Source organism: Mumia flava (genome assembly GCF_002797495.1).
Classification (GTDB): domain Bacteria; phylum Actinomycetota; class Actinomycetes; order Propionibacteriales; family Nocardioidaceae; genus Mumia; species Mumia flava.
The window spans coordinates 901,343-1,129,430 of record NZ_PGEZ01000001.1 but is presented as its reverse complement, the minus strand read 5'-3'; the positions used below and the strand labels follow the sequence as shown (position 1 = coordinate 1,129,430).

207 protein-coding genes, 1 tRNA gene and 1 pseudogene (2 of these 209 cut by a window edge) are annotated in these 228,088 nt (G+C 71.9%); 130 read left to right on the top strand and 79 right to left on the bottom strand.

Features of this window, described 5'->3' with window-relative positions; all coding sequences use genetic code 11:
- The 3 genes in view from CLV56_RS05340 to CLV56_RS05330 are tightly spaced (each overlapping or abutting the next) and all read left to right on the top strand, a layout consistent with a single transcriptional unit that may run on beyond the window.
- Positions 1 to 562, top strand: the end of a protein-coding gene (locus CLV56_RS05340; RefSeq protein WP_100414502.1) for an MATE family efflux transporter. The gene continues 761 nt to the left of window position 1, outside the view; the window shows 562 of its 1,323 coding nt (coding positions 762-1,323); the start codon falls outside the window, past its left edge; its stop codon occupies positions 560 to 562.
- A complete protein-coding gene (locus tag CLV56_RS05335) occupies positions 559 to 1,458 on the top strand; it encodes a glycosyltransferase family 2 protein (RefSeq protein WP_100414501.1) in 900 nt (299 codons plus the stop codon). Before CLV56_RS05340 ends, CLV56_RS05335 begins: the two co-directional genes overlap by 4 nt.
- A complete protein-coding gene (locus tag CLV56_RS05330) occupies positions 1,455 to 2,657 on the top strand; it encodes a polysaccharide pyruvyl transferase family protein (RefSeq protein WP_100414500.1) in 1,203 nt (400 codons plus the stop codon). The genes CLV56_RS05335 and CLV56_RS05330 overlap by 4 nt, the downstream gene beginning before the upstream one ends.
- On the opposite strand, the gene CLV56_RS05325 is transcribed toward CLV56_RS05330, so the two are convergent.
- Positions 2,609 to 3,295: a phosphatase PAP2 family protein gene (locus tag CLV56_RS05325; RefSeq protein ID WP_039364424.1), complete on the bottom strand. Its 687-nt coding sequence runs from the start codon at positions 3,293 to 3,295 to the stop codon at positions 2,609 to 2,611. The two genes, CLV56_RS05330 and CLV56_RS05325, sit on opposite strands and share 49 nt — an antisense overlap.
- The gene (locus tag CLV56_RS05320; RefSeq protein WP_211287982.1) at positions 3,292 to 4,929 is read right to left on the bottom strand and encodes a right-handed parallel beta-helix repeat-containing protein; all 1,638 of its coding nucleotides are present in this window, start codon (positions 4,927 to 4,929) and stop codon (positions 3,292 to 3,294) included. The genes CLV56_RS05325 and CLV56_RS05320 overlap by 4 nt, the downstream gene beginning before the upstream one ends.
- 152 nt (positions 4,930 to 5,081) lie before the next feature.
- On the opposite strand from CLV56_RS05320, the gene CLV56_RS05315 reads away from it, so the two are divergent.
- Positions 5,082 to 5,753 (top strand): PIG-L deacetylase family protein, encoded by a 672-nt coding sequence (locus tag CLV56_RS05315; RefSeq protein WP_245857625.1) that lies wholly within the window; start codon positions 5,082 to 5,084, stop codon positions 5,751 to 5,753.
- An 18-nt stretch (positions 5,754 to 5,771) separates the two neighbouring features.
- Here the strand turns inward: CLV56_RS05315 and CLV56_RS05310 are convergent, their stop codons facing one another.
- The gene (locus CLV56_RS05310; RefSeq protein ID WP_039364427.1) at positions 5,772 to 6,602 is read right to left on the bottom strand and encodes a glycosyltransferase family protein; all 831 of its coding nucleotides are present in this window, start codon (positions 6,600 to 6,602) and stop codon (positions 5,772 to 5,774) included.
- Complete coding sequence (locus CLV56_RS05305) at positions 6,599 to 7,978, bottom strand: glutamate-1-semialdehyde 2,1-aminomutase (protein WP_100414499.1); 1,380 nt, start codon at positions 7,976 to 7,978, stop codon at positions 6,599 to 6,601. Before CLV56_RS05305 ends, CLV56_RS05310 begins: the two co-directional genes overlap by 4 nt.
- 121 nt (positions 7,979 to 8,099) lie before the next feature.
- Here CLV56_RS05305 and rfbG point away from each other — a divergent pair, with 121 nt between their 5' ends.
- A complete protein-coding gene (rfbG, locus tag CLV56_RS05300) occupies positions 8,100 to 9,152 on the top strand; it encodes a CDP-glucose 4,6-dehydratase (protein WP_039364429.1) in 1,053 nt (350 codons plus the stop codon).
- A 47-nt stretch (positions 9,153 to 9,199) separates the two neighbouring features.
- Positions 9,200 to 9,751: a dTDP-4-dehydrorhamnose 3,5-epimerase gene (rfbC, locus tag CLV56_RS05295; RefSeq protein WP_039364431.1), complete on the top strand. Its 552-nt coding sequence runs from the start codon at positions 9,200 to 9,202 to the stop codon at positions 9,749 to 9,751.
- A 96-nt stretch (positions 9,752 to 9,847) separates the two neighbouring features.
- On the opposite strand, the gene CLV56_RS05290 is transcribed toward rfbC, so the two are convergent.
- Positions 9,848 to 11,005 carry an NAD(P)-binding class I SAM-dependent methyltransferase gene (locus CLV56_RS05290; RefSeq protein ID WP_100414498.1) on the bottom strand — a complete coding sequence of 386 codons (1,158 nt, stop codon included), beginning with the start codon at positions 11,003 to 11,005 and terminating at the stop codon, positions 9,848 to 9,850.
- A 198-nt stretch (positions 11,006 to 11,203) separates the two neighbouring features.
- Between CLV56_RS05290 and CLV56_RS05285 the strand changes: the two genes are divergently transcribed.
- The 9 genes from CLV56_RS05285 to CLV56_RS05245 all read left to right on the top strand — a co-directional run bounded on the left by CLV56_RS05285 (position 11,204) and on the right by CLV56_RS05245 (position 23,176).
- A complete protein-coding gene (locus CLV56_RS05285; protein WP_100414497.1) occupies positions 11,204 to 12,451 on the top strand; it encodes a ScyD/ScyE family protein in 1,248 nt (415 codons plus the stop codon).
- A 94-nt stretch (positions 12,452 to 12,545) separates the two neighbouring features.
- Entirely contained in the window at positions 12,546 to 16,175 is a 3,630-nt protein-coding gene (gene mfd, locus CLV56_RS05280) for a transcription-repair coupling factor (protein WP_039349463.1), read from the top strand.
- A gap of 407 nt (positions 16,176 to 16,582) precedes the next feature.
- On the top strand, positions 16,583 to 18,040 hold the full coding sequence (locus CLV56_RS05275) for a catalase (protein WP_039349460.1): 1,458 nt from the start codon (positions 16,583 to 16,585) through the stop codon (positions 18,038 to 18,040).
- 111 nt (positions 18,041 to 18,151) lie between these two features.
- Positions 18,152 to 18,808 carry a hypothetical protein gene (locus CLV56_RS05270; RefSeq protein ID WP_039349457.1) on the top strand — a complete coding sequence of 219 codons (657 nt, stop codon included), beginning with the start codon at positions 18,152 to 18,154 and terminating at the stop codon, positions 18,806 to 18,808.
- Positions 18,805 to 19,719: a nucleoside triphosphate pyrophosphohydrolase gene (locus tag CLV56_RS21185; RefSeq protein WP_039349454.1), complete on the top strand. Its 915-nt coding sequence runs from the start codon at positions 18,805 to 18,807 to the stop codon at positions 19,717 to 19,719. Before CLV56_RS05270 ends, CLV56_RS21185 begins: the two co-directional genes overlap by 4 nt.
- 94 nt (positions 19,720 to 19,813) lie before the next feature.
- Complete coding sequence (eno, locus tag CLV56_RS05260) at positions 19,814 to 21,091, top strand: phosphopyruvate hydratase (RefSeq protein WP_039349452.1); 1,278 nt, start codon at positions 19,814 to 19,816, stop codon at positions 21,089 to 21,091.
- A 162-nt stretch (positions 21,092 to 21,253) separates the two neighbouring features.
- Positions 21,254 to 21,691 carry an FtsB family cell division protein gene (locus tag CLV56_RS05255; protein WP_100414496.1) on the top strand — a complete coding sequence of 146 codons (438 nt, stop codon included), beginning with the start codon at positions 21,254 to 21,256 and terminating at the stop codon, positions 21,689 to 21,691.
- Positions 21,692 to 21,794: 103 nt separating this feature from the next.
- Positions 21,795 to 22,268: a DUF501 domain-containing protein gene (locus CLV56_RS05250; RefSeq protein WP_100415044.1), complete on the top strand. Its 474-nt coding sequence runs from the start codon at positions 21,795 to 21,797 to the stop codon at positions 22,266 to 22,268.
- Positions 22,265 to 23,176 carry a Ppx/GppA phosphatase family protein gene (locus CLV56_RS05245; RefSeq protein ID WP_039349448.1) on the top strand — a complete coding sequence of 304 codons (912 nt, stop codon included), beginning with the start codon at positions 22,265 to 22,267 and terminating at the stop codon, positions 23,174 to 23,176. Before CLV56_RS05250 ends, CLV56_RS05245 begins: the two co-directional genes overlap by 4 nt.
- A 53-nt stretch (positions 23,177 to 23,229) precedes the next feature.
- Here the strand turns inward: CLV56_RS05245 and CLV56_RS05240 are convergent, their stop codons facing one another.
- Together CLV56_RS05240 and CLV56_RS05235 are read right to left on the bottom strand one after the other, a co-directional pair.
- Positions 23,230 to 24,525: a glycosyltransferase gene (locus CLV56_RS05240; RefSeq protein ID WP_039349445.1), complete on the bottom strand. Its 1,296-nt coding sequence runs from the start codon at positions 24,523 to 24,525 to the stop codon at positions 23,230 to 23,232.
- 55 nt (positions 24,526 to 24,580) lie between these two features.
- A complete protein-coding gene (locus tag CLV56_RS05235; RefSeq protein WP_039349442.1) occupies positions 24,581 to 26,821 on the bottom strand; it encodes a glycoside hydrolase domain-containing protein in 2,241 nt (746 codons plus the stop codon).
- A gap of 178 nt (positions 26,822 to 26,999) precedes the next feature.
- On the opposite strand from CLV56_RS05235, the gene CLV56_RS05230 reads away from it, so the two are divergent.
- The 4 genes from CLV56_RS05230 (at position 27,000) to CLV56_RS05215 (ending at position 30,096) form a co-directional block, all read left to right on the top strand.
- Positions 27,000 to 27,821: a uracil-DNA glycosylase gene (locus tag CLV56_RS05230; RefSeq protein ID WP_039349439.1), complete on the top strand. Its 822-nt coding sequence runs from the start codon at positions 27,000 to 27,002 to the stop codon at positions 27,819 to 27,821.
- A complete protein-coding gene (locus CLV56_RS05225; protein WP_039349436.1) occupies positions 27,814 to 28,611 on the top strand; it encodes a hypothetical protein in 798 nt (265 codons plus the stop codon). Before CLV56_RS05230 ends, CLV56_RS05225 begins: the two co-directional genes overlap by 8 nt.
- Before the next feature lie 168 nt (positions 28,612 to 28,779).
- Positions 28,780 to 28,853 (top strand) — tRNA-Leu (locus CLV56_RS05220).
- 46 nt (positions 28,854 to 28,899) lie between these two features.
- Entirely contained in the window at positions 28,900 to 30,096 is a 1,197-nt protein-coding gene (locus tag CLV56_RS05215; RefSeq protein WP_039349433.1) for a MalY/PatB family protein, read from the top strand.
- On the opposite strand, the gene CLV56_RS05210 is transcribed toward CLV56_RS05215, so the two are convergent.
- Positions 30,033 to 31,052, bottom strand: coding sequence for a hypothetical protein (locus CLV56_RS05210; protein ID WP_039349429.1), 1,020 nt, complete (start codon positions 31,050 to 31,052; stop codon positions 30,033 to 30,035). The two genes, CLV56_RS05215 and CLV56_RS05210, sit on opposite strands and share 64 nt — an antisense overlap.
- 96 nt (positions 31,053 to 31,148) lie before the next feature.
- On the opposite strand from CLV56_RS05210, the gene CLV56_RS05205 reads away from it, so the two are divergent.
- Both CLV56_RS05205 and CLV56_RS05200 read left to right on the top strand, forming a co-directional pair.
- On the top strand, positions 31,149 to 31,772 hold the full coding sequence (locus CLV56_RS05205; RefSeq protein ID WP_039349426.1) for a TetR/AcrR family transcriptional regulator: 624 nt from the start codon (positions 31,149 to 31,151) through the stop codon (positions 31,770 to 31,772).
- 49 nt (positions 31,773 to 31,821) lie between these two features.
- Positions 31,822 to 32,679: a Bax inhibitor-1/YccA family protein gene (locus tag CLV56_RS05200; RefSeq protein ID WP_039349423.1), complete on the top strand. Its 858-nt coding sequence runs from the start codon at positions 31,822 to 31,824 to the stop codon at positions 32,677 to 32,679.
- A 207-nt stretch (positions 32,680 to 32,886) separates the two neighbouring features.
- On the opposite strand, the gene CLV56_RS05195 is transcribed toward CLV56_RS05200, so the two are convergent.
- The gene (locus CLV56_RS05195; protein ID WP_039349478.1) at positions 32,887 to 33,846 is read right to left on the bottom strand and encodes an SGNH/GDSL hydrolase family protein; all 960 of its coding nucleotides are present in this window, start codon (positions 33,844 to 33,846) and stop codon (positions 32,887 to 32,889) included.
- 42 nt (positions 33,847 to 33,888) lie between these two features.
- On the opposite strand from CLV56_RS05195, the gene CLV56_RS05190 reads away from it, so the two are divergent.
- Complete coding sequence (locus CLV56_RS05190; RefSeq protein ID WP_039349420.1) at positions 33,889 to 35,262, top strand: cystathionine beta-synthase; 1,374 nt, start codon at positions 33,889 to 33,891, stop codon at positions 35,260 to 35,262.
- Between the two features lie 43 nt (positions 35,263 to 35,305).
- On the opposite strand, the gene CLV56_RS05185 is transcribed toward CLV56_RS05190, so the two are convergent.
- Complete coding sequence (locus CLV56_RS05185; RefSeq protein WP_100414493.1) at positions 35,306 to 35,974, bottom strand: class F sortase; 669 nt, start codon at positions 35,972 to 35,974, stop codon at positions 35,306 to 35,308.
- Positions 35,958 to 36,842: a hypothetical protein gene (locus CLV56_RS05180; protein ID WP_157805072.1), complete on the bottom strand. Its 885-nt coding sequence runs from the start codon at positions 36,840 to 36,842 to the stop codon at positions 35,958 to 35,960. Before CLV56_RS05180 ends, CLV56_RS05185 begins: the two co-directional genes overlap by 17 nt.
- A 290-nt stretch (positions 36,843 to 37,132) precedes the next feature.
- Between CLV56_RS05180 and CLV56_RS05175 the strand changes: the two genes are divergently transcribed.
- The 6 genes from CLV56_RS05175 to CLV56_RS05150 all read left to right on the top strand — a co-directional run bounded on the left by CLV56_RS05175 (position 37,133) and on the right by CLV56_RS05150 (position 48,596).
- Positions 37,133 to 43,630: a DUF7927 domain-containing protein gene (locus tag CLV56_RS05175; protein WP_100414491.1), complete on the top strand. Its 6,498-nt coding sequence runs from the start codon at positions 37,133 to 37,135 to the stop codon at positions 43,628 to 43,630.
- A 20-nt stretch (positions 43,631 to 43,650) separates the two neighbouring features.
- A complete protein-coding gene (locus CLV56_RS05170) occupies positions 43,651 to 44,583 on the top strand; it encodes an LLM class F420-dependent oxidoreductase (RefSeq protein WP_039349419.1) in 933 nt (310 codons plus the stop codon).
- Positions 44,576 to 45,376, top strand: coding sequence for a tyrosine-protein phosphatase (locus CLV56_RS05165; protein ID WP_039349416.1), 801 nt, complete (start codon positions 44,576 to 44,578; stop codon positions 45,374 to 45,376). The genes CLV56_RS05170 and CLV56_RS05165 overlap by 8 nt, the downstream gene beginning before the upstream one ends.
- Positions 45,377 to 45,618: 242 nt before the next feature.
- Complete coding sequence (locus CLV56_RS05160) at positions 45,619 to 47,001, top strand: DUF6801 domain-containing protein (protein ID WP_039349413.1); 1,383 nt, start codon at positions 45,619 to 45,621, stop codon at positions 46,999 to 47,001.
- Between the two features lie 218 nt (positions 47,002 to 47,219).
- Positions 47,220 to 47,519, top strand: coding sequence for a DUF1540 domain-containing protein (locus CLV56_RS05155; RefSeq protein ID WP_039349410.1), 300 nt, complete (start codon positions 47,220 to 47,222; stop codon positions 47,517 to 47,519).
- A gap of 39 nt (positions 47,520 to 47,558) precedes the next feature.
- Positions 47,559 to 48,596: a PHP domain-containing protein gene (locus CLV56_RS05150; RefSeq protein ID WP_039349408.1), complete on the top strand. Its 1,038-nt coding sequence runs from the start codon at positions 47,559 to 47,561 to the stop codon at positions 48,594 to 48,596.
- A 116-nt stretch (positions 48,597 to 48,712) separates the two neighbouring features.
- Here CLV56_RS05150 and CLV56_RS05145 read toward each other — a convergent pair whose 3' ends face one another.
- The 5 genes from CLV56_RS05145 to CLV56_RS21340 all read right to left on the bottom strand — a co-directional run bounded on the left by CLV56_RS05145 (position 48,713) and on the right by CLV56_RS21340 (position 54,946).
- Positions 48,713 to 50,317, bottom strand: a complete 1,605-nt coding sequence (locus tag CLV56_RS05145; RefSeq protein WP_039349405.1) for an FAD-binding oxidoreductase — start codon at positions 50,315 to 50,317, stop codon at positions 48,713 to 48,715.
- A 90-nt stretch (positions 50,318 to 50,407) separates the two neighbouring features.
- The gene (locus tag CLV56_RS05140) at positions 50,408 to 51,685 is read right to left on the bottom strand and encodes an SAM-dependent methyltransferase (protein WP_100414490.1); all 1,278 of its coding nucleotides are present in this window, start codon (positions 51,683 to 51,685) and stop codon (positions 50,408 to 50,410) included.
- Entirely contained in the window at positions 51,685 to 53,094 is a 1,410-nt protein-coding gene (locus tag CLV56_RS05135) for a TIGR01777 family oxidoreductase (protein ID WP_039349402.1), read from the bottom strand. The genes CLV56_RS05140 and CLV56_RS05135 overlap by 1 nt, the downstream gene beginning before the upstream one ends.
- Complete coding sequence (locus CLV56_RS05130) at positions 53,091 to 53,903, bottom strand: DUF1295 domain-containing protein (protein WP_039349398.1); 813 nt, start codon at positions 53,901 to 53,903, stop codon at positions 53,091 to 53,093. The genes CLV56_RS05135 and CLV56_RS05130 overlap by 4 nt, the downstream gene beginning before the upstream one ends.
- A gap of 71 nt (positions 53,904 to 53,974) precedes the next feature.
- A complete protein-coding gene (locus CLV56_RS21340; RefSeq protein ID WP_039349395.1) occupies positions 53,975 to 54,946 on the bottom strand; it encodes a MerR family transcriptional regulator in 972 nt (323 codons plus the stop codon).
- Between the two features lie 202 nt (positions 54,947 to 55,148).
- Between CLV56_RS21340 and CLV56_RS05120 the strand changes: the two genes are divergently transcribed.
- The 5 genes from CLV56_RS05120 to CLV56_RS05100 are packed head-to-tail and all read left to right on the top strand — an operon-like array spanning position 55,149 to position 60,102.
- A complete protein-coding gene (locus tag CLV56_RS05120; RefSeq protein WP_039349392.1) occupies positions 55,149 to 56,423 on the top strand; it encodes an NAD(P)/FAD-dependent oxidoreductase in 1,275 nt (424 codons plus the stop codon).
- On the top strand, positions 56,420 to 57,169 hold the full coding sequence (locus CLV56_RS05115; RefSeq protein WP_039349389.1) for a DUF1365 domain-containing protein: 750 nt from the start codon (positions 56,420 to 56,422) through the stop codon (positions 57,167 to 57,169). Before CLV56_RS05120 ends, CLV56_RS05115 begins: the two co-directional genes overlap by 4 nt.
- Positions 57,166 to 58,422, top strand: coding sequence for an SAM-dependent methyltransferase (locus CLV56_RS05110; RefSeq protein ID WP_100414489.1), 1,257 nt, complete (start codon positions 57,166 to 57,168; stop codon positions 58,420 to 58,422). The genes CLV56_RS05115 and CLV56_RS05110 overlap by 4 nt, the downstream gene beginning before the upstream one ends.
- Positions 58,419 to 59,783, top strand: coding sequence for a cryptochrome/photolyase family protein (locus CLV56_RS05105; RefSeq protein ID WP_039362553.1), 1,365 nt, complete (start codon positions 58,419 to 58,421; stop codon positions 59,781 to 59,783). The genes CLV56_RS05110 and CLV56_RS05105 overlap by 4 nt, the downstream gene beginning before the upstream one ends.
- Before the next feature lie 40 nt (positions 59,784 to 59,823).
- Positions 59,824 to 60,102 carry a DUF2277 domain-containing protein gene (locus tag CLV56_RS05100; protein WP_039362591.1) on the top strand — a complete coding sequence of 93 codons (279 nt, stop codon included), beginning with the start codon at positions 59,824 to 59,826 and terminating at the stop codon, positions 60,100 to 60,102.
- 13 nt (positions 60,103 to 60,115) lie between these two features.
- Here CLV56_RS05100 and CLV56_RS05095 read toward each other — a convergent pair whose 3' ends face one another.
- The 3 genes from CLV56_RS05095 to CLV56_RS05085 all read right to left on the bottom strand — a co-directional run bounded on the left by CLV56_RS05095 (position 60,116) and on the right by CLV56_RS05085 (position 63,022).
- Positions 60,116 to 61,201, bottom strand: a complete 1,086-nt coding sequence (locus CLV56_RS05095; protein ID WP_245857623.1) for an alpha/beta hydrolase family protein — start codon at positions 61,199 to 61,201, stop codon at positions 60,116 to 60,118.
- Positions 61,202 to 61,220: 19 nt separating this feature from the next.
- Positions 61,221 to 61,853 carry a peptide-methionine (S)-S-oxide reductase MsrA gene (gene msrA / locus CLV56_RS05090; protein WP_039362556.1) on the bottom strand — a complete coding sequence of 211 codons (633 nt, stop codon included), beginning with the start codon at positions 61,851 to 61,853 and terminating at the stop codon, positions 61,221 to 61,223.
- 65 nt (positions 61,854 to 61,918) lie between these two features.
- A complete protein-coding gene (locus tag CLV56_RS05085; RefSeq protein WP_245857620.1) occupies positions 61,919 to 63,022 on the bottom strand; it encodes a zinc-binding alcohol dehydrogenase family protein in 1,104 nt (367 codons plus the stop codon).
- Between the two features lie 99 nt (positions 63,023 to 63,121).
- Here CLV56_RS05085 and CLV56_RS05080 point away from each other — a divergent pair, with 99 nt between their 5' ends.
- From CLV56_RS05080 to ilvA, 4 genes are read left to right on the top strand one after another with little or no spacing between them, the layout of a single operon-like run.
- Entirely contained in the window at positions 63,122 to 64,312 is a 1,191-nt protein-coding gene (locus CLV56_RS05080) for a glycerophosphodiester phosphodiesterase (RefSeq protein WP_039362559.1), read from the top strand.
- A gap of 44 nt (positions 64,313 to 64,356) precedes the next feature.
- Positions 64,357 to 65,517 carry a cystathionine gamma-synthase gene (locus tag CLV56_RS05075; protein ID WP_039362562.1) on the top strand — a complete coding sequence of 387 codons (1,161 nt, stop codon included), beginning with the start codon at positions 64,357 to 64,359 and terminating at the stop codon, positions 65,515 to 65,517.
- A gap of 1 nt (position 65,518) precedes the next feature.
- The gene (locus CLV56_RS05070; RefSeq protein ID WP_245857618.1) at positions 65,519 to 66,766 is read left to right on the top strand and encodes an AI-2E family transporter; all 1,248 of its coding nucleotides are present in this window, start codon (positions 65,519 to 65,521) and stop codon (positions 66,764 to 66,766) included.
- Positions 66,763 to 67,974, top strand: coding sequence for a threonine ammonia-lyase (ilvA, locus tag CLV56_RS05065; RefSeq protein WP_039362564.1), 1,212 nt, complete (start codon positions 66,763 to 66,765; stop codon positions 67,972 to 67,974). The genes CLV56_RS05070 and ilvA overlap by 4 nt, the downstream gene beginning before the upstream one ends.
- Before the next feature lie 105 nt (positions 67,975 to 68,079).
- Here the strand turns inward: ilvA and greA are convergent, their stop codons facing one another.
- Both greA and CLV56_RS05055 read right to left on the bottom strand, forming a co-directional pair.
- Positions 68,080 to 68,586, bottom strand: coding sequence for a transcription elongation factor GreA (gene greA / locus CLV56_RS05060; RefSeq protein ID WP_039362566.1), 507 nt, complete (start codon positions 68,584 to 68,586; stop codon positions 68,080 to 68,082).
- Positions 68,587 to 68,695: 109 nt separating this feature from the next.
- On the bottom strand, positions 68,696 to 69,100 hold the full coding sequence (locus CLV56_RS05055) for a DUF4307 domain-containing protein (protein ID WP_039362568.1): 405 nt from the start codon (positions 69,098 to 69,100) through the stop codon (positions 68,696 to 68,698).
- A 46-nt stretch (positions 69,101 to 69,146) separates the two neighbouring features.
- On the opposite strand from CLV56_RS05055, the gene mca reads away from it, so the two are divergent.
- Together mca and CLV56_RS05045 are read left to right on the top strand one after the other, a co-directional pair.
- Positions 69,147 to 70,019: a mycothiol conjugate amidase Mca gene (mca, locus tag CLV56_RS05050; RefSeq protein ID WP_039362572.1), complete on the top strand. Its 873-nt coding sequence runs from the start codon at positions 69,147 to 69,149 to the stop codon at positions 70,017 to 70,019.
- 63 nt (positions 70,020 to 70,082) lie between these two features.
- The gene (locus CLV56_RS05045) at positions 70,083 to 70,289 is read left to right on the top strand and encodes a hypothetical protein (protein ID WP_039362574.1); all 207 of its coding nucleotides are present in this window, start codon (positions 70,083 to 70,085) and stop codon (positions 70,287 to 70,289) included.
- A 317-nt stretch (positions 70,290 to 70,606) separates the two neighbouring features.
- Here the strand turns inward: CLV56_RS05045 and CLV56_RS05040 are convergent, their stop codons facing one another.
- Both CLV56_RS05040 and CLV56_RS05035 read right to left on the bottom strand, forming a co-directional pair.
- Positions 70,607 to 71,197 (bottom strand): class I SAM-dependent methyltransferase, encoded by a 591-nt coding sequence (locus CLV56_RS05040; RefSeq protein WP_039362577.1) that lies wholly within the window; start codon positions 71,195 to 71,197, stop codon positions 70,607 to 70,609.
- 25 nt (positions 71,198 to 71,222) lie between these two features.
- The gene (locus tag CLV56_RS05035; protein WP_039362579.1) at positions 71,223 to 72,044 is read right to left on the bottom strand and encodes a DUF1206 domain-containing protein; all 822 of its coding nucleotides are present in this window, start codon (positions 72,042 to 72,044) and stop codon (positions 71,223 to 71,225) included.
- Positions 72,045 to 72,146: 102 nt separating this feature from the next.
- Between CLV56_RS05035 and CLV56_RS05030 the strand changes: the two genes are divergently transcribed.
- On the top strand, positions 72,147 to 74,147 hold the full coding sequence (locus tag CLV56_RS05030) for a thioredoxin domain-containing protein (protein WP_039362582.1): 2,001 nt from the start codon (positions 72,147 to 72,149) through the stop codon (positions 74,145 to 74,147).
- 256 nt (positions 74,148 to 74,403) lie between these two features.
- Here CLV56_RS05030 and trhA read toward each other — a convergent pair whose 3' ends face one another.
- Positions 74,404 to 75,108 (bottom strand): PAQR family membrane homeostasis protein TrhA, encoded by a 705-nt coding sequence (trhA, locus tag CLV56_RS05025; RefSeq protein WP_245857615.1) that lies wholly within the window; start codon positions 75,106 to 75,108, stop codon positions 74,404 to 74,406.
- A gap of 46 nt (positions 75,109 to 75,154) precedes the next feature.
- Here trhA and CLV56_RS05020 point away from each other — a divergent pair, with 46 nt between their 5' ends.
- The 8 genes from CLV56_RS05020 to CLV56_RS04985 all read left to right on the top strand — a co-directional run bounded on the left by CLV56_RS05020 (position 75,155) and on the right by CLV56_RS04985 (position 84,725).
- The gene (locus tag CLV56_RS05020) at positions 75,155 to 75,934 is read left to right on the top strand and encodes an isoprenyl transferase (RefSeq protein WP_425437711.1); all 780 of its coding nucleotides are present in this window, start codon (positions 75,155 to 75,157) and stop codon (positions 75,932 to 75,934) included.
- 390 nt (positions 75,935 to 76,324) lie between these two features.
- Positions 76,325 to 77,581, top strand: coding sequence for an RNA 5'-3' helicase PhoH2 (gene phoH2, locus CLV56_RS05015; protein WP_245857856.1), 1,257 nt, complete (start codon positions 76,325 to 76,327; stop codon positions 77,579 to 77,581).
- Between the two features lie 112 nt (positions 77,582 to 77,693).
- Positions 77,694 to 79,019 (top strand): extracellular solute-binding protein, encoded by a 1,326-nt coding sequence (locus tag CLV56_RS05010; protein ID WP_039362589.1) that lies wholly within the window; start codon positions 77,694 to 77,696, stop codon positions 79,017 to 79,019.
- A 17-nt stretch (positions 79,020 to 79,036) separates the two neighbouring features.
- Complete coding sequence (locus CLV56_RS05005) at positions 79,037 to 79,963, top strand: carbohydrate ABC transporter permease (protein WP_039362861.1); 927 nt, start codon at positions 79,037 to 79,039, stop codon at positions 79,961 to 79,963.
- On the top strand, positions 79,964 to 80,962 hold the full coding sequence (locus tag CLV56_RS05000; protein WP_245857611.1) for a carbohydrate ABC transporter permease: 999 nt from the start codon (positions 79,964 to 79,966) through the stop codon (positions 80,960 to 80,962). It abuts the gene before it with no gap.
- 6 nt (positions 80,963 to 80,968) lie between these two features.
- Positions 80,969 to 82,153 carry an ABC transporter ATP-binding protein gene (locus CLV56_RS04995; protein WP_039362863.1) on the top strand — a complete coding sequence of 395 codons (1,185 nt, stop codon included), beginning with the start codon at positions 80,969 to 80,971 and terminating at the stop codon, positions 82,151 to 82,153.
- A 171-nt stretch (positions 82,154 to 82,324) separates the two neighbouring features.
- Entirely contained in the window at positions 82,325 to 83,161 is an 837-nt protein-coding gene (locus CLV56_RS20955) for an aggregation-promoting factor C-terminal-like domain-containing protein (protein ID WP_211287981.1), read from the top strand.
- 34 nt (positions 83,162 to 83,195) lie between these two features.
- Positions 83,196 to 84,725: a DUF2079 domain-containing protein gene (locus CLV56_RS04985; RefSeq protein ID WP_100414483.1), complete on the top strand. Its 1,530-nt coding sequence runs from the start codon at positions 83,196 to 83,198 to the stop codon at positions 84,723 to 84,725.
- A gap of 83 nt (positions 84,726 to 84,808) precedes the next feature.
- Here the strand turns inward: CLV56_RS04985 and CLV56_RS04980 are convergent, their stop codons facing one another.
- From CLV56_RS04980 to glpX, 5 genes are all read right to left on the bottom strand, one after another.
- Entirely contained in the window at positions 84,809 to 86,203 is a 1,395-nt protein-coding gene (locus CLV56_RS04980) for a class II fumarate hydratase (RefSeq protein ID WP_039362865.1), read from the bottom strand.
- Positions 86,204 to 86,288: 85 nt separating this feature from the next.
- Complete coding sequence (locus CLV56_RS04975) at positions 86,289 to 86,945, bottom strand: spermidine synthase (protein ID WP_039362867.1); 657 nt, start codon at positions 86,943 to 86,945, stop codon at positions 86,289 to 86,291.
- Positions 86,945 to 87,880 (bottom strand): alpha/beta fold hydrolase, encoded by a 936-nt coding sequence (locus tag CLV56_RS04970; protein ID WP_100414482.1) that lies wholly within the window; start codon positions 87,878 to 87,880, stop codon positions 86,945 to 86,947. Before CLV56_RS04970 ends, CLV56_RS04975 begins: the two co-directional genes overlap by 1 nt.
- A 79-nt stretch (positions 87,881 to 87,959) precedes the next feature.
- Positions 87,960 to 88,877 (bottom strand): carbohydrate kinase family protein, encoded by a 918-nt coding sequence (locus tag CLV56_RS04965; RefSeq protein ID WP_039362869.1) that lies wholly within the window; start codon positions 88,875 to 88,877, stop codon positions 87,960 to 87,962.
- A gap of 2 nt (positions 88,878 to 88,879) precedes the next feature.
- Positions 88,880 to 89,914 (bottom strand): class II fructose-bisphosphatase, encoded by a 1,035-nt coding sequence (gene glpX / locus CLV56_RS04960; RefSeq protein WP_039362873.1) that lies wholly within the window; start codon positions 89,912 to 89,914, stop codon positions 88,880 to 88,882.
- Positions 89,915 to 90,059: 145 nt separating this feature from the next.
- Between glpX and CLV56_RS04955 the strand changes: the two genes are divergently transcribed.
- The 4 genes from CLV56_RS04955 to CLV56_RS04940 all read left to right on the top strand — a co-directional run bounded on the left by CLV56_RS04955 (position 90,060) and on the right by CLV56_RS04940 (position 93,990).
- On the top strand, positions 90,060 to 91,751 hold the full coding sequence (locus CLV56_RS04955) for a sensor histidine kinase (protein WP_100414480.1): 1,692 nt from the start codon (positions 90,060 to 90,062) through the stop codon (positions 91,749 to 91,751).
- Positions 91,748 to 92,458, top strand: coding sequence for a response regulator (locus CLV56_RS04950; protein WP_342744995.1), 711 nt, complete (start codon positions 91,748 to 91,750; stop codon positions 92,456 to 92,458). The genes CLV56_RS04955 and CLV56_RS04950 overlap by 4 nt, the downstream gene beginning before the upstream one ends.
- A 121-nt stretch (positions 92,459 to 92,579) precedes the next feature.
- Positions 92,580 to 93,005: a pyridoxamine 5'-phosphate oxidase family protein gene (locus CLV56_RS04945; protein ID WP_100414479.1), complete on the top strand. Its 426-nt coding sequence runs from the start codon at positions 92,580 to 92,582 to the stop codon at positions 93,003 to 93,005.
- A gap of 100 nt (positions 93,006 to 93,105) precedes the next feature.
- Positions 93,106 to 93,990, top strand: a complete 885-nt coding sequence (locus CLV56_RS04940; protein WP_100414478.1) for a universal stress protein — start codon at positions 93,106 to 93,108, stop codon at positions 93,988 to 93,990.
- 83 nt (positions 93,991 to 94,073) lie between these two features.
- On the opposite strand, the gene CLV56_RS04935 is transcribed toward CLV56_RS04940, so the two are convergent.
- The 4 genes and pseudogenes from CLV56_RS04935 to CLV56_RS04920 all read right to left on the bottom strand — a co-directional run.
- Entirely contained in the window at positions 94,074 to 95,096 is a 1,023-nt protein-coding gene (locus CLV56_RS04935) for an ABC transporter ATP-binding protein (protein ID WP_039363036.1), read from the bottom strand.
- The gene (locus CLV56_RS04930) at positions 95,093 to 95,899 is read right to left on the bottom strand and encodes an ABC transporter permease (protein WP_039362876.1); all 807 of its coding nucleotides are present in this window, start codon (positions 95,897 to 95,899) and stop codon (positions 95,093 to 95,095) included. The genes CLV56_RS04935 and CLV56_RS04930 overlap by 4 nt, the downstream gene beginning before the upstream one ends.
- A complete protein-coding gene (modA, locus tag CLV56_RS04925) occupies positions 95,896 to 96,687 on the bottom strand; it encodes a molybdate ABC transporter substrate-binding protein (RefSeq protein WP_039362879.1) in 792 nt (263 codons plus the stop codon). The genes CLV56_RS04930 and modA overlap by 4 nt, the downstream gene beginning before the upstream one ends.
- Positions 96,679 to 97,109 (bottom strand): annotated as a pseudogene (locus tag CLV56_RS04920) (TOBE domain-containing protein); the annotation flags it as partial. The gene modA and the pseudogene CLV56_RS04920, both read right to left, overlap by 9 nt.
- Positions 97,110 to 97,248: 139 nt before the next feature.
- On the opposite strand from CLV56_RS04920, the gene CLV56_RS04915 reads away from it, so the two are divergent.
- Complete coding sequence (locus CLV56_RS04915; RefSeq protein ID WP_100414477.1) at positions 97,249 to 97,866, top strand: DUF4245 domain-containing protein; 618 nt, start codon at positions 97,249 to 97,251, stop codon at positions 97,864 to 97,866.
- Between the two features lie 119 nt (positions 97,867 to 97,985).
- On the opposite strand, the gene CLV56_RS04910 is transcribed toward CLV56_RS04915, so the two are convergent.
- Together CLV56_RS04910 and xseA are read right to left on the bottom strand one after the other, a co-directional pair.
- On the bottom strand, positions 97,986 to 98,213 hold the full coding sequence (locus CLV56_RS04910) for an exodeoxyribonuclease VII small subunit (protein WP_039362883.1): 228 nt from the start codon (positions 98,211 to 98,213) through the stop codon (positions 97,986 to 97,988).
- The gene (xseA, locus tag CLV56_RS04905) at positions 98,213 to 99,643 is read right to left on the bottom strand and encodes an exodeoxyribonuclease VII large subunit (RefSeq protein WP_100414476.1); all 1,431 of its coding nucleotides are present in this window, start codon (positions 99,641 to 99,643) and stop codon (positions 98,213 to 98,215) included. Before xseA ends, CLV56_RS04910 begins: the two co-directional genes overlap by 1 nt.
- Positions 99,644 to 99,721: 78 nt before the next feature.
- Between xseA and CLV56_RS04900 the strand changes: the two genes are divergently transcribed.
- The 4 genes from CLV56_RS04900 (at position 99,722) to CLV56_RS04885 (ending at position 104,887) form a co-directional block, all read left to right on the top strand.
- Complete coding sequence (locus tag CLV56_RS04900) at positions 99,722 to 100,720, top strand: 4-hydroxy-3-methylbut-2-enyl diphosphate reductase (protein WP_245857608.1); 999 nt, start codon at positions 99,722 to 99,724, stop codon at positions 100,718 to 100,720.
- Positions 100,721 to 100,800: 80 nt separating this feature from the next.
- The gene (locus CLV56_RS04895) at positions 100,801 to 103,323 is read left to right on the top strand and encodes a bifunctional FO biosynthesis protein CofGH (RefSeq protein WP_100414475.1); all 2,523 of its coding nucleotides are present in this window, start codon (positions 100,801 to 100,803) and stop codon (positions 103,321 to 103,323) included.
- Between the two features lie 128 nt (positions 103,324 to 103,451).
- Positions 103,452 to 103,832 carry an SHOCT domain-containing protein gene (locus CLV56_RS04890; RefSeq protein WP_100414474.1) on the top strand — a complete coding sequence of 127 codons (381 nt, stop codon included), beginning with the start codon at positions 103,452 to 103,454 and terminating at the stop codon, positions 103,830 to 103,832.
- Between the two features lie 86 nt (positions 103,833 to 103,918).
- Positions 103,919 to 104,887, top strand: a complete 969-nt coding sequence (locus tag CLV56_RS04885) for a TIGR00341 family protein (protein ID WP_039362886.1) — start codon at positions 103,919 to 103,921, stop codon at positions 104,885 to 104,887.
- A 91-nt stretch (positions 104,888 to 104,978) separates the two neighbouring features.
- On the opposite strand, the gene CLV56_RS04880 is transcribed toward CLV56_RS04885, so the two are convergent.
- Together CLV56_RS04880 and CLV56_RS04875 are read right to left on the bottom strand one after the other, a co-directional pair.
- Entirely contained in the window at positions 104,979 to 105,431 is a 453-nt protein-coding gene (locus CLV56_RS04880) for a DUF6542 domain-containing protein (RefSeq protein ID WP_039362889.1), read from the bottom strand.
- A 9-nt stretch (positions 105,432 to 105,440) separates the two neighbouring features.
- On the bottom strand, positions 105,441 to 106,727 hold the full coding sequence (locus CLV56_RS04875; protein WP_100414473.1) for an MFS transporter: 1,287 nt from the start codon (positions 106,725 to 106,727) through the stop codon (positions 105,441 to 105,443).
- A 56-nt stretch (positions 106,728 to 106,783) separates the two neighbouring features.
- On the opposite strand from CLV56_RS04875, the gene CLV56_RS04870 reads away from it, so the two are divergent.
- Genes CLV56_RS04870 through ychF form a run of 3 tightly spaced genes read left to right on the top strand, consistent with a single transcriptional unit; the run spans position 106,784 to position 109,455 of the window.
- On the top strand, positions 106,784 to 107,791 hold the full coding sequence (locus CLV56_RS04870) for an ArsR/SmtB family transcription factor (RefSeq protein ID WP_039362892.1): 1,008 nt from the start codon (positions 106,784 to 106,786) through the stop codon (positions 107,789 to 107,791).
- Positions 107,788 to 108,372 (top strand): GNAT family N-acetyltransferase, encoded by a 585-nt coding sequence (locus CLV56_RS04865; protein ID WP_100414472.1) that lies wholly within the window; start codon positions 107,788 to 107,790, stop codon positions 108,370 to 108,372. The genes CLV56_RS04870 and CLV56_RS04865 overlap by 4 nt, the downstream gene beginning before the upstream one ends.
- A gap of 6 nt (positions 108,373 to 108,378) precedes the next feature.
- On the top strand, positions 108,379 to 109,455 hold the full coding sequence (gene ychF / locus CLV56_RS04860) for a redox-regulated ATPase YchF (RefSeq protein ID WP_039362895.1): 1,077 nt from the start codon (positions 108,379 to 108,381) through the stop codon (positions 109,453 to 109,455).
- A 975-nt stretch (positions 109,456 to 110,430) separates the two neighbouring features.
- Here ychF and CLV56_RS20520 read toward each other — a convergent pair.
- From CLV56_RS20520 to CLV56_RS04835, 5 genes are all read right to left on the bottom strand, one after another.
- Entirely contained in the window at positions 110,431 to 111,591 is a 1,161-nt protein-coding gene (locus tag CLV56_RS20520; RefSeq protein ID WP_157805071.1) for a hypothetical protein, read from the bottom strand.
- A complete protein-coding gene (locus tag CLV56_RS04845) occupies positions 111,591 to 112,430 on the bottom strand; it encodes a serine/threonine-protein kinase (RefSeq protein WP_039362904.1) in 840 nt (279 codons plus the stop codon). The genes CLV56_RS20520 and CLV56_RS04845 overlap by 1 nt, the downstream gene beginning before the upstream one ends.
- A 104-nt stretch (positions 112,431 to 112,534) precedes the next feature.
- Complete coding sequence (locus tag CLV56_RS20800; protein WP_170224755.1) at positions 112,535 to 113,008, bottom strand: IS3 family transposase; 474 nt, start codon at positions 113,006 to 113,008, stop codon at positions 112,535 to 112,537.
- The gene (locus tag CLV56_RS21335; protein ID WP_281254188.1) at positions 113,005 to 113,136 is read right to left on the bottom strand and encodes a hypothetical protein; all 132 of its coding nucleotides are present in this window, start codon (positions 113,134 to 113,136) and stop codon (positions 113,005 to 113,007) included. The genes CLV56_RS20800 and CLV56_RS21335 overlap by 4 nt, the downstream gene beginning before the upstream one ends.
- On the bottom strand, positions 113,133 to 113,438 hold the full coding sequence (locus CLV56_RS04835; protein ID WP_039362907.1) for a transposase: 306 nt from the start codon (positions 113,436 to 113,438) through the stop codon (positions 113,133 to 113,135). Before CLV56_RS04835 ends, CLV56_RS21335 begins: the two co-directional genes overlap by 4 nt.
- 668 nt (positions 113,439 to 114,106) lie before the next feature.
- On the opposite strand from CLV56_RS04835, the gene CLV56_RS04830 reads away from it, so the two are divergent.
- From CLV56_RS04830 to CLV56_RS04810, 5 genes are all read left to right on the top strand, one after another.
- Positions 114,107 to 116,176, top strand: a complete 2,070-nt coding sequence (locus CLV56_RS04830) for a hypothetical protein (protein WP_100414469.1) — start codon at positions 114,107 to 114,109, stop codon at positions 116,174 to 116,176.
- 107 nt (positions 116,177 to 116,283) lie between these two features.
- Positions 116,284 to 116,775 (top strand): hypothetical protein, encoded by a 492-nt coding sequence (locus CLV56_RS04825; protein WP_157805069.1) that lies wholly within the window; start codon positions 116,284 to 116,286, stop codon positions 116,773 to 116,775.
- A 560-nt stretch (positions 116,776 to 117,335) separates the two neighbouring features.
- Positions 117,336 to 118,025, top strand: a complete 690-nt coding sequence (locus tag CLV56_RS04820) for a class I SAM-dependent methyltransferase (RefSeq protein ID WP_039362917.1) — start codon at positions 117,336 to 117,338, stop codon at positions 118,023 to 118,025.
- A gap of 134 nt (positions 118,026 to 118,159) precedes the next feature.
- Complete coding sequence (locus tag CLV56_RS04815; RefSeq protein WP_039362920.1) at positions 118,160 to 118,741, top strand: dihydrofolate reductase family protein; 582 nt, start codon at positions 118,160 to 118,162, stop codon at positions 118,739 to 118,741.
- 147 nt (positions 118,742 to 118,888) lie between these two features.
- Positions 118,889 to 119,452: a P-loop nucleotide/nucleoside kinase family protein gene (locus CLV56_RS04810; protein ID WP_039362922.1), complete on the top strand. Its 564-nt coding sequence runs from the start codon at positions 118,889 to 118,891 to the stop codon at positions 119,450 to 119,452.
- Between the two features lie 107 nt (positions 119,453 to 119,559).
- Here the strand turns inward: CLV56_RS04810 and CLV56_RS04805 are convergent, their stop codons facing one another.
- Complete coding sequence (locus CLV56_RS04805; RefSeq protein WP_039362925.1) at positions 119,560 to 119,937, bottom strand: DUF4267 domain-containing protein; 378 nt, start codon at positions 119,935 to 119,937, stop codon at positions 119,560 to 119,562.
- 278 nt (positions 119,938 to 120,215) lie between these two features.
- On the opposite strand from CLV56_RS04805, the gene CLV56_RS04795 reads away from it, so the two are divergent.
- The gene (locus CLV56_RS04795) at positions 120,216 to 121,190 is read left to right on the top strand and encodes a DUF5937 family protein (protein ID WP_039362930.1); all 975 of its coding nucleotides are present in this window, start codon (positions 120,216 to 120,218) and stop codon (positions 121,188 to 121,190) included.
- A gap of 186 nt (positions 121,191 to 121,376) precedes the next feature.
- A complete protein-coding gene (locus CLV56_RS04790; protein ID WP_039362933.1) occupies positions 121,377 to 121,964 on the top strand; it encodes a GNAT family N-acetyltransferase in 588 nt (195 codons plus the stop codon).
- A 44-nt stretch (positions 121,965 to 122,008) separates the two neighbouring features.
- On the opposite strand, the gene CLV56_RS04785 is transcribed toward CLV56_RS04790, so the two are convergent.
- The 6 genes from CLV56_RS04785 to CLV56_RS04760 form a co-directional block, all read right to left on the bottom strand.
- On the bottom strand, positions 122,009 to 122,869 hold the full coding sequence (locus CLV56_RS04785; RefSeq protein WP_039362936.1) for a hypothetical protein: 861 nt from the start codon (positions 122,867 to 122,869) through the stop codon (positions 122,009 to 122,011).
- 32 nt (positions 122,870 to 122,901) lie between these two features.
- Positions 122,902 to 123,342 carry a hypothetical protein gene (locus tag CLV56_RS04780; protein ID WP_039362939.1) on the bottom strand — a complete coding sequence of 147 codons (441 nt, stop codon included), beginning with the start codon at positions 123,340 to 123,342 and terminating at the stop codon, positions 122,902 to 122,904.
- Positions 123,343 to 123,575: 233 nt separating this feature from the next.
- Positions 123,576 to 124,523, bottom strand: a complete 948-nt coding sequence (locus CLV56_RS04775) for a DUF1214 domain-containing protein (protein ID WP_100414468.1) — start codon at positions 124,521 to 124,523, stop codon at positions 123,576 to 123,578.
- 117 nt (positions 124,524 to 124,640) lie between these two features.
- Positions 124,641 to 125,606, bottom strand: a complete 966-nt coding sequence (locus CLV56_RS04770) for an NADP-dependent oxidoreductase (RefSeq protein WP_039362944.1) — start codon at positions 125,604 to 125,606, stop codon at positions 124,641 to 124,643.
- A 52-nt stretch (positions 125,607 to 125,658) separates the two neighbouring features.
- Positions 125,659 to 126,105 carry a hypothetical protein gene (locus CLV56_RS04765; RefSeq protein ID WP_039362947.1) on the bottom strand — a complete coding sequence of 149 codons (447 nt, stop codon included), beginning with the start codon at positions 126,103 to 126,105 and terminating at the stop codon, positions 125,659 to 125,661.
- Positions 126,106 to 126,220: 115 nt separating this feature from the next.
- The gene (locus tag CLV56_RS04760) at positions 126,221 to 127,093 is read right to left on the bottom strand and encodes a LysR family transcriptional regulator (RefSeq protein ID WP_039362950.1); all 873 of its coding nucleotides are present in this window, start codon (positions 127,091 to 127,093) and stop codon (positions 126,221 to 126,223) included.
- 82 nt (positions 127,094 to 127,175) lie between these two features.
- Between CLV56_RS04760 and CLV56_RS04755 the strand changes: the two genes are divergently transcribed.
- The 6 genes from CLV56_RS04755 to gad all read left to right on the top strand — a co-directional run bounded on the left by CLV56_RS04755 (position 127,176) and on the right by gad (position 134,094).
- On the top strand, positions 127,176 to 128,069 hold the full coding sequence (locus CLV56_RS04755; RefSeq protein ID WP_100414467.1) for an EamA family transporter: 894 nt from the start codon (positions 127,176 to 127,178) through the stop codon (positions 128,067 to 128,069).
- Positions 128,070 to 128,187: 118 nt separating this feature from the next.
- On the top strand, positions 128,188 to 129,891 hold the full coding sequence (locus tag CLV56_RS04750; RefSeq protein WP_157805068.1) for an LPXTG cell wall anchor domain-containing protein: 1,704 nt from the start codon (positions 128,188 to 128,190) through the stop codon (positions 129,889 to 129,891).
- Between the two features lie 243 nt (positions 129,892 to 130,134).
- Entirely contained in the window at positions 130,135 to 131,685 is a 1,551-nt protein-coding gene (gene mqo, locus CLV56_RS04745; RefSeq protein WP_245857605.1) for a malate dehydrogenase (quinone), read from the top strand.
- A gap of 192 nt (positions 131,686 to 131,877) precedes the next feature.
- Positions 131,878 to 132,321 (top strand): DUF6325 family protein, encoded by a 444-nt coding sequence (locus CLV56_RS04740; protein ID WP_039362951.1) that lies wholly within the window; start codon positions 131,878 to 131,880, stop codon positions 132,319 to 132,321.
- Positions 132,322 to 132,358: 37 nt separating this feature from the next.
- Positions 132,359 to 132,694: an SHOCT domain-containing protein gene (locus tag CLV56_RS04735; protein ID WP_039362954.1), complete on the top strand. Its 336-nt coding sequence runs from the start codon at positions 132,359 to 132,361 to the stop codon at positions 132,692 to 132,694.
- Positions 132,691 to 134,094, top strand: a complete 1,404-nt coding sequence (gene gad / locus CLV56_RS04730; RefSeq protein WP_100414465.1) for a glutamate decarboxylase — start codon at positions 132,691 to 132,693, stop codon at positions 134,092 to 134,094. Before CLV56_RS04735 ends, gad begins: the two co-directional genes overlap by 4 nt.
- Before the next feature lie 14 nt (positions 134,095 to 134,108).
- On the opposite strand, the gene CLV56_RS04725 is transcribed toward gad, so the two are convergent.
- The gene (locus CLV56_RS04725) at positions 134,109 to 134,549 is read right to left on the bottom strand and encodes an Lrp/AsnC family transcriptional regulator (RefSeq protein ID WP_039363072.1); all 441 of its coding nucleotides are present in this window, start codon (positions 134,547 to 134,549) and stop codon (positions 134,109 to 134,111) included.
- Between the two features lie 148 nt (positions 134,550 to 134,697).
- Between CLV56_RS04725 and ddaH the strand changes: the two genes are divergently transcribed.
- The 3 genes from ddaH (at position 134,698) to CLV56_RS04710 (ending at position 138,043) form a co-directional block, all read left to right on the top strand.
- On the top strand, positions 134,698 to 135,594 hold the full coding sequence (ddaH, locus tag CLV56_RS04720; RefSeq protein WP_100414464.1) for a dimethylargininase: 897 nt from the start codon (positions 134,698 to 134,700) through the stop codon (positions 135,592 to 135,594).
- Between the two features lie 95 nt (positions 135,595 to 135,689).
- Complete coding sequence (locus tag CLV56_RS04715; protein ID WP_100414463.1) at positions 135,690 to 136,499, top strand: ABC transporter ATP-binding protein; 810 nt, start codon at positions 135,690 to 135,692, stop codon at positions 136,497 to 136,499.
- Positions 136,481 to 138,043, top strand: a complete 1,563-nt coding sequence (locus tag CLV56_RS04710; RefSeq protein ID WP_039362958.1) for a hypothetical protein — start codon at positions 136,481 to 136,483, stop codon at positions 138,041 to 138,043. Before CLV56_RS04715 ends, CLV56_RS04710 begins: the two co-directional genes overlap by 19 nt.
- A 33-nt stretch (positions 138,044 to 138,076) precedes the next feature.
- On the opposite strand, the gene CLV56_RS04705 is transcribed toward CLV56_RS04710, so the two are convergent.
- Positions 138,077 to 138,430, bottom strand: coding sequence for an antibiotic biosynthesis monooxygenase family protein (locus tag CLV56_RS04705; protein WP_039362960.1), 354 nt, complete (start codon positions 138,428 to 138,430; stop codon positions 138,077 to 138,079).
- A gap of 49 nt (positions 138,431 to 138,479) precedes the next feature.
- Between CLV56_RS04705 and CLV56_RS04700 the strand changes: the two genes are divergently transcribed.
- A complete protein-coding gene (locus tag CLV56_RS04700) occupies positions 138,480 to 139,628 on the top strand; it encodes an N-acetylglucosamine-6-phosphate deacetylase (RefSeq protein WP_211287979.1) in 1,149 nt (382 codons plus the stop codon).
- Positions 139,629 to 139,669: 41 nt separating this feature from the next.
- Here CLV56_RS04700 and CLV56_RS04695 read toward each other — a convergent pair whose 3' ends face one another.
- Positions 139,670 to 140,932: a YibE/F family protein gene (locus tag CLV56_RS04695; RefSeq protein ID WP_100414460.1), complete on the bottom strand. Its 1,263-nt coding sequence runs from the start codon at positions 140,930 to 140,932 to the stop codon at positions 139,670 to 139,672.
- A gap of 42 nt (positions 140,933 to 140,974) precedes the next feature.
- Positions 140,975 to 141,286, bottom strand: coding sequence for a 4a-hydroxytetrahydrobiopterin dehydratase (locus tag CLV56_RS04690; protein WP_039362962.1), 312 nt, complete (start codon positions 141,284 to 141,286; stop codon positions 140,975 to 140,977).
- 31 nt (positions 141,287 to 141,317) lie between these two features.
- On the opposite strand from CLV56_RS04690, the gene CLV56_RS04685 reads away from it, so the two are divergent.
- Entirely contained in the window at positions 141,318 to 142,082 is a 765-nt protein-coding gene (locus tag CLV56_RS04685; protein ID WP_281254186.1) for an NUDIX domain-containing protein, read from the top strand.
- Here the strand turns inward: CLV56_RS04685 and CLV56_RS04680 are convergent, their stop codons facing one another.
- Positions 142,083 to 144,209 carry a S9 family peptidase gene (locus CLV56_RS04680; protein WP_039362964.1) on the bottom strand — a complete coding sequence of 709 codons (2,127 nt, stop codon included), beginning with the start codon at positions 144,207 to 144,209 and terminating at the stop codon, positions 142,083 to 142,085.
- 54 nt (positions 144,210 to 144,263) lie between these two features.
- Between CLV56_RS04680 and mshB the strand changes: the two genes are divergently transcribed.
- The 4 genes from mshB (at position 144,264) to CLV56_RS04660 (ending at position 148,042) form a co-directional block, all read left to right on the top strand.
- The gene (gene mshB, locus CLV56_RS04675; protein ID WP_039362966.1) at positions 144,264 to 145,184 is read left to right on the top strand and encodes an N-acetyl-1-D-myo-inositol-2-amino-2-deoxy-alpha-D-glucopyranoside deacetylase; all 921 of its coding nucleotides are present in this window, start codon (positions 144,264 to 144,266) and stop codon (positions 145,182 to 145,184) included.
- A 6-nt stretch (positions 145,185 to 145,190) separates the two neighbouring features.
- Complete coding sequence (locus tag CLV56_RS04670; RefSeq protein ID WP_100414458.1) at positions 145,191 to 145,604, top strand: DUF6113 family protein; 414 nt, start codon at positions 145,191 to 145,193, stop codon at positions 145,602 to 145,604.
- A gap of 44 nt (positions 145,605 to 145,648) precedes the next feature.
- A complete protein-coding gene (locus tag CLV56_RS04665; RefSeq protein ID WP_245857603.1) occupies positions 145,649 to 146,227 on the top strand; it encodes a flavin reductase family protein in 579 nt (192 codons plus the stop codon).
- A gap of 63 nt (positions 146,228 to 146,290) precedes the next feature.
- Positions 146,291 to 148,042, top strand: a complete 1,752-nt coding sequence (locus CLV56_RS04660; protein ID WP_157805067.1) for a VanW family protein — start codon at positions 146,291 to 146,293, stop codon at positions 148,040 to 148,042.
- Here CLV56_RS04660 and CLV56_RS04655 read toward each other — a convergent pair.
- The gene (locus CLV56_RS04655) at positions 148,039 to 149,085 is read right to left on the bottom strand and encodes a GNAT family N-acetyltransferase (protein WP_100414456.1); all 1,047 of its coding nucleotides are present in this window, start codon (positions 149,083 to 149,085) and stop codon (positions 148,039 to 148,041) included. The genes CLV56_RS04660 and CLV56_RS04655 overlap by 4 nt on opposite strands.
- A gap of 100 nt (positions 149,086 to 149,185) precedes the next feature.
- Here CLV56_RS04655 and fdxA point away from each other — a divergent pair, with 100 nt between their 5' ends.
- From fdxA to CLV56_RS20505, 3 genes are all read left to right on the top strand, one after another.
- Positions 149,186 to 149,509: a ferredoxin gene (gene fdxA / locus CLV56_RS04650; protein ID WP_039362969.1), complete on the top strand. Its 324-nt coding sequence runs from the start codon at positions 149,186 to 149,188 to the stop codon at positions 149,507 to 149,509.
- Entirely contained in the window at positions 149,509 to 150,678 is a 1,170-nt protein-coding gene (gene dapC, locus CLV56_RS04645) for a succinyldiaminopimelate transaminase (RefSeq protein ID WP_100414455.1), read from the top strand. Before fdxA ends, dapC begins: the two co-directional genes overlap by 1 nt.
- 129 nt (positions 150,679 to 150,807) lie before the next feature.
- On the top strand, positions 150,808 to 151,764 hold the full coding sequence (locus CLV56_RS20505; protein ID WP_039362971.1) for a hypothetical protein: 957 nt from the start codon (positions 150,808 to 150,810) through the stop codon (positions 151,762 to 151,764).
- 180 nt (positions 151,765 to 151,944) lie between these two features.
- Here the strand turns inward: CLV56_RS20505 and CLV56_RS04625 are convergent, their stop codons facing one another.
- Together CLV56_RS04625 and dapD are read right to left on the bottom strand one after the other, a co-directional pair.
- Positions 151,945 to 152,925 carry a VldE C-terminal domain-containing protein gene (locus CLV56_RS04625; RefSeq protein WP_245857601.1) on the bottom strand — a complete coding sequence of 327 codons (981 nt, stop codon included), beginning with the start codon at positions 152,923 to 152,925 and terminating at the stop codon, positions 151,945 to 151,947.
- Positions 152,922 to 153,857, bottom strand: a complete 936-nt coding sequence (gene dapD / locus CLV56_RS04620) for a 2,3,4,5-tetrahydropyridine-2,6-dicarboxylate N-succinyltransferase (RefSeq protein WP_100414452.1) — start codon at positions 153,855 to 153,857, stop codon at positions 152,922 to 152,924. The genes CLV56_RS04625 and dapD overlap by 4 nt, the downstream gene beginning before the upstream one ends.
- A gap of 23 nt (positions 153,858 to 153,880) precedes the next feature.
- Between dapD and CLV56_RS04615 the strand changes: the two genes are divergently transcribed.
- The 8 genes from CLV56_RS04615 (at position 153,881) to CLV56_RS04580 (ending at position 160,382) form a co-directional block, all read left to right on the top strand.
- Positions 153,881 to 154,693 (top strand): VOC family protein, encoded by an 813-nt coding sequence (locus tag CLV56_RS04615; RefSeq protein WP_157805066.1) that lies wholly within the window; start codon positions 153,881 to 153,883, stop codon positions 154,691 to 154,693.
- Positions 154,690 to 155,766, top strand: a complete 1,077-nt coding sequence (gene dapE, locus CLV56_RS04610; RefSeq protein ID WP_245857599.1) for a succinyl-diaminopimelate desuccinylase — start codon at positions 154,690 to 154,692, stop codon at positions 155,764 to 155,766. Before CLV56_RS04615 ends, dapE begins: the two co-directional genes overlap by 4 nt.
- A 54-nt stretch (positions 155,767 to 155,820) precedes the next feature.
- Positions 155,821 to 156,618: an LOG family protein gene (locus CLV56_RS04605; protein ID WP_100414451.1), complete on the top strand. Its 798-nt coding sequence runs from the start codon at positions 155,821 to 155,823 to the stop codon at positions 156,616 to 156,618.
- A gap of 81 nt (positions 156,619 to 156,699) precedes the next feature.
- Complete coding sequence (locus CLV56_RS04600) at positions 156,700 to 157,314, top strand: TetR/AcrR family transcriptional regulator (RefSeq protein ID WP_157805064.1); 615 nt, start codon at positions 156,700 to 156,702, stop codon at positions 157,312 to 157,314.
- 37 nt (positions 157,315 to 157,351) lie between these two features.
- Positions 157,352 to 157,717 carry a DivIVA domain-containing protein gene (locus tag CLV56_RS04595; RefSeq protein ID WP_039362976.1) on the top strand — a complete coding sequence of 122 codons (366 nt, stop codon included), beginning with the start codon at positions 157,352 to 157,354 and terminating at the stop codon, positions 157,715 to 157,717.
- A complete protein-coding gene (locus CLV56_RS04590; protein WP_039362979.1) occupies positions 157,714 to 158,289 on the top strand; it encodes a DNA-3-methyladenine glycosylase I in 576 nt (191 codons plus the stop codon). Before CLV56_RS04595 ends, CLV56_RS04590 begins: the two co-directional genes overlap by 4 nt.
- A gap of 15 nt (positions 158,290 to 158,304) precedes the next feature.
- Positions 158,305 to 159,138, top strand: coding sequence for a M14 family zinc carboxypeptidase (locus CLV56_RS04585; protein WP_100414449.1), 834 nt, complete (start codon positions 158,305 to 158,307; stop codon positions 159,136 to 159,138).
- A gap of 254 nt (positions 159,139 to 159,392) precedes the next feature.
- Positions 159,393 to 160,382, top strand: coding sequence for a type IV toxin-antitoxin system AbiEi family antitoxin domain-containing protein (locus CLV56_RS04580; RefSeq protein ID WP_157805063.1), 990 nt, complete (start codon positions 159,393 to 159,395; stop codon positions 160,380 to 160,382).
- Positions 160,383 to 160,618: 236 nt separating this feature from the next.
- Here CLV56_RS04580 and CLV56_RS04575 read toward each other — a convergent pair whose 3' ends face one another.
- Positions 160,619 to 161,416 (bottom strand): enoyl-CoA hydratase-related protein, encoded by a 798-nt coding sequence (locus CLV56_RS04575; RefSeq protein WP_039362982.1) that lies wholly within the window; start codon positions 161,414 to 161,416, stop codon positions 160,619 to 160,621.
- Positions 161,417 to 161,514: 98 nt separating this feature from the next.
- Here CLV56_RS04575 and CLV56_RS04570 point away from each other — a divergent pair, with 98 nt between their 5' ends.
- Together CLV56_RS04570 and CLV56_RS04565 are read left to right on the top strand one after the other, a co-directional pair.
- Positions 161,515 to 161,676, top strand: a complete 162-nt coding sequence (locus CLV56_RS04570) for a DUF3117 domain-containing protein (RefSeq protein ID WP_100414448.1) — start codon at positions 161,515 to 161,517, stop codon at positions 161,674 to 161,676.
- A gap of 1 nt (position 161,677) precedes the next feature.
- Positions 161,678 to 162,028, top strand: coding sequence for a hypothetical protein (locus CLV56_RS04565; protein ID WP_039362984.1), 351 nt, complete (start codon positions 161,678 to 161,680; stop codon positions 162,026 to 162,028).
- A gap of 128 nt (positions 162,029 to 162,156) precedes the next feature.
- Here the strand turns inward: CLV56_RS04565 and CLV56_RS04560 are convergent, their stop codons facing one another.
- Positions 162,157 to 162,858, bottom strand: a complete 702-nt coding sequence (locus CLV56_RS04560) for an O-methyltransferase (RefSeq protein ID WP_425437698.1) — start codon at positions 162,856 to 162,858, stop codon at positions 162,157 to 162,159.
- Between the two features lie 164 nt (positions 162,859 to 163,022).
- Here CLV56_RS04560 and sigE point away from each other — a divergent pair, with 164 nt between their 5' ends.
- Both sigE and CLV56_RS04550 read left to right on the top strand, forming a co-directional pair.
- Positions 163,023 to 163,613 (top strand): RNA polymerase sigma factor SigE, encoded by a 591-nt coding sequence (sigE, locus tag CLV56_RS04555; RefSeq protein WP_100414447.1) that lies wholly within the window; start codon positions 163,023 to 163,025, stop codon positions 163,611 to 163,613.
- Complete coding sequence (locus CLV56_RS04550) at positions 163,613 to 165,040, top strand: anti-sigma factor family protein (RefSeq protein WP_039362988.1); 1,428 nt, start codon at positions 163,613 to 163,615, stop codon at positions 165,038 to 165,040. The genes sigE and CLV56_RS04550 overlap by 1 nt, the downstream gene beginning before the upstream one ends.
- Before the next feature lie 7 nt (positions 165,041 to 165,047).
- On the opposite strand, the gene CLV56_RS04545 is transcribed toward CLV56_RS04550, so the two are convergent.
- The 7 genes from CLV56_RS04545 to CLV56_RS04515 form a co-directional block, all read right to left on the bottom strand.
- The gene (locus CLV56_RS04545; protein WP_039362989.1) at positions 165,048 to 165,368 is read right to left on the bottom strand and encodes a sec-independent translocase; all 321 of its coding nucleotides are present in this window, start codon (positions 165,366 to 165,368) and stop codon (positions 165,048 to 165,050) included.
- Between the two features lie 9 nt (positions 165,369 to 165,377).
- The gene (locus tag CLV56_RS04540) at positions 165,378 to 166,526 is read right to left on the bottom strand and encodes an Mrp/NBP35 family ATP-binding protein (protein WP_039362992.1); all 1,149 of its coding nucleotides are present in this window, start codon (positions 166,524 to 166,526) and stop codon (positions 165,378 to 165,380) included.
- 60 nt (positions 166,527 to 166,586) lie between these two features.
- A complete protein-coding gene (locus tag CLV56_RS04535) occupies positions 166,587 to 167,108 on the bottom strand; it encodes a DUF1003 domain-containing protein (protein WP_039362995.1) in 522 nt (173 codons plus the stop codon).
- Positions 167,105 to 168,394 (bottom strand): magnesium transporter MgtE N-terminal domain-containing protein, encoded by a 1,290-nt coding sequence (locus CLV56_RS04530; RefSeq protein ID WP_039362997.1) that lies wholly within the window; start codon positions 168,392 to 168,394, stop codon positions 167,105 to 167,107. Before CLV56_RS04530 ends, CLV56_RS04535 begins: the two co-directional genes overlap by 4 nt.
- A 155-nt stretch (positions 168,395 to 168,549) precedes the next feature.
- Positions 168,550 to 169,281: a hypothetical protein gene (locus CLV56_RS04525; RefSeq protein WP_039362999.1), complete on the bottom strand. Its 732-nt coding sequence runs from the start codon at positions 169,279 to 169,281 to the stop codon at positions 168,550 to 168,552.
- A gap of 104 nt (positions 169,282 to 169,385) precedes the next feature.
- Positions 169,386 to 171,683, bottom strand: coding sequence for an FdhF/YdeP family oxidoreductase (locus CLV56_RS04520; RefSeq protein WP_100414445.1), 2,298 nt, complete (start codon positions 171,681 to 171,683; stop codon positions 169,386 to 169,388).
- 9 nt (positions 171,684 to 171,692) lie between these two features.
- Positions 171,693 to 172,244 (bottom strand): hypothetical protein, encoded by a 552-nt coding sequence (locus CLV56_RS04515; protein ID WP_157805061.1) that lies wholly within the window; start codon positions 172,242 to 172,244, stop codon positions 171,693 to 171,695.
- 255 nt (positions 172,245 to 172,499) lie between these two features.
- Between CLV56_RS04515 and CLV56_RS04510 the strand changes: the two genes are divergently transcribed.
- From CLV56_RS04510 to CLV56_RS04500, 3 genes are all read left to right on the top strand, one after another.
- Positions 172,500 to 173,378: a DMT family transporter gene (locus CLV56_RS04510; protein WP_039363002.1), complete on the top strand. Its 879-nt coding sequence runs from the start codon at positions 172,500 to 172,502 to the stop codon at positions 173,376 to 173,378.
- A 112-nt stretch (positions 173,379 to 173,490) separates the two neighbouring features.
- Positions 173,491 to 174,474 (top strand): HpcH/HpaI aldolase/citrate lyase family protein, encoded by a 984-nt coding sequence (locus CLV56_RS04505; protein WP_100414443.1) that lies wholly within the window; start codon positions 173,491 to 173,493, stop codon positions 174,472 to 174,474.
- 78 nt (positions 174,475 to 174,552) lie between these two features.
- Positions 174,553 to 175,749, top strand: a complete 1,197-nt coding sequence (locus CLV56_RS04500) for an acyl-CoA dehydrogenase family protein (protein ID WP_039363004.1) — start codon at positions 174,553 to 174,555, stop codon at positions 175,747 to 175,749.
- 357 nt (positions 175,750 to 176,106) lie between these two features.
- Here the strand turns inward: CLV56_RS04500 and CLV56_RS04495 are convergent, their stop codons facing one another.
- On the bottom strand, positions 176,107 to 176,517 hold the full coding sequence (locus CLV56_RS04495; RefSeq protein ID WP_039363006.1) for a DUF3592 domain-containing protein: 411 nt from the start codon (positions 176,515 to 176,517) through the stop codon (positions 176,107 to 176,109).
- A gap of 59 nt (positions 176,518 to 176,576) precedes the next feature.
- On the opposite strand from CLV56_RS04495, the gene CLV56_RS04490 reads away from it, so the two are divergent.
- Positions 176,577 to 178,691: a RecQ family ATP-dependent DNA helicase gene (locus CLV56_RS04490; RefSeq protein WP_039363009.1), complete on the top strand. Its 2,115-nt coding sequence runs from the start codon at positions 176,577 to 176,579 to the stop codon at positions 178,689 to 178,691.
- 114 nt (positions 178,692 to 178,805) lie between these two features.
- The gene (locus CLV56_RS04485; protein WP_100414442.1) at positions 178,806 to 179,837 is read left to right on the top strand and encodes a lysylphosphatidylglycerol synthase transmembrane domain-containing protein; all 1,032 of its coding nucleotides are present in this window, start codon (positions 178,806 to 178,808) and stop codon (positions 179,835 to 179,837) included.
- 69 nt (positions 179,838 to 179,906) lie between these two features.
- On the opposite strand, the gene CLV56_RS04480 is transcribed toward CLV56_RS04485, so the two are convergent.
- The 3 genes from CLV56_RS04480 to CLV56_RS04470 all read right to left on the bottom strand — a co-directional run bounded on the left by CLV56_RS04480 (position 179,907) and on the right by CLV56_RS04470 (position 184,010).
- Positions 179,907 to 180,296, bottom strand: coding sequence for a hypothetical protein (locus CLV56_RS04480; RefSeq protein ID WP_039363012.1), 390 nt, complete (start codon positions 180,294 to 180,296; stop codon positions 179,907 to 179,909).
- 88 nt (positions 180,297 to 180,384) lie between these two features.
- Positions 180,385 to 182,766, bottom strand: coding sequence for a phosphoketolase family protein (locus CLV56_RS04475; RefSeq protein ID WP_039363014.1), 2,382 nt, complete (start codon positions 182,764 to 182,766; stop codon positions 180,385 to 180,387).
- Entirely contained in the window at positions 182,763 to 184,010 is a 1,248-nt protein-coding gene (locus CLV56_RS04470; protein WP_100414441.1) for an acetate/propionate family kinase, read from the bottom strand. Before CLV56_RS04470 ends, CLV56_RS04475 begins: the two co-directional genes overlap by 4 nt.
- Positions 184,011 to 184,162: 152 nt before the next feature.
- On the opposite strand from CLV56_RS04470, the gene CLV56_RS04465 reads away from it, so the two are divergent.
- From CLV56_RS04465 to CLV56_RS04415, 11 genes are all read left to right on the top strand, one after another.
- Positions 184,163 to 184,708: a YflT domain-containing protein gene (locus CLV56_RS04465; RefSeq protein WP_211287978.1), complete on the top strand. Its 546-nt coding sequence runs from the start codon at positions 184,163 to 184,165 to the stop codon at positions 184,706 to 184,708.
- Positions 184,705 to 185,769, top strand: coding sequence for a DUF2332 domain-containing protein (locus CLV56_RS04460; protein ID WP_100414440.1), 1,065 nt, complete (start codon positions 184,705 to 184,707; stop codon positions 185,767 to 185,769). The genes CLV56_RS04465 and CLV56_RS04460 overlap by 4 nt, the downstream gene beginning before the upstream one ends.
- A gap of 20 nt (positions 185,770 to 185,789) precedes the next feature.
- On the top strand, positions 185,790 to 186,341 hold the full coding sequence (locus tag CLV56_RS04455) for a histidine phosphatase family protein (protein WP_245857596.1): 552 nt from the start codon (positions 185,790 to 185,792) through the stop codon (positions 186,339 to 186,341).
- Positions 186,342 to 186,350: 9 nt separating this feature from the next.
- Complete coding sequence (locus CLV56_RS04450; protein WP_039371156.1) at positions 186,351 to 187,571, top strand: cation:proton antiporter; 1,221 nt, start codon at positions 186,351 to 186,353, stop codon at positions 187,569 to 187,571.
- Positions 187,572 to 187,591: 20 nt separating this feature from the next.
- Positions 187,592 to 189,484, top strand: a complete 1,893-nt coding sequence (locus CLV56_RS04445) for an alkyl/aryl-sulfatase (protein ID WP_039371152.1) — start codon at positions 187,592 to 187,594, stop codon at positions 189,482 to 189,484.
- Positions 189,485 to 189,578: 94 nt separating this feature from the next.
- Positions 189,579 to 190,112: a MaoC family dehydratase gene (locus CLV56_RS04440; protein ID WP_039371150.1), complete on the top strand. Its 534-nt coding sequence runs from the start codon at positions 189,579 to 189,581 to the stop codon at positions 190,110 to 190,112.
- Positions 190,113 to 190,249: 137 nt separating this feature from the next.
- Positions 190,250 to 191,920, top strand: coding sequence for a SulP family inorganic anion transporter (locus CLV56_RS04435; RefSeq protein WP_039371148.1), 1,671 nt, complete (start codon positions 190,250 to 190,252; stop codon positions 191,918 to 191,920).
- Positions 191,921 to 191,997: 77 nt separating this feature from the next.
- Entirely contained in the window at positions 191,998 to 192,459 is a 462-nt protein-coding gene (locus tag CLV56_RS04430; RefSeq protein WP_039371145.1) for a MarR family winged helix-turn-helix transcriptional regulator, read from the top strand.
- The gene (locus CLV56_RS04425; protein ID WP_039371141.1) at positions 192,459 to 194,051 is read left to right on the top strand and encodes a DHA2 family efflux MFS transporter permease subunit; all 1,593 of its coding nucleotides are present in this window, start codon (positions 192,459 to 192,461) and stop codon (positions 194,049 to 194,051) included. The genes CLV56_RS04430 and CLV56_RS04425 overlap by 1 nt, the downstream gene beginning before the upstream one ends.
- 148 nt (positions 194,052 to 194,199) lie before the next feature.
- Positions 194,200 to 195,021 (top strand): isocitrate lyase/PEP mutase family protein, encoded by an 822-nt coding sequence (locus CLV56_RS04420; RefSeq protein WP_039371188.1) that lies wholly within the window; start codon positions 194,200 to 194,202, stop codon positions 195,019 to 195,021.
- Positions 195,022 to 195,030: 9 nt separating this feature from the next.
- A complete protein-coding gene (locus CLV56_RS04415) occupies positions 195,031 to 195,873 on the top strand; it encodes a PHP domain-containing protein (RefSeq protein ID WP_039371138.1) in 843 nt (280 codons plus the stop codon).
- Positions 195,874 to 196,242: 369 nt separating this feature from the next.
- On the opposite strand, the gene CLV56_RS04410 is transcribed toward CLV56_RS04415, so the two are convergent.
- Genes CLV56_RS04410 through CLV56_RS04400 form a run of 3 tightly spaced genes read right to left on the bottom strand, consistent with a single transcriptional unit; the run spans position 196,243 to position 200,011 of the window.
- Positions 196,243 to 197,640, bottom strand: a complete 1,398-nt coding sequence (locus tag CLV56_RS04410; RefSeq protein WP_039371136.1) for a YlbE family protein — start codon at positions 197,638 to 197,640, stop codon at positions 196,243 to 196,245.
- Positions 197,637 to 199,139 carry an AllF/FdrA family protein gene (locus tag CLV56_RS04405; RefSeq protein ID WP_039371134.1) on the bottom strand — a complete coding sequence of 501 codons (1,503 nt, stop codon included), beginning with the start codon at positions 199,137 to 199,139 and terminating at the stop codon, positions 197,637 to 197,639. The genes CLV56_RS04410 and CLV56_RS04405 overlap by 4 nt, the downstream gene beginning before the upstream one ends.
- A complete protein-coding gene (locus CLV56_RS04400; protein WP_100414439.1) occupies positions 199,136 to 200,011 on the bottom strand; it encodes an oxamate carbamoyltransferase subunit AllH family protein in 876 nt (291 codons plus the stop codon). Before CLV56_RS04400 ends, CLV56_RS04405 begins: the two co-directional genes overlap by 4 nt.
- 77 nt (positions 200,012 to 200,088) lie before the next feature.
- Here CLV56_RS04400 and CLV56_RS04395 point away from each other — a divergent pair, with 77 nt between their 5' ends.
- The 7 genes from CLV56_RS04395 to CLV56_RS04365 all read left to right on the top strand — a co-directional run bounded on the left by CLV56_RS04395 (position 200,089) and on the right by CLV56_RS04365 (position 209,517).
- The gene (locus tag CLV56_RS04395) at positions 200,089 to 201,735 is read left to right on the top strand and encodes a PucR family transcriptional regulator (RefSeq protein ID WP_100414438.1); all 1,647 of its coding nucleotides are present in this window, start codon (positions 200,089 to 200,091) and stop codon (positions 201,733 to 201,735) included.
- A 203-nt stretch (positions 201,736 to 201,938) separates the two neighbouring features.
- On the top strand, positions 201,939 to 203,324 hold the full coding sequence (locus CLV56_RS04390; RefSeq protein ID WP_039371131.1) for a uracil-xanthine permease family protein: 1,386 nt from the start codon (positions 201,939 to 201,941) through the stop codon (positions 203,322 to 203,324).
- Positions 203,321 to 204,196: an FAD binding domain-containing protein gene (locus CLV56_RS04385; protein WP_039371129.1), complete on the top strand. Its 876-nt coding sequence runs from the start codon at positions 203,321 to 203,323 to the stop codon at positions 204,194 to 204,196. The genes CLV56_RS04390 and CLV56_RS04385 overlap by 4 nt, the downstream gene beginning before the upstream one ends.
- Positions 204,193 to 204,942: a (2Fe-2S)-binding protein gene (locus CLV56_RS21400; protein WP_211287977.1), complete on the top strand. Its 750-nt coding sequence runs from the start codon at positions 204,193 to 204,195 to the stop codon at positions 204,940 to 204,942. The genes CLV56_RS04385 and CLV56_RS21400 overlap by 4 nt, the downstream gene beginning before the upstream one ends.
- Positions 204,939 to 207,413, top strand: a complete 2,475-nt coding sequence (cutA, locus tag CLV56_RS04375) for an aerobic carbon-monoxide dehydrogenase large subunit (RefSeq protein ID WP_100414437.1) — start codon at positions 204,939 to 204,941, stop codon at positions 207,411 to 207,413. Before CLV56_RS21400 ends, cutA begins: the two co-directional genes overlap by 4 nt.
- Complete coding sequence (locus CLV56_RS04370; protein WP_039371127.1) at positions 207,410 to 208,102, top strand: SRPBCC family protein; 693 nt, start codon at positions 207,410 to 207,412, stop codon at positions 208,100 to 208,102. Before cutA ends, CLV56_RS04370 begins: the two co-directional genes overlap by 4 nt.
- Positions 208,102 to 209,517, top strand: a complete 1,416-nt coding sequence (locus CLV56_RS04365) for an amidase (RefSeq protein WP_039371124.1) — start codon at positions 208,102 to 208,104, stop codon at positions 209,515 to 209,517. The genes CLV56_RS04370 and CLV56_RS04365 overlap by 1 nt, the downstream gene beginning before the upstream one ends.
- 350 nt (positions 209,518 to 209,867) lie before the next feature.
- Here CLV56_RS04365 and CLV56_RS04360 read toward each other — a convergent pair whose 3' ends face one another.
- From CLV56_RS04360 to CLV56_RS04350, 3 genes are read right to left on the bottom strand one after another with little or no spacing between them, the layout of a single operon-like run.
- On the bottom strand, positions 209,868 to 210,824 hold the full coding sequence (locus CLV56_RS04360) for a phosphotriesterase family protein (protein WP_039371123.1): 957 nt from the start codon (positions 210,822 to 210,824) through the stop codon (positions 209,868 to 209,870).
- 56 nt (positions 210,825 to 210,880) lie between these two features.
- Positions 210,881 to 211,543, bottom strand: a complete 663-nt coding sequence (locus CLV56_RS04355; RefSeq protein WP_039371120.1) for a TetR/AcrR family transcriptional regulator — start codon at positions 211,541 to 211,543, stop codon at positions 210,881 to 210,883.
- Positions 211,540 to 213,063: an AMP-binding protein gene (locus CLV56_RS04350; protein ID WP_039371117.1), complete on the bottom strand. Its 1,524-nt coding sequence runs from the start codon at positions 213,061 to 213,063 to the stop codon at positions 211,540 to 211,542. The genes CLV56_RS04355 and CLV56_RS04350 overlap by 4 nt, the downstream gene beginning before the upstream one ends.
- Before the next feature lie 305 nt (positions 213,064 to 213,368).
- On the opposite strand from CLV56_RS04350, the gene CLV56_RS04345 reads away from it, so the two are divergent.
- The 6 genes from CLV56_RS04345 to bar all read left to right on the top strand — a co-directional run bounded on the left by CLV56_RS04345 (position 213,369) and on the right by bar (position 220,873).
- Positions 213,369 to 215,492, top strand: coding sequence for a hydantoinase/oxoprolinase family protein (locus CLV56_RS04345; protein ID WP_039371114.1), 2,124 nt, complete (start codon positions 213,369 to 213,371; stop codon positions 215,490 to 215,492).
- Entirely contained in the window at positions 215,489 to 217,468 is a 1,980-nt protein-coding gene (locus CLV56_RS04340; RefSeq protein ID WP_100414436.1) for a hydantoinase B/oxoprolinase family protein, read from the top strand. Before CLV56_RS04345 ends, CLV56_RS04340 begins: the two co-directional genes overlap by 4 nt.
- The gene (locus CLV56_RS04335; protein WP_211287976.1) at positions 217,465 to 218,250 is read left to right on the top strand and encodes an NmrA family NAD(P)-binding protein; all 786 of its coding nucleotides are present in this window, start codon (positions 217,465 to 217,467) and stop codon (positions 218,248 to 218,250) included. Before CLV56_RS04340 ends, CLV56_RS04335 begins: the two co-directional genes overlap by 4 nt.
- Positions 218,251 to 218,325: 75 nt before the next feature.
- The gene (locus CLV56_RS04330) at positions 218,326 to 218,634 is read left to right on the top strand and encodes a DUF4333 domain-containing protein (protein WP_039371109.1); all 309 of its coding nucleotides are present in this window, start codon (positions 218,326 to 218,328) and stop codon (positions 218,632 to 218,634) included.
- Positions 218,635 to 218,744: 110 nt separating this feature from the next.
- Positions 218,745 to 219,683: a carbamate kinase gene (locus tag CLV56_RS04325; RefSeq protein WP_039371105.1), complete on the top strand. Its 939-nt coding sequence runs from the start codon at positions 218,745 to 218,747 to the stop codon at positions 219,681 to 219,683.
- Positions 219,684 to 219,766: 83 nt separating this feature from the next.
- On the top strand, positions 219,767 to 220,873 hold the full coding sequence (bar, locus tag CLV56_RS04320; protein WP_039371103.1) for a barbiturase: 1,107 nt from the start codon (positions 219,767 to 219,769) through the stop codon (positions 220,871 to 220,873).
- A gap of 177 nt (positions 220,874 to 221,050) precedes the next feature.
- Here bar and CLV56_RS04315 read toward each other — a convergent pair whose 3' ends face one another.
- Both CLV56_RS04315 and CLV56_RS04310 read right to left on the bottom strand, forming a co-directional pair.
- Positions 221,051 to 221,905 carry an alpha/beta fold hydrolase gene (locus tag CLV56_RS04315; protein ID WP_039371100.1) on the bottom strand — a complete coding sequence of 285 codons (855 nt, stop codon included), beginning with the start codon at positions 221,903 to 221,905 and terminating at the stop codon, positions 221,051 to 221,053.
- The gene (locus tag CLV56_RS04310) at positions 221,902 to 222,660 is read right to left on the bottom strand and encodes an SDR family NAD(P)-dependent oxidoreductase (RefSeq protein WP_039371097.1); all 759 of its coding nucleotides are present in this window, start codon (positions 222,658 to 222,660) and stop codon (positions 221,902 to 221,904) included. Before CLV56_RS04310 ends, CLV56_RS04315 begins: the two co-directional genes overlap by 4 nt.
- A 35-nt stretch (positions 222,661 to 222,695) precedes the next feature.
- Between CLV56_RS04310 and CLV56_RS04305 the strand changes: the two genes are divergently transcribed.
- Positions 222,696 to 223,472, top strand: a complete 777-nt coding sequence (locus CLV56_RS04305; RefSeq protein WP_245857593.1) for a ParA family protein — start codon at positions 222,696 to 222,698, stop codon at positions 223,470 to 223,472.
- A gap of 85 nt (positions 223,473 to 223,557) precedes the next feature.
- A complete protein-coding gene (locus CLV56_RS04300; RefSeq protein WP_157805059.1) occupies positions 223,558 to 224,367 on the top strand; it encodes a L,D-transpeptidase in 810 nt (269 codons plus the stop codon).
- A 63-nt stretch (positions 224,368 to 224,430) separates the two neighbouring features.
- Here CLV56_RS04300 and CLV56_RS04295 read toward each other — a convergent pair whose 3' ends face one another.
- Entirely contained in the window at positions 224,431 to 225,963 is a 1,533-nt protein-coding gene (locus CLV56_RS04295; protein WP_245857590.1) for a DEAD/DEAH box helicase, read from the bottom strand.
- A gap of 247 nt (positions 225,964 to 226,210) precedes the next feature.
- Here CLV56_RS04295 and CLV56_RS04290 point away from each other — a divergent pair, with 247 nt between their 5' ends.
- Together CLV56_RS04290 and CLV56_RS04285 are read left to right on the top strand one after the other, a co-directional pair.
- Positions 226,211 to 226,921, top strand: coding sequence for a ferritin-like fold-containing protein (locus CLV56_RS04290; RefSeq protein WP_039371093.1), 711 nt, complete (start codon positions 226,211 to 226,213; stop codon positions 226,919 to 226,921).
- A 138-nt stretch (positions 226,922 to 227,059) separates the two neighbouring features.
- Positions 227,060 to 228,088: the 5' portion of a carbon starvation CstA family protein gene (locus CLV56_RS04285; protein ID WP_039371092.1), read on the top strand. The gene runs 675 nt beyond the window's last position; the window shows 1,029 of its 1,704 coding nt (coding positions 1-1,029); it begins with the start codon at positions 227,060 to 227,062; the stop codon falls past the right edge of the window.

The window sequence follows — 228,088 nt, the reverse complement described above, 5'->3', positions numbered from 1 at the left end:
CGGCGAGCTGCGTGCGGCCGAGATGCTGATGGGTCCGTTCCTGGTGATCCTCATGGGCCTGAGCCAGGTGGCGGTCCCCGAGGCGACCCACGTGGTCCGCCGGGCACCTCACCGGCTCGGTCAGTTCTGCCTGGGCCTCGGCGCCGTGCAGGGTGCCGCGGCCGCCGCCTGGGGCGTCGCGATGCTGCTCCTGCTGCCGTACGGGCTCGGCGAGCTCCTGCTCGGCGACCTGTGGGAGCCGGCCGCCGCTCTGCTCCCGATCGTGGTCGTCGGTCTCGTCCTGGGCGGGATCGAGGTGGGCGCCACGGCGGGCGTGCGTGCGCTCGGCGCGGCCCGGCGCAGTCTGTTCGCCCAGCTGACCGGGTCCGGCCTCTACCTGGCCGGTGGCGCGGCCGGCGCCTACCTCGACGGAGCTCGTGGCTCGGCGATCGGCGTCGGGCTCGCCGCCGCCGTCGGCGTGGTCGTCTGGTGGGTCCAGCTGCGCCGCGGGCTGACCGACCACCTCGCCGCCCAGGCCCTGCTCAGCACCGAGAGCCCGACCGAGGAAAGGATCCTGCTATGACCGCGGACAGCGCGGCACCGACCGTGTCCGTCGGCCTGCCCGTCTACAACGGGGAGGACTACCTGCGCGAGTCGCTGGACGCGCTGCTCGCGCAGACCTACACCGACTTCGAGCTGATCATCTCCGACAACGCCTCGACCGACGCGACCGCGGCGATCTGCGCGGAGTACGCCGCGCGCGACCCGCGGATCCGCTACGTGCGCCAGGAGGTCAACATCGGGGCCGCGCCCAACCACAACGTGCCCCCGTCGCTCGCGCGCGGCCGCTACTTCAAGTGGGCCTCCGACGACGACCTCTACCGCCCGGAGCTGCTGGCGAAGTGCGTCGAGGCGATCGAGCAGCGACCCGACCACGTGCTCGCGCACGCCTGGGACGCCGTGATCGACGAGCACGGCGAGATCATCTTCCAGACCCCGTACGTGATCCGCACCGACGACCCCGATCCGGCCCGACGGCTGCGCAGCCTGCTGGTCGAGCCGGGCGGCAACGACTACTACGGAGTGATCCGCACCGACGTGCTGCGCCGGGTGCTGCCGTACGGGAGCTATCCGAACTCGGACCGGACGCTGGTCGCGGCGTTGGCCCTGCACGGTCGGTTCTACCAGGTTCCGGAGGTGCTCTACCTGCGGCGCGACCACCCCGGCCGGGCCACCCGCGCGGGCGACTGGCGCGCGCGGGCCGCGATGCTCGACCCTCGCTACGCCGACCGGGTGCGCTACCCGCTCGTGCGGATCTACGCGGAGTACGTCGCGGGCTTCCTGTCCGGGATCTGGCGTGCTCCGCTCACCGGGACGCAGCGCCTGCGCTGCTACGGCGAGGTCGGACGGTGGTTCCTGAGCCTGTTCACGACGCGGCGCAAGCGCGCCTCGGTCGAGGACCAGGTGGAGCTGTCGTGACCCGGCGGATGCGGATCGGGGTGCTGGGCTACTTCGGGATCGGCAACATCGGCAACGAGGGCACGCTGGAGGCGTTCCTCGACTACCTGCGTGCGCAGCACCCGGATGCGGAGATCCTGTGCCTGGCGGCCGAGCCGGACCAGGTCACGCGCGACCACGGTGTGGAGGCGGTGCGGCTGATGTCCTACCGGCCGGGTCCGGGCAGCGGGGCGGTGCTCACGGTCCGCAAGGCGCTGAGCCGGCTGGTCGACGCACCCCGGATCTTCCGCCTGGTCGGGAGGACCGACGCCGTCGCGGTCCCGGGCACGGGGGTGCTCGAGACCTCGCTGCTGACCCAGCCGTGGAGCCTGCCGTACTGGCTGTTCCTCACCGCGGTGGCGTGCCGGCTGCGACGACGGCCGTTCGCGCTGGTCAGCGTCGGCGCGGAGCCCACCGGCGACCCCACCACCCGGTTCTTCCACCGCTGGACCGTCCGGCTCGCCGACTACGTGAGCTACCGCGACGAGGCCTCGCGGGCGACCGTCGCCGCGATGGGCGCGGCCCGCGAGGACGCCAGGCTCTATCCCGACCTGGCCTTCGGCCTGCCGACGCCGGCGGTCGAGCGCGAGCGTCCGGACCTCGTGGTCCTCGGCGTGATGCGCTACGAGGTGGCCGACCACGGACGGTCCCGCGGCCCCGAGGCGGTGCGCGCCTACGTCGTCGACACCACGCGGCTGATCGCCGACCTCGTCGCCGCAGGCCGTACGGTCCGGATGGTCGTCGGCGACGTCGCCGACCTGACGCTGGCCGAGGAGATCGAGCAGCGCGTCGTCCGCGAGCACCCCGAGGTCCACGGACGCGTCACGACCAGCGTCGCCGCGACCCTCACCGAGCTGATGGGCGAGATGGCGGGCGCCGGGGTGGTGGTCGCGTCCCGCTTCCACAACGTGATCTGCGCGCTCAAGCTGGCCGTCCCGACGGTGTCGCTGGGCTACGCGGGCAAGAACGCCCGGGTGCTCGAGGAGTTCGGCCTGGGCGAGCTGAGCCAGCGCATGGACTCCCTCGACGTCGACCTCGTCGTGGCGCAGGTGGCCCGTGCGGGCGCGATCGCCGACGAGGTGCGCCCGGCGATGCACGCGACGGCGCAGCGCTTCGGCGCGGAGCTCGCCGATCAGGAGAAGCGGCTGTCGAGCGAGGTGTTCGGCGCGGCGGCTCGCTGACCCGCTCGCGCTGCGTCGTGCCGGCGGGCGAGCACCGCCGTGGTCGTCGCCAGCCCGGCCGCGCCCACGAGGGCGCCTCCGAGCACGTCCGAGGCCCAGTGCGCCGCTTGGAGCAGCAGCGCCAGCGCCATCGCCGCGCCGAGCAGCGCGACGACCAGCCACGCCGTCCAGCGGGACCCGAGGCCGAGCAGCAGCACGACGAGCCCGGAGCAGACCAGCAGCGCCGCGACGTGCCCGGACGGGAAGCTGCCGCCGAAGCCGGGGGTCAGACCGTGCGGGTCCGGGTGCTCGATCAGCTCCTTGACGCCGAGCACGACCACGCCGGCCGGACCGACCACGAGCGCGGCGAGGCCGACCGGTCGCCAGGAACGCTGCGCCCAGGCCGCAGCCACGGTCACGACCGCGGCGACCAGGAGCGCGTTGCGCGGCTGGAGCCCCTCGACCAGCACGTCGACGCGCAGCTGGGTCACGCCCCACACGTCGTCGGGTCGGAAGACCTGCCGGACCCGGTCGTCGACCCCCTGGGTGGCGCCGGCCGCGACGGCGGTGGCGAGGACGACGAACGCGAGCGCGCACCCGATCGCGCAGGCCGCGGCGGCACGCCCACGCGCCGCCGCCGGTCGGGCCGGGGTGGTCATCGTCGGACCTTGACGCTCCCGCGGTCCTGCCGGAACGGCGCCGCGCGCCAGCTCTTCCAGGACACGGTCTTCCAGAGCTCGCGTGCCATGAACCGCGTCGGTCCGACGTAGCGGTTCTTCACCCACCGGTTGTTCTGCCGGAAGGTGATCGCCCGCTCCACCGACAGGCCCTTGTACGGGGACCACGACGGGTACGAGCCCCAGTTCGAGAACAGCCCCACGTATCCGCACCCCCGGCCCGGCCGGCACGCGTCCGGCATCCTCGCCGGGTCGAAGCGGATGACGTTGTGGTGGACCAGGAGGTTCTTGACCTTCCACCGGCAGTCGTCGTAGTAGGGCTTGCGGGCGATCTTGTCCGGGTCGGAGCAGGCCTTGACGGTCGCGACCCGCGGGTTGACCAGCGTGGTGTAGTCGCTGCTGGTGTTGGCAGGCGACCCGGCGAAGCGATCGGCGTTCTCCCACGCGATCAGCGCGGACCAGTTGTCGACGAAGCGGTTGCCCGCGATCCGGAACGTCCGGCCGTACCGCTCGCCCGCACGCGGGTCCGACCCCGACTCGGAGAGGTAGATCGCGGCGGTGGGGAAGCCGCGCTCGCGGCGCCCGTCCCGGATCGCGTTGCGGACGAAGGTGTTGCGGACGATGCGCGCGTTGTAGCTGGTCTCGTACATCAGCGCGGGACCGTCGTTCCTCGCGAAGTAGTTCCGTCGGATCGTGAACCCGGTGTTGTTGGTGTCGGCCCAGATCCCGACGCTGCGGTTGTCGTGGATCCAGTTGCCGACGATCGTGGCGCGCCGGGTGTCCCAGAACTTGCCGCCGCCGGTGCAGCCGCAGCCGGGGCGCCGGCGCTCCCAGTCGTGGGTGTTGTTGCCGGTGATCTCGTTGTACGTGAGCTTCACGCGACGCACGCCGGTGCGCTCGTACACGCTGAAGCCGTACTGGCCGTTGTACGCCAGGCAGTTGCGGCTGACGACGTTGTCGGTGCCGACGAACACACCGGCGCCGGCGTTGCGCCGGACGGTGTTGTTGCGGACCCGCCAGCCGTGGGCCGCGTCGTGGTTCACCACGCCCTCGTTCATCGTGGTCCCGGCCCGCCCGAAGTTCTGGATGGTCAGGTGCTCGACGGTCACGTTCTCAGCGCGGCCCCCGAACGCGTACAGGTTGGTGCGCCGGCCGTCGATCACCGCACCGGGTGCCCCGACGAAGCGCTGTCCCCGACGGGGCCGGACCTGGTCGTACTCGCCGTTGCCCAGGGTGTGGGTGCCGCGCGTCAGCCAGAACGTGGTTCCGCGCGGGGCGTTCGCCGCCATCCGTGGGAGGTTCATCGCGGGCGTCACCCGCCGCGCGCCCGTGGGACGCTTCGACGGCCCCTGCTTGCCGGCCCGACCGCACCGACGGGCGATCGGGCGCTTCGGTGCGGTGCCCGACGGCGCGCGTACGGTCCGCGCTGCGTCGCCCGTCCAGGCGCCCGAGCCGGACGCGGACTCCGCGGACAGGGCCGCGTCGCCCGACGGCGTGGGTGCGGAACGGACGAGCACGAGAGCGCTGAGGATCACGACCGACGCCACCGCGACCAGCGCGGCGACGGCGGGACGCCACCGGCTCAGCATCCCGGCGCCCGAGAACGGACGAGACATCGCGTGGCTCCCTCCCCCTGGGGCACGGTCCGCGGTGCACCGACCACCGGGCTCGTCAGAGACGATACCGAGCGCCGCCGGGACGCCTCGAGCGCCGTGCGGTGCAAACGCGTCCCGGCCCCCGCACGCTGGACTAGGGTGTCGGGTCGACGGTGCATCACACAGGTCTGGGGGCAGCACGGATGATCGGTCTGGAGCTCGGTTCGGGTCCGCTGGACGTCGTCTGCCTCGGGGCGCACCCCGACGACGTCGAGATCGGCTGCGGTGGCACGCTGCTGCGCCTGGCGGAGCGCGACGACGTGACCGTACGGGCGGTCCTGCTCACCGGGACGGAGGACCGTCTGGGGGAGGCCCGTGCAGCCCTGGACTCGTTCGTGCCGGGCTCGAAGGTGGACTGCGCGGGGCTGCCCGACGGTCGGCTCCCGGCGGTGTGGGGCGAGGTCAAGGAGTATCTCGAGCAGGTCGCGGAGCACGTCCGTCCCGACGTGGTGCTCGCCCCGAGGGTCGACGACGCCCACCAGGACCACCGGCTGGTCGGCCGCCTGGCGAGCACCGTGTGGCGCGACAGCCTCGTCCTGCACTACGAGATCCCGAAGTGGGACGGCGACCTGTCCGCGCCGACGCACTACGTCGGCTTCGACGAGGCCACGGCGCGCCGGAAGGTCGAGCTGCTGCACGCCGGCTACCCGAGCCAGACCGGGCGCGACTGGTGGGACGACGAGCTGTTCCTCGGGCTCATGCGGGTCCGCGGGGTCGAGTGCCGCAGCCGCTACGCCGAGGGCTTCTACGCCTCGAAGGTGCTGATCGACCCGAGCGTCGGCTGACCCGCTCATCGGCGTGGCTCAGACGCCCGGGAGCGAGGCCCGCACCGGGTCGGCGGCGGTCGGCTCCGCTGCTCCGGGGTGCTTCCAGACCTTCCACGGAGGGCACGGTCCGCGGTTGAGCTCCTCGAGGTAGGTGTGCTCCTTCACCGTGTCCATGCAGGCCCAGAAGCCGTCGTAGCGGATCGCGCTGAACCGTCCCGCGTCGGCGGCGCGGACGCAGCCGTGCATGACCAGGTCCTCGCCCTCGCCGATGTAGTCGAAGATCTCCTGGCGGAGCACGAAGAACCCGCCGTTGATCCGCATGTCCATGTCGGCGACCGGCAGCAGGCCGGTGAGGTTCCCGTCGGCGTCGGTGCCGACCACGTGGAACGAGTCCTGCGGCCGCACCGCCAGCAGGCTTCCGGCGTGGTGCGCGGGCAGGGTGGCGATCAGGTCGTTGATCGGGACGTCCGAGAGCCCGTCGCCGTAGTTGGCGAGGAACATCTCGTCACCGTCCAGGTACGGGCGGACGCGCCGCAGGCGCTCGCCGATCGCCGTCTCGTGGCCGGTGTCGACGAACGTGATCGTCCAGTCGCTGATGTCGGTGTCGATCATGTCGACGCGCCGACCTCCGTCGGACAGCACGAAGTCGTTCGACGCCGTCTCGCGGTAGTTCAGGAAGTAGTCCTTGATCACGTTCGCGCCGTAGCCGAGGCACAGGACGAAGTCCTTGTGCCCGTAGTGGGCGTAGTAGCGCATGATGTGCCACAGGATCGGCCGGGTGCCGATGTGGGTCATCGGTTTCGGGAGCGTGCTCCCGTCGGTACGGATGCGGGTGCCGAGGCCCCCGCAGAACAGCACGACCTTCACGATCCGACCTCCAGACGTCGGGGTGCGGCGAACTCCCGGACCGACGGGGCGACCGGGCGGCCGACGAGCAGGCCGTCGGTGCTCCCGGCGGACACCGCTCGCGCGTAGACCGCCATCGCTCCGTGCGCCGCCTCGACGGTGTGGGCGACCTCCGCGTCGCCGTGCGCCGCCGAGACGACGAGCGACGGTCCGAGCACGCCGCGCTTGAGCATCTCCTGGATGAACAGGGTGCGGAACGGCTGCGAGGGCTTGCCCTCGTGGTCCTTGGTCCCGAACACCATGCACGAGGGACGGCCGAGGATCGGGATGTGGTCGGACAACCCGTGGTCGGCGGCCGCCTTGCGAAGCCCTTCGCGGAGCTTCTCGCCCTGCGTCTCCATGACGCCGACGACGTCACGCTGCGCGTAGGCGTCGTAGACCGCGAGCATCGCGGCGAGCCCGGTGGTCTCGCCGCCGTGCGTCGTCGACAGCAGCCAGACCCGGGACGCGTCGGTGTTCAGGCCGCCGAGCTCCATCAGCTCGCGCCGGCCCGCGAGCGCGGCGATGCTGAAGCCGTTCGCGAGGCCCTTGCCCCAGGTCGACAGGTCCGGGACGACCCCGTACACCTCCTGCGCCCCGCCGGCCGACCAGCGCATGCCGGTGATCATCTCGTCGAAGACGAGGACGAACCCGTCGCGGTCCGCGAGCTCGCGCAGCCCTTCGAGGAAGCCCGGCTCCGGCTCGGCGGTCGCGGTGGCGGCCTCGAGGATGACCGCGGCGACCCGGCCGGGGTGCTGCTCGAGCAGGGTGCGCACGGAGTCGAGGTCGTTGTAGCGGAACTTCAGGGTCTGGTCGTGCACCGGCGCAGGGATGCCGGCACCCATCGACGTGGTCGTGATGAACCAGTCGTCGACGGAGAAGAACGGCTGGGTGCCGCAGACGGCGACCAGGTCGCGGCCGGTGGCCGCGCGCGCGAGCTTGATCGCGGCGGTGGTCGCGTCGGAGCCGTTCTTGGCGAACTTCACCATGTCCGCGCCGGGCACGTGGGCGAGGAAGGCCTCGGCGGCCTCGACCTCGGTGATGCTGGGGCGGGCGAACCCGACGCCCTGCTGCGCTGCCCGGGTGACGGCCGCGACGACGCCGGGGTCGGCGTAGCCGAGCGTGATCGCGCGCAGCGCCTGGCCGTACTCGACGTACCAGTTGCCGTCGACGTCACGCACCCGCGACCCGACGCCCCGCTCGATGATCGGCGTCATGTGCTCGGGGTACTGGTCCGAGCCGCGCGCGTACGTGTGCGCGCCCCCCGGCACGAGCTCGTGCAACCGCGCCTGGGCGGCGTTCGAGCGGTCGAAGGACCGCGGCGCGGTCGTCGACAGGTCTGCCTCAGCGTCGTCCATGGGACCTCCTCGCCCACGATTGTTGCCGAGTCGCGAGCACGTCGGGCCGGATTGGCGAACTTTTGCGCGAACGCTCCCAAACCATGCCGAGCGGCCCCCGCGCGCCGGTACGCTTCCCGCCATGCGCGCAGACTTCTGGCGGGGCCGCGACGTGTTCGTCACCGGCCACACCGGCTTCAAGGGCGCGTGGTTGTGCGTGCTGCTGTCCCGGCTCGGTGCCCGGGTCCACGGCTACGCCCTGGCCACCCCCGACACCTTCCTGTACCAGCGAGCCGGGCTCCGCGAGCTCGTCGCCTCCGACGTCGTCGGCGACATCCGCGACCGGGGCTCGCTCCGCGACGCGATGACCGCGTCCGGCGCCGACGTCGTGCTGCACCTCGCGGCGCAGTCCGTGGTCCGCGCCTCGTACGACGATCCGACCGAGACGTTCTCGTCCAACGTCGACGGCACGCTCTCGGTGCTGGAGGTCGCCCGGTCCGTGGCGCGGGTGCAGCGGTGCGTCGTCGTGACCACCGACAAGGTCTACCGCAACCACGAGTGGTCGTGGGGATACCGCGAGATCGACGGGCTCGGAGGCGACGACCCGTACAGCGCGAGCAAGGCGTGCACGGAGCTGCTGACCCACGCGATGGCGGTGTCGTTCCCGCGCGAGGGCTTCGCCGTCGCGACGGCGCGCGCCGGCAACGTCATCGGCGGCGGCGACGCCACCGCGGACGCGCTCATGCCCGAGCTGATCTCGTCGTACGCCGAGGGTCGCCGGGCGGTCCTGCGCTACCCCGAGGCCGTGCGGCCCTGGCAGCTCGTGCTCGAGCCGCTGAACGGCTACCTCACGCTCGCCGAGCACCTCGACGCCGACCGCCACGACACCGCCTGGAACTTCGGGCCCTCGGCCGCCGACGTCCTCACGGTCGGAGACGTGGCCGACCGGACCGCGGCGCTGTGGGGCGACGGCGCCGGCTGGGAGACGACCCCGGACCACGGTCCGCACGAGGCGGGCCTGCTCTCCCTGGACTCGGCGAAGGCCCACGCGGAGCTCGGCTGGAGCCCGGTCTACGAGGTCGGGGAGGCGCTCTCGGCCACCGTCACCTGGGAGCGTGAGGTGCGCGCGGGAGCCGGCCCGCGCGAGGTCACGCAGCGCCAGGTCGACGCGTTCGCCGAGCGTGCGACGACCTGAGCCAAACGCCCCGCCCCGACGGGTGGACGTGCTCTAGTGTGGCGCGCATGAAGGTCATCGAGACGGACATCGAGGGGCTCCTCGTCTTCGAGCCCACGCCGCACCGCGACGAGCGCGGGTACTTCACCCGGACGATGGACGTGAGCATCCTCGCCGACGCCGGCATCGACCCCGCCGGGTTCAAGCAGGAGAACCAGTCGCGCTCGTACCAGGGCGTCGTCCGCGGGCTGCACGGCCGCTCGAACAAGGGCGAGGCCAAGCTGGTCCGCTGCGCGCACGGTGCCGTGATGGACGTCGTCGTGGACACCCGGGTCGGGTCGCCGACCTTCGGCGAGATGCGGACGTTCGTGCTGGACGACCAGGTGCACCGCCAGGTCTACATCCCGCGTGGGTTCCTGCACGGGTACCAGGCGCTGACCTCGGTGACCGACTTCTGCTACCGGATCGACGACTTCTACGGTCCTGGCGAGGACACCACGGTGACGTTCGACGACCCGGAGATCGGTGTGCCGTGGCCGGCCCCGATCACGATCGTGAGCGAGCGGGACCGCAACGGCGTCTCCTGGGCGGAGTACAAGCGCTACCTCGGCGTGGAGTAGGCCCTACCCCGTACGTTCGTCGAGGCCGAGCCGCTGTCCCTACGTTCGTCGAGGCCGAGCGGAGCGAGGATCGAGACGCCCCGCTCGGACGCGCCCTCAGGCCGGCTCGATCTCGCGCGGCATCGGATCCATCACGACCCACCGGCCGCCGTTCTCCTCGATCTGCGGCATCGCCTTGCGCACCTCGGGCAGCAGGTCCGGGACGAACAGCAGCACCCGGTCCGGGCGCAGGTCGACCAGCGCCTGCGGCGAGACGATCGGGACCCGGGTGGTCGGCATCGTCAGGCCGTGCTTGCCGGTCGCGGCATCGGCGACCGCAGCGAGCAGCGCGGGGTTCACCTCGGCCGAGCGCAGCAGCGACGAGGTCCGCGACGCGGCGCCGTACCCGCCGACGACCAGTCCCTGCTTCGCGGCGTCGTCGAGGTAGCCGCGGATCGCGGCCACCGAGGTCTCGAGGGCCTCGCCGAGGGTCGCCACGTACGCGGGATCGTCGATCCCCTCGGCGGTCTCGCGCTCGATCATCGCGGTCACCGAGGCCGCCTGCTCGCCCCAGCGGCTGCCGGTCCTCGCGAACACGAGCATCGTCGTGCCGTCCTGGTAGAGCGGGTACTGCCAGGCGCCGACGCCGGTCAGGCCCAGCTCGGCCGCCATCGAGACCAGCGCTGGCGTCGAGTAGTACGCGAAGTGCCCGCTCTTGAGGGCGTTCCACATCCCGACCCGCACGATCGAGGCGACGTTGTGGATCATGAACGCGATCACGCCGTCGTCGTCGAGGTGGTCGACCCGCTCACGGAAGGCGGCCAGCTGGTCGCGGTCGTGCATCATGCCGTGGACGTCGACGACCAGGTCGGCCGGCCCGCTCGCCACCTTCTCCGCTCCGCGCAGGGTGAGCTGCGGGGTCCACGAGCCGCCGTGCGGGCTCGGGTAGTCCACGAACCGGGTGCCCTCGACGACGAACCCGGCCTCGGTGAGGTCGGCGACGCACTTCTCCGCCTGCTCGACCAGCGCCCGCGGCTCGACGCCCAGCGGCTCCTCGGGCTCGGTCGGGTCGTCCTCCAGCTGGAGCAGCCCGCTGGTGGTGCTCATCACCATCCGCAGCGGGTACTCGGGGTCCGGCAGCGGGTCGTCGGGGGCGGGGAACAGGTCCGAGGCGGGCTGCGACCCCAGGTCGAGCACGACGACGCCGCCAGGCTCGCCGCTCCAGCGGTCGCGCCAGGATTCGATCGGACTCGGCAGGCTGGTCTCGGCGGACATCGGAGCTCCTCGTACGGCGCGGGCTGGACGTCGCTCAGCGTAGTGGCGCGGATGCGACCCGGGTCCCGGTTTCGCAGCAAGTTGTCTCCGACCGCTTCGTACCCGATGTGAAAGTTTGTCCCCTTCGTCACGATCTGGTGTCAGAGTCGCTCCAGATCGGCTGATCTCGGGCGGCCCCAAGTCATCGGGGGAACATTCATGAGACGAGCACTCGTGCTCGTCGCCGGGGTCGCGACCACCGTGTCGCTGGCCCTGGCGACCGCGCCTGCCACGGCACACGGGTCCCACCACCCGCCGTCGCCGAAGACCGTCACCGACGGCCTGTTCACCGCCCTGAGCTTCGCCGTCGCGCGCGACGGCACCGCCTACGTGTCCCAGAACTTCGCCGGGCAGCTGATGAAGGTCCCGAGGAAGGGGACGCCGAGCGTCGTCTACGGGTCCGAGAACGGAGCGGAGGTCGGTGGGGTGTCGGTCCGCGGCCGTACGGTGACCTTCGCGGAGACCGGCTTCTCCGGCGATCCCGAGGACCCGGGCGGCTTCACGGGGATCAAGTCGGTCGACCGGCGCGGCAACGTGAAGGTTCTCGCCGACACGGGCGCCTACGAGCTCACGAGGAACCCGGACGGCGACGTCGTCTACGGCGCGCGCGACCTCGACGACGCCTGCATCGCGCAGTGGCCGGCGCCGGACCCGGAGAACCCGGAGTCGGGCCCGCCGCCGGCGCAGTACGGCGGGGACCTGAACCCGCACCCGTACGCCACGCTCGCGGGGCCGTTCGGCACCACGTTCGTCGCCGATGCGGGCGCGAACACCATCCAGCGGATCAGCCGCAGCGGACGCATCAGGACGCTGGCCCTCATGCCGGCGCAGCCGCTGGAGATCACGCCGGAGCTCGCCGGAGCGTTCGGTCTGCCCGAGTGCGCGGTCGGCTTCGACTACTACTTCGACCCGGTCCCGACCGACGTCGAGTGGGGTCCGGACGGATGGTTGTACGTCTCCCTGCTCCCCGGCGGTCCGGAGGACCCGAGCCTCGGGGCGCGGGGCGCGGTCTACAAGGTGAACCCGTGGACCGGGCGCACGCGCAAGGTCGCGAGCGGCTTCTTCGGGGCCACCAACCTGGCCGTCTCGCCGAAGGGCGACATCTACGTCGCCGAGCTGTTCGGCGAGGGGATCTCGGTCGTGAAGCGCGGCTACCGCACGGCGCGGCCGTTCGCCCCGTTGCCGTGGGCGACGGCGGTGGAGTACCGGGCCGGCGCGGTCTGGGCGGCGAACGCACCGGAGCTCGAGGCGTTGTTCTCCGGGGGCGAGCCGACGCCGCAGGGGACGTTGGTGAAGTACCGCGCGAAGCGTCATCACCACCATCCCGGCAAGGGTGACCACGGCAAGGACGATCCCGGCAAGGGCGATCCCGGCAAGGGCGACCCGGGCAAGGGCGACCGCCGGTGAGCTGACGTGACGCCGGTGGGCGGGCTCGGGCCCACCCACCGGCGTCACGCGTGCCTGCGTTCCTGTGGGTGGCCCGGACTATCCTTGGGCCTCGATGACTCTGCACGCCCTGGCCGAGGCCGTGGCGGCCGATCCCACCCTCGCGCACGCGGTTCGAGACCGTCGCGACGGTGTGTCGGCGCTCGACCTGTCCGCCCCACCGTCCCTGCGTCCGTTCCTCGCCGGCGTGCTCGCCGGCGAGGACGCGTTCGTGCTCGCCGTGACCGCGACCGTGCGGGAGGCCGAGCAGCTCGAGACCGAGATCGGCGCACTGGTCGGCCCGGACGAGGTTGCGCTCTACCCCGCCTGGGAGACGCTGCCGCACGAGCGCCTCTCACCCCGCTCGGACACCGTCGGCCGCCGGCTCGCGGTGCTGCGCCGGCTCGTGCACCCCGGGGACACCGCGGCGACCGGCCCGGTGAGGGTCCTGGTGGCCCCGATCCGGTCCGTCCTGCAGCCGCAGGTCCGTGGGCTGGCCGACCTCGAACCGGTCGAGCTGCGCCGCGGGGACGAGATCGCGCTCGACGACGTCGTCCGCCGTCTCGTCGACGCCGCGTACGACCGCGTGGACCTCGTCACCAAGCGCGGGGAGCTCGCCGTGCGCGGCGGCATCGTGGACGTGTTCCCGCCCACGGCGGACCACCCCGTACGGGTCGAGTTCTTCGGCGACGAGGTCGACGAGCTCCGGCACTTCTCCGTCGCCGACCAGCGCTCCACCGACCCGGTCGACCGGATGTGGGCGCCGCCCTGCCGCGAGCTGCTGCTCACCGACGACGTCCGCGGCCGTGCCCGCGACCTCGCCGCAGCGCACCCCGAGCTCGGCGAGATGCTCGACAAGATCGCCGAGGGCCAGGCGGTCGAGGGGATGGAGTCCCTGGCGCCGGTCCTGGTCGACGGGATGGAGCTCCTGGTCGACCTCGTGCCGGACACCGCGACCGTGCTGGTCTGCGACCCCGAGCGGGTCCGGGCGCGAGCGCACGACCTGGTCGCCACGAGCGAGGAGTTCCTCGGCGCGTCCTGGGCGGCCGCCGCGGGTGGCGGGCAGGCGCCGATCGACCTGGGCGCCGCCGCGTACCGCTCGCTGGCCGACGTGCGGCTCCACACCCTGTCGTCCGGTCGTGCGTGGTGGTCGACGTCGCCGTTCCTGGTCGACGAGGAGCTCGGGTCTCGATCCTCGCTCCGCTCGGCCTCGACCAGCGAGGATTCCGTTGGTCGAGGCGCGAGCGGAGCGAGCGATCGAGACCTCGACGAGCGCTTCGACGCGATCGACGTCGACGGGGTCAATCTTCCGTTCGACCCGACCCCTGCCTACCGCGGCGAGATCGAGCGCGCGCTGGTCGACGTCAAGGGCTGGCTCGGCGAGGGCCACCGGGTCGTGCTGCTCGCGCCGGGAGAGGGCCAGGCGGCCCGTGGCGTCGAGGTGCTGGGCGAGCACGACGTGCCCGCGCGCTTCCACTCCGCGCTGGCGGCCGAGGACCTGACCGGGCACGTCGTGCACGTCGCCTGCGGGGACCTCGAGCACGGATTCGTGGCTCGGGGGACGGGTCTGGTGGTGCTGACCCAGGCCGACCTGGTCGGTCAGACCGCTGCCGCGCCGCGCGACGAGCGCACGATGCCGCGGCGCCGCAAGAAGCAGATCGACCCGCTCGAGCTCACGCCCGGCGACCACGTGGTGCACGAGCAGCACGGCGTCGGCCGTTACGTCGAGATGATGCAGCGGCAGGTCCAGGGCGCGACCCGCGAGTACCTCGTGATCGAGTACGCCGCGTCGAAGCGGGGCCAGCCGCCGGACCGCTTGTTCGTGCCGACCGACCAGCTCGACCAGGTCACCCGCTACGTCGGCGGCGAGCAGCCGAGCCTCGACCGGCTCGGCGGCTCCGACTGGAACAAGCGCAAGTCCCGCGCTCGCAAGGCCGTGCGGCAGATCGCCGACGGCCTGATCAAGCTGTACGCCGCGCGCCAGGCGACGAAGGGGCACGCGTTCGCGGCCGACACGCCCTGGCAGCGCGAGCTGGAGGACGCGTTCCCGTTCCACGAGACGCCCGACCAGCTCGTCACCATCGACGAGGTCAAGCGCGACATGGAGCGGCCGGTCCCGATGGACCGCCTGGTCTGCGGCGACGTCGGCTACGGCAAGACCGAGATCGCGGTCCGGGCCGCGTTCAAGGCGATCCAGGACGGCCTGCAGGTGATCGTGCTGGTCCCGACGACGCTGCTCGTCCAGCAGCACTTCGCGACGTTCGCGGAGCGGTACGCCCAGTTCCCCGTGACGATGCGGGCGCTGTCGCGGTTCCAGACCGACAAGGAGGCCAAGCAGGTCCTCGCCGGGCTCGAGGACGGCTCGGTCGACCTCGTCATCGGCACGCACCGTCTCCTGCAGCCCGGCGTGAAGATCCCGAAGCTCGGTCTCGTGATCGTCGACGAGGAGCAGCGCTTCGGCGTCGAGCACAAGGAGGCGCTCAAGCAGCTGCGCGCCGCGGTCGACGTGCTGTCGATGTCGGCGACGCCGATCCCGCGGACGCTCGAGATGGCGGTCACCGGGATCCGGGAGATGTCGACGATCCAGACGCCGCCGGAGGAGCGCCACCCGGTTCTCGGGTTCGTCGGCGCGTACGACGAGCGGCAGGTCGCCGCGGCCCTGCGCCGCGAGCTGTTGCGCGACGGGCAGGCGTTCTTCATCCACAACCGCGTCAGCTCGATGGACAAGGCGGTCAAGCGGCTCTCCGAGCTGGTGCCCGAGGCCCGGATCGCCGCGGCGCACGGTCAGATGGGCGAGCACCGGCTCGAGCAGATCATGGTCGACTTCTGGGAGAAGAAGTACGACGTGCTGGTCTGCACCACGATCGTCGAGTCCGGCCTCGACGTCTCGAACGCCAACACGATGATCGTCGAGCGTGCCGACACTCTCGGCCTCTCGCAGCTGCATCAGCTGCGTGGCCGCGTCGGGCGCTCGCGGGAGCGTGCGTACGCGTACTTCCTCTACCCGCCGGACAAGCCGCTGACCGAGACCGCGCACGAGCGGCTGTCGACGATCGCTCAGCACTCCGAGCTCGGCGGCGGCATGGCGATCGCCATGAAGGACCTCGAGATCCGCGGCGCCGGCAACCTGCTCGGCGGCGAGCAGTCCGGGCACATCGCCGACGTCGGGTTCGACCTGTACGTGCGCCTGGTCGGCGAGGCGGTCGCCGAGTACCGCGGCGATCACGGCGAGGAGACGGCCGAGGTCAAGCTGGAGCTCCCGGTCGACGCGCACCTGCCGCACGACTACGTGCAGAGCGAGCGGCTGCGGCTGGAGATGTACAAGCAGCTCGCCGCCGTCCGCACCGACGCGGAGGTCGACGACGTGCGCGAGGAGCTCGTGGACCGGTACGGCGAGCCGCCGGCGCCGGTCGACGCGCTGCTCGACGTGGCGCGGCTGCGGGTCCGGGCGCGCGACGCCGGTGTCACCGAGCTCACGACCGCGGGCAACAACATCCGGATCACCGGGGTCGACCTGCCCGAGTCGCGCCAGATGCGGCTCAAGCGGGTCTACCCGGGCTCGGTCGTGAAGCCGCAGGTGAAGCTCGTGCTGGTCCCACGGCCCAAGACGAAGCCGGTCGGTGGTCAGCCGCTGCGCGACGCCGAGCTGATGGACTGGTGCCGCACTCTGATCGACACGGTGATCGCGGGCCCGCCCGCGGCCTGACCCGCCGTCGCGCAGATCGCGGCAGCGCTGTGCCGGACCCCTGCCTCGGCCCCCTGCCTCGGACCCCTGCCTCGGACCGCAGTCTCCCCAGCCGGCTACGGAGTCTCCCACTGGGCGCGGATGGTTTCCCGCGCCCGGTGCGGGTCTTCCCAGCCGGCTACGGAGTCTCCCACTGGGCGCGGATGGTTTCCCGCGCCCGGTGCGGGTCTCCGCAGCCGGCTACGGAGTCTCCCACTGGGCGCGGATGGTTTCCCGCGCCCGGTGCGGGTCTCCCCAGCCGGCTACGGAGTCTCCCGGCGCGCGATGCGACGCGGGTGGCGGGTGAGGTTCGGCTTGCATGGGTTGCGTGGTGTTCGGGTACGGCGTTTCGTGGAGAACGATCACGGAACCCATCCGAGGAGGCAGCGATGGCTGACCCGACGACCACCAACACCGGGATCCCGGTCGAGAGCGACGAGCACTCCCTGACCCAGGGCGACCTCGGCTCGATCGCGCTGCACGACCACTACCTGATCGAGAAGATGGCCCAGTTCAACCGGGAACGCGTCCCCGAGCGCGTCGTGCACGCGAAGGGCTCCGGTGCGTTCGGCGAGCTGGAGATCACCGAGGACGTCAGCGCGTTCACGAAGGCGTCGCTGTTCCAGCCGGGTAGGAAGACCGACATGGTCGCCCGGTTCTCCACCGTCGCCGGCGAGCAGGGGAGCCCGGACACCTGGCGCGACCCGCGCGGCTTCGCGCTGAAGTTCTACACCGACGAGGGCAACTACGACATGGTCGGCAACAACACGCCGGTCTTCTTCGTCCGCGACCCGATGAAGTTCCAGGACTTCATCCGCAGCCAGAAGCGTCTGCCCGACTCCGGTCTGCGCGACCACAACATGCAGTGGGACTTCTGGACCCTGTCGCCGGAGTCCGCGCACCAGGTGATCTGGCTCATGGGCGACCGTGGGATCCCCAGGACGTACCGCCACATGGACGGCTTCAGCTCCCACACGTACCAGTGGATCAACGCCGACGGCGACCGGTTCTGGGTGCGCTACCACTTCAAGACCAACCAGGGCGTGGACTTCCTCACGCAGGCCGACGCCGACAGCCTGGCGGGCTCCGACCCGGACCTGCACCGCAAGGACCTGTTCGACGCGATCGCCGCCGGCGACTTCCCGTCGTGGTCGTTCGAGGTGCAGATCATGCCGTTCGAGGAGGCGGCGTCGTACCGCTTCAACCCGTTCGACCTCACCAAGACGATCTCGCAGAAGGACTACCCCCGTCGCAAGGTCGGCACGCTCACGCTGAACAAGAACCCGGAGAACTTCTTCGCGCAGATCGAGCAGGCGGCGTTCGAGCCGAGCAATCTCGTGCCGGGGGTCTACGTCAGCCCGGACAAGATGCTGCTCGGCCGGGTCTTCTCCTACGCGGACACGCACCGCTACCGGATCGGCACGAACTACGCCCAGCTCCCGGTGAACGCCCCCCACGCGCCGGTGCACTCGTACTCCAAGGAGGGCGCGATGCGGTACGCCTGGGCCGACCCGTCGGTGCCGGTGTACGCACCGAACTCCTACGGCGGCCCCGAGGCGGATCCGCAGTACGTCGACGGGAAGGGCTGGCCTGCGGCCGGGGAGCAGATCCGCGCTCCGTACGAGCTCCACCCCGAGGACGACGACTTCGGCCAGGCCGGGACGCTGGTGCGCGAGGTGATGGACGACGCTGCACGGGCACGCCTCGTCAGCAACATCGCAGGTCACCTCGCCGACGGCGTGACCGACGAGGTGCTGGCCCGGGTCTGGACGTACCTCGGCAACGTCGACACGGAGCTGGCCAAGGCCGTCGAGTCCGAGCTGGCGTCGCTGAAGAACGGCGGCTGAGCTGCGGTCGCTGCCCGGGCCGGCGCCGACGCGCAGGCGGTGCCGGTACGCTGAGCGCGGACGGCCGGTGATGCCGGTCACGCCGCCCGCGACTCTCGGAGAGGAACACCGATGCCCCGCTCGGTCCGCACCCGCCGCCTGATCGTCGCAGCCGCTGCGACCCTCGCTCTCGCCGGATGCGGCGCGAACCATCCCGGGGACGCGACGGTGGTCGGGTCGGCGCAGTTCGCGATGAGCGACCTCGACCGCCTCGCGGACGCCGGCTGCCTGTTCCTCGGGACCCAGGCGGCGGCTCAGGGCGCTCAGGCACCGGACCCCGGTTCGGTGCGCAGCCTCGTGGCCGCGCAGGAGATGCAGCTGCAGGCCGCGCGGTCGCTCGCGGCCGAGGACGGCATCGAGCTCGAGCCGTCCGCGTACGCGATCGACCCCGCCCAGGTCACGCAGATCGACGACACGTTCGGCTCCGACGCCGACGACATCCTCGAGCTGCTCGAGAAGGACTACGAGAACGTCGCCCTCCGTTCGGCGATCGGCGAGCAGGAGCTCGGCGTCGACACCACCGCCGAGAACCAGCAGCAGGTGCAGCAGGCCGGCGCCGAGGCGGTCGCGGCCGAGCTCGAGCGGCTCGACCCCGCGGTCGATCCCCGTCTGGGAGTGTCCGACTCCGCGGAGATCGTCGGTGGCACCGGGTCGCTGTCGGTCGCCCAGGTCGCGGCGGACCCGGCGGAGACCGGCGAGCCGTGCCAGGGTGTGGAGCCGACTGAGTGAAGATCCTCGTCACCAGCCCACGGGTCGCTCCGGGCCTGCTGACGTACGCCGCCTGGCGGGCACTGGACGCCGCGACCGACGTGGTCGCGATCGACGAGGACGACCCCACGTACCAGGCCCTGGTGGCGGCCGGGCTGCCCGTCCGGGTCGTGACGGATCCGCTCGTCGCGCAGCCGGACACGGGCGGTGACGCAGGCACCGTGTGGCTGGCGCCGGCCGGGGACGTCGACTGGGCCCGCGACCTCGCGTCCCGCCTGGTCGCCTCCGGAACGCAGACCGACGAGATCGAGGTCGTCTTCGGCTCGTACGACGTCCCCGGTGCTCGCCTGCTCGACCTCGTCGAGGTGATGGACCGGCTGCGGCTCGAGTGCCCGTGGACCCGCGAGCAGACCCACGCCTCGCTGCAGCAGTACCTGCTCGAGGAGGCGTACGAGGTGCTGGACGCGCTCGACCGCGGCGCGACGGACGAGCTGCGCGAGGAGCTCGGCGACCTGCTGATGCAGGTCGTGTTCCATGCCGCGGTCGCGGCCGGTCGCGGCCCCACGGACGACGGTTGGGACATCGACGACGTCGCCGCCGGGATCGTCGAGAAGCTCGTGCGCCGCAACCCGCACGTCTTCGGGGACGTCGACGTGGCTGACGCCGCGGAGGTCGACGCGAACTGGCAGCGGCTGAAAGCCACCGAGAAGCCTCGCGCCTCGGTGCTCGACGGGATCGCCCCGACGTTGCCCGCGCTCGCGTACGCCGACAAGGTCGTCTCCCGGCTCGAGCGCGACGGGGCGCCCGTCTCCGCCGACGGCGACGCGCTCGCCGACCGGCTGCTCGCTCTGGTGCTGCAGGCGCGGGCCGAGGGCCGCGACGCCGAGCAGGAGCTGAGACGGCGCGTGAACGAGCTCGTCGCGGGCCGCTGAGCCGACCCTTCCCGGCGTGGCGCTGCGCGTCGGTCGGCCGGAACGGGTCCACTAGGGTGGGGACGACACAGCCCGTCCTTCCCAAGGAGTCCTAGTGGCAAGCATCGAAGCTGTCGGAGCACGAGAGATCCTCGACTCACGCGGCAACCCCACCGTCGAGGTCGAGATCGCCCTCGACGACGGGACGATCGCGCGCGCCGACGTGCCGTCGGGTGCCTCGACCGGCCAGTTCGAAGCGGTGGAGCTGCGTGACGGCGGTGACCGGTACGGCGGCAAGGGCGTGCAGCAGGCCGTCGACGCGGTCAACGATACGATCCACCCCGAGATCCTCGGCCTGGACGCCGACGAGCAGCGCTACCTCGACCAGACGCTGATCCGGCTCGACACGACCCCGAACAAGGCCCAGCTCGGCGCGAACGCCATCCTCGGTGTGTCGCTCGCCGCAGCCCGAGCCGCGGCGGACTCGGCCGGCCTGCCGCTGTTCCAGTACGTCGGTGGTCCCAACGCTCACGTGCTCCCGGTCCCGATGATGAACATCCTCAACGGCGGTGCGCACGCCGACACCGGGGTCGACATCCAGGAGTTCATGATCGCCCCGATCGGAGCCGACTCGTTCCGTGAGGCGCTGCGCCAGGGCGTCGAGGTCTACCACGCGCTCAAGTCGGTGCTGAAGAAGGAAGGCCTGGCGACCGGTCTCGGCGACGAGGGCGGTTTCGCCCCCGACCTGGCGAACAACCGTGCCGCGCTCGATCTGATCGCGAAGGCCGTCGAGTCGACCGGTCTGAGCCTCGGCACCGACATCGCGCTCGCGCTCGACGTGGCGGCCTCGGAGTTCCACGGCGACGACGGCTACACGTTCGAAGGCTCGGTCCGCACCTCCGAGGACATGTCGGCGTACTACGCCGAGCTCCTCGACGCGTACCCGATCGTCTCGATCGAGGACCCCCTCGACGAGGAGGACTGGGCCGGCTGGAGCGCGCTGACCGCGTCGCTCGGTGCCCGGACCCAGCTCGTGGGCGACGACCTGTTCGTGACGAACTCCGAGCGGCTCCAGCGCGGGATCGACGAGGCGTCGGCGAACGCGCTCCTGGTCAAGGTCAACCAGATCGGCACCCTGACCGAGACCCTGGACGCCGTCGAGCTGGCGCACCGCAACGGTTTCCGCTGCATGATGAGCCACCGCTCGGGGGAGACCGAGGACACGACGATCGCCGACCTCGCCGTCGCGACGAACTGCGGCCAGATCAAGACCGGCGCACCGGCGCGCTCGGAGCGGGTGGCGAAGTACAACCAGCTGCTCCGGATCGAGGAGCTGCTCGACGACGCCGCGACGTACGCCGGTCGTTCGGCGTTCCCGCGCCACCAGGGCTGAGCGGTGCCGCCGACGTCGCGACGGACCTCGACCAGCCGCCCGGCCAACCGGCCGGCGGGGACTCGGTCGCGTCCGTCCGCGGCGTCGTCGGCGAGGCGCACGGCGCCGGAGCAGCAGTCGGCGTCCGCGCCGGAGCGGCGCACGCCACGGTTGACCCGCCGGATGGCGGTGCTGCTCCTCGTCCTGCTCGTGCTCGCGATCTCGTACGCCTCGAGCCTGAAGGCCTGGCTCCAGCAGCGTGACGCCCTCGCGGCGGCTCATGCCCGGATCGACGCCTCGACCGAGGCGATCGCGGAGCTCGAGAAGCAGAAGGCGCGCTACGACGACCCCGAGTTCGTCGAGCAGCAGGCCCGCTCCCGCTTCGGCTGGGTGATGCCGGGCGAGGTCGGGTTCACCGTGCTCGGGGCCGACGGCGAACCGGTCGGTGACGCCCCGGAGCTCACTGCCCCGACGAGTACCGAGGACGAGGGCGGTCCGGTCTGGTGGAACCGGCTCTGGTCGTCGGTCGAGACCGCGGGGGACGTCCCCGGGACGGAGGACGCGCCCACGACGACGAGCGGATCCGGCGGCGTCGTCAAACCCCAGGACCACGAGGAGTGACGTGAACCCCGGTGCCGAGCCCGGCGACCTGTCCCCCCGCGGCGGTGAGCAGGCCGGCGACGCGAGCGGAGTCGCGCAGGCCGACCTGGACGCCATCGCCGGCATGCTCGGCCGTGCCCCGAGGGGTGTCGTCGCGGTCATGAGTCGATGCCCGTCCGGACACCCGAACGTCGTCAAGACGTTGCCGCGGCTGCCCGACGGGACCCCGTTCCCGACGCTGTACTACGTGGTCTGCGACCGGCTGAACGGCCGGATCGGGACGCTCGAGGCGTCCGGCCTGATGCGCGAGATGAGTGAGCGTCTCGAGACCGACGCGGCGCTGGCCGCGGACTACCGTGCGGCTCACGACCGCTATCTCGCCGAGCGTCGCGCGCTCGGTGCCGTGCCGGAGATCGACCACGTCACCGCCGGCGGGATGCCCGACCGCGTGAAGTGCCTGCACGTGCTCGTCGGGCAGTCCCTCGCGAGCGGTCCGGGCGTGAACCCTCTGGGCGACGAGGCGGTCGCGTACCTCGGGGACTGGTGGTCGGGCACCCCGTGCGCTCCGGCGGCTGACGGACCTGGGAGCGCCGGATGACCCGGGTGGCCGCGATCGACTGCGGCACGAACTCGATCCGGCTCCTGATCGCCGACCTGGGCGACGACGGTACCGCCCAGGACGTCGTCCGCCGGATGGAGATCGTCCGGCTCGGCTACGGCGTGGACCGCACCGGGCGCCTCGACGACGCTGCCCTCGACCGGACCTTCGCCGCGTGCGACGCCTACGCAGCCCAGATCTCCGAGTACGGCGCCGAGCGGTTGCGGTTCGTCGCGACGTCGGCCACCCGTGACGCCTCCAACGCCGCTGACTTCGCGGCGGGCGTGCAGGAGCGGCTCGGCGTGGCGCCCGACGTCGCCTCGGGCGCGGAGGAGGCGGCGCTGTCGTTCGCGGGCGCCGCGCGTGACCTGCCCGACGTGGATCAGCCGGTGCTCGTGATCGATCTCGGCGGCGGCTCGACGGAGCTGATCGTCGGTCGTGACGGCCGGGCCGAGGGCGCGTTGTCGCTGGACGTCGGTTCGGTCCGGATGACCGAGCGGCACCTGCGCGACGACCCTCCGACGCTGGGGGAGATCGAGTCCTGCGCCGCCGACGTCGACGCTGCGCTCGACGGCGTCGAGCTGGAGCTGGGCGCGGTCCGGACGGTCGTCGGCGTCGCCGGCACCATCACCACGGTCGCGGCCGCCGCCCTGGACCTCGCGGAGTACGACTCCGAGCGGATCCACCACGCGCGCCTGTCGGTGTCGCGGGTCCGGCAGGTCGGGGCGCAGATCCTCGCCGCCACGGTCGAGCAGCGGCGATCCTGGCCGTACATGCACCCCGGCCGGGCCGACGTGATCGGTGGCGGTGCGCTCGTGCTCGACCGCGTCCTCGAGCGGACCGGCGTCGCCGAGATGATCGTGTCCGAGCACGACATCCTCGACGGGATCGCCTGGTCCCTCCTCTGACCGCGAGACGCCCGTGGCGGGGCCGCGATTTGCCCGTGGCGGGGGTCGCGAGGTCAGGCGCCGATGACGGTCGGGCCGCGCGACGCCCAGACCGCGCCGAGGATCCCGTCGAGCACGTGCGCCCGGTCGAACTGCAGCGCGTACGAGCGTGCCGCCTCCCGCCGCTGCGTCCGATCGTCGGGTCCGCTGCGCAGCACGAGGTCGTCGAGCGCCGCAGCGATCGCGTCGGGATCCTCGACACCGACGATCGTCGCGTGGTCGCCCACCGCCTCGCCGATCCCGCCGGTCAGCGTGGTGATCACGCCGCCCGCGCCGGCGAGCATCGCCTCGGTGAGCGCGATCCCGAACGTCTCGACGAACTCGGGGCGCGGCTTGCTGGGCAGCACGAACGCCGCGCTCCCCGCCATCAGGTACGGCTTCTCGTCGTCGTCCACGTCGTCGAGGAACGTGATCCGGTCCGCTGCCGGCGACGCCGCCGCGTACGCCCGCAGCTCGGCCGCCTCGGGCCCGCGACCTGCGATCACCAGGCGTGTCGTCGCCGCCGTCCCGCTGCGCGCGAACCCGTCGATCAGGTCGTCGACACCCTTCGCCGCGGCGAGCCGGGACAGGAAGAACACGTACCCGTCCCGCTCGAGACCCCGAGCCGCGAGCGCGGCGTCGACGTCGGCCGGATCGAGGTCGGTGTACGCGCGGGTGTCGATGGCGGGGTAGGAGATCCGGATCCGCTGGGCGCACCGGCTCGCGTACCGCGTGCCGTGCCGTGCGTCGACCTCACGGGCGCACTCGAGCACGAGGTCGCGGGTGTACTCCGAGACGGCGAGGCACACGTCGTTGGCGAGGTACGTCGACAGCACCTGCGCCGCGGCGCCGAACCGGTCGGCCTCGATGCAGCCGCGCACGACGTTCGTCACGTCGGAGCCGACCGCCTCGGCGACGGTCGTGACGTCGACCGGCAGACCGGTGGACCGTGCGATCCGGACGGCGTCGGTGACCGCGAACGTGTGCGGGCTGAGGTAGAGCGACATCGCCACGGTCGGCACTCCGTCGGTGAACAGCTCGACCAGTCGTCCGGTCAGCCCGGCGAGGTAGCGTCCGTCGGGAACCCGCGCGTCTCCCACGGGGTCGGGGCGCTCCACGGTGATGCCCGGGGAGTACGGCATCACCGTCTCGAGCGGCTTGAGCGGCAGGCCCGCAGCCTCGAGACGCTCGATCGGCCAGGTGACGATCCGGACGTCGGTGAAGCCCCGCACGAGGGCGGCCTCGGCGAGGTTGCGGGCCTCGCCGGAGTGTCCGCAGATCACCGGGTCGGCACGGACGACGATGACGAGACGGTACGGGTGGGTGTTCATCGCGTTCCTCCGTGGGTGTGGGTGGTGTGCGGCGGGTCTCAGGTGGCGCGGCAGGTCAGAGCGGCACGTCGGCCGAGGGGCCGACGACGTCCTCGCGTCGGGTCCCGGCCGGGAACGACGGCGGTCGGTGCTCGGGTGCCTGGCCCCACCGGCTCGGCTCGGGTCCGAGCTCGATCAGGAGCCGGCCACCGCGGTGCAGCCGCGCCCCGTCCAGCCAGGTGCGCTCCAGGGGACGGCCGTCGAGGTAGGCCTCCTGGACGTACTGCGGGGGCGTGTCCGGGCCGGGCTCGGCGAACCCGGTCGTCTCGATCTCGAGGTCGGCGCCGGCGAGGTGGATCGTCGCGGCCTCGAAGGCGGGTGCGCTCACCAGGAACAGACTCTGCCCGGCCACCGGGAACAACCCGAGCGACGCCCACACGTACCACGACGACAGCCCGCCGGAGTCGTCGTTCCCCGCGAGCCCGCCCGCGCCCGTACCGAAGCACTGGTGCACGGCGGCGTGGACGACCTCGGCGGTACGGTCCGGACGCCCGGCGTAGTGGTACGCCCAGGGTGCCTCCATGTCGGGCTCGTTGTTCAGGCCCTCGAACCGCGCCAGCGCGTAGCCCGCCGCCATCTCCTCGACGCCCGGACGCGGCCCCGGCTGGACGACCGGCGCCGCGCCGTACCCGAAGAACCGGTCGAGCATCGCGACGAACGCGTCGTCTCCGCCGACCAGGGCGATCCGGGCGGCCATGTCGTGCAGCAGGCGGAACGAGTAGTTCCACTTGCCGCCTTCGTAGTACGTGGAGTCGAGCAGCAGCCCGGTCGTCGGGTCGAACGCGTTCGTCCAGCCCCCGGCGTACTGCGCGAGCTCGGCCGCGAGCGTCTTGTCGCCGACGTGCTCTGCGACGAGCTGGGTGCACCAGTAGCCGAACGCGAGGTCGAGGGTGTGGCTGACGGGGTGGGCGAGGCCGCGCAGCAGGTAGTCCTCGCCGTACGCCCGCCGCAGGTCGTTGTGCATGTGCACGAGGGCCCAGTCCCAGTCCATCCCCGGCAGCCCGAGGGTGCAGAGGTCGGCGAGGAAGGTCTGGGCGAGGGCGCTCGCCTGGCGCGAGAACACGTCGGCGCCGCGGGCCATCCTGTAGCCGATCGGGAGGTTGCCCTCCTCCTCGCAGACGTGGATCAGCGCGGTCGCCAGCTCGACGGCCCGTTGGGGTGCCAGCGTCGTGAGCAGCGGGAGCTGGGTGCGGTAGATGTCCCACATCGTGCAGACGTCGAACGCGAACGGTCCGTCCGACGGCCGGAACGGGCTCTCGTCCGGCGCGAGGCACGGCTTGATCAGGGCGTGGTACAGCGCGGTCTCGAACACCGTCGTCCGGTCGGGATCGGCGCAGGTCACGTCGATCCGCCCGAGGTGGTCGTCCCACGCGCGGGTGGTCTCCTCGCGGCGCCGGGTGTACGAGGTGCGGCTGGGGCCGCAGTCGGCGACGAGGTTCGCCTGGGCCTGCTCGGAGCCGCGCAGCGAGAACCCGAGCCGCACCTCGACGGTCTGCTCGGCGGTGGTCGGCCCCGCCCACATCACACCGAACGGGCGCAGCGTCGTCGCGCGGATGTCGTCGAAGTCGAGCCGGCTGCCTCCCGCCATCAGCCGGCGGTCGTACCAGAGCATCTGCCGCCACCGCTGCGCGTCGCACTCCACGTGGACCGCGAGGGGTGCGCCCTCGACCACGAGCTCCCCGCGCGCCTCGCCCGGCTCGACGGTCTCCAGGTGGGCGCGCAGCGGCACGGTCGCGCCGTACGGGATGGAGAGCCCGCCGAGGGAGAGGTCGATGACGATCCGGGCGTCGTGGTGCGCGGGGAACGTGTAGCGGTGCACGGCGCTCTTCGGGCCGACGGTGATCTCGCACCGCACCCCGGACTCCAGCGTCGTCTCGTACCAGCCCGCGCCGGCGCGCTCGTCGTGCAGCGTCCAGGTCCGTCCGAGCGCGTCCAGCGGCTCGAGCATCGGGGTGACCCGGAGGTAGTTGTAGTACTTGCGGATCGCGCCGGTCCCGGACTGCTGGAAGTGGGTGAAGCCGGATGCGGCCTGGTCGTCGAGGAACGCGACCGGCACGCCCTCCGTACTGAGGTCGTAGCGGCCGTAGCCGGTCGGGTACGCCCCGGAGTACGCACAGGCGGAGACCATCCCGAGCGGGTAGCAGGCGCCGGGATGGGTGTTGCCGACCTGCGGCTTCGGCCACCACCAGGTGGCGGCGATCCCGGTGCGCCCGGGCAGCGCGGTGGCCTCGGTCCCGATGAAGGGGTCGACGCTCATCGGCACCTCCTCCCGGTGCTCGTTTCCAGGACGGTACGGACGGCAGGTGTCGGCAGGGTTTCGGGCGGGTGACAGCTCCGTCCCGTCCCCGATTCGTCGAGTTCGGGCGTGATCGTGGCCTCCGATTCACGCCGCAACTCGACGAATCGCGCTCGGGGCGCGTGGCTAGGCTGGTGGTGTGGCTGCTCGGACCGGATTCACCTCGCCCGTGACGCCGGGGTCGGGATGGCCGGACGACCCGGCGACCGCCCGTACGCCCGTCGCCGCCGACGCCGATGCGGTCGCGCGGCTGAGCGACGTCGGCCGTGACCTGGCCGAGCTCGACGCCCGCGTCTCGGTGTGCCGTGCCTGCCCGCGGCTGGTCGACTGGCGCGAGGACGTCGCGGTGACGAAGCGGCGCGCGTTCGCGGACGAGTCCTACTGGGGCCGCCCGATCCCGGGCTGGGGCGACGCCGCACCGCGGTTCCTGGTCGTCGGCCTGGCGCCGGCGGCGCACGGCGGCAACCGGACCGGCCGGATCTTCACCGGGGACCGGTCCGGCGACTGGCTCTTCGCCTCGCTGCACCGGGTCGGCCTCGCAGTGCAGGAGACCAGTACGCACGCCGGCGACGGGCAGCGGCTGCTCGGTGGCCGTATGGTCGCGGCGGTACGGTGCGCTCCGCCGGCGAACAAACCGACCGTCGCTGAACGGGACACCTGTGCACCCTGGTTGGAGGAGGAGATCCGTCTGGTCGAGCCGTCGGTGCGGGCGATCGTGGCGCTGGGGGCGTACGGCTGGGAGGCCACCCTGCGGACGTTCGCCTCGCTCGGCGTCGACGTCGGGCGGCCGCGTCCGCGGTTCGGCCACGGGGCGGAGACAACACTCCCGAAACGTTCGGGCGGTACGGTCACCCTCCTCGGGTGTTTCCACCCGAGCCAGCAGAACACGTTCACAGGGCGGCTGACCGAGCCGATGCTCGACGCCGTCATGACACGCGCGAAGGAGGTCAGTGATGACTGAGGACACCACCATCCGCACCGACGCCCCGGGCGTCGCGGGGCGGCTCGTCGAGCTGCTCACGCAGGTCTACGGTGCGGCGCCCCCGGTGACGGTGACCGCCTGGGACGGGTCCCGGGTCGAGGCCGACAGCGTGTCGGGGATCACCATCCACGTCGAGTCGCGTCGTACGGTGCGGCGCCTGGTGTGGTCGCCCGGGCAGGAGGGGATCGCCAAGGCGTACATCGCCGGCGAGCTCACCGTCGAGGGTGACCTGGAGACCGCCGTCCGGCTGATGCGGGACTACGTCGACCATGCGTCGGCGAAGCAGTCGCTGGAGGCGGCAGATCGGCGCGAGGTGCTGCGCCTGACGGTCCAGCTGGGTGCGGTCGGCCCCGCGCTGCGATCGCCGTCGGAGCCGCTGGACGCGGTGACCGGCTACCTCGACGTGCCCGCGCAGATCCGCAGCGAGCTCCCGACCGGCCTCGCGGACGCGATCGTCGGTCCGCAGCCCGCGAGCGGGGACGCCCGGACCGAGGTCGTCTACACCCACCCGGACCCGCTCAGCGCGGCGGTCGCGCGGTGGGAGAGCGAACACCTCGTCGTCGACGCGGTGCGCGAGATCGGTGCGTCCGAGCGGACCCGGCTGCGCGAGATCGGCCGGCGTCTCGACCGGCATCTCGCCGCGGTCGTCGCAGAGGTCGGCGAGCAGCACGCGCGGATGTGGAAGGTCTCGCTCGTGCTCGTCGGCGACAACCTCGAGCGCGGGCTGGTCCGGGCCTACGAGATCACGGGGACGACGGCGCTGGACTGATCCGGTCGGCCTCCGTCGCCGGTCGGTCGTAGAAGCCTCGCTACCTCGCGACCAGTCGACCGGTCGTGGCGTACGCGGTGGAGCACGAGCTGCCCGGCCTTCGGCGCGCCGTCGACCAGCTCCGAGTCCGTCTCGGCGACGACGGTGGTGCGTCACAATGACGTGCACGCTCCCGTAGCCCAACCGGCAGAGGCGGACGGCTTAAAACCGTCACAGTGTGGGTTCGACCCCCACCGGGAGCACGCGGCCCGCGTAGCCTCGGAGGCGCCCCGACCGACAGGAGCGCCCGTGTCCGTGCCGAACCCGTTCGAGCAGCTCGCCGTGTCCGACCTGCGCAGGCGCTCCAGCCTGAAGTGGAGCCTGTTCGAGCCGGACGTCCTCCCGCTCTGGGTCGCCGAGATGGACGCGCCGCTGGCCGAGCCGGTGGTCCGCGTGCTGACGGACGCCGCGGTGCGCGGGGATGTCGGCTACCCGTACGGTCCTGCGTACGCCGAGGCGTTCGCGGACTTCGCGGCGCGACGCTGGGGCTTCGACGGCGTCGAGGTCACGCGGACCGCCCTGGTGCCGGACGTGATGAACGGTGTGCGAGAGGCGATCCGTCTGGTCACCGGCCCAGGGGACGCGGTCGTGGTCAGTCCACCGGTCTACCCGCCGTTCTTCGCCTTCGTCGCCCATGCCGAGCGCCGCGTGGTCGAAGCGCCGCTGGGAGCAGACGGGCGGCTCGATCTCGACGCGCTCGAGATCGCCTTCGACGCGGCGACGCGTGCGCCGGGGACGCGCGGCTCGTCGACCGGCGGTCGGCGGCGCGCGGCGTACGTCCTGTGCAACCCGCACAACCCGACCGGCGTCGCACACACCCGCTCGGAGCTCGAGGCCGTGGCGGCGCTGGCGGAGCGGTACGGGGTGCGGGTGGTCGCCGACGAGATCCACGGCCCGCTCGTGCTGTCCGGTGCGACGTTCGTCCCGTTCCTGTCGGTCGAGGGGGCGGAGAGCGCGTTCGTGGTCACCTCGGCGTCGAAGGCCTGGAACCTCGCGGGCGCGAAGGCCGGTCTGCTGATCGCCGGGCCTGGCGCAGTCGCCGATCTGGCGCGCCTGCCGGAGGTCGTCGCGCACGGAGCGAGCCAGCTCGGCGTCGTCGCGCACACGGCGGCGCTGCGCGACGGCGGGCCGTGGCTCGATGCCGCGATCGGCGGGCTGGAGGGCACCCGCTCGCTGCTCGCCGACCTGCTCGCGACCCGGCTTCCGCAGGTCCGGTGGCGTCGCAGCGAGGCGACCTACCTGGCCTGGTTGGACGTGTCCGCGCTCGATCTCGGCGGCGAGCACCCGGAGGGGCCCGCCGCCGAGATCCTCGAGCGGGGACGCGTCGCGCTCAACTCCGGCGTGCCGTTCGGGACCGGCGGTGCGGGACACGTCCGGTTGAACTACGCGACGTCGGCGGGTGTGCTGACCGAGGCCGTCGAGCGGGTCGCCGCACTGGTCGACTGAGCGCGGACCGACAACCCGGACCGTCCCAGCGTGAGCAGTGCGAGCCCGGCGATCAGCCACGTCGCCAGCACGACGAGTGCACCCGCGGAACCCGCGCCGTCGAAGAAGGCCGCCGACCGCACGGCTGCGACGCCGGCGCCGACCGGCATGAGCTGACCGAGCTCGCCCCACGGCTGCGGCACCATCTGCGGCGCGGTCGCGGCTCCCGAGAGCGGGTTGGCGACGAGGACCAGCATCAGCACGCCGAGGCCGGCGCCGGGCCGGCCGAGCACCGCGCCGAGCCCGGCGACCGTCGCCGTGACGGAGCCGACGAGCAGCGCGACGACGCCCGTGGTCGCGACCAGCCCACCGTCGAGGACGCCGATCGCGGTGAGCACGAGCGGTGCGACGACACCGCACGTCAGTGCGATCCCGCCGACGGCGGCGAGCCGGGCCGCGCGGGTGTGCAGGAACGCGAACACCGCGATGCCGCCGAGCGCGCTGGTGAGGACGAGCGGGAGCGTCCCCGCCGCGAGCCCGGCGCCGGTCGGATCGCCGGACGGCGTCGGCACGACGTCGGTGACGGGCACGGTCGAGCTCTGGTCGGAGAGCTCGGCCGCCGTGGACCGCATCGCCTGGGCCACGGCCGGGCTGGCCGCAGAGGCGACCAGCACCTCGGGCCCGTCGGGGGAGACCACCACGGCGGCGAGGACGTCGCGGTCCTCGATCGCGCTCCGGGCGGCCGCCGCGTCGTCGACCGTACGGACGTCGAACGCCGATGTGCCGTCGTCGCGCCCCGGCACGGCGGCGAGGCGATCCGCGACCGGCGCCGCTGCCTCTGCGGGCCCGGCGACCGCGATCGGGACCTCGCGGGGCCCGGACTCGGCTGCGGGCCAGGCGAACGCGAGCAGGAAGAGCGCCTGGACCGCGGCGATCCCCACGACGATCCCGAGGACCTTGCGTAGCTGGTCGGACATGATCCCTCCAAAAGAACGGGCATTCGTTTTATAGGAACCACCATGCGCTCGTGCGTCGCGCGTGTCAAGAAGGAATGTTCGTTCTATCCTCGACCCATGCCACGCGTGACCGAGGAGCATCGTGAGCGTCGGCGCCGGCAGATCCTGGACGCTGCGCGCCGGTGCTTCGCGCGTCAGGGCTTCCACCAGACCTCCATGAGCGACCTGCTCGCGGAGTCGGGGCTGTCGGCCGGCGCGTTCTACGGCTACTACCGATCGAAGTCCGAGCTCGTCGCCGCGGTCGCGGACGACGCCGTCGGCGGCGTGCTCGGCCTGATCACGCCGCTGGCGCACCGCGATCCGCCCCTGCCGGTCCGCGACTTCGTCCGCGAGGCGCTGCGCGCCACCGACGCGTACGCGTTCGGACCGGACGGCGTCGCGCGTCTGGCGCCGCAGGTGTGGTCGGAGGCCGTACGCGATCCCGTCGTGGCGGCGGCGCTGGAGACGCGGTACAGGCAGGTCATCGACGTCGTCGCCGAGGTGGTCCGCCACGACCAGGTCGCCGGCCGGATCGACGAGCAGGCGGACGCGGCCGAGGTCGCCGCGGTCCTGCTGAGCACGATCATGGGCTACCTGCTCCAGCGCCTGCTGTTCGCGAGCGTCGACGCGGACCCGTACGCCGCCGCACTGGCTGCGATCACAGGCGCGAGAGGGGGTCCGGGCACAGGGGCGGTCCGGTAGGGTTGAGCCTGACGGACGCACACACGCCCGCCCCCCGTACGGAGGATCGATGAGAAGCAGCAACCCCGTCTTCACCCGCAGCGAGGAGTTCAACCGGACCACCGCTGCTCCGGTCGCGAGCGACCCGAGCACCTGGCAGGTCGGCCAGCCCACGCAGACCGACGGGTACGGCACGCCGGGCGGGGGTGGCTACGACACGCCGACCGGCACCGCCGACCGGATGACGATCGACTCGGTCGTCATGCGGACCGCGATCACGTTGTTCCTGGTGTTCGCCTCGGCCGCCGTCACCTGGTTCATGCTCGGTGACGTGCTCGCCGACGAGGCAGCGCTCGGACGGGCCTTCGCGTTCGCCACCGGCGGCGCGATCATCGGCTTCGTCCTGGCGATGGTCAACTCCTTCAAGAAGGTGATCAGCCCCGCCCTCGTGATGGCGTACGCCGTGGTCGAGGGCGTGTTCGTCGGGGCCCTGTCGAAGGTGCTCTCGTCCTACGTCGGAGACGCGACGATCGTGGCGCAGGCCGTTCTCGGCACCGTCGCGGCCTTCGCCGGCACGCTGTTCGTCTACAAGTTCTTCAACATCCAGGTGACCCCGAAGTTCCGCCGGGGCGTGACCGCGGCGCTGTTCGGGTTCGTCGCGGTCCTGCTGCTCAACTGGATCCTGAGCTTCTTCAACGCCGACTTCGGGCTCCGCGACTTCTCGACCCTCGGCCTGCTGGTCAGCGGTGTGGCGGTCCTGCTCGGTGTGCTGTGCCTGATCCTCGACTTCGACTTCGTCGAGAAGGGCGTCGCGGCCGGGCTGCCGGAGCGCGAGTCCTGGCGGGCCGCGTTCGGACTGACCGTCACGCTGATCTGGCTGTACATCGAGATCCTGCGCATCCTCGCGATCCTGCGCGGCGACAACTGACGCCACCGCATCTCGCACGTTCGGCGAGGCCCCCGCGACCACCACGGTCGTGGGGGCCTCGCCGCGTCTGCGGTCAGGGTCGTGCGGGTCGCCGCTACCGGACCACGACGCATGCGCCTGCGTTCGGTCCGCATCCACGGAGGTGCCTGCGTTCGGTACCCGGAGCCGGTTCGAGTGCAGGCATCTCCGCGCGCGGGGCCGTTCGTCTCAGCGGCGGCGGACCCGGATCGCGGCCCAGCGGCCACGCGGCCCGCGGTCCGACCCGGCGACCTCGGTACGCGAGACCTCGGTCCCCGCGCGGTCCACGGCCTCGGCGGCCGCGAACGACACCGGGAGGACGACTCCCTCGGGGTAGGTGGCGGTCTCCTCGTCGTCGTCCCACACGCCGATCGCGGCCGCGACCGACGGCAGCATCGCATGCACCATCGACGCGTAGCCCACCGCTGAGGGGTGGAACCGGTCGTCGCCGAACAGCTCGGTCGGTGCCCGCCAGAAGGTCTGCTGGAGCAGGTCCGACAGCGACACCGCACGTCCTCCGGCCTCGAGCACGGTGATCATCTGCGCGGCGGCGAGCCGGCGGCTGACCTGACGCGCCAGAGCCCGCAGCGGCTGCGGGAGCGGGCGTACGGTCCCGAGGTCCGGGCAGGTCCCGACGACGACCTCGCACCCGGCCTCGCGCAACGTGCGGACCGCCTCCGACAGCTCACCGACAGCGGCCGGGACGCGGTTGGCATGGGTGACGTCGTTCGCACCGATCACCAGGGCCGCGACGTCGGGCCGCGCGACGAGGCCCTTGTCCACCTGCGCGGCGAGGTCGGCGGAGACGGCTCCGACGACGGCCTCGCTGGTGACCCGGACGGGGCGCTGCGCGATCTGCGACAGGCCGGCCCCGAACAGTGCCGGCGGGGTGTCCTCGGCCCGCGTCATCCCGTAGCCGACCCCGGTCGAGTCGCCGAGCATGAGGAAGGAGATCTCCCGGCCCGGCAGCTGCGCGCCGTACACGCCGTCCGGCGAGGGCGGCCGGTCGTCGGTGATCCCGATCTCCCGGCGGGCCCATCCGGCCTGCCACTTCAGGAGACCGAAGGCGCCTCCGCCGAGCAGGCCGAGCCCGCCCCCACCGAAGAGGGCTGCCGTTGCCATCCTGCGTGCCGCGCGTGCTCGGGCCATCGTCCTGCTCCCACCATCCTCGTCCGTCCTAGACTGCGAAGCGTGGACTACGCTAACGCGCTTCTGGATCTGGTCGGAGACACACCGCTGGTGAAGCTGCGTCGGGTGACCGACGACGCACCGGGCCTCGTGCTCGCGAAGGTCGAGTACCTCAATCCCGGCGGCAGCGTGAAGGACCGGATCGCGACCCGGATGGTCGAGGCGGCCGAGGCCTCCGGGGAGCTTCGGCCCGGCGGCACGATCGTCGAGCCGACGAGCGGCAACACCGGTGTCGGGCTCGCGATGGTCGCGCAGGAGAAGGGCTACCACTGCATCTTCGTGTGCCCCGACAAGGTGAGCGAGGACAAGCGCAACGTGCTCCGTGCCTACGGCGCGGAGGTGGTCGTGTGTCCGACCGCCGTCCCGCCGGAGCACCCGGACTCGTACTACTCGGTCTCCGACCGTCTGGTGGAGGAGACCGAAGGGGCCTGGAAGCCGAACCAGTACGCCAACGTGAACAACCCGGAGGCGCACTACGAGACCACCGGCCCGGAGGTGTGGAAGCAGACCGACGGCCGCATCACCCACTTCGTCGCGGGGATCGGCACGGGCGGCACGATCTCCGGCACCGGCCGCTACCTCAAGGAGGTCAGCGACGGCCGCGTCCAGATCGTGGGGGCCGACCCGCACGGGTCCGTCTACTCCGGCGGGACCGGACGCCCGTACCTGGTCGAGGGCGTCGGCGAGGACTTCTGGCCCACGACGTACGACCGCGACATCTGCGACCGGATCATCGAGGTCAGTGACGGCGACTCCTTCGACATGACGCGCCGGATGGCGCGCGAGGAGGCGATGCTCGTCGGCGGCTCGGCCGGGATGGCGGTCGTCGCCGCCGTCCGGCTCGCACAGGAGCTCGCCGACCCCGACGCGGTGATCGTGGTGCTGCTGCCCGACGGCGGACGCGGCTACCTCACGAAGGTCTTCGACGACACGTGGATGGGTCAGCACGGCTTCCTCGCCCCGCCGCCGGGCGAGCGAACCGTCGGCGACCTGCTGCGCGGGAAGGACGGGCGTCTGCCCGATCTCGTCCACACCCATCCGCACGAGTCGGTGGCCGAGGCGGTGGCGATCCTGCGGGAGTACGGGGTGTCGCAGATGCCGGTGCTCACCGCCGAGCCGCCCGTACGGTCCGGCGAGGTGGTGGGCGCGGTGAGCGAGCGCGACCTCCTCGACCGGTTGTTCCACAAGACCGCGTCGCTCGCCGACACCGTCGAGCAGCACATGGCGCCGCCCCTGCCCGGCGTCGGCGCCGGGGAGCCGGTCGAGGACGTGCTCGCGGCGCTCGAGGACGCCGACGCGGTGATCGTGCAGGAGGACGGGTCTCCGGCGGGTGTGCTGACCCGTCAGGACCTGCTCGGGTACGTCGCCGCTCTCTGAGCGGGGCAGGTGTCGGGGCAGCGACCGGGGCTGCGTCGGGCGGCTACTCCGGCCTCGCGACCACGACGGTGTTCGAGGCGAAGCCGGTGCCGTCCCAGTCGGCGCACGTGATCAGCACGAGACGCGGAGCACCGGTGCGCCGCATGATCCGCGAGGCGCGAGCCGCGAACTCGGCCTTGTCGTAGGTGGCGACGCGCTCGGCCTCGTAGACCATCCGGGCACCCTGGGTGTCGACCTGGATCTGGTCGCCGGGAGCGACCGCCCCGAGCACGTCGAACGCCCCGTTGCCCTCGTGCACGGAGTGGCCCGCCACCACCACCCGGCCGTGGGCGGATCCCGGGCGGGCGCTCTCGTCCCACCAACCGAGGCGGGCGGCGTCGGACGGGGGCGTCAGGACGCCGTCGTGGACGGTCATGGGGTCGACGGACGCAGAGACGCCGAGCGACGGCACCCGGAGGGCCCGGGGTCGCGCCTTGCCTCGGGGTGCCTCCTCGGGGGACGCCGCCACGGGCACGTCGGTCGCCGGCGTGGTGGTCCCTCCGGCGGCGCTGGGCGTGCCGCGCTCGGCGGTGTCCGGGTCGGAGGAGTCACCGGCCGCTGTGCTGAGCAGCGACCAGGTCAGGCAGACGGCACCAGCGAGCGCCGCCGCAGCGGCGAGAAGAGCTCTCGCGCTGCGGCGGCGCCGGGTGCGTGCGTCAGGCGCGGTGGGCACCGCGTCGACGCAGGGTGAGCGTCAGACCGCCCGCACCGAACAGGAGGAGCGCACCGGCGACGCCCGCAAGCATCGCGAGCGACGTCCCGCTGGCGGGCTCGGTCGTCGTGCCGACGAGTCCGGCGTCCACGACCGACGGGGCGAGGCCGTTGTCGTCGTCGTTGTCGACCGGCACCGCCGCTGACTCCGAGGCGACGCCCTGCGAGGGGGTGGTGGTCGTCGAGGTCGGCGGGGTGGTCGCGTCCGTCGTGGGGACGGTGGTCACGTCGGTCGTCGGCGCGGTGGTCGGCTCCGTCGTCGGCTCCGTCGTCGGCTCGGTGGTCGGCTCGGTCGTCGGGGCGCTGCTCGGCGGGCTCGTCGGCGCGCTGCTCGGCGGCGTCGTCGTCGGAGCCGTCGTCGGCTCGGTGCAGTCGTCCTTCGGGGTCTCACCCTTGCCGGGCTTCTCGCCCTTCCCCTTGCCCGGGTGGCCCTTGCCCGGCTCGCCCTTGCCGGGCTCGCCCTTGCCGGGGACGCACGGCTCGTCCTTGACCGGGACGTAGCTGAGTGAGAAGTGGCTGATCGACTTGCCGCTGGAGTGGGTGAGGGTGAAGGACGCCGACGGGGGCGTGACCTCGCCCGTCTCGACGCCGGCGCCACTGTGGGTCGACCCGGCCTTCACGCAGTAGGCGGAGATCAGATAACCGTCGGGAGCCGTGACGATCAGGCTTCCGCTGTTCTCTTCGACGTCGACCTTCCCGGAGTCCAGCGGGGGGCAGACTTCCTGTCCGTTGCCCTTGGTCGGCACCGCGGCGTGGCCGGGTGCGGCGAAGGCGAGGGAGGAGACGACGATCAGCAGGCAGGCAGCAAGGAACTTCGTGACGGTGTGCACGGTCGAACGGCTCACTTCTGTGCCGGGCGAGGACGGTCGCCACATCCATCCGGCGGGGCGGGGGCGGGGGGTACGGAGGGAGCACTGCGCGGAGCGCTGCCATCCGTCGGCGACTGCACTGTTCTACCAGGTTCGCGGGGTCACGTGAAGCCGTCGTCGCGCGTCGTCGGTGAGATCGGTCGGTATGTCCGATTTCCCCATTGAGCAGGCCAAATGGGGCGATCTGGGCCAAGATGTGAGCCATTGGCCCGTACTCGGGAGACGCGGGCCACGCCTCCGGGGGGAAACGCATGAAGCAGGCTCCAGCGCCGCGTCGATCGGCGCGCACCATTGTCGCGGTCGCGGCCTCGCTGCTGCTGGTCGGGTTGCTGAGTGCCCCGTCGGTCGCCGAGGAACCGGCCGACCCCGCCGAGGCGGTCTCGACCGAGGCAGCGACCGAGACGGTGCCCCCCGACGGGCCGACCGGTGGAGCGCCCGAGGAGGCGACGGAGGACGCCGAGCAGGAACCCTCCGAGGAAGCAGCCGAGGACCCCGCGGCGCAGGCGACGCAGGAGCCGTCCGACGATGCGGACCGGCCCGACGAGGACGCGAGCGGCGAGCCGGGCGCGGACGCCACGGACGAGCCCAGCGGCGACGCGTCCGACGGTCCACCGCCACCGCCGGAAGACTCCGACGGGCCGGGGATCGGCGTCCAGTCCGTCCCGGTGCCGAGCGGCAACCAGGCGGTCATCACGGTCAAGGTCGGCGGCGACCGTACGGGCTCGGCCGCGGTGGCGCCGCTGGCCGGTGTCACGTTGCAGCTCTACAACGGCGGTGGGGGCGGATCGACGACCGCGGTGACGGACGCGTGGGCGACGTGCGTGTCCGACGCCGACGGCGACTGCTCGTTCGTCGTGCCGAACACGCAGACGAGCATCGTCGGGAACTGCTCGACGGGCCTCGGTGCGGGCGCCAACTGCGACCGGCGCTTCTGGGTCGTGCAGACGGGCGTCCCGTCCGGCTGGTATGCCAACGACGAGCTTCGTACGGGTGGTTCCTCCCAAGCTACGTCGTACGAGTTCCGGACCGGCACGACCTTGCGCGCAGGAAACACCTACAGCTCGCTCAGCGCGTTCATGACAGCGACCGGGGGCGAGAACCGGACCGCCTCGGGCGGCGTGTGGCAGCAGTCGCGTACGAACCCTCCGCCGCTCCAGCAGTGTGGGATCAACGTCGCGCTCGTCCTCGACCTCTCCGGATCGGTCGGCTCGTCGGTCGGTGCGCTCAAGGGCGCGGCCGACACCTTCACGGATGCGCTCGTCGGCACCCCCTCGCAGATGTCGCTGTTCTCGTTCTCCACGCTGTCGCCCGCGGTGAACGCCACTCAGAACTACCCGGGCCTGCTATCGGTCGCGACGCAGGCGGGCGCGAACACGTTCAAGGCCAGGTACGCCTCGTGGACCGCAAGCGGAGGCACGAACTGGGATCGCGGTCTGTTCGTGCCCGCCCAGGCCGCGGCGGGCTACGACGTCGCGGTCGTCATCACCGACGGGAACCCCACGTTCTACGGCACGCCGGCGGAGGGTCCCGGAAACTTCACCCGTCTGCGCGAGATGGAGAACGGCATCTTCTCCGCCAACGCCCTGAAGGCGCAGGGCACCCGGGTGCTCGCCGTGGGTGTCGGCGCCGGCGTCTCCGACTCGGCGACCGGACTGAACCTGGCCGCGATCTCCGGCACCACGGAGTACAACGGAGCGAACATCGGCACCGCCGACTACTTCCAGGTCTCCGACTACGCCGCTGTCGGTCAGGGGCTCCGTCAGCTGGCCCTGGGCGACTGCGCGGGCTCGATCAGTGTCGTCAAGGAGATCGTGCCCTCCGGTGGGACCGTCGCCGACGCCACGCCGGCCGGTGCCGGATGGACCTTCGACGCGGCGTCGAGCACGACCGGTGCCGCGATCGACGCTCCGACCTCGCGGACCACCGACGACTCGAGCGCCGTCAACTTCCCGATCACCTTCGACGGCGGTGTCACGACGGGCACCATCGGCATCACCGAGCAGCAGCAGCCGGGCTACACCCTCGTCCCGGTCGGGGGAGCCAACGCCGAGTGCACCAACCTGGGGACCGGTGCGTCCGTCGCCGTCACGAACGACGGGGCCACGGGGTTCACCGTCGGCGTCCCGAGCACGGCGGCGGTCAGCTGCACCGTCTACAACGAGGCGCCCGCGCTGCAGTCGAGCGTCACGGTAGAGAAGGAGTGGTCGATCAACGGCGCCGATCCGGTCCCTGACGGTAGCCAGCCGGACGGCTTCGACGCGCAGCTGACCCTGACCGGCCCGGGGGCAGCGGGCGCAACACCGCAGGAGTGGGGTGTCACCCGGCCGGGCTACACGCGCGGCGACGGGACGACGATCAACGAAGAGTTGACCTTCGGTCCTGACGCGATCGACCCCGACCTGTGCACGTTGGACGAGGCTGCGATCGTCGAGTCGAACGGGAATCCGATCACCCCGATCGATCTCGGGGACGACGGCGCCGAGGTCATCCTGCTGGGCGCCACCAACAACTATGTCGTGCGCAACACCGTCACCTGCGAGTCGCGCCTGACGCTCTCGAAGGACGTCGTCGGCAACGCCGACCCGACCGAATGGGATCTCAGTGCCCTACCCGCTCCGTCGAACCCACCCGACCAGATCCCCGGTCCCAGCGGTGAGGCTTTCAGCCCCGACGTGACCGACCAGGTCGTGTCCGGCGGGATTCCGTACCAGCTGGCGGAGTCGGACCCGAACCCGCTCTACGCGCAGGACGATCAACGCACGGATCTTCAGGTCTACCCGGAGTCGACCGGCTCGTGGGCGTGCGTGCGCGTCAACGACCTCGGCATTGTGATCCCGGGCTTTAACGACGGCTTGAACGGTGGCGTGACAGTCCCGATCGGCGTGCGGGTCGAGTGCACCGCGACCAACCGCACCGGCTTCCTCACCCTGGTCAAGGAGGTGACGAACGACAACGGCGGTACGGCGTTCCCCAGCGACTTCGAGCTGACGGTGACACCGCGACCGAACCCCGTCGTTCCCGGCCTCGAGCCCCAGACCGTCACGGGGTCTGCGCTTCCCGGGGAGACCATCGAGGTGCGCCCCGACCACATCTACGACCTCACCGAGACCGGACCGGACGGATACGCCCTGGAGAACCTTGTCTGCACCGTGCAGGGCGTCCCCCGTGCTACGACCGAGATCATCGTGGAGGCCGGGCAGACGGTCGCCTGCGCCTTCCTCAACGACGACCAGCCGTCGACGCTCACGCTGGTCAAGGAGGTCACGACCGACAACGGTGGCAGCGCGGAGCCGGAGGACTGGACGCTGGAGGCGGACGGACCGACCGCCGGGATCTCCGGTCCGACCGGCGACCCCGCGGTGACGGGAGTGACGGTCGACGCCGGGGACTACGACCTGTCCGAGTCCGGCGGTCCGGACGGCTACACGGCGAGCGACTGGGACTGCGGTCCCGCGACCGTCACCGGCTCGACCGTCACCGTCCCGAACGGCGCCGACGTCACGTGCACGATCGTGAACGACGACGAGCCGGCGCAGCTCACCCTGCGCAAGGTCGTCGACGCCGGCGGTACGGGCGGGACGGCGGTGCCGGCCGACTGGACGTTGACCGCCACTCCGGACGGCATCACGGGCCAGGGCCCGGTGTCGGGCAACGGTGCGGACGGGGTCACGGCCGAGCCGGTCTTCGCGGGCACGTACGACCTGAGCGAGGCCGGTCCGGACGGCTACGACCCGGGCTCGTGGGTGTGCTCCGGCACCGGCGGGACGCAGGCGGACGCCGCGATCACGCTGGACAGCGGCGCCGACGTCACCTGCACGATCACGAACACCGCGCAGCCCCCCAGCCTGACGCTGGTCAAGGAGGTCACGAACGACGACGGCGGCAGCGCCGAGCCCGAGGACTGGACGCTGGAGGCGGACGGGCCGACGACCGGCGTCTCGGGGCCCACGGGCGACCCCGCGGTCACCGACGTGGCGGTCGCGATCGGGGACTACGACCTGAGCGAGTCCGGCGGGCCCGACGGCTACACGGCGGGTGACTGGTCGTGCGAGGGCGGCCTGCTGTCGGGGTCGACGGTGACGATCGGCCTCGGCCAGGACGTCACCTGCACCATCGTCAACGACGACGAGCCGGCGACGTTGACGCTGTTGAAGAACGTGGTGAACGACAACGGGGGTACGGCGGGGCCGGGGGACTGGACGTTGTCGGCGGACGGTCCGACGCCGGTGAACGGTCCGGGGAACTCCGACCAGGTGACGAACCAGACGGTGGACGCGGGTGACTACGACCTGTCGGAGTCCGGTGGTCCGGACGGGTACACGCCGACCGACTGGCAGTGCACGGGCGGCACGGTGTCGGGGAGCACGGTGAGTGTGCCGAGTGGTGGTGAGGTGTTCTGCGCGATCACCAACGACGATCAGCCGGGCACGCTGACGCTGGTCAAGGAGGTCGTCAACGACAACGGCGGCACGGCCCTCCCCACGGACTGGATCCTGTCGGCCGATGGGCCGACCGCGCCGATCTCGGGCCCGTCCGGTGACCCGTCCGTGACGGCGGTGACGGTCGATGCGGGCGACTACGACCTGGACGAGTCGGGTCCGTCCGGCTACACCGAGAGCCTGTGGGACTGCGACGCGCCGACAGTGAACGGTCTGACGGTGACCGTCCCCAACGGCGCCGACGTGACGTGCACGATCACCAACGACGACGACCCGGCGACGATCACGCTGATCAAGCTCGTGACCAACGACAACGGCGGTACGGCGGGCGGCGAGGACTGGACGTTGACGGCGGACGGCCCGGACTTCGTGAGCGGTCCGGGCAACACACCGTCCGTCACCCAGCAGGTCATCGATGCCGGTGAGTACGAGCTGTCGGAGTCGGGAGGGCCGCCTGGCTACACCGCATCGGCGTGGCAGTGCGTGGGGGGTTCGTTGGCCGGCTCGACGGTGACGGTGCCCACCGGTGCAGACGTGCTCTGCGAGATCACCAACGACGACGAGCCGGCGACGTTGACGCTGTTGAAGAACGTGGTGAACGACAACGGGGGTACGGCGGGGCCGGGGGACTGGACGTTGTCGGCGGACGGTCCGACGCCGGTGAGCGGTCCGGGGAACTCCGACCAGGTGACGAACCAGACGGTGGACGCGGGTGACTACGACCTGTCGGAGTCCGGTGGTCCGGACGGGTACACGCCGACCGACTGGCAGTGCACGGGCGGCACGGTGTCGGGGAGCACGGTGAGTGTGCCGAGTGGTGGTGAGGTGTTCTGCGCGATCACCAACGACGACGAGCCGGGCACGCTGACCCTGGTCAAGGAGGTGGTGAACGACGACGGTGGGACGGCGGCTCCGGGTGACTGGACGCTGACGGCCGACGGACCGACATCCCCGATCAGCGGACCGTCCGGTTCGCCGGCCGTCACCGCGGTCAGCGTCGACGCCGGCAGCTATGCCCTGAGCGAGTCCGCCGGCCCGGACGGTTACACGGCCGGCGACTGGGACTGCGGCCCGGCGACCGTGGTCGCCTCCGCAGTGACGGTGCCCCTCGGCGGCGACGTCACCTGCACGATCGTCAACGACGACGAGCCGGGGACGCTGACCCTGGAGAAGATCGTCGACGGCGGTCCGGCCGATCCGACCGCGTGGACCCTGACCGCCGACGGGCCGACCGCCGGCGTGTCCGGTGCGACCGGTGATCCTGCGGTGACCGGGGCGACTGTCGATGCCGGTGACTACGCCCTGTCGGAGTCCGGCGGACCCGTCGGCTACGTCGCCGGCGACTGGGAGTGCGGGCCTGCTGCGGTCGATGGGAGCACGGTGACCGTGCCGAGCGGAGCCGACGTGACCTGCACGATCACCAACAGCTTCCTGCCCGCGCGGCTCACGCTCGTCAAGGTCGTGATCAACGACGACGGCCGCGGCGCCGAGGCGACCGACTGGACGCTGAGCGCGACCGGGACGACGGACACGATCGAGGGGGCGACGGGAAGCCCCGCCGTCACCGCGGCCGTCGTCGAGCCCGGGGCGTACACCCTGTCGGAGGAGGGGCCGGCCGGCTACGACGCGTCGGACTGGGTCTGCGAGGGCCTCCTCGGAGACGTGCCCGTCGTCGACGGTGCCGTCGAGGTCGCACCGCATGCGGCCGTGACCTGCACCATCACCAACGACGACCAGCCGCTGCCGCCGGTCAGCACGTGGACGGTCGTCAAGTCCTCCGACCCGCCCTCGGGCACGGAGGTCGAGCCCGGTGACGTGGTCACGTACACGCTCGACGCGAGGCTCCTCAGCGGGAGCGGCGCGAGTGACGTCGTGATCTCCGACGACCTGTCGGACGTGCTCGACGACGCCACGCTGGTCGCGGGGAGCATCGACGCCGGTGCCGGGACCGCACGGCTGCGCGGGACCACCCTCACGTGGACGATCCCGACCCTGAGCGCCGACGCGGTGCTGACGTACCAGGTCGTCGTCGACGACGGCAGCGAGGGCGAACGTCTGCGCAACGTGGTCACGGCACCGGGCGCGGGTCCGTGCCCACCCGCGCAGCCGTCGTCGGCTCGCGTCGTGGACGACTGCCGGACGACGACCCACGACGTCCCGGAGCCACCGGGGCCGATCGTGCCGCCGGTGCCGCCGCACCTGCCGAACACCGGCGGTCCGGCGGGCTGGCTGGGCTGGGTCGCGCTCCTCCTGGTCGTGATCGGGAGCGTGCTCACCGCCGGCGGCCGCCGGCGCACAGCCGACGAGTAGGCCCGTGGCACAGTTGCCGTATGCAGCTGCGCATCTTCACCGAGCCCCAGCAGGGCGCCACGTACGACGACCTGCTCGCCGTCGCGCAGGCGACCGAGCGGCACGGGTTCGACGCCTTCTTCCGGTCCGACCACTACCTCGGGATGGGGACCGACGGGCTTCCCGGGCCGACCGACGCGTGGACCACGCTGGCCGGTCTGGCCCGCGAGACCGAGCGGGTCCGACTGGGGACGCTGATGACGTCGGCGACCTTCCGGCTCCCGGGTGTCCTGGCGATCCAGGTGGCGCAGGTCGACCAGATGAGCGGCGGAAGGGTCGAGCTCGGGTTGGGAGCGGGCTGGTTCACCGAGGAGCACGAGGCCTACGGCATCCCGTTCCCGACGGTCGGTGAACGCTTCGACCGCTTCGCCGAGCAGCTCGAGGTCGTCACCGGCCTGTGGCGGACTCCGCCGGGCGAGCGCTACGCGTTCGACGGCAAGCACTACACGCTCGTCGACTCGCCGGCGCTGCCGAAGCCGGTGCAGAGCGCGCCGCCGGTCATCGTCGGCGGTCGCGGCGCGAAGCGGACGCCGGCGCTCGCCGCGCGGTACGCGTCCGAGTTCAACCTGCCGTTCACCCCGCTCGGCGAGCACCGCGGTGCGTACGACCGGGTGCGGGCCGCGTGCGAGGCGATCGACCGGGACCCCGACGAGCTGACCTACTCCAGTGCGCTCGTGGTCTGCTGCGGTGAGGACGAGCAGTCGGTCGCGCGCCGGGCGGCTGCGATCGGCCGCGAGGTCGACGAGCTCCGGGAGAACGGCCTGTGCGGGACACCGGGCGAGGTCGCAGCCCGTCTGTCCGAGTACGCCGCGGCGGGGTCGCAGCGTGTCTACCTGCAGGTGCTCGACCTGGCCGACCTCGAGCACGTCGCCCTCCTCGGCGAGCAGGTCCTCCCGGCGGTCGCTGATGTCTGAGGGGTCGTCGGGCTCCCTGCCGTCGAGCACGGAGTCGGCGGGCTCCGGGTCGTCGGGTCCCCGTCCGGACCTCGCGCGTCCGGTCGTCCCGAACCTGCGTGACGTCGGGGGGCTGCCGATCCCCGACGGTCGCCGTACCCGCTCCGGTGTCCTCCTGCGCAGCGCGATGCCCCAACCGGGCGACGCCGGGCCGGACGGCGTCGCGTGGCCGCCCGGCCTGGTGATCGATCTGCGGTCGGCCTCGGAGGCCGGCCCGTACCACCCGCTCGCGAGCGTCGCCGGGAGCATCCGACGGATCTCCCTGCTCGAGGCGCTGCGTCCCGACGGTCCCCAGTCGGCGAGCCCCGAGACCGTCCAGGCGATGGCTGAGGGCGGTCTGCGCGCGCTCTACCTGGGCATGCTCGAGGTCGCGGCCGACGGTCTCGCCGAGGTCGCCACCCTCGTGGCGACCGCCGACGGAGCGACGCTCCTGCACTGCGCTGCGGGCAAGGACCGGACGGGCGTCGCGGTGGCCCTGCTCCTGCGCACGGTCGACGTGGAGCGGGACGCGGTCGTCGACGACTACCTCGCGACCGGGCAGGCGATGGAGGCCGTCATCCGGCGGCTCCAGCACGCGGCACCGCTCGATCCGAAGCGCCGCGCGCCGCAGTCGTACCTCGCGATCCCGCCCGAGGCGATCCAGGCGGTCCTGGACGTGTGGGACGCCCATCCCGGCGGGGCGGCGGGATGGCTCCGCGACGCCGGTGCGAGCGCCCGCACGCTCGATCTCCTCCGGCGACGCCTCGTCGCCTGAGGGCGCCGCCGGGAGGCTTTCGGTCGGGCTCGCCGCCCTGGCCTGCGACGACTCCCGACCTGGCGATTCTGTGATCCGGTTCACAAATTCGGGGTCACAACCTCGGTGAGGCCAAATGGCCAACAGGTATTGCAACACCGGGTTACAGTGTGCGATGTTACTCACACGTAGCGCACGTCACACACGACGGACGCTGCAGCGTGTACCACGCGGACTGTCCGCTGGAACTGGAGGGAAGAACATTGTCCGATCAACAGAACCCCCGGCTCGGGCGCCGTCAGCTGTCGCTGGCCGCGTCCGGTGCTCTGATCGCGGGAACGGCCCTCAGCGCCGCCGTGCTCGGAAGCGGCCCCGCTCAGGCTGCTGACCTGAACCAGGACTTCACGTACGGCTGCGACACCGTCGCCGCCGGCCTGCCGCTCGGCGTGCAGAGCGTGAACGTCAACGCGAAGGTGACCGTGCCCGACGAGGTCGAGCCCGGCGAGGTCATCCCGACCCGCAAGACGCAGATCACCCTGACGCTCCCGGAGACGCTGCGCAACGCCACGTACGGGCTGCTCGCCGCCCGTCAGGCAGGCGGGGCGTCCGAGGACGCGGCGATCACGGTCACCGCCGACGGCTACAGCGGCGAGGACTCGTACACGATCCAGAACCTCTCGGCGCCGTTCACGCCGGTCCCGGCGACGGCCGGTGATCCCTGGCTCATCCCGACCGAGGGCGACGTGCCGGCGATCACCGTCCCGGCCGACGCGACCCCCGGTGGCGTGACCACCATCCACATGCCGGGCGCGTTCAACATCACGGCGTCGCTCCTCAACGCCAGCGGCGGCTACGTCGGCGGCGAGGGTGCCGTGACGATGGCCTGCACGCTGCAGGGCACCGACGACGTGTTCGGCACGGTCCCGATCGCGTCCGAGCCGACGGACCCGCCGACCACCGAGCCGACGGACCCGCCGACCACCGAGCCGACGGATCCGCCGACCACCGAGCCGACGGACCCGCCGACCACCGAGCCGACGGACCCGCCGACCACCGAGCCGACGGATCCGCCGACCACCGACCCGACGGAGCCTCCGGCCGGTTCGACGGTCAGCCTGCCCATCTCCGGCACCTCGGAGCTCGCGAAGCAGGACGGCACGCTGGACATCAACGGTGACCTGACCGGCACCCTCAACCTCGGCCCGCCGGTCTCGCTGGCCGACGGCGTGCTGGACATCGACCAGATCGAGGGACACATCCGCCTGCTCGGCATCCCGGGCCTCGGCGACACCACGTCCACGATCAACCTGATCCAGACGCAGCCGACCACCGCGGTGACCGATTCCGAGGGCTACGTCACGGTCGACCTCGCCTTCAAGCTCGGCGTGCCGCGGGTCTCCTCGGACCTGCTGCCCTGGATCAACATCGTCCGCTCCAGCTGCGGCACCGGTGAGATCCAGACCACCCTGCGCTCGACCAACACGTTCTCGCTCGACGGGACCCTCAACCTCGTCGGCGAGTACACGATCCCGAAGTTCAAGAACTGCGACTACCTCGGCGCCCGCAACGCGCTGCTGACGTCGCTGCTCTCGGGCTCGGGGAACACGCTCGAGCTGGAGGCCGGGCCGATCCAGTCGGCCGGCTGACAACGAGACTGGGCGTCGGCTCTTCGACTGGAGGGATCGTGGGGCCGACGCCCACCTCACCGCTGGGTCCGGTGTCCAGGAGGGACGGCACCGGGCCCGGCGCCCCACCGGGCTGAGCCGGTGAGCGACCTGTCGCTCACCGGCTCAGTCTTGCCTTACCGCAGGGTGGCCGTCCTAGCCTGCTGGAAGGCGACGTGCCGAGACCAGGGGGTAGGTCCATGTCGGTGCTCGAACTTCCGGAAGTCGACGAGTGTGCCGCAGCCGGCTGCTCGTACAACCACGACCACGTCTGCCACGCGGGCGCGATCACGATCAGCGGGACGCCCGAGGACGCCGCGTGCGGGACGTTCATCGATCTCGGCCCGTCCGGTGGGCTCCCCACGGTGGTGGCCCGGGTCGGAGCATGCCACCGTACGGATTGTGTCCACAACAGCGATCTCGAGTGCACCGCCGAGGCGATCAGGGTCGGCCCGGGCCAGGACAAGGCCGACTGCCTCACCTACCAGATGCGGATCTGACCCGCGCTCCCCTCGATCCGGCGCGTGCGGAGAGGGGCGATGAGCGCCGCTGTGCCCGGCGCGTCCGACGCGCTGCGCGAGATCGCCTTCTGGCTGGAGCGGGCGCGGGAGCAACCGCGCCGCCCGATGGCGTACCGCAAGGCCGCGGACGTCGTCGACGGCCTCGACGACGCCCGCCGCGAGGACCTCGCACAGTCGGGCTCGTGGACCGACCTGCCCGGGATCGGCCCCAGCACGGCGGCCGTGATCGCGCAGGCCGTCGCCGGGCGCGTCCCCGACAAGCTGGCGGCCCTGCGCGACGAGGCGGAGCCCGGGGAGGGCGACGACACGTCTCTGCGTGCGGCGCTGCGCGGTGACCTGCACACGCACACGACGTGGTCCGACGGCGGCGCGGCCCTCGAGGAGATGGTCGCGACCGCGGTCCGTCTCGGGCACGAGTACTACGCCATCACCGACCACTCGCCGCGGCTGACCGTCGCGAACGGCCTCTCGCCCGAGCGGCTGCATCGCCAGCTCGACGTGATCGAGCGGCTCAACGCCGAGGTGGCGCCGTTCCGCATCCTGACCGGCATCGAGGTCGACATCCTCGAGGACGGGAGCCTGGACCAGGATCCCGAGCTGCTCGACCGGCTCGACGTCGTCGTGGCCAGCGTCCACTCCCGGCTGCGAGACCCGTCCGACACGATGACCCGCCGGATGGTCACCGCGATCGCCAACCCGCGCGTCGACGTGCTCGGGCACGCGACAGGCCGGCTCGTCGAGGGGTCGCGGGGCACGCGGCCGCCGTCGGAGTTCGACGCCGAGATCGTCTTCGAGGCCTGCAAGCAGTTCCGGACGGCTGTCGAGATCAACAGCCGGCCCGAGCGTCGCGACCCGCCGGCGGCCCTGATCGACATCGCGGTGGAGCGCGGCTGCGTGTTCTCCATCGACACCGACGCCCATGCGCCCGGCCAGCTGGCGTGGCAGGGGCGCGGCTGCGTACGGGCCGAGCGCGCGGGCATCGGACCCGACCGCGTGGTCAACGCGTGGCCGGTCGAGGACCTGCTCGCCTGGTCGGCCCAGCGCCGCGGCATCTAGCCGCGATCGGGGATCGCACGGGTGAGTCCGGGCGGGCGGTGGCGTGCCCGAGGGTTCGGCACCTGAGTCTCGACCACGACGCGGTCCGGAGGTCTCGTCGTCGGTCAACCCCGGGGTCAGGCCCGGTCGACCAGCACGCCCGGGTTGAGGACTCCCGCCGGGTCGAGGGCTGACTTCGCGCCACGCAGCGCCGCGGCGTACGGGTCGGGGCGCTGCCGGTCGTACCACGGGCGGTGGTCGCGGCCCACGGCGTGGTGGTGGGTGATCGTGCCCCCGTGCGTGAGGATCGCCTCGCTCACGGCGGCCTTGATCTCGTCCCACTGCGCGACCAGCCCGTCCCACCGACCCGGCGCGTACACGCCGTAGTAGGGCGCCGGCCCGTCGGGATAGACGTGGGTGAACCGGCACGTCACGACCCCGGCGCCGCAGATCGAGCGGAGCGCCTCGGTCGCCGCCAGCGTGACTGCCGCGTGCAGGGCAGGGAAGGCCTGCCAGGTGGTCGCGGTCTCGAACGTCTCCGCGATCACCGAGCGCTGGGCCAGCGCGTCGCGCAGGTACGGCATCCGCAGGAAGGCCGTGCGCCACGCGTCGGCCGGCGCGTCGCGCGATCCCGCGCCGGCCGCGACGTCCGGCGGCGCGTGCGTCCCGCCGTGCGCCAGCCCGATCTCGACCGCGCGACGCAACGCGTCGTCGACCGGGTGGTCGGCCGACTCGAAGCCCAGGACGAGCACGCCTCCCGACACGGAGGTCCCCGCGTTGAGGTACGCCTCGGCGGCGTCGAGCAGCCGGCAGTTCGCCGGGTCGAGCCAGGACTGCGCGATCTCCCGTACGGCCGCGACCGCACGGTCGAAGTCGGTGAACCGCACCGAGGCGCCGGCGCGATGGGTGGGACGCCGTTGCAGCCGCATCCACGCCTCCGTGACGACGCCGAGCGCTCCCTCGGAACCCAGGAAGAGCCGGTCGGGGGACGGCCCGGCCCCCGACCCCGGCAGCCGCCTGCTCTGCACGACGCCGGTCGGCGTGACGACCCGCATCGCCTGGGTGAAGTCGTCGATGTGGGTCCGCACCGTCGCGAAGTGGCCGCCCGCGCGCGTCGCGAGCCAGCCGCCGAGGCTGGAGAACTCGAACGACTGCGGGAAGTGCCGCAGGGTCAGGTCGTACGGCCGCAGCTGCGCCTCGAGGCTCGGCCCGAGGACACCCGCCTGGATCCGGGCCGCCCTGCTCGTCCGATCCACCTCGAGCACCTGGTCCATCCCGGTCAGGTCGATCGAGACGGCGCCGGCGAGGTCGTCGTCGAACCGCGGCTCGACCCCGCCGACGACCGAGCTCCCGCCGCCGTAGGGGATCGCCGCGAGACCGGCGGTCGAGCACCAGTCGAGGAGCTCGACCACGTCGCGCTCCGAGCGCGGACGGGCGACCAGGTCCGGTGCGTTGCGCAGGTCGCCGCGCAGGTTGCGCACGACGTCGCGGAACGCCTTGCCGTGGGTGTGCGCGGCACGCTCGCGAGGGTCGCTGGTGCACAGCGCCTCGAGCGAGCCCGGCGGCGTCACCCGGACCGGGGGCAGCAGCTCGTCGGACGGGGTCGGCGGCTCGTGCGCGGTGAGGTCGTGGCCGGCCGCGAGCGTCGCGACCCGGCGTTCGAGCGCCGAGACCTCCTCGGCGTCGAGTGCCTGCTCCTGAACTCCCCAGCCCCACCAGGACCGTGTCGTCGTCGCGACCACCGGTGCTCCTTCGTCGTCCGGCGCCTCGTTGCGCCGCGCGACGACCCTAACGGCGCGGACCCGCCCCCGTCACCCGTCGAGGCAGCCTGCTCAGGACGAGGTGCCGGGCTGGCTCCGGGCACCGCGGCGCCGGGCGACGATCTGGTCGACCCCCATCCGACCCTGCTCGAAGGTCAGCAGGCCGCCGGCGAGGTACAGCTCCCACACCCGGACGACCTCGTCCCCGACCAGCCGGCGGATCGCGTCCCGGTTCGCCTCGAATCGCCGCTGCCAGGCGCGGACCGTCCAGGCGTAGTGCAGCCCCATCTCCTCGGTGTCGACGACGTCCAGCCCGCCCGCCTCGATCAGGGCGACGGTGTCCGCGAGCGGGCGCATCGTCATGTCGGGCGCGATGAACGACTCGATGAACGGGCCCCCGCCCGGGTGCTTGCCGCGCGGGCGGCTCATCTGCTGGACCAGGACACGGCCGTCCTCGGCGACGTTGCGGCGCAGCGTCTCGACGTAGGCGGGATAGCCGGCGTCGCCCGCGTGCTCACCCATCTCCAGCGACGCCACCGCGTCGTACGGGCCGTCGTCGACGTCACGGTAGTCCTGAAGCCGGATCTCGACCCGGTCCTCGAGGCCGAGCCGGCGGGCCCGCTCGGTGACGTAGGCGTGCTGCTCCGCGGAGATCGTCACGCCGGTCACGCGGGCACCGTAGGTCTGCGCGGCGTACAGGCTGAGCGCGCCCCACCCGCAGCCGACGTCGAGCAGCCTGCGTCCTCCTCGGTCGAGGCCGACCTTGCGGCACACGAGGTCGAGCTTGTCGCGCTGGGCGTCGGCGAGCGAGTACGCCGCGCTCTCCTCGCCGCCGAGGTCGCCGTGGGTCACGTACGCGCTCGAGTAGGTCATCCGATCGTCGAGGATCAGGGCGTAGAAGTCCGTGGTCAGGTCGTAGTGCTGCCGGATCACGTCGCGGTCGCGAGTCCTCGAGTGGAGGCGACCGCGGACCCGGACCTGGCTGGGCGGCGCGGGCGGCGGCGGCCCGAAGGCGCCCTCGCGGATCGCCACCGTCGCCGCGCGCGCCAGGTGGCGTACGGGGGGTCGGCGCGCGCTCAGGCCGCGCTCGCCGACGACGGACCACGCGTGACGCAGGGCGTCGTCCAGGCGGCCGTCGACGTCGATCTCGCCGCGGACGTACGCCTGGGCCGCACCGAGCTCGCCCGGCCGCCAGATCAGCCGGCGCAGCGCGGCGCGGTCCAGCAGACGGACGTGCGGGGCGTCCGCCGGGCCGGCGCTGCTGCCGTCCCAGGCCGTCAGGCGCACGGGGAGCGGTCCGCCCAGCACGGGCTCCAGCGCGTCGGCCAGCCGCGGTGCGACTCCGGTCATCAGCTCTCCTCGTGGTCGGCGGCGAGGACGTGCCGCAGCCCGCTCGCCAGGTCAGGATGCTCGAAGGTGACGCCCCACTCCTGGGCACGCTTGGCCGACGTGCGCTGGCCGGCGAGCGCGAGCTCGTGCGCGCCCTCGCGACCGAGCAGCAGCGCCGGCGCGGCCGCAGGCACGCGCAGCGCGTGCGGCCGGTGCAGGACGCGGCCGAGGACCCGGGCGTACTCCTCGGCGCGGACCGGCTCCGGCGCGCACGCGTTGACGGGACCGTCCAGCCCGTCGGTCAGGGCGACGTGGCCGTACAGACGGACCAGGTCGTCGATCGTGATCCAGCCGAGCCACTGGGAGCCGTCGCCGAGCGGGCCGCCCAGGCCGGTCGCGAAGATCGGCGCCTGGAGCGCGAGCGGCCCCCCAGCGGCCGACTGGACGAGCCCGGTCCGGACGTTGACCACGCGGACTCCCGCGTCGCGCGCCGGAGCGCAGGCGTCCTCCCACGACCGGCAGACGTCGGCGAGGAAACCGGTCCCGGGCGCGTCGTCCTCGTCCAGGATCTCGTCGCCGCGGTCGGGGCCGTACCACCCGACCGCCGAGGCGCTGACCAGCGCGCGCGCTCGGCCGTCGTCGGCGAGGTCCGCGAGCGTGGTCGCGAGCAGCCGGGTGGACCGCACGCGGCTGAAGTAGACCGCCCGCTTGTGCGACTCGGTGAACCGGCCGCCGATCGGCTCGCCGGCGAGGTGGATCACGACGTCGACGTCGCGCAGCTTCTCGGCGTCCACGCGTCCGCGTGCTGGGTCCCAGCGGATCTCGTCGGGCGTGCGCGGCGGGCGACGGACGAGGCGGCGGACCCGGTGGCCGCCGCCCCCGAGCAGGGCGACGAGCTGGCGTCCGACGGTTCCCGAGGCACCGGACACCGCGATGGTCCGCGGGGCGGGGCGCCGGGCATGGAAGTCGAGGTCGGCACGCAGCTGGCGCGCGCGGTAGGAGAACATCCGGTCGAGCTGCCGGTGCAGCGTGGCGTCGAACAGCCGGCCGGGGAGACCGCCGATCCCGAGCGGGGGTGCGGCGTCGATCTCGTCGATGATCTCCGTGATGCCGTCGGGGTCGGCGACCGCCAGCGTGTGCCGGTGCTGCCATGACCCGAGAGGGCCCGACTCCATCTCGTCCTCGAACGAGTGCGGGGGCCGGTAGCCGCGGTGCCGTGCCACCCAGCGCAGCCGGAGAAGTCCCGACGTCGCCGGGACGTTGATGCGCAGGACGGCACGGGAGCCGTCCCGCAGCCCGTCGGAGGGCTCCTGCTCGACCCGGCCGAAGGTCGGCGGCGTGAGGCGTGTCACGGCCCCCGGGCGCTCGTGCCAGGCGAAGACCTCGTCGCGCCGGTGGCCGACGCGGGTGACGTGCGTGTACGTGCTCATGAGCCGACCGCCGTGGCAGAGCGTCGGGGCGGGAGCGGGAAGAATCCGCTGGTCCGCTCGCGGTACTCGGCGAACCCGGGCCGGTCGGCCATCACGCGCTCGGTCATCCGGGCGCCGCTGCCCCAGACCAGCAGGTAGGTCATGATCAGCGGCGAGACGACGGTGAACACCCCGGGCCACTGCGCGGCGGCGACCACGAACACGCCCCACCACACGCAGGCGTCACCGAAGTAGTTCGGGTGCCGGGTCCACGCCCACAGGCCGCGGTCCATGATCATCCCTCGGTGGGCCGGGTCGGCCTTGAACGCGGCGAGCTGCGCGTCCCCGATCGCCTCGAAGGCGATGCCGACCAGGATCAGGGCTGCGCCGATGCCGGCGACCCAGTCGATCGATCCGCCGGAGACCGCGGTGACCTGGAGCGGGAACGAGATCAGCCAGACCAGCGCGCCCTGGAGCGCGAACACGGTGCGCAGCGCGTAGAGGTACGGGTCGCCCGGGGCCTTCGCGAGCAGCTTCTCGTAGCGCGGATCCTCCTTGCCGCCGGCCCGTCGCCCGATGTGCACAGCCAGCCGAACGCCCCACGCGGCGACCAGGACGGCGAGCAGCAGACTGCGGTCGGCGGTGCCGTAGACGAGGGCCAGAGGCAGGCAGACGATCGCGACCGCGACGAACGCGAGCCCCCAGGCGACGTCGACGACCGACACACGTCCGACGCGTCGCGCCACGAGCGCGGTCGCGGCCATCACGACCACGACGGCGGCGAGCGAAGCGCCGCTCACCACCAGCAGGGCGGTCCATTCGAACGTCACGTCGCCTCCTCGAGCTCGTCATCGCGCCTCGATCAAGACTAGACAAACCTTGGACAAATGTCGAACGATGCTCAGCGTCGCGGATCGCGCACGGCCGCCGACAGGCGGTCGAGTGCGGGCCCGATCCGGTGGCCGAGCTGGAGGGCGTCCTCGCCGAGCAGGTCCTGGTGCCGCCCTCCGACCGCCACGACCGGCACGTCGGCGGCCCGGAGGGCGCGCGCCGCCTCGCGGGTCGGCTCGACGTCGTCCTGCGACGGCACCGCGAGCACGGCGGCCCGGGCCCCGTGGTGGCGGGCGGCGGCCTGCCACTCGCCGACGGGAAGATCGCTGCCGAGGTGGACGACGTCGAACCCGCGTCGCCGCGCCGCGGTCGCGAAGGCCAGCATCCCCAGCTCGTGCCTGACTCCGGGCGCCAGGCCGGTCAGCACACGGGGACGCTCGGTGGACGGCGGCGGTTCGGCGCCTGCGGCGTCGAACGCGGCGCTGAGGCGCCGGTGCACAACGCCGGCGACGAGGTGCTCGCCGGCGACGGTGACCGCCCCGACCTCCCACGCGAGGCCCACCCGTTCCAGCTCCGGCAGCAGCCAGCCGTCGAGGACGTGCTCGAACGAGCCTCGGGCGAAGTGCCAGTCGAGGACCTGCGACGCGGCGGCAGCATCGAGGAACCGGGCGGCGTCGACGAGCTCGCCCCCCTCCGGCTGCTCACCCGGAGGGCGGGCCGCGCCCCCCTCGACGAGCGCGTCGCTCCCCGGCACGGCGAGGCTCGGGACGACGTCGCCGACGGTGGGCGCCGCGCGGTCGCCGTCCTGCGCGGCCCGGGCCGGGGAGGCGATCGAGGCGACGGCGTCGGCGGCCTGGCGGGCGGACCACCCTGCGCCGACCAGGGCGTGCATGTGCCGAAGCGCGGCGACGTCCTCGGGGCTGTAGAGGCGGTAGCCACCGCTCGACCGCCGCGGCGACACGACGCCGTAGCGCCGCTCCCAGGCGCGCAGCGTCGCCTCGGGAACGCCGACCAGCGCTGCCGCGTGCTTGATCGTGTACATCCGCCCTCCGTCGCTCCGCCAGCATGCCAGGTCGTTCGCGCGGCGATCTGCGCGGTCCTTGCCCGGGTGCCTATGCTTGGACAAACCTTTGACAAAGTCCGGACCAAACCATACGCTCGACGGCGTCGAATGACCAGCACGACGCACCGAGCGACACCCGTTGCCGGACCGACCAGAAGCCGAATCGACCTGAGGGACGTGCATGACGAGCCAGACCTCCGACGCGCCGAGCGTCGCCGTGATCGGCGCCGGCGTCTCCGGCCTGACCGCTGCGTACGTGCTGCGTCGGACGCACCGCGTGACGCTCTTCGAGGCCGACGACCGCCTCGGCGGGCACGCCCACACGCATGCGGTCGACAACGGCTCCGGCGGCCGGGTGCAGGTGGACAGCGGCTTCATCGTGCACAACGAGCGCACGTACCCGCACTTCCTGCGGCTCGTCGACGAGCTCGGCGTGCGGACCCGCCCCACGGAGATGTCCATGAGCATCACGTGCGACGAGTGCGGATGGTCCTACGCCGGCGGACGCGGCGCCGGCGGGATCCTGGCGCAGCCGCGCCGCGTGCTCGAGCCACGGTTCGTGCGGATGCTGGCCGAGGTCCCGAGGTTCCACCGACGGGCCCGCGCCGTGCTCGCGGACGACGGGGACGAGGAGCTGACCTGGGGGCAGTTCCTCGCCCGCGAGCGCTTCAGCGACGCGTTCGTGCAGCACTTCGCGACGCCGCTCGTCGCGTGCGTCTGGTCCTCGGGCGACGCGGACGCGCTCGGCTACCCGGCGCGTCACCTGTTCGCCTTCCTCGAGCACCACGGCATGCTGACCGTCACCGGGTCACCGACCTGGCGGACCGTCGTCGGAGGCTCGCGCACCTACGTCGACGCGCTCGCCGCGCGGCTCGGTGACGTACGGACCGCGACGCCGGTCACCGCGGTCACCCGTCACCACGACGGGGTCGAGGTCCGGACCGCCGACCAGGCGAGCCACCGGTTCGACCAGGTCGTGGTGGCGGTCCACGCCGACCAGGCCCTGAAGATCCTCAGCGACGCCGACGACGCCGAGCACACCGCGCTCGCGTCGATCACGTACTCGGTGAACCCGACCTGGCTGCACCGCGACACCTCGGTCCTGCCGGACGCGCCGAGGGCGAGGGCCAGCTGGAACCATCGGCTCCGTCGCTGCGGCGGGCAGGAGTCGCAGGTGCTGGTCAGCTACTGGATGAACCGCCTCCAGGGACTCGACGGCGACGACCTCGTCGTCACCTTGAACCCGGCCGGGCGCGTCGCTCGTGACTCCGTGGTCGCTGCCATGGAGTACGCCCACCCCGTCTTCACACCGGCGGCGGTGCGTGCAGCGGGGGTGCTGCGCGCCGCCGGCGGTCCGCGCCTGGCGTTCGCCGGCGCGCACCTGGGGTGGGGCTTCCACGAGGACGGCGCCCGGTCCGGTGTGCTGGCGGCCGAGCAGCTCGGGGGGTCCTGGTGACCGTGAGGGGCCTCGAGCTGCCGGCCGTCGTCCGCGGGCGGGTGTGGCACCGACGGACGGTGCCGCAGCCGTACGCGTTCGCGCACCACCACGAGCAGTGGCTCGTCGACGTCGACCGGCTGGGTCGGATGCCGCGCGGCGTACGGCTGCTCGCGCGCTTCCGCAACCGCGACCACTTCGCCGGCGACCCCGCGGTCGGCCTGCGCGCGGGCGTGGAGCACGCGCTCGCCGGGCAGGGGATCGCGACGGCACCCGACGACCGGGTGCTGATGCTCGCGCACGCGCGACGGCTCGGCCACGTGTTCGACCCGCTCAGCGTGTTCTGGTGCCTGCGGGCCGACGGGACGCTGCGGGCGGTCGTGCTCGAGGTCCACAACACCTACGGCGGACGGCACGCGTACGTCGTGGAGCCGGACGACGCGGGGGCGGCCGAGGTCGACAAGGTCCTCTACGTCTCGCCGTTCAACGACACCGCCGGCCGCTACCAGGTCCGGGTCCGGCTCGACGCGACCGCGGTGGCCGTCGAGATCCGGCTGTGGCGCGACGGCGAGGAGGTCCTGGTCGCCGGGGTCGCCGGCCGCCCCGTACCGGCGACCACCCTCACGGCCGTCCGCACGACCGTGCGGCGCCCGTTCTGGACCTGGCAGGTGAGCGCGCTGATCCGCTGGCACGGCGTCCGTCTGTGGGCGCGGGGCCTGCCGCGCTACGCGCGCACCGCCGCACCCTTCCGAGAGGAGCGAGCATGACGACGACGATCGACGACCCGCGGCAGCTCCCGCACACCGTCGTAACGCGCGGCGGGCTGCGGCGCCGCCTGGCCAGGCCCGTCCTCGCGGCAGCCCTGCGCCGGGTGCCGGTCCGCGTGCGGATGCCGGACGGGACCGAGCTCGGACGCTCCCGGCGCGACGACCCGGCGACGGCGCGACCCGAGATCGAGCTGGTGCGCCCCGACGCGCTGTTCGACCGGATCGCCGACAACCCCAAGATCGGGATCGGTGAGGGCTACACGGCCGGCGACTGGCGCGTCGCCGACGGCACCGATCTCGCAGACGCCCTGCTCCCGTTCGCGGAGCGGGTGACCACGGCGGTCCCGCCGGCCCTGCGCCGGCTGCGCCGCCTGGTCGATCGGCGGCTCCCTCGGGCGCAACGGGGGACGCCCGAGGGAGCCCGCCGCAACATCGAGGCGCACTACGACCTGAGCAACGCGTTGTTCGCCGCGTTCCTCGACAGCACGATGACCTACAGCAGCGCGCTGTTCGACCGGGAGATCCCGCTCGCGGACCAGTCGCTCGCCGGTGCGCAGCGTCGCAAGCTGGACGCGGTGCTCGACCGTGCCGGGGTCGGGGCCGGGACGCGCGTGCTCGAGATCGGCACCGGGTGGGGCTCCTTGGCGCTGCGCGCAGCGGAGCGCGGCGCGACGGTGACCACCCACACCCTCTCGGTCGAGCAGGCCGCGGCGGCTCGCGAGCGGTTCGAGGCCGCCGGCGTCGCCGACCGGGTCGACGTACGGGTCGAGGACTACCGCAGCGCGGAGGGCCACTACGACGCGATCGTCTCGATCGAGATGATCGAGGCGGTCGGCGAGGAGTTCTGGCCGGTCTACTTCGAGACCCTCGACCGGTGCCTCGCGCCCGGCGGCCGCGTCGTCGTGCAGGCGATCCTGATGGACGACGACCGGCTCGTGGCGACCCGCGACTCCTTCGGCTGGATCCAGAAGCACATCTTCCCCGGCGGGCTGATCCCGTCGCTGCCGGCGATCGACCGGGCGCTCGGCACGACCAGCCTGCGGGTCAGCGAGGTGCACGCGTTCGGGCCGGACTACGCCGAGACCCTGCGACGGTGGCGGAGCCGCTTCGCCGCGGCCTGGCCGCACATCCGTGACCTGGGGTTCGACGAGGCCTTCCGGAGGACGTGGGAGTTCTACCTCGCGTACTGCGAGGCCGGGTTCGCCGCCGGCTACCTCGACGTCGCCCAGATCCGGCTCGAGCGGGCGGCGTGAAGTCCGCGTCCGTGGTCTGGTTCCGGCGCGACCTCCGTCTCGCCGACCACCCGGCCCTGCTCGCGGCCCGCGACGAGGCCGACGAGGTGGTCGCGCTCGTGGTGCTCGACCCGAGGCTGCTGGCTCGCCCGACCGCACGCCGCGACCGGTGGCTCGCCTCCGTCGCAGCGCTGCGCGACGCCTGCGGCGGCGCGCTGGTCGTCCGGGAGGGCGATCCCGCGACGGTGGTGCCGGCGGTGGCCGCAGAGGTCGGCTCCGAGCACGTGCACGTCACCGGGGAGTCCACACCGTACGGCCGCCGCCGCGACGACGCCGTGCGCGACGCGCTTCGGGCCGAGAGCCGCGACCTCGTGGTCACCGGCTCGCCGTACGCCGTCGGGCCCGGGCGGGTCACGACGCAGGCGGGGACCCCGGCGCGGGTCTTCTCGGCCTACGCCCGCGCGTGGCGCGAGCACGGGTGGCCGGCGCCCGCGACATCGCCGCGCAAGGTCCGGTGGCGGCGCGGGCTCGCGTCCGACCCGCTGCCTCGGCCGTCGACGGACGTCGGCGAGGTGGGGGAGCGCGCGGCGCTGCGCCGGTGGCACGCGTTCCGCGACGAGCGTCTCGCCGACTACGCCGACCAGCGCGACCGCCCGGACCTGGACACGACCAGCCGGCTGTCGATCCCGCTGAAGTACGGCGAGATCCATCCCCGGACGCTCCTCGCCGACCTCGCCGACGTCTCGCGCGGCGGGGCTGCCGAGGCGACGCGACGGTTCACCGACGAGCTCGCCTGGCGGGAGTTCTACGCCGACGTCCTCCACCACCACCCGCGGTCGGCCTGGTCGGACCTGCGCGACGACCTGCCGCTGGACTACGTCGGGGAGGGCGGCGACGCGCTGGAGGCCTGGCGGGCCGGGCGGACGGGCTTCCCGTTCGTGGATGCCGGGATGCGACAGCTGCGGGCCGAGGGCTGGATGCACAACCGGGTCCGGATGGTGACCGCGAGCTTCCTGGTCAAGGACCTGCACGTCTGGTGGCCCCACGGCGCACGCCACTTCCTCGACCTCCTGCTCGACGGCGACGTCGCGTCGAACAACCACGGCTGGCAGTGGGTCGCCGGCACCGGGACGGACGCGGCCCCGTACGTCCGGGTCTTCAACCCCGTGCTCCAGGGCCGACGGTTCGACCCCGACGGGGAGTACGTCCGCCGCTGGGTGCCGGAGCTGCGGGACCTGCCGGGAGCGAGCGTGCACGAGCCGTGGCGCGTTCCCGAGGCGGCGAGCGACTACCCGGAGCCGATCGTCGACCACGACACCGAGCGGCGCGAGGCGCTGGCGCGGTTCGCCGTCGCCCGTGACCGCACGGCCGCGCGCACCTGACGGCTACCGCCGTGGCCGCGACCGGCGTAGCGTGCCGAGCATGTGCCGCAACATCCGTACCCTCCACAACTTCGAGCCGTCCGCGACCGACGACGAGGTCGACGCCGCCGCGCTCCAGTACGTGCGCAAGGTCAGCGGGATGAACAAGCCGTCCCAGGCCAACGCCGAGGTCTTCGACCGGGCCGTCGCCGAGATCGCGCACATCACCCGCCACCTGCTCGACGATCTCGTGACGAGCGCGCCGCCGAAGGACCGTGAGGTCGAGGCCGCGAAGGCGCGTGCCCGGGCCGAGAAGCGCTACGGCCGGCTCGCCGGCTGAGCGCGCACCCGGGTCAGGCCTGCGGCTCGGACGAGGACCGCAGGAATCGCAGGGTCCGCCGCATGGACTGCGGCCACTGCGGCCCGAACGCGTGCTCCTCGCCCTCGTAGGTCCGCAGCCGGGCGTCGACGCCGGCGTTCGTCAGCGCGCGCGTGGTCCGGACGGACCAGCGGTACGGGCAGGAGTCGTCGGACGTGCCGTGGTGCAGGAGCACCGGCTCCGTGATCCGGTCGACGTAGGTCCGGGACGAGATCTGCCGCCAGAACGTCGGGTTCTGCTCGGGCAGACCGAACCGCCGCTCGATCCGGCTGACGCTCTCGGGCCGCTCCGGACGGGTCCAGCGCTCGAAGTTGTCGACGGCGTCCGAGCTGACCGACGCGAAGACCACGGCGGCGTCGACCAGGCCGGGCTGGGTGACGAGTGCGTTGAGGACGACGCCACCGCCCATCGAGCGGCCGAGCAGGCTCACCCGCGCGCCGTCGAGGCGGCGCATCGACGACCGTCGTACCGCGTGCACGGCGTTGATCACGTCGACGGTGTAGCCGAGGCGCAGCTCGCGGTCGAGCGGGCCCGTGTCGTCGGAGGCGGCGTGACCGCGGTAGTCCGTGTGGAGCACGGCGAAGCCGCGCCGCGCCAGCCAGTCCTGCTCGCGCATCAGGCCCTGGCCGCGGACGTAGATCGCCGGGTCGATGTAGCCGTGCGCCATCACCACGACCGGGTACGGGCCTCTCCCGGTCGGGACGTTGAGGATCCCGGAGATCCACAGGTCGTCGCTGCGGTAGCGCACGGCGTAGCGGGTGTAGTCGTCGGTGCGGACCAGGACGCCGGTGCGCTGCAGCCGGCGCCCGTCGTACGACCGGGCCATCAACGTCGGCAGCGAGACCCGGCTCTCGGCCGTCGGCACGGACGGTGCGGGCGACACGCTCGGGGTGGTCGACGGGCTCGCGCTCGGTGCGGGGGTCGTGGGGGACGTCGTACGGGTTGGCTCGCTCGGCGTCGGCGACCCGTCGGACGACCCGGCATCGTCGGTCGCGGCCGAGCACGCCGCCGTGGCCGCGAGGGCCACGGCGGACAGGAGGGCGACGACCGGACGACGCACGGCTTCGCTCAGCCCGGGCTCACCCGGCGACGGTGACGCCGGTGGAGTGGTTCGGGCAGTAGCCGAACGGGTTCTTCACCAGGTACTGCTGGTGGTAGTCCTCGGCGTACCAGTAGTCGCCCAGCGGGGTGATCACGGTGGTGATCTCGCCGTAGCCGTGCGCGCTCATCCGCGTCTGGTACGCAGCGCGCGACGCCTCGGCCCGCTCGGCCTGCTCGTCGGTGGTGGTGAGGATGATCGAGCGGTACTGGGTGCCGCGGTCGTTGCCCTGGCGCATCCCCTGCGTCGGGTCGTGGTTCTCCCAGAACACCCTCAGCAGGTCGTCGTAGGAGACCTGCTTCGGGTCGTAGACCACCCGGACGACCTCGGCGTGCCCGGTGCGGCCGGAGCAGACCTCCTCGTAGGTCGGGTTGCGGGTGTATCCGCCGGCGTAGCCGACCGAGGTCGACCAGACGCCCGGGACCTGCCAGAACGTCTGCTCCTCACCCCAGAAGCAGCCGAGACCGAACACGGCGACCTCGTACCCCTCGGGCGGGTCGGTGACCACCGGGTTGCCGAGGACGAGGTGCTCACCTCCGACCGAGAACGGCCGCTCCGTGCGGCCCGGCAGAGCCTGCTCGGGTGAGATGAGGTGGGACTTGAACGAGAACATGGGGCTCCTTCCTCCCTGTGATCATCTCAACCACGCGGGAGTCCTGGCTGTTCCCGCGGACCCGCTCATCCGGGCGGAGCGCCTGGCTCGTCCATCACCAGCACCGCCGCACCGTCGAACCGCCCGGCCCGCAGGTCCCGCAACGCGTCGACGGCGCGCTCGAACGGGTACGGGTGCGTGGTCGCGCGCACGTGCGACGCGGCGGCGATCCTGAGCAGCGCGTGCCCGTCGGCGCGGGTGTTCGCGGTGACGGTGCGGATCTCGCGCTCGTAGAACAGGTCGCGCTCGTAGCCCAGCGGCGGCACGTCGCTGAGGTGGATCCCGGCGATCGCCAGCACGCCGCCGCGGTCCAGCGCCTGGAGCGCGGTCGGGACCAGCTCACCGACGGGCGCGAACAGGATGGCGGCGTCCAGCGGCTCCGGCGGCGGGTCGTACGCCCCCTGCGCCGACTCCGCGCCGAGGTGGAGCGCGAGCCGCTGCGCGTCCTCGCCACGGGTCATCACGTGCACCCGTGCGCCCTCGGCGATCGCGACCTGCGCCGTCAGGTGCGCGCTGCCCCCGAAGCCGTACAGCCCGAGCCGGCCGCGCAGCGGGAGCCCGCTACGACGCAGCGCCCGGTAGCCGATGATCCCGGCGCACAGCAGCGGAGCGAGCTCGACGTCGCTGGGGCCCTCGGGAAGGTGGTACGCGAAGTCCGCCGGGACGGCGGTGAGCTCGGCGTACCCGCCGTCGGCGTCCCACCCCGTGAACGAGGCCTTCGGGCACAGGTTCTCCATCCCCCGGACGCACCACCGGCACCGTCCGCAGGTGGACCGGAGCCACGCGACACCGACCCGGTCGCCGACCTGCCAGCCGCGGACACCCGGCCCGACGCGCTCGACCCGACCGACCACCTCGTGCCCGGGGACGACGTTCTCGCGGTGCGTGGGCAGGTCGCCCTCGATCACGTGCAGGTCCGTGCGACACACACCGCAGGCCGCCACCCGCACCAGCAGGTGGCCGGCACCGGCGACGGGGTCGGGGATCTCGACGAGCTCGATCGGCGGCGGGTCTCGCTCGATCGGCGGCGGGTCTTGCTCGATCGGCGACCCCTCGCCGGTCGAGGCACCCTCGCCGGTCGAGGCACCCTCGCCGGTCGAGGCTGTCGAGACCACGCGCCATGCCCGCACCCGATCAGTGTGAGCGCGATCGAGCGTTCGCGCACCGTTCATGCCGTGCTCGCACGCCCGCCGCGCTGACGCCACCACCGACCGATGGGCTCGAGGGCCATGAAGACACTTCGTCAGACCGTCCTCGTCGGCGTCGCGGCGCTGCTCACCGGCGCCATGCTCGCCGCCACCGCCCCGACCGCCTCCGCACTCGAGACCGCCCGCGACCACGGTCGCGACTCGGGCCACCCCAAGGGCCACGGGAAGGACCACGACCGCGGCCACCCGAAGGGCAAGGGCCACGCGAGCGAGCCGTACGTGATCGCGCACCGCGGCGCCTCCGGCTACCGCCCCGAGCACACCCTCGCCGCCTACCGGCTCGCGATCCGCCAGGGCGCCGACGTGATCGAGCCCGACCTGGTCATCACCCGCGACGGCGTCCTCGTCGCGCGCCACGAGAACGAGATCGGCGGCACCACCGACGTCGCCGACCACCCCGAGTTCGCCGATCGGCGGACCACGAAGACGATCGACGGCCGAGCGATCAGCGGCTGGTTCACCGAGGACTTCACCCTCGCCGAGCTGAAGACGCTGCGTGCCAAGGAGCGCCTCCCGCAGGTCCGGCCGGCGAACACCGTCTACGACGGTCGGTACGAGGTCCCGACGCTGGCCGAGGTGATCGATCTCGCGGCGCGGGCGAGCCGTCGCACCGGCCGCACGATCGAGGTGGTGCCGGAGACGAAGCACCCGACCTACTTCGCCTCGATCGGCCTCGATCTCTCCGACCCGCTGGTGCGGCTGCTGCGCCAGCGCAACCTCGACGGCCGCCGCTCGCCGGTCACGATCCAGTCGTTCGAGGTGGGCAACCTCGCCGACCTGAGCCGACGGGTCCGCAACCCGTTGGCGCTCAACGTGAGCGCCAGCGGCCAGCCGTACGACTACACGGTGGCCGGCAACCCCACGACGTACGCCGACCTGGTGAAGCCCGCCGGTCTGAAGAAGCTGTCGCGGTTCATCGACATCGTCAGTGCCGAGAAGAACGTGCTGATCCCTCGGGACGCGAACGGCTACCTGACCGAGCCGACCGACGTGATCGACGACGCGCACCGCTTCGGCCTGGAGGTCGTCTCCTGGACCTTCCGGGCGGAGAACCAGTTCCTGGCCGCCGACTTCCGCATCGGCACGGACCCGAACGCGATCGGCGACCTCGAGGGCGAGGTCACCACGTTCCTGCGCGCGGGCATCGACGGGCTGTTCTCCGACCACCCCGACATCGCGGTGGCGGCGCGTGACTCCGTGGTGGCCCGCTGAGCGGCCCCCTGAGCGAACTGTCGCGTTCCGGATACGCTCGCGGAGTGACTGACTACGGCTTCGAGACGCGTGCGATCCATGCGGGGCAGGAGCCCGACCCCCGGACGGGGGCGGTGGTCCCCGCGATCTACGCGACCAGCACCTACAAGCAGGACGGGGTCGGCGGTCTGCGCGAGGGGTACGAGTACTCGCGCAGCGCCAACCCCACCCGGACCGCCCTCGAGGAGTGCCTCGCCTCCCTCGAGGGCGGTCCGGCCGCGCTCGCGTTCGCCAGCGGCCTGGCCGCCGAGGACACGCTCCTGCGCGCACTGACCTCGCCGGGTGACCACGTGGTCATCCCCGACGACGCGTACGGCGGCACGTTCCGGCTGTTCGACAAGGTCGAGACGCGGTGGGGTCTGGCCTACGACGCGGCCGCGGTCGCCGACGTCGACGCGGTCCGCGCCGCGATCCGCCCGGGCAGCACGAAGATCGTCTGGGTCGAGACGCCGACGAACCCGCTGCTCGGGATCGCCGACATCGCCGCGCTGGCCGAGGTCGCGCACGAGGCCGGCGCTCTGCTCGTCGTCGACAACACGTTCGCCTCGCCGTACCTCCAGCAGCCGCTCGCCCTCGGCGCGGACGTCGTCGTGCACTCGACGACGAAGTACGCCGGCGGGCACTCCGACGTCGTCGGCGGCGCGCTGGTCGTCGGTGACGAGGCGCTCGAGGAGCCGCTGCGGTTCCACCAGAACGCGATGGGTGCGGTCGCGGGCCCGTTCGACGCGTGGCTCGTGCTGCGCGGTCTGAAGACCCTCGGGATCCGGATGGAGCGCCACTGCGACAACGCCGAGGCGGTCGTCGCGTTCCTGCAGGGCCGACCCGAGGTGGCCGAGGTGATCTACCCGGGTCTGGTCGAGCATCCCGGCCACGCGGTCGCCGCCCGCCAGATGCGCCGCTTCGGCGGGATGGTGTCGTTCCGGATGACCGCCGGTGAGCAGGCCGCGCTCGGCGTCGTGGAGCACACCGAGCTCTTCACGCTCGCCGAGTCCCTCGGCGGCGTCGAGTCGTTGATCGAGCACCCCGGCCGGATGACGCACGCGTCGGCCGCCGGGTCGCCCCTGGAGGTGCCCTCCGACCTGATCCGGGTCAGCGTGGGGATCGAGACCGGGGACGACCTCGTCGCGGACCTCGAGCGGGCCTTCGAGCGGTACGCCCGGGGCTGACGTGGCCGGACCGACCGAGCCGCGTGACGTGGACCGCGACGTTCCGTACGGGATCCGTCTGGGTGCCGCCTGGTCGTGGCGGCTGATCGTGATCGCCGTCGTCGCCTACGGCGTCTTCCTGGTCCTCGGCTACTTCTCCGAGATCACCGTGCCGATCGCGATCGCCGTGCTGATCACCGCCCTGGCGGTCCCGGCGGTCGACGCGCTGGAGCGGCTCCGCGTGCCCAGGCTCGCCGGGGCCCTCGCGGTCGTGCTGGGTGGGATCGCCCTGGTCGCGGGGATGCTCACGCTGATCGGCCAGCAGGTCGCCACCCAGTTCGACGACCTGCGGGACCAGCTGATCGTCGGCATCGACGAGATCCAGGACTGGGCCCGGACCGGACCGCTGGGCCTGTCCGACGACCAGCTCTCCGGCTGGCTCGACGACGTCACCCAGGCGCTCCAGGACGCCGGCTCGACCGACCTCGTCAGCCGGGTCACCGCTGTCGGCACGACGGTCACCCACTTCGTCGCCGGGCTCTTCATCGCGCTGTTCGCCACCTACTTCTTCCTCTACCAGGGCAAGCGGATCTGGGGGTGGGTCACCCGCCTGGTCCCGCAGGCCGCGCGGGAGCGGGTCGACTCGTCCGGACGCGTCGCGTGGACGACGCTGACCGGATTCGTCCGCGCGACGGTGCTGGTCGCCCTCGTCGACGCGATCGGCATCGCGCTGGTCGCCGTCGTGCTCAACGTCCCGCTCGCCCTCGCGATCGCGACCCTCGTCTTCCTCGGTGCCTTCATCCCGATCATCGGCGCGTTCCTGTCGGGGCTGGTCGCCGTGATGGTCGCGCTCGTGGCCCAGGGGCCCTGGGTGGCCGTGCTGATGCTGATCGGCGTGATCGCGGTCCAGCAGCTCGAGTCCCACGTCCTGCAGCCGTTCCTGATGGGCGCGTTCGTCGCGGTCCACCCGCTGGCGATCATCGCCGCGATCGCGGCCGGCGCGACCCTCGCGGGGATCGTCGGTGCCCTGCTCGCGGTGCCGACCGTCGCCTGCGTGAACTCGGTCGTACGGCACCTCGCGCCGGGCTGGGCGGCGTACCGACAACCCCACGGGCCACCAGGGTCCGGCGCGCCGCCGGCCGCCGACTCGGACAGCCCGCTCGCGGACTCGCCCGGCCCCGCCGACCGCGGCGACCGTCCGGGCGGCGGTCGCACGCCCGAGGCCGACCACGACGGCCGGCGCGATCAGCCCGACGAGGAGAATCCGTGACCGTCACCCTCGCCGAGGTCAGGGCCGCGGAGGCGATGCTCGCCGGCATCGCGTCGCGGACGCCGGTCCAGGGATCGCGGCCGCTGTCGGACCTGCTGGGCCGTCGCGTCGTGCTCAAGTGCGAGAACCTCCAGCGCGCCGGGTCGTTCAAGATCCGCGGCGCGTACGTCCGGATCGCGCGGCTGCGACCCGAGGAACGGGCGCGCGGCGTCGTCGCGGCGAGTGCCGGCAACCACGCGCAGGGCGTCGCGCTCGCGGCCTCGCTCGTCGGGACGCGAGCCAAGGTCTACATGCCCGAGGGCGCTCCGCTGCCGAAGCTCGAGGCGACCCTCGCGTACGGTGCGGAGGTCGAGACCGCCGGCACGAGCGTCGAGAGTGCGCTCGAGGCGGCCCACGCGTACGCGGAGCGGACCGGTGCCGTGCTGATCCACCCGTTCGACCACCCCGACGTGGTCGCCGGCCAGGGGACCCTGGGGCTGGAGATCCTCGAGCAGGTGCCCGAGGCGACGACGATCGTCGTCCCGGTCGGTGGTGGCGGGCTGGTCGCCGGGATCGCGCTCGCGGCCCGCGCGGTGCGCCCGGACGTCCGGGTCGTGGGGGTCCAGGCCGAGCACGTCGCCGCGTACCCGCCGTCGCTCGCTCAGGGCACCCCGACCTCCGTGGAGGGTCGGCGGACGATGGCTGACGGGATCGCGGTCTCGCGCCCCGGTGACGTCCCGTTCGAACAGGTGGCGCGCTGGGTCGACGACGTCGTCACCGTGGGCGAGGAGTCGCTGAGCCGTGCGCTGCTGATGATGCTCGAGCGGGCCAAGCAGGTCGTGGAACCGGCCGGTGCCGCCGCGGTCGCCGCGCTGATGGAGCATCCCGGACAGTTCGCAGGAGAGGGTCCGCTGGTCGCCGTGCTGAGCGGCGGCAACATCGATCCGCTGCTGCTCATGCGGGTCGTCCGCCACGGGCTGGCGGCCGCGGGGCGGTTCCTGTCGTTCTCCGCGCGGATCCCGGACCGACCCGGTGCGCTCGAAGAGCTGCTGCGCGTCCTGGCGCAGATGGAGGTCAACGTCCTCGACGTCGTCCACGAGCGCACCTCGGCGACGCTCGGGGTCGACGAGGTCGAGGTCGCGCTCAGCGTCGAGGCGCGAGGGCCCGAGCACCGCGCGCGGGTCGAGGAGGCCCTGCGGACCCGCGGGTACGTCCTCCACTACCGCTGAGCCCCTCCGGCCGGACCACGTGGGGTCGGCGGGAGGGGCTCGGGCCGTGCGAGCGCGCGGGGCCGGATCGGCGGTGGCCCCGATCGACCGGTGCCGGGGTCGACGTCAGCCGACGTACGGCTTGGCGTCGACGATCTCGACGCTGACGGTGCTGCCGTTCGGCGCTTCGTACGACGCCGTCTCGCCGGCGCGCTTGCCGAGGATGGCGGAGCCGAGCGGGGACTGCGGGGAGAAGACCTCGATGTCGACGGATCCGTCGAGGGCGAGCATCTCCCGGGAGCCGAGCAGGAAGGACTCGGTGTCGTCGTCGCCGGCGAACCTGATGGTGATGATCATGCCGGTCTCGACCAGGCCGTCGTCGGCGCGCTGCTCGCCGACCTGCGCGCGGCGCAGCATGTCCTCGAGCTGGCGGATCCGGGCCTCGGCCTTGCCCTGCTCCTCACGCGCGGCGTGGTAGCCGCCGTTCTCACGCAGGTCGCCTTCGTCGCGGGCCTCGGCGATCTTCGTGGCGATCTCGGTCCGCGCAGGCCCACGAAGATGGTCCAGCTCGGCCTGGAGGGCGTCGTAGGCCTCCTGGGTGAGCCAGATGACGTTCTCGTTCGACGTGGTCATGGGGGACTGCTCCTTGATGTAACAAACCCCAGACAACATGCCTGGGGCCAGGGCTCCACGGTACCAGAATCGGGCGCCCGACCAAGGTCGAACGAGCCGAGCCGGGGGCTCAGTCGGTCAGTCGGCAGGACGTCACGTCGGCCGAGACGGCGCGGCGCTCGGTGTCGATCACCTCACGGACCGAGGTCCGGTCGTCGTCGGCGGCGGGCACCGCGATCGTCCTCTCCCCGACGTAGGTGTGGTCGACGGCCTGCGCGGCCACGTCGCACTCCGCGGCCCGCCCGTCGACGTGGAACGCGTCGATCGTCACCTCGATCTGGTGGTCCGACAGCACGTCGTACGCGACCACCTTGGCCGCGGCGGTGACCTGGTCCTGCTGCCACGACGAGAGCCACCAGGAGCCCAGCACGCCCAGACCGACCCCGACGACCGCCAGGACGATCCAGAACCGCCGACCGGGAGCGGTGCGGCGGCCGTACCGGGAGGTGGACAGGTCCGACGGCGTGCTCGACATGCAACCATTGTGACCGAGTGGGTTGCGGCGAGGAGAAGGAGCCGGAGTGGCCGAGAAGTTGCGCCTCATGCACGTGCATGCACATCCCGACGACGAGTCGAGCAAGGGTGCTGCGTCGACGGCGAAGTACGTGGCCGAGGGCGTCGACGTGCACGTGGTGACGTGCACCGGAGGGGAGCGCGGCTCGATCCTGAACCCGAGCTTCGACCATCCCGGGATCAAGGACAATCCCGAGCTGATCGGCGAGATCCGGCGCGAGGAGATGGACCGGGCCCGCGAGATCCTCGGGATCAAGCAGGACTGGCTGGGCTTCGTGGACTCGGGGTGGCCCGAGGGCGACCCGCCCCCGCCGCTGCCGGAGGGGTGCTTCGGGCTGGTGCCGGTCGAGGAGGCAGCCAAGCCGCTGATCGCGCTGATGCGTTCGTTCCGGCCGCACGTCGTGACGACGTACGACGAGAACGGCGGCTATCCGCACCCGGACCACATCATGTGCCACAAGATCAGCGTGGAGGCGTTCGAGAAGGCCGGCGACGCCACCGCGTACCCCGAGCTGGGCGACCCGTGGCAGCCGCAGAAGCTGTACTACCACCGCGGCTGGTCGCGTGCGCGTGCCGAGGCGGTCGACGCCGCGCTGCAGCGCCACGGGCTCGAGCCGATCTACGCCGAGCGGCTGGAGAAGTGGAAGGTGGACCCCGACGAGGAGAAGCGGCTGACGACGCGGGTGCCGTGCGCGGACTACTTCGGCGTCGCCGACGACGCCCTGCGGGCGCACGCGACGCAGATCGACCCGAACGGCCACTGGTTCGCCGTGCCGCACGAGGTCCGCGCGGAGGCCTGGCCGACCGAGGACTACCAGCTGGTCACCTCGCACGTGCCGACGTCGGTCCCCGAGGACGACCTGTTCGCGGGCCTGCGCTGACCGGCCCGGGCCGATCGCGCCCTGGCAGGCTCGGCGCGGTTCGGCGGGCGTAGGCTGGAGGTCATGTCAACCGTTCTGCTCGCCGCCCAGGAGATCGAATGGAAGCCGGCCGGCTGGGTCGCGCTGTTCATCGTTCTCGGTCTGTGCGCCGGGCTGTTCTTCCTGATGCGCAGCATGAACCGCCAGCTCAAGAAGGTCGACTTCGACGAGGACGCCACCGAGCGGCGCCAGCAGCCCTCGGGTGACGAGCGCTCGAGCGACGACGCCTGACCCTCCCGCGGGCCGAGGCGCGAGAGCGGGCGTCTCGATCCTCGCTCCGCTCGGCCTCGACGAACGGAACCCCCGCTGGTCGAGGCGCGAGAGCAGCGACACACACCCCCCCGCTGGTCGAGGCGCGAGAGCGGGCGTCTCGATCCTCGCTCCGCTCGGCCTCGACGAACGGAACCCCCGCTGGTCGAGGCGCGAGAGCGGGCGTCTCGATCCTCGCTCCGCTCGGCCTCGACGAACGGAACCCCCGCGGGTCGAGGCGCGAGCGTGGCTCACCCCGCTGGTCGAGGCGCGAGCGCAGCGAGCGATCGAGACCCCCCTCACCCCTCGAACTCGCCGGCCACGGCGAGCACGTCGTAGGCGTCGCCGGCCCCGGTCGCCCGGACCACGTGGTGCAGCGTCTCGATCTGCATCCCGTCGAGGGCGGCGGCCAACGAGGTCGGGGTCGGGAGGACCTCGGCGTCGCGCGGACCACCCACGCCGTACGCGAGGTTCTCCCGGGCGTGCCCGAGGTACACGAGCCGGCCTCCGGGAGCGAGCCAGGTGCGGGCGCGTCCGAGCGCGAGGTCCAGCCGCTCGACCTGGAGGTAGGCCACGAGCACCAGGTCGACGCGCGTCGGCGGGTCCCACGAGAGCGCGTCGTCGACGTACCACCTGATCCGCTCGGTCCGGTGGTCCTCCTCCTGTCCCGCCGCACGCGCCGCCTCGATGGCCGCCGCCGAGAAGTCGACGGCGTCCACCTGCCAGCCCCTGTCCGCCAGCCAGGCGGCGTGCCGCCCGTCGCCGCACGCGAGGTCGATCGCGCGGCCCGGACGCAGGCCCGCGAGCGCGGCGACGAGGGTCGCGTTCGGGGTCCGGCCGAAGGGTTGCGGCTGCTCGGTGTAGCGCAGGTCCCACGCAGAGGCGTCCATGACCGCACCCTAAGGCGGACCGGTCCTACTTCTCCCGGTGCTTGACGTGCTTCGCCCAGAAGAAGCAGTAGACGCCGAACGCGGCGATGCCGACGGCGACCGCCGTGAGCAGGTACGGGCCGAACGGCTGCTCCTTGAGCGTCCGCAGCGCGTCGTCGAGGCCGCCGGCCTTCTTCGGGTCGTGGGTCGCGGCGGCGATGCCGAAGAGGACGCCGATGATGCCGAGCGCGATGCCCTTGGAGGTGTAGCCCACCTGGCCGAGCCGCTCGACGAGCGTGCCGCCCGATCCGGCCGTCGCGGCGCCGTCGAGCTCCTTGGTGAACGATCCCGACAGGCCCTTGTAGATCTGATAGATCCCCACCGCGAGGATCCCGACCCCGACGGCGGCGACGAGCCACGGGCCGCCGGGCGCGTTCATGAGCTTCGCGGTCGCGGTCTCCTCGGTCTTGCCGGACCCGCTGGAGCCTCCTGCGGCGCCGGTGGCGTAGCGGAACGCCGTGAACGCCAGCACCGCGTACAGGATCGCGCGGCCGACGGCTGTGGTCTTCTTGAAGCCACGCTTGGGCTGGTCGAGGTCGCCGAAGCCCCAGATGGCGTCGCTCACCTGCCACAGCGTAAGGGCGATCAGGCCGATGCCGGTCAGCCACAGGATCACCGTCCCGACGGTGTCGTCGGCCATCGTGGCGAGCGCGCCCGTCTGGCTGGCGCTCTGGCCGCTGCCGCCCCACGCGACCTGGAGGGCGATCCACGCGAGCAGCAGGTGGACGACCCCGTACGTCACGAGGCCGATCTTGGCGCCGATCTCGAAGGGCTTGCTGTGTCGGGCTTGCTGCACGGAGGAGGTCACCGCGGAATCCTCGCACGGCCCGGCCCCGCCGTCCGGTCGCCGGGCCGCGCATCCGCCCGCGCCCGTACGTACGCCGTCGGGCGAGGCCGTAGCGTGAGCCGTATGGCCAACCGACTCAGCCGCGCGACCTCCCCGTACCTGCTGCAGCACGCCGACAACCCCGTCGACTGGCACGAGTGGGGCGACGACGCGTTCGCGCTGGCGGCCGAGCGGGACGTGCCGGTGCTGCTGAGCGTCGGGTACGCCGCGTGCCACTGGTGCCACGTGATGGCGCGCGAGTCGTTCGAGGACCCCGAGCTCGCTGCGTACCTGAACGAGCACTTCGTCCCGGTCAAGGTCGACCGCGAGGAGCGCCCGGACGTCGACGCCGTCTACATGCGCGCGACGACCGCCATGACGGGGCAGGGCGGCTGGCCGATGACGGTCGTGCTGACGCCGAGCGGTGAGCCGTTCTTCGCCGGCACGTACTTCCCGCCGCGCCCCAGCCACCAGATGCCGGGATTCGGGCAGGTGCTGGAGGCCGTGGTCGACACGTGGCGTACGAAGCGCGACGACATCGCACGGGTCGGTGGACAGATCGTCGAGCACCTGGCCGCTGCCGAGTCGGCGGGCCTGGCGCCCGGCGGCGGCGGCCGTACGCCCGGCCCGGACGACCTGGACGAGGCGGTCCGGACGCTGGCCGAGCAGTTCGACGCGACGAACGGCGGGTTCGGCGGGGCGCCGAAGTTCCCGCCGTCGATGGTGCTGGAGTTCCTGCTGCGCCACGCGGCGCGGACGGGCTCCGAGCAGTCGGCGTCGATGATCGAGAAGACGGCCGAGGCGATGGCGCGGGGCGGGATGTACGACCAGCTGGCCGGCGGGTTCGCTCGCTACAGCGTCGACGCGACCTGGACCGTGCCCCACTTCGAGAAGATGCTGTACGACAACGCGCTGCTGCTGCGCGCGTACCTGCACCTGTGGCGGCGCGACGGCTCCGTGCTGGCCGAGCGGGTGGTCCGCGAGACCGCCGACTTCCTGCTCACCGACCTGATCACCCCTCAGGGCGGGTTCGCCTCCGCGCTCGACGCGGACACCGACGGGGTCGAGGGCGCGACGTACGTGTGGACTCCGGACCAGCTCGTCGAGGTGCTCGGGCGCGAGGACGGGGCGTGGGCGGCCCGGCACCTGCTGGTCACGCCGCAGGGGACGTTCGAGAACGGGACGTCGACGCTCCAGCGCCGGATCGAGCCCAACGACCCCGAGCGCTGGGAGTCGGTGCGGGAGAGGCTGGCGACGGCGCGGCGAGCACGCCCTGCGCCCGCGCGCGACGAGAAGGTCGTGGCCGCGTGGAACGGGCTCGCGGTGAGCGCGCTCGCCGAGGCGGGCGTGCTGCTGGACGAGCCGGCCTACGTCGATGCGGCGGTCGTCGCCGCGTCCCTGCTGGCAGGGGTGCACACCGACGCCGACGGCCGCCTGCTGCGGACCTCTCGCGACGGCCTCGCGTCGACGAACGTCGGCGTGCTGGAGGACTACGGCTGCGTCGCGGAGGCGTACCTCGCGGTGCTCGGCGTCACCGGCGACGCGGTGTGGCTGGAGCGAGCGCGTGCGCTGTGCGACCGGATCCTGGCCCACTTCACCGACGAGGAGTCGGGTGGGTTCTACGACACCGCCGACGACGCGCCGGACCTCGTCGTACGCCCGCGTGACGTCTCCGACAACGCGACGCCGTCCGGTGCGTCCGCGGCGGCCGCGGCGCTGGTCGCGCTGGGAGCGGTGACCGGCGAGTCGCGCTACCGCGAGGGTGCGGAGCGGGCGGTGGCGTCGGCGGCTCCGCTGGCGTTGAAGGCGCCCCGGTTCGCGGGGGCGTCGCTCGCGGTGGCCGAGGCGCTGCTCGCCGGACCGGTCGAGGTCGCGGTGGTCGGGACCGGGGACGACGCAGCCGTTCTGCACCGGGCCGCGCTGCGGCTGGACTCCCCGGGCGCGGTCGTCCTCGCGGGTGCGCCGGGGACCGCGGTGCCGCTCTTCGAGGGGCGCGATCTCGTCGACGGGTCGGCGGCGGCGTACGTCTGCCGTGGTTTCGTCTGCGAGCGCCCCGTCACCGACCCGGCAGCGCTGCGGGCCTGACGGTCTGCGTAGCCGGCTGCGCAGACCTCCACCTGGCTGGGAGAACCTTCGTAGCCCGGTGCGGGTCTGCCCAGCCGGCTACGGAGACCGTCAAACAGCGGTCAGCGCAGCGGGTCCGCCCAGCCGGCTGCGCAGACCTCCACCTGGCTGGGAGAACCTTCGTAGCCAGGTGTGGGTCTGCCCAGCCGGCTACGGAGACCGTCAGGGGGCAACCACCTGGGCGCAACCCGTACGCGGTCCTCCGCGACGCGAAGGGTCAGCGCAAGGCGTACGCGGCGATCGAGATGCCGACGTAGTGCGTGACGAAGGCCGCGATGGTGAGCGTGTGGAACACCTCGTGGAACCCGAACCACCGCGGGAACGGGTCCGGGCGCCTGAGCCCGTAGACGACGGCGCCGAGGGAGTAGAGCACGCCGCCGACGACGATCAGGACGATGACGGCCGTCGAGGTCGCGGCGACGAACTCCTCACGCCACAGGACCGCGGCCCAGCCGAGCATCACGTACATCGGCGTGTAGAGCCAGCGCGGCGCGTCGACCCAGAACACCCGGAACGCCACCCCGCCGAGCGCGCCGCCCCACACCATCGCGAGCAGCATCGCGGCGTCGCGGGGCTCGAGCAGGATCAGGGCGAAGGGCGTGTAGGACCCGGCGATCAGCAGGAAGATGTTCGCGTGGTCCACGCGCTTGAGCGCGAGCTGGGCGCGCGGACCCCAACGCCCGACGTGGTAGACGGCGCTGACCCCGAAGAGCAGCAGCGCGCTCGCCATGTAGACCGCGACCCCGGTCTTCGAGGCGGCGCCGGGGGCGAGCACGAGCAGCACGACGAAGGCCGCGAGCGCCAGCGGCCACGTGGCGGCGTGCAACCAGCCGCGCAGTCTAGGCTTGATCTCGTCGACGGCGTCGCGCAGGCGCGTGCCGACGTCGAGACCGGACGCGTGGATGACCTCGTGGTTGCTCACGCCGACGACCCTAGCGAACGAACCTACGCTTGCGTAGGTTAGACGCATCACGAGAGGACACCGCGTGTCGGTTCGCGACCTGCTCTACTCCGCCTACGAGCGCACGATCCTGGGGCACCTGCGGCCCGACCAGGTCCCGGCGCACGTCGGCGTGATCGTGGACGGCAACCGTCGCTGGGCCCGCGGGGCCGGTGCCGGTGTGACCGGCGGCTACCAGGCCGGGGCCGACAAGATCACCGAGTTCCTCGGCTGGTGCGACGAGCTCGATGTGAAAGTCGTCACGCTGTGGCTGCTCTCGACCGACAACCTGCACCGGCCCGAGGACGAGCTGCGGGCGCTGCTCGACGTCATCACCGACCTGGTCGATGCCCTGACCGAGTCGCGCCGCTGGCACGTCCGGCTGATCGGCAACCTCGATCTCCTGCCCAGCGACGTCGCGGAGGGGCTGCGGCGCGCCGCTCGCGCGACCAGCGACGTCGACGGACTGGAGGTCAACCTCTGCGTCGGGTACGGGGGGCGTCAGGAGCTCGCCGACGCGGTCCGCTCGCTGCTGCGCGAGCAGGCCGAGCACGGCCGTACCCTCGACGAGGTCGCCGAGTCCATCGACGTCGAGCACATCGCCGACCACCTCTACACCAAGGGGCAGCCCGACCCGGACCTCGTGATCCGGACCTCGGGGGAGCAGCGGCTGTCCGGCTTCCTGCTCTGGCAGAGCGTGCACTCGGAGTTCTACTTCTGCGAGGCGCTGTGGCCGGCGTTCCGGCGGGTCGACTTCCTCCGGGCGATCCGGTCGTACGCGGAGCGCGAACGTCGCTTCGGTCAGTGAGCGCGGCGCCGGGTCGGCGCTGGTTAACCAGACGTTCACGTCACCGGCAGCGTGTCGCAATCGAACGGCGTGGCGCGCGTCGTACGGTCGGGGTGTCGACGGGGCCTGATCCCGTCGGCACCGGGAGGTCACTCGTGCATCAACCACAGTCCGGCGGATCGGTTGCCGCGGCCGTGGCGCGCACGACGATCGGTGGTCCCGCCCCCGGGACCCGCCCCCTGCTTCCGGCTCCACCTGAGAGATGAGAGCCGGCGCGGGGATGCGCGCGGGCTCGTGAGGAGAACTGCCGTGGCTGCTCAATCTCGCGCGAATCGCACCGCACGCACGCGCCGCTCCGCTCCCGCCCAGGACGACCTCGACCGACGCACGTACGTCGTCGACACCAGCGTCCTGCTCGCCGACCCCCTCGCCCTGACCCGCTTCGACGAGCACGAGGTCGTCGTGCCCGTCGTCGTGGTCGTCGAGCTCGAGGCCAAGCGCGCCCACCCCGAGCTGGGCTACTTCGCCCGCGCGGCGCTGCGCTTCCTCGACGAGCTCCGGGTCCGCCACGGCACCCTCGACGCGCCCCTGCCGGCCAACGACTCCGGCGGCACGGTCCGCGTCGAGCTGAACCACACCGACCCCGGGGCCCTCCCGTCCGGTTTCAGGCTCGGTGACAACGACACCCGGATCCTCTCGGTCGCGAAGAACCTCGCCGACGAGGGCGCGGCGGTCACGCTGGTCAGCAAGGACCTGCCGATGCGGGTCAAGGCCTCCGCGGTCGGTCTCGCGTCGGAGGAGTACCGCGCCGAGCTCGCCCTGGACTCCGGCTGGACCGGCATGGAGGAGCTCGAGATCGCCGGAGCCGACGTCGACACGTTGTACGACGAGGGGACCGTCGACCTCGCCGACGCCCGCGACCTCCCGACCCACACGGGTCTGGTCCTGCTGTCCGAGCGGGGCAGCGCGCTCGGCCGGGTCACGCCGGACAAGCAGGTCCGGCTGGTCCGTGGCGACCGGGAGGCGTTCGGGATCCACGGTCGCTCGGCGGAGCAGCGGGTCGCGCTCGACCTCCTGCTCGATCCCGAGGTCGGGATCGTGTCGATGGGCGGCCGCGCCGGCACGGGCAAGTCGGCGCTCGCGCTCTGCGCCGGGCTCGAGGCCGTCATGGAGCGGAGGCTGCACAAGAAGGTCGTGGTCTTCCGGCCGCTGTTCGCCGTCGGCGGTCAGGAGCTCGGCTACCTCCCGGGCACGGAGGCCGAGAAGATGGGCCCCTGGGCGCAGGCGGTCTTCGACACGCTCGGGGCGGTGACGTCGGGCGACGTGCTCGACGAGGTGATCGACCGCGGCATGCTCGAGGTGCTCCCGCTGACCCACATCCGCGGGCGGTCGCTGCACGACGCCTTCGTGATCGTCGACGAGGCGCAGTCGCTGGAGCGCAACGTGCTGCTCACCGTGCTGAGCCGGATCGGAGCCAACTCTCGGGTCGTGCTCACCCATGACGTGGCACAGCGCGACAACCTGCGCGTCGGGCGGTACGACGGCGTGGTCGCGGTGGTGGAGAAGCTCAAGGGCCACCCGCTCTTCGCGCACATCACGCTGACCCGGTCCGAGCGCTCGCCGGTCGCCGCCCTGGTGACGGAGATGCTGGAGGACAACGTCCTCTGACGCGCCCCGGCGCCGGTGCCGAGCGCGAACCCCCATCGTGTGATTCAGTGGGATGGATCACACGGTCGAGGGCGATCGTCCTCGGCGCCGGCGCGCAGGGGGTGCACTACCGATGATCGGTCGACGAGGGCGACGCGCGGTGCTCGGGCTGACCGCCCTGATGGTCGCGGGCGGGCTCGCCGCGTGCGGGTCGGACAGCGGATCCGGAGACACCCCGGTCCTGACCTGGTACATCAATCCGGACGTCTCCAACCTCGAGCCGTACGTGACCGACGAGGACGGCAACCAGCAGCCGGGCGGTCAGGCCTACCTCGCGCTCCAGTGCACCGAGGCCGCACAGGGGGACTACGAGATCGAGGTCGAGCTTCTCCCCAACGACGCGTCGCAGCAGCGCGAGCAGCTCGTCCGCCGGCTCGCGGCCGAGGACGACTCGATCGACATGATGAGTCTCGACCCCGCGTTCACCGCGGAGTTCGCGAACGCCGGGTTCCTGGAGCCGATGAGCTCCGAGCAGCAGAGCCAGCTCTCCGAGGGGATGCTCGAGGGTGCGATCGACGCGGCGACGTACGACGACGAGCTCGTCGCGGTGCCGCTGTGGTCCAACACGCAGATCCTCTGGTACCGCAAGTCCGTGGCGGAGCAGGCCGGGCTCGACATGGAGCAGCCGGTGACCTGGGACCAGATCATCGACGCCGCCGTGCAGACCGACACCACGGTGAGCGTGCAGTCGAAGCGGTACGAGGGCTACTCCGTCTGGATCAACGCGCTGATCTCCGGGGCCGGCGGTCAGATCGTGGAGGATCCCGAAGCCGGCAAGGACGCGAAGATCACGATCGACACCCCGGCCGGCAAGGCCGCGGCCGAGGTGATCTCGAAGCTCGCGAACTCGCCGGCCGCGCCCGCCGGCATGTCGAACGCCGACGAGGGCGGCACGGTCGCCACGTTCTCCGCGGACGACGGTGGGTTCATCGTCAACTGGACCTATCTGTACGCGGACCCGAACGTCGCGGGCTTCATCGACGACCTCGCGTGGGCCCGCTATCCCCGGACGACCGACGGCGACGAGAGCCGGCCGCCGTACGGCGGGATCAACCTCGGTGTCTCCAGCTACGGCAAGCACACCGACCTCGCGTACGAGGCGGCCGCGTGCATCACCTCGGAGGAGAGCCAGAAGACCTACGCGCTCTCGTCCGGCAACCAGCCGGCCCGTGAGGCCGCGTACGACGACCCCGAGCTGACCGACGCGTACCCGATGGCCGACCTGTGGCGCGAGAGCATCGATGCAGCCGCGCCCCGGCCGCTGACGCCGTACTGGAGCGACATCTCCACGGCGCTGTACTCCAGCTGGCACCCGCCGTCGTCGGTCGACCCCGACACGACCCCGGCGGAGTCGCAGCAGTACATCACCGACGTCCTTCAAGGGCAGGCCCTGCTGTGAACGGGAGGCGATGAGCGATGGCATCCACGACGGCGGCGCCTGGCCGCCGGGTGAAGACGCGGGAGCGCACTCCCGAGGCGGCCGAGAACCGGCTCGCGTGGAAGCTCGCGGGCCCGGCGGTCGCGGTGATGCTCCTGGTCACCGCGTGGCCGATGCTGCGGGCGCTGTACCTGTCGCTGTTCAGCTACCGGCTGACCGCGCCCGACGACCGTGAGTGGGTCGGCCTGACCAACTACTGGGTGGTCCTGAGCGACCCGCTGTGGTGGCGCGCCGTCTTCGTCGCGGTCTTCATCATGGTCGTGACGGTCTCGGTCGAGCTCGTGATCGGCTTCGGCTTCGCGATGGTGATGAACAGCATCCTGGTCGCGCGCGGTCTCGTACGGTCCTCGATCCTCGTGCCGTACGGCATCATCACCGTCGTCTCGGCGTACGCGTGGCTGTACGCGTTCCAGCCGACCACCGGGTTCGTGAACCAGTGGCTCCACCTGGACCCGAGCACGACGCCGTTCGACAACTTCTGGGGCTCGATCATGGTGATCTGCCTCGCCGAGATCTGGAAGACGACGCCGTTCATCTCGCTGCTGCTGCTCGCCGGGCTGTCCCAGGTCCCGAACGACGCGGTCGAGGCGGCGACCGTGGACGGTGCGACCTGGTGGCAGCGGCTGTACAAGGTGATCCTGCCGTCGATGCGTGCGGCGATCATGGTCGCGGTCCTCTTCCGGGCGCTGGACGCCTACCGCATCTTCGACAGCCCGTTCATCATGACCGGCTTCGCGAACGGCACGGCGCCACCGTCGGGCCTGGTCTACAACGCGATGATCCAGCGTGTCGAGCTCGGGCTCGGGTCGGCGATGTCGGTGCTGCTGTTCCTGTCGGTGCTCGTGGTCGCGTTCGGGTTGATGAAGGCGTTCCGGGTGGATCTGAGCCAGGTGAGGGGGGAGTAGATGTCACCGCGTCGCAAGTCCCGCGTGATCTGGTCGTTCGTCGCGATCGTGATCGGGCTGGCGTTCGCCGCGATCGGGGTCCTGGCGATCGAGTCGCCCGACCTGTGGTTGTGGCTGATCGTCGGCACCGTCTTCGTGATCACCGGCGTCGTCGGTCTCCTGATCGGTGAGGCGGCACCGCAGGTGTCCATGGGGTCGGTGGTCGGTGCCGAGCTGATCGTGCTGTACACCCTCACGCCGGTGGTGTACCTCGTCTCGCTGTCGCTCAAGGGCGGCAACGCCGACGTCAACCAGGGCGGCTTCCTCCCGCACGACCCCGGGTTCGCCAACTACGAGACCGTCTTCCAGTTCGAGCTGTTCCAGCGCGCGCTGATCAACTCCACCGGAATCTCGATCATCTCGACGACGATCTCGGTGGTGCTCGCGACGTTCGCGGCGTACGCGGTGGCGCGGCTGCGGTTCAGGGGCAAGAAGTTCGTGCTCTCGATCGCGCTGGCGATCGCGATGTTCCCTGTGGTGGCGCTGGTCGGGCCGCTGTTCGACATGTGGCGCACGCTCGGGATCTACGACACGTGGATCGGCCTGATCATCCCGTACCTCTCGTTCACGCTGCCGATGTCGATCTGGGTGCTGTCGGCGTTCTTCCGTGAGATCCCGTGGGAGATGGAGCAGGCGGCGCAGGTCGACGGCGCCACCTCGTGGCAGGCCTTCCGCAAGGTGATCGTGCCGCTGGCGGCACCGGGCGTCTTCACCGCTGCGATCATCACGTTCTTCTTCGCCTGGAACGACTTCGTCTTCGGCATCTCGCTGAGCTCGACGACGGCGTCGATCCCGGTCCCGGCGTCGCTGGCGTTCTTCACCGGCGCCTCCCAGTTCGATCAGCCGATCGCGGCGATCGCCGCGGCGTCGGTCGTGGTGACCGTGCCGATCTTCGTCATCGTCATGCTGTTCCAGCGCAAGATCGTCGCCGGCCTCACCTCCGGCGCAGTGAAGGGGTGAATCTCGATGGCCGACATCGCCATGAAGAACATCGTCAAGCAGTACGGCGACAACGACCCGGCGGTGCGTGGGATCAGCCTGGACGTCGCCGACGGCGAGTTCATGATCCTGGTGGGCCCGTCCGGCTGCGGGAAGTCGACGCTCCTGCGGATGATCGTGGGACTCGAGGAGATCACGTCGGGCGACATGGTGATCGGGGGCGACCGCGTCAACGACAAGTCGCCCCGCGAGCGCAACCTCGCGATGGTCTTCCAGAACTATGCGCTCTACCCGCACCTGAACGTCTACGAGAACATCGCGTTCCCGCTGCGGCTGCGCAAGGGCACCAGTGACGAGGAGATCGACAAGGCGGTCAAGGAGGCGGCCGAGACGCTCGAGCTGACCGAGTTCCTCGAGCGCAAGCCGGCGAACCTGTCCGGCGGTCAGCGTCAGCGGGTGGCGATGGGCCGCGCGATCGTGCGGGACGCGAAGGCGTTCCTGTTCGACGAGCCGCTGTCGAACCTCGATGCGAAGCTGCGCGGCCAGATGCGTACGGAGATCGCGCGACTGCAGCGCAAGCTCGGGATCACCACCGTCTACGTGACCCACGACCAGACCGAGGCGATGACGCTCGGTGACCGGGTGGCGCTGCTGAAGAAGGGCGAGCTCCAGCAGGTGGCGACGCCGCGCGAGCTGTACGAGAACCCGGTCAACCTGTTCGTCGCCGGCTTCATCGGGTCGCCGCCGATGAACTTCCTCCCGGCTCGGGTCAAGGGGGACGAGCTCGAGCTGCCGTTCGTGACGGTGCCGATCCCGTCGGACGCGGCCGAGGCGGCGAAGCAGCACGAGCTGCTGATCGCGGGGATCCGCCCCGAGCACTTCGTGGACGCGTCGTCGCCGGCGGCGTCGGACAGCGAGGGGACGCGGTTCAGCGCGGACGTCGACGTGGTGGAGTGGCTCGGCAACGAGCAGTACGCCTACATCCCGTTCGACGCGCCGCAGGAGGTCTCGTCGAAGCTCGACGAGCTGGCCAAGGAGCTGGACGGCGAGAAGATGCGGTCGCAGATCGTCGTCTCGCTCGATCCCGCTTCGCGGGTCCGGGAGGGCGAGTCGGCCGAGCTGGTGATGAAGGCTGACCGGATGCACCTGTTCGTGCCGGAGACGGGCGAGAACCTGCGGCACAGCGACGACGGCGCGTCGGACGGATCCTGATCGGCCGAGGCTGAGAGCCGTTGGTTGAAATTCTCAGGTTCTCGCATCCCCGCAGGTCAGGCCGCGTGTCGCGCCGTGATCGTCCCGTTATGTCCGTAATGACCGGTTGAACCAGGTTTCTGGGTCCTGCACGGTAGAGGCTTCGTGTTCCTGACCCCCGGAGGAGCCTGAGTGACCCCCGAACGGCCCACGCCGTCGCGCCCCGGCGCACGGCGCGCGACCCGTGCTGACCGGCGCGCGATCCGCGGCGACCAGCGCGCCACCCGAGTCGACCGTCTCGCCGACGGCGAGCACGGAGACCCTCGAACCCCTCTCCTCGGGCGGCTCAAGTCCGGCCTCGGGACCCGACGCGGCCGCGCCGTCGCCGTCGTCGGCGGCCTCGCGATCGCCGCCGTCACCAGCGGGGCTGCGAGTGGCGCCGTCCAGCAGGCCCCGGAGACCAGCGTCGCGTCGATCACCGGACTGCACCGGCTCGCGCACGTGACGCCCTCCGCTGCGGCCGCCGACGCGTCGGGTGCGGTCGGCGACGCCATCGCGGACCGGGACGACGCTGCGCAGACCTCACGCTCCGCCGGGCGGAGCGCGCTGGAGTCGACCGGCGGGACCGATGCGACCGCCCCGAGCGCCGTGGGCGCCGCGAAGGCGAAGGCCGCCCGCAAGGCCGCCGACATCGCCGGCGTGCAGACCGACACCGCGAGCATGCAGGACCTCGACCCTCGGGAGATCGCCCGCTCGATGATGGGTGACTTCGGGTTCAGCTCCAGCCAGTTCGGCTGCCTCGACAGCCTCTGGGTCAGCGAGAGCAACTGGCGCTGGAACGCCGACAACCCGACCTCCAGCGCGTACGGCATCCCGCAGGCGCTGCCCGGCGAGAAGATGGCCTCGGCCGGTTCGGACTGGGCGACCAACCCCGCGACGCAGATCAAGTGGGGCCTCGGCTACATCCAGTCGGTCTACGGCGACCCGTGCTCGGCATGGTCCTTCAAGCAGGGCAACAACTGGTACTGAGCCGCCGGAACGGGCGACCCTCTACGGTGGTCCCGTGACGAGCACGAACTCGATCGACGAGACCCTCGGTGCGCGACGACGCGTCGGGGGTCTCGGCGCGCTCGGGCCGCTCCTGCTGGCCGTGCTCTGCGGCACCGCCTACGCGACCCTGTCGCTCCTGCGCTTCCGCCGCTTCGAGACGCCGTCGTGGGACAACGCGATCTTCGAGCAGGCGATCGCCGGATACGCCCGGCTGAGCGCGCCGATCGTCGACATCAAGGGCCCCGGCTACAACATCCTCGGCGACCACTTCTCGCCGATCACGGCCCTCGTCGCGCCGTTCTACCGGGCCTTCCCCGACGGCCGCACCCTCCTGGTCGCGCAGGCCGTGCTGGTCGCGCTGTCGGTGTGGGTGATCGCCCGGGCCGCTGTGCGCCTGCTCGGGCTCGGCGGCGGGATGGCAGTCGGGATCGCGTACGGCCTGTCGTTCGGGATCGCCTCGGCGGTCTGGGTCGACTTCCACGAGGTCGCCTTCGGCGCGTTGTTCCTCGCGCTCGCCGGCGTCGCGTACGTCGAGCGTCGCTGGGTGGCCGTGATGGCGTGGTCGCTCCCGCTGGTGCTCGTCAAGGAGGACCTCGGCCTCACCGTCTTCGTGATCGGCTGCGTGCTCGCGGTCTCCGGAGCCCGTCGTGTCGGGATCGCGACGGCGCTCTTCGGCCTCGGCGGCTTCCTCCTCACGCTGTACGTGCTGATCCCCGCCTTCAACCCCGGCGGAGGGTACGACTACGTCGGGGTGATCGGCGCCGACGGCGCGGGTGGTCCGGGTCCGTGGACGACGTTCTGGACCGGCTGGGACGACAAGCTCCCGACGCTGCTGCTGACCTTCGGGATCACCGGGTTCCTGGCGCTGCGTTCGCCGTGGGTGCTCGTCGCGGGTCCGACGCTGGTGTGGCGGTTCGTCGGGGACAACCCGTACTACTGGGGGACCGACTGGCACTACGCCCTCGTCCTGATGCCGGTCGTGTTCGCCGCGATGCTGGACGCGATCGTCCGGCTGCGTGGTGACGGCGTCTCCGGGCCGGAGGACGACGAGGAGCGTGCGAGCGTCGCCGCCGACCAGGCTCGTACGGGCGTCGCCGCGGACGTGGACGCGCAACCGGAGCCCATCTGGTCGCGCTGGAGCCCGGCGTGGCTGCGGCGCTACGCGACGCACGTCCCGACCCTGGCTGCCGGCATCGCGCTCGTCCTGGTCGCGCAGTACCCGCTCGCGCGGCTGGTCGAGCCCGAGACCTGGGAGGCGAGCCCGCGCGCCGCTGCGGCCGAGGAGGTGCTGGCGACCGTCCCCGAGGGGGCCAGCGTCGAGACCGACATCGGGCTGATCACCCACCTCGTCACCGACCGGACCACGTACTGGACCGGCACGGTCGGCGACGCGGTCCCCGACTGGGTCGTGATCGACGCCCAGACGGGGTGGGGCGGCCAGGCCCCGGACGCGGTCGCGTACGCCGGGCAGAAGCACCCCGGCACGACCTGGGAGCTCGTCCTCGAGCGCGACGGCTACCAGGTCGCCCGGCGCACCTCCTGACCCGCGAGACGCATGTGGTGCCCCGCCGCGGGCGACTCGCGGCCCCGCCATGGGCGACTCGTGGCCCCGCCACGGGCGACTCGTCAGGGGTGGGTCATCGAGAGCAGGTCGAGCGCATCGTCGAGCTGTGCCTCGGTGAGCGTGCCGTCGGAGACGAACCCCATGTCGATCACGGTCTGCCGGATCGTCTTCTTGTCCTTCAGCGCGGTCTTCGCGACCTTGGCGGCGTTCTCGTAGCCGATGTAGCGGTTCAGCGGCGTCACGATCGACGGCGAGGACGCGGCGAGCTCGGCGCAGCGGTCGGCGTTCGCGGTCGTGCCGGCGACGCACTTGTCGGCGAGCACGGTCGACGCGTTGCCGAGGAGGCGGATCGACTCGAGCAGGCAGCGCGCCATCACCGGCATCTGCACGTTCAGCTCGAAGCTGCCCGACAGGCCGGCGGCGGTGATCGCGGCGTCGTTGCCGATCACCTGCGAGCAGACCATCAGCACCGCCTCCGGGATGACCGGATTGACCTTGCCCGGCATGATGCTCGAGCCCGGCTGCAGGTCCGGCAGCGCGAGCTCGCCGAGGCCGGTACGCGGGCCGGAGCCCATCCAGCGCAGGTCGTTGTTGATCTTGATCAGTGACACGGCGACGGTCTTGAGCTGGCCGGACAGCTCGACCAGCCCGTCACGCGCGCCCTGGGCCTCGAAGTGGTCGCGGGCTTCCGTCACCGGGACGCCGGTCTCCTCGGCGAGGATCGCGATCACGCGCTGCGGGAAGCCGGCCGGGGTGTTGATGCCGGTGCCGACGGCCGTCCCGCCGAGCGGGACCTCCGCGACGCGCGGCAGCACCGCCTGGAGCCGCTCGACGCCCGTGCGGATCTGCGCGGCGTACCCGCCGAACTCCTGCCCGAGCGTGACCGGGGTCGCGTCCATCAGGTGGGTGCGCCCCGACTTCACGATGTCGGCCCACTCGGTCGCCTTCGCCTCGAACGCGGTCGCGAGGTGCTCCAGCGCCGGGATCAGGTCGGTGATCGTCGCCTCGGTCGCGGCGACGTGGATCGAGGTCGGGAAGGTGTCGTTCGACGACTGCGACGCGTTCACGTGGTCGTTCGGGTGGACGTCCGTGCCGAGGCGGTCCGACGCGAGGGTCGAGAGGACCTCGTTCATGTTCATGTTGCTCGACGTGCCCGACCCGGTCTGGAACACGTCGATCGGGAACTGGTGGTCGTGCGAGCCCGCGGCGACCTCGCGCGCCGAGGACACGATGGCCTCGGCGACGTCGGCGTCGAGCACACCGAGCTCGGCGTTGGCCTTCGCGCAGGCGAGCTTGATCAGCGCGATCGCACGGATGTGACGCGGCTCCAGGGTCGTGCCGGAGATGGGGAAGTTCTCGACGGCGCGCTGCGTCTGGGCCTTGTAGAGAGCTGATGCGGGGACCCGCACCTCGCCCATGGTGTCGTGCTCGATGCGGTACTCGGTCTCAGCGCTCATACGGCCGAGATTAGCGTCCGCCGAGGCGGGCCCGGTCACCGCCGTCGTCTGGCGGGACAGACCGCCGGACGGTCGTACGGGTGGTTCAGGTGGTGCCCGGCCGACGGCCCTTCAGCAGCCAGTACGCCTCGTCGCGCCCCTGGAGGACCACCGGCACCCGTACGGCCGTGACGTCGTCGAGGACCGTCGCGAGCCGGTCGCGCAGATCGGGGGAGTCCGCCTGGGACCACACGCACAGCTCGCCGCGTGCGCGCAGCCGCTCGGCGCACGTCCGCAGGAACGCCGCGACGTACACCGCCGCGTTGTCGTCGTCGACCAGGAAGTCGGGGCCGTTGTCGACGTCGAGCAGGATCAGGTCGACCGACCGTACGGCCTGCTCCGCGACGACGGCGCGGACGTCGCCGACCCGGACCTCGACCCGCTCGTCGCCCAGCAGGTCCGCGCCCGGCACGGTCCCGTCGCGCATCCACGCGACCACCGCCGGCTCGATCTCCGCGACGGTGACGTGGGCGACCCGCGGGTCCGCGAGCAGGGCCCGCAGCGTGAACCCGAGTCCGAGCCCGCCGACCACGACGCGCAGGTCGGCACCCTCGGCGCCGGCCAGCGCCGACTCGGCCAGCAGCTGCTCGGAGCCGGTCTCGTGGTCGTCCATCACGAACACGCCGTTGACCCGCAGCTCCGTCGCGCCGTCGTCGCGACGACGCAGCACGGCCCGCCCGTGCTCGTGGCGGCTCTCGCCCATCAGCCGCGCGTCGGTGCCGCACCGGCCGGGTGACGGCCGGTGTCGTGGTCTCCGGCACGCCGGACCGTCCGGGTGACCGCACTCACGACCAGCGGATCGAGCGTCGGCGGCAGGTCATGACCGAGGTCCGGGACCAGGACGAGCTCCGCGCCGTCGACCGCGGCCGCGGTGGCGCGGCCGCCGGACGGGTGCACCATCGGGTCGGCCAGCCCGTGGACGACGCAGGTGGGCACCCGTACGCTCCCGAGCGCACGGGTGCGGTCCGGCTGGGTCAGCACCGCGAGCATCTGACGCTTGACGGCCTCCGCCTCCCACCCGCGGTCGTGCGTCGCGCCGGCGCGCGCGACGACCGCGTCGACGGGCTCCCGATAGCGCTCGGTGGTGATGGCGCGGTTCGTGCGGACCGCCTGGGCGACGTACGCGGCACGGCCGGCCGCGGCGCGGCTGAGCAGGATCGGGAACAGGCGCGGGTGCTGCCACCCGACGCGTCGCCGGCCGGTGGTGGACATGATGGACGTCAGGGAAGCGACCCGGTCGGGGTGCTCGATCGCCATCGTCTGGGCGACCATGCCGCCCATCGAGCAGCCGACGACGTGGGCGCGCCCGACGTCGAGGGCGTCGAGCAGGCCGACGGCGTCGTCGGCGAGGTCGGAGATGCCGTACGGCGCGTGCCGGCGCGACCCGAGGAAGGTCGCGACGACCTGGCGCCGGGTGACCGGGTGCTCGCTCAGGTGCGTCGACCGTCCGGCGTCACGGTGGTCGTAGCGCACGACGTGGAGCCCCGAGTCCGCGAGCGTCTCGCAGAAGTCGGTCCGCCACCACGTCCCGGGTGCTCCCAGGCCCATCAGGAGCAGCACCGCCGGGTCGGACGGCGTCCCGAACGTCTCGTACGCGAGCGTGATCCCGGACGCCAGCGTCGTGGTCCGTTCGGTCACGGTCGGCTCCTCCTTCCAGCGCGGTGGCCTTCCAGCGTACGCCGCCGGCGGCCGGCGCCCGGTCGGCCCGGGCCCGGCCTCAGCGGAGCAGCCCGGCGAGGTCGCGTGCGGTCGGCGGGTCTGCACCGGGGCGTGAGCACGTGCTCGCCGATGCCGTGACCGCGACCCGCAGGAGCCGCTCGAGATCAGCGACGTCGAGGTCGTCACGGCCGAGCCAGCCCCACCGGACGAGGCCGGCGAGCATCGCGGACTGGAAGGAGTCCCCGGCGCCGATCGTGTCCACCACCGCGATGCTCGGCGGCCGTTCGGACGTGGTCGCGGTCGTCGTCGACATGATGGCCCCCTGGTCGCCGCGGGTCAGGGCGACGAGCCGCGGGCCGTGATCGAGCAGCACGTGCGCGATCTCGGCCAGGTCGACCTCGGGCCACAGGACGCGGGCGTCGTCGTCGCTGAGCTTGACGTACGTGGCGTGGCGGATCAGGGCCTCGATCCGGTCGCGGACCGCGTCGAGGTCCGGTGTGATGTCGAGTCGGACGTTCGGGTCGATCGACACGGGGATCCCAGCGTCGATCGCCGCGCGGACGAGGGTCTCCACGCGGTCGGCGCCGGGTTCGAGAGCGGCCGCGATCGAGCCGACGTGGACCAGCCCGAACGCGTCGACGGCGGGCATCTCGTCGGGGTCCCAGACCAGGTCGAAGCTGTACGTCGCGACTCCGTCGCCGTCGAGCGTCGCCAGGGCGGTCGAGGTGTCGGGGTGGTGCGGTGGGAGCGAGCGCAGATCGACGTCGGACGCGTCCACGTGGTCGCGGATCAGGTCACCGTGCTCGTCGTCGCCGACCTGGGCGGCCAGGGTGGTCGCCACGTCGAGGCGGGCGAGGCCGACCGCCACGTTCATCGGCGATCCGCCCGGGTGGGCCGCCGTGGTGCCGTCAGGCGTCCGTGTGAGGTCGACGAGTGCTTCGCCGACGACGAGGACGGACGCGGACCCGGCGGACACCCTCAGCCCTCGTAGTCGATCGTGGCGTACGCCTGGAGCTTCTCGATCCGGTGCTCGGAGATGATCTTGCGGTACGTGCCGGAGCGGGACCGCATCACGAGCGACTCGGTGGTCGCGCTGCCGGAGCCGTACCGCACGCCGCGCATCAGCTCGCCGTCGGTGATGCCGGTGGCGACGAAGAAGCAGTCGTCACCCTTGACCAGCGTGTCGGTGGTGAGGATCTCGTCGACGTCGAGTCCCGCGTCGGAGGCCTTCTGCCGCTCGGCGTCGTCGGTCGGCCACAGCCGACCCTGGATCGCACCGCCGAGGGCCTTCATCGCGCAGGCGCTGATGATGCCCTCCGGCGTGCCGCCGATCCCCACGAGCATGTCGACGCCGGTGCCGGGACGCGCCGCCGTGATCGACCCGGCGACGTCGCCGTCGGTGATGAACTTGATCCGGGCGCCGGTGCTGCGGATCTCGTCGACCAGGTCGGCGTGGCGCGGGCGGTCGAGCACGCAGACCGTGACCGAGGAGACCGACAGGCTCTTGGCCTTCGCGACCCGGTGGATGTTCTCCGAGATCGGGAGGCGGATGTCGACGACGTCGGCGGCCTCGGGCCCCACGGCGAGCTTCTCCATGTAGAAGACCGCGGACGGGTCGTACATCGCCCCGCGTGGGGCGACGGCGAGGACGGAGACGGCGTTCGGCATGCCCTTCGCGGCGAGCGTGGTGCCGTCGATCGGGTCCACGGCGACGTCGGCGGACGGGCCCGTGCCGTCGCCGACCTCCTCGCCGTTGAACAGCATCGGCGCGTTGTCCTTCTCGCCCTCGCCGATCACGACCACGCCGCTCATCCCGACGGTGTTGATCAGGGACCGCATCGCGTTGACGGCGACGCCGTCCGCGCCGTTCTTGTCGCCGCGTCCGACCCAGCGCCCGGCCGCCATCGCGGCGGCCTCGGTGACGCGGACCAGGTCGAGGGCGAGGTTGCGATCGGGGGCCTGGGCGGCCGGTGTGAGCGGGCCGGGGATCCGGGACGTGGAGGCGTCGGTCATGGCCGCATCCTACGGGCGGCCGTCGCTGCCGGCTCCGGCACCGATTTGGCGTCCCGCACGACAATTGCAGGTCCCAGCCGTACGGCGGGCGACGTCGCACGGCGCTACGATCGGGCCGACACCAGCACTCCGGGGGTCGGTCGCCATGACGGACGAGGTCAGGCCCCGCGCGCGGCACCGCGACGGAGGCCCGAGGCTCGAGGCCGACCGCCTGCGCGCGCTCATCCGCGCGAACGCCGCCGTCGTCGAGCACCTCGATCTCCGCTCGCTCCTGCACGGGATCATCGAGTCCGCGGTCACCCTGGTCCGTGCCCGCTACGGCGCGATCGGCGTGATCGGGGAGGACGGCGGGATCGAGCAGTTCCTGCACGTCGGCATGCCACCCGAGGACGTCGAGCGGATCGGGCACCTCCCCGAAGGGCGGGGTCTGCTCGGCGCCCTGATCGACGACCCACGACCGATCCGGCTGACCCACATCACCGACGACGAGCGGTCGGCGGGGTTCCCGGCCGGGCATCCGCCGATGGACAGCTTCCTCGGCGTGCCGATCCGGGTGCGCGACGACGTGTTCGGCAACCTCTACCTGACCGACCACCTCGACGGTGCGTTCGCCCCGGAGGACGAGGAGCTCGCCGCGTCGCTCGCCGCGACCGCGGGGATCGCGATCGCGAACGCGCGGCTGTACGAGGAGTCCCGCTACCGCGAGCTCTGGTCGGCCGCGACCGCGCGGACGACCCACGAGCTGCTGAGCCGCTCCGGGGACGAGTCCCTCGAGCTGATCGCCGACCGCGTGCGCGGCCTCGCTGACGCAAGCCTGGTCGCGGTGCTCCTCCCGACCCCGGACGACCCGACGACGCTGACGGTGCGGCACGCCTGCGGCGACGCGACCTCGGGGGTCGTCGGGCTCACGGTCGTGGTCGAGGGCTCGCTCGCAGGGACGGCGTTCCGTACGGCGGCCCCGAGCCTGACCACGGCGATCGACGAGAGCGGGTACGACACGCTGCTGCCCGCGGGCGAGTTCGGTCCCGCGATGGCACTGCCGTTGCGCGGCCGCGACGGCGTGCGAGGCGCGATCGTCGTGGTCCGGACGGCCGGCGCCCGTCGGTTCACCGAGTTCGACCTCGACGTCGCGGCGTCGTTCGCCGGTCAGGCAGCGTTGGCGCTGGAGCGCGCGGACGCTGCCGCCGACCGGGCCCGGGTGGAGCTGCTCGAGGACCGCGACCGGATCGCGCGGGACCTGCACGACCACGTGATCCAGCAGCTCTTCGCCTCCGGGCTGAGCCTGCAGAGCATCCGGTCCACCCTCGGACCCGGCCCGAGCGCCGACCGGGTCGAGGAGCAGATCCACGCGCTCGACGCCACGATCCGCCAGATCCGGACGACGATCTTCGAGCTGCGTCAGGATCCGTCCGCAGGCGGAGGGCTGCGGGCACAGATCATGCGGGTCGCCCGCGAGCAGGGGTCGGTCCTCGGGCTGGAGCCGGTCGTCACGTTCCGCGGTCCGGTCGAGACGATGGTCGGACCCGACCTGGCCGGGGACGTGCTCGCCGTGGTGCGGGAGGGTCTCGCGAACGTCGGCCGGCACACGCGCTCGCGTCAGGCTCGGCTCGAGGTCATGGCGGACGGCGCCTGGGTGACGGTCCGGGTCGACGACGACGGCGTCACGGAGGACGCGACGACGGGCGCTGTCCCTGAGCCCGTGCCCGGCCACGGCCACGGTCTGCGCAACCTGCGGCACCGCGCCCAGGCGTACGGCGGCGGCTGCGAGCTCCAGCCGCTCGCCCCCCACGGCACGCGGCTCGAGTGGCGAGCCCGGACGACCAAGGAGGCCCCGTGACCCGAGACGACGCCCCGACGCCGGCTGCTCCGGTGATCCGCGTGTTCCTCACCGACGACCACGAGATCGTCCGGCGGGGCCTGATCGATCTGCTCAGCTCCGAGCCCGACCTCGAGGTCGTCGGCGAGGCAGCGACGGCGCACGACGCGCTCGCGCGGATCCCGGCGGCGTCGCCGGACGTGGTGCTGCTCGACGCACGGCTCCCGGACGGGAGCGGGATCGACGTCTGCCGGGATCTCCACGAGTCGGCGCCGGACGTACGCAGCATCGTGCTGACGTCGTACGACGACGACGAGGCGGTGTACGCGGCGGTGCTCGCGGGTGCGGCCGGCTACCTCCTCAAGGAGGTCGTGGGCGCACGGCTGGTCGAGTCCATCCGCCTGGTCGCGGCCGGTCGCTCGCTGCTCGATCCGGCGGTCACCGAGCGGGTGCTCGCACGGCTGCGGACCAGCCACGAGACCGACCCGCGGATCGCTCGACTCAGCGAGCGGGAGCGCCAGGTCCTGCTGCTGCTCGCCGACGGGTACACGAACCGGCAGATCGGCGAGCACCTCTTCGTGGCCGAGAAGACCGTGAAGAACTACGTCTCCGGGCTGCTCGCGAAGCTGGAGATGGAACGACGTACGCAGGCCGCCGTGTTCGGCGAGCAGAAGCGGGCCGAGCTCGAGGAGGCGCTCGGCGACGCGGGAGCCGGCGGGGGCCGCTGACCACGCGACGTGTCCCCGGACCCTGGGTGGACCTCGGTCCCGGGCGGTCGGGCCCTTCGCCCCTGACGAGGACGGTTCCTCCGGGTCGACGCTGGGAGGACGACCGAAGCCAGGAGGCGCCATGTTCTCGACCTCGCCGGGGTCCGACCGTCCAGCCCCGGGGAACGCAGCCCACGTCCTCGGCGCGGAGGAGTGCCGCGAGCTGCTCACCACCACCACGGTGGGGAGGGTCGCGTTCTGCCGGGACGGGACCCCCGTGCTGCTGCCGGTCAACTTCCGGGTCGTCGACGACGTGATCGCGTTCCGGACGTCGCCGACCTCGCCGCTGGCCGTGCTCGCCGAGCACGACGGGGAGGTCGTGTTCGAGGTCGACCACCACGACGACGTGTTCCGGCACGGCTGGAGCGTGATCGTGAGCGGCCGCAGCGCGGCGGCCTCGCCGGCCGCGCTGGCGACGGCCGACCTGCGTTCCTGGCAGCACGGGACCGATCTCGCGATCGCGATCGTCCCCGAGCGCATCACCGGCCGCAGGGTCGCGGCGCGCTGAGTCCAGGGACCTCCGGTACCTCAGGTCGGGCCGAACGGCTCTGTCCGTGGCGACCGCCGCGGACGAGGGTGGGAGAAAGCCCAGGAGAGAGGAGCCTACGATGAGCACCACGACTTCGACCCCGGTGGTCGTCGGGATCGCCGGCGCCGGAACGGAACGGGCCGCGCTGCGGTACGCGGTCGACGAGGCCGAGCGCCACGGCCGCGACCTGCTGGTCCTGCACGCGTTCCACGACCTGCCGACGGGACTGCCGGTCAATCCGCTGCTGACCGTCGGTGAGCAGCGCGAGGCCGGACGTACGGTCCTGGACGCCGCGGCGCGAGACGCCGCCGAGCTGTCCCACGGCGACCTGACGGTCGAGACCGCCCTCAGGGAAGGGTCGACCGTCCACCAGCTGCTCGACGCTTCACGGCAGGCGGCGACCGTCGTGCTGGAACGTCGGGAGCACTCGCTGGTGGAGCGGGTCTTCGCCGGATCGGTGCTGAACGGCGTCGCGGCGCGTGCCCGCTGCCCGGTGGTGGTCGTGGGCGCGGGGTGGGATCCGGACTCGGTCCAGCACCGCGTCCTGGTCGGGATCGAGGACACCGCGGTCACCACCGAGGCGCTCGACCTCGCCTTCGAGGAGGCCGACCAGCGCAAGGCGTCGCTGACGGTGCTGCACGCCTGGGCGGCGCCGACGGTCTACGGCGACATGGTCTTCGCGCGCACGTCGCAGGCCACGTGGCAGCGTGAGACCGCCCAGCAGCTGACGGAGCGGCTGGAGCCGTGGACAGGCCGGTACCCGGAGGTCCCGCTGGACGTGCGCGTGGCCTACGACTGGCCGGCCGACGCCCTCGTGCGGATGTCGGCGGAGGCGGACTTCCTGGTCGTGGGCCGGCGGAACCGGCCGCTGCCCGGAGGGCTGTCCCTCGGCTCGGTGACCCGTGCGGTCCTTCGGGAGGCTCGGTGCCCCGTCGCCGTGGCGCCGGTGCTCGACGACGAGTGATCGCCTGTGCGGTCCCGACGGGCTCGACCGACGACATCGCCGGCCGAGCCCGTCGACGCCCTCGCCGGTGGAGCCTGTCGAGCTCAGTCCGTGAAGGTCGTCACCTCGGTCTCCTTCACGCTGGCCCAGACCTCGAGACCGTCGTGCAGCTCGAGGTCGGCGACCGCGGCGCGGGTGACGTCGGCGACCAGGCTCTGCTCGCCGCGGAGCTGGACGCGGACGGCGTCTCCGTGCGGGACCAGCCCGGTCACCCGGACCTGCCACACGTTGCGGGCCGACGTCACCGGGCGTTGGCGGTACAGCGTCACCGCCCGCGGACTGAAGGTGCGGTACGTGTGGTCCTGGCGGTGCAGGTTCATCCCCATCAGGTCGGCGACGTACGGGGTGCGGGGCCGGCGGGCGATCTCGTCCGGCGTGCCGGTCTGGGTGACCCGGCCGTCCTCGAGCACGGCGACGCGGTCGGCGAGCACGAACGCGTCGAGCGGGTCGTGCGAGACCAGGAGAACGGCGCCGCCGAACGTCCGGACGTGGCGCCGCAGGAACGTCCGGACCTCGGTCGTGACGCCGACGTCGAGCGCGGAGGTGGGCTCGTCGAGGAGGAGCACGGCGGGATCCGTGGCGAGTGCGCGCAGGAGCGCGACCCGTTGGCGCTGTCCGCCCGACAGGCGCGCCGCCGGAGTCGACGCGAGGTCGGCGAGCCCGGCGCTCTCCAGCGACGCCCGGGCCCTCCGTCGTGCCTCGCGGCCACCGGTGCGCCGGGTGCGCACGCTCGTCCGTGGGCGGTCGGCGCGGTGCCGGATCCCGAAGGTGACGTTCGCGAGGACGCTCTGGTGCGGGAACAGGAGCGGATCCTGGAACACCATCGCCAGATCACGCTGCGGCGTGGGCAGGCGGGTGCCGTCGACCGTGGACTCCCACACCACGTCGCCGACCCTGACCTCGCCGTCAGCGATCGGCTCGAGCCCGGCGACCGCCCGCAGCGCGGTGGACTTGCCGGCGCCGTTCGGGCCGACGACGGCGAGCACCTCGCCCGGCCGTACGTGCAGGTCGACGCCGACCTGCACGGCTCCCCGACGCAGGTGGATCCGGGCGTGCAGCGCACTCATCCGCGCCCCGCCCAACGGCCGCGCAGCACCACGAGGACGGCGACGCTGAAGGCGAGCAGGACCACGCTCAGCATGATCGCCGTGTCGGGATCGGACTGCATCGCGGTGTAGATCTCGAGCGGCATCGTCCTCGTGACGCCCGGGACGTTCCCGGCGAAGGTGATCGTCGCTCCGAACTCGCCGAGCGCCCGCGCCCATGCGAGCGCCGCACCCGCCGCGATCCCCGGTCCCGCCAGCGGCGCGGTGATCCGCAGGAACGTCGTGAGGCGTCCGGCGCCGAGCGTCGCCGCGACCTCGTCGAAGCGCGGGTCGGCGGTGCGCAGCGCACCCTCGACGCTCATCACCAGGAAGGGCAGCGCGACGAAGGTCTGGGCCAGCACGACCGCGAACGTCGTGAAGGGGATCGTCACGCCGAACGCCGAGTCGAGCCAACCGCCGATCAGCCCGCGGCGCCCGAACGCCATCAGGAGGGCGACGCCGCCGACCACCGGTGGCAGCACCAGGGGCACGGTGACCAGGGCGCGCACGACGGACCGGCCGGGGAACGTCGCGCGTGCCAGGACCCAGGCGAGCGGAACGCCCAGGAGCACGCACACGACGGTCGACACCGTGGCCGTCACGAGGCTGAGGCGCAGGGCGTCGAGCACCTCGGGACTGCGGACCCGCTCGGCGAACGTCCCCCAGGGGGCGCGGGCCAGCAGGCCGACGAGCGGCAGGACGAGGAGTGCCACGGCCAGCGCGGACGGGACGACGAGCGCGGCCGGTGCCCGCCCGAGCGCTGCGCCGCTCGTCCGGGCGCTCACGACGCGGGCCCGAACCCGTGGCGAGCCAGGACGGCCTGCCCCTCGCCGGACAGCACCAGGTCGACGAACTCCTGCGCGAGCCCCGTCTGATCGCCTGCGGCGAGGACGGCGATCGGGTCGACGTTCACGATCTCGCCGGCGCGCTGCGGAACGACGACGTGGACGGCGTCGCCTGCCGCGACGGCATCGGAGGCGTAGACGAGGCCGGCGTCGACCTCGCCCAGCGTGACCTTCGTGAGCACGCCCTTCACGTTCTGCTCCTCCGTCGCCGGCGCGGCCGTGATCCTGTCGAGCTCGAGCAACCGTGCGGCGGCGTCGCCGCAGGGAGCATCGGGGACGCACACGGCGAACGTCGCCCCCGCGAGGTCGTCGACGTCGGCGATCCCGGCCGGGTTGTCCGGCGGCGTGGCGATCACGAGCGTGTTGCTGGCGAACGGCAGCGGGTCCGACGCGGTCTCGCCGGCGTCGACCACCGACTGCATCGTGGTCTCGTCGGCGGTGGCGAGCACGTCGGCGGTGTTGCCCTGCACGACCTGCTCGGCCAGCACCGCTGACGAGTCGTACGAGACCTGCACGTCGACGTTCGGGTGGGCGGCCTCGAAGTCGCCGGCGAGCTCGTCGAACGACTCCGTCAGGGACGCCGCCGCGAGGACGCGCAGGGTCGTGTCGGAGTCCGCGTCGGCGTCCGGCCCGCAGGCGGCCGTTGCGGCGAGGAGCAGGACGGCCGCACCGGCACCGAGGAGACGACGGGATGCCGAGGTCGATCCCTCGGCCGCCCGCCGGGTCACGGGGCGACCTCCACGGTCACGTTCGTCGCCTTGACGCCGGCGACCGCGACGACCCCGACCTCGAGACCGAGATCGCGGACGGCCTCGGCGCTGATCAGGGAGACGATGCGGTACGGGCCGCAGCACATCTCCACCTGTGCCATCACCGTGTCGGCGACGACGCGGGTGACGATGCCGCGCATCTGGTTGCGGGCGCTGGCGCGTCGACCGACCTGCCCGTCCGGGCGCGGTCCGCCGGGCGGCAGGTCGGCGAGCTCGACAGCGAGGGCGGCGAGCGCGCGGCCGTCGATCGCGGCAGCGCCGGACGATCCCGTCGTCGGTCGGAAGCGGCCCTGGTCCGCCCAGCGGCGGACGGTGTCGTCGGAGACGCCGAGGAGCTCGGCAGCCTCGGAATAGCGATACGCAGGCACGGTCACGACCATACGATATCGACCGCATCTGCGGAGCCTGAGCAGCGCATTCTCCGAATCCACGGACAGTCACTCATGCGGCGCTTCGGGCGAGCGTCTCGATCGGGGTCGCCGTCGGCGGGCTCGTTGGGCGGCTTGCGACAATGGAAGGGTGAGCGCACCCGACCCGACCGGAACCGACCAGCCTGCGGACCCGGCCGCCGAGCCCGAGCATCCGTCCGCGCGCTCCCGACCCGGCAACCCCGCGTTCGGCGACATCGTCCGGTCGATGCTGGTGATGGGTGTGATCCTCGTGGCGCTGTTCGGGATCGGGCGGCTCTTCTGGGGGAACGACGCGCCGGACCGTCCGCCGGTCGACTACGCCACGACGGTCACGCAGGTCCGTGACGCCGCACCGTACGACGTCTACGCGCCGACGTCGCTGCCCGACGGGTGGCGCTCCAACGGCGTCACCTTCGAACCGGGGACGCAAGGGCGGTGGCACCTCGGGGTGCTCACGGAGAACGACGAGTACATCGGCCTGGAGGAGCAGAACGAGTCGCCCCGGGTGATGGTGGAGACGTACGCTCCCGACACCGAGGTCGTCGACGAGGTCGAGGTGGGCGGCGAGACCTGGCAGCTGCGCAGCGGCGGTGGCGAGACGACCTTCGTCCGGACCGACGGCGACCTCACCGTCCTGGTCACCGGCTCGGCACCCCGTGAGGACGTCGAGGCGTTCATCGACCTGCTGTCGGCCACCGAGGATCCCGAGCCGGTCACGCCCGACTGATCGAGTCCGCGGTCGGCCCTGCGCGGATCGGCCCTGCGCGGGTCGGCCCTGCGCGGATCGGCCCTGCGCGGGTCGGCCCGGGGGTCGAGGCGGAGCGGAGCGACGATCGAGACCCGGACCTACGTCTCGTCGTCCGCGCCGTCGTCACCGGACGCCGCACGCTGGAGCCTCGCCCGTGCGCCGTCCAACCACTGCTGGCAGATCGCCGCCAGCTCCTCGCCGCGCTCCCACAGCGCGAGCGACTCCTCCAGCGTCGTCCCGCCGGCCTCGAGCTTGCCGACGACCGCGACCAGCTCCTCGCGGGCCTGCTCGTAGGGGATCGACGGGGCCTCGGGTTGCTCGGACATCAGGACTCCTGCGACTCGTCGGGGGTGGGGTCTCGATCACTCGCTCCGCTCGCGCCTCGACCATCGGTGGGATCACTCGCTCCGCTCGCGCCTCGACCATCGGTGGGATCACTCGCTCCGCTCGCGCCTCGACCATCGGTGGGGTCACTCGCTCCGCTCGCGCCTCGACCATCGGTGGGGTCACTCGCTCCGCTCGAGACCCGACCCACGGTGGTGGTGGCGCGATCGGTCGACGTCACGGTGGCGCGGACGTGCCCGTCGACGACCCGTAGATCGATCCGGTCGTCGGCACCCACCTGGTCGACGGAGGTCAGGACGTGGCCGTCCGGCCCGACCGCCACGGCGTACCCGCGCGCGAGCGTGGACAGGGGCGAGAGCGCACGGACACGGGCGAGCTGGCCCTCGATCTGGTGCCGCGCCACGTCGAGCCGATGACCCACGGACCGGTGGGAGCGTGCGCGCAGCTGGTCGATCGCGGCGAGGTGCTCGTCGATCATCGAGGTCGGCCGTGCGAGCACGGGCCTGCTCCGCATCGCGTCCAGCGCCCGCTGGTCGTTGCGCAGCCGCAGGTCGATCGACTGCCACGCCCGGCGGCGCAGCTCGTGCAGCAGCGCGACCTCCTCCGCCACGGCGGGGACCACCCGCTTCGCCGCATCCGTCGGGGTGGAGGCGCGCAGGTCGGCAACGTGGTCGAGCAGCGGCACGTCGGGCTCGTGGCCGATCGCGCTGACCACCGGCGTACGGGCTGCTGCGACCGCACGGACGAGGGCCTCGTCGGAGAACGGCAGGAGGTCCTCGAACGACCCGCCTCCGCGGGCGATCACGATCACGTCGACGGCGTCGTCGGCGTCGAGCCGGCGCAGCGCGTCGATCACCTGCTTCGCACTGGACGCGCCCTGCATCAGGGCGTACTCCACGCGCACCTCGACACCGGGCCAGCGGTTGCGGGCGTTCTCCAGGACGTCGTGCTCGGCAGCGGAGCCGCGGCCGGTGACCAGACCGACGGAGTGCGGGAGGAAGGGGAGCGGCTTCTTCAGCGCCCGGTCGAACAAGCCCTCGGCCGCGAGCAGCTGGCGGCGCTGCTCGATCCGGGCGAGCAGCTCGCCCAGGCCGACCGGGCGGACGTCGCGGGCGTTCAACGAGAGGGAGCCGTTGGCCATGTAGAAGTCGGGCTTCGCGTGGAGCACCACCCGGGCGCCCTCCGTGACCGGCGTCGAGACCCGGTCGAGCACGGAGCGGTGACACGTGACCTGCATCGAGACCCGGGCATCGAGGTCGCGCAGCGTGAGGAAGCACATGCCCGCCCGTCGGGTCAGCTGGGCGACCTCGCCCTCGACCCAGACCGCGCCCAGCCGCGCGACGTACGACTCCATCAGCTGCGAGATCTGGCGCAGCGGCGCCGGACTCTCGGGGCTGGTCTCCAGGGGCATGCGTTCACCCTAGGCGCTCGGGCCGACGGTCGTGGCCGACCGCTCGGGACCTGTGGGTGACTCCCCTACGATGGGCACATGGCTTCGGACACCGTGACGCTCGGCATGCCCTCCGTCGGCGACCGCGACCTGCTGCTCGCCGCCCCGCGCGGCTACTGCGCGGGCGTGGACCGGGCCGTGATCACGGTGGAGAAGGCCCTGGACCTCTACGGTGCGCCGGTCTACGTGCGCAAGCAGATCGTCCACAACAAGCACGTGGTGCAGACCCTGGAGGCGCGCGGTGCCGTCTTCGTGGAGGAGCTGGACGAGGTCCCGACCGGCCAGACGGTCGTGTTCTCCGCCCACGGGGTCTCGCCCGCGGTCCAGGCCGACGCCGCCGAGCGCGGCCTGAAGACGATCGACGCGACGTGCCCGCTGGTGACGAAGGTGCACCACGAGGCGAAGCGTTTCGCCCGCGAGGGCTACCACATCCTGCTGATCGGCCACGCCGGCCACGAGGAGGTGGAGGGCACCTCGGGCGAGGCTCCGGACAGCATCACGCTGGTGGAGACCGTCGACGACGTCGACGCGATCGAGTTCGGCCCGGACGCGCGGCTGTCCTGGCTCTCCCAGACCACGCTCAGCGTCGACGAGACACTGGCGATCGTCGACCGCCTTCGGGAGAAGTTCCCGCAGCTGGAGGACCCGCCGAGCGACGACATCTGCTACGCGACCCAGAACCGTCAGCTCGCGGTCAAGGAGATCGCAGCCGGTGCGGACCTGATGATCGTGGTCGGCTCGGCGAACTCGTCGAACTCCGTCCGCCTCGTCGAGGTCGCGCTCGAGGCCGGTGCCAAGGCCTCGTACCGCGTCGACGACGTGACCGAGATCCGCGAGGAGTGGCTCGAGGGCGTCGAGCGGGTCGGGGTGACCTCCGGCGCCTCGGTTCCCGAGGAGCTCGTCGAGGGCGTCACGTCCTTCCTGAACGAGCGGGGCTTCCCGGCTGCGCGCGCCGTCCACACGGCCGAGGAGTCGCTGATCTTCGCGCTCCCGCCGGAGCTGCGCCGCGACCTGCGCGCCGCCGGACAGCCCGCCTGACGAGACGCCGCCCGACCGTCTGACGAGACGCGGGGGACGTCGCCGCGGACAGCGCGAGCGCTGTCTACGATGGGGCGATCATGAGCACCGACCGCGAGATCGCCCGGGCGCTCGTACGCGCCGAGTCCGGCAAGTCCCTCGACCACGACGAGTGCGTCGCCCTGCTGTCCGCCCGCGGGGAGGCGTTGGAGCGGCTGAACGCCGTCGCGACCCGGGTCCGCGACGCCGCCATGGTCCAGGCGGGTCGGCCCGGTGTCGTCACGTACTCCCGCAAGGTGTTCATCCCGGTCACGCGACTGTGCCGCGACCGGTGCCACTACTGCACGTTCGCGACCACGCCCAACCGTGTCGAGCAGCCGTTCCTGTCCCCGGACCAGATCCTCGCGATCGCCGCCCAGGGTGCCGCGGCGGGCTGCAAGGAGGCGCTGTTCACCCTCGGTGACCGTCCGGAGGACCGCTGGCCGCAGGCCGAGCAGTGGCTGCACGAGCACGGCTACGACGACACCCTGTCCTACGTCCGGGCGATGGCGGTCCGGGTGCTGGAGGAGACCGGTCTGCTGCCGCACCTCAACCCGGGCGTGATGTCGTGGGCGGAGCTCCAGCGGCTCCGCCCGGTCGCGCCGTCGATGGGGATGATGCTCGAGACGACGTCGGAGCGGCTGTGGTCCGAGCCGGGCAACCCGCATTTCGCCTCGCCCGACAAGGAGCCCGCGGTGCGCCTGCGGGTCCTGGAGGACGCCGGCCGGATCGGCATCCCGTTCACGACCGGTGTGCTCGTCGGGATCGGCGAGACCGTGGCCGAGCGCGCCGACGCACTGCTCGCGCTGCGCCGGGTCGCTCGGACGTACGGGTCGGTGCAGGAGGTGATCGTCCAGAACTTCCGCGCCAAGGACGACACCGCGATGCGCAACGAGGCGGACCTCGGCGTCGAGGAGTACCTCGCGACGATCGCCACGGCCCGGGTCGTGCTCGGTCCCGGCGTCACGCTCCAGGCACCCCCGAACCTGTCCGACCCCGATTCGATCGGCCCGCTGCTGGCCGCGGGAGTCGACGACTGGGGCGGGGTCTCGCCGCTCACGCCGGACCACGTCAACCCCGAGCGTCCGTGGCCGCAGATCGACGACCTCGCCGCCTGGACCGCCGACGCCGGCCTGCGGCTCGCCGAGCGGCTGACGGCACACCCGCGGTTCGTACGGGAGACCCTGTCGGGTGAGCGGCCGTGGTTCGACTCGCGGCTGATCCCGCACGTCTCGGCACTCGCGTCCCCCGACGGCCTCGCGGACGCCGGCGCCGCGGTCGTCGGACGTCCCTGGCAGGATCCCGAGGACCCGCTGGAGGCCTCCGGTCGCACCGAGCTGCACGTCGAGGTCGACACGACGGGCCGTACGTCCGACCGGCGCAGCGACTACTCCGGCGTCTACGGCGACTGGGACGAGGTCCGTGAGCACGCGTCGCGGACCTCGGAGCCGCTCGGGCTCCCGACCGTGCCGTCGCGGATCGAGTCCGACGTCCGCACGGCGCTGGCGCACGCCGAGCGGGACCCGGCCGGCCTGTCCGACGACGAGTACCTCGCCCTGATGACCGCCGACGGCCCGGCGCTCGACGCGGTCTGCCGCCTGGCCGACGACCTGCGTCGCGAGACGGTCGGCGACGACGTGACGTACGTCGTGAACCGCAACATCAACTTCACCAACGTCTGCTACGTCGGCTGCCGGTTCTGCGCGTTCGCGCAGCGCAAGTCCGACGCCGACGCCTACACCCTCTCGCTCGACCAGATCGGCGACCGGGTCCGGGAGGCCGCGGCGCTCGGAGCGACCGAGGTGTGCCTGCAGGGCGGGATCTCACCCGACCTCGGCCCGTCCGCGTACGCCGACATCGTCCGTACGGTGAAGTCCGCGGTCCCGGAGATGCACGTGCACGCGTTCAGCCCGATGGAGATCGTGACGGCGTCGGCGAAGGCCGGCCGGTCCGTGCGCGACTGGCTGACCGAGCTCGGGGAGGCCGGCCTCGACACCATCCCGGGGACGGCCGCGGAGATCCTCGACGACGACGTCCGGTGGGTGCTGACGAAGGGGAAGCTGCCGGCCGCGCAGTGGATCGAGGTCGTCGAGACGGCGCACGCGCTCGGCATCCGCTCGTCGTCCACGATGATGTACGGTCACGTCGACAACCCGCGGCACTGGGTCGGTCATCTTCGTACGCTCGCGGGCGTGCAGGACCGTACGGGTGGGTTCACCGAGTTCGTCGCGCTCCCGTTCATCCACACGAACGCGCCGATCTACCTCGCCGGGGTCGCGCGGCCGGGACCGTCGATGCGCGACAACCGCGCGGTCCACGCGCTGGCCCGGATCATGCTGCACGGTCGCATCCACAACATCCAGACCTCGTGGGTCAAGCTCGGGGTCGAGGGGACCCGCTCGATGCTGACCGGTGGAGCGAACGATCTCGGCGGCACCCTGATGGAGGAGACGATCAGCCGGATGGCGGGGTCGCAGCACGGATCGGCGAAGACGGTCGAGGAGCTGCGCACGATCGCCGAGGGGATCGGGCGGCCGGTCCGGGAGCGCCGTACCGACTACGCGCCGGTCACCACCTTCGTGTGACTCGACACCCCGATCTGGGCACAAGCGGAGTCCGTGCAGACGGGAACCACTAGGCTGCTGCCTGCACGACTATCGGGCCGGTCATCTCCCGGATGGCCGCCATAACCCCTGCTCGAAAGGCACGTTCAATGGACGACTTCTGGGACTTCTTCTGGCTGATGATCTGGGCCTTCCTCTTCGTGGCCTACTTGATCGTCCTGTTCCAGATCATCACCGACCTCTTCCGCGACCACGAGCTCAGCGGCTGGTGGAAGGCCGTGTGGGTGTTCTTCTTGATCGTGGTCCCGTTCCTGACCGCACTGGTCTACCTGATCGCCCGCGGTCCGGGGATGGCGCGTCGGCAGATGGCCGCAGCGCAGCAGGCGAAGGACGCGACCGACTCCTACATCCAGCAGGTCGCCGGACAGAGTCCCGCCGACGAGATCGCCTCGGCGAAGGCGCTGCTCGACGCCGGCACGATCACCCAGGACGAGTTCGACCACCTCAAGGCGAAGGCGATGGGCCGCTGACCGGCTGAGGTCTTCGCAGTGGATCGCGCGCAGCGGGTCACGGGCCTTCGGGCCGGTGGCCCGCTGCGGCGTCTCGGGGGGCCGTGATGCTCCACCGCCTGGTCCCGACCTCCCAGCGCGTCAGTCTCGACGACCTCACCGACCGGCTCGACCTGACCGCCGGCGACGCGCGAGCGAAGCGTTCCGCGTTCTGGCTGATGCTCACGCTGTCGGGTGTGATCGCGATCGCCGGCGTGATCGGCGACTCGACGGCGACGGTGATCGGCGCGATGATCGTCGCCCCGCTCTCCACCCCAATCCTCGGCATCGGGCTCGGGGTCGTCACCGGCCAGGGCGGGCTGGCCTGGCGTTCGCTCGTCACCGTCGTGATCGGGGCGGCGGTGGTGATCGTGCTCGGCGTGGTGCTCTCCCTGATCGTGCTCGACCCCGCCTCCGTGCTGGGCAACTCGCAGGTCACCGGCCGCACCTCACCGCGCGTACCGGACCTGATCGCCGCCATCGCGACCGGGTTCGTCGGAGCCGTCGCGATCACGCGCAAGGATGTCGGTGACGTCCTCCCCGGGGTCGCGATCGCGATCTCGCTGGTGCCGCCGCTCGGCGTGGTCGGTGTCTGTCTCGGGACCGGGTCCCCAGCGCTCGCGCTCGGGGCGCTCGTGCTGTTCGTCTCGAACGTGACCGCCCTCGTGATCGCGGCGATGGTCGTCCTGACCGCCGCCGGGTTCGCTGAGGAGGCCGGGGGGACCCGCCGCGCACGTCTGCGCGTCTACGGGCTCCTGGCCGTGTGCGTGGCGCTCGTGGCGATCCCGATCACGGGCAACACCCTGACGAACCTGTGGGAGCGCCAGGTGCGTGAAGCGGCTGAGATCTGGCTCGCCGACACGCCCTCCGCGGAGATCGTCGACGTCGGCTGGCAGGCGCACCGGCCGATCATCGAGGTCCGCAGCCCGGACGAGCTTCCGCCTGTCGACGCGCTCCAGGCGGACGTGGACGAGCTGCTCGGCTGGAGTCCCGACGTGGTCGTCGTCCACGACGTCGGGAGCCGGGTGAACGGCTGAGCCGGATCCGTGCCCGATTCGTCGAGTTGCGGCGCGATCCGGCGCCCCGAATCCGACCGGAACTCGACGAATCAGGGTCGGGCGGGAGCTGTCAGGAGCGACGCCAGCCGACCGTGCCGAGCGCGGCGAGGTAGCCGATCGCGAGTGCGACCGCGTGCGCGATCAGCCCGACGACGACCAGCTGGACCCACGACGCGTCCGGAGGGCTTCCGGGCTCGTCGATCGCCGACGGTGCGACGGCGGCGACGATGCCGAGCACCCCGAGCATCACCAGCGGCGGCGTGATCATCGGGACGTACAGCGCGTCCGCGCCGGCGGCGAGTGCGTTCGTGATCGACACGAGCACGAACATGACGTCGAAGAACCACCCCAGCCGACCGGTCAGCCCGATGTCGGCCCAGGCACACGCGCCGGCGACTCCGCCGGCGACGAGTACGACCCCGCGGCGGCTCAGGTCGAGCGAGGCGGCGCGTGCGGTGAGCGCCCGGCGCCGACGCGACCGCGGCTGCCGGGTCGGTCCGGAACCGCGGGCCCGGTGCTCCACGCCTCCACGCTAGGCCGCGGTCGTCACCGGATCGGGGTGCCGCGCCGACGCGGGTCGGGACGCCGCCTGTCGCGCCAGAGCCGCCGCTCCGGTTCCCGCCGCCGCGAACAGGACCGCCAGCGCGATCCACCCGAGGGTGCCGTGCCGGATCGCGAGCACGGTGACGGCGATCGGGGAGAGCATCGCCGCGAGCGCGTAGCCCGTCTGGGTCAGGCCCTGGTAGGCCCCCGCGCGCCGGGGGTCGGCGAGCTCGAACGCCATGCCCCAGCCACCGGCCTCCGCGAGGATCTCGGCGAGCGAGTGCAGCACCGCTCCGATCACCAGCAGCGCGCAGGCGGCCGCGAGGTTCCCGTACGCCGCTCCGGCGTAGACGAGGCACGCGGCGGCGAGCAGCCACCCGCCGCGTCGGACCGCCACCCCGGCCAGCCGTACGTCGTGGGTGCCGCGCGAGGCACGGACCTGGAGCGACGCGACCAGGATCGTGTTGAGCACGAGCAGCGCCGAGACCATCGCCTTCGGTGCGTCCGTGGTCGCGACCCAGAGGGGGACTCCGATGGTCTGCAGCCCGAAGTGCATCGCGACCACGGAGTTCAGAGCGACGCTGGTGACGTACGTGCGGTCGCGCAGCGGGTGCCGGGAGTCGGTGTTCCGCCGTCCCGGCGGGTCGTCGTTCGAGGGAGCGGCGTCGTCGTCGGCGAGCATCCGTGCGGCGAGGTCGGGGACCCGTCGGGGGAGTCGCGCGATCGGGATCGTCGCGAGCAGCAGGAGAGCGCCCACCGACAGCATGGCGGCCTGATAGGCGAGGGGCGTGTCGATCAGCAGGGCCAGCGCGGCGACCGTGGTGCCGAGCCCGATGAAGACGTTGGTCACCACCCGCATCCGGGCGCGTACGGTGACGCGGTCGGCGCCGGTGTACCAGCGGGCGAGGAGTGCCTGCCGTGCGGTGCCCTGGCTCGCCCGGGCCACGAGCGCGATCACCGCCACGACCGTGAACGACCAGACGTCGCGAGCCCCGACGTACGCGAGGATCGCGAGTCCCTGGAGCGCGGTCGCCCAGACCTGGACGCGGTGGGCGCCGGTGCGGTCCGAGAGCCAGCCCGCGCCGTACGACGCGGCGACCGCGGCGCCGCCGGCGATCCCGAGACCGAGCCCGACCGTGGTCGGGGTGAGCCCGATGACGCGCGTGAAGTAGAGCGCGCTCACGGTGTAGAAGACGCCGCTGGAGAGGGCGAACGCCATCGTGGTCCGGGTCAGCGCACGGGCGACCGGGTCGCGCGGGAAGAAGGTCTCGATCACGAGATCCTTTGTCCCGCATCGCGAACTGAACGAGTATTGATTTAGGGTTGTCCTTCATGGTCGCGCGGATCGAGTACGAGCTGGCGGGGCTGGATCTCGCGGAGGTGCGGTTCGTGGTGTCGCCCCTGAACGAGCTGACGCTGTCGTTGCGGACCTGGCGCGACCCGGGCCGCTACCCGGTCCACCTGCCGTGGCTGCGGCACACCCAGCCCGCGCGCGGCCGGCTCGACCGCACGCTCCTCCTGTCGCTGGTCAGCCCGGAGCTGCGCACGCCCGACTTCCTCACCCCGCGCCCCACCGGACCGCTCACCCGGATCGAGGACGAGCTCGCCGCGGTCGCCCGTACGCCCGCTTCCGTGGTGCGCGAGGACCTCGCCGAGGTGCATCCCGACGGACTCCCGTCGGTGCTGGACGGGTCGGCGGCGGCCGTACGGTCCCGGATCGTCGCCGTGCTCACGTCCTACTGGGAGACCTGCTTCGCGCCCTGGTGGCCGCGGATGCGCTCCATCCTGGAGGCCGACGTCGTGCACCGCGGACGGACGATGTCGCGGCGCGGCACAGCGGCGATGTTCGCGGACCTGAGCGACCGCGTCGCATTCGCCGACGGCACCGTGACGGTGCGCCTGAGCAACCCGCTGTACTACCGCCGCAGCACCGCCGGCGAGGGGCTCACCCTCGTGCCGTCGCTCTTCACCCGTGGCGCCTCGGTCCCGGTGTCGGCCGAGGAGCCGCCACTGATCATGTACGGCGCCCGCGGTGTCGGGACCCTCTGGGAAGCGGGCCGCGCCGACGAGCCCGCAGCGGCGCTGGCCGCCGTGCTCGGGGAGGTCCGCGCCGGTCTGCTCACCACCCTGGCGACGCCGGCCTCGACGACGGAGCTCGCCGGGAGGCTCGGCGTCACCCCGAGCGCCGTCAGCCAGCACCTGCGTGCGCTGCGCGACGCCGGGCTGCTGTCCGCCGCGCGCGCCGGCCGCTCCGTGCTCTACCTGCGCTCCGAGCTCGGCGACGACCTCGTCGGCGGGGGTCGGGGAGCCGTGACGCCGCGTGGTACGAACGAGGCGTGAGCGAGATCCGGACCGAGCGTCTGCTCCTGCGGTCGTACGTCCCCTCCGACGCACCCCGCGTCCTCGACCTGCGCAGCCGGTACGAGGTGATCCGCTGGCTGAGCGACCCGCCGTACGTCCTGATGGAGACCCTGGACGAGGCCGAGGCGTGGATCGCGAAGGAGTCGGCCCCGAACCCCGACCCGCGGATGCGCTCGTACGCCGTCGAGGTCGCGGACACCGGGCTCGTCGTCGGGACCGTGATGGTCGCGGCGCTGCCGCGGACCGAGCCGCCGGAGTACCAGATCGGCTGGCACCTGCACCCCGACAGCCAGGGCCGTGGTTACGCGACCGAGGCGGCCCGTGCGCTGCTCGACGACACGTTCGTGCGGTTCGACGGCAGCGGGCCCGACCGGCCGCCCGTCGACGAGCTGTGGTGCGACATGTTCGCCGACAACGACGCCTCCGCGGCGGTCGCGCGGCGGCTCGGGTTCCGCGACACCGGCATCCGTGACGACCCGTGGTACGACGGCGACGGGCACATCTTCGTGATGACCCGGGCCGACTGGGAGCGAGCCGGTGGGACGCAGCCCGTAGGCTAGTGCCCCGTGGCACTCACCATCGGCATCGTCGGCCTGCCGAACGCAGGCAAGTCGACCCTCTTCAACGCCCTGACCAAGAACGACGTCCTCGCGGCGAACTACCCGTTCGCGACGATCGAGCCGAACGTCGGCGTGGTCGGCGTCCCCGATCCCCGGCTCGGCACGCTCGCGCAGATGTTCTCCTCGGAGAAGATCCTCCCGGCGACCGTGCAGTTCGTCGACATCGCCGGCATCGTCCGTGGCGCGTCGGAGGGGGAAGGGCTCGGCAACAAGTTCCTGAGCCACATCCGCGAGTCCGACGCGATCTGCCAGGTCACCCGCGTCTTCCGCGACGAGGACGTCACGCACGTCGACGGCAAGGTGTCACCGTCCGACGACATCGAGACGATCCAGACCGAGCTCGTCCTCGCCGACCTCCAGACGATCGAGAACGCACTGCCGCGCCTTGAGCGCGAGGCGAAGCGCGACAAGGAGCTCGCTGCCAAGGTCGAGGCCGTGAAGCAGGCGCAGACCGTCCTCGAGACCGGTCAGGGCGTGTTCGCGGCCGGTCTCGACCTCGAGCCGCTGTACGACCTGCACCTGCTCAGCGCGAAGCCGCAGCTCTTCGTCTTCAACTGCGACTCCGACGAGCTCGCCGACGACGAGCTGAAGGAGCGGATGCGCGCGATCGTCGCGCCCGCCGAGGCGGTCTTCCTCGACGCGAAGTTCGAGGCCGAGCTGGTCGAGCTCGGCGACGACGACGAGGCGCTCGAGATGCTCAAGGAGATGGGCATCGACGAGCCGGGCCTCGACGTGCTCGCGCGTGTCGGCTTCGACACCCTCGGCCTCCAGACCTACCTCACCGCCGGCCCGAAGGAGGCCCGCGCGTGGACGATCAAGCGCGGCGCTACCGCACCCGAGGCCGCCGGCGTGATCCACACCGACTTCCAGAAGGGCTTCATCAAGGCCGAGATCGTCTCGTACGACGACCTCGTCGAGGCCGGCTCGATGAACGCGGCGAAGTCGGCGGGCAAGGTCCGCATGGAGGGCAAGGACTACGTGATGGCCGACGGCGACGTGGTGGAGTTCCGCTTCAACGTCTGAATCGACGCGTTTGCGCAGGTCAGGCGGGGTGTAGGGGCTCCCAGTCCGCACAGCGTCCGCAAGAAGCTCAGTTCTTGGGCTGGGCGACCGCCTTAGGGGAACCCGTGATGGCCGTCAGAGCCGACGGTCGAGGCCCCAGCAGCAGCGCGGTCGATGCCCATGCCGGACGCTGTCGGTGGGGCTGGGTTAGGTTTGCGTGGTGGAGCCGACAGATCTCATGAGCCGCCCGCAGGGGTCAGGTGGTCGTGCAAGCGCGGCGGTCGAAGTCGCTGCCGCGTCCTCGCTGGGAGGCCGTCGGTTCGAGCCGGTTCAGGAACGTCTGGTTGAACCGGATCTACGCGCGGCGGCTGATCGCTTGCGGTTGCCCGCCGGCAGCTTGAACTTCCTTGTACCGGAGTGTCCGCTGCCAGTCGGACTGCCTGACCTGTTGGTTGCCTCGCTTGATCAAGCCGCGCTCCATAGGCGGCTGGCCGTTGGTGCTCCGCCAATTTTGTCGGAACCGGCCATGCGCCTGGTCGCCAGCCTGAGCACGACGCGCCCGGTCACGGTCGACTCCCTAGCAGGATTGCTGGGATTGACCAAGCGGCAAGCGAGCAGGGTGCTCCTTGGATTGGCCAAAGTCGGAGCCGTCCACCGCCAAGGGGACCGGTGGTTCCGGGCGGATGGCTTCGAGCCGGTGGGGCGAACGTATGCCCTGGAAGCGAAGGTGGACGATTGGCGATCGGGTCTAGATCAGTGTCTCAGGTACGGGGCCTATGCGGATTCGACCACCCTCGTCCTTCCTCGGATGAGCGAGAAGGTAAGAACTTCCGCAGTAACCAGGTTCTCGGCATTAGGCGTAGGCCTCTACGTGGACGGTAAGTGGCTAGTCCGTCCGCGACTTTCGAGGCTGAAGGTCCCCAAGCGTCTCCTGGCGAGCGAGTACGTGTTGGCTGCTCTCGGCGACACGGTCTCGCTGAGCTCGGCCAAGCGACTCTAGGTCCAGATCCCCTCCGCCCGGGCGTACGCCTCAAGACCTCCCAAGGGGCCATCAATGTGCTGCCCGCGCACCTGCTGGAATAGTCGGCTGTAGCGGCGTGTGAAATCGTCAAGTTCCGAGATCGAGAACTCGTAGATGTCCCGCAAGGCCTGCACACGGTCTGCAGGGCTGCTTCCGGCCGAATCCACTGTCGCGACAAGAGCGCGCACGGCGCCGAGGTGGTGGTGACGAAGGTCCGCCGTGGCGGACGACACCGTTCCCCTGTAGAGGGAGTTCGCCCTTGTGGCGTCGTTGCGCTGGAGGATGTCGCTCACAGAGTTGTGAAGCCGGGCCGCGAGCCCCTCGAAGGTGTGCCATTCGGCTTGACGCCGCACCTGAGTCGGGTCGTTTTGTTGGTATGTGGCTGGGCAGCAGACCCGCTGCTTGGTGTGCCAACCCGATCCGACGGAATCTGCACCAGCCGCAACCCCGGGAAGGCCGAAGAGATCGGACTGGCACAGGACGACGCGTGAGCGCCTGGCGAGAGTCTGGACTGTCCGGCAGACCGCCGCAGTCTGTCGGAGGTCACTCGTGTCCGGCGGATAGTCCATGGTGTCGCGCACAACTGTCACAAACCAGGTCGGCGCCCGAAGGCTGACGAGTGATCCCACGTAGGCGTCCAGATCTGGCGACAACCAGAACCCTCGTCGACCGCTGAGGGACTGCCAAGCATCATGGTCCTGAGCCCGGCCCTCTTCTGCCAGTTCAACCGCGCTGTCCGCGGAGGGCCCGATCGGATTGTCCAACGTCAGCGTTGGCGTGAGATGCGGTGTCCCCAATGCGGTCTGGTGGTCGAACACGCGAGCCACATGCTCTTGGACCAGAGCAGGTGTTGAGAGGTCGCCGCGAGGACCACCCCACAAGGACCAGGTGCGGTAGTTGGCCCAATTGTCGACGCCGGGCAAGGTGACCGCGTGTGTGGTCGAATCGAAAATCACCTCGCCGTGTGCACCCCGAATTCGATCTGCGTAGTCCTCCCCTGACGGGTTCCTCGGCCGCGGAACCTGTGGCGTAAAGAAAGGGCTCATTACCGCACCGTCGGCGACGCCGGCAGTAAGAGCCGCCTCCGTCCAGGTTGCCTGACCGCCGACAGATCCGTCATGAAGGTAGAGCGCCATCAATTCCCCCTTAGGTCCGCGAGCTCCGAGAGGACCTCTTCGGCATCAATCCATCGGCGTCCGGGTTGGCGAGCGATGCACCCGTCGATGAGCGCCACCTGCTTGGCATCCAGATCCCCCCGTACCGCTCCCAGGCTGGGAGGGTCTGTGTAGAGGAGTCGGGTTCGGTAGTCGCCGAGGTTCCCCCCGACCGGGATCGGATAGTCGCCAGTAAGCGCCAAGTACGCCAGGATGCCGAGGGCGTGTACGTCGGAGGCTGGCGTGACCCGAACACCAGCTGTCGCCTGCTCAGGGCTCATGAATCCGGGTGTTCCGGGTGTGAACAGCCCCGTGATTGAACTGCGGTCCAGGTGCTTGGCGAGCCCAGGATCCAGGATTTTCCACTGCCCTGAACTTGTTCGTCGCACGTTTCGCGCTGACAGGTCGCGATGAACGCAGTTGGCCTGGTGCATTGCGGCAAGGCCAGATGCCACCTCGTGCATCATCTTCTCGGTGTCATCCCAGGTCCATTGAGGACCGAGAAGCGTTGCGAGGTCGTCACCGTCTAGGAACTCCTCCACCCAGTATGTCGCCTCCGCTGGGGATCCGATGACCTCAAGGTCGCTCAACACGCGAACGATGTTCGGGTGGCTGAGCGATTTGAGAAGTGCGACCTCGCGCTCGCAGCGTTCGAGCGCATGCGGATCTGGAGCCCCCGCTAGGAGGACAACTTTGACGACTACATCAGCTGACCCCTGAGCGGCCCGGGCTACCAGTTTCTGCCCACCCTGGGCTATTGGCGCTATCGATGTGAGGCCGTACTGGGCAGCTGCTTGCCTAAGAACGTCGTCATGATCCATGGAGCCCCCAATCGCGTTCTCATACCTTGGCACAATGAACCGAGGCAGTCCGTGACGTCGGGCGACACGATGGCAGACGGCGTCGTGACTGAATCGGCCTGGCTTTAGTTCCGTCTTCTAATCCAGGATGGGACGACGATGCCGAAGAAGTTTGAACCTGAGATGCGTGAGCGGGTGCTGAGGATGTTCGCTGAGGCGCTGCCGGAACACCAGAGCAAGTCCGCGGCTGCTCGACACGTCTCAGAGCTGTTGGGGATCAGCCCGGAGACCTTGCGGACGTGGGCTCGGCGGGTCGAGGTCGACCAGGGCAAGGTCCCAGGAACTCCGAGCGATGTGGTCGAGGAGAACCGCCGGCTGCGCTGACGCGCGAAGTCGCGCTCGACGAGGTCGCAGGCGATGTTGTCCGGCTTGATCCGCTTCCACTTCCGTCTGCCGGTCACGCCCTGCAGGCCGGCACGGCGCATCAGTAAGTGGACCTGGTTGTGTCCGACCTTCACTCCGCGACCGAGGGTGAGCTCAGCATGGATCCGCGCGATGCCGTAGGTGCCGTTCGACTCGGCGTGGATCGTGGCGATCACTTGGTGAGCATCGCGTGCCGGATCGATCGCTCCGACGGCGGGCGGGTGCGGTGCCCATAGAACCCGGACTCGGCGACGCCGAGGACCCGGCACGCGACCTGCACCGGGAGGTCGTGCGCGGCGATCATCTCGACCGCCGCGTACCGCCTTTTGGGCTCACCTCCTCCTTCAACGCATCGACTGCCTGTCGGGCGACCGCGAGCTCGGTCTCGAGGTCGCGGATGCGCTTCTTCGCTGCCGCCAGATCGGCGTGCTCCGCAGTCGTCATACCGGGCTGCTCGCCGCGATCGATGCGGTCTTGGCGCCGCCAGTTGTAGAGCGTCTGATCACTGACGTCGAGATCGTGCGCGACGCTCGCCACGGTGCGGCCCTCGGCGAGTAGATCAAGCGCCCTGCGACGAGACTCTGCCGGATAGCCCGGTCGTCCCATCTGAACCTCCTGGTGTCATGCACCAGAATCCAGAAACTCAGACGCCGTGGGACCCAGGACACACCAGAGTCTCGGACATGCCGGGGCGGTTCAAGGTGTCCCGCTCGTTTCGCCCCGTCACGGCCTCAGGCTAGAGGAGGCTGAGCCGGCGGCTCTGTCTTTCGTCCGGAGACCTGTCGCGTGCGAAGTCCAGCAGGAGTGGACCATCGCCTACGGGGCAGGTCTGCTTGGGGGCACTTCGGTACGACGAGGGACTCGACTCCTTCAGGACACTAGGACGTCTGACCTGGCCTCGAATCCGGACTTACGTACCGCCGGTCGTCGTCAGACAGCGTGCCGCTTTCGGGCCATCCGTGACGGAACCTTGTGCGGTATCCTGAGCAGGCTCGAACGTGATGGATGACCAGCATGCGCTGGTCGGCGGAAGCCCTGAGCTTGTGCGTGGACGTGCCCCACCCGATGTGGGTCAACGGCAAACAGGTTCTGTTCCGGACCTGGCGCTGGCGGTGACGCCCGTACCGGGACCGTCCGTCACCCGCCAAGGGGATGACGAATCGACGGGTCTGCAGAGCCCGCTGACTGCCGTCGCGACCCTTGGCGAGAAGCAGAAGTCAGACCCGCGGCTAACCGCACCCTTCTGCGGACACGGCAGCAGAAGGCAATCTGCCATGGTTACTAGCAGCTCTGTCGAGGTCGCCTCGGCCACCGCCGACTCCGACGACGGCGTCTTCGTCCGTGTCGGTCGTGATGACGTCGAGGTCAAGCGTCTGGCTCCCGAACCCGTCGAGCATGCCGCGCTGGGGCGCCACGAGGCGCTGTTCCTGCGGTCGTTCACCCGTGCCGAGGAAGCTGATCTGATCAGCAGCGTTCCTCCCGAGGACATGGTGCGGGCGTTCGCTCGCAGCGTCGCGGAGGACCCGAAGACCGTCGTGGGTCGTCTTGAGACCGGCATCACCATGCTGTCGACCGACATCGCGGACGTCAGCGTCATCCGTACCGTGTTCTCCTGCTTCGGCGTTCTCCCCGGTGACCAGCCTCGCGGTGCCGCTACTGGCGGTCGTCCGACGCAGGCGCCGGATCCGGCCGAAGACTCGGACATCGTGGAGGAGAACCTCGGGCTCCGGGCGTTGGTCTTCGAGGACCTCGACCACCTGCGGCGCTGGTGCTCGGACGCCATCGCCCGCTCGCTGGTGCGGGCGAAGAAGCGCGGCCGTCCGCAGGAAATCGCGGCGACGGGGACCCGGCGGCCGATCTCGGTGTCGATGGTCCTCCTGCAGTTCGAGGACGGCAATCCCGACCAGTGGGTGCCGATGGCGAGCGACGGCATCAGCCGGCTCTCGGTGTGTCTCGCGGGCGTTCTCGACCTCGTGGACAAGGACCCGACGGTGGCGGCGAAGAGCATCGTGGACACGCTCCTCCCCGCGAACGCCCTGACGTCCGCGAGCCGGTCGAACGACCTGGCCCGGCGGATGCAGCGGCAGCACCACAAGCAGGTTGAGGTGTACGAGGACCACGTGACCGAGGACGGTCCGGACGAGGAGGGCATCCGGCTCCGTCAGTTCCTGACTCTGCCGGCTGACGTTTACCTGCTCGCGACGGACTCCGAGACCGGCGAGCCGCACACGATGGAGTCCGCGATGCAGGGCGTCGTGTCAGACACGCACACCGGCGTTGACGGGTGGGCGCCGGAGGACCAGGCTCGCCACACGGTCATTCGGGCGTTGACGCAGATGCTCGAGAACGGCGACGTCACGGAGGCCTTCTATGGTCTGTGCACTGGCCGGGTCGACCCTGATGTCGTCGATGACGAGATCCACCCGCCCGAGGACGAGGTGGACGAATCTAAGGTGTTGCTCCGTCGCGCGGTCAGCATCATGGCGGTGCTGGGTAGCCAGGGCATGTTCGGCATCCTGAAGAAGGGTCTGCGCGAGTTCGGCGGGCACCCCCGGCTCACGCTGGACAAGGTCGTCGAGTACATCGCCCCTCTGGTGTGCGAGCCGTGGGGTACCCGTAAGCCGATAACGAAGGCCTGGAACTACGGCGGCCCGGTCCTCGCCGACCTTCGGTACACGACCCTGGTTCCCAAGCACCCGGCGAACTACCTCGACCTGGTCGAGGTCGCCCTCGACGAGGACTCGTCCGACGACGAGGTGGATGCCGCGCGCCTGGAGTTGGCACTCGCGGGCGGCACTGCGCTGCTCGCGGACGGCGTGCTCACGACGGCGGTGGTCGGCGGCTCCGGTGGGTCGAAGACCAAGCTCGACTTCCGGGGTGCGGTCAACACCACCATCGACGCTCTGACCGAGACCGACGAGGGCCTGACGCTCCTCGCCATCGCCGCGAACGCGTTCAAGCCGGCGCAGAAGGCGGAGAAGAGCCGGCTGCCCGCGGTGGACATGGAGCGCGAGGACCGGGTCCAACGTGACAAGGCGAAGCAGCCAGTTCGCGTGACTGAGAAGCAGATCGCGAGCTTGGCCGCCGAGGGGGACCCGACCCGTGCGACGAACAAGCACGACGAGGACGACGACTCCAGCGACGAGGAGCGGACGGATGAGGAACTGCTTCAGGAGCTTGCCGCCGAGCTCCCCGACGCGGCTGCCGCGCTCCTGAAGGATGTCGAGCAGGTCAAGCACCTGCGCGACCAGACCGGCGCTACTACCGGCCTGTCCGAGGAGGACCTCGACGCGTTGCACGACGTCCTCACGGGGACGATCAAGCTGATCGGCAAGCTCCAGTGACCGCGGCCACAAGCCAGGGTCACAAGGGCGGCGACGGAGTGCGGCGGCGGGTCCGGCCGCGGCGTCTGCGCCGGTCGGCGCCGGTCGGCCCGCTTGCTTACGAGTCCGTGGAACCGCCCGCGCCCGAGCCGGCGGCCCTCGGCCAGCGGCAGTTGGTGTCGGCGTGGCGGGAAGCGGTCGCCCTGGAGGAGAGCAGCCCGTTGCTCGGCGACTGGGCGCGGTGGCTGACGTTGTCGAAGACGCCGGACTACACGGCGGCTTCTCGTCCGCTTGAGATGCTGACGGTGCGCCGGGGCGACATCGTCGATCCGCTGGTGTGGCCGCCCGGCGCAATCCCGCGGGTCTACATCGCGTTCGACGGCTCGGAGGCGGTTTACGTCGGTCAGACGACGATGCGGCTACTTGAGCGGGTTCGCCTGCACTTCGGCAGCCAGTCCACGGCAGACCAGCGCGAGAAGGCTGGCACTTGGGAATTCATCGTGTCGGTCGCGTTCGCTGGCCTGCGGCACGGAGAGCTCGGCAGACTCGAGTCGAGTGCTGCCGACTGGGTTCTCCCGGCTCATCGACGGGCCGGGCGTCGGCACCCGCGCACTTGGTGAAATGACTCCCGGCGCCAGCGGGTGCTGAACTCCGCTGGCGCCGCGGCGGGTGTCGGGCCAGCACGCGCTTCTCCTACACAGGCTGTTCTGGTTGAGCGGTCCGCAAATAGTCCGCAAGAAGTCCGGCGGAGACCGATGCTGGCCGACGACGCCCAACGGTCCCGAGCAGGCGTTGTCGCAGGTCGGGCCGTGTTCTTCGGCATCAACCGTCGATGACCAACACAGTCGAAACCCCGCGTGATCGTTCCGCTCCAATGTATAAAGCCGCAGTTCAGAGGCAATTTGATGGCGGTTCTTCCTTCGCTGACCCGCGTTAAACTGATTGACTTAGGCAACCAATACCGTGTGCGGCGTCCCGGACACGGGCTTCCGCGGAGCGCGAAGTCGACCACGACGCTGACCACCTACGCCCACCTGTGGCCGGGTCGAGGGCAATCAGCAGCGAATGCGCACGAGCCTCGAGCACGCGGTCAAGGCCCTCGGCCACCTGTGCGAGCCGACGCGGTAGAAGGGAGTCCGCGTCAGGCGGGCAACCGTTCAACTGCGGCATCATCGGTCGCATGTCCCGCCCTCCCTGGTTCATTGATGAGCTGGCGTTCGCCGGCCGAGAGAATCTCGATCCCAAGCACGTGGCGCGTTATGACGAGAAGGAAGACGCAGGTGCGGCCGAGGAGGTCGCTCTCCTCCGCCGACATGGGCTCAGCGGTGACTCGGTCCTGGTGGAGTTCGGCCCTGGCACCGGTCAGTTCACCGTCGAGGTGGCGCCGGTGTGCGCCCACGTCGTGGCTGTCGATGTCTCGCCCGTGATGCTCAGGGCCTTGCGGGAGAAGCTGGACGGGCATCCGCGGGTCGAGCTGGTCCAAGCGGGATTCCTGACCTACGAGCACGCCGGGGCACCCGCCGACGTCGCCTACTCGCGACTGGCGCTGCATCACCTTCCCGACTTCTGGAAGGCCGTCGCTCTCGAACGCATCCGTCGGATCCTGCGCCCAGGCGGGATTTTCCGGCTGGTCGATGTCGCGTACGACTTCGGCCCGGGCGAGGCGGAGAAACGTCTTGGGGCCTGGTGCGCGGAGTACGGCGAAGGCGCGGACGGAACGTGGGGCCGTGGCGACGTCGAAGAGCACATTCGCGACGAGCACTCGACCTTCACGTGGCTGCTCGAGCCGATGTTGGAGCGCGCGGGGTTTGTCGTCGAGAACGCCGAGCGGTCGGGTGTCATGTCGGCCTACGTCCTTCGTGCGGCCTAGAGGACCGGCGGACATTGCACGGGCGAAACGTCCCGAGTCTGTGACGACGGGAGGGCTGGTTGTGCCGGTCGACGTTTCGGCTACTGTTCTGCCGCCCTCGACAGCCGTCGAGAGCCTCGTGTTGAGAGGACTTCATGCGCAAGCTCGTGTACTACGTCGCCACCACGCTGGATGGCTACATCGCCGGTCCGGACGGTGGCGACCCCACCGGGCAGGACTACTTTCCGCTGACGCCCGACGTCATCCAGTTCATCGTCGATCAGTACCCCGAGACCTTGCCGGGACCTGCGCGCGCGGCCATGGGCATCAGCGGCGCTGGCCGGGTCTTCGACACGGTTCTGGAGGGGCGAGCCTCCTACGGGATTGGGCTGGCGGCGGGCATGACCGACGCGTACCCACACCTACGGCACCTCGTCTTCTCCACGACCCTGGCCACGAGCCCCGATCCCGCCGTAGAGATCGTCGCAACCAATGCTCTGGGGCGGGTCCGCGAGCTCAAGGCCGAGCCCGGCCTCGATCTGTGGTTGGTCGGGGGCGGCACGCTCGCGCACGCCTTGCTCCCCGAGATCGACCGACTCGTCCTTAAGCAGAACCGGTCGGTGATCGGATCGGGCGTCCCGCTGTTCCGCGGCCCGTTCCAGCCCCATCTCTTCCGCCCGGTCGACGAGACCCTGCTCGAGTCGGGGCTGCGCGTCCTGACCTACGACCGCGCCTGACCAGTGACGTGCGGATATCGGCCGAAAGCCAGGCGAACGCAGCCAGCACTCGCCGCTGGGCGTTGGCGGCGATGCGGGCTCGGCTCGCGGTCTGCACGGGAGACGACGGGGCCAACGGCGTGATCCAACCCCGACTAGCGTGAGGATATGAGCGACTCAGGGATTCTCGTCCTGACAGGCCCGCCGTGCGCCGGCAAGTCATCGGTCGGGAAGGTGCTCGCTGCGGACTCATCGCGCAGGCGCGAGGCGTACCTGGAGGTCGACACTCTCTTCTCCCTCTTGTTGCCGCGGTCGGATCGGAGTCGACAGGACCGGATGCTGGGGTACGACGCGGCCCACGCGCTGGCGCGCACTCTCGTCATGCACGAGTACACGGCCATTCTCGAGTGCACCTATGCGAGGCGAGAGCAACGGGCCAGTCTGCGCGGGGCCGTGCCGACTGCATCCTCTCCTGCGCTGTGGGTCGTCGAGTTCATGATCTCCCCCGACGAGGCGGTCGAGCGTTTCCGTCGACGGCGCGAGGCCACGGACCTCGACGAGGCTTCGTTGCGGGAGCGGGTCGAGAACTTCCCGTACTGGGACGGGGCGCTTCGGATCGACTCCTCGTCGGCTGACACACGCGGACTGGCCGACCAGGTGATCACATGGCTGCAGGGCCAGCCAGCGTCGGCTGACTGGACTGGATGGGTAGAAGCGGGACGAGCGTGGTGATGACCGCAGGTGGGTCGTCACGCAAACGACGAGTGCCGCACTCGAGGTGACGGTCGGTTCCTCAGTCGTCGAACTGGCCGACGACCAGGCTACGACGGGGCCTGCAGTCATGCGGTGAGAAGGACAAGGCTGAGGGCCAGCATCACCACGGCGGTGGCGCCGTGCATGCCGTAGACGGCTGCCCCCGGTCCCTTGCTGTGCCGGACGATGAGCGCGTCGCCGAGAGGAATCAAGGTCGCGGTCAGCAGGAACCAGCCCAGCAGGTGGGTCGACGCACCGGCCAGCAGGACAAGGATGAACAGTCCGCAGGCAATGTCGCGCACGCCCTTGACCGTCAGCCAGGACTGGAAGCTGCGGTCCTCGGTCGGGGTGTCGGGGATGCCGAAGCCGACGGCGGCCCGCGGCGCCCAGAAAGTGCGCGCGCCCATGACGACGATGGCCACGCCTAGCAGCCCCGTCAGCACGGTGGCGGTGGTGGTGAGCATGTTCTGGTCTCCTCGGGATCGGGTACGGCGACGTCAGCGGTCGCGGTCGTCGACGACGTGGTTGTCGTGTGCCTCGTGCAGACGGTCCAGATCCTCTTCCTTCGCGCCGGCGAGCTGGGCGAAGTACTCCTCCCGCGGAACACCCGGCGAGAGGCAAGGACCTCGATGGTCGATCCGCTGGCACCCAGTCGGATCGTTCGCGTCTCGGCCATGGTGAGAGCCTCGGGGCTCACCGGCCCTGCTCGCGCTCACTTCGGCGGTGGCCGCACAATACGGGTGTGATTCGCTACCGACTGGGTGCCGGCGCCGCGAGCGTGCGGTGGGCGATGTCGCCGGTCCACGAGGTCGTCAGCCTCGCCCAGCTGCTGACCGAACCGCGACGCCACCCGATCTACCACCACTGGCTCCGCCGCCGGTGGCGCCGGCTCGCGGGCCTGGATCTGACCGGCCTGACCGTCTTGATGGCCGCGGGCGCCTACCGGCCTGACTTCCTCGACCCGTCATGCGTCTCCAGCGAGCCGACCTTCGAGGAAGGACTGGCCGCAGTGCTCGCTACCCCGACCGAGCAGGTGTACGCCGAACTGGTCGACGCCACGAGGGGGCGCCCCGCAGATGTGCGCCACCGGCTGCTGGATGATCCCGACCGAGCCAGGTCCGAGGCTGCTGCCGTCGTGCGCCGTCTGTGGAAGGCAGCTGTGGAGCCCGAGTGGCCGTCCATGCGTCAGGCGCTGCGGGCCGAGATGCTGGATCGCGCTCTTCAGGTCAACCGCGACGGACTGCGCGCGGTCATCCCGCGCCTGCACCACTCCATGGCGTGCCAGGACGACACCATCACCGTCGAAAGGCCCGTCGACGTCGTCGCCCCCTGCCCCGAGGGACTTCTGCTCGTTCCCTCGCTGTTCATCACCGACCGGGTGCAGTGCACCACTGCAGACCACTGGACCCCGGCGATCTACTACCCCGCGTCGGGGAGATACCTCTGGGCGATCCCTCCCACTCCGAGGTCGCTGGACCGGCTCCTCGGGACGACTCGGTCGAAGATCCTCGCCGCGCTTGCCACCCCGCTCCAGACCACCGTCGTCGCCGGGCTGGTCGAGGTCACACCCCCGACGGCCAGCGAGCACCTGGCGATCCTGCGCGAAGCCGGGCTGATCGACACCAGCCGAGCCGGCCGCACGGCAACGCACGAGCTCACCGAAGCCGGACGTGCTCTGCTGGACGCGGCCTCGACACCCTCGCTTCAGCCCGCCTGACATGGTCTGACTTAACGTCTAGCGTTGTTGACGGTTCTCGTTGAATGCTCTCTCCGTGATCAGACCGTCCTCTGACGCCGCGCGACCGCCCGGACGTACGATTCGCGCGCCCCACGCGCTGCGACGCGTGGGGGTGGACCAGTCGTACGTCCGCACGGTTGCCCGTCCAGCCACTAGGGTCGCGCCATGCCCGACTTCACCTGGCTCCCGGCCAACCAGGCAACGGCCGAGGACGTCGAGGCAGTTTTCGCGACGGGTGGCGCCCACAAGTGCCGGTGCCAGGGTCTCAAGGTGCCCTGCTGGATCTGGCGCGACACCACCCAGGAGCAGCGGGACGCCGCGCAGCGGGAGCAGACCGCCTGCGGCTCCACCGGCCCGACGTCCGGGCTGATCGGGTACGTCGACGGTGAGGCGGCGGGCTGGGTCGCGGTCGAGCCTCGCGACCGCTACCCCAGACTGTGGACCCGGAAGCAGGGCTGGATGCGGAGCGATCCCGAGCTCGAGGGCGTCTGGTCGGTCACGTGCTTCGTCGTCCGCAAGGGTCACCGCCGGGCCGGACTGACCTACGAGCTCGCGGCCGCCACCGTCGAGTACGGCGAGCAGGTCGGCACCCGCGTCCTGGAGGGCTATCCGATCGAGCCGCCGCCCGGGAAGACCGTGATCTGGGACGAGGCGTCGGTCGGGTTGCTCCAGGTCTTCCTCGAGGCGGGCTACGAGGTGGTGGCCTCGCCGACCCTGCGGCGGCGCGTGGTGCGCCGACGCCTGCGAGGCTGAGGACGGCAACCGGATGGCCCCGGCGACGCGCGCGCCGCGTCGTCTCAGCGCTGCGGTGGGAGAAGGGTTCGAGCTGCGCGAGCCCAGGTGTTCGTCGGAGGATCCCACGGGGAGGCATCTGCGGGGTCCCAGGCGTACGAGGGGATCCCGCCCTGGACCAGGGTCGCGAGCTCGGGCAGACGCAGCTCGTCAGCGGACCAGGAGTAGAGCGCGCCCACGCGCGGCAGGATCACGCCCAGGTCGAGGGCTCGCCCGAGCGCGCCCTCGTTGCGGATGTACCACCCGAGGTCCTGGTCGAGGGGATACCGGTCGGGAAGGACCCGTGACAGCGACACGAAGATGCTCGTGACGGCGACCCTCGGATCGCCCAGGCGAGGTCCGAGCGGCCAGAGCCGGCTCAGCGCCAGCCGCGGTGCCGCGACGAGGGCGTGCGCGAAGAGGACGCGGACCAGGATCAGGTTGAGGAAGAACCGCTCGGCGCGGGTCTCGGCCTCGGCGAGCGTCCGGTGCTGGAGGTAGGCCGACACGATGCTCGCGTTGTGCGCGCGGTACCAGGTCCTGGGCGACGGACGCAGGGCGAACTGGGTGCAGCACTCGGCGCTCCACGACGACGGCGGACCGGACAGGCCCATCACGTGACCGCGTGCTTCAGCCGTGTCCAGCAGCAGTTGCTCGTTGACCGCCCGCCACCACGGACTGCCGGCAACGGGTGCGTGCACCGGGTTCAGCAGGCCGCGGCGAACCTGCCACCCCATGACCGCCAGGGCAGCCCGCCGGTACGGGAGGTGCAGCTCGGGCAGTCCCGGTTGCGCCTCGTACAGGGACCGCATCAAGGCCAGCCGCTCCTCGGGATGGTCGCGGACAGCGGCCACCAGGCTCGTGGCGTACGTGCGGGCGCTGGGCATCCGTCATTCTCGGCCGTGTTCGCCGGACGCGGCTAGGAGCGGTCGAACCGCATGTCCATCCACGTCAGCCAGCGGCCGTCCACGTCGCGCTCCCACCGTGCGGTCATGTGGCCCCGATCCGCGTTCAGCCGGAGCCAGCTGCGGATACCGTCACCGTGCAGCAGCAGCACGTCCTCGTCTTCGAGGGTCAAGCGCATGAGACCCGGGCTCTCGGCGGCGTCGAACGCGTGCATCTGCCAGCCGCCCAGGGGATGCGAGCCGCCGATCAGCTCGTGGACCAAGGCCGGCTGGTCGCCCATGACGACATCGACCTCGTGGGCGATCCAGTGCCCGCCCGGCAGCAGCGTGTAGACGTCCGTTCCCGAGATCTCGGCCGAGACGGCGCCGGCCTCGTCGTACACGACGCCGGAAGTCCGGTAGTCGCCGAGGACGGGCACGAGGGGCTCGAGGTGCGACACAGGGGTGGCGTTCATGGGCTCTCCAGCAGGTCGGTGGTCATGGGGGAGCGTAGACCGCTCGAGATCGCCGGAGTCATCGCTCGAGCCCGCGGGCCCCTTCTCGTCGTCGTTGTAGCCGAACGCGCCGCGCTCATGGGCACCGTCGACGGGCCGTGTCACCGCGGCGAGTACGACGGGTGGGGCGCCCCTGCCTCGGACCGACCTCCCTGCGCCACGTCGCACGCGGCAGTCGCCCCCGCCGTGCGCCGTCAGGGCGTGTACTCGGTCACCTCGGGCAGGACGTACGCGCGGTCGAGGACGTCGGAACCCGGACGGTACGCACGGAGCAGGAAGTTCCATCCGTCGCTGATGTCGAGACGGTTGGGCTTGTCGCCGACGAGGTCCGCGGACCCGAAGTAGACGGTGAAGGTGCCGTCCTCGTTGTACGTCGTGGTCGCAGGCGCCAGCGTCGCGTTCTCGGAGTGGAAGAAAGCATCGGCTCCGTACACCGCGATCGACCAGAACGCGTCGCACGGAGGAACCTCGTACGTCGCGACGTACGCCTTCGACGCGTCGCGCGGTCCGGTGTAGTTGATGTAGACCGCCTCGCGCTCGGGGAAGAGCCCCCAGGCACCGGCGGCGGCGAGGTGCCGCGTCGCGTCGTCGGCTTCACCACGCCGCCCCATCCATCCGGCCGGGTACTGGGCGAAGGTGCGGAACTCCTGCTCGTAGCGCGCCCGCAGAGCAAGCATCGAGTCCCAGTCCCAGTCAGGAGCGGCGAACGGTTCAGCGCTGCCGGCGTCGATCGCGAACCGATGGAGGATCTCGCTCACGCGGGCGATCTCGTCCTCGTCGTGCATGTTCTTGAGCTCGACGCGAGGGACGGCGCAGCAGTAGCGGGTGGTCGAGGAGATCTCGTGCCACCCGGGCTCGTGGATGACGTCGAGGACGTAGTGGTCGTTGTCGATCAGGAAGAGGGACGCGTAGCGGCCGTCCGTCACCTCCGGCACGAAGACCCGGGCCCCGTCAGCGGTGTCGATGACGCCGCCGCCGTAGAGGGTGTCGCGGTTCATCCGAACCACGGGCTGCTCGTTCGTCGGGACCGGGCGCGGGATCAGGTAGAACTCGTTCACCCCGCCCGCACGCTGCTGGAAGACCCCGAACCGACCGTCCACCTCCGCACGGATGTACGTCTCGGGCGTCACGGTCTCGGACATCGCAGCTCCTCGGATCGTCGACCTGCGACGACCCTAGCAATCAGACACGGGGCCTCCGTGCCAGGTCGCGCCTCTCGGTCAGGGGTCGTGAAGGGTGGCGGAGCAGGGTCGCCGAGCTCAGCCCACGGTCAGGACGATGCGGCCGCGGAGACCGCCGCGTTCCAGCCGGCGATGAGCCTGGGCCGCCCGGACTGCGGGTACCGTCTCGGCGATCCGGGGGACGAGCACGCCCGACGACGCGTACGCGCTCACCGAGCGGAGCTTGTCGGCTCGGCCGATGTAGTCCGAGACGATCGGAGCAACGAGGTCGACGCGCGCAGCATCGCGGCCGAGGGCCGCGCTCGGGGTGCGGCCGTGGAGGTCCGCGAAGCGTCCGCCGTCGCGCAGCGCGGGCAGCAGCCCCGGACCGAGGTCGGCGACGTCGGCGATCCCGTCGGCGCCGCCCGGGTGCCGCTGCCGGATCCGCCGGGCGACGTCCCGCCCGCTTCCGCGGGCGACGACCTCGTCCGCTCCGAGCCGGCGGACGGCGGCCGCGTCGCGGGGCGCAGCGTCGGCGATCACCTGCCAGCCGCGCTCGCGGGCGAGCTGGGTGACGTACCCGCCCAGGACACCGGCCGCGCCGGTGACGACGATGGTCGAACCCCGCCCGAGGGCGAGCTGGTCGACGGTGAGGAGCGCCGCCAGACCGGCCATCGGCAGTGTCGCGGCCTCGGCCGGGTCGAGCCGTGCCGGAGCGGGGGCGACCTGGGTCTCCGGGAGGACCACGAGCTCGGAGTATCCGCCGACGTGCTGCTGCAGGGGGGAGACGACGGCGACGACAGGCTGCCCGACGGACCACGCCTCACGCGTCCCCGCGCCGACGGTGTCGATCACGCCGACGACCTCCATCCCCGGCACCCACGGCGGCGGCCAGCTCGCCAGCGCGGCCGCCTGCGCGCCGGACCGGAGGTAGGTGTCCGCCGGGTTGACGGCGGCCGCCCGAACTCTGACGCGCACCGTCGCCGGGCGCGTCGGCGGGTCGGGCAGGTCCACCGGGTGCAGCACCTCCGGCGGACCGAACTCCACCAGTCCGATCGCTCTCACCTCGCGGCTCCTCGTACGAGATCTCGTCCTGCGCCGGGTCGGTCTGCGGCGACTACGCGGGCTGCCGTGCCTCGACCGCCTGAACGGTCGTACGCAGCGCCTTGGCGAGCGCCCGGCGGCCGACGGTTCCGAGCAGGAACCCGACCACCCGGCCCTTCGCGTTCTTCCCCTCGCGCGTCACGACGACCTCCACGCTGGTCGTGCCGTCGGAGTGCGGGGTGAGCTGGTAGACGTGCCCGGAGCGGCCTCCCCAGACGTTCGAGTCGGTCGTGGTCATCACGACCCGACGTGGGTCGGACCAGTCGTAGTGCAGCCGCTCCCAGATGCCGCCGGACCCTTCGGTCACGTCGGCGTAGTCGGGCCCGGATTCGTGGACGGTGAGGTAGTCGTCGGCGCTGTTGGGGAAGAGCGCGGCTCGTCCGGGCCCGAAGTCGGTCATGCCGGCGAGGAACTGCTCGGGTGTGGCCGTGGTGATGGCACTGAGCCGGATGATGGACATGGTGATCTCCTCGGTCGTGGTCGGGTGGATGCCGTCAGCCTGTCGAGCCGGAGTCCGGGTCGCGCCCGTCGCTCACCCCGGACCACCCCCGGGAGGACACGGGTGCCGACCGGTGTCAGGCCCGTACGGCCGCCGTCAGGCGGTCGAGCACGGCCCGCAGCGGCGGCCAGCCGTCGCGGCCGCGGCGTGTGACCGCGTACGCCCGCATGGTGACGCGGGGGTCGGTCAGCGGGAGGACGCGTACGCCGCGGCGCGAGGTCCGTCCGCGTGGCAGCAGCCCGATGCCGCGTCCGTCGAGGATCAGGTCGTCGACGAGCTCGAGGGCGTCGATGCGGTGCACGATCCGCGGCTCGAAGCCCGCCATGGAGGCGAGGGCGCGCACGACCTCCTCGTCGGCGGTGTTCCGCGAGTTCACGATCCAGTCGCGTTCGGCGTACGACGCGAACGGCGCACGTGTCTCGCCCGCGGGGACGCCCAGGCCCCAGTCGACGGTCCACAGGGCGGCCGTCTGGTGGTCGTTGCGCCAGGCCGTGGGTGCGAGGTTGTAGTCGTACGTCAGGGCGAGGTCGATGTCGTCGCGCGCGAGCAGATCGAAGGCCTCGAGCGGCTCGTGCTCCAGGATCCGGACCTCGAGCCCGGGATGGGTGTCCGCGAGCTCGTCCATCGCCGGGAGGAGGGAGCGGCGGACCGCGGTGGCGAACCCGGCGACCCGCAGTACGCCGGAAGGTTCGGCGCCCGGGTCCAGGTCGAGTCGTGCTCGGTCGACCGCGGCGATGATCGTGACCGCGTGCTCCGCGAGCCGACGACCGGCCGGAGTCAGCCGGACGCGCCGTCCGTCGGGCTCGATCAACGGCGTGCCCACGTCGCGGGTCAGGGCGGCGATGCCCTGCGAGACGGCGGAGGTCGTGGTCCCGACGTGGTCGGCGACCTCGTGCATCGACCCGAGTCGGGAGAGCTCGAGGAGCAGGCGGAGCCGGCGTACGTCCACCGTCGTATTGTGCAGACTTCGTGAATGGTATGTCCAGCATTGTCACGTGGACGTGAACGAAACTTCCCCGTTCAATGGGGGCATGCGTACCTCGTCCCGCACCGGCGCCGCGATGGCGGTGACCTCGATGCTCTGCGTCCAGCTCGGAGTCGCGGCCTCCGTCGGCCTGATCGACCAGGTCGGTCCCGAGGGGGCGGCGTGGCTCCGGCTGCTGTGGGCCGGGGCGATCATCCTGGTCCTGGTCCGGCCGCGGCCCTCGTCCTTCAGCCCGCAGGCACTCCGTGCGGGCGTCGCGCTCGGGATCGTGACGGCCGGCCTCACGCTGCTCTTCATGGCAGCGGTCGCGAGGCTGCCGCTCGGCACCGCCAGCGCGCTGGAGTTCCTCGGTCCGCTCGGGGTCGCGGTCGTGCACAGTCGCGGGCGGGGCCGATGGTGGGCCGGTCTCGCCGCTCTCGGTGTGCTGTGCCTGACCCAGCCGTGGGCCGGATCGGTCGACCCGGTCGGCGTGGCGTTCGCGCTCGCCGCGGCCGCGTGCTGGGCCGCGTACATCCTGCTCACGCAGCGTGTGGGCGACGAGGTCAGTGGTGTCGCGGGACTGTCGATCTCGCTCCCGGTCGCGGCCGTGGTCGCGACCGTGGTGGCCGGGCCGAGCGTGGTCGGCGACCTGACCCCCACCCTCCTGCTGGCGGGCCTGGGGCTCGCGATCCTGCTTCCCCTGGTCCCGTTCTCGCTCGAGCTGCTCGCGCTGCGCCGGCTCACGACCGGAGCGTTCGGGACGCTGATGGCGCTCGAGCCGGCGATCGCGCTGGGGATCGGACTGGTCGTCCTGCACCAGGTGCCGAACGCTCTCGGCGTGCTCGGCATCGGCCTCGTCGTCCTGGCCGGCATCGGCGCGGAGCGTGACGGCGCCCGTGACGACCACGGCTCCGACCCCGTCGGCCCGGACGGTCCGCTCGTGATCACCTCCTCGGCCTGAACCGACCGTTCTTCGGCCACAAGCCCACCTGGCCGCACGACTTTCTGCATTTTGCTGCTGGGAGGACTTCGCGCGTGCATACGATCTGGTGTTCATGCCGCCCACGGGGAGAGTGCTGATGAGAAAGATCTTGGGTGTCGCTCTGGCGGCCGCGCTGTGCGTGGCCTTCCAGGTGAATGCGCCCGCTCAGGCCGACGACGAGGAGAGCGGTCCCGCTGCCGCGACGCAGCAGGCGTCCTCGTCCTCCGCCGACGAGACGGAGAAGGACGACCCGGCCAAGGGCGAGGAGCCCAAGGACGAGGTCAAGGACGAGCCCGAGGCCGAGACACCCGAGGACGAGCCCTCCAAGGGCGAGGAGCCCGCCGAGGAGGTCGAGGAGCCGTCGAAGGGCGAGGAGCCCAAGGACGAGCCGAAGAAGGGCGAGGAGCCGAAGGACGAGCCGTCGAAGGACGATCCGCCCAAGGGCGAGGACCCCAAGGACGAGCCGAAGAAGGACGACCCGCCGAAGAAGGACCCGCCGCCGAAGGGCAGCCCCGAGGTGACGCCGACCGCGCCCACGGTGACGCAGTCCGTCTGCAAGGGCAAGGGCGACCCGACGCCGGCGGACATCGAGCTGCCTGCCGACACCGACGAGATCAGCTACACGCTCGAGACGGCCGACGGGCAGCCCGCCTCCGCTCCGTTCGCACCCGGCGACTACGTCGTGACCGCGACCCCGAACACGTCCGGCTCCACGCCGTACGTCCTCGTCGACCCGCTGCCCGCGGGGTGGACGTTGGCCGGCAACGGCGTCGACGCGCTCTACGAGATCACCCTCGACGTGCCGAAGGGCTGCAAGGACGAGGTGACGCCGCCGGCGCCGGAGTGGATCGACGACTGCGGCCCGGGCAACGGCTACTGGGAGTTCACCGACACCGACGAGTACGAGTACACGGTGACGGAGAACGAGGACGGCTCGGTGACGGTCACGGTGTCGCCGAAGGGTGACTACCAGTTCCCGGAGGGCACGGTCACGGAGTGGACCGAGACGGACTCCGAGGAGGAGTGCATCCTCGAGGTCCCGCCGGCTCCGGTCTGGACCGACAACTGCGAGATCATCGGCAGCTGGGACGTGCCGCCGGACGGTGAGCACTACCGCTTCGAGGTCAGCGCCGTCTTCGGTGGCGCTTCGACGGTGACGCTGATCGCCGACGAGGGCTACGCGTTCCCGGAGGGCACGGTCACGGAGTGGACCGAGACCGAGGACGCAGCCGACTGCGCCCTGCTGCCCGGTGACATCGAGTCGCAGTGCGTGAGCGCGGTCCCGTACCTCTCGTACGCGGTCGAGCTGCCGCCGGGCTTCGCGGAGCCGGGCCCGAACCCGGTGACGATCACGTTCGTGAACCCGTCGGGTCCGGACTACGTGGTCTCCGGTCAGCCGCTGAGCGGTCAGCTGCTCTGGCCGGGGGCGTCGGCGACGCCGCCGCTGCAGTGGCCCGGCTGGGAGCTGCTCCCGGACGGCACGTACGTCGAGACCGACGGCAACTTCGCGTGGACCCGCCAGGGGATCACCGTGCGGTTCGACGTGAACCCGACGTACTCGACCACGGTCGAGTACCCCCAGGAGAGCTCGACCTGCGCCAACCCGCAGAACCGTGAGGTTCCGCCGGACGAGGACGAGCCCGACAACCCGAACGGGCCCGACAACCCGACCATCCCGACCGGGTACACGCTGCCCAACACGGGAGCCGGCTCGCCGGTCCTCGGGCTGCTCGGTGCGATGTTCGTGCTCGTCGGCGGCAGCGTCCTGCTGCTGAGCCGGCGGCGGTTCTCGCTCCGGTAGTCGACACCGTTCGCTGATCGTCCCCCTTCCCTGGACCCCAGGGGAGGGGGACGTCTGCGTTCTCACCCGTCCGGTGTGGGCGAGCTCACCTCGGGGGTGTCGAAGATCTCACGCGCTCAGCTTCGTCTGCAGGTCGTTGCAGTGGTCAACTGGACGTGCGCCGACGCGTCGGCGCACGAGGCGCCGCGGAGCCGTACGGCCGGCGGCGTCGATCCATGCCCCCCGCCTGCAGGAGACCATGACGTGAACCGTGAGACCGACGCGCTCAGCACGACCGGCGGCGGGGGATCGGGGGGCTTCGCGTACGACGCGCTGCTCGTGGGCGGCGGCGTGATGTCCGCGACGCTCGCGACGCTGCTGCACCAGGTGGAGCCGACGTGGCGGATCGCCGTCGTCGAGCGCCTCGACGAGCTCGCCCTCGAGTCGTCAGGTCCCTGGAACAACGCCGGCACCGGGCACGCCGCGCTCTGCGAGCTCAACTACTCGCCCGAGGCGCCCGACGGCACCGTCGACGTCGCGAAGGCGATCGACGTCAACGAGCAGTTCCAGCTCAGCCGCCAGCTGTGGGCCGCGCTCGTCGACAGCGGGCAGGTCCCCGACCCGACGTCGTTCGTGCACCCGACCCCGCACATGAGCCTCGTCACCGGCAGGGAGAACGTCGACTACCTGAAGCGACGCTACGAGCTCCTCGCCGACCACCCGCTCTTCGCCGGTCTCGAGTACACCGAGGACCCCGAGGTCATCGCGTCCTGGGCGCCGCTGCTGGTCGCCGGGCGCTCGAGCGGCGAGCCGATCGCGGCCACCCGGTCGCTCGCCGGGACGGACGTCGACTTCGGCTCCCTGACCCGCCAGATGATCAGCGGCCTCGCCGACTCCGGGGCGATCGACCTGGAGCTGGGCGTCGAGGTCGAGCGGCTGCGGAGGCACAGCGACGGCTGGCGCGTGCGCGGCAGGCGGCCCGAGGCTCCCCGAGGCGAGCGACGGTTCGACACGACGGCGCGCTTCGTCTTCGTGGGCGCGGGCGGGCTCGCGCTGACGCTGCTCCAGCGCTCCGGCATCCCGGAGGTCCGCGGGTTCGGCGGGTTCCCGGTGTCCGGCCAGTTCTGGAGGACCAGCAACCCCGAGATCGTCGCGCGACACCAGGCGAAGGTCTACGGGCAGGCAGCCGTCGGCGCGCCGCCGATGTCGGTGCCGCACCTCGACGCGCGCGTGGTCGACGGGCAGCCGAGCCTGATGTTCGGCCCGTACGCCGGCTTCAGCCCGCGGTTCCTGAAGAACGGGTCGCTCTTCGACCTGCTGCGTTCCGTACGGCTGCACAACGTGATCCCGATGCTCCAGGTCGGCCTGCGCAACGTCGGCCTGGTCCTCTACCTGTTCGGGCAGGTCCTCGCGTCGAAGAAGGCGCAGCTCGCCGAGCTCCACGCCTTCTACCCCGAGGCGGACCCGGCCGACTGGGAGAAGGTCGTCGCCGGCCAACGGGTCCAGGTGATCAAGCGTGTCCCCGGTCGGGGCGGTGTGCTCCAGTTCGGCACCGAGGTGATCACGGCCGCGGACGGCTCGATCGCGGGGCTGCTCGGCGCCTCGCCCGGCGCGTCCACCGCCGCCGCGGCCATGCTCGATGTCCTGGAGCGCTGCTTCGCCGACCGTTCCGAGGACTGGGCGCCGGCGCTGGAGAAGCTGATGCCGAGCTACGGCCGCCGCCTGTCGGACGATCCGGCGCTCGCCGCCGAGACGCTGGAGCGCACGGCCTACGTCCTGGGTCTGCCGACGGAATCGACCACCGTGCAGCGCTGAGCGGAGCGTCGGCCCAGCTCCCTTCTCGTGCCTGGAGCACCTTCCGAGTGCGGCGCACGGTGGACAACTCGGACATCGTGAACAACGTGGCGACGCACGTGATGAACTGTCGGTAGCGTCACCCGTGGCGCCGACGTCCGGGGGGCGACATCGGCGGGACGATCGAGGCCCCCATCTCAGAAGGGATCCATCGTGACTGACGAAACTCTGCCCGGTCCGGTCGACTTCATCCTCGTGGAGTTCCCGGGGTCGGCCGACATCGGGCCGGCTGCCCAGGCTCTGACCGACCTGGTCGACAGCGGCACCGTGCGCCTCTACGACGTCGCCGTGCTGCGCAAGGCCGCCGACGGCAGCTGCCTGGCCCTCGACCTCGGCTCCTCCGACGATGCCGGCGGTTTCGCGCCGTTCGCCGGCGCACGCTCCGACATGTTCGACGAGACCGACCTGGCCGAGTCGGCCGAGGCGCTCGAGCCCGACACGATCGGCCTGCTGGTGGCGTACGAGAACGCGTGGGCGGTGCCCTTCGTGAACGCCGCCTTCAGCGCCGGGGCCCAGGTCGTCGCGAGCGAACGGATCCCCGCCCAGACGATCGTCGACGTGCTCGAGGCCGCTGAGGCCGCCGAGAACGCCCTCTGAAGTCGACCGAGCACCCACCTTCGAAAGGATCGCCATCATGCCAGGACTTCTCAGGGGCGTCGCCCGCACCGCCGTCATCGCAGGAACCGCCTCGGCCGTGAACGGCCGCGTGCAGCGCCGGCAGGCCGAGCGCTTCGCCGAGCGGGACGCTCACATCGCCGCCGAGCGGCAGGCCGCGTACCAGCAGGAGGCGTACGCGCAGCCGCAGCAGCAGTACGCGCAGCCCCAGCAGTACCAGCAGCCGCCCGCCGCCGCGCCCGCACCCGCCGGCGGCGACACCATCCAGCAGCTCAAGGACCTCGCGGACCTCAAGGCCCAGGGGATCCTCACCGACGAGGAGTTCGCCGCGCAGAAGGCGCGGATCCTCGGATGAGCGACCTCCCGATCCACGGTCGTCGGGGCTTTCGCGAGCACATCGACCCGACGAAGTTCCCCGAGGAGGGGATGGACGCCGACGAGGTCTACGCGCTGCTGCACACGGGCCTGATGCTCGACGGGCGCCCGACCCTCAACCTCGCCTCGTTCGTCACGACCTGGATGGAGCCGCAGGCCGAGGAGCTGATCCGCGACACGCTGAGCAAGAACCACATCGACCACGAGGAGTACCCGGCTGCGTCGCTCGTCGAGGAGGCGTGCGTGCACATGCTCGGCGACCTCTTCAACGCTCCGGACCCGGCGCAGACGGTCGGCGTCGCCACGATCGGCTCGTCGGAGGCGATCATGCTGGGGATGCTCGCGCACAAGCGCCGGTGGCGCAACGCGCGCCAGGCCGCCGGGCTGCCGGCCGACCGCCCGAACATGGTCTACGGCGCGGAGACCCACGTGGTGTGGGACAAGTTCGCGAACTACTTCGACGTCGAGCCCCGCCGGATCCCGATGAGCCCCGACCGCTACGTCCTGGATCCCGAGGACGTGCGTGCGCAGGTCGACGAGAACACGATCGGGGTCGGGGTCGTCCAGGGCACCACGCACACCGGTGGTGCGGACCCGATCGAGGAGGTCAACGACCTGCTGCTCGAGATCAAGGCGCAGCAGGGGTGGGACATCCCGATCCACGTCGACGGGGCCAGCGGCGCCTTCATCGCGCCGTTCGCCGAGCCCGACCACAAGTTCGACTTCCGGCTCGAGCAGGTCGCGTCGATCAATGCCTCGGGTCACAAGTACGGGTTGGTCTACCCGGGCGTCGGCTGGCTGGTGTTCCGGGACCGCGACTCGCTGCCGAAGGACCTCATCTTCAGCGTGAACTACCTCGGGGGCGCGCAGCCGACGTACACGTTCAACTTCTCCCGCGGCTCGGCGATGATCCAGGCGCAGATGTACAACTTCCTGCGTCTCGGCCGCGCCGGCTACGAGGCGATCGTCGCGAACACGCTCGCGAACGCTCGCCACCTGAACGAGCAGCTGGAGGCGTCGGGGAAGTTCACGATCCTCAACCCCGAGCTCCCCGAGCCGGTCGTCACGTTCTCGCTCGTCGGGGACCCTGGCTTCGACGTCTACCACCTGTCGTCGCGGCTGCGGGAGCACGGCTGGATCGTGCCGGCGTACAACCTGCCGCCGAACGCGGAGTCGGTCCACCTGATGCGGGTGGTCTGCCGCCTCGACCTCAGCCGGCAGATGATCGACGTCCTGCTGCGGGACCTCTTCGCCGCCTACGACGATCTCGCGCGCGAGCAGCCGGCCTCGCGTGGGCCGACCAGCGCCGACGTCTGGACGTCACCGGAGCAGGCCGCCGCCAACGGCAAGGAGCGCGCCGCCCGCGTGATCGGTCGCTGAGCGGGACGCTCCGGTCAGCGGGTGCGGGAGCGCTCGAACAGGCGTGACATCACGATCGCACTGCGGGTCCGCTCGACCTTCGCGTGCTCTCGCATCCGCTCGACGACCTCCTCGATCTCGCCCATGCTGGTCGCCATGACGTGCACGATCGCGTCGGCGTTGCCGGCGACCGTCCACGCGCCGACCACCTGCGGGATCTGCTCGAGATTGCGCTTGAGCTCCTTCGCGGAGACGTTGCCGTCGTAGTAGACCTCGACGTAGGCCTCGGTGGTCCAGCCGAGCGCCGAGGGGTCGATCAGGGCGGTGAAGCCTCGGATCTGACCGCGTGAACGCATCGCGTCGACCCGCCGCTTCACCCCCGGCGCCGACAGGCCGACCTGCTGCCCGATCTCGGCGTAGGTCGCCCGCGCGTCGCGGGTCAGGCAGCCGATGATGTCGCGGTCGATCGTGTCCATCGTCACCTCGTTGAACGAATCGTCGATAAGTCCCTGATCTTGCTTCGATTCTTGCACGACGTGCAAGCGATCAGCGTTGTTCGTGCAGCGTGCCGCGCATACCGTCGAGACTTCACGTCGCACCGGGAGCCGTTGAGAGGGAGCCGCCATGACCGCCGACACGCTCGTCGCCGCCGATCCGCCCTTCGCGGCCGCCACCGAGGACGCCGACCCGCAGGATCTCGCGCCGGTGATCCCGCTGCGCGCCCCGCGCCCGCGCCGGTTCCTGATGTGCCGACCCGACCACTTCGACGTGACGTACTCGATCAACCCGTGGATGAGCACCGAGGCGGGTGTCGACCGGGATCTGGCCATCGAGCAGTGGGAGACGCTGCGCGCGACGTACGAGGCCCACGGCCACACGGTGGACCTCCTGGACCCGGTGCCGGGTCTGCCGGACATGGTCTTCGCGGCGAACGGCTCGTTCGTCCGCGCCGGGCGCGCTCTGGTCGCGCGCTTCGCCCACCCCGAACGGACCGACGAGGCCGCGGCCCACACCGCGTGGCTGAAGTCGGCCGGGATCGGGGGCGGCCGCCAGGCGGCCTGGGTCAACGAGGGCGAGGGCGACCTGGTCGCGGTCGGCGACCTCGTGCTCGCCGGCACCGGCTTCCGTACGGCCGCCGGTGCGCACACGGAGGTGGCCGCGTACTTCGACGCGCCGGTGGTCACGCTCCAGCTCGTCGACCCGCGCTACTACCACCTCGACACCGCGCTGTTCGCGCTCGACGACGCCAACATCGCCTACCACCCCGACGCCTTCTCACCGTCCTCGCGGCGACGTCTCGAGCGGATGTTCCCCGACGCGGTGCTGGTCGGGGGCGACGAGGCCGCGGTGCTCGGTCTGAACGCGGTCTCCGACGGCCTGCACGTCTTCGTGACGGACCAGGCGCCCGGTCTGCACGTCCAGCTCAAGGAGCGCGGCTACGTCCCGGTCCCGCTGGACCTCTCCGAGCTGCTGAAGGCCGGCGGCGGGATCAAGTGCTGCACGCTCGAGGTGCGCTCCTGAGGCCGGTGCGCCCACCGCGGAGCGAGGACGCAGGCGGCCTTCGGGACTGACACCGGCGCGACGTACGGTGGGACCTCCCGTCCGAAGGAGATGAGGTGCCCGCTCGCGACGTCGTGACCGAACCGGACGACCACGCAGCCGTCCCCGACCCCTCCGCAGCCCTGTCGTTGCGCGGCCTGACCAGGTCGTTCGGCAGCACCCTCGCCGTGGCCCAGGTGAGCCTCGACGTCCCCGCCGGGTCGTTCTACGGCGTGGTCGGGCCGAACGGCGCCGGCAAGACGACGATGCTGTCGATGGCGACCGGTCTGCTCCGCCCCGACCGCGGGACCGTCACCGTGCACGGCGTCGACGTGTGGTCCGACCCGCGACGGGCCAAGCCGCAGATCGGCGTCCTCCCGGACGGGATGCGCCTGTTCGACCGGCTCACCGGCGCGCAGCTGATCGCCTACGCCGGTGAGCTCCGCGGTCTCGACCGCGCGACGGCGCGCAGCCGCACCGACGACCTGCTCGGCGCACTCGGACTCGCCGAGGCGGCCGACCAGCTCGTGGTCGACTACTCCGCCGGCATGACCAAGAAGGTCGCGCTGGCCTCCGCCCTCGTGCACGCGCCACGGGTCCTGGTCCTCGACGAGCCGTTCGAGTCCGTCGACCCGGTCAGCGCCGCGGGCATCCGGGGCCTCCTCACCCGATTCGTCGAGACCGGCGGCACGGTCGTCGTGTCGTCGCACGTGATGGACCTCGTCGAGCGGATGTGCGACCACGTCGCCGTGGTTGCCCGGGGTGTCGTCGTCGCCGCTGGCACGATCGACGCGGTGCGCGGCGAGGGCAGCCTGGAGGAGCGGTTCGTCGACCTCGTCGGCGGCGCCACCACGACCGAGGACCTGGCGTGGCTGCAGTCCTCGTGAGGCTGAAGCTGACGCTGCTGGTCAATGGTTGGCGTCGCTCCCCGTGGCAGGTCGTCGGGTTCGCACTGTTCGCGCTGTGGGCCCTCGGGATCGTGGTCCTCGTGGTCGCCGGCGCGGTCGCGGCCTCGTTCGCCGACCCGGGTGCGGCGCGGACCGGCCTGGTCCTGATCGGGGCGCCCGCGGTGCTCGGCTGGTGGATCATCCCGGTGGTCGCTCAGGGACTGGACTCGACTCTCGATGCTCGTCGCTTTCAGCCGCTGGGTCTGGACCCGCGCTCGCTCGTGGTCGGCCTGGCGCTCGCGACCCTGGTCGGCGTCCCCGGAGCCACCACGGCGGCGTCAGCGCTGGCGAGTGCCCTGGTGTGGTGGGACGAGCCGCTCGCCGCGCTCGTCGGCCTCGTCGGCGGTGTGCTCGGGCTCGCGCTGTGCGTCGTCGGGGCCCGGGCCGTCGTCGCGGTCCTGGCGCCGCTCAGTGAGCGCCGGCGGTTCCGTGAGGTCGTCACGGCGCTGGTCGTGCTGCCCCTCGCGCTCCTTCCGCTGATCAGCCCGATCCTCGACCGGGGGGTGAGCGGTAGCTTGCTCGAGAGCACGGCCGGCGTCGTCGCCTGGACGCCGGCGGGGGCGCCCTGGGCGCTCGGTGCCGACGTCGCTGAAGGGTTGTGGTGGAGCCTGCTCGGCCGTACGGCGATCTGCGTCGTCACGCTCCTCGTCGGCCTGCGGGTGTGGGCGTCGGCGATGGAGCGGGCACTCGTCAGCCCGCCCGCCCGGACAGCCGCGACCCGGACACACGGCTACGGCTGGTTCGACCGGCTGCCCTCCTCGCCGGTCGGTGTCGTCGCCGCGCGCTGCTTGACGTACTGGCAGCGCGACCCGCGCTACGCGGGGTCGCTGCTGTACATCCCGTTCCTCCCGATCCCGTTCCTCGTGCTCGGCGGAGGGCTCCACGACAACGACGCGCTGCTCGCGGTCGGGCCGGTGGTGGCGTTCGCGCTCGCCTTCGCGATCTCGGCCGACCTGGCCTACGACAGCACGGCCTGGTGGCTGCACGTCGCCTCCGGCCTCGCCGGCCAGGCCGACCGCACGGGGCGTGTCGTCTCCGCGAGCCTGCTGGCGGCGCCCGTCGTGCTGGCGTTCACGCTCGCCTCGGTCGCGGTCAGCGGCCGCTGGGACCTGCTGGTCGCGGTGCTCGGGCTCGACCTCGGGGTGATGCTCGTGACCCTCGGGACCTCGACCGTGATGGCGGTGCGCTACCTCTACCCGGTCCCGCTTCCCGGGCAGAGCATGTTCGCGACCCCGTCCGGCGGCGGATCGGGGGTGATCGTGGGTCAGATGATCGGCTTCGCGGCGTCGTTCGCGCTCTCGCTCCCGGCGGTCGCGCTCTTCCTGCTCGCATGGGCGAGCGGGTCGGCCGCGGCCGGCCTCGCGACCCTCGTCGTGGGAGTGTCCGTCGGCGCCCTCGTCCTCCGCCAGGCCCTCCGCACCAGCGGCGCCCACCTCGACCGACGCGGGCCGGACATCCTCCAGCGTCTGGTCGCGCAGGGGTGAGACCGCGGCGGCGGACGCCGCGTCGCGGCGCCGTCAGGCGCCGGTGCCGCCCGCCACCTCGTACGACCACAGCTCCGCGTGCGTGGAGACCGGGCGCTGCTCCGAGCCGTGTGCGCCGCCGTGGGCCTCACCGCCCGACGTGCCGCCCCCGGCCTGACGGTGGCCGTGACCGAACTCCGGCGACGTGCGCCAGGCCTCGAACGCCTCCTCGTCGCGCCACCGGGTGACGACGAGCCAGGTGGTCCGCTCGTCGGTCGGCTTCAGCAGCTCGAAGCCCTCGAAGCCGTCGACCCCGTCGACCGCACCTGCGCGGGCCGCGAACCGGTGGGCCAGCTCGTCGCCGGAGTCGGCCGGCACCGTGATGGCGTTGATCTTGATGATGCTCATGCCCCCATGCTCCCACTGGCCGGTCGGGCAGCCTCACTACGCTGGCGGGGTGGGAGTGCTCAGCGTGGGTCAGCGCCGTGACGGTCGTCGGAGCGGACGGGTCGCCGCCCGGCGTGCCGTGGTCGACGGGCAGGTGGTCGAGGACGTCGCGGTCACCTACGCCGACGGCGTCGTCTCCAGCGTGGAGCAGGGAGACCGCGATCCGAGCGCGCCGGCGTGGCTGCTCCCCGGGTTCGTCGACCTGCACTGCCACGGCGGAGGCGGTGCGTCGTTCGACGGCGGCCGTGCTGCCGCGGAGCGGGCGGCGGCCACCCACGGACGGTCCGGCACCACCGCGATGCTCGCGAGCCTGGTCTCCGCGCCGGTCGACGTGATCGTCGAGCAGGTCCGGGACCTCGCCGCGGCGATCGCCTCCGGGCTCGGCCCTGTGGTCGGGATCCATCTCGAGGGTCCGTTCCTGTCGCCGCAGCACCGCGGCGCTCACGACCCCGAAGCGCTCGTCGCACCGACCCGCGAGAGCGTCGAGCGGCTCGTGGAGGCAGGCGACGGGCACCTGCGGATGGTGACCCTGGCGCCCGAGCTCGACGGGGCGACCGAGGCGATCGGGCTGCTGACCGAGGCCGGTGTCCGGGTCGCGGTCGGTCACACCGACACCGACTACGCGGGGGCCCGTGCAGCGTTCGACGCGGGCGCGACGATCCTGACCCACGCCTCCAACGCGATGCGGCCCGTGCACCACCGCGCCCCCGGGCCGGTCGTCGCGGCGCTCGACTCCGCCGCGTTCCTCGAGGTGATCCTCGACGGCGTCCACCTGCACGACGCGTGGGCCCGGAGGCTGCTCGTCGACGCCGGCCGGTCCGCCGCGCTGGTGACCGACGCGATGGCCGCTGCGGGCGCCTCCGACGGGCAGTACGACCTGGGCGGCCTCGACGTCGAGGTCCGCGACGGGGTCGCGCGCCTGACCGGCTCCGGTGCGATCGCGGGGTCCACTCTCACGATGGACCGGGCGGTACGGCGTGCCGTGCTCGACCTGGGTCTGGATCCGGCCGCTGCGAGCGCGGCGGCGTCCCTCGCGCCGGCGTCGGCGCTCGGCCTGCCCGGGGGCGTGCTCGAGGTCGGGGCGGCGGCGTCCTTCGTCGCGCTCGGCGACGACCTGCGGCCCGTCGGCGTGGTCCGCGAGGGGGATGCCGTCGTCTGAGCGGTCGGCGGTCGAAGCTCCGGACGGACCCACGGTCCGACTCAGGTCTGCTCGACCTCGGTCCACTCCGCCGGGGTCGCATGTGCTGGACGGTCCGGCGCCGGCGCGAGGGCGGTGGCGATCGCAGTCGTGATGGGAACCGCGAGGACGAGACCGATCAGCCCGACGAGCGTCCTCGCGATCTCGGCGCCGACCTGCTCGGTGGACGCGATCTCGCCGAGCCCGCGCTGGTAGGCGACGATCAGGAGCAGCACGGTCATGGCGGTGCCGGCGTAGGCGAAGACCAGTGTGTAGACGCTCGAGGCGATGTGGTCGCGACCGATCCGCATCGCCGAGACGAACACACCGGTCCGTGACTGCGTCGGCTGGGCCGCTCGGAGCTCCCAGACCGCGCTCGCCTGCGTCACGGTGACGTCGTTGAGCACGCCGAGCCCGGCGATGACCATCGATGCCGTCACCACGCCCGACAGACTCACCTGGCCCGCCACCGCCATCAGCACCTGGTCGTCCTCCGACGCGAGGCCGGTCAGGTGGGTCCAGCCGGTGGTGAGGCTGCCCAGGACGGCCGTCATCGCGATGCCGGCGAGGGTGCCGAGCAGGGCCGACGTCGTCCGGATCGAGATGCCGTGCACCAGGTAGAGGACCACGAGCATGATCGCGCTCGAGCCGACGACGGCGACCGCCAACGCGTTCTCACCGGCGAGCAGCGCGGGCAGCACGAACACCACCAGAGCCCCGATCGTCGCCGCGACCCCGGCCAGGGCGAACAGCCCCCGCCAGCGAGCGACGGCGATGATCACGACCGCGCAGGCCAGCCCGAGCCACACCAGCTGCGATCCGCGCTGGAAGTCGAGGAACTCGAACGTCGCATCGGCGCCGTCCGGGGCGATCCGGATGACCTGGATCTCGTCGCCGACCTCGATGCCGTTGTTGTAGAGCGCGGGCTGGACGGTCAGCTCGGCCGACTCGCCGTCGTCGGTCTGGAACCGCACCTGCCCGCACGACCCCTCGACCGCGGGGAGCCCGTCGGGGCCGACGCCGCCGGCTCCGCACTCGAGCGGGTCCACGCCCGTGACCGTGGCGTCGACGATGCTGACCCCCGGCTGGCCGTACGGGTTCTGGGCGCTGGCGACCTGGTCGGAGTCCGGCCACAGCATCCACACCGCGACGCCGAGCCCGACGGCGAGGAGCGCGATCACGGCGGCGAGGACCTGCGCGAGGCCCCGGCGTCCACGGTCGGGGGGAGCGTGATGGTGGCCGAGGGGCGCGGTCCCGGGACCGGGCGGCTCTGCGGAGTGCGACACGGCCCCAGGGTCCCACGCCTCGGGCCGCTGACGGCCCGAGCGTCAGTCGGTCGACTCGCCGGCCTCGACGATCCGGTCGATCCGCGACGCCATCGCCAGATCCTTCGCGGTCAGCCCACCGGCCGAGTGCGTGCTCAGGGCGAACGTGAGCTCGCGCCAGCGGATCGTGATGTCGGGGTGGTGGTTCGCGTCCTCGGCGGCGCGCGCGACGGCGTTCACGAGGTCGATCCCGCCGAGGAAGGACGAGGCCCGCACGGAACGCATCAGGGTGTCGCCCTCGCGGATCCATCCAGGCAGCGAGGCCAGGCCGTCGGAGATCTCGGACTCCGACAGAAGGTCGTCGGCAGCAGTCATGTCGCCACCGTACGCGCTAGTCTCGCGCCTTGTGGAGACCCCGAGGCCGGCTGACGCTCCGGACGCACCCCTCCCGTCCGACCGGGACGGGGAGCAGCGCGTCGTCGTCGGGGTCGCGCTGATCCGGGCGGGGCGTGTGCTCGCCGCCCGGAGGACCGCGCCGGCGGCGACCGCCGGCGGCTGGGAGTTCCCCGGCGGCAAGGTCGATCCGGGGGAGACCGAGATCGAGGCGGGGGTCCGCGAGATCGCCGAGGAGCTCGGCTGCGAGGCGTCGCTCGGGCGCAGGCTCTCAGCGGAGTCGACGCTGCCCAACGGCGCGGTCCTGCGGGTCTACCTCGGTCGGATCGTCTTCGGCGAGGTCGGCCCGACCGAGCACGACGCGGTGCGCTGGCTCGCTGCCGACGAGCTGCGCGAGGTCGCCTGGCTGCCCGCGGACGAGCCGTTCCTGGCCGAGCTCGAGCAGGTGCTGGCCGAACCTGCCGGCGACCCGGCACCGGTCGTCGCGCCGACCGCGGCGGCACACTTCGACGAGGGCGAGGACGCCGAGCAGGTGGCTGGGACGCTCCGCGAGGAGGGGCACACGGTCAGGCTCGCCCGCGAGTCGTTCGCAGGAGAGGACGACAGCGAGGACCGCGCATGGCTGGTCCACGTCGAAGACCCGGTGGCCGCACGCCGGCTCTCCGAGCTCGTCGGCGCCATCGAGCTGGCGTGGATGGTCGACGACGAACCGCAGCCCGGAGGGCGCGCGCCGGCACCGCTGCCCGACGGGCCGAAGCGGATCAAGCGGCCCCGCTGATCAGCGCTCGTCGCGCCGGCGCTCCAGCGCGGTGCGCAGGAAGTCGACCTCCAGCATCGCGAGGTTCTCGGCGACGACCTCCTGCGGCGTCATGTGCGTCACCCCGGTCAGCGGGAGCACCGCGTGCCCGAGACCCGCGGCGAGCAGCGCGGAGCTGAGCCGCAGCGTGTGTGCGACCACGACGTTGTCGTCCACGGTGCCGTGCACGAGCATGAGCGGAGGCACGTCGTCGAGGTCGTCCAGCCCGTCGAGCAGGGAGTTCGCGTCGTAGACCTCCGGCTGCTCGTCGGGGTGACCGAGGTAGCGCTCGGTGTAGCAGGTGTCGTACAGCCTCCAGTCGGTGACCGGGGCGCCGGCGACCGCGGCGTGGAAGACGTCCGGACGGCGCAGCACCGCGAGCGCGCTGAGGTACCCGCCGTACGACCAGCCCATGATCCCGACGCGGGAGGGGTCGACGTCCGAGCCGTACTTGTCGACCACCGCGTCCAGCGCGGTCACCTGGTCGTCGAGCGTGACACCGGCGAAGTCGTCGCGCAGCGCCCGGTCCCACGCGCGTCCCCGACCCGGCGTCCCCCGGCCGTCGGCGACCACGACGCAGAAGCCCTGGTCGGCGATCCACTGCGCCTCGAGGAACCGCCGCGCGGAGCGCAGCACGCGTTGGGCGTGCGGCCCGCCGTACGGGTTCATCACGATCGGCAGGCGCGCGACGTCGCCGTGCTGGTGACCGCGGGGGAACAGCACGGCCGTGCGGACGGCGTCGTCCCCGGCATCGAGGAAGCGCACCTCGGGCACGAATCCCGGGTCGAGCATCCGGGTCGCGAGCCGGGCGACCTCGGTGCCGTCGCGGTGCACGGCGTACGTGGGAAGCGTCGTCTCGGCCCCGGAGTGCACACGGACCTCGACACCACCGCCACGAGCGGCCTCCCAGGTCCCGGGGGCGTCGCTCACCTGGACGCAGTCGCCGCCGATCCCGATCCTCCACAGGTGGACCTCGGTGGGCTCCACGGAACCGGTCACGAGGATCGAGTCGGCGTCGATCGAGACCACCGAGCGGACCTGGAGATCGTCGGGGGAGACCGGGCTCCCGTCGAGCAGGAGCCGCTTCGTGTCCTCCACGTCCTCGACCGTCACCAGTCGACCGCCCGGGGCGTACGCGGGTGCACCGTGAGCGAGGTCCAGCCACACGTCGTCGTGCTGGGCGCGGACCAGCGTGGTCTCGCCGGAGTCGTACTCCACGGCGAGGACCGCGGCCTCGCGCTGGTCGCGCGACAGCACCTGCACGAGCGGGTCGCCGTGCTCGGTCCACGAGACCCGCGCCAGGTACTCGTACGTGCCGCGGTCCCAGACGATCTCGGTGCGGCTGCCGTCCAGGCCGATCCGCCACAGCGTCACGTCGGCGTTCGGCGTGCCGGCGGCGGGGTAGCGGTGCGGGGTGGGCTCCTGGGCCGGGTTCGCGGGGTCGGCGAGCCACCAGGTCGAGACCGGGGTGTCGTCGACCCGCGCGACCAGGAGGGACTGACCGTCCGGCGCCCACCAGAAGCCGCGGTGCCGGTCCATCTCCTCGGCCGCGGCGAACTCGGCCAGTCCCCAGGACACCTCGGGCCCGTCCGGCTCGACCAGCGGGTAGTCGAGCGTCCCGTCGACGCCGACGATCCGCAGCGCGCCGTCGACGACATACGCGACGTGCCGTCCCGTGGGGTCGACCCGCGGGTCGATCACCGACGACGGGGTGTCGAGCGCCGTGGTCGCGCCGCTGGCGGTCCGGCACACCCAGACCGACCCGGACAGGGCGAACGCGGCCACCTCCGCCGCGTCGTCCATGGAGTAGCCGACGATCCCGGCGGCCGTCTCGCGGCTGCGCTCGCGCCGGGCCCGCTCCGTCTCGGACAGGGTCTCGCCGCCGTCGCCGAGCAGGACGTCCGGGTCCACGAGGCACTGCTCGACGCCCGTCTGGGTGTTGAGCACCCACAAGGCACCGGTCCGGGTCTCGCCGTCGGGGGTCCGCAGGAAGTAGACCCGCTCACCGTCCGCAGCGACGGTGATCGCGCGGGGGAGGCCCAGCGTGAACCGCAGCGAGCGGGCCTGGAGGCGAGGGAACGACACGGACGTCTCGGCCGGCTCAGTCATGCCCGAAGCCTACGGGGAGCGGGGGACGAGCGGCGGCGCGAGTACCCTGGCGCCATGCCTGAGTCGAGGCCGGAGCGCCGTCTGATGCTCGTCCACGCCCACCCCGACGACGAGACGATCGGGACGGGCGCGGTGATGGCCCAGCACGCCGCGGCCGGGGACGGCGTGACGCTGGTGACGTGCACCCTCGGCGAGGAGGGCGAGATCCTCGTTCCCGAGCTCGCGCACCTGGCCTCGGACCGGGACGACGGCCTCGGCGCCCACCGGATCGGTGAGCGGGACGCGGCGATGAAGGCGCTCGGCGTCACCGACGCGCGCTGGCTCGGCGGCGAGGGGCGCTACCGCGACTCGGGGATGGCGTGGGACGAGGCCACGGGCGCCGCCACCGCTGCGCCCGACATCCCCGCGAACGCGTTCTGGCACGCCGACCTCCGCGAGGCCGCGGACCACCTGGTCGCGATCATCCGCGAGGTCCGCCCGCAGGTCCTGGTCACCTACGACCAGTTCGGCGGCTACGGGCACCCGGACCACGTGCAGGCCCACCGGGTCGCGACGTACGCCGTGGCGCTGGCGGCGACCGCGTCGTACCGCACCGACCTCGGGGAGGCCTGGGACGTCGCGAAGGTGTACTGGACGGCCCAGTCGGAGTCGCGGCTGCGCGAAGGGCTGCGCCGGCTGCGCGCGTCCGGCGACACGACGACCTTCGAGGGGATGGACCCCGACGGCGACCTGTCGTGGATGGCGACCCCGGACGCGCTGATCTCGACGGTCGTCACGGCCGAGGAGTTCGCCGACGCCAAGCTCGACGCGATGCGCGCCTACCCGACGCAGATCCAGGTCGACGGGCCGTTCTTCGCCCTCTCGAACAACCTCGGCGCCTTCATCTGGGGCACGGAGTGCTTCCGGATCGCGAAGGGTGCTGCCGTCGCGGGCCCCGACGGCGTCGAGCGGGACCTCTTCGCCGGGATCGACTGACCGTCCGTGTCCGGCGACCGTGGCTCCGACGCCGCCCGCACGCCCCGCGCGCGGCCGGTGCTGCGTGCGGGCGCGGTGCTGCTCGCTGCGCTGGTCGGGCTCGTCTGCGCGCTGGCCGGTCTGATCGTCCACCGGCACGCCCTCGGCGCCCTGCCCTGGGGCCTGGCGCTCGCCCTGGCGACGGCGCTGCTCGTGACGCTGGCCGCGGGGGAGCTCGGCGGGCGCACCGCGGCGCTCGCCGTCGCCGCGGCGTACGCCCTGCTCCTGCTGGTCGCGACGGGCCAGCGCGGCGAGGGCGACTACCTGATCGCCTCGGACCTGCTGGGGTACGCGTACCTGCTCGGCGGGCTGGTCGCGGTCGGCATCGGGGTGGCGCTGGCGGGACGCAGCGGGTCCGCTGCTCGGCGGACCGCCGACTGAGCCGCGCCCGGAAAGCCTGCGGACGGGCCCGTAGGCTGGGACGCGTGAGCGATTCGCCGCAGAGCCACCGGCTGGACCCCGAGACCGACCGCGCCTTCCGTGACGCGCTCGGCCGCTTCGCCAGCGGTGTGACGGTGGCGACGACGGTCGCCGACGGCGTCGATCACGCGATGACGGCGAGCGCATTCTGCTCGGTCTCGCTGGATCCGCCGCTCGTGCTCCTGGTCGTTGACCACCGCAACCGCTTCCACGATGCGGTGCTCTCGTCGGGCACCTGGGGCGTCTCGATCCTGTCCGAGGACGGGCAGGACGACGGCACCTGGCTGGCGCAGCGCGGGCGCCCGCTCGAGGGACAGCTCGACGAGGTCCCGCACCACCGTGGGGCAGCGACCGGGGCGGCCCTGCTCGACCGTGCGATCGCCTGGCTGGAGTGCCGGACCTGGCAGACCTACGACGGCGGTGACCACACGATCGTCGTCGGCGAGGTGGTCGCCGCGACGGCGAGTCGCGGCGAGTCGGCCTCGGAGCGGCCGCTGCTCTACTACCGTTCGCACTACGGCTCGCTGGTGCGGTCGCCCGAGTCGGAGAAGAACTCCGGGCGGTCCGCGCTCCGGCAGGCCTGAGCCACCGACGGACCGAGGCTCCACGACCGACCACCTGGTCCATCATCACCTGAGGAAGTGCCCGTGCTGCCGACGATGCAGACGCCGACCGTGAGCGAGCGCGACCGGTCGCGCGGCAACCTGGTCGCGGTGCTCCTGCTGCTCGCCCTGGGTCTGGTCGTGCTCGGCGGCTACGTCGCGCTGCACTTCGTGCTCGACGACCGGCTTCCGGTGAACGCCCGGATCGCCGGCGTCGACGTGGGCTTCCAGACGACCGCTGAGGCACGCCGGACCCTGACCAGCGAGCTGGAGGGCGGGCTCGACGACCCCGTACGCCTCACCCTCGATGCGCAGACCTACGAGTTCACGCCCGAGGAGGTCGGGTTCGAGCTCGACGTCGAGGCCTCGGTCGACCAGACCGGCGCCGGCTCGGTCTGGAACCCGCTCACGATGATCCGGCTGCTTCTCGGCTCGGCGACCTACCCGGCCGCGGTCGAGGTCGACGATGCCGCGCTGGACGCGCAGATCGCCGAGATCGCCGACGCGGTCGACCGGGACGTGGTCGAGGGCCGGATCGCCTACCGCGGGACGCGTCCGGTCGTGACCCAGCCCAAGTCGGGTCGCGAGGTGGACCAGGAGCGGACACGCGAGGTCGTGCTGGAGGCCTACCCGAGCACCCAGAGCTCGCTGACGCTGCCGGCCGAGGTGACCGACCCGGTGATCGAGTCCGACGCGATCTCGGAGTTCGTCGCCACCACGGCCGAGCCGGCGGTCGCACAACCGGTGACGATCCGCGCCGGCGGGAAGACCGCGACCCTCAAGCCGCGGCAGTTCGCCCCCGCGGTCTCGTACGAGGTGGTCGGCGACGCGCTCGAGCCGCAGGTGAACGCCGACCGGCTCGCCCGGCCGCTCGCCCGCGCGACCCGCAAGATCGGGCGCGCCGGCGTCGACGCGACCGTCGAGATCCGCTCCGGCCGTCCGAAGGTGGTCGCAGGCAGGGCCGGGATCGGCGTCGGTGCACCCGCGGTGGCCGATGCCCTGGTCGGGGTCCTCGACGAGCGCGGCGCGGCCCGGCGGATCTCGGTCCAGCCGACCAAGCAGCCGCCGGACGTCACGGTGAAGGACGCGCGGGGCTGGGGGATCGACGAGAAGATCAGCAGCTTCACCACGAACTTCCCGTACGCCGAGTACCGCAACGTCAACCAGGGCCGCGCCGCTTCGCTGGTGAACGGCACCATCCTCCAGCCCGGCGACACGTTCAGCTTCAACGACACCGTCGGCGAGCGGACCGTCGCGAACGGCTTCACCACCGGGACCATGATCAGCAACGGTGTCTTCCGGGAGGACCTCGGCGGTGGCGTGTCGCAGGTCGCGACGACGCTCTACAACGCCGGGTTCTTCGCGGGGCTGGAGGACGTCGAGCACAAGCCCCACAGCTTCTACATCAGCCGCTACCCGACCGGGCGCGAGGCGACCGTCGCGTGGCCGACGGTCGACCTGCGGTTCAAGAACACGCTCGACCACGCCGTGCTGATCCAGGCCTGGGTGACGCCGTCGACGCCGAGCCGGCAGGGTGCGATGAACGTCGTGATGTGGGGGACGAAGCAGTACGACGTGAGCGCCGGGCTGTCCGCGCGCCGCAACCTGCGCAGCCCCGGGATCCGCTACGACCCGTCCGACCGGTGCGTGCCCCAGTCGGGGGTGACCGGCTTCGACGTCGACGTCTACCGGACGCTGCGTCGCGGCGGCGAGGTGGTCGCGGAGGAGACCATCACCGCGCACTACAACGCCGCGGACACGGTCCGCTGCGAGAAGGCGCCGGGGGGCGGCGACTAGCGGTTCGGTGGCGCGAGATAGCGGTAGGTGTGGTGGGTGACGAACCCGTACCGCGCATACAGGCTCAGCGCCGGTGCGTTGTGCAGCATGGTCTGGAGGTAGACCTTGTCGGCGCCGCGCTCGACGGCCCAGCGGGTGCACTCCTCCAGCAGCAGCGACGCCAGGCCGCTGCGTCGAGCCTCGGGACGGACCGACACGCACGACAGACCGGCCCACTCTCCGGTGACCACCATCCGGGTGATCGCGTCGAGGGCGCCGTCACGGCTGCCGGCGGTGCCCACCCGCGCGAGTGCGAGGGTGCGCGGCGAGGCGACCACGTGCTCGACCGCCTCGCGCGGGTACGCGTCGAGGTCGCGCTCGAGCAGCGCGAGCCATGCGTCGTCGAGGCCTCCGTCGAGCTCGGGTGCGGCGCCGGTCGTACGGTCCGGCCCGCCGGCGCCCGGCGCGGAGGCCGCGGCGAGCACCGTCGCCGCGTCGGCGACCTGGACCACCGCGTGGTCGTGCGTCCCCCCGATGCCGGTCCAGCCGGCCTCGGCGAACGCGCGGGCTGCGGGGGTGTCGTCGATCACCTGGGCGCGGGGCGGGAGTCCGTGGCTGCGGTAGAAGTCCTCGACGGCGGCGAGCGCCGCGGTGAACCCCACGCCCGGGTCGCCGTGCACGGCGACGGAGTTCGCGCGCCCGGTGAAGCCGCCGGCGGCGCGCAACGTCCAGTCGCCGAGCGGCTCGGCGACCAGCGGCGGCCACCCGTGCGTACAGATCCGAGCGAGCTGCTCAGGACTGTGGTCCCGAGCCGGTCGGGTCCGACGACGGGCAGGGCCGTCGGGAACCTCCTTGAGCGCGACGAGGTCGGCGGTGACCAGCCGGGCCTCGGTCCCGTCGCGGCGCTCGATCACCACCGTGGTGGCATCGAGCGCGACGATCCGTCCGACGACGTCGGTGTGGGCGGGACCCCCGCTCGGGCCCCTCTCGCCCGGGACCCGCGACCGTGCCGTGACCCGCCGACCGAAAAGCCGTTCCAGTCGTGCGTGCCGCTGATCGTCCACCGTCGCCTCGTCCGTCTCTCATGTGCCGGACCCGTTCACGCCGAGCCGGACCTCGGGGTGATACTAGTTCCGGAAGGTTTCGATCGAAGGAGTAGTCCTCGTGACGTATGTCATCGCTCAGCCGTGCGTAGACCTCAAGGACCGGGCGTGTGTCGACGAGTGCCCCGTCGACTGCATCTACGAAGGCAAGCGGATGCTCTACATCCACCCCGACGAGTGCGTCGACTGCGGGGCGTGCGAGCCGGTCTGCCCGGTCGAGGCGATCTTCTACGAGGACGACACCCCGGAGGAGTGGAAGGACTACTACACCGCGAACGTCGACTTCTTCGACGATCTCGGCTCGCCGGGCGGCGCCGCGAAGCTCGGTCCGGTCGACAAGGACCACCCGATGATCGCGGAGCTCCCGCCGCAGAACCAGGACTGATGTCGCAGCAGCCCGTCGAGACCGCGTCGCCCACCGGGCGCGCGGTCTCGCGCTTGCAGGCCCGGGCGGTCGCCTCGCGTCTCCCCGACTTCCCGTGGGACTCGCTCGCGGACGTCAAGGCCCGGGCGCAGCAGCACCCCGACGGGATCGTCGACCTGTCGATCGGGACACCGGTCGACGACACCCCGCAGGTCGCGCGCGACGCCCTCGCGGCCGCCTCGAACGCCCCGGGCTACCCGCAGACCGTCGGCACCCGGGACCTCCGTACGGCCGCTGCTGCCTGGCTCGCCCGCCGGCACGGCGTGGTCGGCCTCGACGCCGACCACGTGCTCCCCGCGATCGGCTCGAAGGAGCTGATCGCGTCGATGGCGCTGCACCTCGGGCTCGGGCCCGGTGACACGGTCGTGATCCCGCAGGTCGCCTATCCGACGTACGAGGTGGGGGCCGTCCTGGCCGGCTGCGACGTGGTCGTGTCGGACTCCACGGTCGCGCTCGGTCCGAGCGCGCCCGCGATCATGTGGCTGAACTCCCCCTCGAACCCGACCGGCCGCGTGCTCGGTGTCGACCACCTGCGCAAGACCGTCGCCTGGGCGCGCGACCGCGGGGTCCTGCTGATCAGCGACGAGTGCTACCTCGAGTGCGCCTGGGACGGTACGGAGCCGGTCTCCGTGCTGCACGAGTCCGTGAACGACGGGTCGTTCGACGGGATCCTCGCGGTGCACTCCCTCTCGAAGCGTTCGAACCTCGCCGGCTACCGAGCCGCGTTCGTCGCCGGCGACCCGACGGTGCTCCGGATGCTGCTCGCGGTGCGCAAGAACCTCGGCCTGATCGTGCCCGCCCCGGTCCAGGCGGCGACCCGGGCCGCGCTCGACGACGACGCCCACGCCGACGCCCAGCACGCGGCGTACGGGCGTCGCCGGGCCCTGCTGCGGACGGCCCTCGAGCGGGCCGGCTTCCGGATCGACCACTCCGAGGGCGCGCTGTACCTCTGGGCGACCCGCGACGAGCCGTGCCGCGACACCGTCGCGGCGCTCGCGGAGGTCGGGATCCTGGTGGCGCCGGGCGAGTTCTACGGCGTCGCCGGCGCGCGGCACGTGCGGGTCGCGTTCACGGCCACCGACGAGCGCATCGACGCCGCTGTCGAGCGCCTCGCCGCCATCTCCGGCTGAGCTGGTGCCCGGGCGGTCGGCCCGATTCCGCGGCGCGCCCGCTGGAGGGGAGACGGCAGGCCCTCGGGAGCGCTAACCTGCGGCGGGAGACAACCGGACTGATCTGTGAGCCCAGGAGGCACGACAGCGATGAGCGATCCCCAGCAGCCGCCCCCGAACCAGCCGGGGGGCAACCCGCCGCCGCCCCCGCCGGGTGGGCAGCCGCCGCCTCCTCCGGGTGGACAGCCTCCGCCGCCCCCGCCGCCTCCGCCGGGTGGGCAGCCGCCACCGCCTCCGGGTGGACAGCCGCCGGGTGGTGGCTACCCGCCTCCGCCGCCCCCGCCGCCCGGCGGCGGTGGTGGATACGGTCCTCCGCCGGGTGGCGGCTACCCGCCGCCGCCTCCGCCGCCCCCGCCGGGTGGTGGTTACGGCCAGCCGCCGAGCGGGCCGGGACTGAGCGTCGGCACCGCGATCTCGTACGGCTGGGACAAGTTCAAGGGCAACTGGGGCACCTGGGTGGGCGTCACCCTGGTGTTCTGGCTGATCCTGGTTGCCCTCCAGGGGATCAGCGTCGCCGCGAACTGGGACAACGCCGAGGTGGGCGACACCTCGTTCAGCTACTCGACCGGCATCACGTTCGTCGGCGTCGTCGTCCTGATCGTCAGCGTGATCGTCTCCTACCTCATGCAGGCCGCGCAGACCCGTGGCGCGCTCCAGGAGACGACCGGATCGAAGCCGTCCTTCGGCGACTTCTTCAACTGGGGCGACCGTGCCGGCACGGTCATCCTGACGCTGCTGATGCTCGGGGTGCTGAGCGCCATCGGCTACGCCCTGTGCTACCTGCCGGGCATCATCTTCACGTTCTTCGCGTGGTACACGCTGTGGTTCGTGATCGACCGCGGGATGGGCCCGTGGGACGCGCTCCAGGCCAGCTTCCGCCTGGTCGGGAGCAACTTCGGCGTCGTCCTGCTGCTCGCGCTCGCGCTGATCGGCATCAACATCGTCGGTGTCTGCCTCTGCGGCATCGGCCTGCTCGTGACCATCCCGCTGACCGTCATCGCGACGGGCTACAGCTTCAAGGCGCTGACGGGTCAGCCGGTGGCCTGATCCGCCGACCGCCCCGTACGGACGCGGGCCCGCACCTCGAGGGGTGCGGGCCCGTCGTCGTTCCCGACCCCCGGCCGGCCCGCCGTACGGACGTGCCTGCGTTGTGTACCGGTCGGCGGCTCGTGCGCAGGCACGTCCGTACGGGCCGGTTCGGGCACCGGCGCCCCTGCAGCGGCCGGCTCAGACGACGTCGACGTGGACGTGGTCGCGGTGCGCGAGGACGTCCGGGTCGCCGTCACGGTCGGGGACCGCGTACTCGCGCCACCCCTGTGCCGAGCGCCGGGCGGTCCAGATGCGGCCGTCGTAGATCACGGTGGCGACCCCGAGCCGCGAGGCGTTGGCGACGAGGTAGTGCGCGAGGGTCCAGCCGGCGACCTGCGAGGTCTCGGTGACCGGGCGGAAGAAGTAGTCGATCGCCTTGCCGTCGTAGTGCTTCGAGCCCGCCGAGTGGCCCGTCGAGATGCCGCCCGGTGCGTACCCGCCCTGCGGCACGCGTCCGAACGCGCTGCGGACGTCCTTGCGTACGCCCGCCGCCGTCGCCGTCAGCCCGCTCGGCCGCAGCTCGTCCGAACCCGCCTCCGGCACCCGGATCCGGCACGTCAGCGCGTTCGCCGAGTTGCCGGTCGCGGCCGAGGCCACCGCTCGGCCGTACGCCTCGTGGTCGGCGTACGCCCCGGGGTACGCCGAGCGCTGGACCGCCTGCGCGGCCTCGGTGACGTTCATCGCGCGGTAGCCGTCGACCTGCTCGAGCGCCGCGTAGAAGCGGTTGATCGCGTACCGGGGTCGCATGATCTGCTCGGGGCTGCCCCAGCCCTGCGACGGCCGCTGCTGGAACAGCCCGAGCGAGTCACGGTCGCCGTAGTCGATGTTGCGGAGCTTCGACTCCTGGTACGCGGTGGCGACCGCGATCGTGACCGCGCGGGCCGGCAGGCCGCGCCGCGCCGCGATCGCGGCCATCAGCGTCGCGTGCTCGGCCTGCTCCAGGTCGAGCTGGGCGTAGGTGTCGCCGACGTCGACCGTGCAGCGCTCGGACAGCACGATCGGTGAGTGCTCGCTGCGCAGCAGGAACACGGCCGCCCCCGCGACCACCGCGAGCGCGACCAGGGCGGCGAGCCAGCCCCACCCGTGCCGGCGGCGGTCGCCGGGGCGTGTCGTGGTCAATTCGCGTGCAGGGCAGCGTTGAGCTCGACGGTCGCGCCGCTGCGCGGTCGCGCCTCGAGCGTGCCGGTCTCGGAGTTGGTCCAGAACGTCAGGTGGTCGCGCCCGGAGAGCTCGGCGGCCTTGACCACCGTGCCGTCGGGCAGCGTCACCTTCGAGCCGGCGGTCACGTAGCAGCCGGCAGCGACCACGCAGTCGTCGCCCAGCGAGATCCCGATCCCGGCGTTCGCGCCGACGAGGCAGTTCTCGCCGATGCTGATCGTCTCCTTGCCGCCGCCGGACAGCGTCCCCATGATCGAGGCGCCGCCGCCCACGTCGGAGCCGTCGCCGACGACGACCCCGGCGCTGATCCTGCCCTCGATCATCGCATGCCCGAGCGTGCCGGCGTTGAAGTTCACGAAGCCCTCGTGCATGACCGTCGTGCCCTCCGCGAGGTGCGCGCCGAGGCGGACCCGGTCGGCGTCACCGATCCGTACGCCCGAGGGGATCACGTAGTCGGTCATCCGCGGGAACTTGTCGATGCTCGTCACCGACACCGCCAGCCCGGCCGCGCGGGCACGCAGCCGGGTCTGCTCGAACCCGTCGACCGAGCACGGACCGATCGAGGTCCACACGACGTTCGTCAGCAGGCCGAAGAGACCGTCGAGGCTCTGACCGTGCGGGCGCACCAGCCGGTGCGAGAGCAGGTGCAGCCGCAGGTAGGCGTCGTACGCGTCGGTCGGCGCCGCGCTCAGGTCGGTGATCTCGGTGCGCACCGCCGCGCGACGGACGTTGCGGACGGGGTCGTCGCCCTCCAGCGCGGTCAGGCCGGTCGGCTCGGGGCTCTGGTCGTACGCGCCGAGCACCGGGGAGGGGTACCAGACGTCGAGGACGGTCCCGTCCTCGGTGAGCGTGGCCAGGCCGTACGCCCATGCGGTCTGCTGCGAGGTGGTCATGGCTCAACGCTATCGTGGCGGCCATGACGCCCCAGCAGCACGAGGACAGGGTGGACGAGCAGCCGGCGCCCGAGGATACAGCGGCCGTCGCCCGTTTCCAGTCCCTCTGCATCGACGTCACGGACGCCCGCGCGATGGCGCCGTTCTGGGCGGCTGCCCTCGGTTTGACCGCCCAGGTGCGCGACGACGGCCAGGCTCTGCTGCGCGGCGCGACGCCCGAGCACACGGTCTGGATCAACGAGGTGCCGGAGCCGCGCACCGTCAAGCAGCGGGTGCACCTCGACGTGCACGCCGTCTCGGTGGCGGAGTACGAGCGGCTGGGCGCTCGGGTCCTGCCCGCGCGGGAGCCGCAGGGCTGGACGGTGATGGCCGACCCCGAGGGCGGCGAGCTGTGCGTCTTCGAGCGCGACGACGCCTGGTGGGACGGTGAGCGTACGACCGGTGGCGAGGCGGAGCGGGACGGCTACCGGCTGTACGAGGTGGTCGTCGACGCCGCGGACGCGCGACGGATCGCCGACTGGTGGGCCGGTGTTCTGGGGGTCGAGGCCGTCCACGAGGAGGGTGCGAGCGCGATCGAGCCGATGCCCGGCGCGCCGTTCGCGTGCTGGGTCTTCGGCGACGTCCCGGAGCCGAAGACGGTCAAGAACCGCATCCACCCGGACCTCACCGTGGACTCTCAGAGCGGCGTCGACGAGCTGGTGCGCCGCGGCGCCACCGTCCTGCGCCGCCCCGACGACGAGATCGACTGGACCGTGATGGCCGACCCCGAGGGCAACGAGTTCGTGGTGTTCGTCGACGAGAGCGCACCGCCGCCCGCAGCGGAGGCCGCGTCGTGAGCGGCGACCTGCCGGTGGACTCCGACGTCGTGGCGCTGACGGCGGCGCTCGTCGACATCGAGTCCGTGAGTCGGGCCGAGCAGCGGATCGCCGACGCGGTCGAGCGTGTCCTCCGGGCCGCGCCGCACCTGTCGGTCGTGCGCGACGGGCACACGCTGGTCGCCCGCACCGATCTGGGCCGCCCGGAGCGGGTCGTGGTCGCGGGGCACCTCGACACGGTCCCGATCAACGACAACCTCCCGTCCCGCATCGTCGGCGACGACCTGTGGGGATGCGGTTCCTGCGACATGAAGGGCGGTGTCGCGGTCGCGCTGCGGGCAGCGGCCGGCATCGCCGACCCGGTCCGCGACGTCACCTACGTCTTCTACGAGGCCGAGGAGGTCGAGGCCTCCGCGAACGGGCTCGGCCGTCTCGCCCGGGAGCGGCCCGAGCTGCTCGACGGCGACTTCGCGATCCTGATGGAGCCGTCGGTCGCCGGGGTCGAGGCCGGGTGCCAGGGGACGATCCGGATCGACCTCACCACCCGCGGCGAGCGCGCGCACTCGGCCCGGTCGTGGATGGGCGTCAACGCGATCCACGGGCTCGAGCCCGCGCTGCGGACACTGGCGTCGTACGAGCCGCGGCGTCCGGTGATCGACGGCCTGGAGTACCACGAGGGCCTGAACGCCGTCGCGGTCTCCGGTGGCGTGGCCGGCAACGTCGTCCCCGACGCCGCGACCCTGACGGTGAACTTCCGCTTCGCCCCGGACCGTACGGAGGACGAGGCGCTGGCCCACCTGCGCGAGGTCTTCGACGGCTACGAGATCGCGGTGACCGACTCGGCGCCGGGAGCGATGCCCGGGCTGGACCGCCCGGCCGCGGCGGACTTCGTCGCGGCGATCGGCGCCGAGCCGCGCCCGAAGTTCGGATGGACCGACGTCGCGCAGTTCACCCGTCTCGGCATCCCCGCGGTGAACTACGGTCCCGGAGATCCGCTGCTCGCCCACAAGCAGGACGAGCACGTGCCGCTCGCGCACCTGCGGGACGTGGAGCGTGCGCTGCACGGGTGGCTCCGGGGCGCACCGACGGCCTGACCCGTCGGGCTCCGTGTGCTCCGGAGCCCGGGACCGCTGACCTAGGCTGGCGGCATGGACGATCCGCGCTGGTACTCCGACCGCGACTGGTACGCCGACGATCCCGACGTGGGCCTCGACGGCACGCCCGGGCCGGAGCAGATCACCGGTCCCGTGCTGCGACGCCGCGAGGGGATCATCGGCACCACGACCGACCAGCGGCTGCTGGACTCCAGCGGCCGGGCCGACTGGGTGCACACCGATCCCTGGCGGGTCATGCGGATCACCGCCGAGTTCGTCGAGGGGTTCGGTGCGCTGGCGGAGCTGGGTCCCGCCGTCAGCGTCTTCGGGTCGGCCCGGACCCGGCCGGAGGCTCCGGAGTACGACCAGGCGCGCGAGATCGGACGACGGCTCGCCGAGGCGGGTCTCGCCGTGATCACCGGGGGCGGACCTGGCGTGATGGAGGCGGCGAACCGCGGTGCGTGCGAGGCGGGCGGGATGTCGGTCGGGCTCGGGATCGAGCTGCCGTTCGAGGAGCGGATGAACCGCTGGGTCGACCTCGGCGTGCACTTCCGCTACTTCTTCGCACGCAAGACGATGTTCGTGAAGTACGCCCAGGGGTTCGTCGTCCTTCCCGGTGGGTTCGGGACGCTCGACGAGCTGTTCGAGGCTCTGACGCTGGCCCAGACGCGGAAGGTGACGTCGTTCCCGGTCGTGCTGGTCGGGACCACCTACTGGCAGGGGCTGATCGACTGGTTGTCCTCCTCGGCGCTGGAGGCCGGCATGATCGCCCCCGAGGACGTCGAGCGCCTCCAGGTGACCGACGATCTCGACGAGGTGGTGTCCGCGTTCCGCACGTCGGCGGCCTCGTGACCGCAACGTTTGGCACAATCAGGGTGACCACTGTGCCGTCGGCGCAGCATCGGGCCAGGAGTGACAGGGCGGAGCACACGAGTGCGGATCTCGGCGGAGCAGCGTCGTGAGCAGCTGATCGAGGCAGCGTTGTCGGTTGCCAAGCGTGAGGGCGTCGGGGCGGTCAGCACCCGCACGGTCGCTGCGGAGGCGGGGGCGACTCCGGGGATCGTCCACTACGTCTTCTCGTCGATGGACGAGCTGCTGCGGGCGATGATCCAGCGGCTCGCCACCTCGTACGTCACGACGCTGGAGGAGGTCGAGCAGTCCGAGCCGCCCGACGTGGTCTCGATGCTCGAGCGCGCGCTGGAGCAGACCTGGGCCACCGTCGAGGCCGACCCCGAGGCGCACCTGCTCACCTTCGAGGTCACCCAGCACGCCCTCCGCAACCCCGCGTTCGCCGACTTCGCGGCGTGGCAGTACGAGACGTACCGCCAGACCGCCCGCGCCGTCTTCGAGCGGGTCGCCACGGTCTGCGAGATCGAGTGGACGGTGTCCCTGGACCTGCTGTCGCGCATGCTCGTGGCGACCAACGACGGCGTGGTGATGGCGTGGCTGGTCGACCGTGACTCGCAGAAGGCGCGCGAGGTCTACGGCGCGTTCATCGATCAGGTGGTCGCCTTCGCACGTCCCGCACAGCGGTCCGTCGACGCCTGAGGCCCGCGATGTCGGCGGGCCGTGGCACGATCGGGCCATGTTCTGGATCCTCGTGGTGATCGGCGCCCTCGCTGCGGGCGCCGCCGTGACGGTGCTCGCGACCTCGTTCGGTGCCCTCGGCGGGCCGGCCGACTCGCGGCGCGACCTGATGGTTCCGACGGATCGTCCGCTGCGGGCCGACGACCTCGCCGCCGTGCGCTTCAGCTGGGCGTGGCGCGGCTACGCCCGCGACGAGGTGGACGGTCTGCTCGCGCGCCTGGAGGCCGACGCGCGGGAGCGGGAGGCCCCCACGGGGAGCGCCGAGCACGACGGTGACGCGGACAGCTCGCCTCCCGCGGGCCCGGGGGAGCGTGCGGCTCCGCCGGTCGACACGGGGGCCGCAGGCGATCCGAGCGCGCGATGAGCGGAGTCGTCGTCGGGGAGGACGGCCTCGCGCGCTGCGGATGGGCGGTCTCGTCGGAGACGATGCAGGTCTACCACGACGTCGAGTGGGGGCGCCGAGTCTCCGACGAGCGCGGACTGTTCGAGCGGTTGACGCTCGAGGCGTTCCAGTCGGGCCTCGCCTGGGCGACGGTCCTGCGCAAGCGGGACCGGTTCCGGGAGGTGTTCGCGGACTTCGAGCCCGCCACGGTGGCGAGCTTCGACGGCGCGAAGGTCGCGACGTTGCTGGAGGACGTCGGGATCATCCGCAACCGGACGAAGATCGAGGCCACGATCGCCAACGCAGGTGCGGTCCTGCGGCTCGACGGCGGCTTCGCTGACCTGGTGTGGTCCTTCGCGCCGGGCCCCCGACCGCGTCCACGCTCGACCGCGGACGTTCCCGCCGTCACGGCGGAGTCGAAGGCGATGGCGGCCGAGCTCAAGCGCCACGGATTCGTCTTCGTGGGCCCCACCACCGCGTACGCCCTGATGCAGGCGACCGGGATGGTCGACGACCACCTCGAGGACTGCCACGTGCGGACGAGCGAGTCGTGAGCGACGATCGACCTCATGTCGGTCTCACGATGGGCGTCCCGCCTGCTGGTCATGGTTGCTGCGCCGGCGCTGCTGGTGCCGGTGGAGGCCGCTCCTGCGGTTCCCGCGGAGGGCCCAGCACTGTCCCTGGGCACGACCGGTGCGCGGTCGGTCGTGCCCGCGGCCGCCCGTACGGCAGGCGCGGCGCGGCGCCCGGCGGTCCTCGAGCGGAGGGTGATCGGTCGCACCCGACGTGACCGCCCGATCGTCGCGTACCGTGTCGGCGACCCCGGAGCCCGCCGCACGGCCGTCGTGATGGCCGCGATGCACGGGGACGAGCGCAAGACCCGGGTGATCGTCAAGGCCTTGCGCGACGGACGACCGATCGACGGGGTCGACCTGTGGCTGATCCCGACCGCGAACCCGGACGGTGTCCGCGCCCGGACTCGCGGCAACGCCCGCGGGGTCGACCTGAACCGCAACTTCCCGTACGCGTGGGTGCGGACGCCGAGGGGCACCAGCACCTGGTCGGGACCGCGACCCAAGTCCGAACCCGAGACCCGGGCGCTCATCCGCTTCCTGCGGCGGACCGACCCCGACCAGGTGGTCTCGTTCCATCAGCCGCTCTACGGGATCGACACCTCGGGCACCGGCAACCGCAAGCTCGCGCGCCGACTCGCACGCTTCCTCAAGCTGCCCCGCAAGGAGTTCTCCTGCGGGTCGGGGTGCCACGGCACGATGTCCCAGTGGTTCAACCACCGGATCGACGGTGCGCTCGTCACGGTGGAGCTCGGACGGCACCCGTCCAAGCGCTACCTGCGCACGACCGGTCCCCGCGGCGTGCTCCGCGCCCTGCGCGCTACCCGCTGACGTCCCTCGGCCCGGCGGTCCGCGTCCGCAGCTGGCAGTCTGCGTAGCCAACTGGGAAGTTCCGCACCTGGCAACGGTGGTTTCGCCAGCCAGGTGCCGGAATTCCCAGCCAGGTCGAGGCATGCGCGAGCGGACGGCGCGCGACGCCAGCGCCTGCGGGAGCCGTACCGCCGGTGATTCTCCCCAGGGCTCGCGAGTGCCCAGGCGCGGTACGGCTGCCGCGCCGGGCGCGACGACGCACCACGGTGATGGTCGTGGACGAGATCGAGGCCATCGCAGGTGTGCAGGGCGGGTACGTCACGCGCGGACAGCTCGTTCGGATGGGGATCCGCGACCGGACGATCGCGTCGGCGGTGCGCCGCGGCCATCTGCGCAAGATCCGGTACGGCACCTATGCGCCTGCAGCGACCTACGACCGGCTGGACCCCCGGGACCGCCACGCGGTCGCGGTGCGTGCCGTGCTCGACAAGCTGGGCGACTCGGTTGCTGCCTGCGGGGTATCGGCTGCGGTGCTGCGGCGCGACCCGGACTTCGGACTCGACCTGAGCGAGGTCAACGTGACGCGCCTCGGCACGTTGTCGGGGCGCCGCGAGGCCGGCGTGCGCTACCGGAGGGGTGGGATCCTGCCCGAGGACCTGACCCGGATCGACGGCCGCCTCGTGACCGGCCCGACGCGGACCTGCATCGAGATCGGCGCGGACGTGGGGGTGGAGGCCGCGACGGTCCAGGTGTCGAACCTGCTGGCGTCAGAGCACATCGCGAAGGACGATCTCGCCGCGCTCGTCGACGCGCGATACCTCCGGTGGCCCGACCTCGCGACCTTCCGAACCGCCGTCGAGATCGCGGATGGGCGGTGCGAGTCGCCGGGCGAGGCGCGTTCGCTGTTCTTGTTCTTCAAGCACGGGGTGCCGCGACCCGATCTGCAGCGGACCTTGACGCTCGAGACCGGTGCCCTCGCCCGGGTGGACTTCGACTGGGTCGGCGTGCGTCACGTCGGGGAGTTCGACGGGCTGGTGAAGTACGGCCGCCGCAACCCGTACAGCACCGACGTCGGCCAGGTCCTGACCGACGAGAAGGAGCGCGAGGACCGGATCCGCGATCTGGACTACGGGGTCTCGCGCTGGATCTGGCGCGAGCTCCGGGAGCCCGCAGCGGTGCGTACCGCCGCTCGGATCAGGGCAGCGATCGAGCGGTCACGACGCACGTTCGTGCTCGCCGTGGCTGGCGGAGCCGCCCGGCGTTGAGCCCGACAGGCGGATCGATGCGGCTGCGCTCGCGGGCCGCTCGGCGCGGCTGCGCCCGCAGGTGCTCGGCGCGGCTGGGCTACGCAGACCCGCACCGGGCTGGGGAAACCTCCCGGGCCCAGTGGGGGCTTCCCCAGTTGGCTACGCAGACTCCCAGGTTGGCTGCGGAGAACCCCCAATTGGCTACGCAGACTCCCGCGCACCCGCAGGCCGTCAGGTCGGCCGCGCCGCCGCGGTCACCGTCCGACGAAGGTCGGCTTCTCCTTGGCGACGAACGCCTGCACCGCGGCCCTGTGGTCCGCAGACGCGCCGGTCAGAGCCATCAGCCGCGCCTCGTTCGCCACCGACTCGCTCAGCGTGTGGGTCGAGGAGAACGCGACGGCACGCTTGAGCGACGCGAACGACAGGGTCGGCCCGTCGGCGAGGCGCCGGGCGATGTCGCCGACGACCTGGCCGAACTCGTCGTCCGCGACGACGCGGGTCGCGATGCCCAGCTCGAGCGACTCGGCGGCGGAGACCGTACGCGGGAGCATGAGCAGGTCCATCGCCCTCGTCATGCCGACCAACCGCGGCAAGGTCCACGAAGCCCCGGTGTCGGCCGACAGTGCGATCCCGGAGAACGCGAGGTTGAACCCGGCCGACTCGGCGACGATGCGCAGGTCCGAGGCGAACGCGAGCGAGGCTGCGGCGCCGGCGGCGATCCCGTTGACGGCGGCGATCACCGGCTTCGGCATGGTCGTGATCGCCTCGACCATCGGGTTGTAGTGCTCCACGACGGTGTTGCCGAGCGACGGGGCGTCGCCCTCGTGCTCCGCGAGCAGGGCCTTGACGTCCTGTCCTGCGCCGAAGGCCCGGCCTGCACCCGTGAGCACGACGCACCGGACCGACTCGTCGGACGCCACGGCACGCAGGTGGTCGCGGAGCAGGACCTTGGTCGGGTCGTCGAAGCTGTTCAGGGCCTCAGGGCGGTTGAAGGTGATCGTGGCGACGCCCTCGGAGGTCTCGAGCATCACCGGCACATGGGATTCGGTCATGAGGGCAGTCTGCCGCATTCACCCTCGGCCCGGCCGTAGGCGATAATGGAGCCCGGAGTGCACGCGCCCCGCGGTGCGCACGGACGAGAGGGGAACGCATGGCGGCCATGAAGCCTCGGACCGGGGACGGCCCGATGGAGGTCACCAAGGAGGGACGTTGCATCGTGATGCGGGTCCCGCTCGAAGGTGGCGGTCGCCTCGTCGTGGAGCTCACCAACGACGAGGCCACTGAGCTCGGTGACGCCCTCAAGGCCGTCTGACATGACGTCTCAGCCCGGGCTGACCGTCCGCTGGTCGTTGCGCGACGCGCCCGACGACACGCTGGAGCGGCTCAGGTCGTACGTCCGCGACAGCTCGTGGGAGCGGTTCGCAGGGATGCCCGGGCTGGCGTACAAGACCTGGCGGGCCAAGCCCGGTGCTTGGTTCGAGGGCGTGTACGTGTTCGAGGACGACGCCGCACGTGCGGCGTTCCAGGAGTCGTTCTCGGCGACCGCGGCGGACGCGCCGGGGTCGACGATCATCGGGGCGGCTCCCGAGCTCATCGAGGAGTGCGAGGTCGTCGCCGTCGCCGAGGGGGCCGCAGGGTTCCACGCGACGCCGGCGTACGGCTGAGCAGCGCGACGTCCTGTCGGCGGGGGCCGACAGGACGTCGTCGTGCGCGGACGCGCGCGTACGGTCACGCGCCGTGATCCCCGATCGCGCCGACGGTGACTCGCGAGCGCGCCAGGGATGACTCGCCGTCAGGCGTCGGAGAGGCGGGCGACCAGCAGTCCGTCGCCGACCGGCAGCAGCGCCGGAACGAAACGCTCGTCCTCGAGCAGGGCTCGGCCGAGATCGCGGACCGCAACGGTGTCCTCGTCGCGACGGGCGGCGTCGGCGACCCGGTCGTGCCACAGGGCGTTGTCGAAGGCCAGGACGCCGCCTGGCCGCAGGAGGCGGACCGCCTCCTCGACGAACAGCGGGTAGTCGCGCTTGTCGCCGTCGACGAAGACCAGGTCGTAGCCGCCGTCCGCGAGCCGGGGAAGGACCTCGAGCGCGGACCCGGAGATCAGCCGGAACCGGTTCGAGGCGATGCCGGCCTCGGTGAACGACGCCCGTGCGAGTCGTTGGTGCTCGGCCTCGCGGTCGACCGAGGTCAGCACGCCGTCGGCGCGCATCCCGCGCAGCAGCCACAACCCCGAGACACCGGTGCCGGTCCCGACCTCGACGACGGCGCCGGCGCGGGCGACCGACGCGAGCAGCCGCAACGCAGCGCCTCCGCCGGGGCCGATCGGCGCCACCCCGACCTCCTCGGCGCGGGCGCGGGCCGCCTGCAGGTGCTCGTCCTCGACGACGAACTCCTCGGCGTACAGCCAGCTCTGCGTCGTGATCGCGGTGGCGATGGTGGGCTCCTCTCGCGGGCCGGTCTCCCGGCGGTCTGCGCTCAGCCTAGGGCATCGCACCGGCCATCCTGGCGATTGCGGCCGGTGGCGTACGGTCCGGGAAGTTCCCCGATCCGATGTGATCCGGCTCACAGTCGCGTCATGGGGAACGCCCAGCGCCGTCTCATCGTTGTCTCAGGCAAGAACGAGACGATCGGTTTCCGGCCACGACAGGAGGGGAAGACATGGGGAGCACGGCTCAGCCCGTCACCAACCCGGCCGTCGGGTCGTGGGAGGACATCGTGGAGCAGCACTCCGCGCGTGTCTACCGTCTCGCGTACCGACTCACGGGAAACCAGCAGGACGCCGAGGACCTCACCCAGGAGGTCTTCATCCGCGTCTTCCGATCGCTCGACTCCTTCCAGCCCGGCTCGTTCGAGGGCTGGATCCACCGCATCACCACGAACCTCTTCCTCGACCGCGTCCGTCGCAAGTCCAAGCTGCGGTTCCACCCGTTCGCCGAGGGCGCCGAGGAGCGCCTCGTGTCGCGCGAGATCTCGCCCGAGCGGGTCTGGCAGGACGCCAACCTCGACGCGGACGTTGAGCAGGCCCTGACGGCGCTCCCCGAGGAGTTCCGCGTCGCCGTCGTGCTGTGCGACATCGAGGGTCTGTCCTACGAGGAGATCGCCGACGTCCTCGGGGTGAAGATCGGCACCGTCCGCTCCCGCATCCACCGGGGTCGCAAGCATCTGCGTGCGGCGCTCGAGCACCGTGCGCCGGGTGGCGCACGGACCCGTTTCGCCGGGCCGATGGATCCGGCGGTGAGCACCAGCTGATGGCACACCTCGGGGACCGGGTCGACGCCTTCGTCGACGGGCAGCTGCCCGACGACGAGGCCGCTCGTGTCTCCGACCACCTGGGCGAGTGCCCGACGTGCCGCGAGCTCGTGCAGGAGCGGCGCGCCCTCAAGCGTCGGATGACCGGTCTGGGCCCTTCACCGGCCCCGCGGTCCGCCCTGCTGGTCGCGCTCGCCGACCCCGACCGCCTGACCGAACGGGACGCCGGCGCATCCGAGAGCCGGATCCGCGCGATCCTCGGCCACGGCCTGGCTCGCGGCGGGGTCGCGCTGACCGGCGCCTCTGTCGCGCTGGCCGGGCTCGCGTACGCGCTGGGCGGCGTCCCGACCGCGTCCGGTGCTTCGACCTTGCCGCCGGTCGACCGCTTCATCGCCCAGTTCCGCGGCCAGGCCGACCCGGTCGCCCTGGTCCGCACCACCGCGACGACCGTGCACGGAAGCGTCCCGGTCGCCGTCGTGGCACGGCGTCCGGCCGCGCCGACCCACACCGATGCCCTCCGGGCGAGCGAGGTCCTGTCCCGGGCGCTCGGCTCGAGCGTCAGCGTCCGGCTGCTGGCCCGCAACTACGACCTCTCCGTGGTGGAGACCGCCGGATCCGATCGGATCCGTGTGGTCGCGTCGGCCGACGGCGTGCGCGAGGCGACCTTCGAGATCGACCGTGCCACGGGTGCGCTCCAGCGCATCGTGCGGTTCTCCGGCGCGGTCGCGACCGACACCACGAGCCGGTCGGGCGCCGCCATCGGCCTGCTGGGCTCTCCGCTGTCCCGGGAGGCCGCGGCCCCACGGGATGCCCCGGAAGGCCCGTCGGCGGCCGGAGGCATCGGCCCCGAGGCCGTCGGGGCGACGGGCGACGCCGACGCGCGCGACACCAGCGTCGGCGACGCCGACCCGTCCGAGCCCGACACGGGCGCGCCCACCGACGACACGGCGGACCCGGTCGCGACGCCGGTCGACGCCGCGATCGACTCCCTGACGATGCAGGACCTCTCCGACGGAGGCTGGCCCTGCCACGACGTCCTGGGGTCCGGTTTCGCGCGGGTCGGCGCCGAGTGGGTCGCCGTCGACGGTGAACGGGCGATCGCACTCACCTACAGCGACGGCGCGACCACGATGACGCTGTACGAGCAGAACGGCGCGTTGATGAGCCGCCCGGATCCGTCGTTCACCCGGTCCGAGCTCGGGGGACGTCGGGTGTGGCTGCGTGACGGCAGCCCGACGGTCGCCACCTGGAGCGCCGACGGGATCGTCTTCACGGCGGTCACCGACGGCGAGGCGGCGCAGATCGAGTCCGTGGTCCACGACCTCCCCGGCACCGCGGCCTCTCGAACGGACGCCTGGCACCGGGTGCGGTCGGGTTTGGTGCGCTTGAGCAGCTGGGCGTCGCCCGGCGACACCCCAGCGGGCTGACGCTCGGTCAGGTCGCGTCGACGTCGAACGGTGCCGGCTCGCCGGACTCCAGCGGCTTCGGCTTCTTCGTGCTCCGACGCGGAAGGTCGTCGTCCTCGTCGTCCTCGAGCATCCGACGGGGGTCGAGTCCGCGCAGGTCGTCGCGCAGGCTGGTGTAGTCGTCGCCGAACTCGCGGCTGAGATCCGACTTCGCGTTGTCCGCCATCTGACGCACCGTGCGGAGCATCCGACCCGCCTGCCGCGCGAACTCGGGCAACTTGTCGGGACCGAACACGAGGATCGCGACGATCACGATGACGGCGATCTCGGCCGGCCCGATGTCGAACACGGCGTCAGCCTAGCGCCCCGTGGGGGACAACCCGAGCTGCATGCCCGCCAGACCCCGCGCCCGGCCCGACAGGGTCGACGCCACCTGGCGCAACGCCTTCCCGGCGGCACCGTCCGGGGCCTCGTCCACGATCGGGACGCCGGTGTCCCCACCGACACGCATCTGCTGGTCGAGCGGCACCTGGCCCAGCAGCGGCACGTCGTACCCGAACCGCTCGCTGAGCGTGCTCGCCACCTTCTCGCCGCCGCCCGAGCCGAAGACCTCCATCCGGTCGCCGGTCGGCAGCTCGAGCCAGGACATGTTCTCGATCACGCCGACGACGCGCTGGTGCATCATCGAGGCCATCGTGCCGGCGCGCTCGGCCACCGTCGCGGCTGCCTCCTGCGGTGTGGTCACCACCACGACCTCGGAGTTCGGGAGGTGCTGTCCGAGGCTGATCGCCATGTCGCCGGTCCCCGGCGGGAGGTCGAGCAAGAGCGCGTCGAGGTCGCCCCAGTAGACGTCGGAGAGCATCTGCACCAGTGCCCGGTCGAGCATGGGCCCGCGCCACGCGACGACCTGGTCCTTGCGCGGCTTGAGCATCCCGATGCTCATCACCTGCATCCCGCGGACCGGGACCGGCATGATCATGTCCTCGACCTGCGTGGGGCGGGCATCGCCCACACCGAGCATGTCCGGGATCGAGTGACCGTAGATGTCGGCGTCGACGATGCCGACGGCCAGCCCCTGCGCTGCCATCGCGGCTGCGAGGTTGACCGTCACCGACGACTTGCCGACCCCGCCCTTGCCCGAGGCGATCGCGTACACCTTGGTGAGCGAGCCGGGCTTGGCGAACGGGATCTCACGCTGCGACTGGCCGCCCCGCAGGGTCTCCTGGAGCTGCTGGCGCTGCTCGTCGTTCATCACGCCCATGTCGACGGTGACGTCGCTGACGCCGTCGACCTTGGTCACAGCGGCGGTCACGTCCCGCGTCAGCGTGTCCTTGAGCGGGCAGCCGGCCACCGTCAGCAGCAGGTGGACCGTCACGTGCCCGGAGTCGATGTCGACCGAGTCGACCATCCCGATCTCGGTGATCGGACGGCGGATCTCGGGGTCGTTGACGGTCGCCAGCGCGGCCTGGACGGCGTCGGGGTTCACCTGGGTCGTCTGTGCGGGCATGGCTTCGATGCTACGCGCGCGACCTACACCGCCCCAGACGCGGGTCGGAGCGCGGACACCTCAGCCGCTCGCCGACCGGCGTGATCCGTCGCCGTCCTCGCGCCGCTCGTCGAGATCCGCCACCACGCTGCGCAGCTCGGAGCGCAGGAAGTCGCGGGTGGCGACCTCGCCGAGCGCCAGCCGGAGGCTCGCGACCTCGCGAGCGAGGAACTGCATGTCGGCGTGCGCCCGGGCGTTCGCGTCGCGATCCTGCTCCTGCGTCACCCGGTCGCGTGCCTCCTGCCGGTTCTGGGCGAGCAGGATCAGCGGCGCGGCGTACGAGGCTTGCAGCGACAGGATGAGCGTCAGGAAGATGAAGGGGTAGGCGTCGAAGCGCAGGTCCTCCGGGAGAAGCGTGTTCCAGAGCACCCAGACGATGATGAAGACCGTCATCCAGGCGATGAAGGTGGCCGTCCCCATGAACCGGGCGAAGCCCTCGGCGAACTTGCCGAACGTCTCGGGGTCGACGCGTCGGCGCCGACGCGTCCACCGGCGCTGCTCGCGGGGCTGATCGAGACGGACCCGCTCGGTCTGCTCGCTCACGACGCCTCCTCGTGTCCTTCGGCCGGGTGCACGTCGAGGTCGTCCTCGGTGCGGCGGTCCTCGTCGCGCCACCCCTCGGGCAGCATCTCGTCGAGGAGGTCGTCGACGGTGACGGCTCCGACGAGGTGGTTGGAGTCGTCGACGACGGGACACGCGACGAGGTTGTAAGCCGCGAGGATCCTGGCGAGCTCGGGCAGCGTCGTCTCCGGTCGTGGCCACTCGATGTCGTTCACCGCGATGGACCCGACCAGCGACGACGGCGGCTCCCGGAGCAGGTGCTGGAAGTGGGCGACCCCGAGGAAGCGACCCGTGGGGGTCTCCAGGGGCGGCCGGCACACGTACACGTTCGCGGCGAGCGACGGCGAGAGCTCCGGGTCGCGGATCAGCGCCAGCGCCTCGGCGAGGGTCGCGTCCGGCGGCAGGATCACCGCGTCCGAGGTCATCAGGCCGCCGGCGGTGCCCTCCTCGTAGACCATCAGGCGGCGGACGTCCTCGGCCTCGTCGGGCTCCATCAGCGCGAGCAGGGCCTCGGCGGTGGCGGTGGGCAGCTCTGCGATCACGTCCGCCGCGTCGTCGGCGGACATCTCCTCGAGCACGTCGGCGGCGCGCTCCGGGTCGAGCGTCCCCAGGATCTCGACCTGGGCCGCCTCGGGCATCTCCTCCAGCACGTCCGCGAGGCGTTCGTCGTCGAGCTCGGCGGCGATCTGGGTCCGCCGCTGGATCGGGAGGTCGCGCAGGGCGTTCGCGAGGTCGGCCGGACGCATCGTGTCCATGGTCGCGAGCAGGTGGGTGGCGCCCTGGTCGGGCTGCTCACCGGAGAGGTCGGCGACGTCCGCCCACTCCACGACCACGCTGTGGCCGCGCCGCCGCAGTCCCTTGCCGCGCTCGCGCAGCGCGACCGCGCTCAGGTACCAGTCGTGGCGGCGGTCCTCAGCCATCGCGACGTCGTAGACGGCAGCCTCCTTGCCGTCGGCCGGAAGGTGGACGCGGCGGTCGAACAGCTCCCCGAAGACCAGCGTCTCGGTCGACCGCTGCTCGAAGCGTCGGAGGTTCAGCAGGCCGGTGGTGATCACCTGGCCGCCCTCGAGCGAGGTCACCCGGGTCATCGGCAGGAACACCCGTCGACGTCCGAGGATCTCGACGACCAGCCCGAGGACGCGCGGACGGCTGCCCGCTCCCCGCAGCGTCACCACGACGTCGCGCAGCTTGCCCACCTGGTCGCCGGCCGGGTCGAAGACCGCGTGACCGGCCAGTCGCGCGAGGAAGATCCGACTCGTCGACGTCACGCGCTCAGGGTAGCCGCGATCCGTCGCGAAGCCGGGGAGGCCGCTCAGACCTGCCGGAGGGTCGGCCGTGCTCCGCCCGCGGCGGTGGTCGACGGGATCACGACGAAGCCCCGCCCCGCGCGAGGCGGGACGGGGCTGTCGTGAACCGGGCTGGCTCAGACCTTGCCGGAGGTCGGGAACTTCCCGCCCGCGACGGTCGCTGCCGGCTTCACGACGAAGCGGTACTTGTGGCGCTTCGCCATGCGGAAGGAGTAGCGGACCTTGCCCTTCTTGTTGGTCCTGAGCTTCTTGACCTTCTTCCAGCCGCCCTTCTTGTACTGGAGGACGACCTTCTTCTTCTTGTACGCGCCCCACTTGCCGTTCGTGCCGAACTTCGTGAGCTTCATCCGGGCGACCTTCTTGGTCGACCCGTAGCGGTACTTGATGCCGCCGGAGGCGCGGATGCCGGACTTGACGGTGAAGTAGCCACCGGGCGCGGTGTCGACGTAGTTGAACCGCTCGTAGTTGCCGGTCGAGTCGAAGTTGCCGCTGATCCGGACGTTCTTGATCCGGAAGGTGCCGCGACCCCAACGGGTGGGGAAGCTCAGGTAGCCGCGGCCGGACGACGAGTAGAGCGTCACCGTGCCGAGACGCCGCGTGCCCTTGTAGACGCCGGCCTTCATCGAGTAGTACGACACGTTCGACAGCACGCTGCGGGCAGCGGCGATGTTGATCGAGGTCGACTTGTAGGTGGCGATGCCGTTGGTTGCACGGATCTTGGTGACGTCGACCGGACGGTCGGCGGTCGGGGCGGCCGAAGCCGGGGCGGACGCGGCGACGAGCGCGCCCGAGACGACGAGCGCAGTGCCGGAGAGCACTGCGGCCGCGCGCTTGGCGAGGGTCCTCACGAAGGGCCTCCTGTACGAGGGGATATCAGCGAGAGGATCGTACCCGGACAAAGGGTCGCCGCAGGCACGGTCCCAGAAATTGACCCTCGAAGGAAATCGCGACCTCACCGCGGCTCGAGACGGACCACGACCGACTTCGACGTCGGGGTGTTCGAACCGAGGGCGACCGAGTCGAGCGCGACCAGGGGATTCGTCTCCGGGTAGTACGCGGCGGCGGTGCCGCGCGGGAGCTCGTACTCGACGACGCGGAAGCCGCCGGCGCGGCGCTCCCGCCCGTCGGGGCCCACCGAGACCAGGTCGACGACCGCACCGTCGTCGAGACCGAGCGTGGCGACGTCGTCGTGGTGGACGAACACCACGTGGCGCCCGCCCTCGATCCCGCGGTAGCGGTCCGACAGACCGTAGATCGTGGTGTTGAACTGGTCGTGGCTGCGGAGCGTCTGGAGCAGGAGGTGGCCGTCCGGGACGTGCAGCACCTCGATCGGCGAGACGGTCAGGACACCGGCGCCCTCGGGGGTCGGGAACTCCCGCGAGTCCCGCGGCGGGTGGGGCATCACGAAGCCGCCGGGCCGGTCGGTGTTCGCCTCGTAGCCGGCGCACCCCGGCACCACCGCGGCGATGTGTCCGCGGACCTCGCGGTAGTCGTCACGCATCGCGGCCCAGCCGATGCCGAACCGGCTCGTGCCGTCCGTCTCTCGGAGGGTCGCCTCGGCCACGCCGGTGACGATGGCGGTCTCCGAGAGCAGGTGCTCGGAGGCCGGCTCGAGGCGCCCCCGTGACGCGTGCACGACCGACATCGAGTCCTCGACGGTCACGAACTGCTCGCCGGAGGCCTGCCGGTCGACCTCGGTCCGCCCGAGCGTCGGGAGGATCAGCGCGGTCCGTCCGCAGACCAGGTGCGAGCGGTTGAGCTTGGTGGACACGTGCACGGTCAGGTCGCACCCGCGCAACGCGTCCGCGGTGACCTCGGTGTCCGGGGCGGCCTGGACGAAGTTGCCGCCGAGCGCGAAGAACACCCGGACACGCCCGTCGCGCATCGCGCGGATCGCGTCGACCGTGTCGTACCCGTGCTCCCGCGGCGGCTCGAACCCGAAGTGGTCGCCCAGCCGGTCCAGGAACGCTGCCGGGGGCTTCTCCCAGATCCCCATCGACCGGTCGCCCTGGACGTTCGAGTGGCCGCGCACCGGGCACAGGCCCGCGCCGCGCCTGCCGATGTCGCCGCGGACGAGCGCCAGGTTGACGACCTCCTTGATCGTCGCGACGGCGTTGCGGTGCTGCGTCAGGCCCATCGCCCAGCACCAGATCGTGGCGCTCGAGTCGCGCAGCATCGCGGCGGCCTCGGTGATCTGCTCGCGGGTCAGGCCGGTCGCGGCGCGCACCACGTCCCAGTCCACGGCGCTCACGTGCGCGGCCCACGCGTCGTACCCGACCGTGTGCTGCGCGACGAAGGCGTGGTCGATCGCGTCCCAGCCGACCAGCAGCGACCCGATCGCCTGGAACAGCGCCAGGTCTCCGTTGGTCCGTACGGGCAGGTGCAGGTCGGCGAGATCGGTCCCTCGGCCGACGACGCCCCGCGGCTTCTGCGGGTTGCGGAAGTTCACCAGTCCCGTCTCCCGCAGCGGGTTGATGCTGATGATCCGGGCGCCGCGCCGCTTGGCGGTCTCCAGCGCGCTGAGCATGCGCGGGTGGTTCGTCCCCGGGTTCTGGCCGGCGACCACGATCAGGTCGGCGTCGTACAGGTCGCGCAGGCTCACGCTGCCCTTGCCGATCCCGATCGTCTCGGCCAGGGCGACACCCGTCGACTCGTGGCACATGTTCGAGCAGTCGGGCAGGTTGTTCGTCCCGTACGCGCGGGCGAAGAGCTGGTAGGCGAACGCCGCCTCGTTGGAGGTCCGGCCCGAGGTGTAGAACGCGGCCTGGTCGGGATCGTCGAGGGCGTTCAGGTGGTCGGCGACCAGATCGAACGCGTCGTTCCAGCCGATCGGCTCGTAGTGCGTCGCATCCGGGCGCTTGACCATCGGCGTGGTGAGGCGACCCTGCTGCCCCAGCCAGAGCTCGTCGTGGGCGTCGAGGTCGGCGATCGAGTGACGGGCGAACAGCTCCGGGGTCGCCCGCGCGCGGGTGCCCTCCTCGGCGGTCGCCTTCGCGCCGTTCTCGCAGAACTCGGCGGCGGCGCGGTGGTCCGGGTCCGGCCAGGCGCAGCTCGGGCAGTCGAACCCGTCCTTCTGGTTGAGGCCGCGCAGCGCCTTCCAGCTGCGCCTCGGGCCCATGGAGCTCACCGCGCGGCTGACGGCGACCCGGACACCGGTGACCCCGGCGGCCGCGGACTTCGGGTGCCCGATCTCGAGGTGCCGGTCGTCCCCGGGGGACCCGTCGGGCGTGGAAGGAGTGCTGCTCGTCACTCCTCCAGGCTAGTCCGTGCTCAACCTCGGGATCCTCCGCTGCCGGTGCAGGGAGAACGGGCGGGAGTCGGCGGTGACCGCGGGGGAGGGGATCGGCTGCTCGCGCTGGGCCGACTCGTCGAGGTGGCCCGGTGCCGCGATCAGGTCGGTCGGGGTGAAGCGGACGATGGTGCACTCGCGCGCCCAGCGTTGCGGAGCCTGCTCACCGTCGAACAGGTTGAGCCGGCCGGCCGTCAGCGCCTCGACGACGGCGTCGTGGTCGTCGTGGTCCGGTCCGAGGACCTCCACGCTCGCGCGCACCTTCGCCACCGCCGCGCGGGTCGACTTCGCGCGGAGGTCGAGGACGACCTCGTCCTGCTCACGGATCTGGGGGAGCGGCTGCTCGTCCCCGCCGGCGACCACGCACACCGAGCCCTCGTGCCAGACGTGCCAGACGGGGTGCCAGCGGTCCGCGTAGATCACCCAGAGAAGGCCGGCCTTCTTCGCCACCTCGGCCACGAACGCCTGGCGGTAGAGCGCGTCGAACTCGTCGCTGGCGACCTGCGGATCCGGCTCGTCCATGCGCGCCAGCATAGGGCGGATCGTGGTCAGCGCGTCTCGATCGTCGCTTCGCTCCGCCTCGTCGAGCGGGGGGACGTCGCTTCGCTTCGCCTCGTCGAGCGGGGGACGTCGCTTCGCTTCGCCTCGTCGAGCGGGGGGACGTCGCTTCGCTTCCTCGACGAGCGGGGGCGCGCCGCTTCGCTGCGCCTCGTCGAGCGGGGACGCTGGTCGAGGCGCGAGCGGAGCGAGCGATCGAGACCCTGGCAGACTGACGCGGTGAACGTCCTGCTCGCCGTCGTCGGCGTCCTCGGGGTCTCGCTCTCGGGTCCGCTGATGGCGGGTACGAACGCGCCGGCGCTCGCGATCGCGTTCTGGCGCAACGCGTTCGCCGAGGCGGTGCTCGTCCCGGTCGCGGCCGCGCGCCGTCGCGACGAGCTCCGCGGCCTCACGCGATCCGACCTCCGTACGTGCCTGGTCTCCGGCGCCGCGCTCGCGCTGCACTTCGCGACCTGGGTCAGCGCGCTGAAGCTCACCTCGGTGGCGGCGGCGATCGCCCTGGTCTCGATGCAGGTCGCCTGGGTGGCGCTGATCGGGAGGCTGCGCGGGGAGCACGTACCCGTCCCCGTCGTGGTGGGTCTGCTGATCGCGATCGCCGGCGTCGTGGTGATCACCGGCGTCGACCTGACCCTGTCGGCGGACGCGGTCCGGGGGGACCTGCTGGCGCTGGTCGGCGGGTTCGCGGCCGCGGTCTACACGGTCGCCGGCGGCAGCGCCCGCGCGCGCCTGACGACCACCACCTACACCACGCTGGCGTACGGGATCTGCGCGGTCATCCTCCTGGTCACGGCGCTGGTGCTCGGGGTCGACCTGGTCGGGTTCGACAGCGCGGCGTGGGCCGGCATCGTCGGCGTCACGATCACGGCGCAGCTGCTCGGCCACTCGGTGCTGAACCACCTGCTCGCGGTCTACAGCCCGGTCGTGGTCTCGCTGATCCTGCTGCTCGAGGTCCCCGGCGCCGCCCTGCTCGCGGCGGTGCTGCTCGGTCAGGCCCCGGCGGTCGGGGTGTACGCGGGGCTCGCGCTGATCCTCGCCGGACTGGCGGTGGTGGTGGTCCGCGGCCGACCGCGGCCCGAGGAGGTCCCGCTCGCCGAGTGATCGGCGTGGGCGCGCGCGTTACGCGGGTCACACTTCCCGACTTGTTACTAGGCGTTAACAAGTCCGATGGGTATCGTCAGCACCGCCCTGACCCTGAGACCCGAGGTGTCCCGTGTCTGCTGACGCTGTCTCCGCCGAGAACAAGGCCCTGCGCTCGCGCCGCTCCTGCCTGGCCGTGCCCGGCTCGAACCCCCGCTTCCTGGAGAAGGCCAAGGGCCTCGACGCCGACCAGGTGTTCCTCGACATCGAGGACGCCGTGGCCCCGCTGGCGAAGCCCGATGCGCGCAAGAACATCGTCGCCGCCCTGAACGAAGGCGGCTGGGGCGAGAAGGTCCGGGTCGTCCGCGTCAACGACTGGACCACGAAGTGGACCTACCGCGACGTGATCGAGGTCGTCGAGGGTGCGGGAGCCAACCTCGACTGCATCATGCTTCCGAAGGTCCAGACTGCCGAGCAGGTGGTCGCGCTCGACCTGCTGCTCACCCAGATCGAGACCACGGTGGGCCTCGAGGCCGGCCGGATCGGCATCGAGGCGCAGATCGAGAACGCGCTCGGCCTGACCAACGTCAACGCGATCGCCGCCGCCTCGCCGCGCGTCGAGACCATCATCTTCGGCCCCGCGGACTTCATGGCGAGCATCAACATGAAGTCCCTCGTGGTGGGTGAGCAGCCCTCCGGCTACGACGTCGGCGACGCGTACCACCACATCCTGATGAGCATCCTGATGGCGGCCCGGGCCTACGACAAGCAGGCGATCGACGGCCCGTACCTCCAGATCCGCGACACCGACGGCTTCCGTCGCGTCGCGTCGCGTTCGGCCGCGCTCGGCTTCGACGGCAAGTGGGTCCTGCACCCCGGCCAGGTCGACGTCGCGAACGAGGTCTACAGCCCGCGCCAGGAGGACTACGACCACGCCGAGAACATCCTCGACGCCTACGACTGGTTCACCTCCGAGGCCGGGGGCAAGAAGGGCTCGGCGATGCTCGGCGACGAGATGATCGACGAGGCGTCGCGCAAGATGGCGCTGGTGATCTCGGCCAAGGGCCGAGCAGCCGGCATGCAGCGCTCCTCGACCTGGGAGCCGCCGACCGACTGAGGTCGGCCGCCCCGCGAGCCCGCCCGGCTCCGCACCCCGCCGTACGAACGCCGCCCCGACGACCGAAGAGAGACCACCATGGCCCGCCGCCTCGTCACCACTGAAGGCCTCACCGAGGACCAGGAGGAGATCCTCAAGGTCGTCCGCGAGTTCGTGGAGAAGGAGATCATCCCGGTCGCGACCGACCTCGAGCACGCCGACGAGTACCCGACGCAGATCGTCGAGGGCCTCAAGGAGCTCGGCATCTTCGGGCTGATGATCCCCGAGGAGTACGGCGGCCTCGGCGAGTCGCTGCTGACGTACGCCTTGTGCGTGGAGGAGATCGCGCGCGGCTGGATGAGCGTCTCGGGCGTCATCAACACGCACTTCATCGTCGCGTACATGCTGATGCAGCACGGCACCGAGGAGCAGAAGCAGAAGTACCTGCCGCGGATGGCGACCGGCGAGGTGCGTGGCGCGTTCTCGATGTCGGAGCCGGCGCTGGGCTCGGACGTCTCGGCGGTGTCGACGAAGGCGACCAAGCAGGACGATGGCTCCTACAGCATCACCGGCCAGAAGATGTGGCTGACCAACGGTGGCTCCTCGAACCTCGTCGCGGTGCTGTGCAAGACCGACGAGGGCGCGGACTCGGTCTACCGGAACATGACGACGTTCCTGATCGAGAAGGAGCCCGGCTTCGGCGAGACGGCGCAGGGCATCACGGTGCCCGGCAAGATCGACAAGATGGGCTACAAGGGGATCGACACCACCGAGATGATCCTCGAGGGGCATGTGATCTCGGCGGACCAGATCCTCGGCGGCGAGCCCGGCCAGGGCTTCTACCAGATGATGGACGGCGTCGAGGTCGGTCGCGTGAACGTCGGTGCCCGGGCCGTCGGCATCGCGAACCGCGCCTTCGAGCTCGGGATCGCCTACGCCCAGCAGCGCGAGACCTTCGGCAAGCCGATCGCGCAGCACCAGGCGATCCTCTTCCGGATCGCGGAGATGGCCACGAAGGTCGAGACGGCGCACGCGATGGTCGTCCGGGCCGCCCGCAAGAAGGACGCCGGGGAGCGCAACGACGTCGAGGCCGGGATGGCGAAGATGCTCGCCTCGGAGTACTGCAACGAGGTCGTCGAGGCGTCGTTCCGGATCCACGGCGGGTACGGGTACTCCAAGGAGTACGAGATCGAGCGGCTCTACCGCGAGGCGGCGTTCATGCTGATCGGCGAGGGCACGTCGGACATCCAGAAGATGATCATCGGGCGCAGCCTGCTGAAGGACTACAAGCTCTGATCGCCCGCACGTTTTGCGTTGCCGGCAACGGAAGGCGGTTCGTGGCACCGCAGACGTGCGCGCTTTCTCGGTGCCCGGAACCAGTTGTCGTTGCCGGCAACGCAAACTCGGCGGCATCCTGGCTGGACGCATCCCGGGTTGTCGGCGCGACGGGTTGTTGCCGCGCGCGGTCGGTCGAGCTCGCTCTGACCAGCCGCACGTTTCGGTTGCCGGCAACGGAAGGCGGTTCGTGGCACCGCAGACGCGCGCGCATTCTCGGTGCCCGGAACCAGTTGTCGTTGCCGGCAACGCAAACGTGCGGAGCCTGAACGACCGATCGACCGACCGGGGACCGACCGCACGACCGTACGGTGCGGCTCAGAGGGCGACGGCGACGTACGTCGCGAGCGCACCGAGCAGCAGCGCGATCACGAGCAGCCCCGCGCCGACCGCGACGAAGACCGTCCCTCGCTGCACCGCGGTGTCCATCACGCCCCGGTCCGGGCGGTCGGGGTCGTACAGGACGGGCACGGTCGTGCCGAGCCGCGGCGGGAACGACTGACGCACGATCGACGTCCGTCGGTGCGTGCGGCCGGCGGTGTCCTGCCACTGGACCGTCGGGTACCCGGACGGCAGGCCGTGGACGCTGCCGTCCCTCGTGACGACGGTTCCGCGGGTGGGTTGCCAGGCTCGCGTCATCCGGCGGCGGAGGAGCCCGATCAGCACGAAGACCGTGCCGAGCAGCGCGAACCCGGCGGCGACGACGGCAACGACCTGGTCGGCGGTCACGGGATCTCCCTGTGGATCGTGGTGCGACGGTGTCGGGGGCGGCGCCTAGGGTAGCGACGATGACGACCTCCACCGAATCACCCCTGTCCGCCGCCCGTGCCGACGTCGCGGGAGGTGTCGTACGAGCGCTCGCGGGGGACGGCGCGCGATTGCGTCCCGACCAGGAGCGGGCGGTCGCCGGCCTGGTCGAGCCCGGGGCCCGGGTGCTGGTCGTGCAGGCGACCGGGTGGGGCAAGTCGGCGGTGTACTGGGCGGCGACGGCGATCCGTCGGGCCGAGGGCGCCGGCGTCACGCTCGTGGTGTCGCCGCTGCTGTCCCTGATGCGCGACCAGGTCGCCGCTGCTGGTCGAGCCGGGCTGCGCGCAGCCACGCTCAACTCGTCCAACATCGAGGAGTGGGGGTCGATCGAGGACTCGCTGCGTGCGGGTTCGGTCGACGTGCTGCTGGTCTCGCCGGAGCGCCTGGCGAACCCGGGGTTCGGGCGGCGCGTGCTCGACGCCCTCGCGGGTCGCATCGGTCTGCTCGTGATCGACGAGGCGCACGCGGTCTCCGACTGGGGCCACGACTTCCGCCCCGACTACCGGCGGGTCTCCGACGTGCTGACCTCGCTGGATCCGGACACGCCGGTGCTCGCCACCACCGCGACGGCGAACGAGCGGGTCACCGCCGACGTCGCGCACCAGCTCGGTGAGCAGACCCTCGTGCTCCGCGGCCCGCTCGCCCGGTCCAGCCTGGCGCTGTCCGTGGTGGACAAGCTCTCCCCGCTCGAGCGGTACGCGTGGGTGGTCGACCACCTCCCGCGGCTCGACGGCTCCGGGATCGTGTACACGCTGACGGTCGCCGACGCGCAGCGGCTGACGAGTGCGATCCGGGCGGTCCACGGCGACGCGGTGCCCGTGGCGGCCTACACCGGGGCGCTCGCCGCCGACGAGCGGCACCGGCTCGAGGACGCGCTGCGGGACAACGAGGTCAAGGCGCTGGTCGCGACCTCGGCGCTCGGGATGGGCTACGACAAGCCTGACCTGGGCTTCGTCGTGCACGTCGGCGCGCCGCCGTCGCCGGTGCCCTACTACCAGCAGGTCGGACGCGCCGGCCGCGCGATCGACCACGCGCACGCCGTCCTGCTCCCGTCCGGCGCGGACGCGGGCGTGTGGGACTACTTCGCCACCGCGACGATCCCGGTGCCCGAGCAGGTCCACCGGCTCCTCGCCGGTCTCGGGAGCTTCGATGCCGACGCACCCGCGAGCGTCCCGGCGCTCGAGGCCGAGACGGGGCTGCGCCGCGGGCGCGTCGAGCTGATGCTCAAGCAGCTCGCGGTCGACGGCGTGGTCGAGCGGGTCGAGCGGGGCTGGCTCGCGACCGGGCGGGAGTGGACGTACGACGCCGAGCACTACGACGGCGTGGTGGCGCAGCGGCGTCGGGAGGCGGACATCATGCGGGCCTACACCGATGGTGCGCGCTGCCTCATGCAGCTGCTCGGTGAGTCCCTGGACGACCCGCACGCCACCGAGTGCGGCCGTTGCTCCGTCTGCGTGGGGCGGCTCCCCGAGGGCCTGGAGGCCGCGCCGGCACCTGAGACCGTCGCGGCGGTCGCGCGGTGCCTGCGCGGGGAGGACCATGTGCTCGAGCCGCGCAAGATGTGGCCGGGCGGTGCTTTCGGGACGCGCGGCCGGATCGGCCCGGACCGTTCGGCCGAGCCCGGCCGGGTCCTCGTCCACGCCGATGCCCCCGAGTGGCGCGAGGCGGTCTCCACGATGTTCGAGCGGGATGCCCCGGCGCCGCAGGAGGTGCTGGACGCGTGCGTCGGCGTGCTGGCCCGTTGGCGTTCGTCGTGGCCGGCGCGGCCTGACGTCGTCGTCGGGCTGCCTGCGGCCGGGAATCCGGTGCTGGTCGGCAGCGTCGCGGACCACCTGGCCGAGGTCGGCAGGCTCGACCGGTCGGCGCTGGAGGTCGGGGCACCGCCGGCCGACGTACGGGAGATGTCGTCGGCGGACGAGGCCGCCGCGTGGCGTGACTCGATCACCGTCCAGGACACGCAGCGCGTGTCCGGCCGGTGCGTGCTGCTCGTCGTGGACGCCACGGCGAGCCAGTGGCCGATCACCGTGGCAGCCGCCGCGCTGCGCGACGCCGGCGCGAGCCACGTCCTGCCGCTGCTCGTCCACCGGCGGGTCTGAGGACACGCGATCGCAGGCGACCCCGGTTCATGACATCGTGCTCCCGGGGGACCGCGCGATGACATCGTGGTCGACCGAGGCAGACATCGGCCGGATCCGGAGCGGGGAGGTGGCATGGCGATCACGTTCCGGGGGCTGGTGCGACGCTGGGGCGCGCGCACGGTGTGGCTGGCCATCACGGCGATCGGGCTGTACGTGGTCGCGCCGGGCCTGCTCACGATGTTCGGGGCGTGGCCACGGTTGGCGACCGTCGAGCCGCAGTGGTTCGTCATCCTCGCGGTGCTGGAGCTGCTCAGCTTCGCTGCCCTGTGGTGGCTGACGCGGATCGCGCTCGCTCCGTCGGAGACCGCTCCGCACCCGCGTCTGGGCTGGGGCGTCGCCGCGACGGGACAGCTCGCCGGCAACGCCGCGAGCAAGGTGATCCCCGGCGGCGCCGCGACCGGCGCCGTGGTGCAAGGGAAGGTCCTGATCGCCGCAGGCCAGCCCGGTGGCGCGGTCGCGTCGGGTCTGACCGCCTCGAACCTCCTGTCGTCGGCGGTCCTGCTCCTTCTCCCGGTCCTGACCATCCCGGCGCTGATCATCGGGCCGCCGCCCGCGGACCAGCTCCAGCTCGGCCTGGTGGTGTCGCTGATCCTGGCGGTCGTGATCGTCGCCGTCGGCTTCACCGCGCTCACGTGGCCGCGGGTGGTGGCGGCGTTCGGGCGGGGGATCGGCCGGGTGGGACAGGTGTTCACCGCTGCGATCACGCCGCAGCGGGTGGCCGACGGGCTGCTCGCCGAGCGCGACCGGATCGCCGTCGCGTTCACCGGCCGCTGGTGGCGTGCGGTGGTCGCCGCTGCAGCCAACCGGATGTGCGACTTCGCCGCCCTCGTCGCCGCGCTCGTCGCGTTCGGCGCCCACGCCCGCCCCGCCGAGGTGCTGCTCGCGTACGTGGTGGCGCAGACGTTCGCGATCATCCCGATCACGCCGGGCGGGGTCGGGCTGGTCGATGCCGGGCTGACGACGCTGCTCGTGGTGATCGGGGTCCCCGCCGACACCGCCCTGATCGGCACGCTCCTCTACCGGCTGTTCTCGTTCTGGCTGCCGATCCCGCTCGGGCTGTTCGCGTGGGCGGGGTGGCGGATCGCGGTGCCGAAGGCGGCGTGAGCCTCGAAAGGCTCGACCGGGGAGGGGCTCTCGATCGCTCGCTGCGCTCGCGCCTCGAGCAGCGGGGGGTCAGCGGGTGCTGGCGATGAAGTAGTCGTACATCGCCTGCGTCAGGCCGTGGTCGTGCGGCGACGCCGGCCGCCAGAACTCGTCCAGCAGCACGTAGACGTTCTCCCACGAGGGCCCGCCCTTGCGCTGCGCGTGCGGCACCTTGCGCCGTACGACCATCGCCCCGTAGACGAGCCCCACCGGGAGGACGACGGCGTGGGTGGCGTCCTCGACCGCGACGGGCTCTGGCAGCACCCACCCCTCGGTGATCGGTCGCTTCGACGCGGTCCAGGCCAGCAGCCGCCCCGAGGACGTGGTCGTGACCCGCTTGTAGACGGGCGTCGTCGACACCCGCCGGTCTCGACACGCGGCGATGAAGGCCTCGACGCTGTGCCGTGCCTGCGCATCCATGCGGGGAGGCTACGTGGACCGTGTTACACCCACGTCACACGCGACCGTGGCCTCCGTCTCCACCGCTCGAGGAGGGCCGTACGGGTGCTCACGACTGCTGTCCGAGCACCCAGTCGCGCACCTCGGGCATGTCCTGGAGGTGCTCGCGGACGTACGCGTGGTGCTTCTCGAGCATCTGGGCGCAGTGCTCGCGCAGCTCCTGAGCGTTCGCCGGCGTCGCGTCGGTGTTGTTCAGGGCGTCGACGGCCAGGTGGTAGCGCGACGCCTCGTTCAGCACCGTCATGTCGAACGGAGTCGTCGTGGTGCCCTGCTCGATGAACCCGCGGACGTGGAACCGGTCGGCCTTCGGACGTCCGTGCACGAGCTTGTGGATCGCGCCGTGGTAGCCGTGGAAGGCGAAGACGACGTCGACGTCGTCGGTGAAGAGGCCGCGGAAGTCCGCCTCGGACATCCCGTGCGGGTGGTCCTTCTGCCGCGGCAGCGTCATCAGGTCGACGACGTTCACCACGCGTACGGAGAGGTCCGGCACCCACTCCTTCAGCAGCTCGGCCGCCGCAACCGTCTCGGCGGTCACCACGTCGCCGGCGCACGCGAGCACGATGTCGGGCTTGCCGTCGGTGCCGGTCTCGTTGCCGGCCCACTCCCAGATCCCGGCGCCCTTCGTGCAGTGCTCGACGGCCTCGTCCATCGTGAGGTACTGGAGGTGCGGCTGCTTGTCCATCACGAGCAGGTTGACGTAGTTGCGCGACCGGAAGCAGTGGTCGGCGACCGACAGCATGCAGTTCGCGTCCGGCGGCAGGTAGACGCGCGCCACGGCCGAGCGCATGTTGAGCACCACGTTGATCAGGCCGGGCCCCTGGTGGGAGAAGCCGTTGTGGTCGTTGCGCCACGTGGTCGACGTGAGCAGGATGTTGAGGCTCGGGATCTTCGCGCGCCACGGCAGGTGGTTCGCCTCCTCGAGCCACTTGGCGTGCTGCACGGTCATCGAGGCGCTGACCATCGCGAACGCCTCGTACGTCGCGAACATGCCGTGGCGGCCGGTCAGCGTGTAGGCCTCGAGCCAGCCCTGGCAGTTGTGCTCGCTGAGCACCTCCATCACCCGGCCGTCCTTCGACAGCTTGACGTCCTCGTCGGTGACGACCTCGGCCGACATCCGGTCGGAGACGTCGAAGACCGCACCGAGGCGGTTGGAGTTGGTCTCGTCGGGGCAGAACAGCCGGAACGTCTCGGGGTTGTCGCGGTAGAAGTCGGCGAGCATCGCGCCGAGCTGCCGCATCCCCTCGACCCGTGTGGACGCGGGCGAGGTGACGTCGAGTGCGTAGTCGCGGAACGGTCGGATCCGAAGGTCCTCGGTCAGGACGCCGCCGTTCGCTGCCGGGTTGGCGCTCATCCGCAGCTCGCCGGCCGGGTTGTTCGCGTCGATGTCGGCGTTCGGGATGCCGTCGGGGAACAGCTCGTCGGGGTCGTAGGACCGCATCCACTCCTCGAGCTGGCGCAGGTGGTCGGCGTTCTCCTTGACCCCGGACAGCGGCACCTGGTGGGCGCGCCAGGTGCCCTCGACCTGGACGCCGTCGACGGTCTTCGGACCGGTCCACCCCTTCGGGCTGCGGAGCACGATCATCGGCCAGCGCGGCATCGCGCCGTCCCACGAGCCGTCGCGCGCCGCGGTCTGGATCGCGCGGATCTTGCCGTACGCCTCGGCGAGACCGGCCGCGAAGCGGTGGTGCATGCCGGGAAGGTCGTCGCCTTCGACCTCGATCACGTCGTAGCCGTGCCCGGTGAACAGCGCACGGACGTCCTCGGGCGACTTGCGTGCGAGGACGGTCGGGCTGGCGATCTTCGCGCCGTTGAGGTGCAGGATCGGCAGCACCGCGCCGTCGCGCTCGGGGTTGAGGAACGAGATGCCCTTCCACGACCCCTCGAGCGGTCCGGTCTCCGCCTCCCCGTCGCCGACGACGCAGACCGACAGCAGGTCCGGGTTGTCGAAGACCGAGCCGAACGCGTGCACCAGCGCGTACCCGAGCTCGCCGCCCTCGTGGATCGACCCCGGCGTGGTGACCGAGACGTGGCTGGGGATGCCGCCCGGGCTGGAGAACTGCCGGCACAGCCGCTTCATCCCCGCCCCGTCGCGGGTGACGTCGGGGTAGACCTCGCTGTAGGTGTCCTCGAGCCAGCCGGCGCCGACGAGCGTCGGTCCGCCGTGACCGGGACCGGAGAGGTAGATCGCCTGCTGCCCGGTCAGCCGGATCAGCCGGTTCATGTGGGCGTAGACGAGGGCCTGGCCCGGACCGGTGCCCCAGTGGCCGAGCAGCCGGGGCTTGATGTCGTCGGGCGTCAGCGGGCGCTCGAGCAGGACGTTGTCCTGGAGGTAGATCTGCGCGACCGTCAGATAGTTGGCCGCCCGGAACCACGCGTCGAGTGCGCGCACGTCGTCGTCGGTGAGGCTGGCCAGCGCGTCGGTGTCTGTCATGGCTGCTCCTGGTGGTTCTGGAGTGTCGTCTGCGGCTGGTGCTGTGCACGGGCGCCCGTACGGATCAGCGCGACCGTGTGCTCGGCGATCTCCGCCTCCTCGTCGGTCGGGACGACGAGGACGTCGATCGGGCCGGCGCCGACCCGCATCCCGCGCTCGGGCGCGGACGCGGCGTTGAGCGCCGGGTCGACAGGCATGCCGAGGTGGGCCAGGATCCGGCAGACCTCGGCCCGCAGCGCGGAGTCGTGCTCGCCGATTCCGCCGGTGAACACGAGACCGTGCAGGCCGGGGACGACCGGCAGGTAGGCGCCGACGTAGTGGCAGATCCGGTAGGCGACGAGGGCGACGGCGCGCTGCGCGTCCGGATCTCCGGCGTCGGCCCGCTCGCGGTTCGCCAACATGTCGGGGTCGCCGGTGAGTCCGAGCAGCCCGCTGCGCCGCTCGAGGAGCTCGGCCACCTCGTCCGGGGTCATCCCGGCCTCCTGCTCGAGGCGCAGGACCACCGAGGCGTCGACGTCACCGGAGCGCGTTCCCATGACGAGACCGGACAGCGGGGTGAAGCCCATCGACGTGTCGACGCTGTGGCCCGCGCGGACGGCGGTCACCGAGGCTCCGTTGCCGAGGTGGCACACGATCAGGTTCACGGAGTCGACGTCGACGCCGAGGAGCCGCGCGGCCGCTCCGGTCACGTACTCGACGCTCGTCCCGTGGAAGCCGTACCGCCGCAGCCCCCACCGCCGCGTCACGTCGTCCGGGAGCGCGAAGGAGTACGCGACGTCCGGCAGGGTGGCGTGGAAGGCGGTGTCGAACACGGCCACCTGGGGCAGTGCGCCCGTACGGTCCCGGACGAGCCGGATGCACCGCGTCGCGACCGGGTTGTGCAGCGGTGCGAGCGAGCCGAGGTCGTCGAGGCGCGCGAGCACGTCGTCGTCGACCAGCGTGGGCTCGGTGAACTCGGTGCCGCCGTGCACGACCCGGTGGCCGACTCCGAGGACCTGGTCCAGACCGGGGGGTGAGGCGTCCAGCGCGGTGAGCATCGCTGCGACCGCGTCGCCGTGGTCGGCGTCGCCCAGCGTCGTGTCGGTCACGGCGTCGTCCTCGCCGCGGTGCAGGTGGTGGGTGCCGCCGCGCCCGATCCGGTCGACGAGACCCTTCGCGAGCCGGCGGCGGGTCCGCGCGTCACGCAGCTCGTACTTCAGTGACGACGAGCCCGCGTTGACCACGAGCACGGTCTCCTCTGGCATCGAGGCTCCTCGCTGCAGGCAGGCGTCGTCGGACGGCGCCGGGGAAGGTCCCCGGTCAGTCTGTCGAAGCCTGAGGGTGCCTGCACGTCGAGCGACGCCCGTCCGGGCGCGTCACTACGCTGGGGACTGAACCCGACGAGGAGGACGATTCGATGGCTGTTCAGCAGGGACGCTCCGCGTTCACCTTGGAGTACCCGCAGCACCTGGCGTACTTCGACGACTACCGCGAGGCGCAGCGGGCGGTCGACTACCTGTCCGACGAGCGGTTCCCGGTGGAGAACTGCCTGATCGTCGGCACCGACCTCAAGCAGATCGAGCGGGTCACCGGCCGGATGACCACGGGCAAGGCTGCCGGGTACGGCGCGGCGAGCGGCGCCTGGTTCGGTCTGCTGCTCGGTCTGATCGTCGGCATCTTCGCCGAGCCGGGCAACTGGTTCCAGATCGTGCTGTCGGCCATGCTGATCGGCCTGGGCTTCGGGCTGGTGTGGGGGCTGGTCGGGTACGCCTTCACGCGCGGTCAGCGCGACTTCACCTCGGTCGCGCAGGTGATCGCGTCGCGCTACGAGCTGCTGGTCGAGCACCGGATGCTCGCCGAGGCGCAGAAGACGCTGGCCGGGCTGATCCACCCCGCCATGCAGCAGCAGCCGCCGACGCCTCAGCCTCCGTACGGCGAGCCCCCGCAGCCCCCGACCGCATGACTCGCGCGGCCCCGAGCGCGACCGGGTCGCGCGCCGCCGAGGCCTTCACCGCGCAGGCCCGGACGTGCGAGGCGATCGGGTCGCCGATGTACGGCGCGCTGTTCGACGCGATGGCGGCCGACATCGCGGCCGGCGGCGTCACGCTGCGGGTGCTCGGGGAGGTCGCAGCGGCTCCGCCGAGCGCGATCGCTCTTCGGCTGGCCGGGTCGCTCCACCGCCGCGTCCTCGACGGCCGGGCCCCCGAGCTCGTCCCGTTCTACCCGAGCGTGGGCGGCACCTGGGAGCTCGAGAAGGCCTGGCCGGTCGTCCGTGAGCGACTCGAGGCCGACGCCGCGGCGCTGCACGCCGAGCTGGCGCAGCCGCCGCAGACGAACGAGGTCGGGCGGGCGGCGGCGCTGCTCGGAGGGCTCCTGCGCGTCGCCGACCGCTTCAGCACGCCGGTCCGGCTGGTCGAGGTCGGGGCGAGCGCCGGTCTCAACCTCTGCGCGGACCGGTTCGCCTACGGCTCGCCCTCGGGCCGCTGGGGTGCGAAGGGAGCGTCGGTCGTCCTCGACGACGCGTGGCGCGGCCCGAACCCTCCAGGTGACGCGCCGCTGCAGGTCGTCGAGCGGATCGGGATCGACCTCGATCCGCTGGACGCAGGCGATCCTGCGGACCGGCTCACGCTCGAGTCGTACACCTGGCCGGACCAGGTCGTACGGCTGGAGCGCCTGCGTGCGGCGCTCGCGGTGGCGGACGCGACGGAGCGGACGATGCTGACCGTCGGCGCGGCCGACGGTCTGGACGAGATCGAGCCGGTGCCCGGGATCGCGACGGTGGTGTGGCACTCGGTCTTCCGGCAGTACGTCGGCGAGGCCGAGCTCGCCCGGATCGACGCCCGGGTCGCCGAGCTGGGCGCGGCCGGCACGCCCGACACCCCCTTCGCGCGGATCACGCTCGAGCCTGACGTCCCCGGGTCCGTCGGCCCGTACCCGGTGCTCCTGACCACCTGGCCGTTCGGCGAGGAGACCCGGATCGGCACCGCACCTCCGCACGGCCTGCCGGTGACCTGGACGGGGTGAGGGCGATGGAGGGGGTCAGGATGTGGCTGGTCCGGCACGGCGCGACCGAGTGGGCCCGCAACGGCCGGCACACCGGGCGCACGGACCTGCCGCTGCTGCCCGACGGCGAGGCGCAGGCGCGCGCGGTCGCGCCGAGGCTGGCCGAGCAGTCGTTCGCGCTCGTGCTCGCCAGCCCACGGATCCGAGCCCGCCGTACGGCCGAGCTCGCGGGGTTCGACGACGCCGTGGTGGACGACGATCTGGCGGAGTGGGACTACGGCGACTACGAGGGCCTCACGACCACGGAGATCCGCGAGCGCGAGCCGGGCTGGACGATCTGGGCCCGCGGCGCCCCCGGCGGCGAACGCCCCGACGACGTCGCCGCTCGGCTCGACCGCGTCGTCGACCGGGCGCGCGCGGCCGACGGGCCCGTGCTCGCGTTCGGCCACGGGCACGCGTTGCGGGCGCTCGCCGCCCGGTGGCTGGGGGAGCCGGTCGCCTTCGGGCGGAGCCTCGCGCTCGACACCGCGACCATCTCCGTACTCGGCTGGGAGCATGACACGGACCCCGTGGTCGAGAGGTGGAACGCCTAGTCTTCGATCATGCACGAGACCGTGACGTCGCTGTTCTGGATCTTCCTGTGCGCCGTCCTCGCCCCGGTCCTCGCGGGTCTCGTGCCGAAGCGTCGCCTGCCCGAGGTCGTGCTGCTGCTCGGCGCCGGCATCCTGATCGGCCCGCACGCCCTCGACCTGGCCGGCTCCGACGAGACGATCGCGCTGCTGCACGACTTCGGGCTCGGGATGCTCTTCCTCCTGGCGGGCTACGAGATCGAGCTCGGCGAGGTGACCGGACGCGGCGGACGGCGGGCGCTCGTCACCTGGCTGAGCTGCCTGGCGATGGCGTTCGCGGTCGTCTTCGTGCTCGACGCGGCCGGCATCGTGACCAGTGAGGTGGCCGTCGCGATCGCGCTCACCTCCACGGCTCTGGGGACGTTGATCCCGATCCTCAAGGACAGCAACCTGATGGAGACCGCCGTCGGCCGGACGGTGCTCAACCACGGTGCGTACGGCGAGGTGGGACCCGTCATCGCGATGGCCGTCCTGCTCAGTGCCACCGGGCCGGTCGGTTCGATCGTGGCCCTGTCGATCTTCCTCGCGATCGCGGTGGCGGCGGCGCTGCTGCCGGCGCGTGCACGCGACCGGGCGAGCCGGGTCGTCGACATCGTGCGCGCCGGGTCGGAGACCACGGCCCAGACGACCGTACGCTTCACCGTGCTGCTGCTGTTCACGCTGGGCACGCTGGCGGCTGCGTTCCACCTCGACTCGATCCTCGGCGCGTTCGCCGCCGGCTTCGTGCTGCGCCAGATCTTCCCCAGCGGCGACGAGCGGTTGGAGACCAAGCTGGAAGGGCTGGCGTTCGGCCTGCTGATCCCGCTGTTCTTCATCACCTCGGGCATGGACATCGACATGGACGAGGTCGTCAGCGCGCCCGGCGTGCTGGTCGTCTTCGTGCTCGGGATCCTGCTGGTCCGCGGGGTCCCGGTGCTGATCGACGCGTGGACAGACCGGGACCCGGAGACCGGTCTCCGGCGTTTCACGCCGTCCCAGAGCCTCCAGGTCGGCCTCTACGGCGCGACCGGCCTGCCGGTGATCGTGGCGGTGACGACGGTGGCGGTGGAGTCGGACGCGATGTCGAAGACGGCGGCGTCGATCCTGGTCACCGGGGGCGCGCTGACGGTCGCCGTGCTGCCGTTCCTGGCCGGCGTGCTCGGGGAGCGCGAACGGGCGGGCCGGGATCCCGCGGCGGACCAGCCCGAGCCCTGAATCCCTGTCAGGCTGGGCCCATGACAGAGAACGCGAACCCCGCTGCGCCGTTCATCGCCGAGCAGCAGCGGCAGGTCGAGGCGACGCTGCCCTTCTCCGACACCCAGGACGTCGACGACTCCGAGCGCGGCCTGATCGCACGGATGGACCCGTGCGTCGTCACGGCCGACGACGGGCGGGTCGTCTGGGACAACGACTCCTACTCCTTCATCGAGGGCGACGCACCCGACACCGTCAACCCGAGCCTGTGGCGCCAGTCGTCCCTGGTCTCGATGCAGGGCCTGTACGAGGTGGTCGAGGGGATCTACCAGGTCCGGGGCCTGGACCTGTCGAACATCTCCTTCATCGAGGGCGAGTCCGGCGTCATCGTGATCGATCCGCTGATCTCGACCGAGACGGCCGCGGCTGCGCTGGCGCTGTACCGCGAGCACCGCGGCGACCGCCCGGTCACCGGGGTGATCTACACGCACAGCCACGTCGACCACTTCGGCGGCGTCCGCGGCGTGGTGTCGCAGGAGGACGTCGACAGCGGCCGCGTGCCGGTGCTCGCCCCGGACGGGTTCGTGGAGCACGCGATCTCGGAGAACGTGTTCGCCGGCACGGCGATGTCGCGACGGGCCGGCTACATGTACGGGGCTTCGCTGGCGCGCGGCCCGCGGGGGCAGGTCGGCGCGGGGCTCGGCCAGACCACCTCGACCGGCACGATCACCCTGATCCCGCCGACGGTCGAGATCACGACCACCGGTCAGGAGGAGGTCGTCGACGGGGTCAGGATCGTCTTCCAGATGGCCCCGGACACCGAGGCGCCGTCCGAGATGCTGTTCTACTTCCCGGACCACAGAGCGCTGTGCTCGGCCGAGGACGCGACCCACACGTTCCACAACCTGCTGACCCTGCGGGGAGCCGTGGTGCGGGACCCGCACGGCTGGGCGGGCTACCTGACGGAGACGATCGACCTGTTCGGCGGCGAGGCCGAGGTGGTCTTCGCCTCGCACCACTGGCCGACCTGGGGGGCGGACCGGGTCGTCGCGTTCCTGTCGACGCAGCGGGACCTGTACGCGTACGTGCACGACCAGACGCTGCGGATGCTCAACCAGGGTCTGGTCGGCTCCGAGATCGCCGAGCAGATCCAGCTTCCGCCGGCGCTGGAGAACGCCTGGAGCGCACGCGGCTACTACGGCTCGGTGAGCCACAACGTGAAGGCGATCTACCAGCGCTACATGGGCTGGTTCGACGGCAACCCCGCCCACCTGTGGCAGCACACCCCGGTCGAGCAGGCCACCCGCTACGTGGCGTTCATGGGTGGCGCCGACGCCGTCGTCGAGAAGGCGCGAGCCTCCTACGACGAGGGTGACCTGCGCTGGGTCGCCGAGGTGGTCGGGCACGTGGTCTTCGCCGAGCCGCAGCACGCGGCCGCGCGGAGCCTGCTCGCCGACACCTACGAGCAGCTCGGGTACGGCGCGGAGAACGGGCCCTGGCGCAACTTCTACCTCTCCGGCGCGACCGAGCTGCGGTCCGGCTCGTTCGGCACGCCCACCGCGACGGGATCGGCCGACGTCGTCGCGAACCTCACGCCGCGGATGCTGTTCGACGCGCTCGCCGTCCAGGTCGACGGCCCTCGCGCGTGGGACGAGCGGCTCTCGATCGACGTCGTGCTCACCGACACCGACGAGCGTTTCCGGCTGTGGCTCGCGAACGGGGTGCTGACCTACTCGGCCGCAGCCCAGCACGGCGAGGCCGACGCGACCCTGACGACGACGCGACGGACGCTCCCTGCGATCGCGGGCGGGGTCGGCGGGCGTGACGAGCTGGAGGCCGCGGGCATCGCGGTCTCCGGCGATGCCTCGGTGCTCGGCCGGCTGGCCGCCGTGCTGGACCCGGGCGACCCGGACTTCGCGATCGTGACGCCCTGACCCCGGCGGTCGCGTCGGGCGCCCCGGGTGCCGGGGCGCCCCGGAGGTCCGCCATGATGTGGTTACTGGTGAGTCACATCCTGGAGGAGTCGTCATGCAGTTCGGTCGCTCGTACGAGGAGTTCGAGGTCGGAGCCACCTACAAGCACTGGCCCGGGAAGACGGTCACCGAGTACGACGACCACCTGTTCTGCCTGCTGACGATGAACCACCACCCGCTGCACCTGGACGTGCACTACGCGGAGGAGACGACGCAGTTCGGCAAGAACGTCGTCGTCGGCAACTACGTCTACTCGATCCTGCTCGGGATGAGCGTCCCGGACATCTCCGGCAAGGCGATCGCCAACCTCGAGATCGAGTCGCTGCGGCACGTCGCGCCGACCTTCCACGGCGACACGCTCTACGGCGAGACCACCGTGCTCGACAAGTGGGAGAGCACGAGCAAGGACGACCGGGGCGTCGTGCACGTCGAGACGATCGGCTACAACCAGGACGGGAAGGTCGTCTGCATCTTCCGCCGCAAGGTGATGGTGCCGAAGGAGAACTACCTGACCGCGCGCGGCGGCGAGCAGCCCGGCCGCCCGGTCCCGCAGCCGGACAAGAACTGGTCCGGCCCCGCCGGCGCCTGACCCGCCGCCCGACCCCGATCCGGGCGTTCCGGGGAGGTTCTCGGACCGCGTTTCTTCCCCCGACCGCCCGAATCGCGGACGGGGGGCGCGTACGGCAGGGTGCAGGGGGACGGGTCCGGTGACGGGAGGAACGACCGATGCCACGCGTGCCCCGCCCGACGCGTCGTGACGTCGTGTCGGGCTTCGTGACCGGGCTGTTCTCGATTCCGGAGGGCATGGCCTACGCCACGATCGGCGGCTTCTCGGCACCGATGGGGCTCTGGTCCGGAGCGGTCCCGACGATCATCGGGTCCGTCTTCGCGCGGACCGTGCTCATGGTCACGACGCTGACCAGCGCGATCGCGTTGTCGGCGCGCAGCGTGCTCACCGACGCCGGGCTCGATCCTGCCGACCTGGGCGCGGTGGCGGCACTGACGGTCATGGTCGGGCTGTGGATGGTCCTGCTCGGTGTGCTGCGGCTCGGTTCGGTGATGTCGTTCGTCTCGACGGCGGTGATGACCGGCTTCACCCTCGGGATCGCGGTCCAGATCATCGCCGGGGTCGTCGAGGACGCGACCGGCTACGCGCCGCAGTCCGGCAACACCGTCGGGAAGATCGTCGAGGCGCTGGCGCACGTCGGCGACTGGGACGCGCCGACGGCGGCCGTGGCGGCGGCAACGGTGGTGGCCTGGGGCGCGATGCTGCGGGTCCCCCGGCTCCGTACCACCGCGACCCTGGTCTCGCTCCTCGTCGTGACGCTCGTCGTCGCGGGTCTCGGCGTCGACACAGAGACGGTCGACGACATCGGGGCGATCCCGAGGTCGCTGCCGCCCTTCACGTCGCCGGACCTCGCCGCGATGCCGGAGCTCGCGGCGGGCAGCCTCGCGATCGCTCTGGTCGCGCTCGCGCAGGCGGCGGGGATCGGCGCCGCGATGCCCAACCCGGACGGGTCGCGAGGCGACGTGTCGCGCGACTTCACGGCGCAGGGTCTGGCGAACGCCGCGGGTGGCTTCTTCGGCGCGCTCCCGACGGGTGGTTCGCTGTCGCGCACAGGTGTGGCGATCAGCGGTGGTGCGCAGACCCGTTGGGCGGGCATCTTCGCCGGGCTCTGGCTGATCGTGCTCGTGCTCGCTCTCGGGCCGCTCGCCGGGGGCATCCCGATGGCGGTGATCGGCGGGCTGCTGCTCGTGATCGGCGGGGAGCTGGTGGCCGGACGCCGGCGCGACGTCCGCCTCGTGGTCCGGACCTCGTGGCTCTCCACCGCGGCGATGGCGGCCACGTTCGCGGCCACGACGCAGCTGCCGCTCCAGGTGGCGATCTTCGTCGGTGCGGGACTGTCGATCGTGCTGTACGCGGTGCAGTCGGCGAGGCGGGGCCGGCTGCTGGCGCTGGTTCCCGCAGGTGACGGCCAGTGGCGGGTCGCCGATCCGCCGGCGACGCTCCCGAGCGGGCGCACGACCGTCCTGCACTACGTAGGAAACGGGTTCTTCGCCGAGGTCAACCGGGTGGAGGAGTCGTGGCCGGACACCTCGGGAACGCGCGACGCCGGACTGGTGATCTCCTTGCGCGGGTCGGCGGGGATCCCGTCGTCCACCTTCCTGAAGTCCTTCGACCGGGTCCTGGAGCGCTGGCACGAGCAGGGGATCGAGGTCGTGGTGTGCGGGGTCCCCGACGAGCTGCGGACGCGGTTCGCCCGTGCCGGCGGCGAGCTCGGCGGCCTGCGCGGCCGAGTGATCGGCGAGTCGGAGGTGCTGCTCGGATCGGTCCAGGAGGCCTACGATCTCGCCGAGCGGCTGCGTGCGGAGCGCGCGGCCGGTGACGTGCCCTGATGCCCGGCCCTCGTGATGTGATCACCGTCACAACATTCTCGTTCGCGCAATATTTGCGTAGGCGTTAGTATTTTGCGGTGACCGAATCTCCGACTCCGCGCGAGCTCGTCGGCGTGCTCGAAGCGCTCTTCGTGCGCATCGCCGGCCGGGCCGAGCACAGCGGCGTCGACGCCTTCGCCGAGCGTCAGCTCACGCCCTCGCAGGCGCGCACGCTGATCGCCCTGTCGGGCCGCGACGCCTGCAGCATCGGGACGATCGCCGAGGCGCTGCGGATGTCGGTCGCCGCCGCCGGGCGCAACGTCGACCAGCTGGTCAGCGCGTGCCTGGTCACGCGTGAGGAGTGCGAGCGCGACCGCAGGACGCGCCTCGTGACGCTCACCGACGACGGACGTGACCTCGTCGCCGAGCACCTGCACGCCAAGCGTGCCGCGCTCGAAGAATTCGCTCGCGAACTGTCGGACGAGGACCGTAGTGTCCTCTTTCGTGCCCTTCAGGCCGCGCTCGCGGCCACCGACCCCACCACCGGTGAGGACCACTGATGACTGAAACACCCAGGTCGCCCGCGCCCGCGGACGACAAGCTCGACGCCGGCGTGCTGAAGATCGCCGGAGTCGTCGTGCTCGGCGCGATCATGTCGATCCTCGACATCACGGTCGTCACCGTCGCACTGCCCACGTTCCAGGAGGAGTTCTCGGCCTCGCCGGCCGAGACCGCCTGGACCATGACCGCGTACACGCTCGCGCTCGCGACCGTGATCCCGCTGACCGGCTGGGCCGCCGACCGGTTCGGCACCAAGCGCCTCTACATGCTCGCGGTCGGGCTCTTCACGATCGGCTCGCTGCTGTGCGCCGTCGCCGCCGACCTCGGCCAGCTCGTAGCGTTCCGTGCGCTGCAGGGCCTCGGCGGCGGCATGCTGATGCCGCTCGGCATGACGATCATGACGCGTGCGGCCGGCCCGCACCGGATCGGCCGGCTGATGGCCGTGCTCGGCATCCCGATGCTGCTCGGGCCGATCGGCGGTCCGATCCTCGGCGGCATCCTGATCGACAACTTCTCCTGGCACTGGATCTTCCTGATCAACCTGCCGATCGGCATCGTTGCGCTGGTCTACGCGTGGCGTGTGCTGCCGAAGGACGCCCCGACCCCGTCGGAGTCGTTCGACTGGACCGGCATGCTGCTGCTGTCGCCCGGTCTCGCCGCGCTCCTCTACGGCGTCTCCTCGATCCCGGAGGAGGGCACGTTCTGGGCGACCAAGGTCATCGTCTTCACCGTGATCGGCGCCGTCCTCATCACCGCGTTCGCGTTCCACGCCTTCCGCCCCGAGCACCCGCTGGTCGACCTGCGGCTGTTCAAGGAGCGCAACATCACCGTGGCCGTGATCGTGATGATGATGTTCGCGATCGCGTTCTTCGGCGCGAGCATCCTCTTCCCCCAGTACTTCCTCCAGGTGCGCGGCGAGTCCACGCTCATGGCGGGCCTGCTGGTGGCTCCGCAGGGGCTCGGGGCGATGATCACGATGCCGATCGCGGGCACCCTCGTCGACCGGATCGGTCCCGGCAAGATCGTGATGAGCGGTCTGGTGCTGATCACGATCGGGATGGGCTTCTTCACCCAGATCGGTGCCGACACCTCGTACTGGCTGATCTGCGGGGCGCTCTTCGTGATGGGCCTCGGCATGGGCGCCACGATGATGCCGACGATGACGGCTGCGCTCGCGACGCTGCGCGACCACACGATCGCGCGCGGCTCGACCCTGATGAACATCGCGCAGCAGGTGGCGGCGTCGATCGGCACCGCGGTGTTCTCCGTCGTCCTGACCAACCAGCTGACCGGTGGCACCCTGCTGAGCTCGCTGGTGCCGCAGGGCCTGCCGGACGAGGCGCAGGGCATGACGCTGGCCGAGGCCGCGATGGGCAGCTGGTACGCCCCGCCGCTCGCCGACCTCCTGAACCAGCTGGGGGTGCTCGACCAGGGCTTCGCCGAGGCTTCCGATGCGTTCGGGGTGGCGTTCGTCGTGGCCACGGTGCTCGTGGCGATCACCCTCATCCCGGCGTTCTTCCTGCCGCGCAGGCGGATCGAGCGCTCGGGCGACGACGAGAGCGCCGAGGCCGCGCCGGTGATGATGCACTGACGCGTCGGGGCTGACCAGGCCGTACGGCCGACAGGGCGAGCGCGCCCGTGGGATCCTCCCACGGGCGCGCTCGTGCGTGCGGCGGAGGTCGCGAGCACGAGTGCGTCCCGCGAGGGCGTTGTCAGTGGCCGGGCGTACGGTCGGCGGCATGAGTGCTCCGAGTCCTGCCGAGCGGTTCCTCGCGCTCCACCGCCGCCGACCCGGGTTCATCCTCCCGAACGCCTGGGACGCCGGGTCGGCGCGGATGCTCGAGCTCGCCGGCTTCGAGGCGATCGCGACCACGAGCGCAGGGATCGCGTTCGCGGCCGGCCATCCCGACGCCAGCTTGTCCCGGGACGCCATGCTCCGCGCGGTCGAGCCGGTCGTGGCGTCGGTCGGTGTCCCGGTCAGCGTCGACGTCGAGTCGGGATACGGAGACACCGAGGGGGACGTCGTCACGACGGTCCGCGGCGTCCTCGACCTCGGCGGCGTGGGGATCAACCTCGAGGACGCGGTGGCGGACGGGCTCCTGCCGCTGGAGGAGTCCGTCGAGCGGGTCGCTGCGGCGCGGGCGGTCGCGCCGTCCGCGCAGCTGGTGCTCAACGCCCGCACCGACGCGTACCTCTCCGGCGACGACCCGGGCATGGCGCTCGACGTCGCGATCGAGCGCGGGCGGGCGTACGCCGCGGCAGGCGCGGATTGCGTCTTCGTCCCGGGCGTGGACGACCTGGACGCGATCCGGGCCCTTGCCGAGGAGATCCCCGCGCCGCTCAACGTCGTCAACGGCCTGACCCCCACCGTCCACACGGCGGCGGCACTGTACGACGTCGGCGCGGCACGGATCAGCATCGGCGGTGCGCTGGCCCGCGCCGCGCTCACCGTGGTCCGTGAGGCGGGGCTCGAGATGCTCGAGCGCGGGACGTTCTCGTTCGTCGAGGGGGCGATCCCGTACGGCACGCTCCAGCAGGAGCTCGGCCCGCCGGATCGCTAGGCTGGGTGGGTGCTGATCGACCTCCACACCCACTCCACCCGGTCCGACGGCACCGATACCCCGGCTCAGCTCGTCCAGGCCGCTGCGGCGGCGGGGCTGGACGTGGTCGCACTGACCGATCACGACGCGATGACCGGGTGGGGCGAGGCGCAGGAGGCGGCTGATCGGGTCGGGATCACGCTGGTGCGCGGACTCGAGATCTCGTGCCGATTCCGGGGACGCAGCGTGCACCTGCTCGGCTACGAGCCCGACCCGACGCATCCGGCGCTGCTGTCCGAGCTGGAAGCCGTGCTGGACGGTCGGCGGCAACGGCTCCCACGCACGCTGGAGGCGCTGCGTGGCCTCGGGATCGACGTCACGGAGGCCGACGTGCTCGCCGTGTCCGGGGATGCGGCAGCCACCGGACGTCCGCACATCGCCGACGCGATGATCGCCCAGGGGGTCGTCGAGAATCGCGACGAGGCGTTCGCGCGCTACCTGATGCCGGGGCGCCCTGCGTACGTCGACCGGTACGCCGCGGACCTCGAGCAGATGATCGCGCTCCTCGTCGAGGCGGGAGGGCGGCCCGTGGTCGCGCACCCGGCGAGCCGACAGAGCCGCACGATCCTGGACGCCGACGCGTTCGCGCTGCTCACCGACGCTGGTCTGGCCGGGATCGAGGTCGATCACAACGACCACGACACCGTCGCCCGGAGCTGGCTGCGGGGTGTGGCCGCCGACCTCGACCTCCCGTACACCGGGTCGAGCGACTACCACGGCACCGGCAAGGTCGGCTACGACCTCGGGGTCAACACGACCGCGCCGGGCCAGTACGTCCGGCTGCTCGGCGACCTCGTCCCGCTCCCCGTCTGACGCCACCGCGCCTTCGCCACCGCACCGCACGACCGCGTTCGCCGGCCGCCTTCTCCCTCGGCTTGCCGGTCTGCGTAGCCGGCTACGGAGTCGCGCACCGGGCGTTGATGGTTTCCCCAGCCAGGTGTGGGTCGTCCCAGCCAGGTGGCGGGCTGTTCGTCGGTGGTGAGACTGCTCCGGTCGTGGCGCGGTCGGTACGACGCGCGTTGCCGGTCTGCGTAGCCGGCTACGGAGTCGCGCACCGGGCGTTGATGGTTTCCCCAGTCAGGTGGGGGTCGTCCCAGCCAGGTGGCGGGCGGTTCGGCGGTGGAGCCGGTCGATGCCACGGTGTCGACCGGCTCCACCGGCGATCGGTTCGCCGTGCCGCGGTCAGGCGCCGGCGCGCGAGCGGGTTGCGTCCGCGAGGGCTGCGAGGGCCGCGGGGAAGATCTCCGCGGGCGGGTTCACCAGGCCCGCGCCCACCTGGCCCGTCCCTGCCACCGCGCCCGCCATGCCGGTGTTGATCTGCGGCAGGATGCCGGTGCGACACACCCGGGAGACGTCGATCCCGGTCGGCGTGCCGGCGAACTCCATCACGGGGATCTGCCAGCGCGGGTTCGAGGCGAGAGTGATCTCGCCCATCCGCCGGGTGGCGGCGAACGCGTCGGGCACCGACCCGCCGACCAGTCGGACGATCGCCGGCGCCGTCGCCATCGCGAACCCGCCGATCCCTGCGGTCTCGGTGATGGCCGAGTCGCCGATGTCCGGGTTCGCGTCGTCCGGGCCGTACGAGCCGAGGTACAGGCCGTCCGCGACCTGCGCGGGTCCGGTGAACCACCGGTCGCCGGTGCCGGAGACCTGGATCCCGAAGTCGGTCCCGTTGCGTGCCATCGCGACCACCATCGTCGAGCCCTCGATCCCACGGGCCGCGTCGAGCGCGAGCTTGCAGGCGGGCATCGCGAGGTTGAGGAAGAAGTGGTCGTTGCCCCCGATGAACGCGACGGCGTCGGCGACGTCGGCTGCGCGCGAGGTCGAGCGGATCATCGCGGGGACGAGGTCGCGCATCAGCATGAGCGTGCCGGCACGGTTGCGGTTGTGCGCCTCGTCGCCCATCTGCAGCATCTGCGACAGCAGCGCCGTGACGTCGACGGGACCGGCCTCGCGGACCGCCTGCTGGAGGACCGGACCGAGGACCGCCGACATCCAGCGCAGTCGGTCGAGGACCTCCGGGCCGTACGCGCCGTACCGCAGGACCTTCCCGAGTCCTTCGTTCAGCGAGCAGTACGTCCGGGCGCCGCTGGTCGCGTCCTCCAGGACGAACATCCACATGGACGGCGACACGACGCCTGCCATCGGCCCGACGGCGCTGCGGCTGTGGCACGGCGCGAGCGAGTAGCCCGCGCCCGACTCGAACAGGGCCGGCGCCTGGTCGGGGTCGTCGACGAGACCCTCGAGCGCCGCTGCGCCCATCAGCGCACCGCGCATCGGTCCGGACGCACGCTCCCACGTGACCGGGGGACCTGCGTGCAGGAAGTCACCCCGCTCCAGACCGAGAGCCTCGTGCGCCGGCAGCACGTCGACGAGCTGGGCCGTCACGCCGAGGTAGGCCTCGACGGCACGTGCGTTCGCGTCGGCGCGCAGCGGGTCGGCGGCGACGACGGCGAGGTCGTCGGCGGTCCCGGCCATCGGCGGCTGCCAGTCGACGCGCTGCACGTCGACAGCCTGGTCGGCGACCGCATCGGCGAACAGATCGGCTCCGACACTGACGACGGCGGTCTCGGCGGTCATCGGGCACCTCCGCTGGTGACGAGGGCGACCGCGTGCCGGGTCGCCTGGGCGTTGGACGAGAAGACGTGGGCGCCGGCATCGGCGAGGGCCGCCGCCTGGGACTCGAGCCCCTGCGGGTCGGCGTCGGTCCCGACGAGGGAGACCACGACGGGAAGGGTCCGGCCGTCGGCCTCGGCGGCCGCGCGGGCCGCACGGACGGCCGGGGCGAGCCCGCCCGCCGGATCAGGCTCCGCGCCGTGGCCGAGGACGACGTCGAGCAGGACGACCCCGGTCGTACGGTCGTCCGCGACCTCCGCGAGGTGGGCGAGCCGCAGGGTCGGGTCGATCATCGGGTGCGCCCGCCCCTGGGTGAGGCCGTCGTCGCCGAAGTCGATCATCACGTGCCCGTCGGCGTGCAGGCCGTCGGGCAGGGCGAGGTCGTCGGACAGCGGGATGTTGCTGCGGACCGGCCCGAGCGCGTCCGTCGCGATCAGCATCGCCTCGTCGCACATCGTGCCGCCGACGAACAGGCCGCGCAGCGCGTCGCCGGTCACCGTCGTGTCCGTGGCTCCCCAGGTCCGCCACGGCGGTACGGCGACCCCGAGGTCGGACAGCACCGCCTCGGTCTGGGTGGTGAGATCGGTGCCGGGACCGAGCAGCGCGAGCCGGGTCGGGGTGGACAGGCCCTGCGACGCCTTCTCGACGGCCTCGGCGACCTCGGGCGCCGGCGGCTTGGAGATCACGACGATCCGTTCGGTGGCGGCGTCGGCGTCCAGCCGAGCGAGCGCGGTCCTGGTCGACGCCGCGCCGACGGCGGCCGACAGGTCGCGACCCCCGACGCCGAGCGCGTCGCTGATCCCCACCCCCGCCTGGTCGAGCAGGCACATCACCTGCTGCGTGCCCGTGCCGGACGCGGCGACGATCCCGACCGGACCGGGGCGGACCGTGTTGGCGAAGCCGAGCCCGACCCCGCCGACGACGGCCGTACCGCAGTCGGGTCCCATCACGAGGACGTCGCGCCGCGCCGCCGCGGCCTTGAGAGCGACCTCCTGGTCGAGCGGCACGTTGTCGCTGAACACCATCACGTCGTGACCGGCGTCCACGGCGTCCATGGCCTCGAGCAGCGCGGAGGCGCCGGGGACCGAGACGAGCACGAGCGCGCCGGGCTCGGACTCGCGCAGTGCGGCAGCGGTCGTACGGGCCGGGGCGCGCGTGGTGTCGCCGCCACCGCGGGGCTTGCTGGCGGCTGCCAGCGCGGCGTCGACCGCGGCGAGTGCCTCGTCGAGCCTGTCGGCGTCGTGCTCCGCCCCGTCGAGGCGCAGCGCGACAACCATGTCGTTGCTCCCCGCCTCGGGCGGCACGTCGAATCCCATCGCGGCCAGCGTCTCGAGATTGAGTGCGGTCGCCATCGCGACCTGCGCGTCGCGGATGCCGGGCGTCGCCGCCACGGTCTTGCTGACGGCGAGCAGCGTCACCGAGTCGGCGTAGTCGCCGCTGCGGATCGTCACGTGGTCGGTCATCGCTGTCCTCCGGTGTCGAGGTGGGACGTGTCGAGGTGGGACGTGTCGAGGTGGGACGTGTCGGCGTGGCGGGAGGTGTCGGTGTGCCGGGGCCGGTCGAGGGCGAGGGCGGCGCCGAGCGCGAGCCCGAGGCCCGACGAGCTGCCGACCGTGAGGAGCGCGGCGAGCCGCTCGGACAAGCCGGGTCCCCCGAGGCTGCGCAGCAGCGCGCTCAGCTCGGGGATGGCGTGCCCGCTGAGCGCGTCGTCGAGCAGGGCGGCCGAGACGACGGTCGTACGGGTCGGCGCGAGCCGGGCGACGGTCGTACGGACACGTCCGTCGCGCAGGCCGAGCGCGTGCCGGGCGACGAGCCACCCGGCGAGCAGGTCGTCGCCGAGCGGCGTCAGGCCGGGACCGCGTCCGAGCAGGAGGTGGACCGCCCGCGGGTCGTCGCGCCGCAGCGCCTCGAGCAGGTCGTCGTCGAGCAGACTGACCGCGAGCGCGTCGCCCGGTGCGTGCCTGCGCAGATCCTCGGCCACCCTCCGCCACGGCAGCGCGCTCGCGTGCGCCGGGTCGTCGGCGACGGGGGGGACCGACGCGTCCACGAACCGTCGTACGGCCAGGTCCGTACCGTCGATCGTGCACCGGCCCTCGCCGAGCTCGACCCTCCGCGTGCTCCCGACGCCGCTCAGGGTGGTCCGCAGACCGCACGGCACGGCGACCGCGTCGTGGTCCAGCACCGCGAGGTAGCGCTCCCCGTCGCGCAGGTACAGCGCCTGGCGGCTGCGGCCGACGACCACCGCGCTGCGCCGCGGGCCCTCGAGGAGTGCCGCGACCGCCGGGGTCGCGGCGACGGGCAGCGCGGTCGCGACGGCATCGATCGCCTGGGTCATGGCGCCAGCGTAGGAGCGGGCGGTACGGTGAGCCGATGGCGAGACTTGCCAACGATCAGGCCTCATCGGCTCAAGACATGACAGAGACTCCGTACGGGATCCCGCTCGCGGACGTGATCGAGCTCGAAGCGCTGGTCGGTGCCGTGCCGCTCGCCGGGACCGACGGGCTCGCGCGACCGGTCACGGCGGTCAACGTGATGGAGGTCCCCGACATCCTCGGCTGGGTCAAGCGCCACGAGCTGCTCATCACGACCGGCTTCCCGCTCCTCGACTCCGCGCGACGGCTGGACGTCCCCCGGATGACGGCCCTGATCCGCGGTCTCGACGAGGCGGGGGTGGCCGGTTTCGCGATCAAGCTCGGCCGCTACGTCGAGAAGGTGCCGCGGGCCGTCCTCGACGTCGCCGACGAGCTGGCGTTCCCGGTGGTCCAGCTCGGCGAGCACGTCGCCTTCGACGACGTCCTCAAGGACGCGTACGAGGCGCTGAACGCCTTCCAGTCGCGCGTCCTCCAGCAGATCGACGCGCTGCACTCCGCCCTGACCATGATCGTGCTCGAGGGCGGCAACCTCGACCAGATCGCGGCCGAGGTCAGCCGCGTCCTCGGGATCGGGGTCCTGTTCACCTCGACCGACGGGCGCGAGTGGGCCGGGGCGATCGGCGCCGCCCAGGGGGCCGCGTTGCGCGACGCGGACTTCGTCGACGAGTCGGGCCGGGTCCGCGTGGAGCGGATCCGCGGACCGCGTCCGCTGCGTGACGGCGAGGTCCGCTCGCTGCACGTGGCGGCGTCGGGCACGGAGCTCGCCCGACTGGTCGTGGTCGCCGACGCGGCCCCGCTACGCGCGTCGGACGTCTACGCGCTCGAGCGCGCCGCGACGGTCGCGGCGCTGCTCATCACCCGTCAGCAGGCGGTGGTCGCCGTCGAGGGCAAGTACCGCGGCGACTTCCTCCGCGACGTGCTCACCGACCGTGCAGGCAGCCGCCAGTACGTGACCGAGCACGCGGCCGGTCTCGGCTGGGACCTGGAGCGCCCGGTCGTCGTGCTCGTCGCCGAGCTCGACCCGCCCACCCCGGGCGAGCCTCCGGTCTCGAGCCGGAGCCGCCGCGCGATCCAGGACCGGTTCGCCGCGGGCTGGCGCCAGGTGGTCGAGTCGCGCAGCCGCAGCATCGCGGTCGGCGACTTCTCCGGCGAGGTCGTCGCGCTCCTGCCGGTCGGCGCCGACGGCGACGTGGAGGAGGTCGCGGAGGGCACGCTCGCGGCCGTGCGGGGGGACTCCGGGGGAGGACGCCGCCCGTTCTCGGCCGGGATCAGCCGGGTCGTGCGCGACGTGGCCGACCTCCCCGAGGCGTACGGGCACGCGCGCAAGGCGGTGGAGGTCGGGCGCCGGATGAAGGGGACGGGCTCGACGACGTACTTCGAGCGGCTCGGCGTGCGACGGCTGCTGTCGCAGGTGACGGATCCGCGTGAGCTGGACGCGTTCGTGGCGGAGGTTCTGGGTGCCCTCGCCGAGGACACCGAGCAGGCCGCCGACCTGCGCTCCACCCTCCAGGTCCTGCTCGACGTGAACCTCAACGTCGCCGAGGCCGCGCGGCTCCAGCACTTCCACTACAACACGATGCGCTACCGCGTCGGGAAGCTCGAGGGGATGCTCGGCCCGTTCAGCAGCGACCCGCAGGTGCGTCTCGACGTGGCGGTGGCGCTCCAGATCCTGTCCATGAACGAGTGACCGGCGTCCCCACCAGCGCAAACGCAGAGTCGGCGGGTATTTCTGTCCGATGAACACGCAGAGCAGAACGTGACAGCCATCACCACGGATGGTTGGCACTTCTGCACCATGCTGCGCGTCGTCGCCCAGCACTAGTGTCGCGGCATTGGATCGGGTGTGCTGTCCGTGACCCCCGGCGGCACCACACGTGTGGAGGAGACCTGATGTCGTTGTTCAAGTGGGACGTGGTGTACGACGGGAAGACACCACCGCCCGGCAAAGCCGTAGGACCCCGTCAGAGACTGAGCTGGGGCCGCACGGCCGGCCTCGGCGCCCAGCACGTCGTCGCGATGTTCGGTGCGACGTTCGTGTTCCCGGTCGTCATGGGGCTCGACCCCAACCTGGCGATCCTGTTCTCGGGCGTCTGCACGATCATGTTCCTGCTGATCACCAACAACATGGTGCCCAGCTACCTCGGGACGTCGGCCTCGTTCGTCGCGGCGGTCGCCGCGATCCGGGGCCAGGGCGGCGACTCCGCCGACGTCACCGGTGCCATCCTCGTCGCCGGTCTGGTGCTCGCGGCGATCGGTGCCGCGGTCCACTTCGCCGGGACCGGCTTCCTGCACAAGCTGCTGCCACCGGCGGTGACGGGTGCGGTCGTCATGCTGATCGGCTTCAACCTCGCTCCGGTGGTCGCCGGGGTCTACTGGCCGCAGGACCAGTGGATCGCGCTGCTCACCGCGACCTTCATGGTGATGGCGGCCGTGCTGCTCCCCGGCTTCTGGGGCCGCATCGCGGTCTTCCTCGCGCTGATCTTCGGCTACGTGATCTCCTGGCTGTCCGACATCATGTTCGGTCAGATCACCTCGGTGACGCCGGTATCCGGCGGCGAGGCCGTTCCGCACGATCGCGTGGACTGGAGCGCGGTCGGTGACGCGTCCTGGTTCGGCTTCCCGTCGGGCACGCTCGCCGACGGCGTCTCGGCGGTGCACGCCCCGAGCTTCTCGTTCACCTTCATCCTGCTCGTCCTGCCGGGCGTGATCGCACTGATCGCAGAGAACACCGGCCACGTCAAGGCCGTGGCCGAGATGACCGGCGACGACCTCGACCCGTACATGGGACGCGCGATCGGGGCCGACGGTGTCGCGACGGCGTTCGCGAGCGCGTTCGGCGGCTCGCCGACCACGACGTACGCCGAGAACATCGGCGTCATGTCCGCGACCCGGATCTACTCGACCGCGGCGTACTACGTCGCGGCGCTGGTCGCGATCCTGCTCGGCCTGTGCCCGAAGTTCGGTGCGATCGTCAACGCGATCCCCGGCGGCGTCCTCGGCGGCATCACCGTCGTGCTGTACGGCATGATCGGCCTGGTCGGCGCGAAGATCTGGGTCGAGAACCGCGTCGACTTCGGTGATCCGGTCAACATCGTCGGGCTCGCGGCAGGCATCATCGTCGGTGTCGGCGGTGTGAGCCTGTCGTTCACCGACGACTTCGAGCTCGGCGGGATCGCGCTCGGCTCGATCCTCGTGATCGCGTACTACCACCTGGTCGCGTGGCGCAAGCACGAAGGCACCGACGAGGGTTCAGAAGAGGTGACGAAGGCACTGTGAAACCCGCTCCGTTCTCCTACCTGCGCCCGACGACCCTCGAGGAGGCCCTGAGTGCGCTCGCGGCCGACCCGGACGCGAAGGTCCTGGCCGGCGGCCAGAGCCTCGTGCCGCTGCTGTCGATGAGACTGGCGCACCCCAGCGCGCTGGTCGACATCAACGGCCTCGACGAGCTGGCGTACGTGCGCAGCGACGAGGACGGAGTCCGCATCGGGGCGCTGGCCCGTCACGCGGATGTCGAGTCCGACGACTCCGCGTGGCGGGTCCAGCCCTTGCTGCGCCAGGCGCTGGGACTGGTGGCCCATCCGACGATCCGCAACCGCGGGACGACGGTCGGGTCGCTGGTCCACGCCGACGCCGCGGCCGAGATGCCGGCCGTGGCCACGCTCCTCGGCGCTCGGCTCCTGGTCGCGTCGAGCGAGGGGCGGCGCACCATCGACGCCGAGGACCTGTTCATCGGTCCGCTGGAGTCGACCCTGCGCCACGACGAGCTCGCGCTCGAGCTCCAGGTGCCGGCGCTGCCCGCCCGCTCGGGCACCGCGATCGACGAGGTCGCCCGTCGGCACGGCGACTACGCCCTGTGCGGCGTCGCGTCGGTGGTCTCCGTCGGCGACTCGGGCGCGATCGAGTCGGTCCGCGCCGCGTACCTGTCGGTGTCGCTCACGCCTCTGGTCGTCGACCTGTCCGAGGCCTTCGCCGACGGCACGGCGAGCGACGCCAACCTCGCGGCCGCCGGCGAGATCGCCACCGGCGCAGTCGACCCCGAGACCGACATCCATGCCAGCGCGGACTACCGCCGCCACCTCGCCGGGATCCTGACCCGGCGGGTCGTGGCCCGCGCCCACGCCAGCGTCCGTACGGAGGAAGTCCGATGAGCCCGGTGACCGAGCAGACCCACCGCGTCGCGCTGCGCGTCAACGGTGGCCACTACGAGATCGACGTCCCCGCGCGGCGGCTGCTGTCCGACGCGCTGCGGGCCGACCTCGGGCTGACCGGGACCCACGTCGGCTGCGAGCACGGCGTCTGCGGCGCCTGCACGGTGCTGGTGGACGGACGACCGATGCGGTCGTGCCTGATGTTCGCGGTGTCGGCGCAGGGGCTCGAGATCACGACGGTCGAGGGCCTGACCGAGGCCGACGACCGGATGAGCCCGGTCCAGCAGGCGTTCCAGGACTGCCACGGGCTGCAGTGCGGATTCTGCACGCCCGGCTTCCTGACGACGATCACCGCCGGCCTCGAGGACAACCCGGAGCCGACGCGCGAGGAGGCCCGGGAGATGATCGCGGGCAACCTCTGTCGCTGCACCGGCTACCAGAACATCGTCGAGTCGGTCCTGCGCGCGGCCCAGATCACCCGTGAGCGGGCCGCACCCGAACCGCTGGTCGAGGCGGAGCGGAGCGACGATTCCCCGCTGGTCGAGGCCGAGCGGAGCGACGATTCCCCGCTGGTCGAGGCGGAGCGGAGCGACGATTCCCCGCTGGTCGAGGCGGAGCGGAGCGACGATTCCCCGCTGGCCGAGGCGGAGCGGAGCGACGATCGAGACCCAGGCTCTCGATCGCAGCCTCGTTCCTCGGCCGCGCCTCGCGCAGCGGACGAAGCCGAGTCGGGGGAGGGCGCATGACGACGAAGACGTTCGGCGAGCGGGTCGCCCGGGTCGAGGACGAGCGGTTCCTGCGTGGTCGGGGCCGCTACGTCGACGACGTCCTGCCCGACGCGCTGCACATGGCCGTGCTGCGGTCCCCGTACGCCCACGCACGGATCCGCGAGATCGACCTCGAGGCCGTCCTCGACCTCGAGGGCGTGGTCGCGGTCTACACCCACGACGACCTGTCGGGTGCGATGGCCGAGCCGTTGCCGCTGCTGATCCCGCACCCGGCGATCAGCGCCGGCCGCACGCAGTACGCCCTGGCGAAGGACGAGGTCAACTACGTCGGCGAGGCGGTCGCGGTCGTCGTCGCCCTCGACCGTTACGTCGCCGAGGACGCGGTCGCACGGATCGACGTGACGTACGAGATGCTGCCCGCCGTGGTCGGGCTGCCCGCGGCCCGCGCCGCCGAGCACCTCGTCCACGACGACGCGCCGGGCAACGTCGCGGCCACCTACAACCAGAACACCGGTGACGCGAAGGCCGCGGTCGAGTCCGCCCCGCACCGGCTGTCGATCGATCTCGACATCGAGCGCAGCGCCTGCACCCCGCTCGAGGGCCGCGGGACCGCCGCGCGCTGGGACCCCGACAACGGCCGCCTGCAGGTCTGGACGTCGACCCAGACGTCGACCGGGGTCCGGGCCGCGATCGCGTCCAAGCTCGACCTCGACCTCTCGGTGGTCGACGTGATCACGCCGGACGTCGGAGGCGGCTTCGGGGTGAAGGTCGTGCACCCGTGGCCGGAGGAGCTGCTGGTGCCGTTGGCGGCACGCGCGCTCGGGCGCCCGGTGAAGTTCACCGAGGACCGGCGCGAGCACTTCATCTCCTCGGCGCACGAGCGTGCGCAGCAGCAGCACGTCGAGGTCGGTTTCGACGACGAGGGTCGGATCACGGGTCTCGACGTCGAGATCTGGCACGACAACGGCGCCTACCTGCCGTACGGCCTGATCGTCCCGATCATCACCACCACGCAGCTGCTCGGCCCGTACAAGCCGCCGGTCTACTCGGCGACGTTCCACAGCCTGTACACGAACACTGTGATCGTCACCCCGTACCGCGGGGCGGGGCGTCCCCAGGGCGTGTTCGCGATGGAGCGGACGATGGACAAGATCGCCGCGTACCTCGGTAAGGACCGCGCGGACGTCCGCGCCGCGAACTTCATCCAGCCCGACGAGTTCCCGTACGACCAGGGGCTGATCTTCCAGGACGGCAAGCCGCTGGTCTACGACTCCGGTGACTTCCCGCAGATGCTGGACAAGCTGAAGGCGCTGGTCGGGTGGGACGAGTTCGTCGCCACCCGCGACGAGCTGCGGGCGGCCGGCCGGCGGGTCGGGATCGGGATGGCCTGCTACGTCGAGGGCACCGGCGTCGGCCCGTACGAGGGCGGCCACATCCAGGTCGAGACCACCGGCAAGGTGAAGGTCGCGACGGGTCTGACCACGCAGGGGCAGGGCCACCAGACGTCGTTCGCGCAGATCGTCGCGTCCGAGCTCGGTGTGCCGTTCTCCGACGTGGAGATCGTCACCGGTGACACCCGGCGGATGCCGTACGCCGTCGGCACGTACGCGTCGCGCGCCGCGGTGATGAGCGGCTCGGCGATCGCGATGGCGGCCCGCTCCGTACGCCGCAAGGCCCTCGAGCTGGCGGCGGACGCCCTCGAGGCGAACGTCGACGACCTCGAGCTGGCTGACGGTGTCGTGTCGGTCAAGGGTGCGCCGGGAGCGGAGATCAGCCTGGGCACGCTCGCGGTGCTGAGCAACCCGCTGCGCTACGCCTTCGACGAGGCGAGCAAGGCGGCGACGCAGTTCTCGGTCGGCGACCCGGACAAGGTGCCCGTGCCCGAGGGGACGGAGCCGGGGCTGGAGAGCCGCGACTTCTACTCGCCGCCGCGTTCGACGTTCGCGTCCGGGATGCACGCGGTGATCGTCGAGACCGACCCGGACACCGCCGAGATCACGATCCTGAAGTACGCCGTGGTGCACGACTGCGGGCGCCTGATCAACCCGATGATCGTCGAGGGCCAGATCCACGGCGGCGTCGCGCAGGGCGTCGGTGGCGCGCTGTACGAGCGGATGGCGTACGACGAGCACGGTCAGCTCCAGAACGCCTCGTTCATGGACTTCCTGATGCCGTACGTCACCGAGGTGCCGACCACGATCGACGTGGACCACCTGGAGACGCCGTCGCCCCTGAACCCGCTCGGGATCAAGGGCGCCGGCGAGGCGGGGGTGATCCCGTCGGCGGCCGTGTTCGCGTCGGCGATCGAGGACGCCGAGGGCTTCGCGGTCGACGCGATGCCGATCTCGCCCAGCGAGCTGTTCGACCTGCGCCGCACCCACCGTCCCGACCGCGACTCGGGCGATCCGGGGAGCTCCGCGGCGGTCAGTTCTTCCCCAGAACGCCCCTATCGCGTTCGAGACGACCAGACAGACGGAGGAGAGTCATGAAGGTGTCCGGCAGTGCAGTGGTCAAGGCCCCCGTCCACGAGGTGTGGACGGCGCTGCTCGACCCGGCCGTGCTCGTGGAGACGATCCCCGGCTGCGAGAGCCTGTCGGCGACCGGCGAGAACGCCTACGCGATGACGGTCAGCGCCGGTGTCGCCGCGATCCGCGGGACGTACGCCGGGACCTGCACGCTCGCCGACCTCGTGGAGCACGAGTCGCTGACGATGCACGCCGAGGGGGCCGGAGCGCCCGGGACGATCGCGACCGACGTCGCGGTCCGGTTCGAGGATCTCGGTGACGGCACGACCGCGATCTCCTACGACGCCGACGCGGTCGTGGGCGGGATGATCGGCGGGGTCGGCCAGCGCATGCTGACCGCGGTCAGCAAGCGGATGGCCGGCGAGTTCTTCGGCGCGGTCGACGACGCGATCACGCAGGGCATGCCGGCTCAGTACGTGGACCAGGGTTCGCCGCTGGTCGAGGCGGAGCGGAGCGACGATCGAGACCAGGCACAGCCCGGTCTCGCGCCGAGCGCCGAGACGGGCACCTTCGTACGCCGTGGTGCCGCGGCTGCGCCTGCCGGCGGTGCGATCGGGTCGGCGGACGACTTCGTCAAGGGCGCGGTCCTCGGCGGTGCGCTGGTGCTCGTCGGCGTCGTCGTCGGGTCGCTGCTCGGCCGCCGGAAGCGCTGATGGTCGGCGTCGGCGACTCCGCCCGCGCGATGGCGGCGGCCGTCGCCGCGAAGGAGGTCTCGGCCCGCGAGCTGCTCGAGGTGCACCTGGAGCGCATCGACGCGGTGAACCCGACGGTGAACGCGCTGGTGTCGATCGACCCGGACCGCGCGCGGGCGTCCGCCGACGCGGCGGACGCGCGTACGGTCTCCGGAGAGCCGCTCGGACCGCTGCACGGCGTGCCGGTCGCGATCAAGGACACCCATCATGTCGAGGGGTGGCGGACGACGTTCGGGTCGCCGGTGATGGCCGACCACGTCTCGGCGTCCGACGAGCTGATCGTCGAGCGGATCCGCGCCGCCGGTGCGGTGATCGTGGCGAAGACCAACACGCCGGAGTTCGCGTCCGGGTCGCACACGTTCAACCCGGTCTTCGGCACGACCCTCAACCCATACGACACGACCCGGTCGGCGGGCGGTTCCTCCGGTGGGTCGGCGGCGGCGCTCGCGTCGGGGATGGTGGCGCTGGCCGACGGCTCGGACATGGGCGGCTCGCTGCGCAACCCGGCATCGTTCTGCAACGTCGTCGGTCTGCGTCCGACGTGGGGCCGGGTCCCGACCTGGCCGACCTGGAACCTGTGGGAGACCGTGTCGGTCCAGGGGCCGCTGGCACGTGACGTCGGCGACCTGGCGCTGCTGCTCAGCGTGATCGCCGGGCCCGACCCCCGCGTACCGACCGCGGACTCGACACCGGGCGCGACGTTCGCCGACCCCGAGCCGGCCGACCTGCGCGGCCTGCGGGTCGCGACGACGATCGACATGGGTGGCGCGTTCGAGGTCGAGGACTCGGTCGCCGAGGTCGTCCGCGCCGCCGTCGACGGGCTCGCGTCCGCGGGAGCGGTGGTCGAGGAGGCGTATCCGACTCTCCCGAACGCCGAGTCGGCGTTCCGCGTCCTGCGGGCGTGGCTGATGGAGTACTCGCTCGGTGACCTGCTCGACTCCGAACCGGAGGGGTTCAAGGCGTCGCTCGCGGACAACATCCGCGCCGGCCGACCGCTGAGCGGGCACGACGTCGCGGTCGCGTACGCCCAGCGCACGGCGCTCGCCCAGCGCGCTCACGAGTTCTTCGGTCGCTACGACGTGCTCGCGATGCCGGTGAGTCAGGTCCCGCCGTTCCCGGCGGAGCAGGAGTACCCGTCGACGATCAACGGGCGCGCACAGCGGACGTACCTCGACTGGATGCGCTCGGCGTTCTTCGTCACGGTGACGGGGTGTCCCGCGATGAGCGTGCCGGCCGGGTTCACGCCCGACGGTCTGCCGGTCGGGCTCCAGCTCGTCGGCGCGGCGGGCTCGGAGGCGCGCCTGCTCCAGATCGCGGCGGCGTACGAAGCGCTGTCCGGCGCGGGCCGGCGCCGCCCCCCGCTTCCCGCTGCGTGAGTCTGCGCCGTCCTGAGCTTGTCGAAGGGTCGAGACCAGCAGGCTCCGCCGGTCGCGCGCACCCTCGGCTCGTCCAATCCCTGTACGAATCCCGTACGAACGCGTTGCCGGCAACGGAAACGTGTTCGGGGCACTGCAAACGCGCGCGTGTTTGCTGTGCCCGGATCAGCTTTGCGTTGCCGGCAACGAGAACGGTCAGGCGTCGCCGCGAGCACACCCGTACGGATGCGTTGCCGGCAACGAGAACGGTCAGGCGTCGCCGCGAGCACACCCGTACGGATGCGTTGCCGGCAACGCAAACGCGCGGCCGGGAGGAGGGGCCCGGCCGCGCGAAGCGTCACCGCGCGCGCCTACTCGAAGTGGCGGCGGGGGTTGTGCACGAGGATCGTCTCGAGGTCCGCGTCGGACACGCCGCGCTCGCGCAACGCCGGGAGCACGTCCTGGGAGATGTGCCGGTAGTTCCAGTTCGGCACGACCTGAGCCTTCGCCTCGGGGTCGAACCAGTCGATGAAGCACGACGCGTCGTGCGCGATCACGACGCTCTCGACGTACCCGCGCCGGACGAGCTCGGCGATCGTCTCGACCCGCTGCTCGAACGGCAGCAGCACGTCGAGCCCGAACCGGTCCATCCCCAGCAGCGACCCCGCGTCGGCGAGCTGCGTCAGGTAGTCGAGGTCGACCGAGTCGCCGGAGTGGCCGATGACGACCTTGCGCAGGTCGACACCCTCCTCGGCGAGCACCTTCTGCGCCACCAGGCCGGAGCCGGTGTGCGGGTTCGTGTGCACGGTGATCGGCGCGCCCGTCCGTACGTGCGCCTGGCCGACGGCGCGCATCACCCGCTCGACGCCCGGTGTGAGGCCCTGCTCCTCGATCGCGCACTTGAGGAACGCAGCGCGGACGCCGGTGTCGGCGATCCCCTCGGTGAGGTCCTTGACGAACAGCTCGGTGAGCGGCTCCGGCACGTCGAACAGCAGGCCGGGGCCTGAGTAGTGGAACTGGAACGGGATCTCGTTGTAGGTGTAGACCCCCGTCGCGACGAGGATGTTGAGGTCGACCTGCTCGGCGATCCGCTGGATCCGCGGGATGTAGCGGCCGAGCCCGAGCACGGTCGGGTCCATGATCGAGTCCATGCCGAGGCTCTTGAGCTCGCGGAGGTCGCGGACCGCGTCGGCGACCTTCTGCTCCTCGTCCCAGTCCTCGTAGTTCTCCCGGTACTCCTCGTTCACCACGAACACGTGCTCGTGGACGAGGGTGCGTCCCAGGTCGCTGCTCTCGATCGTGCCGGTGGCGGTGGGGATCGACGTCATCGTGTCTCCTTCGGGTGCGGGTGCCGGTCTCGACAGGCTCGACCGGCCGGGGTGGGCTACCGGTCGTACGGGGTGGGCTGGAGGGCGTTGCGCCACAGCCGGGTCGTGGTGCGGACGAGGGCCTCGAGGTCGGCGTCGTCGTCGAGACCGACGGTGTCGCCGAGCGCGTAGGCGTAGTACGCCGTGCGGGTCACCATCGCCCGCAGCGCCCTCGCGGCGAGGAAGGGGTCGAGCTCGGGGTCGGCGAGGCCGCGGTCCTGGAGCTCGGCGATCGTGCGGGCAGTGCGTTCGGCGTACGTGTGCCCGAACCGCCGGCGGATCTCGCGGAACTCCGGGTCGATCGCCGCCACCTGCTCCATCAGCAGCATGAGGCGGGCGTTGCGGCGGTAGGACGCGAAGTACGCGCGGTGGCTCGCCGTGATCGCGTCCCACGGGTCCTCGTCGTTCGTCGGCGGGTTCGCGGCCGGATCGAGCACCTCGCGCTGGGCCTCGTACAGCACGACCGAGAGCGCCTCCTCCTTCGATGCGAAGTAGGTGTAGAAGGAGCCGGTCGCGCACCCGGCCTCGGCGGCGATGTCGGTCACCTTGGCGTCGGTGAACCCGTCGCGCTCGAAGACGGTGCGCGCGGCGGCGACGAGCGCGGCGCGGGTCCGTACGCCCCGGGCGGTCGCCGGTGCGCTCGGCGACGAGCCCGCCCGTACGGGGGCCTGCGGGCTCACCGGCCGGTGTCCGCGGAGGCCTGAGCCGCGGGGGCACCCAGCCCCTCACGGTCGATCGCGCGCTTGAGGATCTTGCCCGACGGCCCCTTCGGCAGCGCGTCGGCGAACTGCACGAGGTGGGGCACCTTGTACGCGCTCAGTCGCTCCTTCGCCCAGGACCGCAGCGTGGCGACGTCGAGCTCGGCGCCCTCGCGCAGCACGATCACAGCGCCGATCTCCTCGCCGTACGTCGGGTCCGGGACGCCGACGACGGCCGCATCGACGATGTCGGGGTGGGTGTAGAGCACCTCTTCGACCTCGCTCGGGTAGACGTTGTAGCCGCCCCGGATGATCAGGTCCTTGAGCCGGTCGACGATCCGCAGGTCGCCGTCCTCGTCGAGCGTGCCGAGGTCGCCGGTCCGGAACCAGCCGTCCTGGATCGCCTCGGCGGTGGCGTCGGGGCGGTTCCAGTAGCCGGTCATCACGATCGGGCCGCGGATCCACACCTCGCCGACCTCGCCGGTCGGGACGACCGTGCCGTCCAGGTCGCGGATCTCGATGTCGACGCCGTGGACCGCGCGGCCGACCGCGCCGATCTTCGGTTCGACGTCGAGCGGCGCGAACGTCGCCCACCCGCAGGTCTCGGACAGCCCGTAGCCCTCGCGGATCCTCGTGCCGAACCTCTCCTCGAACGCGCGGATCACCTCGACCGGGAGCGACGCGCCGCCCGACGACGCGAGCCGCAGCCGGGCGAAGTCCTCGGGCGTCGCGTCGCCTGCGGCGTGCAGCATCGCGACCCACATCGTCGGGACGCCGGAGACGACGGTGAGCTCGTCGTCGCGGATCATCTCGACCATCCTGCGCGGGTCGAACGGGTGCAGCAGCGAGACCGCGGTGCCGAACGAGATCGCCAGGTGCATGACCATGATCTGGCCGAACACGTGGAACAGCGGCAGGCCGGTGCCGGTCCGGTCCTCCTCGCTGAACTCCAGGACGTGCTCCGCAGCGTCCACGATCGCCGCCACCGCGGACACGGCGAGCGCGGCGCCCTTGGGCCGGCCGGTGGTCCCGGACGTGTAGATGATCAGCGCCGTGTCCGACGGGTCGCGGTCGACCGGCGCCTCGATCGGGTCGGAGAGATCCCACTCGTCGAGCGGCGCGAGGCTGCGGAACGGCAGCCCGGCCGCGGTCGCGGCCGTACGGGCGGCGTCGGCGTTGCCCTGCCACGCGACGACGAGCGAGGCGTCGGCGTCCTCGAGGACGTAGCCCATCTCGGGCGCGGTCGCCATGACGTTCATCGTGATCAGCGTGGCGCCGGCGGCGTGCAGGCCGTAGTAGGCGGCGACGAACTCGGGGATCGTCGGCGCGACCAGCAGGACCCGGTCGCCCGGAGCGATCCCGGTGTCGCGGACCTCGCGGGCGAACGCGCCGACGGCGTCGCGCAGCCGGCCGAACGTGACCTCGCGGCCGTCGGCCCGGACGGCGACGCGCTCGGGCTCGCCGGCGGCGTGGGAGAAGACGGCATCGGCGACGTTGCTCACGGGGACTCCTCGGAGGGTGGAGGCAAGGGTGTGACGTGGGTCTCGTCGCGCACGCTATCCGAACCTGAATCCGGGTTCAACAGTGGCCCCGGTGCCTGTCGACGCACGAGGGTGACTGAAGGCAGAACGACGTCAACACCCGCCAGTGCCGTCCGCGCCACAGCGGGCCCGCTGTCATCTTCTGCCATCAGATCGGGGCAACCTCCGGCGAGGTTCGCCGTGCCGGACCCCTACGAGGTGCGCTGGAATCGTGGGGTACGCAGACCTGCCCGGCGGGTCCCACGCGAGGAACCACGAGGGAGACCATGACGCAGCGGCGCTTCCGCATCGGCATCGACACCGGCGGCACGTTCACCGACGTCGTCGCCTTCGACGAGCAGACCGGTGAGCTCGTCACGACCAAGACCCCGTCGACCCCGTCCGATCCTGCCGAGGGCTTCCTCGCCGGGATCGACAAGGTGCTCGGTCAGGCCGGGCTCCCGGCCGGGTCCGGCGACGCGATCACCGCCGTCTCGCACGGCACGACCGTCGCGACCAACCAGCTCCTCGAGGGCAAGGTGGAGCGGCTCGGCTTCATCACCAACGCCGGGTACGAGGCGGTGCTCGAGATCGCTCGGCAGTCCGTGCCGGACGGGTACGGCAACTCGTACTTCTGGGTGAAGCCGGACCGGATCGTGTCGCGCGAGCACGTCCTGGGCGTCGAGGGGCGACTCGACTGGACCGGGGAGGAGATCCGCCCGTTCGACGTCGAAGGGGCCCGTACGGTCGCGCGCTGGTTCCGTGACGCCGGGATCGACACGATCGGCGTCTGCTTCCTGCACGCCTACGCCAACGACGCGCACGAGGAGGCGATGCGCGCGGTGATCGCGGAGGAGCACCCGGACGCGATCGTCTCGATCTCCTCGCAGGTGCTGCGCGAGTACCGCGAGTACGAGCGCTCGATGACGACGCTGGTCGACGCCGCGGTGAAGCCGAAGGTCTCGGCGTACGTCCGCCGGATCGCCGACCGGCTCGCCACGTACACCCACGGGACGGACGCTGCCGGCGCGACCCGCGGAACGGTGCCGTTCTACGTGATGAAGTCCAACGGCGGCGTGCTCAGCGCCGACGAGGTGGTCCACCAGCCGATCACCACCGTGCTGTCCGGTCCGGCCGCCGGTGCGCTCGGCGCCGCGCTGATCGCGAAGGTCGCGGGCTTCGACCGCGTCCTGACCTGCGACGGCGGCGGCACGTCGACCGACGTCTCGGTCGTGATCGACGGTGAGCCGACGCTGACCACCGAGGGCAGCGTCGGGGTGTTCCCGAGCAAGATCCCGATGATCGACGTCGTCACGGTCGGCGCCGGCGGCGGTTCGATCGCGTGGCTCTCGCCCGAGGGCACCCTCAAGGTCGGACCGGCCTCGGCCGGCGCCGATCCGGGCCCGCTCTGCTACGCGAAGGGCGGCACGGACGTCACGATCACCGACGCGCACGTCGTCCTCGGCCGGATCCCCCCGCACCTGCTCGGGGGCGAGATCGGGCTCGACGTCGAGGCCGCCCGTACGGGGCTGACCGACCTCTCCGCGAAGCTCGGCATCAGCCTGGAGCAGGCCGCGACCGGCGTGCTCGAGATCTCCGCCTGGAACCAGGCGAACGCGCTGCGCCAGATCACCGTCAAGCGCGGCCTGGACGTCCGTGACTTCGCGCTGACGACGTTCGGCGGCTCGGGCTCGCTGCTGCTGTGCCGCCTGATGGACGTGCTCGACATCCCGACCGTCCTGGTCCCGCCCAACCCGGGCAACGTCTCCGCGTTCGGCCTGCTCACGGTCGACGTGAAGAACGACTACGTCCAGACCGCGGTCCGGCTGGCCGACGAGCTCGACGCCGACGAGGTGGCCGGGATCGTGGACCGGCTTACCGCGCAGGCCGCCGAGGCGCTGGCGGCGGAGGGCTTCGGTGCCGGCGAGCAGCGTTTCGCCCGCACCGCGGACCTGCGCTACTTCGGCCAGGCGTTCGAGGTGCGGGTGCCGATGCCGGACGGGTCGCTCGACGACGCCGCGCTCGCGTCCGTCGCCGACGCGTTCCACGCCGAGCACCGCGCGCTGTACGGGTACGACTTCGCCGGCGACCCGTCGCAGCAGGTCGAGTGGGTCAACCTGCGGGTGTCCGGGATCGGGCCGATCCAGCGACCCGAGATCCGTCGCCACGAGGTGGTCGACGAGCCCGGCTCGCCCGAGCCGCGGACCAGCCGGCCGGTGTGCTTCGACGCCGAGACCGGCTACGTCGACACCCCGATCTACGACCGCGCCGCGCTGCGCCCGGGCCAGCGGGTCTTCGGCCCCGCGGTGATCGAGGAGTTCGGCTCCACGATCCCGCTGCACCCCGGGTTCGTCGCCCGAATCGACCCGTACGCCAACGTCGTCGTGACGCGAGAGGAGAACGCCCGATGAGCGAGACCACCGCTGGCACCACCATCGCCCCCGGCACGCCGCCGGAGACCGGGTCGCGCCGCGCCCCGACCGAGTTCCCGTTCGGCACGCTGACCGACGACGCCGGTCGCAGCGCCGACCCGGTGCTGGTCGAGATCGTCCAGGGGAGCCTCGCGTCGGTCGAGCAGGAGGTCGAGACCGCGATCGCGCGGACCTCGCGCTCGCCGATGATCCGCGACGCGCACGACTTCCGCGCCGGGATCCACGACCGCCTGCTGCGCAAGCTGACCGGGCGCTCGTACTCCGCGCTCGTGCACCCCGTCGCCCGGGACTTCCCGCTCGACGAGATGAAGCCGGGCGACGTGTTCTTCCACAACGACGTGTACGCGTCGGAGGGCGGCATCGGCCACCTGCCCGACCTGTGCGTCACCGTGCCCGTCTTCCACGACGACGGCTCCGGCCCGCGTGTGGTTGCGTTCGTGCAGGCGTTCGGGCATCACGACGACATCGGCGGCGCCGTGCCGGGCTCGATGCCGAGCCACGCGACGAGCGTGTACGAGGAGGGGCTGATGGTGCCCCCGATCAAGCTGTGGGACGCCGGCGTACCGAACCGCTCGGCGCTCGCGATCATGACCCGCAACTCACGGATGCCCGAGTCGCTCGCCGCGGACCTCGACGCCGAGTGCTCCGCCTGCCTGATGGGGGCTCGGCGGCTCGGCGAGCTCTTCGACCGGTACGGGCTGGAGACCGTCGAGGCGTGCTTCGACGCGATCATCGACCGCACCACCGAGACGTACCGGCGCGAGATCCTCGCGAAGATCCCGGTCGGCACCTGGGTGTGGGAGGACTACGCCGAGCACGACGGCGTCGACGACCCGATGCTGCACACGCAGCGGATCACGCTGACCCGCACACCGACCGACGATCCGGAGGGCGAGCGGCTCGTGCTCGACTTCGCGGGCACGTCGGCGCAGGCCAAGGGGCCGATCAACCACTGCGGCGACTACTCCGACGGCGTGTTCCTGAAGAAGTGGCTCGCGCCGATCCTGCGCAACCTCGCCGACACCCCGGAGCGGATGGCCGAGCTGGACGTCAACGAGGGCGTCGTGCCGCTGATCGAGATGCGCTTCCCGGAGAAGGGGACGCTGCTCACGCCCGAGTTCCCCGCACCCACGAACGCCCGTACGTTCGTGATCCTGCGGCTCCTCGGCGTCCTCGCCGGCGTGCTGGCGAAGGCGGTCGACGGCGAGATGCCGGCCGACCAGGAGACGATCCGCTACACCGGCGTGTACGGGACGGACCTGCAGGGCCGCTCGTACCTCATGCGCGAGGTCCTCGGCGGCGGCTCCGGCGGGCGCTCGTACGCCGACGGCGAGGACACGATCCACGTCGTGCCGGACTCGCGGAACCTGCCGACGGAGTTCACCGAGTCGCGCTTCCCGTTCGTGGTGGAGAGCCTGCGGTTGGCGCGTGACTCGGGCGGGCCGGGGAAGTTTCGGGGCGGCCTCGGGTACGAGAAGCACATCCGGATGCTCGTCGACGCGCACTTCATGTCGATCGCCGACCGCTCGATCCTGGCGTGCTGGGGCGTCAAGGGCGGCAAGGCCGGGCGGCCGTTCGAGGTCGTCATCGATGCGGGTGGTCCGAACGAGCGCGAGGTCGACGCCCTCGCCGACGACGAGCCGGTGAAGGCAGGCGAGACGATCCGGATCCGTACGACCGGCGGAGGCGGCTGGGGTGACCCGCGCGAGCGTGATCCCGAGCTCGTCGTCCGCGACGTGGTCTGGGACAAGGTGTCGTTCGACGGCGCCCGCGACGACTACGGCGTGGTGCTGACCGGCAGCGTCGCCGGCGGCGACCTCGCGTACGACGCGGAGGCGACTCGCGAGCTCCGCGCCTCGATGGCACCGGGTGCCGACGAGGCGTTCTTCGATCGCGGGCCCGGGTACGCCCGGCTCGCGGACGGCGCCGCGGCAGCGGGGGTGGACTGGCGGTGAGCCGGTCCGTCGCGGTGGTCGGCGGCACCGGCAAGACCGGTGCCGCCGTCCGCGACGGCCTCGAGCGCTGGGGTGCCGCCGCCCGACCGCTGGGGCGGCGCGAGCTGGCCGACCCGGCCGCCGCGTTCGACGGGTGCGACGCCGTGTACCTGATCGCCCCGAACCTCCTCGCCGACGAGCCCGCGTACGTGACCGGGATGCTCGACGCGATGCGTACGGCCGGGGTCGAGCGGGTCGTGTACCACTCGGTCGCGTCGCCGTACGCCCCGTCGATGCCGCACCACGTGGGCAAGGCGGTCAGCGAGGACCTGGTCCGGCGCAGCGGCCTGGTCTGGACGATCCTGCAGCCCTGCGCGTACGTCCAGAACCTGATCCCACCGCTGCTCGCCGGCGACTCGTTGGTGGTGCCGTACGACGTGGACCGGCCGTTCGGGCTGGTCGACCTCGCCGACGTGGGGGAGGCGGCCGCGGTGGTGCTGTCCGACTCCGGGCACGAGGGCGCGACGTACGAGCTGGGCGGGCCGGGACTGGTGAGCGTCGCCGACGTGGCGCAGGCGGCGTCGCGGGTGCTGGGCCGGACCGTGGAGGCGCGGCGGCTGGACCCGCGGCGCTGGGCGCGCGACGCCGGGGCCGCGCTCGAGAAGCGGGAGCGGGACTGGCTGCGGGCGATGTTCGCGTACTACGACGCGTACGGCCTCCCGACCGGCTCGCAGCCGCTGCACGCGCTGCTCGGGCGGCGCCCGACCTCCGTCGAGGACGCCCTCCGCCGCGACCTCCCCTGACGGCGAGTCGCCTGCGACTCGGGAAAGGGGGTGGTGGGCGTTCCCACGCGGCGGCACCCTCCGTACCATGTCCGCATGCTCCGTGCCCGCGTCCTCCTCGCCGTGCCTGTGGCGCTGGTGCTGCTCGCGGGCTGCGGCAGCGCGCCGATGCCGGAGAAGGCGGTCGAGAAGAAGGCGTCGGTCGAGGTCGGCAAGCAGATCGGTCTGGACCCGATCGTGGACTGCCCCGGCGACCTGCGCTCGCACGAGGGCGCGACGATGCAGTGCACGCTCAAGGACCCGAACGGCAGCGACGAGACGTTCTCGATGACGGTGAGCGTCGTGAGCCTCGAGAACGGCGTCGCGCACCTGGACTTCGCGCTCGACGACGAGCCGGCGGGCTGATCCACCCGCCGCCCCACACCGAGCCCTCGGCAATGTCTGACGACGCCTGGCAGGCGAGTTGGCGATGTTCGCCCATGCGTCGTGGGGGTCCCGGCTCATAGATTCGTCCCATGCGAGTCGTGATCGCCCTCGGTGGCAACGCCATGACCTCGCCCGACGGATCGGCCCGACCGGCCGACCAGCGGGCGGCCGTCGTCGTCGCGATGCGCGCGGTCGCGGATCTGGTCGAGGCCGGACACGAGGTGGTCCTGACCCACGGCAACGGTCCCCAGGTCGGCAACCTGCTGCTCAAGAACGAGCTCGCCGCCGACGTCGTCCCGCCTGTCCCGCTGGACTGGTGCGTCGCGCAGACGCAGGCCACGATCGGGGCGCTCATGATGAACGCCCTGGACGACGAGCTGCGCCGGCGCGGGCGCGAGCCGCTCACCGCCGCGATCGTGTCGCGCACCGTCGTCGACCGCGACGACCCGGGGTTCCTGCGCCCGTCCAAGCCGATCGGGCGGTACGCGTCCGCGGCCGACGCCGAGGCGATGCGCGCCCACGGCCAGCACTGGGTCGAGGTCTCCGACTCCCGCTGGCGTCGCGTGGTCCCGTCGCCGGAGCCCCGCCAGATCCTCGAGGCCGCCACGATCCACACGCTGGTCTCCGGCGGTCACACCGTCGTCTGCGCCGGCGGCGGCGGGATCCCGACCGTGCGCGACGGCGATGCGTACGTCGGGGTCGAGGCCGTCATCGACAAGGACCTGACGGCGTCCCTGCTCGCCGTGCAGACCGAGGCCGACCTGCTCGTGATCGCCACCGACGTCGAGGCGGCCGTCGTCGGCTTCGGCACGCCCCAGGCGCGCCCGCTGGGCGAGGTCACGGTCAAGGAGGTACGGGACCTCGCGGCCGACGGTGCGTTCGGGGCGGGCTCGATGGGCCCGAAGGTCGAGGCGGTCGCGCGGTTCGCCGAGCACAGAGGACGCACCGGTGTCATCACGTCGCTCGCGCACATCGAGTCCGCCGTCCTCTCCGACGTCGGCACCCGCGTCGTCCCCGACCCGCACTGACGCACCGACCCGGACCGCCAGCCACCCCTCGCACCACCCACGAACCCAGCACCACCACCGCGAATCCCACCGAAAGGAACGCCATGCCGGCCGCGATCGAAGTACGCAAGGTCCCGATCCACTCCGTCGCCGACGCGAGCGAGCTCGAGAAGCTCATCGATGACGGCGTCCTCGAAGCCGACCGCGTGATCGCGATCATCGGCAAGACCGAGGGCAACGGCGGGGTCAACGACTACACCCGGATCATCGCCGACCGCGCCTTCCGCGAGGTCCTGGTGGCCAAGGGCACGCGCAGCGACGAGGAGGTCAAGCAGGTCCCGATCGTGTGGTCCGGCGGTACCGACGGCGTGATCAGCCCGCACGCGACGATCTTCGCGACGCTCCCCGAGGGCGCAGCAGAGCCGACGGACGAGCCGCGGCTGTCGGTCGGGTTCGCGATGAGCGAGCAGCTGCTGCCCGAGGACATCGGCCGCACGCCGATGGTCGAGAAGGTCGCGGACGCGGTCAAGGTCGCGATGGAGCGCGCCGGGATCACCGACGCGGCCGACGTGCACTACGTCCAGACGAAGACGCCGCTGCTCACGATCGACACGATCCGCGACGCGAAGTCGCGTGGCAACACGGTCTGGACCGAGGACACCCTCGCGTCGATGGATCTCTCGAACGGCACCACCGCGCTCGGCATCGCCGTCGCGCTGGGCGAGATCGAGATGCCGACCGACGCCGACGTGATGCACGACCGCACGCTCTACTCGTCGGTCGCGTCCTGCTCGTCGGGTGTCGAGCTCGACCGCGCGCAGGTCGTCGTGGTGGGCAACGTCCGCGGCATCGGCGGCAAGTACCGGATCGGTCACGGCGTCATGGACGACGCGCTCGACTCCGACGGCATCTGGGACGCGATCCGCTCCGCCGGTCTCGAGCTGCCCGAGCGCCCGCACACCTCGGACCTCGACGGCCGGCTGGTCAACGTGTTCCTCAAGTGCGAGGCGAGCCAGGACGGCATGGTCCGCGGGCGCCGCAACGCGATGCTCGACGACTCCGACGTGCACTGGCACCGCCAGATCAAGGCCGCGGTCGGCGGCGTCACCTCGGCGGTGACCGGCGACCCGGCGGTGTTCGTGTCGGTGTCGGCGGCGCACCAGGGTCCCGACGGCGGCGGCCCGGTCGCCGCGATCATCGACGCCAGCTGACGCCGTCGCGGGCCACCCTCGCCAGAATCCGCCGGGGGCAGTCTCCGTAGCCGGCTACGCAGACCGGCACCGGGCTGGGACGGTTTCCCCAGCCAGGTGGCGGTCTGCGTCGCCGGGTGGCCCGTCGGCGGACGCATGACCGGCCCCGGGCGGGGCCGTGAGGACCGCGCGCGGGAATCAGCCGAGCAGCGCCGCCACCGTGGCCGCAGGGTTCTCGACGGCGGGGGAGTGCGCGGCGTCCGGGACCACGACGACGGTCGTACGCAGCCGCGCGGCCATCGCGTCCTGCGACGCGTGCGGCCATGCGTCGTCGTCGGCTCCGCGGACGACCGCGACCGGCACCCCGGTCGCCGCGAGCGCATCGATGCGATCCTCGGCGTCCAGCAGGTGCTCGGCGATCGCGCACAGCGAAGAGGCGTCGCTCGCCAGGAACCGCCGCTCGAGGAAGGCGAGGATCTCGGCGGGCTCGGTGCTGTCGGCGTTCTGCACGTCGAACACCGCCTTCAGGCCGACGACCGGCACCGCCTGGAGGAACAGCCGCAGCTCCTTCGGCCTCGCCTCCAGATCCACCGCGTGCTCGGCCACGCCCGGCAGGGTGAACCCGCCCGGCCCGCTGCACAGCAGCGTCAGGCCCAGCCACGCCGACGCGTCCAGGAGCACCGCGCGCTGCGCGACCAGGCCGCCGAACGAGTGCCCGACCACCGCGGAGGGCCCGTACGGCCACAGCGCCTCGCGAAGCGCGAGCGCGTCCTCGGCGAAGTCGTCGAGCCCGTACGCGGCGCCGTCGCCGGGCGTCTCGAACTGCCCGCGCTGGTCGTACGCGCAGGTGTGCCAGCCCGCGGCCGCGAGCAGCGGCAGGATCGGCGTGAAGTCCTCCTTGCTGCCCGTGAACCCGGGGATCAGCAGGAGATGACCGCGGTGCGTGACGCCGTCGGGCACCGCCGCCTCGTGCAACGCGAAGGCGCCGCGGTCGGTCGGGACCGTACGCGCGGTCACGCCGGCGGGGGTCTCCAGCGTCCGCGGCGTGCTCACTCGGCGACCTTCCGCCCACGCTTCGCCATCGCCGCGACGAGCTTCGCGGGGGCGTACTGGGCGACGGTCGCGAGCACCTTGTACTTCGCCGTCGGGATCGACAGCGGCTTGCCCTTGCCGAGGTCCGCGAGGGCCTCGCGGACGTTCTCCTCGACCGTCGTCCACATCCAGCCCGGCACGTCGCTCGGGTCGACTCCCATCCGCTGGTGGAACTCGGTCCGCACGAAGCCCGGGCACATCGCCGTGGTGGTGACGCCCTCGGCGGAGTAGCGGATGTTCATCCACCGGCTGAGGTTCACGATCCACGCCTTGTGTGCGGAGTACGTGCCGCGCGGCGTGAACGCGGCGACGCTCGCGACGTTGAGGATCCGACCGGATCCGCGCGGGCGCATCACGTCCAGAGCCGCCGCCATCAGGTCCATCGGCGCCTGCACCATCAGGGTGAGCTGGGCGTTCTCCGCCTCGATGTCGGTGTCGCCGAAGAACTTCCCGATCGAGGAGCCCGCGTTGTTGACGAGCACGTCGATCTCGTACGTCCGGACCGCCGCCGCGACGCGGGCGATCCCGTCGGTCGTCGACAGGTCGGCGGCGACGATCTTGACGCTGCGACCGCCGGCACGCAGGTCGGTCGCGATCGAGGAGAGGCGTTCGGCGTTGCGGGCGACCAGGACGAGATCGTGCCCGCGCGCGGCGAGCTGGCGGGCGAACTCCAGGCCGAGTCCCGACGTGGCTCCGGTCACGAGTGCGAGTGGCATGGGCAGATCCTCGCAGATCGGGAAGAATGGTCGCCGTGACCTCTCGCACGTCACCGGACGGACCCCGCGTGCTCGCCGTCGCGAACCAGAAGGGCGGCGTCGCGAAGACGACCACGGTCGCCTCCCTCGGAGCGGCGCTCGCGCAGCGTGGCCGGCGTGTGCTGCTGGTCGACCTCGACCCGCAGGCGAGTCTCACGTTCTCCCTCGGCGTCGACCCGGAGGACCTCGACGTCGCGGTCGGGGACGTGCTGCTGGGCGAGAAGGACGCCGGTGACGCGATCGTGGTCGCCGAGGAGGCGGTCCACCTGCTGCCGTCGACGATCGACCTGGCCCGCGCGGAGGAGTCGCTCGCGTCCCGGACCGGCCGCGAGCACCGGCTTCGGGCCGCGCTGCAGGGCGTGCTCGACGACTACGACTGGATCCTGCTCGACTGCCCGCCGTCGCTCGGTGTGCTCACCGCCGCCGCCCTGACCGCGGCCACCGACCTGCTGATCCCGCTCCAGTGCGAGACCCTGGCGCACCGCGGCGTCGGTCAGCTGCTCGACACCGTCCACGACGTCCGCGCCTACACGAACCCGGACCTGACGGTGCTCGGCGTCCTCCCCACCTCGTACGACGGGCGCACGCGGCACGCGCGGGCGGTGCTGGAGGCGATCACCGAGAGCTACGACCTCGAGGTGCTCGAGCCGCCGATCCCGCGCTCGATCCGCTTCGCCGAGGCCCCGGCGTACGGGTTGTCGATCCTGCAGACCGCGACGAACCACCGCGGTGCGCAGGCGTACCGCGACGTCGCCGACCGCCTGCTGGCGTGACCCGCGTCGCGGGCGCGGAGCCCGGTGCGCCGTTCGGGCAACCGGGGGTGTCACGAAGGGACCGGCACCCTCTAGTCTGGGGCAGGTGCCCAGTCGTGATCGTCCCGTGACCTCCGAGGGTCGCGGTCGGACGTCCGGTCGGCACACCCACGTCCGTCGCCGGGCTCGCCCCGGGCGCGCCTTGGCCTTCGTGCTCCTCGGGGCGCTGCTGGCCGCTGGTGTGCAGGCGACGAGCGCGACCGAGCGGATCACGGCGTGGGCTCCGATCGGGGCTCCCGCGGCCGAGGAGGGCGCCGTCGCGGCCGGGGCGGAGCCGGTCACGCGCAGCGACGAGTCGGCCGGCCCGTCGACGGGCGAGACCGGGCTCGCCTCCCCGCCGCCCACCACGGCTGCTCCGAGCGACGCGCCGCCACCGGAGGCGCAGACCGTGCCGCTCGACCGCCCGAGGACCACGAAGCGCGGCGAGCTGCTCGCCCCGAACGTCGCGCCCCCGGTGCCCGCGCGGTCGGGTACGGGGCGGCGCGTCGTGTTCTCGATGAGCGAGCAGCGGGTGTGGATCGTCGGGTCGGGCGGCCGTGCGCAGCGGACCTACCTGGTCTCGGGCAGCAGGTACGACAACCTGCAGCCCGGCCGGTACGAGATCTACTCGCGGTCGCGGCACGCCACGTCGTTCACGCTCTCGTCGACGATGGAGTTCTTCGTCCGGTTCACCCGGGGCCCCAACGCCGCGATCGGGTTCCACAGCATCCCGGTCTCGAACGACGGGACGCTGGTCCAGACGACACAGCAGCTCGGGACGGAGCTCTCCGCGGGATGCATCCGGCAGAGGCGCTCGGACGCGAAGGCGCTGTGGCAGTTCGCCGGCGTCGGGACGCGCGTCGTCGTGGTCGGCTGACCCGGACGCACGACGACCCGGCCCGCGCGGAGCGGACCGGGTCGTACGGGGTGGAGCGACCTGCTACTCGGCAGAGCCTGCGGCAGCGTCGGAGGTGACGGCGGCCGCGTCACCGCCCGACGAGGGGGCCTCGCCGTTCGCCGCACCGGACGGACGGCGGCGACGACGGCGGCGACGGCGCGTCTGGCCGCCCTCGCCGTTCGCGGCGCCCGACTCCGGCGAGCTGCCGTCCTGCACGGGCGCAGCAACCTCGGCCGACGGTGTCGCGTCGCCGGTCTCCGCCCGGTCGACGGGACGGCCACCACGCGTACGGCTGCGGCTGCGGTTGCGGGTGCGCTTCGGACGGTCCGAGCCACCGGCGGACCGGTCGCGGGACCCCTCGGAGCGCTCACGTTCCTTCGGGGGCGCGATCCGACCCTTGGCCTCGCTCGGGATCCCGAGGTCGTGGTAGAGCATCTCGGACGTCGAGTACGTCTCGACCGGCTCGTCGAACGGCAGGCCGAGCGTCTTGTTGATCGTCTTCCAGCGCGCGACGTCCGACCAGTCGACCAGCGTGATCGCGATGCCCGACTTGCCGGCGCGGCCCGTACGACCGATCCGGTGGACGTAGGTCTTGTCGTCCTCGGGGCAGGAGTAGTTGATCACGTGCGTGACGTTCTCGACGTCGATCCCGCGGGCGGCGACGTCGGTCGCGACGAGCGCGTCGATCTTGCCGTCGCGGAACCTCGCCATCGCCTTCTCGCGGGCGCCCTGCGCCATGTCGCCGTGCAGCGGCGCGGCGTTGAACCCGCGCTCGGCGAGGTCGTCGGCGAGGCGCTGCGAGGCACGCTTGGTCCGCGTGAACACGACGATCCGGCCCCGGTCCTCGGCCTGGAGGACGCGGGCGACGATCTCGGGCTTGTCGAGGTCGTGCGCCTGGTAGACGAACTGCGCGGTCGCCGGGACGGTCTGGCTGTCGCTGCTGGACTCGGCCCGGATGTTGACCGGGTGACGCATGTGGGTGCGCGCGAGGCTGACGATCGCGCCGGGCATCGTCGCCGAGAACAGCATCGTCTGCCGCAGCTCGGGCGTGCGGGCGATCAGCGCCTCGACGTCGGGGAGGAACCCGAGGTCGAGCATCTCGTCGGCCTCGTCCAGCACCAGCGACTTCACGTGGCTCAGGTCGAGCGCCTTGCGCTTGGCCAGGTCCAGCAGGCGGCCGGGCGTGCCGATCACGATCTCGACGCCGGTCTCCAGCGCCTCCAGCTGCGGCTCGTACGGCACGCCGCCGTACACGGTGAGCACACGCGCACCGCGCTTGGTGGAGGCGTCGGAGACGTCGCCGGAGACCTGGATCGCGAGCTCGCGGGTCGGGGCGACGATCAGGGCCTGCGGCTTGCCGGGCGCACCCAGCATCTCGAACTCGGGGTCGTGCGGGACGACGGTCCGCTGCACCACGGGGATGGCGAACGCGAGCGTCTTGCCCGTGCCGGTACGGGCCTGTCCGATCAGGTCGTTGCCCAGCAGCGCGATGGGCAGCGTCATCTCCTGGATCGGGAACGGGTGGGTGATGCCGAGGTCCGCGAGGGAGTCGGCGATCTCGGGAAGCACTCCCATGTCTTTGAAGGTCGTCAGGGGTCTACTCGTTCTCTGTGTCGATCGTGCCGCGCAGTCTTGTGGCGGCTTGGTCTCCTGGGGTCGCGCACCGGTGCTCGAGAGGCACGTGCGGCCCTCGGCGGGCCTCGGCGGCGACCGCGCGGCCCGGCGACTGAGATCGGTGGATCCACGCCTGGCACCTCCAGTCTATCGGGCGTGCCCTGACGTCGCGCCGCGCACCGCCCGGGCGGGCCGTTACAGTGCGCTCATGCCCGAGCACACGACACCCTCCGACGCTGCTGCCTCCGAGCTGGACGACCCGTCGTACCGCCGGGGTGTCGTCGAGCTGTTGGGTGTGCTGGCGTTCGGTGAGCTGTCGGCGTTCGAGCGGCTGGCCGAGGACGCGAAGCTCGCCCCGACGCTGCGCGACAAGGCGCACCTGGCCGAGATGGCGCTCGTGGAGATGCAGCACTTCGTCTCGTTGCGCGACCGGCTCGCCGAGCTGGGCCTCGACCCGTACGACGCGATGGCGCCGTTCGAGGCGACGTTCACCCGCTTCCACCTGCAGACGGCGCCGTCGGACTGGCTGGAGGGCCTCGTGAAGGCGTACGTCGGGGACGGTCTCGCGGCCGACTTCTACCGCGAGATCGCTGCGTTCCTGGACCTGGAGACGCGCACGCTCGTCCTCGAGGCGCTGGCGGACTCGGGCAACTCGGCGTTCGTGGTCGAGCGGGTCCGCGAGGCGATCGAGACGGACCCGAAGGTCGCGGGCCGGCTGGCGCTGTGGGGACGTCGTCTGATGGGCGAGGCCCTGAGCCAGGCGCAGGTGGTCGCCGCGGAGCACGACGGGCTGACGGCCGTCCTGGTCGGCGGTGCGGACGCCCCGAGCGGGATGGACCTGGCCTCGATCGGCCGGATGTTCACCCGGCTGACGGAGAACCACGCCGCTCGGATGGCGGAGCTCGGCCTCGACTCCTGAGGCTCGACCGAGACGTTCGACGACCGTCCGTCGCGCCTGGCCGACCGTTCGGCGATCCGCCCGTGCCGGTCGGTGACGGCCATCACAATGTCGTCGTACGTTGAGTGACGGCGTGATAGTCGGACGGAAGGTCGAAGGGTGAACTCACTCGTACTCATGCTGATCGGGCTCGCGATGTTCGCGGGCGGGTATCTGCTCTACTCCAAGTTCCTCGCGAACCGGATCTACCAGCTCGACGCGGCCTACCCCACACCGGCGCACGAGATGGAGGACGGGATCGACTACGTCCCGACCAACAAGTACGTCCTGTGGGGCCACCACTTCACCTCGGTCGCCGGCGCGGCACCGATCGTGGGCCCCGCGATCGCGGTGATCTGGGGCTGGCTGCCGGCGTTCCTCTGGGTCACCCTCGGCACCGTCTTCTTCGCCGGCATGCACGACCTCGGCTCGCTGTGGGCCTCGGTGCGCAACCGCGGACAGTCGATGGGCCTGCTGTCGGGGCGCTACATCGGCCCGCGTGGGCGCAACCTGTTCCTGGTCGTGATCTTCCTGCTCCTGCTCATGGTGATCGCTGCGTTCACGGTCGTCATCAAGAACCTGCTGATCAGCACGCCGAGCGCGGTGATCCCCGCCTGGGGCGCGATCGTGGTGGCGCTGATCATCGGGCAGATGATCTACCGCTGGAAGATGAACCTCGCGCTCACCACGGTGATCGGCGTGGTCGCGCTCTACGCGCTGATCCTGCTCGGCGACGCGTACCCGGTGGAGCTGTCCGACCCGATCCTCGGGATGTCGCCGGAGACCTTCTGGATCGTCGCGCTCTTCCTCTACGCCGGCATCGCGTCGCTGCTGCCGGTCTGGGTGCTGCTGCAGCCGCGCGACTACATCAACGGTGTCCAGCTGTTCATCGGTCTCGGCATCCTGTACGGCGCGGTGCTGCTCAGCGCCCCGGAGATCGTCGCCCCGGCGTACAACTCCGACGTGCCGGACGGTACGCCGGGCCTCGTACCGCTGTTGTTCGTGACGATCGCCTGCGGCGCGATCTCCGGCTTCCACGGCATGGTCTCGTCCGGGACGTCGTCGAAGCAGCTCGACTCCGAGAGCGACGCCCGGTTCGTCGGCTACTTCGGGGCGGTCGGCGAGGGCCTGCTGGCGCTCGGCGCGATC

Bases quoted from the DNA above. Each gene is read 5' to 3' on its own strand.
- CLV56_RS04395 (WP_100414438.1), top strand. From the start codon at position 200,089: ATGACAGAGACTCCGTACGGGATCCCGCTCGCGGACGTGATCGAGCTC.
- CLV56_RS05135 (WP_039349402.1), bottom strand. From the start codon at position 53,094: ATGAGCACGTACACGCACGTCACCCGCGTCGGCCACCGGCGCGACGAG.
- CLV56_RS04595 (WP_039362976.1), top strand. From the start codon at position 157,352: ATGTTCTGGATCCTCGTGGTGATCGGCGCCCTCGCTGCGGGCGCCGCC.
- CLV56_RS04900 (WP_245857608.1), top strand. From the start codon at position 99,722: ATGGCTTCGGACACCGTGACGCTCGGCATGCCCTCCGTCGGCGACCGC.
- CLV56_RS04750 (WP_157805068.1), top strand. From the start codon at position 128,188: ATGAGAAAGATCTTGGGTGTCGCTCTGGCGGCCGCGCTGTGCGTGGCC.
- CLV56_RS04755 (WP_100414467.1), top strand. From the start codon at position 127,176: ATGCGTACCTCGTCCCGCACCGGCGCCGCGATGGCGGTGACCTCGATG.
- CLV56_RS05290 (WP_100414498.1), bottom strand. From the start codon at position 11,005: ATGTCCGCCGAGACCAGCCTGCCGAGTCCGATCGAATCCTGGCGCGAC.
- CLV56_RS04445 (WP_039371152.1), top strand. From the start codon at position 187,592: ATGACAGAGAACGCGAACCCCGCTGCGCCGTTCATCGCCGAGCAGCAG.
- CLV56_RS04780 (WP_039362939.1), bottom strand. From the start codon at position 123,342: ATGAACGCCACCCCTGTGTCGCACCTCGAGCCCCTCGTGCCCGTCCTC.
- CLV56_RS21335 (WP_281254188.1), bottom strand. From the start codon at position 113,136: ATGATCGCCGCGCACGACCTCCCGGTGCAGGTCGCGTGCCGGGTCCTC.
- CLV56_RS04805 (WP_039362925.1), bottom strand. From the start codon at position 119,937: ATGCTCACCACCACCGCCACCGTGCTGACGGGGCTGCTAGGCGTGGCC.
- CLV56_RS04815 (WP_039362920.1), top strand. From the start codon at position 118,160: ATGCGCAAGCTCGTGTACTACGTCGCCACCACGCTGGATGGCTACATC.
- CLV56_RS05245 (WP_039349448.1), top strand. From the start codon at position 22,265: ATGACCCGGGTGGCCGCGATCGACTGCGGCACGAACTCGATCCGGCTC.
- CLV56_RS04735 (WP_039362954.1), top strand. From the start codon at position 132,359: ATGCCAGGACTTCTCAGGGGCGTCGCCCGCACCGCCGTCATCGCAGGA.
- CLV56_RS04490 (WP_039363009.1), top strand. From the start codon at position 176,577: ATGACGACCTCCACCGAATCACCCCTGTCCGCCGCCCGTGCCGACGTC.
- CLV56_RS05150 (WP_039349408.1), top strand. From the start codon at position 47,559: ATGAGCGCCGCTGTGCCCGGCGCGTCCGACGCGCTGCGCGAGATCGCC.
- bar (WP_039371103.1), top strand. From the start codon at position 219,767: ATGCCGGCCGCGATCGAAGTACGCAAGGTCCCGATCCACTCCGTCGCC.
- CLV56_RS05200 (WP_039349423.1), top strand. From the start codon at position 31,822: ATGAGAAGCAGCAACCCCGTCTTCACCCGCAGCGAGGAGTTCAACCGG.
- CLV56_RS05030 (WP_039362582.1), top strand. From the start codon at position 72,147: ATGGCCAACCGACTCAGCCGCGCGACCTCCCCGTACCTGCTGCAGCAC.
- CLV56_RS04690 (WP_039362962.1), bottom strand. From the start codon at position 141,286: ATGACTGCTGCCGACGACCTTCTGTCGGAGTCCGAGATCTCCGACGGC.
- dapD (WP_100414452.1), bottom strand. From the start codon at position 153,857: ATGACCACCTCGCAGCAGACCGCATGGGCGTACGGCCTGGCCACGCTC.
- CLV56_RS04425 (WP_039371141.1), top strand. From the start codon at position 192,459: ATGACTGAAACACCCAGGTCGCCCGCGCCCGCGGACGACAAGCTCGAC.
- CLV56_RS20505 (WP_039362971.1), top strand. From the start codon at position 150,808: ATGAGCGATCCCCAGCAGCCGCCCCCGAACCAGCCGGGGGGCAACCCG.
- mshB (WP_039362966.1), top strand. From the start codon at position 144,264: ATGCCTGAGTCGAGGCCGGAGCGCCGTCTGATGCTCGTCCACGCCCAC.
- rfbG (WP_039364429.1), top strand. From the start codon at position 8,100: ATGCGCGCAGACTTCTGGCGGGGCCGCGACGTGTTCGTCACCGGCCAC.
- CLV56_RS04725 (WP_039363072.1), bottom strand. From the start codon at position 134,549: ATGGACACGATCGACCGCGACATCATCGGCTGCCTGACCCGCGACGCG.
- glpX (WP_039362873.1), bottom strand. From the start codon at position 89,914: ATGACCGACGCCTCCACGTCCCGGATCCCCGGCCCGCTCACACCGGCC.
- CLV56_RS05335 (WP_100414501.1), top strand. From the start codon at position 559: ATGACCGCGGACAGCGCGGCACCGACCGTGTCCGTCGGCCTGCCCGTC.
- CLV56_RS04450 (WP_039371156.1), top strand. From the start codon at position 186,351: ATGCACGAGACCGTGACGTCGCTGTTCTGGATCTTCCTGTGCGCCGTC.
- CLV56_RS05195 (WP_039349478.1), bottom strand. From the start codon at position 33,846: ATGGCCCGAGCACGCGCGGCACGCAGGATGGCAACGGCAGCCCTCTTC.
- CLV56_RS04485 (WP_100414442.1), top strand. From the start codon at position 178,806: ATGGCGATCACGTTCCGGGGGCTGGTGCGACGCTGGGGCGCGCGCACG.
- CLV56_RS04540 (WP_039362992.1), bottom strand. From the start codon at position 166,526: ATGCCCGCACAGACGACCCAGGTGAACCCCGACGCCGTCCAGGCCGCG.
- CLV56_RS04820 (WP_039362917.1), top strand. From the start codon at position 117,336: ATGTCCCGCCCTCCCTGGTTCATTGATGAGCTGGCGTTCGCCGGCCGA.
- CLV56_RS04565 (WP_039362984.1), top strand. From the start codon at position 161,678: ATGACGTCTCAGCCCGGGCTGACCGTCCGCTGGTCGTTGCGCGACGCG.
- CLV56_RS05080 (WP_039362559.1), top strand. From the start codon at position 63,122: ATGAAGACACTTCGTCAGACCGTCCTCGTCGGCGTCGCGGCGCTGCTC.
- CLV56_RS05045 (WP_039362574.1), top strand. From the start codon at position 70,083: ATGTCAACCGTTCTGCTCGCCGCCCAGGAGATCGAATGGAAGCCGGCC.
- CLV56_RS05055 (WP_039362568.1), bottom strand. From the start codon at position 69,100: ATGTCGAGCACGCCGTCGGACCTGTCCACCTCCCGGTACGGCCGCCGC.
- CLV56_RS04585 (WP_100414449.1), top strand. From the start codon at position 158,305: ATGTCGGTCTCACGATGGGCGTCCCGCCTGCTGGTCATGGTTGCTGCG.
- CLV56_RS04340 (WP_100414436.1), top strand. From the start codon at position 215,489: ATGAGCGAGACCACCGCTGGCACCACCATCGCCCCCGGCACGCCGCCG.
- CLV56_RS05005 (WP_039362861.1), top strand. From the start codon at position 79,037: ATGGCATCCACGACGGCGGCGCCTGGCCGCCGGGTGAAGACGCGGGAG.
- msrA (WP_039362556.1), bottom strand. From the start codon at position 61,853: ATGTTCTCGTTCAAGTCCCACCTCATCTCACCCGAGCAGGCTCTGCCG.
- CLV56_RS05140 (WP_100414490.1), bottom strand. From the start codon at position 51,685: ATGACCGGAGTCGCACCGCGGCTGGCCGACGCGCTGGAGCCCGTGCTG.
- CLV56_RS05250 (WP_100415044.1), top strand. From the start codon at position 21,795: ATGCTCGGCCGTGCCCCGAGGGGTGTCGTCGCGGTCATGAGTCGATGC.
- CLV56_RS04680 (WP_039362964.1), bottom strand. From the start codon at position 144,209: ATGACTGAGCCGGCCGAGACGTCCGTGTCGTTCCCTCGCCTCCAGGCC.
- ddaH (WP_100414464.1), top strand. From the start codon at position 134,698: ATGACCGCCGACACGCTCGTCGCCGCCGATCCGCCCTTCGCGGCCGCC.
- CLV56_RS04940 (WP_100414478.1), top strand. From the start codon at position 93,106: ATGAGCACCACGACTTCGACCCCGGTGGTCGTCGGGATCGCCGGCGCC.
- CLV56_RS05225 (WP_039349436.1), top strand. From the start codon at position 27,814: ATGACTGAGGACACCACCATCCGCACCGACGCCCCGGGCGTCGCGGGG.
- CLV56_RS04470 (WP_100414441.1), bottom strand. From the start codon at position 184,010: ATGCCAGAGGAGACCGTGCTCGTGGTCAACGCGGGCTCGTCGTCACTG.
- CLV56_RS05175 (WP_100414491.1), top strand. From the start codon at position 37,133: ATGAAGCAGGCTCCAGCGCCGCGTCGATCGGCGCGCACCATTGTCGCG.
- CLV56_RS04390 (WP_039371131.1), top strand. From the start codon at position 201,939: ATGTCGTTGTTCAAGTGGGACGTGGTGTACGACGGGAAGACACCACCG.
- CLV56_RS04365 (WP_039371124.1), top strand. From the start codon at position 208,102: ATGGTCGGCGTCGGCGACTCCGCCCGCGCGATGGCGGCGGCCGTCGCC.
- CLV56_RS04295 (WP_245857590.1), bottom strand. From the start codon at position 225,963: ATGGGAGTGCTTCCCGAGATCGCCGACTCCCTCGCGGACCTCGGCATC.
- CLV56_RS05255 (WP_100414496.1), top strand. From the start codon at position 21,254: ATGGCGGTGCTGCTCCTCGTCCTGCTCGTGCTCGCGATCTCGTACGCC.
- CLV56_RS04835 (WP_039362907.1), bottom strand. From the start codon at position 113,438: ATGGGACGACCGGGCTATCCGGCAGAGTCTCGTCGCAGGGCGCTTGAT.
- CLV56_RS05000 (WP_245857611.1), top strand. From the start codon at position 79,964: ATGTCACCGCGTCGCAAGTCCCGCGTGATCTGGTCGTTCGTCGCGATC.
- CLV56_RS21400 (WP_211287977.1), top strand. From the start codon at position 204,193: ATGAGCCCGGTGACCGAGCAGACCCACCGCGTCGCGCTGCGCGTCAAC.
- CLV56_RS05305 (WP_100414499.1), bottom strand. From the start codon at position 7,978: ATGGACGACGCTGAGGCAGACCTGTCGACGACCGCGCCGCGGTCCTTC.
- CLV56_RS04475 (WP_039363014.1), bottom strand. From the start codon at position 182,766: ATGACAGACACCGACGCGCTGGCCAGCCTCACCGACGACGACGTGCGC.
- CLV56_RS05320 (WP_211287982.1), bottom strand. From the start codon at position 4,929: ATGTCTCGTCCGTTCTCGGGCGCCGGGATGCTGAGCCGGTGGCGTCCC.
- CLV56_RS04910 (WP_039362883.1), bottom strand. From the start codon at position 98,213: ATGTCCGAGCAACCCGAGGCCCCGTCGATCCCCTACGAGCAGGCCCGC.
- CLV56_RS04590 (WP_039362979.1), top strand. From the start codon at position 157,714: ATGAGCGGAGTCGTCGTCGGGGAGGACGGCCTCGCGCGCTGCGGATGG.
- CLV56_RS04440 (WP_039371150.1), top strand. From the start codon at position 189,579: ATGCAGTTCGGTCGCTCGTACGAGGAGTTCGAGGTCGGAGCCACCTAC.
- CLV56_RS04460 (WP_100414440.1), top strand. From the start codon at position 184,705: ATGACTCGCGCGGCCCCGAGCGCGACCGGGTCGCGCGCCGCCGAGGCC.
- CLV56_RS04400 (WP_100414439.1), bottom strand. From the start codon at position 200,011: ATGACCCAGGCGATCGATGCCGTCGCGACCGCGCTGCCCGTCGCCGCG.
- CLV56_RS04480 (WP_039363012.1), bottom strand. From the start codon at position 180,296: ATGGATGCGCAGGCACGGCACAGCGTCGAGGCCTTCATCGCCGCGTGT.
- CLV56_RS05040 (WP_039362577.1), bottom strand. From the start codon at position 71,197: ATGGACGCCTCTGCGTGGGACCTGCGCTACACCGAGCAGCCGCAACCC.
- CLV56_RS04935 (WP_039363036.1), bottom strand. From the start codon at position 95,096: ATGAGTGCGCTGCACGCCCGGATCCACCTGCGTCGGGGAGCCGTGCAG.
- CLV56_RS05210 (WP_039349429.1), bottom strand. From the start codon at position 31,052: ATGTCCGACCAGCTACGCAAGGTCCTCGGGATCGTCGTGGGGATCGCC.
- xseA (WP_100414476.1), bottom strand. From the start codon at position 99,643: ATGCCCCTGGAGACCAGCCCCGAGAGTCCGGCGCCGCTGCGCCAGATC.
- CLV56_RS04310 (WP_039371097.1), bottom strand. From the start codon at position 222,660: ATGCCACTCGCACTCGTGACCGGAGCCACGTCGGGACTCGGCCTGGAG.
- CLV56_RS04550 (WP_039362988.1), top strand. From the start codon at position 163,613: ATGGCACACCTCGGGGACCGGGTCGACGCCTTCGTCGACGGGCAGCTG.
- CLV56_RS04790 (WP_039362933.1), top strand. From the start codon at position 121,377: ATGCCCGACTTCACCTGGCTCCCGGCCAACCAGGCAACGGCCGAGGAC.
- sigE (WP_100414447.1), top strand. From the start codon at position 163,023: ATGGGGAGCACGGCTCAGCCCGTCACCAACCCGGCCGTCGGGTCGTGG.
- CLV56_RS04435 (WP_039371148.1), top strand. From the start codon at position 190,250: ATGCCACGCGTGCCCCGCCCGACGCGTCGTGACGTCGTGTCGGGCTTC.
- CLV56_RS04955 (WP_100414480.1), top strand. From the start codon at position 90,060: ATGACGGACGAGGTCAGGCCCCGCGCGCGGCACCGCGACGGAGGCCCG.
- CLV56_RS04765 (WP_039362947.1), bottom strand. From the start codon at position 126,105: ATGTCCATCATCCGGCTCAGTGCCATCACCACGGCCACACCCGAGCAG.
- CLV56_RS04870 (WP_039362892.1), top strand. From the start codon at position 106,784: ATGGTCGCGCGGATCGAGTACGAGCTGGCGGGGCTGGATCTCGCGGAG.
- CLV56_RS04995 (WP_039362863.1), top strand. From the start codon at position 80,969: ATGGCCGACATCGCCATGAAGAACATCGTCAAGCAGTACGGCGACAAC.
- CLV56_RS05285 (WP_100414497.1), top strand. From the start codon at position 11,204: ATGAGACGAGCACTCGTGCTCGTCGCCGGGGTCGCGACCACCGTGTCG.
- greA (WP_039362566.1), bottom strand. From the start codon at position 68,586: ATGACCACGTCGAACGAGAACGTCATCTGGCTCACCCAGGAGGCCTAC.
- CLV56_RS04705 (WP_039362960.1), bottom strand. From the start codon at position 138,430: ATGAGCATCATCAAGATCAACGCCATCACGGTGCCGGCCGACTCCGGC.
- CLV56_RS04420 (WP_039371188.1), top strand. From the start codon at position 194,200: ATGAGTGCTCCGAGTCCTGCCGAGCGGTTCCTCGCGCTCCACCGCCGC.
- CLV56_RS05325 (WP_039364424.1), bottom strand. From the start codon at position 3,295: ATGACCACCCCGGCCCGACCGGCGGCGGCGCGTGGGCGTGCCGCCGCG.
- CLV56_RS04890 (WP_100414474.1), top strand. From the start codon at position 103,452: ATGGACGACTTCTGGGACTTCTTCTGGCTGATGATCTGGGCCTTCCTC.
- CLV56_RS04325 (WP_039371105.1), top strand. From the start codon at position 218,745: ATGCGAGTCGTGATCGCCCTCGGTGGCAACGCCATGACCTCGCCCGAC.
- CLV56_RS04360 (WP_039371123.1), bottom strand. From the start codon at position 210,824: ATGACGTCGATCCCCACCGCCACCGGCACGATCGAGAGCAGCGACCTG.
- CLV56_RS04570 (WP_100414448.1), top strand. From the start codon at position 161,515: ATGGCGGCCATGAAGCCTCGGACCGGGGACGGCCCGATGGAGGTCACC.
- cutA (WP_100414437.1), top strand. From the start codon at position 204,939: ATGACGACGAAGACGTTCGGCGAGCGGGTCGCCCGGGTCGAGGACGAG.
- CLV56_RS04515 (WP_157805061.1), bottom strand. From the start codon at position 172,244: ATGGACGAGCCGGATCCGCAGGTCGCCAGCGACGAGTTCGACGCGCTC.
- CLV56_RS04605 (WP_100414451.1), top strand. From the start codon at position 155,821: ATGGACGATCCGCGCTGGTACTCCGACCGCGACTGGTACGCCGACGAT.
- dapC (WP_100414455.1), top strand. From the start codon at position 149,509: ATGTCGCAGCAGCCCGTCGAGACCGCGTCGCCCACCGGGCGCGCGGTC.
- CLV56_RS20520 (WP_157805071.1), bottom strand. From the start codon at position 111,591: ATGGCGCTCTACCTTCATGACGGATCTGTCGGCGGTCAGGCAACCTGG.
- CLV56_RS04980 (WP_039362865.1), bottom strand. From the start codon at position 86,203: ATGAGCGCTGAGACCGAGTACCGCATCGAGCACGACACCATGGGCGAG.
- CLV56_RS04615 (WP_157805066.1), top strand. From the start codon at position 153,881: ATGACGCCCCAGCAGCACGAGGACAGGGTGGACGAGCAGCCGGCGCCC.
- CLV56_RS04845 (WP_039362904.1), bottom strand. From the start codon at position 112,430: ATGGATCATGACGACGTTCTTAGGCAAGCAGCTGCCCAGTACGGCCTC.
- CLV56_RS05165 (WP_039349416.1), top strand. From the start codon at position 44,576: ATGTCTGAGGGGTCGTCGGGCTCCCTGCCGTCGAGCACGGAGTCGGCG.
- gad (WP_100414465.1), top strand. From the start codon at position 132,691: ATGAGCGACCTCCCGATCCACGGTCGTCGGGGCTTTCGCGAGCACATC.
- CLV56_RS05240 (WP_039349445.1), bottom strand. From the start codon at position 24,525: ATGAACACCCACCCGTACCGTCTCGTCATCGTCGTCCGTGCCGACCCG.
- CLV56_RS04465 (WP_211287978.1), top strand. From the start codon at position 184,163: ATGGCTGTTCAGCAGGGACGCTCCGCGTTCACCTTGGAGTACCCGCAG.
- CLV56_RS05120 (WP_039349392.1), top strand. From the start codon at position 55,149: ATGACGAGCCAGACCTCCGACGCGCCGAGCGTCGCCGTGATCGGCGCC.
- CLV56_RS05010 (WP_039362589.1), top strand. From the start codon at position 77,694: ATGATCGGTCGACGAGGGCGACGCGCGGTGCTCGGGCTGACCGCCCTG.
- CLV56_RS04975 (WP_039362867.1), bottom strand. From the start codon at position 86,945: ATGGGCGAGAGCCGCCACGAGCACGGGCGGGCCGTGCTGCGTCGTCGC.
- CLV56_RS04330 (WP_039371109.1), top strand. From the start codon at position 218,326: ATGCTCCGTGCCCGCGTCCTCCTCGCCGTGCCTGTGGCGCTGGTGCTG.
- CLV56_RS04410 (WP_039371136.1), bottom strand. From the start codon at position 197,640: ATGACCGCCGAGACCGCCGTCGTCAGTGTCGGAGCCGATCTGTTCGCC.
- CLV56_RS04830 (WP_100414469.1), top strand. From the start codon at position 114,107: ATGGTTACTAGCAGCTCTGTCGAGGTCGCCTCGGCCACCGCCGACTCC.
- CLV56_RS05170 (WP_039349419.1), top strand. From the start codon at position 43,651: ATGCAGCTGCGCATCTTCACCGAGCCCCAGCAGGGCGCCACGTACGAC.
- CLV56_RS05275 (WP_039349460.1), top strand. From the start codon at position 16,583: ATGGCTGACCCGACGACCACCAACACCGGGATCCCGGTCGAGAGCGAC.
- CLV56_RS04290 (WP_039371093.1), top strand. From the start codon at position 226,211: ATGCCCGAGCACACGACACCCTCCGACGCTGCTGCCTCCGAGCTGGAC.
- CLV56_RS04500 (WP_039363004.1), top strand. From the start codon at position 174,553: ATGGCCCGCCGCCTCGTCACCACTGAAGGCCTCACCGAGGACCAGGAG.
- CLV56_RS04895 (WP_100414475.1), top strand. From the start codon at position 100,801: ATGAGCACCGACCGCGAGATCGCCCGGGCGCTCGTACGCGCCGAGTCC.
- CLV56_RS04405 (WP_039371134.1), bottom strand. From the start codon at position 199,139: ATGACCGACCACGTGACGATCCGCAGCGGCGACTACGCCGACTCGGTG.
- CLV56_RS05110 (WP_100414489.1), top strand. From the start codon at position 57,166: ATGACGACGACGATCGACGACCCGCGGCAGCTCCCGCACACCGTCGTA.
- CLV56_RS05205 (WP_039349426.1), top strand. From the start codon at position 31,149: ATGCCACGCGTGACCGAGGAGCATCGTGAGCGTCGGCGCCGGCAGATC.
- CLV56_RS04785 (WP_039362936.1), bottom strand. From the start codon at position 122,869: ATGCCCAGCGCCCGCACGTACGCCACGAGCCTGGTGGCCGCTGTCCGC.
- CLV56_RS04455 (WP_245857596.1), top strand. From the start codon at position 185,790: ATGTGGCTGGTCCGGCACGGCGCGACCGAGTGGGCCCGCAACGGCCGG.
- CLV56_RS05270 (WP_039349457.1), top strand. From the start codon at position 18,152: ATGCCCCGCTCGGTCCGCACCCGCCGCCTGATCGTCGCAGCCGCTGCG.
- CLV56_RS04370 (WP_039371127.1), top strand. From the start codon at position 207,410: ATGAAGGTGTCCGGCAGTGCAGTGGTCAAGGCCCCCGTCCACGAGGTG.
- CLV56_RS04575 (WP_039362982.1), bottom strand. From the start codon at position 161,416: ATGACCGAATCCCATGTGCCGGTGATGCTCGAGACCTCCGAGGGCGTC.
- mfd (WP_039349463.1), top strand. From the start codon at position 12,546: ATGACTCTGCACGCCCTGGCCGAGGCCGTGGCGGCCGATCCCACCCTC.
- CLV56_RS05235 (WP_039349442.1), bottom strand. From the start codon at position 26,821: ATGAGCGTCGACCCCTTCATCGGGACCGAGGCCACCGCGCTGCCCGGG.
- CLV56_RS05155 (WP_039349410.1), top strand. From the start codon at position 47,220: ATGTCGGTGCTCGAACTTCCGGAAGTCGACGAGTGTGCCGCAGCCGGC.
- CLV56_RS04775 (WP_100414468.1), bottom strand. From the start codon at position 124,523: ATGTCCGAGACCGTGACGCCCGAGACGTACATCCGTGCGGAGGTGGAC.
- CLV56_RS04810 (WP_039362922.1), top strand. From the start codon at position 118,889: ATGAGCGACTCAGGGATTCTCGTCCTGACAGGCCCGCCGTGCGCCGGC.
- CLV56_RS04945 (WP_100414479.1), top strand. From the start codon at position 92,580: ATGTTCTCGACCTCGCCGGGGTCCGACCGTCCAGCCCCGGGGAACGCA.
- rfbC (WP_039364431.1), top strand. From the start codon at position 9,200: ATGAAGGTCATCGAGACGGACATCGAGGGGCTCCTCGTCTTCGAGCCC.
- CLV56_RS04345 (WP_039371114.1), top strand. From the start codon at position 213,369: ATGACGCAGCGGCGCTTCCGCATCGGCATCGACACCGGCGGCACGTTC.
- CLV56_RS21340 (WP_039349395.1), bottom strand. From the start codon at position 54,946: ATGTACACGATCAAGCACGCGGCAGCGCTGGTCGGCGTTCCCGAGGCG.
- CLV56_RS04885 (WP_039362886.1), top strand. From the start codon at position 103,919: ATGCTCCACCGCCTGGTCCCGACCTCCCAGCGCGTCAGTCTCGACGAC.
- CLV56_RS05100 (WP_039362591.1), top strand. From the start codon at position 59,824: ATGTGCCGCAACATCCGTACCCTCCACAACTTCGAGCCGTCCGCGACC.